Source organism: Bradyrhizobium sp. USDA 4502 (genome assembly GCF_054063355.1).
In genome coordinates this window covers 2,070,097-2,295,120 of sequence record NZ_JBSSGF010000001.1, presented here as the reverse complement: position 1 = coordinate 2,295,120, position 225,024 = coordinate 2,070,097, and the positions used below count along the sequence as shown (strand labels likewise).

Annotated in this window: 210 protein-coding genes, 1 tRNA gene and 7 pseudogenes (2 of these 218 cut by a window edge); 91 read left to right on the top strand and 127 right to left on the bottom strand. The window is 64.2% G+C overall.

Features of this window, described 5'->3' with window-relative positions; all coding sequences use genetic code 11:
* Positions 1–1,111: the 3' portion of an ABC-F family ATP-binding cassette domain-containing protein gene (locus ACVW1B_RS10235; protein ID WP_456780847.1), read on the top strand. 707 nt of this gene lie to the left of the window's left edge; 1,111 of the gene's 1,818 nt are visible here — the last part of the coding sequence; its start codon lies off the left edge, out of view; the stop codon is at positions 1,109–1,111.
* 127 nt (positions 1,112–1,238) lie between these two features.
* Entirely contained in the window at positions 1,239–2,318 is a 1,080-nt protein-coding gene (locus ACVW1B_RS10230) for a D-TA family PLP-dependent enzyme (RefSeq protein ID WP_225641319.1), read from the top strand.
* Between the two features lie 111 nt (positions 2,319–2,429).
* Here ACVW1B_RS10230 and ACVW1B_RS10225 read toward each other — a convergent pair whose 3' ends face one another.
* Positions 2,430–3,332 (bottom strand): LysR family transcriptional regulator, encoded by a 903-nt coding sequence (locus tag ACVW1B_RS10225; RefSeq protein ID WP_092081807.1) that lies wholly within the window; start codon positions 3,330–3,332, stop codon positions 2,430–2,432.
* Between the two features lie 93 nt (positions 3,333–3,425).
* Here ACVW1B_RS10225 and ACVW1B_RS10220 point away from each other — a divergent pair, with 93 nt between their 5' ends.
* Positions 3,426–4,643: an MFS transporter gene (locus tag ACVW1B_RS10220; RefSeq protein ID WP_310882388.1), complete on the top strand. Its 1,218-nt coding sequence runs from the start codon at positions 3,426–3,428 to the stop codon at positions 4,641–4,643.
* A gap of 77 nt (positions 4,644–4,720) precedes the next feature.
* Here ACVW1B_RS10220 and ACVW1B_RS10215 read toward each other — a convergent pair whose 3' ends face one another.
* From ACVW1B_RS10215 to ACVW1B_RS10175, 9 genes are all read right to left on the bottom strand, one after another.
* On the bottom strand, positions 4,721–5,941 hold the full coding sequence (locus tag ACVW1B_RS10215; protein ID WP_456780848.1) for an NAD(P)/FAD-dependent oxidoreductase: 1,221 nt from the start codon (positions 5,939–5,941) through the stop codon (positions 4,721–4,723).
* 2 nt (positions 5,942–5,943) lie between these two features.
* A complete protein-coding gene (locus ACVW1B_RS10210) occupies positions 5,944–6,861 on the bottom strand; it encodes an SDR family NAD(P)-dependent oxidoreductase (RefSeq protein WP_456780849.1) in 918 nt (305 codons plus the stop codon).
* Between the two features lie 260 nt (positions 6,862–7,121).
* On the bottom strand, positions 7,122–7,268 hold the full coding sequence (locus tag ACVW1B_RS10205) for a hypothetical protein (RefSeq protein ID WP_225159189.1): 147 nt from the start codon (positions 7,266–7,268) through the stop codon (positions 7,122–7,124).
* Positions 7,269–7,463: 195 nt separating this feature from the next.
* The gene (locus ACVW1B_RS10200) at positions 7,464–7,943 is read right to left on the bottom strand and encodes a MaoC family dehydratase (RefSeq protein WP_016846543.1); all 480 of its coding nucleotides are present in this window, start codon (positions 7,941–7,943) and stop codon (positions 7,464–7,466) included.
* Positions 7,944–7,956: 13 nt separating this feature from the next.
* A complete protein-coding gene (locus tag ACVW1B_RS10195) occupies positions 7,957–9,681 on the bottom strand; it encodes an AMP-binding protein (RefSeq protein ID WP_456780850.1) in 1,725 nt (574 codons plus the stop codon).
* A 130-nt stretch (positions 9,682–9,811) separates the two neighbouring features.
* On the bottom strand, positions 9,812–10,699 hold the full coding sequence (gene mmsB, locus ACVW1B_RS10190; protein ID WP_076826580.1) for a 3-hydroxyisobutyrate dehydrogenase: 888 nt from the start codon (positions 10,697–10,699) through the stop codon (positions 9,812–9,814).
* Positions 10,700–10,724: 25 nt separating this feature from the next.
* Positions 10,725–11,807, bottom strand: a complete 1,083-nt coding sequence (locus tag ACVW1B_RS10185; RefSeq protein ID WP_253609108.1) for an enoyl-CoA hydratase/isomerase family protein — start codon at positions 11,805–11,807, stop codon at positions 10,725–10,727.
* Positions 11,804–12,949, bottom strand: a complete 1,146-nt coding sequence (locus tag ACVW1B_RS10180; protein ID WP_229191190.1) for an isobutyryl-CoA dehydrogenase — start codon at positions 12,947–12,949, stop codon at positions 11,804–11,806. Before ACVW1B_RS10180 ends, ACVW1B_RS10185 begins: the two co-directional genes overlap by 4 nt.
* A 120-nt stretch (positions 12,950–13,069) precedes the next feature.
* The gene (locus ACVW1B_RS10175; RefSeq protein WP_253609109.1) at positions 13,070–14,566 is read right to left on the bottom strand and encodes a CoA-acylating methylmalonate-semialdehyde dehydrogenase; all 1,497 of its coding nucleotides are present in this window, start codon (positions 14,564–14,566) and stop codon (positions 13,070–13,072) included.
* Positions 14,567–14,687: 121 nt separating this feature from the next.
* Here ACVW1B_RS10175 and ACVW1B_RS10170 point away from each other — a divergent pair, with 121 nt between their 5' ends.
* Positions 14,688–15,602, top strand: coding sequence for a LysR family transcriptional regulator (locus tag ACVW1B_RS10170; RefSeq protein ID WP_456821576.1), 915 nt, complete (start codon positions 14,688–14,690; stop codon positions 15,600–15,602).
* 164 nt (positions 15,603–15,766) lie between these two features.
* On the opposite strand, the gene ACVW1B_RS10165 is transcribed toward ACVW1B_RS10170, so the two are convergent.
* Positions 15,767–16,378: a TetR/AcrR family transcriptional regulator gene (locus ACVW1B_RS10165; RefSeq protein ID WP_253609110.1), complete on the bottom strand. Its 612-nt coding sequence runs from the start codon at positions 16,376–16,378 to the stop codon at positions 15,767–15,769.
* A gap of 60 nt (positions 16,379–16,438) precedes the next feature.
* On the bottom strand, positions 16,439–16,990 hold the full coding sequence (locus ACVW1B_RS10160; RefSeq protein WP_253609111.1) for a PaaI family thioesterase: 552 nt from the start codon (positions 16,988–16,990) through the stop codon (positions 16,439–16,441).
* Positions 16,991–17,211: 221 nt separating this feature from the next.
* On the opposite strand from ACVW1B_RS10160, the gene ACVW1B_RS10155 reads away from it, so the two are divergent.
* On the top strand, positions 17,212–17,982 hold the full coding sequence (locus ACVW1B_RS10155; protein ID WP_253609112.1) for an enoyl-CoA hydratase: 771 nt from the start codon (positions 17,212–17,214) through the stop codon (positions 17,980–17,982).
* Positions 17,983–18,131: 149 nt separating this feature from the next.
* On the opposite strand, the gene ACVW1B_RS10150 is transcribed toward ACVW1B_RS10155, so the two are convergent.
* The 4 genes from ACVW1B_RS10150 to ACVW1B_RS10135 all read right to left on the bottom strand — a co-directional run bounded on the left by ACVW1B_RS10150 (position 18,132) and on the right by ACVW1B_RS10135 (position 22,391).
* A complete protein-coding gene (locus ACVW1B_RS10150; protein ID WP_456780854.1) occupies positions 18,132–18,512 on the bottom strand; it encodes a DUF5071 domain-containing protein in 381 nt (126 codons plus the stop codon).
* A gap of 174 nt (positions 18,513–18,686) precedes the next feature.
* Complete coding sequence (locus tag ACVW1B_RS10145; RefSeq protein ID WP_253609114.1) at positions 18,687–20,099, bottom strand: sensor histidine kinase; 1,413 nt, start codon at positions 20,097–20,099, stop codon at positions 18,687–18,689.
* Positions 20,100–20,240: 141 nt separating this feature from the next.
* Positions 20,241–21,500, bottom strand: a complete 1,260-nt coding sequence (locus ACVW1B_RS10140; RefSeq protein WP_431017260.1) for an MFS transporter — start codon at positions 21,498–21,500, stop codon at positions 20,241–20,243.
* Positions 21,501–21,728: 228 nt separating this feature from the next.
* Positions 21,729–22,391: a hypothetical protein gene (locus ACVW1B_RS10135; protein WP_456780855.1), complete on the bottom strand. Its 663-nt coding sequence runs from the start codon at positions 22,389–22,391 to the stop codon at positions 21,729–21,731.
* A gap of 162 nt (positions 22,392–22,553) precedes the next feature.
* Here ACVW1B_RS10135 and ACVW1B_RS10130 point away from each other — a divergent pair, with 162 nt between their 5' ends.
* The 3 genes from ACVW1B_RS10130 (at position 22,554) to ACVW1B_RS10120 (ending at position 26,174) form a co-directional block, all read left to right on the top strand.
* Entirely contained in the window at positions 22,554–22,721 is a 168-nt protein-coding gene (locus ACVW1B_RS10130) for a hypothetical protein (RefSeq protein WP_253609117.1), read from the top strand.
* A gap of 635 nt (positions 22,722–23,356) precedes the next feature.
* On the top strand, positions 23,357–24,553 hold the full coding sequence (locus ACVW1B_RS10125) for an acetyl-CoA C-acyltransferase (protein WP_456780856.1): 1,197 nt from the start codon (positions 23,357–23,359) through the stop codon (positions 24,551–24,553).
* A 316-nt stretch (positions 24,554–24,869) separates the two neighbouring features.
* The gene (locus tag ACVW1B_RS10120; RefSeq protein WP_456780857.1) at positions 24,870–26,174 is read left to right on the top strand and encodes an MFS transporter; all 1,305 of its coding nucleotides are present in this window, start codon (positions 24,870–24,872) and stop codon (positions 26,172–26,174) included.
* Between the two features lie 28 nt (positions 26,175–26,202).
* Here ACVW1B_RS10120 and ACVW1B_RS10115 read toward each other — a convergent pair whose 3' ends face one another.
* The 3 genes from ACVW1B_RS10115 to ACVW1B_RS10105 form a co-directional block, all read right to left on the bottom strand.
* On the bottom strand, positions 26,203–27,519 hold the full coding sequence (locus tag ACVW1B_RS10115) for a carbohydrate porin (protein WP_456780858.1): 1,317 nt from the start codon (positions 27,517–27,519) through the stop codon (positions 26,203–26,205).
* A 48-nt stretch (positions 27,520–27,567) separates the two neighbouring features.
* Positions 27,568–28,587 carry a transporter gene (locus tag ACVW1B_RS10110; RefSeq protein ID WP_057019751.1) on the bottom strand — a complete coding sequence of 340 codons (1,020 nt, stop codon included), beginning with the start codon at positions 28,585–28,587 and terminating at the stop codon, positions 27,568–27,570.
* Between the two features lie 142 nt (positions 28,588–28,729).
* A complete protein-coding gene (locus ACVW1B_RS10105; protein WP_456780859.1) occupies positions 28,730–29,512 on the bottom strand; it encodes an acetoacetate decarboxylase in 783 nt (260 codons plus the stop codon).
* Positions 29,513–29,751: 239 nt separating this feature from the next.
* Between ACVW1B_RS10105 and ACVW1B_RS10100 the strand changes: the two genes are divergently transcribed.
* Positions 29,752–30,915 carry a patatin-like phospholipase family protein gene (locus tag ACVW1B_RS10100; RefSeq protein WP_456821575.1) on the top strand — a complete coding sequence of 388 codons (1,164 nt, stop codon included), beginning with the start codon at positions 29,752–29,754 and terminating at the stop codon, positions 30,913–30,915.
* A 105-nt stretch (positions 30,916–31,020) separates the two neighbouring features.
* Here ACVW1B_RS10100 and ACVW1B_RS10095 read toward each other — a convergent pair.
* Positions 31,021–32,581 (bottom strand): annotated as a pseudogene (locus tag ACVW1B_RS10095) (acyl-CoA carboxylase subunit beta).
* Complete coding sequence (locus ACVW1B_RS10090; protein WP_310880451.1) at positions 32,511–33,485, bottom strand: IclR family transcriptional regulator; 975 nt, start codon at positions 33,483–33,485, stop codon at positions 32,511–32,513. Before ACVW1B_RS10090 ends, ACVW1B_RS10095 begins: the two are co-directional and overlap by 71 nt.
* A gap of 129 nt (positions 33,486–33,614) precedes the next feature.
* Between ACVW1B_RS10090 and ACVW1B_RS10085 the strand changes: the two genes are divergently transcribed.
* The 4 genes from ACVW1B_RS10085 (at position 33,615) to glsA (ending at position 39,242) form a co-directional block, all read left to right on the top strand.
* The gene (locus ACVW1B_RS10085) at positions 33,615–33,836 is read left to right on the top strand and encodes an acetyl-CoA carboxylase biotin carboxyl carrier protein subunit (protein ID WP_016847177.1); all 222 of its coding nucleotides are present in this window, start codon (positions 33,615–33,617) and stop codon (positions 33,834–33,836) included.
* Positions 33,837–33,989: 153 nt separating this feature from the next.
* Positions 33,990–35,153 (top strand): TAXI family TRAP transporter solute-binding subunit, encoded by a 1,164-nt coding sequence (locus ACVW1B_RS10080; protein ID WP_310880450.1) that lies wholly within the window; start codon positions 33,990–33,992, stop codon positions 35,151–35,153.
* 143 nt (positions 35,154–35,296) lie between these two features.
* Positions 35,297–37,360: a TRAP transporter permease gene (locus ACVW1B_RS10075; RefSeq protein WP_253609123.1), complete on the top strand. Its 2,064-nt coding sequence runs from the start codon at positions 35,297–35,299 to the stop codon at positions 37,358–37,360.
* 22 nt (positions 37,361–37,382) lie between these two features.
* A complete protein-coding gene (gene glsA, locus ACVW1B_RS10070) occupies positions 37,383–39,242 on the top strand; it encodes a glutaminase A (RefSeq protein WP_253609124.1) in 1,860 nt (619 codons plus the stop codon).
* A gap of 189 nt (positions 39,243–39,431) precedes the next feature.
* Here glsA and ACVW1B_RS10065 read toward each other — a convergent pair whose 3' ends face one another.
* The 15 genes and pseudogenes from ACVW1B_RS10065 to ACVW1B_RS09995 form a co-directional block, all read right to left on the bottom strand.
* Entirely contained in the window at positions 39,432–39,959 is a 528-nt protein-coding gene (locus ACVW1B_RS10065; RefSeq protein ID WP_253609125.1) for a carboxymuconolactone decarboxylase family protein, read from the bottom strand.
* Between the two features lie 577 nt (positions 39,960–40,536).
* Positions 40,537–40,896 carry a Zn-ribbon domain-containing OB-fold protein gene (locus ACVW1B_RS10060; RefSeq protein ID WP_092085482.1) on the bottom strand — a complete coding sequence of 120 codons (360 nt, stop codon included), beginning with the start codon at positions 40,894–40,896 and terminating at the stop codon, positions 40,537–40,539.
* Complete coding sequence (locus ACVW1B_RS10055; RefSeq protein WP_253609126.1) at positions 40,893–42,029, bottom strand: thiolase family protein; 1,137 nt, start codon at positions 42,027–42,029, stop codon at positions 40,893–40,895. The genes ACVW1B_RS10060 and ACVW1B_RS10055 overlap by 4 nt, the downstream gene beginning before the upstream one ends.
* Before the next feature lie 121 nt (positions 42,030–42,150).
* Positions 42,151–43,317 carry an acyl-CoA dehydrogenase family protein gene (locus tag ACVW1B_RS10050; protein WP_253609127.1) on the bottom strand — a complete coding sequence of 389 codons (1,167 nt, stop codon included), beginning with the start codon at positions 43,315–43,317 and terminating at the stop codon, positions 42,151–42,153.
* A gap of 11 nt (positions 43,318–43,328) precedes the next feature.
* Positions 43,329–44,528, bottom strand: a complete 1,200-nt coding sequence (locus ACVW1B_RS10045) for a CaiB/BaiF CoA transferase family protein (RefSeq protein WP_456780862.1) — start codon at positions 44,526–44,528, stop codon at positions 43,329–43,331.
* A 163-nt stretch (positions 44,529–44,691) separates the two neighbouring features.
* Positions 44,692–44,901: a hypothetical protein gene (locus ACVW1B_RS10040; protein ID WP_253609129.1), complete on the bottom strand. Its 210-nt coding sequence runs from the start codon at positions 44,899–44,901 to the stop codon at positions 44,692–44,694.
* Positions 44,902–45,044: 143 nt separating this feature from the next.
* Positions 45,045–46,584 (bottom strand): annotated as a pseudogene (locus ACVW1B_RS10035) (class I adenylate-forming enzyme family protein).
* A gap of 1 nt (position 46,585) precedes the next feature.
* Positions 46,586–47,755 (bottom strand): acetyl-CoA acetyltransferase, encoded by a 1,170-nt coding sequence (locus ACVW1B_RS10030; RefSeq protein WP_253609131.1) that lies wholly within the window; start codon positions 47,753–47,755, stop codon positions 46,586–46,588.
* 45 nt (positions 47,756–47,800) lie between these two features.
* Entirely contained in the window at positions 47,801–48,451 is a 651-nt protein-coding gene (eda, locus tag ACVW1B_RS10025) for a bifunctional 4-hydroxy-2-oxoglutarate aldolase/2-dehydro-3-deoxy-phosphogluconate aldolase (protein WP_253609132.1), read from the bottom strand.
* Positions 48,448–49,404: a sugar kinase gene (locus tag ACVW1B_RS10020; RefSeq protein ID WP_057019736.1), complete on the bottom strand. Its 957-nt coding sequence runs from the start codon at positions 49,402–49,404 to the stop codon at positions 48,448–48,450. The genes eda and ACVW1B_RS10020 overlap by 4 nt, the downstream gene beginning before the upstream one ends.
* A 156-nt stretch (positions 49,405–49,560) precedes the next feature.
* Positions 49,561–50,547 (bottom strand): D-erythronate dehydrogenase, encoded by a 987-nt coding sequence (gene denD / locus ACVW1B_RS10015; protein ID WP_253609133.1) that lies wholly within the window; start codon positions 50,545–50,547, stop codon positions 49,561–49,563.
* A 52-nt stretch (positions 50,548–50,599) separates the two neighbouring features.
* Positions 50,600–51,523, bottom strand: coding sequence for a carbohydrate ABC transporter permease (locus ACVW1B_RS10010; RefSeq protein ID WP_016847193.1), 924 nt, complete (start codon positions 51,521–51,523; stop codon positions 50,600–50,602).
* On the bottom strand, positions 51,516–52,475 hold the full coding sequence (locus ACVW1B_RS10005; protein ID WP_018271134.1) for a carbohydrate ABC transporter permease: 960 nt from the start codon (positions 52,473–52,475) through the stop codon (positions 51,516–51,518). Before ACVW1B_RS10005 ends, ACVW1B_RS10010 begins: the two co-directional genes overlap by 8 nt.
* 109 nt (positions 52,476–52,584) lie before the next feature.
* On the bottom strand, positions 52,585–53,904 hold the full coding sequence (locus ACVW1B_RS10000) for an ABC transporter substrate-binding protein (RefSeq protein ID WP_456821574.1): 1,320 nt from the start codon (positions 53,902–53,904) through the stop codon (positions 52,585–52,587).
* 76 nt (positions 53,905–53,980) lie between these two features.
* Positions 53,981–55,048, bottom strand: a complete 1,068-nt coding sequence (locus ACVW1B_RS09995; RefSeq protein ID WP_028334988.1) for an ABC transporter ATP-binding protein — start codon at positions 55,046–55,048, stop codon at positions 53,981–53,983.
* 208 nt (positions 55,049–55,256) lie between these two features.
* Here ACVW1B_RS09995 and gntR point away from each other — a divergent pair, with 208 nt between their 5' ends.
* From gntR to ACVW1B_RS09975, 4 genes are all read left to right on the top strand, one after another.
* A complete protein-coding gene (gntR, locus tag ACVW1B_RS09990; RefSeq protein ID WP_168855702.1) occupies positions 55,257–56,285 on the top strand; it encodes an HTH-type transcriptional regulator GntR in 1,029 nt (342 codons plus the stop codon).
* A 210-nt stretch (positions 56,286–56,495) separates the two neighbouring features.
* Positions 56,496–58,334 carry an IlvD/Edd family dehydratase gene (locus ACVW1B_RS09985; RefSeq protein WP_253609134.1) on the top strand — a complete coding sequence of 613 codons (1,839 nt, stop codon included), beginning with the start codon at positions 56,496–56,498 and terminating at the stop codon, positions 58,332–58,334.
* A 112-nt stretch (positions 58,335–58,446) separates the two neighbouring features.
* On the top strand, positions 58,447–59,181 hold the full coding sequence (locus tag ACVW1B_RS09980) for an SDR family oxidoreductase (protein WP_253609135.1): 735 nt from the start codon (positions 58,447–58,449) through the stop codon (positions 59,179–59,181).
* Between the two features lie 12 nt (positions 59,182–59,193).
* Positions 59,194–59,940: an SDR family NAD(P)-dependent oxidoreductase gene (locus tag ACVW1B_RS09975; RefSeq protein ID WP_253609136.1), complete on the top strand. Its 747-nt coding sequence runs from the start codon at positions 59,194–59,196 to the stop codon at positions 59,938–59,940.
* On the opposite strand, the gene ACVW1B_RS09970 is transcribed toward ACVW1B_RS09975, so the two are convergent.
* Complete coding sequence (locus tag ACVW1B_RS09970) at positions 59,937–60,809, bottom strand: LysR substrate-binding domain-containing protein (protein WP_456821573.1); 873 nt, start codon at positions 60,807–60,809, stop codon at positions 59,937–59,939. The two genes, ACVW1B_RS09975 and ACVW1B_RS09970, sit on opposite strands and share 4 nt — an antisense overlap.
* 92 nt (positions 60,810–60,901) lie before the next feature.
* Between ACVW1B_RS09970 and ACVW1B_RS09965 the strand changes: the two genes are divergently transcribed.
* The 4 genes from ACVW1B_RS09965 (at position 60,902) to ACVW1B_RS09950 (ending at position 64,513) form a co-directional block, all read left to right on the top strand.
* Positions 60,902–61,804, top strand: a complete 903-nt coding sequence (locus tag ACVW1B_RS09965) for a DMT family transporter (RefSeq protein ID WP_253609138.1) — start codon at positions 60,902–60,904, stop codon at positions 61,802–61,804.
* 85 nt (positions 61,805–61,889) lie between these two features.
* The gene (locus tag ACVW1B_RS09960) at positions 61,890–62,570 is read left to right on the top strand and encodes a site-2 protease family protein (RefSeq protein ID WP_038384092.1); all 681 of its coding nucleotides are present in this window, start codon (positions 61,890–61,892) and stop codon (positions 62,568–62,570) included.
* A gap of 103 nt (positions 62,571–62,673) precedes the next feature.
* Entirely contained in the window at positions 62,674–63,081 is a 408-nt protein-coding gene (locus ACVW1B_RS09955) for a hypothetical protein (RefSeq protein ID WP_026192644.1), read from the top strand.
* 196 nt (positions 63,082–63,277) lie between these two features.
* Positions 63,278–64,513, top strand: a complete 1,236-nt coding sequence (locus ACVW1B_RS09950) for an ABC transporter substrate-binding protein (RefSeq protein WP_225160636.1) — start codon at positions 63,278–63,280, stop codon at positions 64,511–64,513.
* A 140-nt stretch (positions 64,514–64,653) separates the two neighbouring features.
* On the opposite strand, the gene ACVW1B_RS09945 is transcribed toward ACVW1B_RS09950, so the two are convergent.
* The 7 genes from ACVW1B_RS09945 to ACVW1B_RS09915 form a co-directional block, all read right to left on the bottom strand.
* On the bottom strand, positions 64,654–65,448 hold the full coding sequence (locus tag ACVW1B_RS09945; protein ID WP_253609139.1) for a TonB family protein: 795 nt from the start codon (positions 65,446–65,448) through the stop codon (positions 64,654–64,656).
* An 11-nt stretch (positions 65,449–65,459) separates the two neighbouring features.
* Positions 65,460–65,924, bottom strand: a complete 465-nt coding sequence (exbD, locus tag ACVW1B_RS09940) for a TonB system transport protein ExbD (protein ID WP_076826519.1) — start codon at positions 65,922–65,924, stop codon at positions 65,460–65,462.
* Positions 65,925–65,927: 3 nt separating this feature from the next.
* The gene (gene exbB / locus ACVW1B_RS09935; protein WP_253609140.1) at positions 65,928–66,974 is read right to left on the bottom strand and encodes a tonB-system energizer ExbB; all 1,047 of its coding nucleotides are present in this window, start codon (positions 66,972–66,974) and stop codon (positions 65,928–65,930) included.
* A 3-nt stretch (positions 66,975–66,977) separates the two neighbouring features.
* Complete coding sequence (locus ACVW1B_RS09930; protein WP_253609141.1) at positions 66,978–67,667, bottom strand: Fe2+-dependent dioxygenase; 690 nt, start codon at positions 67,665–67,667, stop codon at positions 66,978–66,980.
* 20 nt (positions 67,668–67,687) lie between these two features.
* Entirely contained in the window at positions 67,688–70,255 is a 2,568-nt protein-coding gene (locus ACVW1B_RS09925) for a TonB-dependent receptor (protein WP_253609142.1), read from the bottom strand.
* Positions 70,256–70,514: 259 nt separating this feature from the next.
* On the bottom strand, positions 70,515–70,754 hold the full coding sequence (locus tag ACVW1B_RS09920; protein ID WP_028344615.1) for a hypothetical protein: 240 nt from the start codon (positions 70,752–70,754) through the stop codon (positions 70,515–70,517).
* A 121-nt stretch (positions 70,755–70,875) separates the two neighbouring features.
* Complete coding sequence (locus tag ACVW1B_RS09915) at positions 70,876–71,337, bottom strand: MarR family winged helix-turn-helix transcriptional regulator (RefSeq protein ID WP_016841339.1); 462 nt, start codon at positions 71,335–71,337, stop codon at positions 70,876–70,878.
* Positions 71,338–71,519: 182 nt separating this feature from the next.
* Here ACVW1B_RS09915 and ACVW1B_RS09910 point away from each other — a divergent pair, with 182 nt between their 5' ends.
* From ACVW1B_RS09910 to ACVW1B_RS09900, 3 genes are read left to right on the top strand one after another with little or no spacing between them, the layout of a single operon-like run.
* Positions 71,520–72,689 (top strand): efflux RND transporter periplasmic adaptor subunit, encoded by a 1,170-nt coding sequence (locus ACVW1B_RS09910; protein WP_456780866.1) that lies wholly within the window; start codon positions 71,520–71,522, stop codon positions 72,687–72,689.
* Complete coding sequence (locus tag ACVW1B_RS09905) at positions 72,686–75,838, top strand: efflux RND transporter permease subunit (protein ID WP_092085529.1); 3,153 nt, start codon at positions 72,686–72,688, stop codon at positions 75,836–75,838. The genes ACVW1B_RS09910 and ACVW1B_RS09905 overlap by 4 nt, the downstream gene beginning before the upstream one ends.
* 57 nt (positions 75,839–75,895) lie before the next feature.
* Positions 75,896–76,450 (top strand): invasion associated locus B family protein, encoded by a 555-nt coding sequence (locus ACVW1B_RS09900; protein ID WP_253609144.1) that lies wholly within the window; start codon positions 75,896–75,898, stop codon positions 76,448–76,450.
* 10 nt (positions 76,451–76,460) lie between these two features.
* On the opposite strand, the gene ACVW1B_RS09895 is transcribed toward ACVW1B_RS09900, so the two are convergent.
* The 3 genes from ACVW1B_RS09895 to ACVW1B_RS09885 all read right to left on the bottom strand — a co-directional run bounded on the left by ACVW1B_RS09895 (position 76,461) and on the right by ACVW1B_RS09885 (position 79,779).
* The gene (locus ACVW1B_RS09895; RefSeq protein ID WP_018271115.1) at positions 76,461–76,868 is read right to left on the bottom strand and encodes a GNAT family N-acetyltransferase; all 408 of its coding nucleotides are present in this window, start codon (positions 76,866–76,868) and stop codon (positions 76,461–76,463) included.
* A gap of 175 nt (positions 76,869–77,043) precedes the next feature.
* A tRNA-Gln gene (locus ACVW1B_RS09890) sits at positions 77,044–77,117 on the bottom strand.
* Positions 77,118–77,298: 181 nt separating this feature from the next.
* Positions 77,299–79,779: a penicillin-binding protein 1A gene (locus ACVW1B_RS09885; RefSeq protein WP_253609145.1), complete on the bottom strand. Its 2,481-nt coding sequence runs from the start codon at positions 79,777–79,779 to the stop codon at positions 77,299–77,301.
* Positions 79,780–80,338: 559 nt separating this feature from the next.
* On the opposite strand from ACVW1B_RS09885, the gene ACVW1B_RS09880 reads away from it, so the two are divergent.
* On the top strand, positions 80,339–80,674 hold the full coding sequence (locus ACVW1B_RS09880; RefSeq protein ID WP_456780869.1) for a hypothetical protein: 336 nt from the start codon (positions 80,339–80,341) through the stop codon (positions 80,672–80,674).
* Between the two features lie 122 nt (positions 80,675–80,796).
* Here the strand turns inward: ACVW1B_RS09880 and ggt are convergent, their stop codons facing one another.
* The 8 genes from ggt to ACVW1B_RS09840 form a co-directional block, all read right to left on the bottom strand.
* Positions 80,797–82,533, bottom strand: coding sequence for a gamma-glutamyltransferase (gene ggt, locus ACVW1B_RS09875; RefSeq protein WP_253609147.1), 1,737 nt, complete (start codon positions 82,531–82,533; stop codon positions 80,797–80,799).
* An 84-nt stretch (positions 82,534–82,617) separates the two neighbouring features.
* Positions 82,618–84,129 (bottom strand): amino acid permease, encoded by a 1,512-nt coding sequence (locus ACVW1B_RS09870; RefSeq protein ID WP_253609148.1) that lies wholly within the window; start codon positions 84,127–84,129, stop codon positions 82,618–82,620.
* Positions 84,130–84,263: 134 nt separating this feature from the next.
* Complete coding sequence (locus ACVW1B_RS09865) at positions 84,264–84,572, bottom strand: BA14K family protein (RefSeq protein WP_253609149.1); 309 nt, start codon at positions 84,570–84,572, stop codon at positions 84,264–84,266.
* 137 nt (positions 84,573–84,709) lie between these two features.
* Entirely contained in the window at positions 84,710–85,207 is a 498-nt protein-coding gene (locus tag ACVW1B_RS09860) for a c-type cytochrome (RefSeq protein WP_456823021.1), read from the bottom strand.
* Between the two features lie 34 nt (positions 85,208–85,241).
* Complete coding sequence (gene soxC / locus ACVW1B_RS09855) at positions 85,242–86,519, bottom strand: sulfite dehydrogenase (protein ID WP_253609150.1); 1,278 nt, start codon at positions 86,517–86,519, stop codon at positions 85,242–85,244.
* Positions 86,520–86,740: 221 nt separating this feature from the next.
* The gene (locus tag ACVW1B_RS09850) at positions 86,741–87,211 is read right to left on the bottom strand and encodes a DUF1801 domain-containing protein (RefSeq protein WP_253609151.1); all 471 of its coding nucleotides are present in this window, start codon (positions 87,209–87,211) and stop codon (positions 86,741–86,743) included.
* Positions 87,212–87,368: 157 nt separating this feature from the next.
* On the bottom strand, positions 87,369–88,325 hold the full coding sequence (locus ACVW1B_RS09845; RefSeq protein ID WP_456780870.1) for a catechol 2,3-dioxygenase: 957 nt from the start codon (positions 88,323–88,325) through the stop codon (positions 87,369–87,371).
* A 181-nt stretch (positions 88,326–88,506) separates the two neighbouring features.
* Positions 88,507–90,399, bottom strand: a complete 1,893-nt coding sequence (locus ACVW1B_RS09840; RefSeq protein ID WP_456821572.1) for a putative bifunctional diguanylate cyclase/phosphodiesterase — start codon at positions 90,397–90,399, stop codon at positions 88,507–88,509.
* A gap of 398 nt (positions 90,400–90,797) precedes the next feature.
* Between ACVW1B_RS09840 and ACVW1B_RS09835 the strand changes: the two are divergent.
* The 3 genes and pseudogenes from ACVW1B_RS09835 to ACVW1B_RS09825 all read left to right on the top strand — a co-directional run bounded on the left by ACVW1B_RS09835 (position 90,798) and on the right by ACVW1B_RS09825 (position 93,745).
* Positions 90,798–92,547: pseudogene (locus ACVW1B_RS09835) on the top strand (ATP-binding protein).
* 98 nt (positions 92,548–92,645) lie between these two features.
* Positions 92,646–93,224, top strand: a complete 579-nt coding sequence (locus ACVW1B_RS09830; protein WP_310880422.1) for a peroxidase-related enzyme — start codon at positions 92,646–92,648, stop codon at positions 93,222–93,224.
* Positions 93,225–93,232: 8 nt separating this feature from the next.
* Entirely contained in the window at positions 93,233–93,745 is a 513-nt protein-coding gene (locus tag ACVW1B_RS09825) for an MgtC/SapB family protein (RefSeq protein ID WP_310880421.1), read from the top strand.
* On the opposite strand, the gene ACVW1B_RS09820 is transcribed toward ACVW1B_RS09825, so the two are convergent.
* Positions 93,706–94,332, bottom strand: a complete 627-nt coding sequence (locus ACVW1B_RS09820; protein WP_057019711.1) for a ParB-like protein — start codon at positions 94,330–94,332, stop codon at positions 93,706–93,708. The genes ACVW1B_RS09825 and ACVW1B_RS09820 overlap by 40 nt on opposite strands.
* Positions 94,333–94,771: 439 nt before the next feature.
* Between ACVW1B_RS09820 and ACVW1B_RS09815 the strand changes: the two genes are divergently transcribed.
* The 6 genes from ACVW1B_RS09815 to ACVW1B_RS09790 all read left to right on the top strand — a co-directional run bounded on the left by ACVW1B_RS09815 (position 94,772) and on the right by ACVW1B_RS09790 (position 99,594).
* Positions 94,772–95,113, top strand: coding sequence for a hypothetical protein (locus ACVW1B_RS09815; RefSeq protein ID WP_253610036.1), 342 nt, complete (start codon positions 94,772–94,774; stop codon positions 95,111–95,113).
* A gap of 181 nt (positions 95,114–95,294) precedes the next feature.
* Positions 95,295–95,594 carry an acyl carrier protein gene (locus tag ACVW1B_RS09810; RefSeq protein ID WP_028334296.1) on the top strand — a complete coding sequence of 100 codons (300 nt, stop codon included), beginning with the start codon at positions 95,295–95,297 and terminating at the stop codon, positions 95,592–95,594.
* Between the two features lie 9 nt (positions 95,595–95,603).
* Positions 95,604–96,080 carry a 3-hydroxyacyl-ACP dehydratase FabZ family protein gene (locus ACVW1B_RS09805; protein WP_141340566.1) on the top strand — a complete coding sequence of 159 codons (477 nt, stop codon included), beginning with the start codon at positions 95,604–95,606 and terminating at the stop codon, positions 96,078–96,080.
* Positions 96,073–97,257, top strand: a complete 1,185-nt coding sequence (locus tag ACVW1B_RS09800) for a beta-ketoacyl-ACP synthase (RefSeq protein WP_141340565.1) — start codon at positions 96,073–96,075, stop codon at positions 97,255–97,257. The genes ACVW1B_RS09805 and ACVW1B_RS09800 overlap by 8 nt, the downstream gene beginning before the upstream one ends.
* A 106-nt stretch (positions 97,258–97,363) precedes the next feature.
* Positions 97,364–98,641: a beta-ketoacyl-ACP synthase gene (locus tag ACVW1B_RS09795; RefSeq protein ID WP_253609154.1), complete on the top strand. Its 1,278-nt coding sequence runs from the start codon at positions 97,364–97,366 to the stop codon at positions 98,639–98,641.
* Positions 98,642–98,658: 17 nt separating this feature from the next.
* On the top strand, positions 98,659–99,594 hold the full coding sequence (locus ACVW1B_RS09790) for a lipid A biosynthesis lauroyl acyltransferase (RefSeq protein WP_057019707.1): 936 nt from the start codon (positions 98,659–98,661) through the stop codon (positions 99,592–99,594).
* Between the two features lie 122 nt (positions 99,595–99,716).
* On the opposite strand, the gene ACVW1B_RS09785 is transcribed toward ACVW1B_RS09790, so the two are convergent.
* The 7 genes from ACVW1B_RS09785 to ACVW1B_RS09755 form a co-directional block, all read right to left on the bottom strand.
* Positions 99,717–100,826 carry a polyamine ABC transporter substrate-binding protein gene (locus tag ACVW1B_RS09785; RefSeq protein WP_253609155.1) on the bottom strand — a complete coding sequence of 370 codons (1,110 nt, stop codon included), beginning with the start codon at positions 100,824–100,826 and terminating at the stop codon, positions 99,717–99,719.
* A 6-nt stretch (positions 100,827–100,832) separates the two neighbouring features.
* A complete protein-coding gene (locus tag ACVW1B_RS09780; protein WP_253609156.1) occupies positions 100,833–102,002 on the bottom strand; it encodes an aminotransferase in 1,170 nt (389 codons plus the stop codon).
* Between the two features lie 8 nt (positions 102,003–102,010).
* Positions 102,011–102,340, bottom strand: coding sequence for a rhodanese-like domain-containing protein (locus ACVW1B_RS09775; protein WP_016848419.1), 330 nt, complete (start codon positions 102,338–102,340; stop codon positions 102,011–102,013).
* A gap of 136 nt (positions 102,341–102,476) precedes the next feature.
* Positions 102,477–104,402 carry a potassium transporter Kup gene (locus ACVW1B_RS09770; protein ID WP_456780871.1) on the bottom strand — a complete coding sequence of 642 codons (1,926 nt, stop codon included), beginning with the start codon at positions 104,400–104,402 and terminating at the stop codon, positions 102,477–102,479.
* Between the two features lie 155 nt (positions 104,403–104,557).
* On the bottom strand, positions 104,558–106,456 hold the full coding sequence (locus ACVW1B_RS09765; protein ID WP_057019703.1) for a potassium transporter Kup: 1,899 nt from the start codon (positions 106,454–106,456) through the stop codon (positions 104,558–104,560).
* 112 nt (positions 106,457–106,568) lie between these two features.
* Positions 106,569–107,399 carry an OmpA/MotB family protein gene (locus ACVW1B_RS09760; protein WP_016848417.1) on the bottom strand — a complete coding sequence of 277 codons (831 nt, stop codon included), beginning with the start codon at positions 107,397–107,399 and terminating at the stop codon, positions 106,569–106,571.
* A gap of 28 nt (positions 107,400–107,427) precedes the next feature.
* The gene (locus ACVW1B_RS09755) at positions 107,428–108,201 is read right to left on the bottom strand and encodes a motility protein A (RefSeq protein ID WP_016848416.1); all 774 of its coding nucleotides are present in this window, start codon (positions 108,199–108,201) and stop codon (positions 107,428–107,430) included.
* 374 nt (positions 108,202–108,575) lie between these two features.
* Here ACVW1B_RS09755 and ACVW1B_RS09750 point away from each other — a divergent pair, with 374 nt between their 5' ends.
* On the top strand, positions 108,576–109,556 hold the full coding sequence (locus ACVW1B_RS09750) for an NADPH:quinone oxidoreductase family protein (RefSeq protein WP_456780872.1): 981 nt from the start codon (positions 108,576–108,578) through the stop codon (positions 109,554–109,556).
* A 47-nt stretch (positions 109,557–109,603) separates the two neighbouring features.
* On the opposite strand, the gene ACVW1B_RS09745 is transcribed toward ACVW1B_RS09750, so the two are convergent.
* Positions 109,604–110,893: an IS4 family transposase gene (locus tag ACVW1B_RS09745; RefSeq protein ID WP_225642830.1), complete on the bottom strand. Its 1,290-nt coding sequence runs from the start codon at positions 110,891–110,893 to the stop codon at positions 109,604–109,606.
* 454 nt (positions 110,894–111,347) lie between these two features.
* On the opposite strand from ACVW1B_RS09745, the gene ACVW1B_RS09740 reads away from it, so the two are divergent.
* Positions 111,348–111,536, top strand: coding sequence for a hypothetical protein (locus ACVW1B_RS09740; protein WP_016848414.1), 189 nt, complete (start codon positions 111,348–111,350; stop codon positions 111,534–111,536).
* Between the two features lie 6 nt (positions 111,537–111,542).
* On the opposite strand, the gene ACVW1B_RS09735 is transcribed toward ACVW1B_RS09740, so the two are convergent.
* Positions 111,543–111,854: a hypothetical protein gene (locus tag ACVW1B_RS09735; protein ID WP_229189756.1), complete on the bottom strand. Its 312-nt coding sequence runs from the start codon at positions 111,852–111,854 to the stop codon at positions 111,543–111,545.
* Positions 111,855–111,896: 42 nt separating this feature from the next.
* Between ACVW1B_RS09735 and ACVW1B_RS09730 the strand changes: the two genes are divergently transcribed.
* Positions 111,897–112,130: a hypothetical protein gene (locus tag ACVW1B_RS09730; RefSeq protein ID WP_057019701.1), complete on the top strand. Its 234-nt coding sequence runs from the start codon at positions 111,897–111,899 to the stop codon at positions 112,128–112,130.
* 20 nt (positions 112,131–112,150) lie between these two features.
* Here ACVW1B_RS09730 and ACVW1B_RS09725 read toward each other — a convergent pair whose 3' ends face one another.
* Both ACVW1B_RS09725 and ACVW1B_RS09720 read right to left on the bottom strand, forming a co-directional pair.
* Entirely contained in the window at positions 112,151–113,422 is a 1,272-nt protein-coding gene (locus tag ACVW1B_RS09725; protein ID WP_456780873.1) for an NAD(P)/FAD-dependent oxidoreductase, read from the bottom strand.
* 42 nt (positions 113,423–113,464) lie between these two features.
* Positions 113,465–115,126 (bottom strand): thiamine pyrophosphate-binding protein, encoded by a 1,662-nt coding sequence (locus tag ACVW1B_RS09720; protein WP_253587145.1) that lies wholly within the window; start codon positions 115,124–115,126, stop codon positions 113,465–113,467.
* A gap of 137 nt (positions 115,127–115,263) precedes the next feature.
* On the opposite strand from ACVW1B_RS09720, the gene ACVW1B_RS09715 reads away from it, so the two are divergent.
* Positions 115,264–115,419: a hypothetical protein gene (locus ACVW1B_RS09715; RefSeq protein ID WP_253609159.1), complete on the top strand. Its 156-nt coding sequence runs from the start codon at positions 115,264–115,266 to the stop codon at positions 115,417–115,419.
* 595 nt (positions 115,420–116,014) lie between these two features.
* Positions 116,015–117,505 (top strand): methyl-accepting chemotaxis protein, encoded by a 1,491-nt coding sequence (locus ACVW1B_RS09710; protein ID WP_253609160.1) that lies wholly within the window; start codon positions 116,015–116,017, stop codon positions 117,503–117,505.
* 150 nt (positions 117,506–117,655) lie between these two features.
* On the opposite strand, the gene ACVW1B_RS09705 is transcribed toward ACVW1B_RS09710, so the two are convergent.
* The 5 genes from ACVW1B_RS09705 to ACVW1B_RS09685 form a co-directional block, all read right to left on the bottom strand.
* Complete coding sequence (locus ACVW1B_RS09705) at positions 117,656–118,801, bottom strand: acyl-CoA dehydrogenase family protein (protein WP_057019698.1); 1,146 nt, start codon at positions 118,799–118,801, stop codon at positions 117,656–117,658.
* A 12-nt stretch (positions 118,802–118,813) separates the two neighbouring features.
* Positions 118,814–119,641 carry an SDR family NAD(P)-dependent oxidoreductase gene (locus ACVW1B_RS09700; RefSeq protein ID WP_253609161.1) on the bottom strand — a complete coding sequence of 276 codons (828 nt, stop codon included), beginning with the start codon at positions 119,639–119,641 and terminating at the stop codon, positions 118,814–118,816.
* 216 nt (positions 119,642–119,857) lie between these two features.
* Positions 119,858–120,262, bottom strand: coding sequence for a MaoC family dehydratase (locus tag ACVW1B_RS09695; protein ID WP_225641440.1), 405 nt, complete (start codon positions 120,260–120,262; stop codon positions 119,858–119,860).
* Positions 120,259–120,714: a MaoC family dehydratase N-terminal domain-containing protein gene (locus ACVW1B_RS09690; RefSeq protein ID WP_253609162.1), complete on the bottom strand. Its 456-nt coding sequence runs from the start codon at positions 120,712–120,714 to the stop codon at positions 120,259–120,261. Before ACVW1B_RS09690 ends, ACVW1B_RS09695 begins: the two co-directional genes overlap by 4 nt.
* A gap of 7 nt (positions 120,715–120,721) precedes the next feature.
* Complete coding sequence (locus tag ACVW1B_RS09685; RefSeq protein WP_076826483.1) at positions 120,722–121,906, bottom strand: lipid-transfer protein; 1,185 nt, start codon at positions 121,904–121,906, stop codon at positions 120,722–120,724.
* Between the two features lie 95 nt (positions 121,907–122,001).
* Between ACVW1B_RS09685 and ACVW1B_RS09680 the strand changes: the two genes are divergently transcribed.
* The 3 genes from ACVW1B_RS09680 to ACVW1B_RS09670 all read left to right on the top strand — a co-directional run bounded on the left by ACVW1B_RS09680 (position 122,002) and on the right by ACVW1B_RS09670 (position 125,073).
* Positions 122,002–122,796: a TetR/AcrR family transcriptional regulator gene (locus ACVW1B_RS09680; protein WP_141340558.1), complete on the top strand. Its 795-nt coding sequence runs from the start codon at positions 122,002–122,004 to the stop codon at positions 122,794–122,796.
* On the top strand, positions 122,726–124,282 hold the full coding sequence (locus ACVW1B_RS09675; RefSeq protein WP_253609163.1) for an acyl-CoA synthetase: 1,557 nt from the start codon (positions 122,726–122,728) through the stop codon (positions 124,280–124,282). Before ACVW1B_RS09680 ends, ACVW1B_RS09675 begins: the two co-directional genes overlap by 71 nt.
* A 194-nt stretch (positions 124,283–124,476) precedes the next feature.
* On the top strand, positions 124,477–125,073 hold the full coding sequence (locus ACVW1B_RS09670; protein ID WP_456821571.1) for a DUF2889 domain-containing protein: 597 nt from the start codon (positions 124,477–124,479) through the stop codon (positions 125,071–125,073).
* Positions 125,074–125,183: 110 nt separating this feature from the next.
* On the opposite strand, the gene ACVW1B_RS09665 is transcribed toward ACVW1B_RS09670, so the two are convergent.
* Both ACVW1B_RS09665 and ACVW1B_RS09660 read right to left on the bottom strand, forming a co-directional pair.
* A complete protein-coding gene (locus tag ACVW1B_RS09665; protein ID WP_253609165.1) occupies positions 125,184–126,797 on the bottom strand; it encodes a winged helix-turn-helix domain-containing tetratricopeptide repeat protein in 1,614 nt (537 codons plus the stop codon).
* A gap of 79 nt (positions 126,798–126,876) precedes the next feature.
* Positions 126,877–127,137 carry a hypothetical protein gene (locus ACVW1B_RS09660; RefSeq protein WP_143029653.1) on the bottom strand — a complete coding sequence of 87 codons (261 nt, stop codon included), beginning with the start codon at positions 127,135–127,137 and terminating at the stop codon, positions 126,877–126,879.
* Positions 127,138–127,165: 28 nt separating this feature from the next.
* On the opposite strand from ACVW1B_RS09660, the gene ACVW1B_RS09655 reads away from it, so the two are divergent.
* Complete coding sequence (locus ACVW1B_RS09655; RefSeq protein ID WP_456821570.1) at positions 127,166–128,179, top strand: methyltransferase; 1,014 nt, start codon at positions 127,166–127,168, stop codon at positions 128,177–128,179.
* Between the two features lie 92 nt (positions 128,180–128,271).
* Complete coding sequence (locus ACVW1B_RS09650; protein WP_092085594.1) at positions 128,272–129,612, top strand: MFS transporter; 1,341 nt, start codon at positions 128,272–128,274, stop codon at positions 129,610–129,612.
* A gap of 15 nt (positions 129,613–129,627) precedes the next feature.
* On the opposite strand, the gene ACVW1B_RS09645 is transcribed toward ACVW1B_RS09650, so the two are convergent.
* The gene (locus tag ACVW1B_RS09645) at positions 129,628–130,098 is read right to left on the bottom strand and encodes a carboxymuconolactone decarboxylase family protein (protein ID WP_168855732.1); all 471 of its coding nucleotides are present in this window, start codon (positions 130,096–130,098) and stop codon (positions 129,628–129,630) included.
* Complete coding sequence (locus ACVW1B_RS09640; RefSeq protein ID WP_253609167.1) at positions 130,095–130,502, bottom strand: cupin domain-containing protein; 408 nt, start codon at positions 130,500–130,502, stop codon at positions 130,095–130,097. Before ACVW1B_RS09640 ends, ACVW1B_RS09645 begins: the two co-directional genes overlap by 4 nt.
* Before the next feature lie 88 nt (positions 130,503–130,590).
* On the opposite strand from ACVW1B_RS09640, the gene pdxR reads away from it, so the two are divergent.
* Complete coding sequence (gene pdxR / locus ACVW1B_RS09635) at positions 130,591–132,045, top strand: MocR-like pyridoxine biosynthesis transcription factor PdxR (protein ID WP_253609168.1); 1,455 nt, start codon at positions 130,591–130,593, stop codon at positions 132,043–132,045.
* On the opposite strand, the gene ACVW1B_RS09630 is transcribed toward pdxR, so the two are convergent.
* Complete coding sequence (locus ACVW1B_RS09630; protein ID WP_253609169.1) at positions 132,023–132,850, bottom strand: SDR family NAD(P)-dependent oxidoreductase; 828 nt, start codon at positions 132,848–132,850, stop codon at positions 132,023–132,025. The genes pdxR and ACVW1B_RS09630 overlap by 23 nt on opposite strands.
* 320 nt (positions 132,851–133,170) lie before the next feature.
* Here ACVW1B_RS09630 and ACVW1B_RS09625 point away from each other — a divergent pair, with 320 nt between their 5' ends.
* On the top strand, positions 133,171–133,464 hold the full coding sequence (locus ACVW1B_RS09625) for a hypothetical protein (RefSeq protein WP_229159760.1): 294 nt from the start codon (positions 133,171–133,173) through the stop codon (positions 133,462–133,464).
* Between the two features lie 178 nt (positions 133,465–133,642).
* On the top strand, positions 133,643–134,275 hold the full coding sequence (locus ACVW1B_RS09620) for a TerC family protein (protein ID WP_253609170.1): 633 nt from the start codon (positions 133,643–133,645) through the stop codon (positions 134,273–134,275).
* A gap of 64 nt (positions 134,276–134,339) precedes the next feature.
* On the opposite strand, the gene ACVW1B_RS09615 is transcribed toward ACVW1B_RS09620, so the two are convergent.
* The 4 genes from ACVW1B_RS09615 to ACVW1B_RS09600 form a co-directional block, all read right to left on the bottom strand.
* Positions 134,340–135,059: an RraA family protein gene (locus ACVW1B_RS09615; RefSeq protein ID WP_028344569.1), complete on the bottom strand. Its 720-nt coding sequence runs from the start codon at positions 135,057–135,059 to the stop codon at positions 134,340–134,342.
* Positions 135,060–135,435: 376 nt separating this feature from the next.
* Positions 135,436–136,317, bottom strand: a complete 882-nt coding sequence (gene pssA, locus ACVW1B_RS09610) for a CDP-diacylglycerol--serine O-phosphatidyltransferase (protein WP_253609171.1) — start codon at positions 136,315–136,317, stop codon at positions 135,436–135,438.
* A 77-nt stretch (positions 136,318–136,394) separates the two neighbouring features.
* The gene (locus ACVW1B_RS09605) at positions 136,395–137,093 is read right to left on the bottom strand and encodes a phosphatidylserine decarboxylase (protein ID WP_016846296.1); all 699 of its coding nucleotides are present in this window, start codon (positions 137,091–137,093) and stop codon (positions 136,395–136,397) included.
* A gap of 53 nt (positions 137,094–137,146) precedes the next feature.
* Positions 137,147–139,135, bottom strand: coding sequence for an ABCB family ABC transporter ATP-binding protein/permease (locus ACVW1B_RS09600; protein ID WP_253609172.1), 1,989 nt, complete (start codon positions 139,133–139,135; stop codon positions 137,147–137,149).
* A gap of 213 nt (positions 139,136–139,348) precedes the next feature.
* Between ACVW1B_RS09600 and ACVW1B_RS09595 the strand changes: the two genes are divergently transcribed.
* Positions 139,349–139,954, top strand: coding sequence for an LOG family protein (locus ACVW1B_RS09595; RefSeq protein WP_253609173.1), 606 nt, complete (start codon positions 139,349–139,351; stop codon positions 139,952–139,954).
* A 161-nt stretch (positions 139,955–140,115) separates the two neighbouring features.
* On the opposite strand, the gene ACVW1B_RS09590 is transcribed toward ACVW1B_RS09595, so the two are convergent.
* The 4 genes from ACVW1B_RS09590 to cysS all read right to left on the bottom strand — a co-directional run bounded on the left by ACVW1B_RS09590 (position 140,116) and on the right by cysS (position 144,116).
* A complete protein-coding gene (locus tag ACVW1B_RS09590; protein WP_253609174.1) occupies positions 140,116–140,493 on the bottom strand; it encodes a VOC family protein in 378 nt (125 codons plus the stop codon).
* 109 nt (positions 140,494–140,602) lie between these two features.
* The gene (cimA, locus tag ACVW1B_RS09585) at positions 140,603–142,201 is read right to left on the bottom strand and encodes a citramalate synthase (RefSeq protein WP_253609175.1); all 1,599 of its coding nucleotides are present in this window, start codon (positions 142,199–142,201) and stop codon (positions 140,603–140,605) included.
* The gene (locus tag ACVW1B_RS09580; RefSeq protein WP_141340545.1) at positions 142,198–142,704 is read right to left on the bottom strand and encodes a GNAT family N-acetyltransferase; all 507 of its coding nucleotides are present in this window, start codon (positions 142,702–142,704) and stop codon (positions 142,198–142,200) included. The genes cimA and ACVW1B_RS09580 overlap by 4 nt, the downstream gene beginning before the upstream one ends.
* A complete protein-coding gene (cysS, locus tag ACVW1B_RS09575) occupies positions 142,701–144,116 on the bottom strand; it encodes a cysteine--tRNA ligase (protein WP_253609176.1) in 1,416 nt (471 codons plus the stop codon). Before cysS ends, ACVW1B_RS09580 begins: the two co-directional genes overlap by 4 nt.
* A 294-nt stretch (positions 144,117–144,410) precedes the next feature.
* Between cysS and ACVW1B_RS09570 the strand changes: the two genes are divergently transcribed.
* Together ACVW1B_RS09570 and ACVW1B_RS09565 are read left to right on the top strand one after the other, a co-directional pair.
* Positions 144,411–144,734: a hypothetical protein gene (locus tag ACVW1B_RS09570; protein ID WP_253610037.1), complete on the top strand. Its 324-nt coding sequence runs from the start codon at positions 144,411–144,413 to the stop codon at positions 144,732–144,734.
* 143 nt (positions 144,735–144,877) lie between these two features.
* Positions 144,878–146,044 carry a DUF2865 domain-containing protein gene (locus ACVW1B_RS09565; RefSeq protein WP_375167093.1) on the top strand — a complete coding sequence of 389 codons (1,167 nt, stop codon included), beginning with the start codon at positions 144,878–144,880 and terminating at the stop codon, positions 146,042–146,044.
* Between the two features lie 7 nt (positions 146,045–146,051).
* Here ACVW1B_RS09565 and ACVW1B_RS09560 read toward each other — a convergent pair whose 3' ends face one another.
* From ACVW1B_RS09560 to ACVW1B_RS09550, 3 genes are all read right to left on the bottom strand, one after another.
* Complete coding sequence (locus ACVW1B_RS09560; RefSeq protein WP_057017264.1) at positions 146,052–147,803, bottom strand: NAD+ synthase; 1,752 nt, start codon at positions 147,801–147,803, stop codon at positions 146,052–146,054.
* Positions 147,804–147,951: 148 nt separating this feature from the next.
* Positions 147,952–148,305 (bottom strand): diacylglycerol kinase, encoded by a 354-nt coding sequence (locus ACVW1B_RS09555; RefSeq protein WP_028334253.1) that lies wholly within the window; start codon positions 148,303–148,305, stop codon positions 147,952–147,954.
* 49 nt (positions 148,306–148,354) lie between these two features.
* Positions 148,355–149,743 (bottom strand): class II 3-deoxy-7-phosphoheptulonate synthase, encoded by a 1,389-nt coding sequence (locus ACVW1B_RS09550; RefSeq protein WP_028334252.1) that lies wholly within the window; start codon positions 149,741–149,743, stop codon positions 148,355–148,357.
* A 151-nt stretch (positions 149,744–149,894) separates the two neighbouring features.
* On the opposite strand from ACVW1B_RS09550, the pseudogene ACVW1B_RS09545 reads away from it, so the two are divergent.
* A pseudogene (locus tag ACVW1B_RS09545) lies at positions 149,895–150,822 on the top strand (alpha/beta hydrolase family protein).
* A gap of 529 nt (positions 150,823–151,351) precedes the next feature.
* Here the strand turns inward: ACVW1B_RS09545 and ACVW1B_RS09540 are convergent.
* From ACVW1B_RS09540 to ACVW1B_RS09515, 6 genes are all read right to left on the bottom strand, one after another.
* Positions 151,352–151,705, bottom strand: a complete 354-nt coding sequence (locus ACVW1B_RS09540) for a cupin domain-containing protein (protein ID WP_057017263.1) — start codon at positions 151,703–151,705, stop codon at positions 151,352–151,354.
* Positions 151,706–151,762: 57 nt separating this feature from the next.
* On the bottom strand, positions 151,763–151,972 hold the full coding sequence (locus ACVW1B_RS09535; protein ID WP_057017262.1) for a DUF2934 domain-containing protein: 210 nt from the start codon (positions 151,970–151,972) through the stop codon (positions 151,763–151,765).
* A 459-nt stretch (positions 151,973–152,431) separates the two neighbouring features.
* Positions 152,432–153,817 (bottom strand): glutathione-disulfide reductase, encoded by a 1,386-nt coding sequence (gor, locus tag ACVW1B_RS09530; protein WP_253609178.1) that lies wholly within the window; start codon positions 153,815–153,817, stop codon positions 152,432–152,434.
* A 215-nt stretch (positions 153,818–154,032) separates the two neighbouring features.
* On the bottom strand, positions 154,033–154,563 hold the full coding sequence (locus ACVW1B_RS09525; RefSeq protein ID WP_057017260.1) for a DUF2059 domain-containing protein: 531 nt from the start codon (positions 154,561–154,563) through the stop codon (positions 154,033–154,035).
* A 23-nt stretch (positions 154,564–154,586) separates the two neighbouring features.
* Positions 154,587–155,285: a ribose-5-phosphate isomerase RpiA gene (rpiA, locus tag ACVW1B_RS09520; protein ID WP_156436204.1), complete on the bottom strand. Its 699-nt coding sequence runs from the start codon at positions 155,283–155,285 to the stop codon at positions 154,587–154,589.
* Positions 155,286–155,392: 107 nt separating this feature from the next.
* Positions 155,393–156,226 carry an SDR family NAD(P)-dependent oxidoreductase gene (locus ACVW1B_RS09515; protein WP_456821569.1) on the bottom strand — a complete coding sequence of 278 codons (834 nt, stop codon included), beginning with the start codon at positions 156,224–156,226 and terminating at the stop codon, positions 155,393–155,395.
* Positions 156,227–156,302: 76 nt separating this feature from the next.
* Here ACVW1B_RS09515 and ACVW1B_RS09510 point away from each other — a divergent pair, with 76 nt between their 5' ends.
* The 6 genes from ACVW1B_RS09510 to ACVW1B_RS09485 all read left to right on the top strand — a co-directional run bounded on the left by ACVW1B_RS09510 (position 156,303) and on the right by ACVW1B_RS09485 (position 162,903).
* The gene (locus ACVW1B_RS09510; RefSeq protein WP_076826449.1) at positions 156,303–156,983 is read left to right on the top strand and encodes an HAD hydrolase-like protein; all 681 of its coding nucleotides are present in this window, start codon (positions 156,303–156,305) and stop codon (positions 156,981–156,983) included.
* Positions 156,984–157,144: 161 nt separating this feature from the next.
* A complete protein-coding gene (locus tag ACVW1B_RS09505; RefSeq protein WP_253609180.1) occupies positions 157,145–157,633 on the top strand; it encodes a PEGA domain-containing protein in 489 nt (162 codons plus the stop codon).
* A gap of 255 nt (positions 157,634–157,888) precedes the next feature.
* Positions 157,889–158,923, top strand: coding sequence for a GTP 3',8-cyclase MoaA (gene moaA / locus ACVW1B_RS09500; RefSeq protein ID WP_456780879.1), 1,035 nt, complete (start codon positions 157,889–157,891; stop codon positions 158,921–158,923).
* A gap of 342 nt (positions 158,924–159,265) precedes the next feature.
* Complete coding sequence (locus tag ACVW1B_RS09495) at positions 159,266–159,805, top strand: TRAP transporter small permease subunit (RefSeq protein ID WP_028334243.1); 540 nt, start codon at positions 159,266–159,268, stop codon at positions 159,803–159,805.
* Positions 159,802–161,403: a TRAP transporter large permease gene (locus ACVW1B_RS09490; protein WP_253609181.1), complete on the top strand. Its 1,602-nt coding sequence runs from the start codon at positions 159,802–159,804 to the stop codon at positions 161,401–161,403. Before ACVW1B_RS09495 ends, ACVW1B_RS09490 begins: the two co-directional genes overlap by 4 nt.
* Before the next feature lie 219 nt (positions 161,404–161,622).
* On the top strand, positions 161,623–162,903 hold the full coding sequence (locus tag ACVW1B_RS09485) for a M20/M25/M40 family metallo-hydrolase (protein WP_456821568.1): 1,281 nt from the start codon (positions 161,623–161,625) through the stop codon (positions 162,901–162,903).
* A 35-nt stretch (positions 162,904–162,938) separates the two neighbouring features.
* On the opposite strand, the gene ACVW1B_RS09480 is transcribed toward ACVW1B_RS09485, so the two are convergent.
* The 7 genes from ACVW1B_RS09480 to ACVW1B_RS09450 all read right to left on the bottom strand — a co-directional run bounded on the left by ACVW1B_RS09480 (position 162,939) and on the right by ACVW1B_RS09450 (position 170,221).
* On the bottom strand, positions 162,939–164,261 hold the full coding sequence (locus tag ACVW1B_RS09480) for a sensor histidine kinase (RefSeq protein ID WP_456821567.1): 1,323 nt from the start codon (positions 164,259–164,261) through the stop codon (positions 162,939–162,941).
* A gap of 2 nt (positions 164,262–164,263) precedes the next feature.
* On the bottom strand, positions 164,264–164,938 hold the full coding sequence (locus ACVW1B_RS09475) for a response regulator transcription factor (RefSeq protein WP_028344544.1): 675 nt from the start codon (positions 164,936–164,938) through the stop codon (positions 164,264–164,266).
* Between the two features lie 388 nt (positions 164,939–165,326).
* Positions 165,327–166,415: a TRAP transporter substrate-binding protein gene (locus ACVW1B_RS09470; protein ID WP_092084397.1), complete on the bottom strand. Its 1,089-nt coding sequence runs from the start codon at positions 166,413–166,415 to the stop codon at positions 165,327–165,329.
* Between the two features lie 342 nt (positions 166,416–166,757).
* Positions 166,758–167,846 carry a TRAP transporter substrate-binding protein gene (locus tag ACVW1B_RS09465; protein ID WP_092084399.1) on the bottom strand — a complete coding sequence of 363 codons (1,089 nt, stop codon included), beginning with the start codon at positions 167,844–167,846 and terminating at the stop codon, positions 166,758–166,760.
* 306 nt (positions 167,847–168,152) lie between these two features.
* On the bottom strand, positions 168,153–168,302 hold the full coding sequence (locus ACVW1B_RS09460) for a hypothetical protein (RefSeq protein WP_229160782.1): 150 nt from the start codon (positions 168,300–168,302) through the stop codon (positions 168,153–168,155).
* Positions 168,303–168,595: 293 nt separating this feature from the next.
* A complete protein-coding gene (locus ACVW1B_RS09455) occupies positions 168,596–169,726 on the bottom strand; it encodes an Mrp/NBP35 family ATP-binding protein (RefSeq protein WP_456780882.1) in 1,131 nt (376 codons plus the stop codon).
* Between the two features lie 57 nt (positions 169,727–169,783).
* Positions 169,784–170,221, bottom strand: a complete 438-nt coding sequence (locus tag ACVW1B_RS09450) for a VOC family protein (protein WP_016843272.1) — start codon at positions 170,219–170,221, stop codon at positions 169,784–169,786.
* Between the two features lie 200 nt (positions 170,222–170,421).
* Between ACVW1B_RS09450 and ACVW1B_RS09445 the strand changes: the two genes are divergently transcribed.
* The 4 genes from ACVW1B_RS09445 (at position 170,422) to ACVW1B_RS09430 (ending at position 174,236) form a co-directional block, all read left to right on the top strand.
* On the top strand, positions 170,422–171,294 hold the full coding sequence (locus tag ACVW1B_RS09445; protein ID WP_253609185.1) for an NAD(P)-dependent oxidoreductase: 873 nt from the start codon (positions 170,422–170,424) through the stop codon (positions 171,292–171,294).
* A 264-nt stretch (positions 171,295–171,558) separates the two neighbouring features.
* Positions 171,559–173,166, top strand: a complete 1,608-nt coding sequence (locus ACVW1B_RS09440) for a sensor histidine kinase (protein ID WP_253609186.1) — start codon at positions 171,559–171,561, stop codon at positions 173,164–173,166.
* Positions 173,167–173,422: 256 nt separating this feature from the next.
* Positions 173,423–173,626: a DUF1289 domain-containing protein gene (locus ACVW1B_RS09435; protein WP_253609187.1), complete on the top strand. Its 204-nt coding sequence runs from the start codon at positions 173,423–173,425 to the stop codon at positions 173,624–173,626.
* Between the two features lie 19 nt (positions 173,627–173,645).
* Positions 173,646–174,236 (top strand): TIGR02281 family clan AA aspartic protease, encoded by a 591-nt coding sequence (locus ACVW1B_RS09430; RefSeq protein ID WP_253609188.1) that lies wholly within the window; start codon positions 173,646–173,648, stop codon positions 174,234–174,236.
* 22 nt (positions 174,237–174,258) lie between these two features.
* On the opposite strand, the gene catC is transcribed toward ACVW1B_RS09430, so the two are convergent.
* Both catC and ACVW1B_RS09420 read right to left on the bottom strand, forming a co-directional pair.
* Positions 174,259–174,549, bottom strand: a complete 291-nt coding sequence (gene catC / locus ACVW1B_RS09425; protein ID WP_253587165.1) for a muconolactone Delta-isomerase — start codon at positions 174,547–174,549, stop codon at positions 174,259–174,261.
* An 87-nt stretch (positions 174,550–174,636) separates the two neighbouring features.
* A complete protein-coding gene (locus tag ACVW1B_RS09420) occupies positions 174,637–176,214 on the bottom strand; it encodes a 4-hydroxyphenylacetate 3-hydroxylase N-terminal domain-containing protein (RefSeq protein ID WP_456821566.1) in 1,578 nt (525 codons plus the stop codon).
* A 252-nt stretch (positions 176,215–176,466) separates the two neighbouring features.
* Between ACVW1B_RS09420 and ACVW1B_RS09415 the strand changes: the two genes are divergently transcribed.
* The 5 genes from ACVW1B_RS09415 to ACVW1B_RS09395 all read left to right on the top strand — a co-directional run bounded on the left by ACVW1B_RS09415 (position 176,467) and on the right by ACVW1B_RS09395 (position 180,876).
* Positions 176,467–177,084: an FAD synthetase gene (locus ACVW1B_RS09415; protein WP_456821565.1), complete on the top strand. Its 618-nt coding sequence runs from the start codon at positions 176,467–176,469 to the stop codon at positions 177,082–177,084.
* Positions 177,081–177,605, top strand: a complete 525-nt coding sequence (locus ACVW1B_RS09410; RefSeq protein WP_456821564.1) for a flavin reductase family protein — start codon at positions 177,081–177,083, stop codon at positions 177,603–177,605. The genes ACVW1B_RS09415 and ACVW1B_RS09410 overlap by 4 nt, the downstream gene beginning before the upstream one ends.
* Positions 177,606–177,677: 72 nt before the next feature.
* Entirely contained in the window at positions 177,678–178,547 is an 870-nt protein-coding gene (locus ACVW1B_RS09405) for an intradiol ring-cleavage dioxygenase (protein WP_253609192.1), read from the top strand.
* A gap of 67 nt (positions 178,548–178,614) precedes the next feature.
* Entirely contained in the window at positions 178,615–179,793 is a 1,179-nt protein-coding gene (locus ACVW1B_RS09400; RefSeq protein ID WP_253609193.1) for a muconate/chloromuconate family cycloisomerase, read from the top strand.
* A 165-nt stretch (positions 179,794–179,958) separates the two neighbouring features.
* A complete protein-coding gene (locus ACVW1B_RS09395) occupies positions 179,959–180,876 on the top strand; it encodes a LysR family transcriptional regulator (RefSeq protein WP_225162295.1) in 918 nt (305 codons plus the stop codon).
* Between the two features lie 9 nt (positions 180,877–180,885).
* Here ACVW1B_RS09395 and dusA read toward each other — a convergent pair whose 3' ends face one another.
* Positions 180,886–181,881 carry a tRNA dihydrouridine(20/20a) synthase DusA gene (dusA, locus tag ACVW1B_RS09390; protein ID WP_456780885.1) on the bottom strand — a complete coding sequence of 332 codons (996 nt, stop codon included), beginning with the start codon at positions 181,879–181,881 and terminating at the stop codon, positions 180,886–180,888.
* Positions 181,882–182,015: 134 nt separating this feature from the next.
* Here dusA and ACVW1B_RS09385 point away from each other — a divergent pair, with 134 nt between their 5' ends.
* On the top strand, positions 182,016–182,582 hold the full coding sequence (locus tag ACVW1B_RS09385) for a hypothetical protein (RefSeq protein ID WP_456821563.1): 567 nt from the start codon (positions 182,016–182,018) through the stop codon (positions 182,580–182,582).
* Here ACVW1B_RS09385 and ACVW1B_RS09380 read toward each other — a convergent pair.
* Positions 182,513–183,273, bottom strand: a pseudogene (locus ACVW1B_RS09380) (IS5 family transposase). The gene ACVW1B_RS09385 and the pseudogene ACVW1B_RS09380 sit on opposite strands and share 70 nt — an antisense overlap.
* Positions 183,274–183,280: 7 nt before the next feature.
* Between ACVW1B_RS09380 and ACVW1B_RS09375 the strand changes: the two are divergent.
* The gene (locus ACVW1B_RS09375) at positions 183,281–183,754 is read left to right on the top strand and encodes a tyrosine-type recombinase/integrase (protein ID WP_456821562.1); all 474 of its coding nucleotides are present in this window, start codon (positions 183,281–183,283) and stop codon (positions 183,752–183,754) included.
* 46 nt (positions 183,755–183,800) lie between these two features.
* The gene (locus ACVW1B_RS09370) at positions 183,801–183,953 is read left to right on the top strand and encodes a hypothetical protein (RefSeq protein WP_456823020.1); all 153 of its coding nucleotides are present in this window, start codon (positions 183,801–183,803) and stop codon (positions 183,951–183,953) included.
* 493 nt (positions 183,954–184,446) lie between these two features.
* Here ACVW1B_RS09370 and ACVW1B_RS09365 read toward each other — a convergent pair whose 3' ends face one another.
* The gene (locus ACVW1B_RS09365) at positions 184,447–184,683 is read right to left on the bottom strand and encodes a hypothetical protein (protein WP_456823019.1); all 237 of its coding nucleotides are present in this window, start codon (positions 184,681–184,683) and stop codon (positions 184,447–184,449) included.
* A 119-nt stretch (positions 184,684–184,802) separates the two neighbouring features.
* Positions 184,803–185,726 (bottom strand): glutathione S-transferase family protein, encoded by a 924-nt coding sequence (locus ACVW1B_RS09360; RefSeq protein WP_456821561.1) that lies wholly within the window; start codon positions 185,724–185,726, stop codon positions 184,803–184,805.
* Positions 185,727–185,954: 228 nt separating this feature from the next.
* On the opposite strand from ACVW1B_RS09360, the gene ACVW1B_RS09355 reads away from it, so the two are divergent.
* A complete protein-coding gene (locus ACVW1B_RS09355; protein ID WP_456780888.1) occupies positions 185,955–186,176 on the top strand; it encodes a hypothetical protein in 222 nt (73 codons plus the stop codon).
* An 8-nt stretch (positions 186,177–186,184) separates the two neighbouring features.
* On the opposite strand, the gene ACVW1B_RS09350 is transcribed toward ACVW1B_RS09355, so the two are convergent.
* A complete protein-coding gene (locus ACVW1B_RS09350) occupies positions 186,185–186,376 on the bottom strand; it encodes a hypothetical protein (RefSeq protein WP_253609201.1) in 192 nt (63 codons plus the stop codon).
* 114 nt (positions 186,377–186,490) lie between these two features.
* Positions 186,491–186,742: a PilZ domain-containing protein gene (locus tag ACVW1B_RS09345; RefSeq protein ID WP_375167295.1), complete on the bottom strand. Its 252-nt coding sequence runs from the start codon at positions 186,740–186,742 to the stop codon at positions 186,491–186,493.
* 866 nt (positions 186,743–187,608) lie between these two features.
* Here ACVW1B_RS09345 and ACVW1B_RS09340 point away from each other — a divergent pair.
* The 3 genes from ACVW1B_RS09340 (at position 187,609) to ACVW1B_RS09330 (ending at position 189,834) form a co-directional block, all read left to right on the top strand.
* On the top strand, positions 187,609–187,830 hold the full coding sequence (locus ACVW1B_RS09340) for a hypothetical protein (protein ID WP_456780889.1): 222 nt from the start codon (positions 187,609–187,611) through the stop codon (positions 187,828–187,830).
* A complete protein-coding gene (locus tag ACVW1B_RS09335; RefSeq protein ID WP_225648232.1) occupies positions 187,827–189,176 on the top strand; it encodes an IS701 family transposase in 1,350 nt (449 codons plus the stop codon). Before ACVW1B_RS09340 ends, ACVW1B_RS09335 begins: the two co-directional genes overlap by 4 nt.
* Before the next feature lie 442 nt (positions 189,177–189,618).
* The gene (locus ACVW1B_RS09330; RefSeq protein ID WP_253609203.1) at positions 189,619–189,834 is read left to right on the top strand and encodes a dodecin family protein; all 216 of its coding nucleotides are present in this window, start codon (positions 189,619–189,621) and stop codon (positions 189,832–189,834) included.
* Positions 189,835–190,048: 214 nt separating this feature from the next.
* On the opposite strand, the gene ACVW1B_RS09325 is transcribed toward ACVW1B_RS09330, so the two are convergent.
* Positions 190,049–190,264 (bottom strand): DUF2274 domain-containing protein, encoded by a 216-nt coding sequence (locus ACVW1B_RS09325; protein ID WP_212022616.1) that lies wholly within the window; start codon positions 190,262–190,264, stop codon positions 190,049–190,051.
* A gap of 3 nt (positions 190,265–190,267) precedes the next feature.
* Positions 190,268–190,705 (bottom strand): annotated as a pseudogene (locus ACVW1B_RS09320) (TrbI/VirB10 family protein); the annotation flags it as partial.
* Between the two features lie 222 nt (positions 190,706–190,927).
* Between ACVW1B_RS09320 and ACVW1B_RS09315 the strand changes: the two are divergent.
* Positions 190,928–191,449 (top strand): annotated as a pseudogene (locus tag ACVW1B_RS09315) (3'-5' exonuclease); the annotation flags it as partial.
* Between the two features lie 47 nt (positions 191,450–191,496).
* Complete coding sequence (locus tag ACVW1B_RS09310) at positions 191,497–191,820, top strand: hypothetical protein (RefSeq protein WP_456781986.1); 324 nt, start codon at positions 191,497–191,499, stop codon at positions 191,818–191,820.
* Between the two features lie 52 nt (positions 191,821–191,872).
* Here the strand turns inward: ACVW1B_RS09310 and ACVW1B_RS09305 are convergent, their stop codons facing one another.
* Together ACVW1B_RS09305 and ACVW1B_RS09300 are read right to left on the bottom strand one after the other, a co-directional pair.
* On the bottom strand, positions 191,873–192,088 hold the full coding sequence (locus tag ACVW1B_RS09305) for a hypothetical protein (RefSeq protein WP_253609206.1): 216 nt from the start codon (positions 192,086–192,088) through the stop codon (positions 191,873–191,875).
* Between the two features lie 181 nt (positions 192,089–192,269).
* Positions 192,270–192,776, bottom strand: coding sequence for a hypothetical protein (locus ACVW1B_RS09300; protein WP_253609207.1), 507 nt, complete (start codon positions 192,774–192,776; stop codon positions 192,270–192,272).
* A 760-nt stretch (positions 192,777–193,536) separates the two neighbouring features.
* On the opposite strand from ACVW1B_RS09300, the gene ACVW1B_RS09295 reads away from it, so the two are divergent.
* A complete protein-coding gene (locus ACVW1B_RS09295) occupies positions 193,537–193,746 on the top strand; it encodes a hypothetical protein (protein WP_253609208.1) in 210 nt (69 codons plus the stop codon).
* A 1,328-nt stretch (positions 193,747–195,074) separates the two neighbouring features.
* Complete coding sequence (locus tag ACVW1B_RS09290) at positions 195,075–195,839, top strand: TetR/AcrR family transcriptional regulator (protein ID WP_253636042.1); 765 nt, start codon at positions 195,075–195,077, stop codon at positions 195,837–195,839.
* A 7-nt stretch (positions 195,840–195,846) separates the two neighbouring features.
* Here the strand turns inward: ACVW1B_RS09290 and ACVW1B_RS09285 are convergent, their stop codons facing one another.
* A complete protein-coding gene (locus tag ACVW1B_RS09285; RefSeq protein ID WP_253609210.1) occupies positions 195,847–196,659 on the bottom strand; it encodes an enoyl-CoA hydratase/isomerase family protein in 813 nt (270 codons plus the stop codon).
* 69 nt (positions 196,660–196,728) lie between these two features.
* Between ACVW1B_RS09285 and ACVW1B_RS09280 the strand changes: the two genes are divergently transcribed.
* Positions 196,729–198,675 carry an AMP-binding protein gene (locus ACVW1B_RS09280; RefSeq protein WP_456780891.1) on the top strand — a complete coding sequence of 649 codons (1,947 nt, stop codon included), beginning with the start codon at positions 196,729–196,731 and terminating at the stop codon, positions 198,673–198,675.
* A 102-nt stretch (positions 198,676–198,777) separates the two neighbouring features.
* On the opposite strand, the gene ACVW1B_RS09275 is transcribed toward ACVW1B_RS09280, so the two are convergent.
* Positions 198,778–199,587 (bottom strand): enoyl-CoA hydratase/isomerase family protein, encoded by an 810-nt coding sequence (locus tag ACVW1B_RS09275; RefSeq protein ID WP_057017228.1) that lies wholly within the window; start codon positions 199,585–199,587, stop codon positions 198,778–198,780.
* Positions 199,588–199,719: 132 nt separating this feature from the next.
* Between ACVW1B_RS09275 and ACVW1B_RS09270 the strand changes: the two genes are divergently transcribed.
* The 11 genes from ACVW1B_RS09270 to ACVW1B_RS09220 all read left to right on the top strand — a co-directional run bounded on the left by ACVW1B_RS09270 (position 199,720) and on the right by ACVW1B_RS09220 (position 210,973).
* The gene (locus ACVW1B_RS09270) at positions 199,720–200,688 is read left to right on the top strand and encodes a class I adenylate-forming enzyme family protein (RefSeq protein ID WP_456821560.1); all 969 of its coding nucleotides are present in this window, start codon (positions 199,720–199,722) and stop codon (positions 200,686–200,688) included.
* 14 nt (positions 200,689–200,702) lie between these two features.
* Positions 200,703–201,263, top strand: a complete 561-nt coding sequence (locus ACVW1B_RS09265; protein WP_456821559.1) for a class I adenylate-forming enzyme family protein — start codon at positions 200,703–200,705, stop codon at positions 201,261–201,263.
* A complete protein-coding gene (locus tag ACVW1B_RS09260) occupies positions 201,260–202,441 on the top strand; it encodes a thiolase C-terminal domain-containing protein (RefSeq protein WP_253609213.1) in 1,182 nt (393 codons plus the stop codon). The genes ACVW1B_RS09265 and ACVW1B_RS09260 overlap by 4 nt, the downstream gene beginning before the upstream one ends.
* A complete protein-coding gene (locus ACVW1B_RS09255) occupies positions 202,441–202,857 on the top strand; it encodes a Zn-ribbon domain-containing OB-fold protein (RefSeq protein ID WP_253609214.1) in 417 nt (138 codons plus the stop codon). The genes ACVW1B_RS09260 and ACVW1B_RS09255 overlap by 1 nt, the downstream gene beginning before the upstream one ends.
* Positions 202,858–203,024: 167 nt before the next feature.
* On the top strand, positions 203,025–204,632 hold the full coding sequence (locus tag ACVW1B_RS09250) for a carboxyl transferase domain-containing protein (protein ID WP_253609215.1): 1,608 nt from the start codon (positions 203,025–203,027) through the stop codon (positions 204,630–204,632).
* A gap of 16 nt (positions 204,633–204,648) precedes the next feature.
* On the top strand, positions 204,649–206,649 hold the full coding sequence (locus ACVW1B_RS09245) for an acetyl/propionyl/methylcrotonyl-CoA carboxylase subunit alpha (RefSeq protein WP_456821558.1): 2,001 nt from the start codon (positions 204,649–204,651) through the stop codon (positions 206,647–206,649).
* Positions 206,650–206,694: 45 nt separating this feature from the next.
* Positions 206,695–207,447, top strand: a complete 753-nt coding sequence (locus tag ACVW1B_RS09240; RefSeq protein ID WP_253609217.1) for an enoyl-CoA hydratase/isomerase family protein — start codon at positions 206,695–206,697, stop codon at positions 207,445–207,447.
* 68 nt (positions 207,448–207,515) lie between these two features.
* On the top strand, positions 207,516–208,742 hold the full coding sequence (locus tag ACVW1B_RS09235; RefSeq protein WP_456821557.1) for an ABC transporter substrate-binding protein: 1,227 nt from the start codon (positions 207,516–207,518) through the stop codon (positions 208,740–208,742).
* Between the two features lie 40 nt (positions 208,743–208,782).
* Complete coding sequence (locus ACVW1B_RS09230; protein ID WP_253609219.1) at positions 208,783–209,646, top strand: enoyl-CoA hydratase/isomerase family protein; 864 nt, start codon at positions 208,783–208,785, stop codon at positions 209,644–209,646.
* Positions 209,647–209,650: 4 nt separating this feature from the next.
* Positions 209,651–210,469 (top strand): SDR family oxidoreductase, encoded by an 819-nt coding sequence (locus ACVW1B_RS09225; RefSeq protein ID WP_225648249.1) that lies wholly within the window; start codon positions 209,651–209,653, stop codon positions 210,467–210,469.
* 84 nt (positions 210,470–210,553) lie between these two features.
* Positions 210,554–210,973, top strand: coding sequence for a DUF2000 domain-containing protein (locus ACVW1B_RS09220; RefSeq protein WP_057017218.1), 420 nt, complete (start codon positions 210,554–210,556; stop codon positions 210,971–210,973).
* Positions 210,974–211,250: 277 nt separating this feature from the next.
* On the opposite strand, the gene ACVW1B_RS09215 is transcribed toward ACVW1B_RS09220, so the two are convergent.
* Positions 211,251–211,976 carry an enoyl-CoA hydratase/isomerase family protein gene (locus ACVW1B_RS09215; RefSeq protein ID WP_456821556.1) on the bottom strand — a complete coding sequence of 242 codons (726 nt, stop codon included), beginning with the start codon at positions 211,974–211,976 and terminating at the stop codon, positions 211,251–211,253.
* A gap of 188 nt (positions 211,977–212,164) precedes the next feature.
* Between ACVW1B_RS09215 and ACVW1B_RS09210 the strand changes: the two genes are divergently transcribed.
* Complete coding sequence (locus ACVW1B_RS09210; protein WP_253609220.1) at positions 212,165–212,674, top strand: ParB N-terminal domain-containing protein; 510 nt, start codon at positions 212,165–212,167, stop codon at positions 212,672–212,674.
* 219 nt (positions 212,675–212,893) lie between these two features.
* Here the strand turns inward: ACVW1B_RS09210 and ACVW1B_RS09205 are convergent, their stop codons facing one another.
* The 7 genes from ACVW1B_RS09205 to ACVW1B_RS09175 all read right to left on the bottom strand — a co-directional run bounded on the left by ACVW1B_RS09205 (position 212,894) and on the right by ACVW1B_RS09175 (position 219,781).
* The gene (locus ACVW1B_RS09205) at positions 212,894–213,295 is read right to left on the bottom strand and encodes a Zn-ribbon domain-containing OB-fold protein (protein ID WP_225648246.1); all 402 of its coding nucleotides are present in this window, start codon (positions 213,293–213,295) and stop codon (positions 212,894–212,896) included.
* Positions 213,296–213,378: 83 nt separating this feature from the next.
* The gene (locus tag ACVW1B_RS09200; RefSeq protein ID WP_225648245.1) at positions 213,379–214,575 is read right to left on the bottom strand and encodes a thiolase C-terminal domain-containing protein; all 1,197 of its coding nucleotides are present in this window, start codon (positions 214,573–214,575) and stop codon (positions 213,379–213,381) included.
* The gene (locus ACVW1B_RS09195; RefSeq protein WP_057017215.1) at positions 214,572–215,855 is read right to left on the bottom strand and encodes a CaiB/BaiF CoA transferase family protein; all 1,284 of its coding nucleotides are present in this window, start codon (positions 215,853–215,855) and stop codon (positions 214,572–214,574) included. The genes ACVW1B_RS09200 and ACVW1B_RS09195 overlap by 4 nt, the downstream gene beginning before the upstream one ends.
* A 53-nt stretch (positions 215,856–215,908) precedes the next feature.
* Positions 215,909–217,132 carry an ABC transporter substrate-binding protein gene (locus tag ACVW1B_RS09190; protein WP_456821555.1) on the bottom strand — a complete coding sequence of 408 codons (1,224 nt, stop codon included), beginning with the start codon at positions 217,130–217,132 and terminating at the stop codon, positions 215,909–215,911.
* Between the two features lie 27 nt (positions 217,133–217,159).
* The gene (locus ACVW1B_RS09185; protein WP_253609223.1) at positions 217,160–218,125 is read right to left on the bottom strand and encodes a PDR/VanB family oxidoreductase; all 966 of its coding nucleotides are present in this window, start codon (positions 218,123–218,125) and stop codon (positions 217,160–217,162) included.
* Positions 218,122–219,441, bottom strand: coding sequence for a Rieske 2Fe-2S domain-containing protein (locus ACVW1B_RS09180; RefSeq protein WP_141342321.1), 1,320 nt, complete (start codon positions 219,439–219,441; stop codon positions 218,122–218,124). Before ACVW1B_RS09180 ends, ACVW1B_RS09185 begins: the two co-directional genes overlap by 4 nt.
* A 13-nt stretch (positions 219,442–219,454) precedes the next feature.
* Positions 219,455–219,781, bottom strand: coding sequence for a hypothetical protein (locus ACVW1B_RS09175; RefSeq protein WP_456821554.1), 327 nt, complete (start codon positions 219,779–219,781; stop codon positions 219,455–219,457).
* A 205-nt stretch (positions 219,782–219,986) separates the two neighbouring features.
* Between ACVW1B_RS09175 and ACVW1B_RS09170 the strand changes: the two genes are divergently transcribed.
* Positions 219,987–220,481 carry a MarR family winged helix-turn-helix transcriptional regulator gene (locus tag ACVW1B_RS09170; protein ID WP_057017211.1) on the top strand — a complete coding sequence of 165 codons (495 nt, stop codon included), beginning with the start codon at positions 219,987–219,989 and terminating at the stop codon, positions 220,479–220,481.
* A gap of 21 nt (positions 220,482–220,502) precedes the next feature.
* Here the strand turns inward: ACVW1B_RS09170 and ACVW1B_RS09165 are convergent, their stop codons facing one another.
* The 4 genes in view from ACVW1B_RS09165 to ACVW1B_RS09150 are tightly spaced (at most 57 nt apart) and all read right to left on the bottom strand, a layout consistent with a single transcriptional unit that may run on beyond the window.
* Positions 220,503–221,696, bottom strand: a complete 1,194-nt coding sequence (locus ACVW1B_RS09165) for a CaiB/BaiF CoA transferase family protein (RefSeq protein ID WP_253609226.1) — start codon at positions 221,694–221,696, stop codon at positions 220,503–220,505.
* A gap of 10 nt (positions 221,697–221,706) precedes the next feature.
* Positions 221,707–223,944, bottom strand: a complete 2,238-nt coding sequence (locus ACVW1B_RS09160; RefSeq protein ID WP_456821553.1) for an acyl-CoA dehydrogenase family protein — start codon at positions 223,942–223,944, stop codon at positions 221,707–221,709.
* Positions 223,945–223,957: 13 nt separating this feature from the next.
* On the bottom strand, positions 223,958–224,767 hold the full coding sequence (locus tag ACVW1B_RS09155; RefSeq protein ID WP_456821552.1) for an enoyl-CoA hydratase/isomerase family protein: 810 nt from the start codon (positions 224,765–224,767) through the stop codon (positions 223,958–223,960).
* A 57-nt stretch (positions 224,768–224,824) separates the two neighbouring features.
* Positions 224,825–225,024, bottom strand: partial view of an FCD domain-containing protein gene (locus ACVW1B_RS09150; RefSeq protein WP_456821551.1) — the 3' portion only. It continues 184 nt past the right edge of the window; the window shows 200 of its 384 coding nt (coding positions 185–384); its start codon lies beyond the right edge, outside the window — the gene reads right to left on this strand; the stop codon is at positions 224,825–224,827.

Here is a 225,024-nt window from a genome sequence, read left to right as displayed (position 1 = left end):
CGGCGTCTCCGGCCGCCGCAAGCGCAACGTCAAGCGGCTCGGCAATCTCTTTGCGCTGCGCGACCAGCGCCGCAACTATCGCGGCGCCACCGGCAATGCCACGCTCGCCGCCGCCGAAGCCGAGAAGTCCGGCCGCCTGGTGATCGAGGCCAAGAACATCGCGAAGGCGTTCGGCGAGCGCAAGATCGTCGACGGCTTCTCGACCCGGATCCAGCGCGGCGACCGGCTCGGTATCGTCGGCCCGAACGGCGCCGGCAAGACCACATTGGTGCATCTGTTGATCGGCAACGATCCGCCCGACTCCGGTTCGGTGCGACTCGGGGCCAATATCGAGATGGCAACCCTCGACCAGCACCGCGAGAGCCTCGACCCGAAGCTGACGCTGGCCGAGGCGCTGACCGGCGGCCGCGGCGACCACGTCATGGTCGGCGACAAGTCGAAGCACGTCATCGGCTATATGAAAGACTTCCTGTTCGCGCAAGAGCAGCGCGGCACGCCGCTAGAAGCGCTCTCCGGCGGCGAGCGCGGCCGGCTGATGCTGGCGCGCGCGCTGGCCAAGCCGTCGAACCTCTTGATCCTGGACGAGCCGACCAACGACCTCGACCTCGAAACCCTCGACGTGCTCGAGGACATGCTCGGCGATTACGAGGGCACCGTGATCCTGATCAGCCACGACCGCGACTTCCTCGACCGCGTCGTGACCTCGGTGATCGTGCCCGAAGGCCAGGGACGCTGGATCGAATATGCCGGCGGCTATTCCGACATGCTGGCGCAGCGCGGCGCCGACGTGAAGCGCGAGACGGTGAAGGCGGAAGCCGCGACCGAAGAGAAGAAGGAAGCCAAAGCCGCGGCGCCCGAGGCAGCACCGAGGCGCCGGCTGAGCTTCAACGAGAAGCACGCGCTGGAGACCTTGCCGAAGACGATCGACAAGCTGCACAACGAGATCGCCAAGCAGCAGAAGCTGCTCGACGATCCCGATCTCTATACAAAGGATCGCAAGAAATTCGACGCCGCCTCGGCCGCGATCGCAAAGGCACAGCAAGAGCTCGCTGCCGCCGAGGACCGCTGGCTCGAGTTAGAGGTGCTGCGCGAAGAGATCGAGCAGGCATGAACACAATGATTCTTGCCGTCATTGCGAGGAGCGGAGCGACGAAGCAATCCATGCAACCGCAGATGCGGGCAGATGGATTGCTTCGCTCCGCTCGCAATGACAGAAACTCTGCAATGGAGCCGCCCCGATGACCACGCCCCTCGCCGCCAAGATCGCCAAGGAATACGGCACGCCCTGCGCCGTGATCGACATGGACCGGGTCGAGCGCAACATCGCGCGCATCCAGAAGGCCTGCGATGAGGCCGGCGTCGCCAACCGCCCGCACATCAAGACACACAAGAACCCGATGCTGGCGCAGCTGCAGATCAAGGCCGGCGCCAAAGGCATTACCTGCCAGAAGCTCGGCGAGGCCGAGATCATGGCGGACGCCGGCATCGACAACATCCTGATCAGCTACAATCTGCTCGGCGACGAGAAGATGGCACGGCTCGGCGCGCTGCAAGGCAAGGCCAACGTCACCGTCGCCGCCGACAATTCCGTCGTCGTCGGCGACCTGCCGAAGGCCGCCGCCGCCTCCGGCCGCCCGCTCTCGGTCGTGGTCGAATGCGACACCGGCCGCAAGCGCGCCGGCGTCGAGACGCCGGCCGAGGCGATCGCGCTGGCGCGCGAGATCGCAGCCTCCAAAGGCCTCAGCTTCGCGGGCTTCATGCTGTATCCGACCGAGACCGGCTGGGCCGATGCGCAGAAATTCTACGACGAGGCGCTGGCCGGCGTTCGCGCCCACGGCCTCGACGCGACCATCGTCTCCACCGGCGGCACGCCGAACCTGAAGAACCTCGGCAAGCTGAAGGGCGGCACCGAGCATCGCTTCGGTACTTACATCTACAACGACCGCATGCAGGTCGCGGCCGGCGTCGCGACCTGGGACGATTGCGCGCTGCATATTTATTCCACCGTCGTCAGCCGCGCCGGCCCCGAGCGCGGCATCCTCGATGCCGGCTCCAAGACGCTGACCTCGGACACCGGCGGCCTCGAAGGCCACGGCCTGATCCTCGAACATCCGGAGGCCAGGATCGCGCGCTTCGCCGAGGAGCACGGCTTCCTCGATCTGTCTCGCAGCAACACGCGGCCCAATGTCGGCGACGTGGTGCGGATCGTGCCCAATCACGTCTGCGTCGTCGTCAACATGATGGACGAGGTCGTGATGGTTCGCGGCGACGAGATCATCGGTGCGCTGCCGGTGACGGCGCGGGGGAAATTGCGGTAGCCGCGTACACAGACCTTGTAGGATGGGTAGAGCGTAGCGAAACCCATCATGTCACTGCGGATCGAAGTTGATGGGTTTCGCTTCGCTCTACCCATCCTACGAACTCCGCATTTACTCCCGCATCAGCGCCTGCAGCTCGCGGTCCAGCGCCGCGCGAAACACTTCGATCGGCCGCGCCAGGCGGCCGGCGGGCGGGCGATGCACGATCCAGGCGCGGACTGCGGGATTGAAATCCGCGATCTTCACGGCCTTCAGCCGGCTACGGATCGGGCTTCGTTTCAGCGCCACCGGCGTCACGAGGCCGATGCCGAGCCCGCGCGCCACCAGCGACAGCCGCAGCTCGCTGTCGAGCGCCTCGACCGCGATGTTGAACGGCAGATGCGCCGCATCGAATTGACGCTTCAGCGTCTGGCGAAAGCCGCAGCCGTCCTGGTTGATCACCCATCCGGTCCGCGACAGCCATTCGAGATCGACCGACTTCGGCGTCTTCATGTCGCGCGCGACGACGAACACCACCGGCTGCGCGCCGAGATCGCAGGCCGCGAGATCGTCGGGCGGCGCCGTGCCGTCAGGAAGGCAGATCGCCGCGGCATCGAGCTCGTTGCGGCTGACCCGCTCCATGTGGTTGGGCGACCAGCCCGAGACGACACGCACCGCCAGCGCCGGAAATTCGCCGCGCACCGCGTCGAGCGGACCGGTGAGCCCCGCCTCCGACAAAAACGGCGTCAGGCCGAGCCTGAACTCACCGCGCACCACGCCGTCATTGGCGACGCCTGACTTGAGGTCGTCGAGCATGCGCAGCAGCCGGCGGCCCTGCTCATAGGCCTCGATTCCCGCCGCCGTCGGCTTCAGCGGCTTCGATAGCCGGTCGAGCAGCTGCGCGCCGAGCATCTCCTCGAGATTCTGGATCCGCCGCGTCACGCCGGGCTGGGTCAGGTTCAGCCGCGCCGAGGCCGCGACGATCGATCCGGTCTCGACGACGGCGACGAACGCCACGAGGTCATGGGTGTTCATAATAATCTCGCATATTCTTCATCATCTTATTTGAATTGTAGCATATTATCCCGATCCCCTAAAGGGGGCCTCGCCACTCCATCGCGAGGTCCCATGACCATCTCCGAAGCCACCAAACTCTCCCCGGCGCGCACCGTCGCCGTGCGTCCGCTGATCTGGATCGGCGCCATCACGACCGGCACCGTCGTCACCAATCTCTTTGCGCCGCAGATCCTCGTTGGCCTGATGGGCCGCTCGCTCGGCATGACCGCGCTAGAGGCCGGCCTGATCTCGACGTTGACCCTGCTCGGCTACGCGCTCGGGCTGCTGCTGCTGGTGCCGCTGGTCGACCTCGTCGAGAACAAGCGGCTGATCCTGCGCACGTTGGCCTGCGCTATCGTCGCGGCGATCGGCACCGCGATGGCGCCGACGCCGCTGATCCTGCTGGCCGCCACCTTCATCCTTGGCGCGTCGTGCGCCGCGATCCAGATGGTGGTGCCGCTGGTGGCGTCGATGGTGCCGCCGGAGCGCCGGGGACAGGCGATCGGCGATGTGATGAGCGGCCTGATGATCGGCATCCTGCTGTCGCGGCCGATGGCGAGCCTGATCGCGGACAGCTGGAACTGGCGCGGCTACTATGTCACCTCGGCCGTGCTGATGACGGTGCTCGCCGGCGCACTGGCGCGCACCCTGCCGACGCTGCAGCCGGCAGCGAAGGTCAGCTACGGCGCGCTGCTGCGTTCGTTCCCGACACTGCTGCGCGAGGAGCCGGTGCTGCGCGTCCGCTCCTGGACCGCGGCGCTGGTGATGGCCTCGTTCACCGCGTTCTGGGCCGCCGTGGCGCTGCGCCTGCCGGATGCGCCGTTCAAGCTCGACGCCAGGGGGATCGCGCTGTTCGCGCTGATCGGCGTTGCCGGCGCTGTCGCGACACCGCTGGCCGGCCGCTGGGGCGACCGTGGCCTGGCACGGCCGATGCTGATCGGCTCGCACCTCCTGATATCGGCATCGCTGGCGCTGTGCGCGTGGGCCGGGGTGATGGAGTCGCGGATCGCAGCACTCGTCGTGCTGAGCGCCGGCACCATCCTGCTCGATCTCGGCATCACCACCGACCAGACGCTCGGCCGCCGCGCCGTCAACCTGCTGCGCCCCGAGGCGCGCGGCCGCATCAACGGCCTGTTCGTGGCGCTGTTCTTCATCGGCGGCGCCGTCGGCGCGGCAGCGGCATCCGCGGCGTGGAGCTTTGGTGGCTGGACAGCTGTGTGCGCAGTGGCTGCGGCGTTCGGTGTGCTCGGCTTGATCACGGACATCGCGACGAAGACGGGCTCGGAATGAGCGGCATCGCGTAGGATGGGTAGAGCCAACGGGTCCGCGCAAAGCGCGGCCCCGTTGGCTCTACCCATCCTACAGAGCTACGATTTCTGCACGAACCATCGTAACACGCCCCTCCCAGCTGCGACGCCGGTTGCAAACGACGCCTGCAACAGATAGCCGCCGGTCGGCGCTTCCCAATCGAGCATCTCGCCGGCCACGAAGACGCCGGGCAGCCGCCGCAGCATGAACTGCGTGTCGAGTTCGTCGAACCTGATCCCGCCGGCGCTCGAGATCGCGCGAGCGATCGGCGCCACGCCGGTGACCTTGATCGGCACCGCATTGATCAGCTCGGCCAATTCCGCCGGCGGCAGCGCGGTCAGCGAACGGCCGGCGGCGACGGTCGCCTCCTGCAACAGCCCGATGCCGACCGGCGAGAGCTGCGCGGCCTTGCGCAGGAAATTGGAAAGGGATTGCTTGCCCTTCGGCGCCGACAGACGCGCGACCAGTTCGTCGCCCGCAGCATCGGGCCGCAACGCCGCCGTCAGTGTCGCCGTTCCCTTCGCGAGCACCGCCTCGCGCAATTCCGCCGACAGCGCATAGATCGCACCGCCTTCGATGCCGGCATCGGTGACGATGGCCTCGCCGCGCACCGTATGCGAGCCGATCGTGAGCGCGACGCCCTTGAGCGGCTGGCCCTCGAACCGGTCGCGGAAGATATTCGACCAGGCAACCGTGAAGCCGGAATTGGCTGGCTTGATCGGCGCCACGGCAACGCCCTTCGCGGTGAGGATCTCCGCCCAGGCGCCGTCCGAGCCGAGCCGCGGCCAGCTCGCGCCGCCGAGTGCCAGCAAGGTTGCATCGGCATTGACTGTGCGCTGGCCGTCCGGCGTCTCGAACAGCAGTCCGCCGCGCGCGTCCCATCCGGCCCAGCGATGCCGGAATGCGAACGCAACGCCGGCGGCATCGAGCCGCCGCAGCCAAGCGCGCAAGAGAGGCGATGCCTTGAACGCCTCAGGGAATACGCGGCCGCTGCTGCCGACGAATGTCGGCTGCCCCAGCGCATCGCTCCAGGCGCGTAAGGCATCGGGCGGAAATGCCTCGACCGCAGCCTTCAGATGCGGCATCGCCTCGCGATAGCGCGCAAGGAAATCCGGCAGCGGCTCGGAGTGGGTGAGATTGAGCCCGCCACGGCCGGCCATCAGGAACTTGCGGCCGGCCGACGGCATCGCGTCGTAGACGGTGACCTGTGCGCCACCTTGCGCGAGCACCTCCGCCGCCATCAGGCCGGCAGGTCCGGCTCCGATGACGGCGACGCTCATGCTCAGAGCTTGATCCCGGCCCGCGCGGCGGCCTGGGCGACGTACTTCTGCGTCTGCTCGAACGCGCCCTGCAGCGCCGTCGCGGTCGACATGTCGCTGATCGCGTTGAAGTGAGCGGCGACGCCGTCCGGCGTCCATTCGGACTGCGGCAGGTTGACGCCTTCGGTCTCCAGCACGCGGATCACGGCAAACGAGCCGGCGCCGGCGCCCATGATGGTGCGGGTCGGTGCGTCCTCCGAGAGCAGGAATTCGACCGCGGGCGTGATCGCTTCCGGCTTCATCAGCGCCAGCGCCTGCGGCGGCAGCAGTTCCTCGGTCATGCGGGTCGCCGCCGTCGGCGAGATGGTGTTGACCTTGATGTTGTTCTTGCGGCCCTCTTCGGCGAGCACGTTCATCAGGCCGACCATGCCGGCCTTCGCCGCGCCGTAATTGGCCTGGCCGAAATTGCCGAACAGGCCGGACGACGAGGTCGTCAGCACGATGCGGCCGTAGTTGCGCTCGCGCATGCCGGCCCACACCGCCTTGCAGCAGTAGAAGGTGCCGGTGAGATGCACGTCGAGCACCTTGGCCCAGTCGGCGACCTCGAGCTTGGTGAACGACTTGTCGCGCAGGATGCCGGCATTGGCGCACAAGAGATCCACGCTGCCCCACTCCTTGGTGGCGCGCTCGACCATCGCGGTGACCTGCTCGAAGTTCGAGACGTCGACGCCGTCGGCCATCGCGGTGCCGCCGGCTTTCCGGATCTCCTCGACCACGGTCTCGGCCGGCGACAGCGACCCACCGGTGCCGTCGCGCGCGCCGCCGAAATCGTTGACCACCACCTTGGCGCCGCGGCTGGCGAGCCCCAGCGCATGCGCCCGTCCGAGACCATTGCCCGCGCCGGTGACGATAGCGACGCGTCCGTCAAACCTGATTGCCATGCCGTAAATTCCTGTTCTTCCCTTCTCCCCTTGTGGGAGAAGGTGGCGCGCGCCAGCGCGCCGGATGAGGGGTCTGTCTCCGCGAGCTCAAGCGAGAGTCTTTGCGTGGAGACAGACCCCTCACCCGGCTTCGCGTGCCGCGAAGCCACCCTCTCCCACAGGGGGAGAGGGTGGAGACGCTCGCGATTGGCAGCTTTTGAGCAGCGATGGATGGCCGGGTCAAGCCCGGCCGGGGCAGCCAAGGACGGCCAGCGGGCGCGCTAGACCGAAGGGGTCATCGATCCGCAGGGTTTCAGGCTTTTGAGCAGATGTCCGCTCCAGCACTCGTGATGCTCTTGAGCGTAGCTAATCGCACCGATCACAATCAAAGCGACTACGACAATTCCGGCGACGATGTTTTGCACCATGGCTGCCACTCCCGGGACCGCACCGCCTAAAGCGGGCATCATGGACACCAGGGAACACAGCCGTCAATGCGCCACATGGGCCAGAGCAGAGCATCGCCAAAAAAATCAGATTGGGGTGGCTCGCTGCACCTCCCCCGCTTGCGGGAGAGGTGGCGCAACTCTTCGCGGTTGCAACACAACCGCGTCTTGTGACCCTCAGCTGAAATAGATCAGTCCGAGCCAGTCGGCGACCAGCGCGGGCTTTTCCTCGCCCTCGATCTCGACCGTGACGTTGGTGCGCGACAACAACTCCTTCGGCTTGCGCAGCGTGGCTTCGGCCAGCACGAAGCGGCCGCGGACGCGCTTGCCCGAGCGCACCGGCGAGATGAAGCGCAGCTTGTCGAAGCCGTAATTGACGCCCATCGCGGTGCCCTCGAGCACCGGCATCACCTCGTAGGACATGATCGACATCAGCGACATCGTCAGGAAGCCATGCGCGATCGTGGTGCCGAAGGCGGTCTCCTTCCTGGCGCGCTCGGGATCGACGTGAATGAACTGGTGATCCTCGATCACGTCGGCATAGGTGTCGATGCGGCCCTGATCGAGCAGGTGCCACGAGGACACGCCGATCTCCTTGCCGACCATGCCCTGGTAGGTTTCCAGCGACACCGGCGGCTTCTTCCAGACTTCGTTCATTGGCTAACCTCTGCTAACCGGAGGTCCGCACCTTCTGCAGCTCCGGAAATTCTTCCTCGCGGAACTCGACCCCGCGCAACGCATCGCTTCTGACATCGTCGTGTTCGAGCCGGCGCAACTGCACGCGACGGATTTTTCCAGAAATCGTCTTCGGCAGTTCGGTGACCAGCTCGAGCTTGCGGATGCGTTTAAACGGTGCGAGCCGCGTGTGCAAATGTTTGAAGATCGACAGCGCGGTCTCCGGCGTTCGTTCGACGCCTGATACCAGCAGCACATAGGCCTTCGGGACCGCCAGCCGGATCGGGTCCGGGCTCGGCACCACGGCGGCTTCGGCCACCGCGTCGTGCTCGAGCAGCACGCTCTCCAGCTCGAACGGTGAGATGCGGTAGTCGGAGGATTTGAAGACGTCGTCGGTGCGACCCACGAAGGTCAGATAACCCTCGTCATCGGTGAACACGACGTCGCCGCTGCGATAGATCTCGCCGTCGGTGCCGATCAGCTTGCCGTCGTCGCCCTGATAGCCCTGCATCAGGCCCGCCGGCCGGTCTGCGCCGAGCAGCAAGGTCACCTCGCCTTCCTTCGCGGGGTGGCCGTCATTGTCGGTGACCTGCACGCGATAGCCCGGCAGCGGCCGGCCCATCGAGCCGACCTTCACCTTCTGTCCCGGCGAGTTGCCGGCCAGCGCGGTGGTTTCGGTCTGGCCGTAGCCGTCGCGGATGGTCAGCCCCCAGGCCGATTTGACCTGGTCGATGATCTCGGGATTGAGCGGCTCGCCGGCGCCGCACACCTCGCGCAGCGAGACCTTGAAGCTCGCAAGGTCCTCCTGGATGAACATCCGCCACACCGTGGGCGGCGCGCACAGCGTGGTCACTCCGCAGCGGCCGATGATCGAGAGCAGTCCCTTCGCCTCGAAGCGTGGCTGATTCGCGATAAAGATCGTTGCGCCGGCATTCCACGGCGCGAAGAAGCAGCTCCAGGCATGCTTGGCCCAGCCGGGCGAGGAGATGTTGAGATGGATGTCGCCGGGCTGCAGCCCGATCCAGTACATGGTCGAGAGATGGCCGACCGGATAGCTGCGCTGGCTGTGCCGCACCAGCTTCGGCTTTGCCGTGGTGCCCGAGGTGAAATAGAGCAGCATCGGATCGTCGGCCTTGGTCGGGCCATCGGGCGTGAACGCCTCGGGCGCCTTCGCCGCATCCTCGAACGGCAGCCAGCCGTCCTGCGGCTGCGTCGCGCCGACCACGATACGGGCGAGCTTGTCGCTGCCGAGGCCGACGAACTTCGCGACCTGATCCTGCGTGGCGACCACCGCCCTCGCCTTGCCGCGGTCGAGCCGGTCGCGCAATTCATCCGCGGTCAAGAGCGTGGTGGCGGGGATCACGACGACGCCGAGCTTCATCGCCGCCAGCATGGTCTCCCACAGCGGCACGACATTGCCGAGCAACAGCAACAGATGATCGCCGCGCTTCAGCCCCTGCGCGCGCAGGAAATTTGCAACCTGGCTTGAGCGGCGCGACAGCTCGGCGAAGGACAGCTTGGTCTCGTTGCCGCTGGCGGCATCGACGATCCACAGCGCCGGCCGGTCGCGGCTGTCAAGATTTCGCGCCAGTTCGGCATCGAACCAATCGAGCGCCCAGTTGAACGGCACCGGATCGGGCCAGCGAAATCCCTTCACCGCGGCGTCGTAGTCGGTGCGGTGCTTGAGCAGAAAGGCGCGTGCGTCCTGAAATGTGGTCATCCGGCTTCACCACGTATTCTGTCGTCATCCTGAGGAGCCGCGCATTGCGCGGCGTCTCGAAGGATGGCCACGGACACCATCTTTCCATCCTTCGAGGCTCGCTCCGCTCGCATCTCAGGATGACGGCGATTTACTTCGGGGCAAGGGCCCTAACGTGCTGGATAATTCCGGAAAAGTCGACCCCGCCGTGGCCCGACGCGTCGAAGGTCTTATAGATCTCCTGCGCGTGCTTGCCGAGCGGCGTGACCGCGCCGGCGGCATTGGCGGCGTCCTGCGCCAGGGTCAGGTCCTTGACCATCAGGTTCGAAGCAAAACCCGGCTTGTAATCGTTGTTGGCCGGCGACGTCGGCACCGGGCCGGGAACCGGGCAATAGGTCGTCAGCGACCAGCACTGTCCCGACGAGGTCGAGGCGACGTCGAACAGCGCCTGGTGCGACAGGCCGAGCTTTTCGGCGAGCACGAAAGCCTCGCCGACCGCGATCATGGAAATACCGAGGATCATATTATTGCAGATCTTGGCTGCCTGCCCTGCACCGCCCGCGCCGCAATGCACGATCTTCTTGCCCATGTTTGCCAACATCGGCTGGGCCGCCGCGAATGCCTTCGGCTCGCCGCCGCACATGAAGGTCAGCGTCGCGCCCTTGGCGCCACCGGTGCCGCCGGAGACCGGCGCATCGACCGAGGCCATGCCGTGCTTGGCAGCCAGCACATGCGCCTGCTTTGCGCTTTCGACGTCGATGGTCGAGCAGTCGATGATCAGCGCGCCGTTGGCCATCGCGGGCAGCACCTCGTTCCAGACACCGAGCACGTGCTTGCCGGCCGGCAGCATGGTGATGACGACATCGGCGCCCTTCACCGCAGCAACGCTGCTCTCGGCGATCGCGGCGCCATCACTCCTGGCCTGATCGCGAGACGCTGCGACCAGATCGAACGCGGTCACCTTGTGGCCGGCCTTGACCAGATTGGCGGCCATCGGCCCGCCCATATTGCCGAGCCCGATGAATGCGACGTTTGCCATGGGAAGTCCTCCGCTTGCGACGTTTCTATTTGCTGTCGGGAAATTTCAATTCGTCAGCGCCGATCTCGGCGAAGTAAGGCGTGAGCATCTCCGGCGTCACCTGTTCGATCCCGGCCGGCGACCATGTCGGATTGCGATCCTTGTCGATGACGGCTGCGCGCACGCCCTCGCGGAAATCGTCGCTGGCGAACACCTCGAGCGCGGCGCGATATTCGCGCTTCAGGCACTCTTCCAGCGTCGCGGTCGCGCGCGCCAGCCGCAGCAGTTTCAGCGTCACCACCATGCCGCGCGGCGACTTCTCACTGAGCGTCTTTAGCGTGGCCTGCGCCATATCCGATCCGTCGGCCGTCAGCGCGGCGACGACGTCCTCCATCCGGCCGTGTGCGAACCAGCCGTCGATTTTGGCCTGCATCGCGGCGACAGGGCCAGCCCTCTCGCTAGTGGCGAAGCCTCCGATCAGCCGATCAATCTCGGCCGAACTCGTACCCGGCGTAACCTTGGTCAGCGCCTCGCGCAGCGCCGGCAGCTTTGCGCTCGGCACCACGGCGTCGGCGAATTTGGCGTAGATCGCATCGGGTCCGTTCATGGTGGTGCCGGTGAGCCCGAAATAGGTGCCGATCTCACCCGGCGAGCGCGACAGCAGATAGGTGCCGCCGACATCGGGGAAGAAACCGAGGCCGACCTCGGGCATCGCGAGCTTGGTCCGCTCCGTCACCACGCGGTGGCGGCTATGCGCCGACAGCCCGACGCCGCCGCCCATCACGATGCCGTCCATGAAGGCGACATAGGGCTTTGGGAACTTCTTGATCCGCGCGTTGAGGATGTATTCGTCGCGCCACAGGATCTTGCCGAGATCGCCCTTGACCTTCGAGCTCTCCCAGAGCGCGCGGATGTCGCCGCCGGCGCACAGGCCACGCTCGCCCGCGCCCTCCAGCACGATGACAGCGACATCGGGATCGGCCTCGAACGCATCGAGCGCCCTGTCGATGTCGTGGAACATCTCCAGCGTCACGGCATTGATCGCCTTCGGCCGGTTGAGCCGGATAATGCCGGCAGAACCTTCCTTGCGCGCGATCAGGTCGCCCTCGGCTGCTGCCGCATCATTCATCGCGCGCCCTCGATCAACTTGCGCGACACGATCAGCCGCATGATTTCATTGGTGCCTTCGAGGATCTGGTGCACGCGCAGATCGCGCACGATCTTCTCGACGCCGTATTCGCTGAGGTAGCCGTAGCCACCATGCAGCTGCAGCGCCTGGTTGGCGACCTCGAAGCCGACATCGGTGCCAAACCGTTTTGCCATCGCGCACAGCATGGAAGCGTCCGGATCCTTGCGGTCGAGCGCGGCGGCCGCCCGCCACAGGAAGGTGCGTGCGGCTTCCAGCTCGGTCGCCATGTCGGCGATCTTGAATTGCAGCGCCTGGAATTCGTCGAGGCGTTTGCCGAATGCCTTGCGGTCCTTCATGTAGGCCAACGCCTTGTCGAGCGCCGCCTGCGCGCCGCCGAGCGAGCACGCCGCGATGTTGAGGCGGCCGCCGTCGAGGCCGGCCATCGCGATCTTGAAGCCGATGCCCTCCTCCCCGAGCCGGTTCGCGACCGGCACGCGCGCGTTCTCGAACATCACAGCGCGGGTCGGCTGTGCATTCCAGCCCATCTTGCGCTCGTTAGCGCCGAACGACACGCCCGGCGTCTTGCCGTCGATCACCAGCGTCGAGACGCCGCCCGGACCGTCGCCGCCGGTGCGCACCATCGCCACCAGCAGGTCGGTGCTGCCGGCGCCGGAGATGAACTGCTTCTGGCCGTTGAGCACGTAATGATCGCCGTCGCGCACCGCGCGGGTGCGCAGCGCGGCCGCGTCGGAGCCGGCGCCCGGCTCGGTCAGGCAGTAGCTCGCGATCAGCTCCATGGTGCAGAGCTTCGGCAGCCATGTGTGGCGCTGGATGTCGTTGCCGTAGGCATCGATCATCCAGGACGCCATGTTGTGGATCGAGATGAAGGCCGACGTGGTCGGGCACCCCGTCGCCAGCGCCTCGAAGATCAGCGCCGCGTCGAACCGCGTCATCGCCGAGCCGCCGACATCGTCCTTGATATAGATGCCGCCGATGCCGAGGCCTGCCGCCTCGCGCATCACGTCGACTGGAAAGTGCTTTGTCTCGTCCCATTCGAGCGCGTGCGGCGCGATCTTCTCCGCCGCAAACGCCCGCGCCATGTCGCGAACCGCGATCTGGTCCTCGTTGAGAGCGAACTGCATCTCGCCGCCTAGCCCTGAAGGTTACCCCACCGTCATTGCGAGGAGCGAAGCGACGAAGCAATCTTCCACGCGGGGGATAGATGGATTGCTTCGCTGCGCTCGCAATGACGTTCCCGGAAATCACTTCATCGTCGGGATCGAGAACTCCGCGCCTTCCTTGACGCCGGACGGCCAGCGCGAGGTCACCGTCTTGGTCTTGGTGTAGAAGCGGATCGAGTCCGGACCGTGCTGGTTGAGGTCGCCGAAGCCGGACTTCTTCCAGCCGCCGAAGGTGTAATAGGCGATCGGCACCGGGATCGGCACGTTGATGCCGACCATGCCGACATTGACCTTGGCGGCGAAGTCGCGCGCGGCGTCGCCGTCGCGGGTGAAGATCGCGACACCGTTGCCGTAGTCATGGTCGGACGGCAGCGCCAGCGCCTCGTGATAGTCGTGGGCGCGCACCACCGAGAGCACCGGGCCGAAGATCTCTTCCTTGTAGATCCGCATGTCCTTGGTGACGTTGTCGAACAGCGAACCGCCGAGATAGAAGCCCTTCTCGTAGCCCTGCATCTTGAAGCCGCGGCCGTCGACCGCGAGCGTCGCGCCTTCCTTGATGCCGATGTCGATGTAGCTCTTGACCTTCTCGACCGCCTCGCGGGTCACCAGCGGGCCGTAATCGGCCGACGGATCGACCGAGGTGCCGATCTTGAGCGACTCGACGCGCGGGATCAGCTTCTCCATCAGGCGGTCGGCGGTGGTCTTGCCGACCGGCACCGCGACCGAGACGGCCATGCAGCGCTCACCGGCGGAGCCGTAGCCGGCGCCGATCAGCGCATCGACCGTCTGGTCCATGTCGGCATCCGGCATCACGATGGCGTGGTTCTTGGCGCCGCCGAAGCACTGGCAGCGCTTGCCGGTCTGCGCGGCGCGCTCGTAGATGTACTGCGCGATCGGGGTCGAGCCGACGAAGCCGATCGCCTTGATATCGGGATCGTCGAGGATGGCGTCGACCGCCTCCTTGTCGCCGTTGACGACGTTGAGGATGCCGGCCGGCAGGCCCGCCTCGATCATCAGTTCGGCGAGCATCATCGGCACGCCGGGATCGCGCTCCGACGGCTTGAGGATGAAGGCGTTGCCGCAGGCGATCGCCGGCGCGAACTTCCACATCGGGATCATCGCCGGGAAGTTGAACGGCGTGATGCCGGCGACCACGCCGAGCGGCTGGCGCATCGAATAGATGTCGATGCCGGGGCCGGCGCCCTCGGTGTACTCGCCCTTCATCAGATGCGGGATGCCGCAGGCGAACTCGGCGACCTCGAGGCCGCGCTGGATGTCGCCCTTGGCGTCGGGAACGGTCTTGCCATGCTCGCGCGCCAGCAGCTCGGCGAGCTTGTCGTAGTCGCGCTGCACCAGCTCGAGGAACCGCATCATGACGCGGGCGCGGCGCTGCGGGTTGGTGGCGGCCCATTCCGGCTGCGCGGCCTTGGCGTTCTCGACCGCGGCGCGGAGCTCGGCCTTGGAGGCCAGCGCCACCTTGGCCTGGACGTCGCCGGTCATCGGCTCGAAGACGTCAGCCGTACGGCCCGACGTGCCCTTGACCTCCTTGCCACCGATGAAATGTCCGATTGAGCGCATGGAAAAACCTCCCTGAAGCACCTGAATCGCCGCTCCTCGCGGCGGGATCGCTTTACAAACCCTATTGACCCTGCATTTTATGGGATTCAAGTCCGATAAATTGCACCATAGATGTGCGGAAATGCTGGATCAAGGCGGCGGCACAATCGACTGGGACGACTTCCGTTTCGTGCTTGCCATCGTGCGCGGCGGGTCGGTTTCGGCTGCCGCCAAGCAGCTCGGCGTCGATCATGCCACAGTGATCCGCCGTGTCGACCGGCTGGAGCGCCACCTCTCCGCAAAACTGTTTGATCGGCGCAAGACCGGCTATCTGCTGACCGAGGCCGGCCAGCGCGTCGCCGACAGCGCGGAGGCGATGGAATCCACCATCGTCGCCAACCAGGAGGCGGTCGGCGGCTCGCGCGCCCACCTCACCGGCACGGTGCGGATCGGCGCGCCCGACGGCTTCGGCAGCCACTTTTTGGCCTCGCGGCTGGTCAAGTTCACCGAGCGGTATCCCGATCTCGATCTGCAGCTCGTCGCCACCGCGCGGCTGTTCTCGCTCTCCAAGCGCGAGGCCGACATCGCGATCAGCCTGACCATGCCGAAGGAAGGCCGCATCGTCGGCCGCAAGCTCCTAGACTACACGCTCGGGCTTTATGCCGCACCCGCCTATCTCGCCCAGGCGCCGGCAATTGTTGCGCGCGCCGACCTGCCGCGGCACCGCTTCGTCGGCTACATTGAGGAGCTCCTGTTCACGCCGGAGCTCGACTATCTGCCGCAGGTCTCGCCGAAGATCTCGGCGAAATTCCGCAGCGCCAATCTGATCGCGCAGCTCAACGCCACCATCGCCGGCTTCGGCATCGCCGTGCTGCCGCACTTCATGGCAACGGCCCACCCCGAGTTGCAGCCGGTGCTGCCGGACGACGTGCGGATCTCCCGCACCTTCTGGCTGCTGATGCACGCCGACAGCAAGGACCTCGCCCGCATCCGCGCGGTGGCGGACTACATCTACGAGACGGTGGAAGCCGAGCGCGCGCTGTTCAGCGGGGTGTGAGGCGGACACCGTGTTATTCCCGTCATCCTGAGGAGCGCGTAGCGCGTCTCGATGGATGCACGGCCCGGCTGGTGGCCGTCGACCCTTCGAGACGCGCGCGATGCGCGCTCCTCAGGGTGACGGACCGAGTATTAGGCGCGCCGCGCCAGTTGGCGCTTAAAGCGCTAATTCACCTTCTTCTTCGCCGGTGCCTTGGCCCCAGCGGCGCGCCCCAGCACCGCCTCGCGGCCCGCCGACAGGATCTCGTCGGACATTTCGCCGCTGCCGGCGATGCGCGACATCACGATGGTGCCCATCATGGTCGCCAGCGTCGCCATCGCCTGCTTGCGGGCGGTCTTGCGCGGCACGTCGATGATCTGGTCGGCCATCATGTCGATCATCTGGTCGAGCTTGAGGGCAAACGCCTTGCGGGTCTTCGGGCTCTCGCGGGCGATCTCGGCGCCGAGCGCCGGGATCGCGCAGCCCTGGCCGGGATCGTCGCGGTGCACCGCCGAAAGATAGCCGTCGATGATGGTCGAAAGCCGCTTCTCCGGCGGCGTGTCCGCGGCGACCTTGCGCCAGCGCTCTATGGCGCGGTCCATCGCGTAGCTGAAGGCCTCGATCACCAGCGCCTCGCGCGAGTCGAAATGCGCGTAGAAGCCGCCATGGGTCAGGCCGGCGTCCTTCATCAGGTCGGCGACGCCGATGCCGTGGGCGCCCCGCTCGCGCAGCCGCGTCGCGGCCTTCTTGACGATCCGCGCGTGGGTCTCCTGCTTGTGTTCTTTCGAATAGCGCATGCCGGTCTCATGGAATGTTTCCAATCATATAATAGCAGATTTGCGGCCGGAATGCTGCAGTTATTTCGCCTTGTCGGCCACTTTCGGTTCCCCGCCGAGCATCGAAAACATCGCGGTCGCGTGCACCGCAAGATTGCCCTTGTCGTCGCGGACGAAGCCCTCGGTGTAGCTGGTCTGGCGCCCGAGCTTGATCACCTTGCCTTCGGCGCTGATGGTGCCCGACCGTGCCGACAGCGGCCGCAGATAGGTCAGCTTGAGGTCGAGCGTCACCGAAGTCTGCCCCGCCGGCAGCATGGTCGAGATCGCACAGCCCATCGCGGTATCGAGCAGCGCCGCGGCGGTGGCGCCGTGCAGCAGGCCGATGGTGTTTTCCAGGCTCTCATGCGGCTCGAGTTCCATCACGATGCGCCCCTGCTCGACCACGGCCATGCGGAAGCCGATCAGCTTGGCCATCGGCGGCGGCGGCAACCGGCCGTCGCGGATCGCGCGCATCGCCTCGATCCCGGACATCGGCAGCGCCGCTTTCGCCACCGGTCCGGGCGCCTGCCATTCCACCACGCGGGTGCGCGTTAGATCGGGCGAACGAAGATCGATGCTTTCGGCGGCGGTCATGACGGCTCCATTTATATGACGAATATAATTCTATAGATCCGCATCCCTCGGCGCAACCGCCGCACCGGGTCCCTTGACAGAGCCATGCTTTGTCCGGGACATGGCGCAAGTCATTCCGGGGCGACGCAAGCACCAGACCCGGAATCTCGAGATTCCGGGTCTGGTGCTTGCGCACCATCCCGAAATGACTTGTCGATCCATTCCTGCGCCGGGGCTTTTCCATGGACATGCTCAATCCCCACTGCGGCATCGCCCGCGACGACAGAGGCGTCGTCCGCCTCACCATCTGCAACGCCGGCAAGCTGAACATCGTGAGTTCCGCGGTCACCAACGGCGTGCGCGAGGGTTTTGAGCATCTGGCCGCCGATCCGAGCATCCGCGCGGTGATCCTGGCCGGCGAAAGCGAGCGCAGCATGATCGGCGGCGCCGACATCAAGGAAATGGCGACGCTCGACCAGACATCCGCCGAAGCATTCATCAGCCGGCTGCGCGACCTCTGCGAGGCCGTGCGCAGATTCCCGGCGCCGGTGATCGCCCGCCTGCCCGGCTGGTGCCTCGGCGGCGGCCTCGAGGTCGCGGCCGCCTGCGACGTCCGCGTCGCCGCGCATGACGCGATGTTCGGCATGCCCGAGGTGCGCGTCGGCATCCCCTCGGTGATCCACGCCGCACTGCTGCCGCGCTTGATCGGCTGGGGCCGCGCCCGCTGGCTGATGATGACCGCGGAGAACATCGACGCCAAAACTGCGCTCGCCTGGGGCCTGGTCGACACCGTGGCAAAACCCGGCGGCCTCGACGACGCCGTCGAGCACACCGTCAATGCACTGCTGGAGTGCGGCCCCGAGGCGCTGCGGATCCAGAAGGACCTGTTGCGGCAATGGGAAGAGCTGCCGTTGACCGAGTCGGTGAACCTCAGCGTCGGCGTGTTCGGAAAGTCGTTCCAGACCGGCGAGCCGCAGCGCCTGCTGCAGGGGTTTTTGGACCGGAAGCGGTAGCGGTTCAGCACCTGTGGCCCGTATGAGCGCCGCGACATGTCATCTGTAGCCCGCATGAGCGAAGCGACATGCGGGGGCCGGATGCCCCGGATCTCGCTTCGCTCATCCGGGCTACGGGTAACTGAATGCGACTAGCTTAGCAGCGCCTGTCAACTCAAGAGGTCCTTGGCGACGATATCAAGTTCTTCTGCCTGTTCACCTGCCGTCGGGCTGGTGGCAAGGCGTTCAAGGTCCGTCCTAAGCTTTGCTTGCAGCTCTGCTGATTGCGCAACGATGAAGCGCAGCGTCCAATTCTTCCAAACGTCGTCATCTGTTTGCAGAATGCGTCGAAGGTGCGGATAGAGCGGCGTACCGATCCCCGCCAAAAATGGCTGCAGCACTCGAGCGACCGGCCAGTTCATGTCCTGCATCCATTCAAGCAGGGCCGGAACGATCGGCTCGACAGCTGGGAAACCCGAGGCGACGATGGCCTCGGCCCTCTCCGTATCGAATTTGTCTCTTGGTAGCAGCGCTGCCAAGTCGGAACACATCGTCCACTCCCCATGAGTTGCTGAAGCTTGTAGCACCTGTAGCCCGCATGAGCGCCGACACACGCGGGGCCGGATGCCCCGGATATTGCTTCGCTCATCCGGGCTACGCTGCTGCGGGTGACCTTCGCCGCGCGTTCGCAGGCACCTGCACCGGCCCGAGGTCGGCCCGCCCGCTCAGCTCGAGACGGGGATCTCGATCAGCACCAGCGTGCCGCGGCCCGGTTCGCTCTCCAGCGCGATCCGGCCGCTGAGCGACGACACCACGGTATTGAAGGCGATGTGCAGGCCGAGGCCGATATTGCCCCGCTCCCGCCCGGTGGTGAAGAACGGATCGAACACGCGGGCCTGCAGATCCTCGCGGATGCCGACGCCTTGGTCGGCGCAGGCGATCCGGGCGAGCGCCTGATCCGGCTGCGTCACCGTCATGGTGAAGCGTCCGCCGCGGCCGTCGGGATAAGCGTGCGCCGCCGCGTTGAACGCCAGGTTGCTGATCACCTGCGCCAGCGCGCCGGGATAGCTGTTCAGAACGATGCCTTGCGGGCAGTCGAGTTCGACGATCAATCCCTGACGGGACAGCAGCGGCCCGAGCTTTGCGATCAGCTCGGAGAGCCATCCGCCGAGCTCAAATGTATGGCGCTCCTCGTCGGCTTGGTGGATGGCGACCTGCTTGAAGCTGTGCACCATCTCGGATGCCCGATGCAGGTTTTCCGAGGTCAGTCGAAGGCCGTTCTCGATCCGTGCAATGCCCCTTGTCAGGTCGGAGCGCCGGACGGCTGCGCCGTTCAGCGCCTCGCCCATCGCGCGAAGGTCCGCCTCCATCGTCGTCGACGTGGTCAGCGCCAGGCCAAGCGGCGTGCTGACCTCGTGTGCGACACCGGCGACGAGCTGCCCGAGCGAGGCCAGCTTCTCGGCCTGCACGAGCTGCGATTGCGTCGCGTGCAGATCGCGCAACGAGGCTTCCGAGCGCTCCTTCTCCTGCTTCAGCGCCTGCGCCGTCCGAAACTGCCGGCGCGCGCGGAACTCGCGGGCGGCGACGGCGTAAAGCGACAGCGCAAAGGCGTTGAGGACCAGGGAATGATTGATGAAGCGCAGCCCCGGCGGCAACGCCGGCCCGAGCGATTCAGCGATGCACAGCGCAATCCACGTCGTGAGACAGAACACGGCCAGCGGCCCGATCCGCAGCGGCAGCATGGTCGAGACGAACAGGATTACCATCATCACGCCGGGTGCCGCATAGGTGAATCCGGAGGGCAGCACGAGGTAGACGCTCGGCAACACGCAGCCTGGAACGACGCAATAGACGAGGAAGATCGTCTCGGCCCACGGCTTCATCGCCGGCACCGAGAGCAAGGCGGTGAGCGGCAGCAGGACCAGCACGGCGACCCCGCCGCGGATCGCTAGCGTGGTCGCCACGACGTCGGGATAGAGCACCCAATCCCAGAACGCATATCCGGCATAGGTGAAGGCGCCGAGCAGCATCGCGACCTGCGTCCAGCCGATATTGCCCCGCACGTACTGGTCTACAAATCGGCGCTCCTCGACGATGTCGTCGAAGCGCAGTCCAAGGCGGGTCAAAAGACGGAGCATTACAATATCAAACGAAAAAGGCCTGGCACTGGAACTTGGCACTGGAAATGGGAGCGTAGAAAATGATCTACGACAGCTTGCCCGCGCTGTCGCGTCCTTTTGGCGCATCGGCGACCGCGGCGCGGCATCGCGCCGCGCCCCTCACCGGGCGTTGGCCGGGGCGTGGGTCGGCCAGAGGTCGGCGCGCCAGTGCAGCGCAATCGCCAGCATGGCGATGAAGCCGGCGGCGGCGAGCAGCGTGCCGGTCGCGGTGTAGCCGATCAGGTCGATCAGGCTGCCGGCGGCGAGCAGCCCGAGCGGCAGGCCGTAGATCACCATCATGCGCACGCCCATGACGCGGCCGCGCAGATGCGCGCTGGCATTGCGCATCAGCATCACGGCGGCCGAGATCATCGACATGCTTTGCGCGATGCCGGCGAGCAGCAGGCAAGCCATCGCGACCGGCATGGTCCGGAGCTCGACGAACACCAGGAGCATGGCGTACCAGGCGAGCGTCGCGCCGATCAGAAGCCGCGCGATGCGTACCCCGCCGGCCATGCTGAGCGTGATCGAGCCGATCAGCGAGCCCACCGCAAAGCTGGCCGAGAGATAGCCGAGCCCGGTCTGGTCGGTATGGAAGATGTCGCGCGCGACATAGGGCAACAGACCGTTGGTGAGCGGGAACGCCGTGAGGTTGGCGAGGAACGCGACGCAGAGGGCGGCGCGCATGCCCGGGCCGCTCCACGCATAGACGATGCCCTCCTTGAGGTCGCGCAGCAGCTTTGAACCCGGCGCGTCGCCCGCCGCGAGATCGGTCGTGCCATGCGACTTGGGGCGGCTCATGCAGAGCATCAGGATGGCGGCGACGAAATAGAAGCCGGCGATCCCGACATAGACATAGCCGATGCCGAGCGCCGCGAACAATCCGGCCCCGGTCAGGGCTCCTGCGATACGCGCCGAGTCCTGCGTGGTGCGCGCCAGGCTGATGGCGCCGACCAACTGCTCCGGCGGCATGATGTCGGCGAGCAGCGCGCCGCGCACGCCGAGATCCGACGGGCGGATCACACCCATGATCGCGACGATGATCATGACGTTCAGCGGGGCGAGATGCCCGGTCAGCGCCAGCGTCATGATGGTGCCGGCGAGCACCGTATAGGCAAAGCGCATCACGGCGAGCAGATCGCGGTGCCCCATGCGGTCGCCGATCATGCCGACGACCGGCGCGACCAGGGTGCCGACATATTGCAGCGACGCCAGCACGGTCAGCAGCAGCACCGAGCCGGTCTCGACCATGATGTACCAGCCGAGCACCAGCGTCTCGACCTCGAACGCCCAGGAGGTGAGCAGATCGGACGGCCATTGAAAGCGATAGCTGCGGATGCGAAATGGCGCGAGCGCGGAGGTCCGCGTGGTCCCGCTCAAGACGCGATGACGCGTGTCACGGCGTGTCCTGCCCTTTTCCTTGTTCTTCTGGGTCTTGCTTCTTGGTCGTGCTTGCGGCGCTTTGAATTCGTCTCGAGTCGCTTGGGAAAACGCTCTGTTCCGTCAGCGTAGCGCCGAGTCGATTGGTGTCAATCGAGGCCGCCGCATGCGGCCATGCACGATGGTATCCGCAGCGACGTGATGGCGTAGCCTCGCGAAGCGCAGGCCCTACATCGGCGGCGCGGCGCGCCGCAGCATGAAATGGGTGGGTATGAAGGCGAGCAGTGGCAGGCCGATCATCAGGCCGGCCAGCCACACCAGCGGCGGCACGAAGCCTTGCGCCGCCCTGTCGCTGGTGCCGAAGACGTAGTTGATGTTGACCGGGGTCATGCCCGGGTCCGGCCGCGGTCCCGGCATCACAAAGTAGCAGATCAGCAGCAGCGCCCATGCCAGCACGCCCCAGGCGATCAGCGCGCGCTGGTCATAGCCGAGCCGCCAGACCAGGAACAGCAGCAGGAACGGCAGCCAGCCGTGGAAGCCCGACAGGAACCGCAGGAACAGCGACAGGTTCTGGTCGAACATGTAGTCGGTCATTCCGGTGAGCGAGTAGCCGGCGACATGGGCGAGAAAGTCGATCACCCAAAATGTTTGCGGCACAAGGAGTCCGACGGCACACATCGAAATCAACAGCGCGCTCTCGGTCCAGACCCCGACCAAGGTGAGGATCAGGCAGACATCGCAGAAATACAGAAAGTTGGTCGGCCCGTAGCAGTAGGTGTACACCGGCACCAGGACAGCCATGAAGGCGCTGAAGCCGATCTTGACGGAGAGCGGAATGCGGGCGGACGGCTGCTCGACGGCGATCACGGACATTGCGGTGGGACTTTCCATTGCACAATCCGCCAGCCCTAGCGCCGGATCGGTAAACAGACCCGTATTCCGCAACCTTGAATTGATCGGCGCTCGGGAATTCGGTTAACGCCAACTCAGCGGCGCCGGTACAGTTTTAGCTGCCCGCGAGGTGGTCGTGCTAGCATGCCTGCGGAGGACGACATGAACGCCTTCGAAGTTTTCGCGATCTACCTGATGCCCTTTGTAATCATCGCGATCGCAATCCGGCTGCTGATGCGGCGTTATGCCGTCGACCTGCCGGACGTGCAGAAACAAGCGGGCTCCGCGCCGAAGCGACGATTTCTGCTCGGCGCCTGGCGGTTTGATTAGATCAGCTCGCAGACAAGCTCGGATGCCGCCGCCCTGCGAAATTCTCAATCACTGATTTGCCCGACGACGCAAGCGAAGACCAAGCCAGTGTATGGTTTGTCCGTCTCACCCGATCGAGGGGCGAATCGCGATCGTCACGAACGTGGGTCGAGATGCGGACACCTATTCGGTGTCGTCCCTGCCTAGTGCGCAATTGCGCACGGGAGCAGGGACCCATAACCACAGGCCGTCATCGTTGAGCGACGCCCGAACGACGAGTCCCATTCACAATATCCGCTGCGGAGTATGGGTCCTGGCTTTCGCAGAGACGACGCCTGGGAAGCAACCGTGCGCTCTCATTCTCCCCGGCATCATCATGAATCGAGGACCATCCTCGTCGTCCTGGCGAAGGCCAGGACCCATTACCCCGAATGCGAATTGCCTCGCTATGCTGGGGCCGCTACCCTCCAACAACACAAGTCGGTGGTTATTGGTCCTGGCTTTCGCCAGGACGACATTGGTGATGGCGGAACGATCCCATCCCCAACTCATGCGAACACGACATTTTGTCATGAGAGCCGCAGTTGCATTTTTTGCATTGCATTATATGATGACAATAATTCAATCAAATTCCCGGCATTGAAGGGACTCCTGCCATGGCAACCAGCACCGATCCCGTCGTCATCCTCTCCGCCGCCCGCACCCCGCTCGGCCGCTTCATGGGCGAGCTCGCGCCGCTGCCGGCGCACAAGCTCGGCTCGCATGTGATCGGGGCTGCGCTCGAACGCGCAAAACTTGCGCCCGAGCGCATCGACGAGGTGTTCATGGGCAACGTGCTGCCCGCCGGCCAAGGCCAGGCCCCTGCCCGCCAGGCCGCGCGCGGCGCCGGACTGCCGGATGCCACCGGCGCCACCACCGTCAACAAGGTCTGCGGTTCCGGCATGAAGGCGACCATGCTGGCCCACGACATCATCAAGGCCGGCTCGGCCGAGATCGTGCTGTCCGGCGGCATGGAGAGCATGAGCAATGCGCCGTATCTGTTGCAGAAGGCGCGCGGCGGCTATCGCGCCGGCCACGACCGCATCATCGATCACATGATGCTGGACGGGCTCGAGGACGCCTACGAGACCGGTCGCTCGATGGGCGATTTCGGCGAGGCGACCGCGGAGGCCTATCAGTTCACCCGCGCCGACCAGGACGCGTTCGCGATGGAGACGTTGAGCCGCGCCCGCAAGGCGGTCGAGGGCGGCGCCTTCAAGGCCGAGATCGCCCCGATCACGCTCGCCGAGAAGGCCGGCCCGCGCATCGTCGCCAATGACGAGCACCCGCTGAAGGTCGATCCGGCAAAAATCCCCGGCCTGAAGCCGGCGTTCCGAGCGGGCGGCACCATCACGCCGGCCGCCTCATCGGCCAATGCCGACGGCGCCGCAGCACTGATCCTCAGCCGGCGCTCGCTCGCCGATCGCGATGGACTGCCCGTTCTCGCCGAGATCAAGGGCCACGCCACCCACAGCCAGGAGCCGCAGTGGTTCACGACAGCGCCGATCCCGGCGATCAGAAAACTGCTCGACAAGGTCGGCTGGAGCGTCGGCGATGTCGACCTGTTCGAGATCAACGAGGCGTTTGCGGTGGTCGCGATGGCGGCGCAGCGCGACCTCGGCATTCCCAGGGACAGGCTGAACATCAACGGCGGCGCCTGCGCGCTCGGCCATCCGATCGGCGCCACCGGCGCGCGGCTGATCGTGACGCTGCTGCACGCGCTGGAGGCGCAGAACCTGAAGCGCGGCGTTGCCGCGCTATGCATCGGCGGCGGTGAAGCAACCGCGATCGCGGTCGAGCGGGTCGCTCGGTAATCTTAATGCTTCTTGTGGATCACCCTGGCCGCAGGCTCACTCCGCCTCTCCCGCGTGCGGGGGAGGCCGCGGCGCGCGTAGCGCGCGGCGGGTGGGGGCTCTCCCCACGATGTGACTCGCGGAGAGAGCCCCCACCCCAGCCCTCCCCCGCAAGCGGGAGAGGGAGCGCGGCGTGTTCGCGGTTGCGACCGCGGCTCAATCCTATCGTTCTCCAACACGAGTCCGAAAACGAGGGAACTATGGCATTTTAGCCATAGCTCCCTCGTGCCATATTGCGCATCACGCAAAGCTTTCACCGCAATCGATCCGGAACACAATGATCTCGAACTGGCTTGCTTCCGCCCTCGCCCGCCGCAACATCCACTACGGCTGGGTGATGGTGGCCGTGACTTTCCTTGCCGCCCTGATCTCCGCCGGCACCGTCGGCGCGCCCGGCGTGTTCATCGTGCCCCTGCAGAAGGAGTTCGGCTGGTCCACCGCCGAGATTTCCTCGGCGCTGTCGATCCGCTTCATCCTGTTCGGGCTGATGGCGCCGTTCGCCGCCGCGCTGATGAACCGCTACGGCCTGCGCAACGTGACGCTGGCGGCGCAGTTGATCGTGGTCTGCGGACTATTGGCCTCGCTCGCCATGACCCAGGTCTGGCAGCTCATCCTGCTGTGGGGCGTCGTGATCGGAATCGGCACCGGGATGACCGCGCTGGTGCTCGGCGCGACCATCGCGGCGCGCTGGTTCGTGGCGCGGCGCGGCCTCGTGGTCGGCATCCTCACCGCAAGCGTCGCGACGGGACAGCTCGCCTTCCTGCCGCTGCTCGCGACACTGACCGAGCGCTACGGCTGGCGTGTCGCGCTTGGGCTGGTCTGCGTCATGCTCGGCGTCGCCGCCTTTGCCGTGCTGATGGTGATGCGCGACCGGCCGAGCGACGTCGGCCTGCGTCCGTTCGGCGACGAGGGCACGGCGCCGCTTGCCGCGCCGCCGCCGGCCAATGCGCCGATCGTGGCCGCCGCGCTGGGCACGCTGCGGGCCTCCGCGAAGTCGTCGGTGTTCTGGATCCTGTTCGCGACCTTCTTCGTCTGCGGCGCCTCGACCAACGGCCTGGTCCAGGTTCATTTGATCCCGATGTGCCTCGATTACGGCATCCCGCAGGTGCAGGCGGCGAGCCTGCTCGCCGCGATGGGGATCTTCGATTTCTTCGGCACCATCGTCTCGGGCTGGCTGTCGGACCGCTACGACAACCGCTATCTGTTGTTCTGGTATTACGGCCTGCGCGGGCTGTCGCTGCTGTTCCTGCCGTTCTCCGACTTCACGTTCTACGGACTGTCGCTGTTCGCGATGTTCTATGGCCTCGACTGGATCGCGACGGTGCCGCCGACGGTGCGCCTCACCGCGCAGCGCTTCGGCGCCGAGCGCGCCAATCTGGTGTTCGGATGGATCTTCGCCGGCCACCAGCTCGGCGCAGGCGCCGCCGCTTTCGGTGCCGGACTGTCGCGCACGATCTATCAGAGCTACCTGCCGGCGTTCTTCATTGCCGGGGCGCTGTGCATCTTTGCCGCGCTGATCGCGCTGGCGATCGCGCGGCCGCAGCCGAAGTCCGTGGCCGAGCCGAAGCCGGTCGCGGCCTGAGGCCGCTTCCCGCGCGACGTGCGCCGGGTCAGTACGACAGGATAGTGCGCATCCCGAACACCACGCTGTCCTTGATCCGATGCGTTTGCGTCGGATCGTTGGGATCGACGGCGCCGCCGCCGGGATGGGCAATGTATTGAAACATCGGCTGCATGGTGAAATTCTGGTTCACCACGTGCTGGTAGGTGATCTCGAGAATCGCCTCGTAGTCGCGGATCGGATACGGCGTGCCCGTGAAGATCTGGGTGTCGCGGTCGAGCGCACGCGCGGCGTCCGAAATCCTGGCATAGATCGCGGCGATGCCGAACCGATCGTCCGGATATGTCTCGCTGAAGCCGGTGAACAGGAAGCCGCCGTCGACATAGGTGCTGATCAGGTTGCGGTCCGATGGGCTGACCGAGGCGCGCATGAAGAACGCGACGCCCTTGTCAGCGTCCGGCCTGGCGCGCGCAAGCAACTGCTCGTAGACCATGAAGATGCCGTTGTCCCGCCGCAGCCAGCGCGTGTCGCCGGAGCTGTCGGGATCGGCGAGCGACAGCCCGTCGGCCGAGAAGCGCTGGTCGGCGAACGAGCCCATGTGATACCAGGCGCCGCCGGTGATGGTCGCCGGCAGCCGGCTCTCGCCGATCTCGAACTTGTATTTGAGCTGGCCGATCCACCACGGCGGATCGTTGGCCCGGAAATTCAGCCCGTGGGCGTTCAAGATCTGCGGATCGTCCGTCCCCTGCGGCGGCGAAGCCGAACCGTCGAACAGCGCCAGATAGGCGGTGATGCGGTCGGACAGATTGGCCTTGATCCGGATGCCGGGCACGGCGAGTGGCGGCGACGGTCCGCCGGCCGGCAGAATGGTGCCGACAATGCCGGGCCAGCCCAGCGCCGAATTGATGAAGATGTCGTCGTACTGGCTGTCGATGAACTCGACGTCCGAGCCCTGCTGGCCGACGCGCACCGAGAGTTTGCCGCCGAGCAGCTTCTGCTCGATCCAGAATTCATAGAGCCTCGTCGCCGGCAACGACTCGACGCCGGACACCAGGAACAGGTTGCCGACATAGCTCCGCGACAGCCCGTCGCCGTGGATCTGGTACATGTTGGCGTGGAAGGTCGCGCCGGTCCAGCCGATCGCCTTCTCGAGGTCGATGGTGGTGCCGAGATCGAGACGGCCGGTAAAGGCCGCGCCATTGCTGACGCCGCCGGAGACGTTAGCAAAACCCTCCCCGATATAGGTCAGGCTGAACTGGTAGCCGGCCTCCTCGAGCGCAGCCCGCGTATCCGCAATCCGGTCGGCGGCCGGCTTGTCCTCCGCATGCGCCGGCGCGCCGAGCGCGAGGGCCGCGGCCACCAACATCGCGCGGGAAAGAACTCTGCACATCGGGAATACCGCGGTGCGCTCGCGCTATTTGACGATGCCGAGCCGCCGCATCAGCAGATAAGCCAGCAGCGCCGACCCGATCAGAAGGCCGGCCGCGACCAGGAACCCGCTGTCGACGTCGGTCAACGGCAATCCCTTGGTGTTCATGCCGAAGATGCCGGTGACGAGCGTCGGCGGCAGCAGCATCATGGTGACGACGGACAACGCGTGGAGGTGCTTGTTGCTCTCCTCCTCGAGCTTGAAGCGCAGCTCCTCCTCGAGCAGGCGGCTGCGCTCGTGCAGTTCCACGATGTCGTGGTCGAGGCCGTCGAGCCGCTGCGCGAGCTTGCCGGCCTGCAGCCGCAGCGCCGGACTGAGATTGTCGGTGTTCTTCTGCTCGAGCCGGTGAAACAGCACGCGCAGGCCGGCGAGCTGGCGATGCAGGCGCACGCAGGTGCGGCGCATCCGGCTCAGATTCTTGCGCAGCTCCGATCCGGTATCCTCGGCGAGCACCCGCTCCTCGATCGCATCGATATCGGTGCCGATTTTGTCGGCCATGCGGTCCATGGTGTCGGCGATCTCGTCGACGATCTTCTCCAGCAGCGCCGCGACGCTGCCGACGCGATGGCCGCCCTCGAGCACGCGGCGTGTCGCATCGGCGGAGCACAGCGCCTGATGGCGGCCGCTGACCAGGAGGCGTTCGGTCATCGCAAAGCGGAGAAAGCCGGTCTCCCGGGTCGCGGCGTCGATATCCCGCACCAGATCGGAAAACACGCCGTAGACGCAATTGTCGACGACGTGGATCTGCTGGAAATTGTCATTCGACAGCAGCAGGTCCCGCGCCAGCTGCGGGATGTGCATGTTGGCGAGCCATGCCCGGGTGCGAACGTCGGTCAGGTTGAAGTGCAGCCACAGCCTTCCGTCATGGCTCGGTTCGATCGGCGCATCGATCGGAAGCGCCTCGGCACGGCCGTCGTGATGCAGGCGGAACGCCCAGACCAGACCGGGGACCGCCTCGCGGGTCAGCAGCGACCCGACCGGAGCGGGAGGTGGATCAGCCAGCATGGCCCGCCCCCAAGGCAATCGATAACGCAACCGCGCGAAATGACATGTTCAAGACCTCGCCCACGCGCAACGCTGAGCAAGCGCGTCCCTTCGACGCAACATAGGAGGACGCGCCTGTTACAGTTTTATGTCAGCGACCGCCCTACTCCGCGGCCAGGCCGGTCGGCGCCGCCTCCGCAGCCTCCTTGTTGTAGTCATGCACGACGCGGCCGAACGGCAGCGTCAGATCGGCGAGGAAGTGGTGCGCGCCGACGACACGCTTGACCGGGAAATCGGCGACCGGTGCATTGACATGCGGCACCAGGTGAAGCCGGCCGGGTCCGATCCAGGAGCCCTTGACGACGATGTCGGTCAAGTTGATCGCGACCAGCTGGCAGACCTCGAGATGGCCGTCGACGCCGGGGATCATCTTCAGATTAACTTGCGTCTTCGACAGCGTCGCGCGGGTGACGTCGCCATTGCCCGCCATGCTCTCGTGCTTGTAGCCCATCGTGCCCATCGCAACGAGCTGGCCGGCATATTCCAGCGTGCCGGTCAGCGTGTCCTTGACGATCTCGAGCTTGGGATGAGCGTACTTCTTCGGAAAGCCCCAGATCTCGCGGCCGGCCGCGATCGGCGGATCATCGTCGAGATACATCTGGCAGACGAAGTTGACCTCTTCGCCATGCAGGCGCGCGGGGATCACGAGGCCGGACTCGATGTAGCTGCCGAAGCCGAAGCTGTCGGGCATCTTGATCCATTCGTAATGCACGATCGCCTGCTCGATCGACTCCAGCGGCTCGGGCAGGCCGGCGCGGATCAACTCCGGATCGGTCTCATAGGTGATGACGAGGAATTCGCGATCGATGAAGCGATACGGACCGGCGGGATAGCTCGGGCCGGCGGCCGGCATCGACGGAAGCTTGAGCAGATCTTCCCTGCGCATCGCAATAACCCCTGTTTGAAAAGTTTGCGCGGAAGCTAACGGCCGAGATTGACAGCGATGTGAGGAATTTCCGTCAGGCGCATGACCGCGGTTACGCGTCGTGACCCGCGTCGCGCTACTGGGGCCAATGCTAACCATGCAGGCAGCCATGCCGGATGCGCCTTGCGCGGCCGCCGCAATTGTCATCACGGCGTCATCGGCGCGCTGAATTCTCGCCGCGAATTTCTGGAGTGTCTGATATGGACGCGCGAACCCCGCATTTCGACGACATCGAACACGCGACGCCGGGCTGGCGTCCAGAAGGCTGCGATCGTGTGGCCCTGGTCCTGCAGGGCGGCGGCGCGCTCGGCGCCTATCAGGCCGGCGTCTATCAGGCGCTGCATGAATCCAACATCGAGCCGGACTGGGTCTGCGGCGTCTCGATCGGCGCGATCAACTCGGCGATCATCGCCGGCAATCCGCCCGAAAAGCGGCTGGAGCGGCTGCACACATTCTGGGATCGCATCACCAGCCGCAAGATCTGGCACTACACTCCGGACGGCGACGTCTTCCGCAAGGCGCGCAATTTCACCAGCTCATGGCTGACGACCACGCTCGGACAACCCGGCTTCTTCACCCCGCACCAGGCCAATCCGTGGTTCAGCCCGGCCGGCGCGCGCACCGCCACCAGCTACTACGACACCACGCCGCTGCGCGAGTCCTTGCTCGAGCTGGTTGATTTCGACCGCATCAATTCCAAGAAGATACGCTTCGCGGTCGGCGCAGTGAACGTGCTCTCCGGCAACTTCATCTATTTCGACAATGCCCATGACGAGATCATTCCCGAGCACATCATGGCGAGCGGCGCGCTGCCGCCGGCGCTGCCGATGGTGAAGGTCGGCACCGATCATTTCTGGGACGGCGGCATCGTGTCCAACACGCCGCTGCAGCATCTGCTCGACCAGGAAGACAACATGAATTCGCTGGTGTTCCAGGTCGACCTGTTCTCGGCGCGCGGCGCGCTGCCGCGGGACATCCAGGACGTGATGGCCCGGCACAAGGACATCATGTATTCGTCGCGCACCCGCTACAACACCGACGTCTATCGCAAGACCTACAATCTGCGCACCGCCCTGCACAATGCGCTGGGAAAAATCCCCGACGATCAGCTGTCGGACGAGGAGCGCCAGCTCAAGAAGGCAAACGCCCGGTTGCCGGGCATCACGCTATTGCAGCTGATCTATCAGCAGAAGGCCTATGAGGGCGACGCCAAGGATCACGAATTCTCCGGCACCTCGATGCGCGAGCACTGGGTGAGCGGGCACGAGGACACCAAGCGCTCGCTGAAGCGGCGCGAATGGATCAAGATGCCCGAGAACGGCATGGGCATCGTGATCCACGACGTGCATCGCGAAGCGGAGTAAATACGTGTCGTCGTTGCGAGGAGCGCAGCGACGAAGCAATCCATACCTCAGCACATGGTTATATGGATTGCTTCGCTGCGCTCGCAATGACGATTGAGGCGCCGCTTACGGCCGCGTCGACATGTTGCTCGGCGGACCAGCCTTGCGGATCGGTTCGGCGAGGCGCGCGAACTCGCAGAGCAGCGAGCGCGTCTTGCGCGGATCGATCACCTCCTCGACCCAGAACTTCTCGGCCGAGCGGAACGGCGAGCGCAGCTTGTTGAGGCGATCCTCGATCTCGCGCAGCTTGGCGGCGGGATCGGCGGCCGCATCGATCTCGGCGCGATAGGCCGCCTCGATACCGCCTTCGAGCGGCAGCGAGCCCCAATAGGCCGACGGCCACGCATAGCGCATCGAGAAGCGGTTGGCCGGCTGATGCACCACGCCGGCGACGCCGAAGGCGTTGCGGATGATGATGGTGCACCACGGCACCGTGCTCTGGTTGACCGCCGCCATCGCCCGCACGCCGTGGCGGATGGTCGCCGTCTTCTCCGCCTCGAGCCCGATCATGAAGCCCGGGCAGTCCATCAGATAGACCACCGGCAGATGGAAGGTCTCGGCGAAGTCGACCCAGCGCACCACCTTCTGGCAGGCGTCAGCGGTCCACGAGCCGCCATAGTGGAACGGATCGCTGGCGAGCAGCAGCACCGCCCTGCCCTCGATCCGCGCCAATCCGGTGATGATCGGGCGGCCGAAATTGGTGCCGACCTCGAAGAACGAGCCCTTGTCGACGACGGCATCGATGATCGGCCGCATCTTGTAGACCTGCCGGCGGTTGCGCGGCACGGCCTTGAGCAGCGATTGCTCGGCACGCTCCGGATCGTCGGTGCAGGGAATGGTCGGCGGCAGATCGTAGACCGACGACGGCAGATAGGACAGGAAGCGCCGCGCGTAGTCGAACGCCTCCTCTTCGGTCTCGACGGCCTGATCGATCGCGCCGGCGCGGGTCTGGATGTCGGCGCCGCCGAGCTCCTGCTTGGTCAGATCCTGCCCCAGGCGCTTCACCACCGGCGGGCCGGCGACGAACATCGCGGAGCTCTTGGTCATCACCGAGTAATGCGTGGCGGCAAGCCGTGCGGCACCGAGGCCCGCGACCGAGCCGAGCCCGAGACCGACCACCGGCACGCGCGCCAAATTGGCGGTCGTGTACCAGTACCAGCGCGTGCCGCCGACGCCGCCGGGCAGATTGGCGGCGCCCCTGGTCTCGATCGTCTTCACCCGAGCCGCCGCCGCCGGAGCCCTCGATCACGCGAACGATCGGCAGGCGGAAGTCGTGCGCCATCTCCTCCGCCATCAACGGCTTGGCGGAAATCGATGCATCCGCCGAGCCGCCGCGCACGGTGAAGTCGTCGCCGACCACAACGACGGTGCGGCCGTCGACCCTGGCGCGGCCGAACACGCAGTTCGCCGGCGTCAGGTGCTTGAGTTCGTTGCTCTCGTCATATTCGGCGATGCCGGAGATGGCACCGACCTCATGGAAGCTGCTCTGGTCGACGAGCTTGTCGATGCGCTCACGAACCGTGAGCCGGCCCTGGTCGCGTTGCCGCTTGACCTTGTCAACGCCTCCCATCTCCCGCGCGAACGCTTCGCGGCGGGCGAGGTCGTCGAGTTCCGGCTTCCAGTTCATTCACTGCTCCCGTCTTGATGATTTTGTTGTTGTTATGGGCGGTCACCGGAAGCGTCTTGCGCTCGATCCGATTGCTGAAGATGTCGCCGTCGGCGCCTTCGAGCAGGCTGCCGAGCGCGGCGGCGAGCTCGACCATTTGCGGCGCGACCTCGCGATGCAGCCGCGCCTCGTCATACATCGCCGAGAGCAGGCCGATCGTGGTGACCACATAGGTCTGATACTGCGGCGACCACAGCGGCACCGCGACGCCGTTGATATGCGGGCTCCACAGGCCGCAGGCGACGACGTAGCCGTGCTCCTGCAAATGCCGGCGGTTGGCCTCGATGCGCGGCGTCAGCATCTTGGCGCTGTCGGGCAGCTCGCCCTCCATCTCCGCGATCAGCGCGTCGCCGACCGCGGGATCGAGCGCGGCCGTGTAGGCGTGGCCGGCCGCGGTGGTCGCCATCGAAATCCGGCTGCCGGTGGCCTCATGCAGGCCGAGCGCGTTCGCCGCGCGGGCGAACTCCAGATAGACCAGGTGAAAGCGGTCGGGGATGACGAAGCCCACCGTGCCGGGCAACTGATCGGCGACATCCTGCAGGCGCAGCCGGATCAGATTGCGCAGCTGCAGCCCCTTCATCATCGTGGTGCTCATCGCGACCGCGCTCGGGCCGATGCGATATTTCTGGTCGCGCGGCAGATAGACCAGCTGTCCCATCCGCGTCAGCGTGTGCGTCAGCCGCGACACCGTCGAACGCGGCAGACCGCAGCGGTTCGAGATCTCGAGATTGCCGAGCCGGGCCTCGTGTCCCTCGAAGCACCGCAACACATCGAAGGCGCGCGACACCACCTGGATGACATCGCCATCGCCTGTCTCGCTGGCGAGCATTCCCTGCCTGCTAAGCCGTTCCGAGCGCCTTCCCATCTGTTTGGCTCCATTCCGTCCTGCGGAATAAAATTCCACTTGCAGAAGAAGCTACCTCAGGCAATCTGCCGCCACAACAAAAAGCCGTTCGCCGGATGAAATTTCCGCAAGACGGTATCGGAGAGTGGAATGCCAGAGATCAAGGTTGTGACCGAAGTTGCCGGACGCGTTTGCGCGCTTCCTGTCGAGACCGGCAGCAGCATCGGCAATGGCGACGAGATTGCGTTCGTCGAAGCGATGAAGATGGAAATACCGGTCACGTCGACGGCAGCAGGCAAAATCAAGTCGATTCTGGTCAAGATCGACGATGTCATCGCCGAAGGCCAGGCGGTCGCGATCGTCGAGACCTGAGATCCCGTCCTTCCAGTCCGGCCGCGACAATCTGTCCGGTGATGCAGCGGCCGAAATCGCCGGCTTGCGCCGGAGGTAGCGTTGCCATCGCCGGATCACGATGCAATCATTCCGCCCGGAAAAGTTTCGCACAGCGAAACAAAGGGAGGAATTATGATCCATCGGCTGATGGCGCTCGCGCCTGCCGCTCTTGCCGGCATTTCGATCTTCGCTGCCCTGCCCGCCTCGGCCGAGGACGTCAAGCTGCCGCCGACCATGGCGGTGACCGCCTACGATACCGGCACCGCCGGCTTCAACATCGCGGTCGGCGTCGGCAAGATGATGAAGGACAAATACGGCACCGACGTCCGCGTGCTGCCGGCCGGCAACGACGTCGCGCGGCTCGCGCCGCTGCGCGCCAAGCGCGCGGTCTCCTCGGCGATGGGATCGGGGACCTATTTCGCGCAGGAAGGCGTGTTCGAGTTCGGCGCCAAGGAGTGGGGCCCGCAGCCGCTGCAGCTCATGCTGTCGTCGGTGGACTGCAATTGCGGCGCGCTCGGCGTGGCAGCCGATGCCGGCGTCAAGGAAATGAAGGACCTTCGCGGCAAGCGCGTCGGCTTCGTGGTCGGCTCGCCGGCGCTGAACCAGAACTCGCTCGCGATGCTCGCGTTCGGCGGCCTCACCCAGAAGGACGTCAAGATCGTCGAGTTCGCAAGCTACGGCGCGATGTGGAAAGGCCTGATCAACAACGACACCGATGCCGCGTTCGGCACCACGATCACCGGCCCGGCCAAGGAAGCCGAGACCTCGCCGCGCGGCCTGATGTGGCCACCGCTACCCGCCGACGACAAGGAAGGCTGGGCACGGGTGAAAAAGGTCGGCTCGTTCTTCTTCCCGCAAACCGCAACCTGCGGCGCCGGCATCTCGCCGGACAAGCCGATCCAGCTCGGCAATTACCCTTACCCGATCTTCGTCGCCTATGCCGCGCAGCCGGTCGACCAGATCTATGCGATCACCAAGGCGATGATCGTCAACTACGACGCCTACAAGGATTCGGCGCCCGGCGCCGCCGGGCTCGGTGCCGACCGGCAGACCAAGAACTGGGTCGTCCCCGTGCATCCCGGCGCGGTGAAGGCGCTCAAGGAAACCGGCCACTGGAGCGACGAGCAGGAGGCGCACAACAACACGCTTTACAAGCGCCAGGAGGTGCTGGCCGCCGCCTGGACGGATTACGGCAAGTCGAGCCCGCCGTCGGACGACAAGGCCTTCCTCGATGGCTGGATGAAGGCGCGCGCTGCCGCGCTTGCGAAAGCCAATATGCCCAATGGCTTTGAGTGAGACCCGCCAACGCGCGATGAGATCGGGTTAGTCGTCATCGCGCTTGCGCCCGTTCGAGCATGGTGCTTCCGGAAAACCGCTTCGCACTTTTCCGGATCATGCTCTAGGCTACGGGCAAAACGGACAACATTGGGGGATGCGTAATGCCCGAGAACGCCGCGGCTGCGCCTGCGAAAAGAATCGAGTTTGAAGATCCGCATGCCGGTCTCGACAATCTGCAGGAGGCCGAGGTCACGCGCGTGCGCACCCTGCGCGGGGTGTGGCGCTGGGCACTGGTGGTCGCAACCGCCGCAACCATCCTGCTCTGCATCAACCAGCAATTCTCGCTGCGCTTCTTCATCGACTACACCCAGCTCAACACCGAATATTTCTATCTCTTGATCGCGCTGATGCTGCCCTTCACGTTCCTGATCTTCCCCGGATCGGAGCGCGCGCCGCTGAACCGCATTCCCTGGTATGATCTCGCGCTCGCCGTCGCGACCTTCGCCGCCTCGATCTGGCTGATGCTGAACGTGCGCAAGGCGGCGCAATATGGCTGGGAGTCCGACGGCGCCCCGAGGAACGTCATCATCGCCGGCCTCGTGATGTGGGTGATGCTGATGGAGGCGCTGCGCCGGACCGGCGGCTGGAGCCTCCTGCTCAGCGTGCTGCCCTTCACCGTCTATCCGCTGTTCGCCGAGGCCAGCTGGCTCGGGCCGTTCCGCGGCTCGCAGCTCACGCTCGACCAGACCACCGCCTATCACGTGTTGTCCGGCGAGAGCCTGCTCGGCATTCCGATCCAGGCCTTCGCCGATACCGTGATCGGCTTCCTGGTGTTCGGCACCGCGCTGATGATGACCGGCGCCGGAAAATTCTTCATTAACCTCGCCTTCGCGCTGTGCGGCACGTTCCGCGGCGGCGCCGCCAAGGTCTGCATCTTCGCGTCCGGCCTGCTCGGCATGATGTCGGGCTCGATCGTCTCCAACGTGCTGACCGCCGGCACGATGACGATCCCGGTCATGAAGAAGAGCGGCTTCCGCGCCTCCTATGCCGGCGCGATCGAGGCCTGCGCCTCCACCGGCGCCGTGCTGGCGCCGCCGGTGATGGGCGCCACCGCGTTCGTGATCGCGCAGTTCCTCAATATCAGCTACGCGGAGGTCGCGGTGGCCGCGATCATTCCTGCGGCGCTCTACTATGTCGGCCTGTTCATGCAGGTCGACTCCTACGCCGCACGCCACGGGCTGAAGGGCATTCCGCGCGCCGAGCTGCCGCGCGTGATGGATACGATCAAGAACGGCTGGTATTACGTCTTCGTCATTGCGCTCCTGATCGTGATGCTGCTGTATTTCAAGCGCGAAAGCCACGCGCCGTTCTACGCCACCGCGCTGCTGCTGGTGCTCAACCAGATCTTCTCCAAGGAGAGCCGCTGGACGCTCGGGACGATCGGAAAATTCCTCGAGGTCAATGGCCGCACCTTCGTCGAGCTGGTCGGCATCCTCGCCGGTTGCGGTCTGCTGATCGGGGCGTTCTCGATGACCGGCGTGGTCTCGAGCCTCGCCAACGATCTGTTGACGCTTGCGGGCGACAACGCGTTCCTGCTGCTCGTGATGTGCGCCTTCACCAGCCTGATCCTCGGCCTCGGGCTGACCACCACCGCCTGCTACATCTTTCTCGCCATCCTGGTCGCGCCCGCGCTGGAGAAGCTCGGGCTGAACCGGATGGCGGTGCACATGTTCATCTTCTATTGGGGCATGCTGTCGTCGATCACCCCGCCGGTGGCGATCGCCTCCTTCGCTGCGGCCGGCATCGCCGGCTCGCCCGCGATGAAGACCGGATGGGAATCGATGTGGGTCGGCAGCATCATCTATTTCATCCCGTTCTTCTTCGTGCTGAACCCGGCGCTGGTGATGCAGGGACCGAGCCCCTATCTCGCCGGCCTCGGCCTGATGGCGCTCGCGGCGTGCGGCACGCTGTTCATCTGCGGCGGCATCCAGGGCTATCAGGCCTTCGTCGGCGACCTCCGCGGCGCCGGTGCCCTGGAATGGCCGCTCCGGGTGCTGCTGGTGATCGGCGGCTTCGTGCTCGCGACGCCCGGCGGCGGCATCAACCCGCTGTCGCAGCTGCAGGTGTCGCTGCTGGGGGTCGCGATCCTCGCCCCGACGCTGTTGATCGCGTTGCTGCTGGTCCGCCGTCAGGCGCTGGTTCCGAACCAGTTGCGCGCGCCCTGATTGCGATGCACAACAGGAGGCGATGAAACGATCGCCTCCTCCCGTCACCGCCACCACCACGGCCTGGTCCAGCTCGAAGCCGCCGCTGCTGCGGTTTCTGCACACCTGTTACGCAGACTTCCTGCCGGAGACCGCCGGCGCGGTGGCCGACTACATCCCCGAGCTCGGCAAGGCCGACCCTGCCCATTTTGGCATCAGCCTGGCGACGCTCGACGGCCACGTCTACGAGGTCGGCGACACCAGGGTGCCGTTCACCATCCAGTCGATGTCGAAGCCGTTCGTGTTCGCGCTGGCGCTGGACACGCTGGGCGCCGAACGAGTGGAAAGCGTGATCGGCGTCGAGCCATCCGGCGACCCCTTCAACTCGATCCGGCTCAATGCCGAGAACCATCCGTTCAATGCGATGGTCAATGCCGGCGCGATCGCCTGCTCCGGCCTGCTCCACGCCGACAAGGGCGACGGCGCGTTCGACTATATCCGCCAGGCGCTCGGCCGCTTCGCCGGGCGTGAGCTCGATGTCGACGAGGCGGTCTACGCCTCTGAGAGCGCCACCGGCGACCGCAACCGGGCGATCGGTTATCTCCTGCGCACCAACAGCGTGATCACCGAGAACGTGCCTGCGGTGCTCGATGTCTATTTCCGGCAATGCTCCATCCTGGTCACCGCGCGCGACACCGCCGTGATGGCGGCTACGCTCGCCAATCGCGGCATCAACCCGCTGACCGAGGAGCAGGTGGTGACGCCCTACGCCATCGCGCGCACGCTATCGGTGATGACCTCGTCGGGCATGTACGACTATGCCGGCGAATGGATCTACCGCGTCGGCATTCCCGCCAAGAGCGGCGTCGGCGGCGGCATTCTCGCGGCACTGCCGGCGCGGCTCGGGCTCGGCAGCTATTCGCCAAAACTCGACAAGCACGGCAACAGCGTGCGCGGCATCAAGGTGTGCGAGACGCTGTCGGCGCATTACGACCTGCATATACTGAACCGCAGCGACGACGCCCGCCACAGCATCATTGCCGACTACAATATCGGCAAGAACCCGTCGCGGCGGGTGCGCCGGCCGCAAGAGCAGGAGACCCTGGCAAAGCACTTCCAGGAGGTGCGCGTGATCGAGCTGGTCGGTACGCTGTCGCTTTCCAATGTCGACTATGTCTCGCGCCGCCTCGCCGGCAGCCCGCGGCCGGAATTCGTGATCTTCGATCTGCGCCGTGTCACGGCGACGACCCGCGCCGGCGCAAGGCTGGTGGCCGAAGCGTTCCAGGAACTCGCCGAGCTCGGCGTCACCGTGATCCTGTCCGGCATCAAGCGGACCTCGCGCGAATGGGCCACGATCAGCGAGTGGACCAGGCGGCTCGGCAATATCAGGGATTTCTACCTGCTCGACACCGCGATCGAGTGGGCCGAGGACCAGATCGTCTACCGCTACGGCGGCTCGATCGACTTCCTCGAGACCACGGAGCTTTCCGAGCAGCCGCTGCTCGCCGGATTGAGCGAAGCCGAGATTGCCGATCTCACCGCGCTTTGTACGGTCCGAACCTACCAGCAGAACGAGAAGGTCATCGCCGCGGGCAGTGAGGCGGCCTCGCTGTTCTTCCTGCGCAGCGGCGTGGTCCACGTCACTCTGCCCGACGGCATCCGGCTTGCGACGCTGACTGCCGGCATGGCGTTCGGCGAGATGGCGCTCTTGGAGCCGACGCGCTCGGCGGATGTGCTCGCTGACATGTCGGCGACCGCCTATGAGGTCACGATCAAGGATTTCGAACGCTTCCGCGAGCAGCACCCGCGCGCCGGCGAGCGGATCATGCGCAACCTCGCGCAGATCCTCGCCGATCGGCTGATCGTGGCGAATGCCAAGGTGGATCTGCTGACGTCGGGGTAGGTCTCTCTGTTCTCCCTCTCCCCGCCCTTCGCGGGGAGAGGGTCAGGGTGAGGGGCTGCATCCGCAAAATAACTTCGAGTTAGACTCGCGGAGATTCCCCCTCACCCGGACCGCATTCCGCTTCGCTGCATGCGCTCCGGCCTCTCCCCGCAGGCGGGGCGAGGCGAAGGACTCCGCGACGCGATCCGCTCAGCTCACCACTTCCGTGACCGGCTGCATGTCGATCTCGAAGGTCTCGAGAAATTTCGACGTCATGATGTAGAACCCGACCGAGAGCTGCAGCTCGATCAGCGCGGCCGGCGTCAGCTTCGCCGCGATCGTCTTGAAGGTCTCGTCGGTCGGCTTCTTCAGCTTGACGATCTCGTCGGTAAAGGCGAGCGCCGCGCGCTGCACCTCGTTGAAGCAGGTCGCGGACTGCCAGTCCTCGAGCGCGGCGTTCTGCTCGTCGGTGACGCCGACATTCTTGCCGATGCGCTTGTGCGCGACGATCTCGTAGGGCGCCTCGCAGAGAATGCCGGTGCGCGTGATCGCAAGCTCGCGGACGACGGGATCGAGCTCGCCCTTGTGGCGGATCGCGCCGCCGAGCCGGCAGTACTGTTCAAAGTAACTTGGCGAATGCGCCATCATGCGGAAGATATTGGCGTTGCGGTTCTTGTCGAGGATCTCGCGGGTCCGCGGGCTTGCCTTCGCGGGATCGGAGTAGTCGATACGGGCCATTTCCTAACCTTGATCTTGCTGTCGTTTCTGTCGGGTTCCGAAACACTAGAGCTTTTTCCGTTCCGATGAAATCGGAACGGGGCCCTAGATCCTTGTTTTGACGCGTTTTCTTGACGCGAACCGGTATCAACTTCGCTCGAAAACGCTCTGTACGAGCTGCTGTCGCAGGAGCAACACGCGCGAGTCAAATTGCCGCCGCATTCCCAGACAACGCTGTCACAGTCGATATTCGCTGAGTGGGGACTCGTCAAAAGCGAATACTCGACGCGGGGTGTTCCGAGTAAAAAATCCGGCCGTCTTGCGCGCAATTTGCGCAACGATGAGTCACGCCCAAGTCTAGGGGAAACGCATGAAGGAAGCCACCAAGAGGGCGGCCTCGGAAGCGCTTGCGCAAATGCTGGCGGTGACGGCAATGCTCGTCATCGCCAGCTTCATCTTTTATTGGCACTGAGGCATGATCCGGAAAAGTGTGTAGCGGTTTTCCGAAAGATCATGCCCAAAATGATCCGCAAACTATGAGGGGCAAGAGCGAACCAGTTTAGCCTGGTCTTGCGTTCTGACTGGATCGTTCAGCCCCTCATTTCGCCTTTGCGAAATATGGAACCAGCCTCCCCGCGAATTGCGTGAAGCGCGCCGCGACCTTGTCGCCGATGGCAAGGTCATTGTCGCCATGAGCCATCATGCGAAAGCCCTCGTCGGCATCGACAAGCACGATGTTGTACGGCACATGCGCCCGCGTCTCGGGCGTCGCGGCGCGGCAGACCAGCGAGGTCGCATACACCGTCCCTGCCCCGCTCGCGCGATGCTCGGCAAGATCGGGCGAGCCGCAGGCGGCGCAAAAGCTGCGGCGGAAATATTGCCGCGCGCCGCAGCCGTTGCAGGTCTGGTAGACGATGGCTTCAGTGCCCTTGGTCCAGTCCACGATCGGTCCGCTCATCGCACGCGCTCCAGGAACATGCTGACATGCGACGACAGCACGCCGCCATCGCCGTGCAGCAGCGCCACCGAGGCGTCGCGCACCTGACGATTTTCGGCGCGGCCGGTCATCTGCAGATGGGTCTCGATCAGATGCGCCATCGCGCCGCCGACGCCGCAATGGCCGTAGCTGAGCAGGCCGCCATGGGTGTTGAGCGGCATCTCGCCATCCTGATTGAAATAGCCGGCGCGCACCCGCGCCGCCGCCTCGCCGCGTCCGGCAAGGCCGAGATCCTCCAGCAGCATCGCGAGCGTGATCGTGAAGCTGTCATAGACCGCGGCGTAGCGCACGTCCGGGATCGCGACGCCCGCCGCCTGCTTCGCTTTTGCGATCGAAATCTCGGCGCCGAGTTCGCTCAGCGCAGGTGCTGCGGTGACGTGCTGATGGGTGTGTGCCTGGGCGCAGCCGCGGACGCGGACCTGCCGCTCGCCGGTCGGCTCGCGGCTGATCACACAGGCCGCACCGCCGTCCGACACCGGGCAGCAGTCGAGCAATTTGAGCGGCATCGCCACCGGCTTGGAGGCCATCACGTCGGCAACCGTGATCGGCTCGTGGAATTGCGCGCCGGGATGCGTCAGCGCGTGCTTGCGCATCAGCACCGCGAACTCGGCGAGGTCTGCCTGCGTGAGGCCGTATTCATGCATGTAGCGCGTTGCGACCAGGCCGTAGTAGGCCGGGATCGTCGGCCCCAGCGTCACCTCGTAATCGGGATGGCCGACCTGGGCCAGCGCCTGGATCGAGGCGTCGCGGCTCTGCCCGGTCAGCCGGTTCTCGCCGCCGACCACCAGCACGTGTTTTGCAACACCGGCATCGACCAGGTGATGCGCCAGCATGGTCATCGCAAGCCCGGTGGCGCCGCCGACCTGCACGGCGTGCGCGTAAGCCGGGCGAATGCCGAAGTGCTCGGCGAACACCGTGGCCAGCATGATATGCGGCGAGACCGTGGAGTAGCCGCAGAGGATGCCGTCGATCTCGGAGCGCTTCAGCCCGGCATCCGAGATCGCAAGCTCGGCCGCCTTGCTCATCAGGTCGAGCGAGGACAAGCCCTCATGCTTGCCGTAGGACGTGAGGCCGACGCCGGTCACGAAGCTCATCGTGTCTCTGCCCTCTCCATCGTCATTCCGGGGTGGTCCGAAGGACCATTCCCGGAATCTCGAGATTCCGGGTTCGATGCTTCGCATCGCCCCGGAATGACGCTGTGGGAACTTCCTGTCATCAATACGACTTCGGAAGGCCGAGCACCTTCTCGCCGATGAAGCTGAGGATCAGCTGTGGACTGATCGGCGCGATGCGCGGGATCAGCGATTCCCGCAAGTAGCGCTCGACGTGATACTCCTTGGCGTAGCCGAAGCCGCCATGGGTCATCACCGCCTGCTCGCAGGCATGGAAGCCGGCTTCCGCCGCGAGATATTTTGCGGAGTTCGCCGCGGGGCCGCAGGGCAGGTTCTGGTCATACTGCCAGCCGGCGCGCAGCACCATCAGCCAGGCAGCCTCCAGTTCCATCCAGCACTTCGCCAGCGGATGCTGGATCGCCTGGTTCATGCCGATCGGACGGTTGAACACGATGCGGCCCTTGGCATATTCCGACGCCCGCTTCAGCGCGATCTGGCCGAGGCCGACCGCTTCGGCCGCGATCAGGATGCGCTCGGGATTCATGCCGTGCAGGATGTATTCGAAGCCGCGGCCCTGCTCGCCGATGCGGTCTTCGACCGGGATCTCGAAATTCTCGAAGAACAGCTCGTTGGAATCGACCGGCTTGCGGCCCATCTTCTCGATTTCGTGCACGGTGACGCGCTTGCGGTCGAAATCGGTGTAGAACAGGCTGAGGCCATGGGTCGGGCTGCGCACCTCCTCCAGCGGCGTGGTGCGCGCGAGCAGCAGGATCTTGTTGGCGACTTGGGCGGTCGAGATCCACACCTTCTGGCCGTTGACGATGTATTTGTCGCCTTGGCGCACCGCGCGGGTCTTGAGCTGCGTGGTGTTGAGGCCGGTGTTCGGCTCGGTCACCGCGAAGCAGGACTTGTCGCGGCCGTCGATGATCGGCGGCAGCATGCGCTGGCACTGCTCCTTGGTGCCGAAGACCACCACCGGATTGAGGCCGAACACGTTCATATGCACCGCGGACGCGCCGGACATGCCGGCGCCGGATTCGGAGATCGTGCGCATCATGATCGCGGCATCGGTGATGCCGAGCCCGGAGCCGCCGTACTCCTCGGGGATGCAGATGCCGAGCCAGCCGGCATCGGCCAGCGCGCGGTGGAAGTCGGCCGGATAGCCGCCCTCCTTGTCCTTCTTCAGCCAGTAGGCCTCGTCGAAGCGCGAGCAAATCTTGGCGACGGCATCGCGGATCGATTCCTGGTTGGCGGAGAGTGCGAAATCCATCTGTCGTGCTCCTATGCCTGCACCGCTTTGGCCGCGCCGTCGCGCACCATTGCCGCGATCTCCTCGGTGGAGAAACCTGCCTCCTGCAAAATCTCCGCGCTGTGCTCGCCGAGCCGGGGCGCCAGCCGACTCGGCTCGACCTTGGTCTCCGACCACCGCGCGGACGGCGTCATGCTGCGGATCCGGCCCTCGGTCGGATGATCGACCACGGGGAAGACGCCGGTCGCGACCATATGCGGATCCTCCAGCAGGCTTTCGAGATCGTGCATCGGCATCACCGGCACGTCGGCCTTTTCGAGGATCTCGTTCCACGCGGCGGTGGTCTTGGTCTGGAGAATACGCGCGAGCTCGGCGTAGACGACATCGATATTGGTGGCACGGCCGGCGAAGGTCGCGAATTTCGGATCGCTGCGCAGATCGTCGCGGCCGGTTGCCTTGAAGAAGTTCTCCCACTGCTTGTCGTTGTAGACGATCACGCAGATATAGCCGTCGAGCGTCTTGTACGGCCGCCGGTCCGGCGACAGATGGCGCGCATAGCCGCCCTTGTCGAGCGGCGGATCGTAGGTCAACCCGCCCATGTGGTCGCCCATGACGAAGCCGGCCATGGTCTCGAACATCGGAATGTCGACGCGCTGGCCCTGCCCGGTGCGGTCGCGATGCACGAGGCTCGCACAGATCGCGCCGACCGCGGTGAGGCCGACGATGCGGTCCACCAGCGCGTTCGGCACATAGCGCGGCACGCCGTCCGAGGTTTGCGCCATCAGCGCCGGCAGCGCGGTCGCGCCCTGGATCAGATCGTCATAGGCGGGCTTGGCGGCATAAGGTCCCTCCTGGCCGAAGCCGAACACGCCGGCATAGATCAGCCGCGGGTTGACCTCGGAAACGACGTCATAGCCGAGCTGCAGCCGCGCCATCGCCTGCGGGCGCACATTGTAGACCAGCACGTCGGCCTTCGCGATCAGCCGCAGCACCGCCTCGCGCCCCGCCGGCTTCTTCAGATCGAGGCAGACCGAGCGCTTGCTGCGGTTGGTGTTGAGGAACACCGGTCCCATGCCGGGATGCCGCGTTGGGCCGATCTGCCGCGTCACGTCGCCGTCGGGCGATTCCACCTTGATGACGTCGGCGCCGTAATCGCCAAGCATCTGCGTGGCGTAGGGTCCCATCAGCACGGTCGTCATGTCGACGACCTTGATACCCTGCAGTGGTCCCATCGTCCTGTTCGCTCCCGGATGTCGTGGTTATGGAGCTAGTAACGGGAGCTATTCCAAGAGATCAAGCTGCGCCGGGCGTATGGGCGTATGCATGGCCGCGGCCGGGCCGCTTCCGTGCGGCGGAACGCAGGGTGGGCAAAACGAAGCGGATTCACCGCCGCCCTTATGCCAGCGACTGCCCCGTCATCACCTCGCGCGCCTTCAGGAGCTTCTCCAGTTCCGCATTCTGCTGCTCGAGCCGCTCGGCGATGCGCTCCTCGACTTCGGCGCCGGCAGCGCCTGCGGCCTGCTCGATCAGCTGCCTGATATTGTCCCGGAGGATCGCGATACGATCGTTCACTTCCGACAGCGACAGAGACGTCTCGATTCCCATGGTCCGTTCTCCCGGTGACAAGCACAGGCAGCTTAGCGCGGCGGGAGGTCCGGGCATATCCCCTAACCGCCTTAGTGACCCCAATCCCTACTGTGCATGGGGTTGTTTTCGATGTTTTCGATTCAACCCAGCCTCGCCCCGCTTTAGCCCATGCCTTTGGCCAGCATCTCCCGCAGCGCGGTCTTCAGCACCTTGCCGTAATTGTTCTTCGGCAGGGCATCGAGATAGACATAGCGCTTCGGCCGCTTGAAGCGGGCGATCGAGGCAAGGCAAATGCGCGTCGAGCTTGCCGTCGTCGGCGGCAGTGCCCTCCGTCAGCACGACGCAGGCGACGACGATCTCGCCCCATTCCGGATCCGGCACACCGACGGCCGAGACCTCGCGGACATCGGGATGGGTCAGCAGGGCTTCCTCGACCTCGCGCGGATAGATGTTGGTGCCGCCGGAGATGATCACGTCCTTGGAGCGGTCCGACAGCGTGAGGAAGCCGTCGGCGTCGAGGCGGCCGACATCGCCGGTGCGCAGCCAGCCGTCCTTCAGCGTCTCGGCATTGGCCTTCGGATTGTTCCAGTAGCCGAGCATCACGGTCGCGCCCTTGACCTCGATCTCGCCGGTCTCCCCGGCAGGCAGCGGCTTGCCGTCCCTGTCGGTGATGCGCACGGTGACGACGCTCTGCGCCAGCCCGACCGAAGCCAGCCGTTCGAGATAGCGCGGGTGATCGCTCCGGGCGTGCCAGCCGCGCGACAGCGCCGTGATGGTCATCGGCGACTCGCCCTGGCCGTAGATCTGCACGAAGCGCTGGCCCATCGTCGCCATCGCATCGGTGATGTCGGCCGTGTACATCGGACCGCCGCCATAGATGATGGTGCGCAGCCCTTCGCCGTTCTCGCCGCGCTTCTTCGCGGCATCGACCAGGCGGCGCACCATCGTGGGGGCCGCGAACATCACGACATTGTCGAGCTGGCGGCCGAGGTTGAGCACCTCGTCCGGATCGAAGCCGCCGGACTCCGGCACGACGTGGCGGCCGCCCATCCGGACATGCGGGAAATTGTAGAGGCCGGCGCCATGCGAGATCGGTGCGGCATAGAGCGAGGCATCGTGCGGCGTCGCCGGATCGACGTCGGCGAGATAGCACAGCGACATCGCGACCAGATTGCCGTAGCTGAGCATCACGCCCTTGGGACGGCCGGTGGTGCCCGATGTGTAGAACAGCCAGGCGAGATCGTTGCTCTCGCGCGGCAGCGGCGCAGGTGGGCCCTCGCCGCTTCGCATCGTTTTGTAAGCGTCGCTGTCGACCGACAGCATGGTCATGCCGGCGGGAGCATCCGCCTTCGCCTCGGTCAACGCACCGATCGTATCGTCGGAGACGAAGGCGAGCTTGGCACCGCCATTGCCGCAGATCCATGCCGCCTCGCGGCCGTGCAGCTTGGCATTGATCGGGATCGCGGCAGCGCCGATCCACCAGATGCCGTAGAGGCATTCGAGATATTGCGTGCAGTTCGACGCAAACAGCGCGATGCGGTCGCCGGCGGCAATGCCGTGATCGCGCGCCAGCGCCGCCCCGATTGAGGCGGCGCGGCGGGCAAAGGTGGCATAGTCGGCGTCGAGATCGAAACCGGTCAGCAGCGCCGGCGCGTCGGGACGCGCCCGTGCCGTCGCCGCCAGCCATTCGGCAATGTTCAAGCTACTTCGCCGGCTCGAGGATCGAGACGTAGTTGGCGACCGCGGCGCCGCCCATGTTGAAGATGCCGCCGATCTGCGGGTTCTTGAGCTGCATGCCCTCGGGCGCCTGCCCCGTGAGCTGCATCGCGCTCATCACATGCATGGAGACACCGGTGGCGCCGATCGGATGGCCCTTGGCCTTGAGGCCGCCGGACGGATTGACCGGCAGCTTGCCGTCCTTCTGGGTCCAGCCTTCCATGATCGCGCGCGCGCCCTGTCCCTTCGGCGTCAGGCCCATCGCTTCGTATTCGATCAGCTCGGCTACGGTGAAGCAGTCATGGGTCTCGACGAAGGACAGGTCGGAGAGCTGGAGGCCGGCCTTCTGCAGCGCGCGCTGCCAGGCGGTGGTGCAGCCTTCGAACTGCAGGATGTCGCGCTTGGACATCGGCAGGAAATCCTGCGCATGCGCGGTGGCGCGGATGTTCACCGCCTTGCCCATGGTCTTGGCGGTCACGGCATCGGTCAGCACCAGCGCGGCGGCGCCGTCCGAGACCAGCGAGCAGTCGGTGCGCTTCAAGGGACCGGCGACGAACGGGTTTTTGTCGCTCTCGGCGCGGCAGAACTCGAAGCCGAAATCCTTGCGCATCTGCGCATAGGGATTGGCGACGCCGTTCTTGTGGTTCTTGGCGGCGATCATCGCCAGCGCATCCGACTGGTCGCCGTATTTCTGGAAATAGGCCTGCGCGATCTTGCCGAACACGCCGGCAAAGCCGCCGACCGTGTCGCCGTCCTCGGGCAGATACGACGCCTTGAGCAGGTTCTTGCCGATCTCCGGGCCCGGCGTCTTCGTCATCTGCTCGACGCCGACCACCAGCACGATCTTCGCGGCGCCGGCTTCGATGGCGCGAATGCCCTGATGCACGGCGGCCGATCCGGTGGCGCAGGCATTCTCAACCCGGGTGGTCGGCTTGAAGCGCAGCGCCGGATTGGCCTGCAGCACCAGCGAGGCCGTGAAATCCTGCGGCGAGAAGCCGGCGTTGAAATGGCCGAGCATGATCTCGTCGACATCGGACGCGGCGATGCCGGCGTCAGCCAGCGCCTCGTTGGCGACCTTGACCACGAGACCCTCGACGGTCTCCGCGTCGAACTTTCCGAATGGCGTGTGCGCCCAACCCACGATGCTGGCGGTCATGGCCGTATCTCCCTGTTCCTGTTCGGAGAGTTATGTAGCGTATCTTCAGGCGGCTTTCAGCGTTTTCATCGCCTTCGCGCACATGGCGGTTATGCCGGCCCAATTGCCGGCGCGGATATCGGCCGCGGGGCATAGCCAGGAACCGCCGACTGCCAGCACATTCGGCTCGGCGAGCCAGGTCGCCGCATTGGCCTCACTGACCCCGCCGGTCGGGCACACCCTGACCTGCGGAAATGGCCCGGCCAGAGCCCGCAGTGCCTTGATACCGCCCGCCTGCTCGGCCGGGAAGAATTTGACGACGTCGAAGCCGTGGGCCAGCGCCTGCATCAACTCGGAGGCGGTCGCGATCCCCGGCGCGAAGGGCAACCGGCTGGCGGCTGCCGCCGTCAACAGCTCGGGCGTCGCACCGGGGCTGATGCCGAATTTGGCGCCCAGTGCCTCGGCGCGCACCAGGTCGTCACCATTGAGGATCGTGCCGATCCCGACGATCGCCTCCGGCACACCGGCGATGATGGCCCTGGCCGCGTCGACCGCGACCGCCGTCCGCAGCGTCACCTCGAGCGTCCGCACGCCGCCGGCGACCAACGCCTTCGCCAGCGGCACCGCGTCCTCGAGCCGCTCGATGGTCAGCACCGGAATCACGGTGGCCTGGCGGATCAGCTCGGCGATCCGGTCCTGCTTCGATGTCGTTGTCATTGCGAGGCCTTGCGGGATGGTGGGAGACGAAGCGCCTTTTTCGGCGGCATGGCGTAACGCGGAATGATCGCGCCGGGATAGCACACCACGACACCGGCCAGCCGATGGCCGGCGCGCGCCGCCTCCTCTGGCTCGGCGCCGCCGAGCCGCGCGGCGAGATAGGCGGCGGCAAAGCTGTCGCCGGCCGCGGTGGTATCGACGACCGGCTTGGTAAGCTGCTCCGCCTTCACCTCGCGCGTTCCGCCGGCCGAGCGCACGATGCAGGCCGGCTCGGCGAGCTTCAGCACCACCTCGGGGCTCGAGATGCCGGCCAGCAGCGCCGTGTTGCTCTCGCCGGGATAAAGCGGTGCCAGATCCTCGGTCGAGGCAAGCACGATATCGGCCGTCTCGAACGCGCTGCTGAAGACCTTCCGCGCGACGTTCAGGTCCGGCCAGCCGCGGGCGCGGAAATTTGTGTCGAACGCAAACCGCGTCCCCAACAGCCGCGCACGCTTCAGCGCCGCCAGCAATCGCTCCTGCCCGTCCTCGCGCAGGATCGAGAGCGTGATCGCCGAGAGATAGACGACGTCATAGGTCGCGAGCGAATTCAGGATGTCTTCCGTTTCGGGCAGATCCATCAGGTCGCGGGCGGCGGCGCTGTCACGCCAGTGGAAGAAGCGCCGCTCGCCCTTGTCGTCGGTCTGGATCAGATAGAGGCCGGGCAGCTTGCCCGCCGATCGCGCGACATGCTTGGTGCCGATGCCCTCGCTCGCCCAGCCCGCGATCATCTCATCGCTCAGCGCATCATCGCCGAGCGCCGTGAAGTAATCGACGTGGATGCCGAGCCGGGACAGATAGACCGCGGTGTTGAGCGTGTCGCCGCCATAGGAGCGCGAATACAGCCCGCCGAGCTGCCCGCCAGGGGCCTGGCGCAGCTCGATCATGCATTCGCCGATGCTGGCAACTCTGGTCATCTCGAGCGCCGCGCTAAAGCGCGATGAAGCCTGGTTGAATCATCATCGCGCCTTAGCCCCTTGTCTGAGCATGATCTTCGCGCAAACGCGTTCCGCGTTTGTCGCGAGGGAAACCGCCTCGCACTTTTCCGGATCATGCTTTAGCCCGGACGTTGCTCAGGCGGCGAACTTGCCGCCGAGTTCGTCCTCGATATGGATCCGGATGATGTCGTCGAACGTCTTCTCGGCCGTGGTGAAGCCGAGCTTCAGCGCGCGGTCAGTAGCGAAATCGCGCGGCCAGCCCGAGACGATGCTGATGATGGTCGGATCGGGCACCCGCTTGATGCGCGCGGTGACGTTCTTGCCGGCGACGCGCTCCAGCGACGCGATCTGCTCGCCGACGGTGACGGACATCCCCGGCATGCTGAGATTGCGCCGCGGCCCCATCGCGTTGAGATCCATCGTGCCGGCGTGAACCAGAAAGCCGACCGCCGATTTCGGCGAGGCGTGCCAGTGCCGGACGTCCTCGGAGACCGGCAGCACCGCCTCCTCGCCCGCCAGCGGCTCGCGGATGATATTGGAGAAGAAGCCGGACGCCGCCTTGTTCGGCTTGCCCGGACGCACGCAGATTGTCGGCAGGCGGATCGAGATCCCGTCGAGCAGACCCTTGCGGGTGTAGTCGTTGATCAGGAGCTCGCAGATCGACTTCTGCGTACCGTAGCTCGTCAGCGGCGTATGGAAGAATTCGTCGCCGATCTTCTCGGGGAACGGCGCGCCGAACACCGCGATCGAGGACGTGAACACCAGCCGCGGCTTGTAGCCGCCGCCGACGGCACGGATGGCGTCGATCAGATAGCGGGTGCCGTCGAGGTTGATCCGGTAGCCCTTGTCGAACTCGGCCTCGGCCTCGCCCGAGACGATCGCGGCAAGATGGAAGATCACCTCGGGACGCTCGGCGATCAAGGGCGCCGCGGCGCCGGCATCGGCGAAATCGGATGCGACCACATTGACCGGGATCAAGGCATTCGCGGGCTTGGCCGGCGCGACCACGTCCTGCAGCGTCATCCGGGTGATCTCTTGCTTGCCGAGGCGGCCTTCGCGCAAGAGACGCTCGGTCAGCTTGCGGCCGACCATGCCGGCGGCGCCCAGAATCAGAATGTGCACGACCCTGCTCCTTTTCTTGTCTTGTTCGAATTCAGCTGCGGGCCTTGCGCGCTCATTCCTTCACGGCACCCGTCATCGCCGAGACATAATGCTCAACGAAGAACGCGTAAAGAATAACCAGCGGCAGCGAGCCGCATAGCGCCCCTGCCATCAGGGACCCCCAGCGATAGATGTCACCGTCAACGAATTCGTTGACGATGGCGACCGGGACGGTCTTGTTCGGGGTCGATTGCAGGAACGTCAGCGCATAGATGAACTCGTTCCAGCACAGGGTGAAGCAGAAGATGAAGGCCGAGATCAGGCCGGGGACAGCGAGCGGCAGCACGATCTTGATCAGGATTTGCCAGCGGCTGGCGCCGTCGATCAGTGCGCATTCCTCGAGCTCGAACGGGATGGTCTTGAAATAGCCCATCAACAGCCAGGTCGAGAACGGAATCAGGATCGTCGGATAGGTCAGGATCAGCGCCAGGGGCGAGTCGAACAGGCCGTACTGAAACACGACGGTCGCGAGCGGAATGAACAGGATCGACGGCGGCACCAGATAGGCCAGGAAGATCAGGCCGCCGACGACGTTGGCGCCCTTGTAGCGCAGCCGCACGATCGCATAGGCCGCGAGCACGCTCGCGATGATCGACAGCACGGTGGCGCCCACCGCCACATACATCGTGTTCCAGAGCCAATGCGGATAGTAGCTCTCGAACAGCAGCTTGTGGATGTGCTTGAAGGTCGGATTCCAGGTCCAGAACGGATTGTACTTGTCGAGATCGAGCAGTTGCTCGTCCGGCTTGATCGCCGTCAGCCCCATCCAATAGAACGGGAACAGCAGGATGATCACGATGATCGACAGCGGGATGTAGAGCGTCACGATGCGCCGCGGCACCGACTGCAGGTAGCTCATGCCCTCGCTGTTGTCGACGCGCGACGGCGTCGACAGGATGCTCTTGAGGTCGACCTTGGAGGCGGGAAGATCAGTCATTGCTCTCTCCCTGCTGCCACTTCCTGCGTTGCAGCCCGAACCATGACACCATGATCGCGGCGAGCAGGAACGGGATCATCGCGCTCGAAATCGCGGCGCCCTCGCCCAACTGCCCCGCGATGATCGCGCGCTGATACGACAGCGTCGCCATCAAATGAGTGGCGTTGACCGGGCCGCCACGGGTCATCGCCCAGATCAGCTGGAAATCGGTGAAGGTGAACAGCACCGAGAACGTCATCACGACGGCGATGATCGGCGTCAGCAAGGGATAGGTGATGTAGCGGAACATCTGCCAGCGCGAGGCGCCATCCAACGTCGCCGCCTCGTACAGCGACGGCTGCACGGTCTGCAGGCCCGCCAGCAGCGTGATCGCCACGAACGGTACGCCGCGCCAGATATTGGCGAAGATCACGCAGATCCGGGCCCAGGTGGTGTCGCCGAGGAAATTGATGTTCTGGGTGATCAGGCCGAGATGCTTGAGCGACCAGGAGATGATCGAGAACTGGGAATCGAAGATCCACCAGAACGCCAGCGCCGACAGCACGGTCGGCACGATGAAGGGGATCAGCACCGCGGCCCGCAACAGCGCCTTGAACGGCATGCGCTCGTTGAGCAGCAGCGCCAGATAGAGCCCGACCGCGAACTTCACGGCGCTCGCGATGAAAGTGTAGAGCAGCGTGTTGAAGACCGACAGCCAGAAGATGGCATCGTCCCACAACCATTCATAGTTCTCAGTGCCGATGAAATGACCGACGCGGCCGATGCGGGTGTCGGTGAAGGACAGCCAGATGCCGAGCCCAAGCGGATAGGCCAGGAAGAAGATCAGGAACGCCATCGCCGGCAACATGAACCAGAAGCCGAGCCAGTTCTTGTTGTGGCGGAGCTGATCCCATGCGGTCGCTTCGCGGATTTCGGTTTTCGCACGTCGCGGCGCGAGGGCGATGTCAGCCATAGGCGATGTCCCGATTGCTCAACGGATTGAGCATGACTACGCAATATTCCAATGATGGCATTCCAATGATGACGCGGGCGGCGGCGCTCCGCCGCCCGCGGCCATCACATCAGCGATAGATACGCTTCAGCTGCCGTTCGGCTTCCGCCATCGCGGCCTTGCCGTCCTTGGCACCGGTGCAGTAGTTCGCGAACATGTCGACCACGATGAAGTCGGCGATCGCGGTCGCGGCCTTCTCGCCGGGCGTGCCGATGCCGGAGGCCGGCAGCGCGCGCTTCGAGGCCTGGCCGAACACCGCGTTCTTCGGATCGGCGGTCCACACCGGAGCCGCGTCGTAGGCGTTGAGCGTGTGGGTGAGATAACCCCGCGCGCCCGACAGCCACTTCTCGAAATTCTCCTTCTCCAGCATGAAGGCGATGAAGGCCTTCGCCGCGTTCGGATATTTGCAGAAGTTGAAGGCGAGGATCGGAACCGCGAGTTGCAATTCGGTCGGCTTGCCGATCGAGCCGACCGGCCACAATGCGTGGTCGATGTCCTCGGCGAGCTCCTTCTTGCTCGGATCGTCCTTGGCCGCGACGTAGATCGAGATGCCGTTCGAGGTCAGGAACAGCTCGCCCGACAGGAAGGCCTTGTTGTTGGAGGAATCGTTCCAGGACGCGACACCCGGAATGAAGGTCTCCGACAGCGCCTTGGCATACTCCAGCGCCTTCATCGTCTCCGGCGAATTGATGATGACCTTGTCGTCCTTGTCGACGGTCCAGGCGTTGTGGCCCCAGAGGATGTTGTGCACCCAGGCATTGGCGTCGCCGGTGGCGTGGCCGAGCGCGAAGCCGGCCGGCGTGTTGTTCTTCTTCAGCGCTTTGCACAGTTCAAGATAGGCCGGGAAATCGGACGGCACCTGCTTGAAGCCGGCCTTCTCGACCGCCGACTTGCGATAGGTCAAATAGCCGCCGATGGTCGCGACGGGAATGCCGAGCCAGTCATTGCCCTGCTTGCAGGTCTTGGCCGCGGCTTCGGTCCAGCCGCCATATTTGTTGCCGAGATAGTCGGCAACGTCGTTCATCTTGAGAACCTTGGTCGGGAACAGCTGCGGCAGCGTGTGCAGGCCCCAGGCGAGGTCGAGACCCGAGCCGGTGTTGGCGGCGACCGAGGCCTTCGGCTGCACGTCCTCGAAGGACTCGCTGAACACGTTCATCTCGGTGCCGGTTGCCGACTTGAAGGCCGCGACCATGGCGTTGAATGCATCGTCTTCCGCGGGCACGAAGCGCTTCCAGCGCATCACGGTGAGCTTGGCGCCGGGCTCCGCCTTCCAGGGCGCGCTCTGCGCCCAGGCCTTGGCGAAGTCAAACAGCGCCGGCCCGGTGAGCATGCCGGTTGCAGCCAGCGCCGTGCCGCCCTGAAGTAGCGAGCGGCGAGTAAAATCGTGCATCGTCCTTCTCCCTATGATTGTGTTTTTGTTGTTTTTGATCTGGCCTGTTGGTCGGCCATTAAGATCGATCGGTCCGTCAGCTGTTCAGTCGCTTCCCCGTCGAATCGTCGAACAGATGGACCAGCGACGGATCCGGCTTGAGCCGAACCTTGTCGCCCGGGTTGAACAGATGGCGCTCGCGGAACACGGCGACGACCTGCTCGCCGCCGAGCTTGGCGAACACCTGGGTCTCCGAGCCGGTCGGCTCGACCACCACGATCTCGGCCTCGGCGCCGTCATCGGCGATGGTGAAATGCTCGGGCCGCACGCCGTAGACCGCGGGTTGGCCGTCGGAATTGGCCGGCGCCGATTTCAGCGGCAGCTTGACGCCGTTCGGTCCCTCGAAATAGGCGGCGCCGTTCACCTTCACATTGCCCTTGAGGAAATTCATCGCCGGCGAGCCGATGAAACCGGCCACGAACTGGTTCGCCGGCGTGTCATAGAGTTCGAGCGGCGAGCCCATCTGCTCGACGATGCCGTCATGCATCACGACGATCTTGTCGGCCATGGTCATGGCCTCGATCTGGTCGTGGGTGACGTAGACGGTCGTGGTCTTCAGCCGCTGGTGCAGCTCCTTGATTTCGGTGCGCATCGCAACACGCAGCTTGGCGTCGAGGTTCGACAGCGGCTCGTCGAACAGGAACACCTGGGGATCGCGCACGATGGCGCGGCCCATCGCGACGCGCTGGCGCTGGCCGCCGGAGAGCTGGCGAGGATAGCGCTCGAGCAGCGGCGTCAGCGCAAGGATTTCCGCGGCGCGCTTGACGCCGGTCGAGATCTCCTCGGGCTTGGCGCCGCGCAGCTTGAGCGAGAAGCCCATATTGTCGGCGACGGTCATATGCGGATAGAGCGCGTAGTTCTGGAACACCATCGCAATGTCGCGCTCTTTGGGCTGGACATTGTTGACGACGCGGTCGCCGATCGAGATCGTGCCGGAGGTGATGTTCTCGAGCCCCGCCAGCATGCGCAGCAGGGTCGACTTGCCGCAGCCGGAGGGGCCGACCAGAACGACGAACTCGCCGTCCTCGATCGGGATCGACACGCCGTGCAGGACCTCAAAATTGCCGAACGATTTCCGCACGTCGCGAATCTGGACCGACGACATCCACTTCCCTCCCTCAAGTTCCCGACGACGTACGACGAGTGCCGCCACCGCTCTGTTTTGTGTTCCGGCCGCGCTGGGTGCGCGGCGCTGTTGGACTGGCGTTATTGTCCGCAGTTTATCCGGTTTTGGCAATCGTTCGATTAGCAATCGCTTGGTAGCGCTGTCAATATCAGTTTGTCTGCGACGAACGTCGTGATATGAGCGGCAAATGGCCCGAAAGCGCATCACGCCAGGCAAGATCCGGCTCGCCGAAGTCGCGAAGCTCGCCGGTGTCAGTCCGATTACGGCCTCACGGTTCTTCAGAAATCCGGAAGCACTTTCGGCCGGCAAGCGCGCGCGGGTCGATAGTGCGGCAAAAGAACTCGGTTACGTGCCCAATCTCGCGGCACGCGCGCTTGCGTCGCAGCGCACCGAGGTGATCGGTGTCCTGATCCCGTCGCTGACCAACAACGTGTTCTCCGACGTGCTGCGCGGCATCTATGACGCGCTCGACGGCAGCCGCTACAGCATTCAGCTCGCCAACACCCGCTACAGCATCCTGCAGGAAGAGCGCCTGCTGCGTCTGTTTCTGGCACAGAAGCCCGCCGGGCTGATTATTACCGGCATCAACCAGACCGCCGATTCCCGCCGCATCATGGAGACGGTCGATTGTCCGATCGTCCAGATCATGGAGGTCGGTCCCTCCCCGATCGACATGATGATCGGATTCTCGCATTTTGACGCCGCAAAAGCGGCCATTGCCCACCTGCTCGCGCAGGGCTACCGGCGGATCGGCTTCCTCGGCGCGCGGATGGACCCGCGGGTGCAGCGTCGGCTCGACGGCTATCGCTCCGCGATGACCGACGCTGCGCTGTTCGATCCACAGCTTATTGTGACAACGGCGATCCCGACCTCGGTCACGCTCGGCGGGACGCTGTTTGCCGACCTGCTCGCCAAGGCGCCCGACATCGACGCCGTGTTCTGCGTCAATGACGACCTTGCGCTCGGCGCGCTGTTCGAATGCAAGCGCCGGCACGTGGCGGTGCCAGAGCAGATGGCGATCGTCGGCTTCAATGACCTCGAATTCATGGCGTCGAGCGAGCCGACCTTGAGCAGCGTGCGCACCAATCGTTACGAAATGGGCAGAAACGCTGCCGTGATGGTGATCGAGACGCTGGAAGGGCGCCGGCCCGCCGAACCCGTCGTCGATCTCGGCTTCAGTGTCATGGAACGGCAAAGCTCGGCGCGACGCAATTGAGGTCGCCCGGCAGCTGCCCGTCATAGGAGACGCGAAAAATGATAAAATGATAGCGCAACCAAGACCCTTCAACTAAGGTCCAATCCATCACACGAAACACCTGTGCGTGATCGGTCGGGTTTGTAATGCACGACGATTTGCGCAAGGTAGCAACGACGTTGAACCAGAGCCCTTGAATGGGCCCACCAGTTTGCATTGCGGGAGAAACCAATGACAAAATCCCCCACCAACGGGCACGACGCCGCAGGCGCGACCAGCAAGGGCAAGGGCCGCAGGCTCCGCTCCCAGGAATGGTTCGACAACCCGCACAATCCGGGCATGACCGCGCTCTATCTCGAGCGCTATCTCAACTACGGCCTGACGCGCGAGGAATTGCAGTCGGGCAAGCCGATCATCGGCATCGCGCAGACCGGCAACGACCTGTCGCCCTGCAATCGGCATCACCTCGAGCTCGCACACCGCGTCCGCGAGGGCATCCGCGCCGCCGGCGGCATCGCCATGGAGTTTCCCACCCATCCGATCCAGGAGACCGGCAAGCGCCCGACCGCGGCGCTCGACCGCAACCTCGCCTATCTCGGCCTCGTCGAGGTGCTGTTCGGCTATCCACTCGACGGCGTGGTGCTGACCACCGGCTGCGACAAGACCACGCCGGCCTGCATGATGGCGGCGGCGACCGTCAACCTGCCGGCGATCGTGCTGTCGGGCGGCCCGATGCTGAACGGCTGGCACGAGGGCCAGCGCACCGGCTCCGGCACCGTGGTGTGGAAGGCGCGCGAGCGGCTCGCCGCCGGCGAGATCGACTATGAGCAATTCATCGAGATCGTGGCCTCCTCGGCCCCCTCGGTCGGCCATTGCAACACGATGGGCACCGCCTCCACCATGAACTCGCTCGCGGAAGCGCTCGGCTTCTCGCTGCCGGGCTGCGCGGCGATCCCGGCGCCGTATCGCGAGCGCGGCCAGATCGCCTACGAGACCGGCAAGCGCATCGTCGACATGGTCTGGGAGGATTTGAAGCCGTCGGACTTCCTGACGCGCGAGGCGTTCGAGAACTGCATCGTGGTCAACTCCGCGATCGGCGGCTCGACCAATGCGCCGATCCACATCAATGCGCTGGCGCGCCATGTCGGCGTCGAGCTGTCGATCGACGACTGGCAGAAATACGGCCATGACGTCCCGCTGCTGGTGAACATGCAGCCGGCCGGCTTCTATCTCGGCGAGGAATATCACCGCGCCGGCGGCGTGCCCTCGGTGGTGCGCGAGCTGATCAAGCACAAGCGCATCCACGAAGGCGCCCTCACCGTCAACGGCCGCACCATGGGCGAGAACTGCAAGGAAGCACCTGCGCCCGACGGCGACGTGATCTGGGGCTACGACAAGCCGCTGGTGAAGGACGCCGGCTTCATCGTGCTGCGCGGCAATCTGTTCGACTCCGCGATCATGAAGACCAGCGTGATCTCGAAGGAATTCCGCGACCGCTATCTGTCCAACCCGAAGGACCTCAATGCCTTCGAGGGCCGCGCCATCGTGTTCGAGGGGCCGGAGGATTATCACAACCGTATCGAGGATCCCGCGCTCGACATCGATGAGCACTGCGTCCTGTTCGTCCGCGGCACCGGCCCGATCGGCTATCCCGGCGGCGCCGAGGTGGTGAACATGCAGCCGCCCGCCGCGCTGATCAAACGCGGCATCCTATCCCTGCCCTGCATCGGCGACGGAAGGCAGTCCGGCACTTCGGGCTCGCCCTCGATCCTCAACGCCTCGCCGGAGGCCGCCGCCGATGGCGGGCTCGCGATCCTGAGGACCGGCGACAAGGTGCGCATCGACCTCAACAAGGGCAGCGCCAACATCATGATCTCGGAGGATGAGCTGCGCACCCGCCGCGCCGAGCTGAAGGCCAAGGGCGGCTTCCCGCATCCGGCCAACCAGACGCCGTGGCAGGAGCTCTACCGCAAGACCGTCGGCCAGCACGCGACCGGCGCCTGCCTCGAGCTCGCGACGCGCTACCACGACATCGCCGGCAAGGTCGGCGTGGCGCGCGACAATCACTAGGACGCAAACCGTCATTGCCGGGCGCGACCCGGCAATCCATCGCTCCTCGAAGATGGATGCGCGGGTCAAGCCCGCGCATGACACTGCAAATCGTCAAAGAAGGAAGAAACGCATGTCAGACCGCCTGAAGGGCAAGCGCGCATTCGTAACCGCAGCGGCCGTCGGCATCGGCCGCGCCTGCGCGCTGGCCTTTGCCCGCGAGGGCGCGAGCGTGTTCGCGACCGATATCGACGAAGGCAAACTTGCGCTGCTCAAGCAGGAAGGCGTCGCCGAGGTTGCGAAGCTCGACGTGCGCGACACCGCAGCCGTCGAGGCAATGGCAAAACGCGCGGGCAAGACCGACATCCTGCTCAATGCCGCGGGCTTTGTGCATCACGGCACAGTGCTGGAGTGCTCGGACGACGACTGGGATTTCTCCTTCGACCTCAACGTCAAGTCGATGCACCGCACCACGCGCGCTTTCCTGCCCGGCATGCTGGCGCAGGGCGGTGGCGCCATCGTCAACATCGCCTCCGCCGCCGGCGCGGTGAAGGCGGCGCCGAACCGCTACGTCTATAGCGCCACCAAGGCCGCGGTCGCGGCACTGACGCGCTCGGTCGCGGCCGACTTCATCACCAAGGGCATCCGCTGCAACTGCATCTGCCCCGGCACTATCGAGACACCTTCGATGCTTGAGCGTGCGGCGGCTGCCGGCCCGCAGGGACGCGAGATGTTCGTTGCGCGCCAGCCGATGGGCCGGCTCGGCACCGCCGAGGAAATCGCCGCGCTCGCCGTCTATCTTGCCAGCAACGAAAGCTCGTTCACGACAGGTGTCGCGCATGTCATCGACGGCGGCTGGACACTCTAATCGGGAGGCAACATGAACAAGATCGATCTCAACGGCCGCTGTGCCGTCGTCACCGGCGGCGCGCAGGGATTTGGCCGCGCCATCACCGAGCGCTTTGTCGCGTCGGGCGCCAAGGTCGCGATCTGGGATTTCGACCAGCCGCTGGCCGAGAAGACCGCGCGGGCGATCGGCGAGAACGTGATCGCGATCAAGACCGACGTCACCAATCCCGACGCGGTCGACGCCGCGCGCGATCAAACGCTGCGGGCGTTCGGCAAGATCGACATTCTCGTCAACAACGCCGGCATCACCGGAGCCAACAAGCCGGTATGGGAAACCGATCTCGAGGACTGGCGCCGGGTGATGCGCATCAATCTCGAGGGGCCCTTCATCTGCTGCAAGGCGATCGTGCCGACCATGATCGGCCGGAAGTACGGCCGCATCGTCAACATCGCCTCGATCGCCGGCAAGGAGGGCAATCCGAACGCCGCGCATTATTCGTCGTCGAAGGCGGGCCTGATCGCGCTCACCAAATCGCTCGGCAAGGAGCTCGCGCAGCACGACATCCTGGTCAATGCGGTGACGCCGGCCGCAGCGAAGACCGCGATCTTCGACCAGATGACGCAAGCGCACATCGACTTCATGCTGTCGAAGATCCCGAAGGCCCGCTTTGTGCAGGTCGAGGAGCTCGCCTCGATGGTGGCATGGCTGGCCTCGGAGGATTGTGCCTTCTCCACCGGCGCGGTGTTCGACATTTCCGGCGGCCGCGCGACCTATTAGATCGCCGCTCGCCTCGCCGGCTGCCGCAGCGCCGCGACGAGATGATCGGCCAGGAGTGACGCCGCGTGCGACAGGTTTTGCGCGCGATGCAGCCGTATCTCGGCCCGCGGCAGCCGCGGCATGCCGTCGCGCGCGGTCAGCCGACGCAGCGTCGGCGGAAACGTCCCCGACTTGACCACGGTCACGGCGAGGCCCTGCGCCGCGATCGCCTCGACCGCGGACAGGCTGTGGCTGACAAAGGCGAGCCGCCACGGCCGGTTCGCCTCGTCCAGCGCCTGCATCGCCCAGCTCCGGAACAGGCAGCCCTGCGGATAGAGCGCGACCGGCAGCGGATCGAGTTCCTCGACGCAATGTGCGGCGCTCGCGGCCCACACCGCCTGCTCGGTGCGCAGCAACTCGCCCTCGCCGCGTCCCTCGGGGTGCATCGCGATCACGAGGTCATAGGCTTCGCCGAGCCGATCGGTCATTGTCGACGTCAGCCCGGTCTCCATCTCGACATGGATCAGCGGATAGCTGGCGATGAAGTCCTTGAGCAGCGGCGGGACGATCATCGTCCCATAGTCGTCCATCACGCCGAGGCGAACCCGTCCATCCGTGCCGTGCGCGCGCACCCGGCCGACCGCTTCCGCGTTGAGGCTCAAAATGCGGCGGGCATAGCCGAGCAATCCCTCGCCTGCCGCAGTCAGGTCGACACTGGACGTGCTGCGGTGAAACAGTTCGGCCTGCAGCCGCTCTTCCAGCCGCTTCACCTGCATGCTGACGGCGGATTGGGTCCGGTTCAGCGCCGAGGCCGCGCGGGTGAAGGAGCGATGCTCCGCCACCGCGACAAAGGCCTGCAGAAGATCCGGGTCCAGGATGGGCGCACTCATAACGATCTGTGATTTAGTCAATCACATCTATTCCATTCCCTGATTATGTTCCCTTCCCTAGATTGCGCAAGCAAAACCAAGGGGCCAACGGAATGGGCGAGATCTGGGGGGTGTTGGCGGCGGTGGCCTCGAGCGCGCTCGGCGGCACTTCGATCGGCGCGACGCGGTTTCTGGTCGGCGCCATCGACCCGCTGGCGATCGGCGCGTTCCGCTTCGGCATCGGCGTCCTGCTGCTGCTGCCGCTGGCACTGCTGCAACGCCGGAGCTGGCCGACGCGGCGCGACTGGCTCGGCGTTGCCGGCCTCGGCCTGCTGTTCTTTGCGGCGTTTCCGGTCCTGTTCAACGCCTCATTGATCTTCACCACCGCCGCGCGCGGCGCACTCGCGCTGTCGACACTGCCGCTGCTGACCATGCTGGTCGGCGCGGTGCTGGGCGCCGAAGCGCTCACCGCGCGCAAGACCACAGGCGTCCTGATCACCATCCTCGGCGTCTCGATGGCGCTGCTCTCAGGCCTCGCCACGGCGCCGCCTGGTGCCTGGCGCGGCGACCTCCTGATGATCGCAGCCGCGCTGTGCATGGCGCTCTACAGCATCTGGTCAAAACCCTATATCCGCCGCGCCGGCCCGATCCCCTTCACCACGCTCGCGATGGCCGCCGGGGCGGTGGTGCTCATTGTCGCCTCGCTGCTGCGCGGCAGTTTTGCGCCGGTTGCCGATTTCGGCGCGCCGCAATGGTTCGGCGCGATCTATCTCGGCGCCTTCGGCGCTGCGCTCACCTTCTATCTCTGGGCCTTCGCGCTGGAGCGGACGACGCCGACCCGGGTGGCGATCTCGGTCACCGTCAATCCGATCGCGGCATCGCTGGTCGGCGCAGCCCTGCTCGGCGAGCCGCTGAGCTGGAATCTGGTGGCCGGCATCGTCACCGTGTTCGCCGGCATCTGGATCGCGACCACCCACCCGCCTCTGGCGCACGCGGTCGCCCCCGACATGCGCTGACCTGCGGCAACGCTCGCCAGCAAGGCCTTCCGCGAATCCGTGCTAGCCTAAGGTCCGGTCCCAGCGAACCCGAGGCGGCACGCCATTGAACATCTCCCTCTATGACATCTCCGTCTGGGTATTGCCGGTCGTCATTGCGATCACGTTTCACGAAGCCGCGCACGGCTTCGTCGCTCATCGGCTCGGCGACGACACCGCCTGGCAGCTCGGCCGCGTCAGCTTCAACCCGCTGAAGCACATCGATCCGTTCGGCACGCTGATCCTGCCTGCAGTGCTGCTGTTCGCGCATTCGCCGTTCCTGTTCGGCTACGCCAAGCCGGTGCCGGTGAACTTCCGCAAGCTCAATCATCCCAAGCTCGACATGGTGTGGGTGGCGCTGGCCGGCCCGGCCACCAACATCATCCTGGCGATCGCCGCGGCGCTGGCATTCCACGCGCTGCCATTGGTGCCGGCCGATGCCGCAAAATGGACCGCGGACAATCTGAAAAACGCCTTCCTGATCAACATCGTGCTCGCGATCTTCAACATGATGCCGATCCCGCCGCTGGACGGTGGCCGGGTCGCGGTCGGGCTGCTGCCAAGGCCGCTGGCGATCCCGCTCGCCCGGCTGGAGCCCTACGGCATGCTGATCCTCATCGGGCTGTTGATCCTGCTGCCGGTGATTGGCCAGCAAGTCGGCCTAAATCTTGATGTTATTTCAACGATACTGCGAACTCTGACCGGCTATGTAATCAACGCCCTTCTCCTCATTACCGGAAACACATAGCCTTGATCTGCGCACGACCCGACCGAAAAACCGGTAGCCATTTTTCCGGGTCGCGCGTTGAGGACGGGAACGCTTCGAGGCCATGGTGATCAAAGCTGCCGATATGCTGATTGCACGACGCGCCGACACCCGCGCGCGGGCCGACTTTGCGACCTGGAAGATGATGGCCAAGCTGAACGGCGCCTCCGCCTTGCCGCCTGAGGCGCAGAATTTCCTGGCCATTTACAACAAGCTGCTGGGACAGATGAGCGAAGCCGACGCCGGCGAGGCGACCATCCAAGAGATGTACCGCACTTACTATGTCGAGATGGGCGGCGCCGGCAAAGCGCCGGAGGTTCCAGCGCGCGCGCGCGAGCCGGTCGCCGACAGCGGCAACGTCACGACGTTCCGCCGCCTGCCCCCCAAGAAGACGAGCACCTCCGACCCGAACGCCAAGCGTTCGATGCCGGTGGCACTGATCTTCGCCTGCCTCGTCGTGGTCTACGTCGCGATCCGGTACTACTGGAAATAGTGCCGTCCCCGCTTCACCCTATCCGCGTCTGATGATCGAACCACGCACACCGCGGCATCCCGTCGCGCGTTACCGGCTGCGCAATCGCCGTGGCGTGGAATATCGCGCGCGAGCGATCGCGCCGGCGCTCTAGGCGATGCGCCCGATGCCGGGCATAATCCGGAACTCAAAAAAACAAAATCATATTGGAGGGAAGATGAAGCGTTCCATTGCAGCCTCGGTCACGACGGCCTTGGTCATGACCACGAGTCTCGTGTTCTGCGGCGGTGCGTCGGCGCAGACGATGGACAAGGTCGCCAAGGTCGGCGCGCTCGGCGATCAGTCCGGCCTCTATCAGGATATCGGCGGTCCCGGCTCGACGGTGGCGGCGCAGATGGCGATCGAGGATTCCGGGCTGCTGGCGAAGGGCTGGAAGATCGATCTGATCTCGGCCGATCACCAGAACAAGCCCGATGTCGCGGTCAATATCGGCAAGCAGTGGATCGACGTCGAGAAGGTCGACGTGTTCGTCGATCTCGCGGCCTCCAATGTCGGGCTCGCGATTGCCAACCTCTCGAAGGAGAAGAACGTCGTCAACCTGAACTCGGGCTCGGCCTCGTCCGACCTCACGGGCGCGCAATGTTCGCCGAACACGGTGCACTGGGTCTATGACACCTACATGCTCGCCAACGGCACCGGCAAAGCGCTGGTCAAATCCGGCGGCGACACCTGGTTCTTCCTCACCGCGGACTATGCGTTCGGCCAGGCGCTCGAGCGCGACACCTCGGCGGTGGTCACCGCGAATGGCGGCAAGGTGCTCGGCAGCGTCAAGCATCCGCTCAACAATGCCGACTTCTCGTCCTTCCTGCTGCAGGCGCAAAGCTCGAAGGCCAAGATCGTCGGCCTTGCCAATGCCGGCGGCGACACCACCAACGCGATCAAGCAGGCCGCGGAATTCGGCATCGTCTCGGGCGGCCAGCGGCTTGCGGGCATGCTGCTGTTCATCACCGACATCAACGCGCTCGGCCTCAACGTCGCGCAGGGGCTGAACTTCACCGAGACATTCTATTGGGACATGAACGACCAGACCCGCGCCTTCTCCAAGCGCTTCATGGAGCGCTTCAAGAAGAACCCGCCGACCATGGTGCAGGCCGGCGTCTATTCCTCGCTGATCCACTATTTCAAGGCGCTGGAAGCGCTCGGCGGCAATCCGCATGACGGCCGCGCCGTGGTCGCCAAGATGAAGGAGATGCCGACCGACGATCCCCTGTTCGGCAAGGGCTCGATTCGCGTCGACGGCCGCAAGATCCACCCGGCCTATCTGTTCGAGGTGAAGAAGCCGTCCGAGTCGAAATATCCGTGGGACTATTACAAGCTGGTCGCCACCATCCCCGCGGACGAGGCCTTCCTCCCGCTCGAGAAGAGCGTCTGCCCGCTGGTGAAGAAGAGCTGAGGCAACGTCGTTCCGGGCCGCGTGAAACGGCGAATCAGGAATCGACCAGCGGCTCATTCAATGGAGAAATGATTTCCGGGTTCGCGACTTGTCGCGCCCCGGAATGACACCGGCGTCTGATCGCAGGCAGCCGCGGCTCGCTACTTCTTCGGCTTGTTGTAATTGACGTCGAGGCTGAAGGAGAACTGATCGTCGGTCAGGTCGGCCGGCGGCGCCGGGACCGGATCGGACCGGTGGACCATCGAGATCGCCGCGTCGTCAAAGGCGGCATCTCCGGACGATTCCAGCACGGCAACCGACAGCACCTTGCCCAGACGATTCAGCACCAGGGCGACCTTCACCTTGGCCTCCTTGGCCTTGCCCTTCTCCGGGAATTTCTTGTGCAGGTCGAGATAGGCGCTGATCTTCTTGCCCCACTTGGCGGTCAGCAGCAGCTTGTCCTTGCCGATGCCTGGGTTGGGTGCCTTGGTGGTTTCCGACTGACGCGCGTCCTCCAGCTTGGTCGGCGCGGCCGCCTCCGAGGCCTGCTGCGCTTCCTGCGCGTTGGTCTCGACCTTGGCGACCTTGGCCTCCTCCTCCTTCTGCTTCTTGGCAGTGTCTTCCGTCACGATGCGATCGGGGTCGTCGGACTCCACCGGCTTTTCCTGAGGCAGGTCGGTGTCCTTCACCTCGGCCTTCTGCTGCGCCATTTCCTGCACAGCCTGCTGCTCGTCAGCCAGCGGTCCGGGCGGTAGGGCCTCCTCGGTCGCATCCGCGGAAGCCAGCTCGACGGCGTACTCCGCGCCGGCAGCGCCGAGCCCCTCGTCGCCGTCGTCGCCGCGCAAATTGGTCAGCGCCAGCGCGGCACCGCCCAGATGCATCCCGACTGCCGTCACGGCAGCGATCACCCAGAGCCGCTTCGAGGTCCGCAGATCGAGATCGGGGTTGGTGGACATCGCGTTCGCCGTCAGGGTTTGGCAGGATCGGCCTGCGCCGCCGCGGGCGCTCCCGGAACGCCCTCGAGCGCGACCAGCTTCACGTGCGTGTAGCCGCCGGCGCGCAGCAGCTCCATCACGCCCATCAGCTCGCCATAGGGTACCATCCGATCAGCCCGCAGGAACACGTATTTGTCCCGGGTCATGTCGGGCACGGCATCCAGCGAATTGACCAGGTCGACGCGCTTCACCGCGTTCTCCCCGATCGCCAGCGTCAGATCCGGCTTGATGCTGAGATAGGTCGGCTTGTCCGGCTTCTTCTGCGGCGTCGCGCTGGAGGTCGGCAGATCGATCGGAAGATCGACGGTCGAGAGCGGTGCTGCCACCATGAAGATGATCAGCAGCACCAGCATGACGTCGATGAACGGCGTGACGTTGATCTCGTGGGATTCCGCGAAATCGTCGTCGCCATCGTTCTCGGAGATCGAGACTGCCATCGCCTACTCCGCCGCCGCGGCGCGCGCATGCGCGTTGCGCGGAACGTCGCCATGGGTGCGGTCGAGATCGCGCGACAACAGCCGTCCTGCGGCACCCGAGGCGCGGTTGACCAGCTCGAGATAGACCTTCGTGACGCGCGAGAAATGGTTGTAGATGATGACCGCGGGGATCGCCGCGACGAGGCCGATCGCGGTCGCGAGCAGCGCTTCCGCAATGCCCGGCGCCACCACGGCAAGGTTGGTCGTCTGCGACTTCGAAATGCCGATGAAGCTGTTCATGATGCCCCAGACGGTGCCGAACAGGCCGACGAAGGGCGACGTCGCGCCGATGGTCGCGAGCAGGCCCATGCCGATGCGGATCTTGCGGGCTTCGGCGCGCACGATCTCGGCGAAGCTCGACGCCGCGCGCTCCTTGATGCCGCTGTCGCTCGAGATGCCCGCCGACAGGCGCCCCTCCCGCATCGCAGCTGCGATGAATGACGACAGCACGCTGCCCTTGGCACCGAGCGCGAACTGCGCTTCGGCCAGCGAGCGCGATTCAGCGATCTTGGCCAGCGCGCCGCGCAGCTTGCGCTGCGCCACGGTCAGCTCGACCATCTTGGCGATGAATACGGTCCAGGTCACGAGCGACGCGAAAGCGAGACCGAGCATCACCGCCTTCACGATGATGTCGGCGTTCAAGAACATATTCCACGGCGACAATTCGTGCAGGCCGGTCGAGGTCGACTTCAGCGACTTGCTGTCGCCGCTCGCGGGCGCAGCCAGGGACGCCTCGTTCGCCGTCGGAGCCGGAGCCGCCACCGCAGGGGCCGGCGCGGCCTGAGCCTGCGGCGCCGCTTGTGCCGGCTGGGCGGCCACCGGCGCGGCCTGGGCAGCCGCCGCAGGCTGGGCTGCCGCCGGCTGGGCCGCGGGTGCGGGCTGAGGCCGGGTCACGGGAGCAGGCTGCGCTACAGGCGCCGTTTGCTGCTGCGCCGAAGACGGCGCGGCCAGCATCAGCATCGCCAGCGAGGCGATCATGGCGGATGCAGCGGGGAACTTGAATGTCATCATCAGTTACACTTCAGCCCAGTGACGGATCAGGTTGTGATAAATCCCGGTCAATTTGACCGTTTCGGGGTCATCGCGCCCCAGCCGCTCCACCAGAGCCTGGATCGCGGTATCGAGATCAAAGATCAGACTGCGCGCGTGTGCATCCCGTACCATGCTCTGCAGCCAGAAAAAAGACGCTACCCGGGTCCCCCGCGTGACCGGCGTGACCAGATGCAAACTGGAAGCAGGATAAACTACGAGATCGCCCGCCGGCAGCTTGATTTCATGGGATCCGTAGAGGTCTTCGATGACGAGCTCGCCGCCGTCGTAGTCCTCCGGCTCCGATAAAAACAGCGTGACCGAGAGGTCGGTGCGGATCCTCATGCCGGTCAGCCTGTCGCCGCGCACCGCATTGTCGACGTGCAGGCCGAAATGGTGCCCGTCGCTGGCGGCATAGCGGTTGAACAAGGGTGGAAAGATTCTAAGCGGGATCGCCGCCGAGATGAAGCGCGGGCTCGCCGACAGCGCCGACAAAATGCGATTGCCGAGCTGCCGCCCGACCTCGCTGTCGGGCGGCAGCTGCTCGTTGCGCTTGACCATCGCGGACGCGGCGCCGGCGGTCGAGCGGCCGTCCTCCCATTCGGCTTGCGCCATGATGCGGCGGAAGTCCGCCACATCAGCCTTGCTCAATACGTTGGGAACACAGATCAGCATCTCGTGCCGCGAAGCCTCCGTCAGTAACGCGCAGAAACAACCAGATACGCGGCGCGTCCCGGCGCTTCGAGCACGAACGGCGCCGCGCTCTGGTACAGCGCGTCGTAGTAGCGCTTGTCGAAGATGTTGTTGACGAACAGCTTCATCGTCCAGTGCTTGTCGATCTTTGCTTCGGCAAAGGCGTCGAAGCGCCAGTAGCTCGGGATCGAGGTACCCTGGTTGGCCGCCAGCAGCGTGCCGCCATAGACCTTCGAGCGATACACCGCCTGCCCGCCAAGCTCCCACATGTCGGTGAGCTGATACTTGGTCAGCATGCTGAACGACTGGTGCGCGACGTTGGCGAGCGGCAGTCCGACATTGCTGGAGTACAGGATGGTGTTGGCCGGCGGCGCCAGCGACCTCGTCACTGCCGACTGCATCAGCACGAGACCGCCGAACACGCTCCATTTGTCGGTGATCTTGCCGCCGACACCGAGATCGATGCCGCGGATGCGGTAGGCCGCGCCCGCGGTGATGCAGGAAATATTGCCGGTCGTCCCGGTCGGATAGGAGCAGCCGAGCGCCGCGGCCGCGGTTGCGTTGTTCACGTTCTGCGATTCGCGCGCATTTTCCTTCTCGGTCTGGAACAGCGCCGCCGTCACCAGCAGATGACGATCGAACAATTCCCACTTGGTGCCGACTTCGATCGCCTTGTTCTTTTCCGGCCCGAAAATCTGGGTATTGCCGCCGTTCAACACCGGAGACAGGCCGCCATACGCAGTGCTGGTACCGTCGAACTCGGCGCCGACAGGGTTCGACGAGGTCGCATAGGCCGCATAGACGCTGCCGTTCGGCAGCGGCTTCAAGGTAAGGCCGAGGTTGAAGTTCGGCATCCCGAAGTCAGCCGACTGACTGCCGAATGTGGTCCTATTGCCCGACGTCAGATATCCTGACGTGTTGATCTTGTAGTCGTCGTAGCGGATGCCGCCATTGAGGATCACGAAGTCATTATAGTTCGCGGTATCCATGATGTAGCCGCTGGTGGTGTCGATCCCGATCTTGGTCGGCATCCCGGACAACCCCGACGGAATCGGGAACGGAATGTTGGTGTATTGCGGATTGAACACGCTGACGCCGGAGAGCGATCCGCTTCCCGTGAAAGCCGATGTGCCGGTCGTTATTTCCGAGCTCAGGCCGAGATATCTGTCGATCGAGGACCGCTCGTTGTCGTATTCGACGCCGGCCGTCGTCGTGTGCTTGAAGCCGAGGCCGTCGACCGATTTGTAGGTCGCCTCGGTCTGGTTGGCGAACACGTCGGTGACCTGGTAGCGGCTTTGCGGATTGGCGCTCAGCGTATACGCCGTGAACGGAGCGCCGGCGGCAAGCGTCGGCGCTTCCGGCAGCGTGCCGATGTAGTTCTGGGTCGAACGCGATTCCCGGATCTTGTTGCTGACCACGAGGTCCGGCGTGATCTGCACTTCGGCGTTGATGGTGCCGATGTCCTGCCCGGTCCTGAAGAAGTCGCGGTTGACGAAGCCGTACCAATTGTTGCGGTTGACGCCGAAATCCGGGAACGGGCCGCCGGCCGTGCTCGCGGTGCTCGGCCGGTAATACGGCACGCCGAAATCCGGGAGTCCGGTCAGTTCAGTGTGGATGTAGTTGCCGGTGATCTTCACCGCATCAACCGGCTTCCATGTTCCGGCGACGAACGCGCCGTTGCGGTCGTCGGTGACATAGCTGCGGCCGGCGACGCCGGCATCCTGGAACAGGCCGCCGGCGCGGATCGCCAGCGTCGGGCTGATCACCTGGTTGACGTCGAGCGTCACGCGCTTGGTGCGATCGGTGCCGAACGTGGTGTCCATGTTGTAGAAGCTGTTCTGCGTCGTCGCCTGCTTGGTGACGATGTTGATCGCGCCGCCGGTGGTGCCGCGGCCGGCAAAGGACGAGCCCGGGCCGCGCAGGATCTCGACCTGCTCGGTGAAGAAGTTCTCGCGGACGCTGACGCCGGAGTCGCGCACGCCGTCGATGAAGATGTCGTTGCGCGCATCGAAACCGCGGATGAAGAAGCGGTCGCCGAAGGCATTGCCGCCCTCGCCCGTGCCGAGCGTGACGCCGGCCGTCGACAGGATCGCCGACTTCAGCGAGGTGGCGTTCTTGTCTTCGAGCACGTCCTTGGTCAGCACCGTGACCGATTTCGGCGTGTTCAGGATCGGCTCGGGATATTTCCCGGACGACTGCAAACGGTCGCCCTTGTACGGCGCGGCCGGATCCGCGTACGGATCGCGGTCGGCGGGAAGACCGCCGGCGTTGGGAAACGGCACCGGCGCCTGCAGTGCTTGCTGGTTGTTGCGGCGCGCGGCGCGGCGCAGCGCGTTGCGGGCGCGGACCTGGTCCGACGTGGGCTTTGACGTCACGGGCCGCGGGCGAGCGACCGGGGCATCGACATTCACCGGCGGCAGGTTGGATTGCTGCGCTTCGGCCCCCGAAAACGACGCCACCGCGATTAGGCTCGCGACTGCGGAGACCTTCGTGGCGGAATAACCGGTGTCATCAGCCGAACCGATCGCTGCATCGAAGCGCAGCGATCTCGGCGCCTTCACATTGCTCATGTCTTGCTCGCCCCAGAAAAATCAGCTCGTTCGCGAAATGAAGCTGCGACGAACTGTCTCCATCGGTTATCGAGCGTGACCTTTTTTATCAATGCGGTGAGCGCAACAGTCGGCTTGAATCGCCCCAATTCAAAGCGATTCTAATCTACGGTTTGAAATCGTTCTAAAGTAAAGCTTTTAAGCGTTCTAATAATCGTTCTAAATCAGAGCTGCCCGTCATTGATCGCGGCTTGCGGGCGCTGTCCATGCGTCCACGCGATTACTCGGCGCTTGGCGGCTTCATCAGCGAAAACAGCTCGTCGATCGTCCGCTGCGCGACCTGCCGCACGCGGTCGCTGTTCTCGAGGCCGGCGATGTTGACGCCGTTGACGACCGCTTTGATCTCGTCGCGGAAGTCGGTGAGAAAGCGCAGCGGATCCCGCTGCTCGTTGGCGACGCGCGCGATCAATCCGGTGACCAGGATCTGGCATGCCATCATGCGCCCGTTCAACTCATCCATCGCAGCCCTCGTCCTCTCGCATCGTTGCCGCGCGATATGAACGACATCCCGCGACGATTCAACCGGCACGCTGCAACGGGTGAATGGATAAAGCGAAGGAATCTGCGCGCGATGAGATGCGCTATTTCGCAGCGATGCGCTCCGCCTCCTCGCCGAGCGCCTTGATGCGATCCTTGACCTCGCGCAGCGTGGCGAGGCCGCTTTCGACGTGCTTGTCGGAGACGTCGCGCAACACGTCGCCGGCGATCGCGTCGCGCAAACTGTCGAGATCGTCGACGAGACGACGCCCGCTCCGGGTCAGGAACAGGCGATTGGCACGGCGATCCCTGGGATCGGGCCGGCGTTCGAGCAGGCCATGCTCGACGAGGCGGTCGAGCAGCCGCACCAGCGAGATCGGTTGCAATTCGAGGACGTCGGCGAGATCGACCTGGGAAAGTCCCTCCTGCTCGCGCAGGCGGAAGAGCACGATCCATTGCGCACGCGTGGTGCCTCGCGCCTTGGCGCGATGATCGATATAATTGCGCAGCAGCCGGGAACTCTCGACAAGCTGCGCGATAAACTGGCGTTTGAGATCGAGCGACATAGGGGTCCTCGGTGCGTTTCCCAGGCGAATTGTTTCTGCTCGTTTCTGACCTAAACCTTTCCAAATGTTTAGGATTCTCAAGCCTTGGTGTGTTTACACATTAAGTGCACGCATATTATATCCGCAAGCTCTGTGAACCGTTTCGATCAGCCTTTATTGTTACGTCGAACCCAAGAGTCCGTATGTCAAAGTCACGCACCATCGGTTGGGTTTTAGTGATCGCTGCGGTCGGCGCCGCCGGTTATTTCGGCTGGCAGAAACACACGAGCAACCAACAGGCGGCCGAAGCCGCCCAGAAGCGCTCCGCCCAACGCCCGGCCGTCCCGGTCAAGATCTCGCCGGTCGAGAAGGCCGACTTCCCGGTCTATCTCACGGGTCTCGGCACCGTGCAGGCATTCAACACCGTCCAGGTCCGCACCCGGGTCGACGGCCAGATCACCAGGATCGCTTTCAAGGAAGGCCAGTTCGTCAAGGCCGGGGACACGCTGGTCGAGATCGATCCGCGGCCCTATCAGGCAACGCTCGACCAGGCCAAGGCCAAGAAGGCCCAGGACGAAGCCAATCTCGCCAACGCCAATCTCGACCTGCAGCGCACCACCAGGCTCGGCGAGTTCGCGACACGCCAGCAGCTCGACACCCAGCGCTCCACGGTGGCGCAGCTGACCGCCCAGATCTCGGCTGACGAGGCCGCCATCTTCAACGCCCAGACCCAGGTGGACTACACCACCGTCAAGTCCCCGATCGACGGCATTGTCGGCCTGCGACTGGTCGATATCGGCAACATCGTCAATGCCTCGGCCCAGACTGGCATTGTCACGATCACCCAGATCGAGCCGATCACGGTGATCTTCACCGCGCCGGAAGACCAGCTGCCGGATATCAAGGCGGCGCTGGCCGTGGCGCCGCCCAAGACCATTGCCCTGACCACCGACGGCAAGCGGGTGCTATCCACGGGAACCCTGGCGCTGATCAACAATCAGGTCGACACGTCAAGCGGGACTGTCCGGCTGAAGGCGGTGTTTGATAACAAGGACCACGCGCTGTGGCCGGGCCAGTCGGTCTCGACCCGCCTTCTGGTCAGAACCTTGAAGGATGCCACCGTCGTCCCGGATGACGCGGTGCAGCATGGCACCGATGGCCTCTACGCGTATTCAGTCAATCAGGAGAACAAGGCCGAGCTTCGCAAGATCAAGGTCAGTCAGTCGATCGACGGCAAGTCGGTGATCGACGAGGGCCTGTCGCCGGGACAGCAGGTGATCACCGCGGGCCAGTACAAGGTCTCGCCGGGAACCCTGGTGACAACGGCGGTGGCGAGCTCGGATCCGTCCCAGTCGAAGGTTGCGCAGGAATGAGCGTCGGCGCCGGAATTTCCGCACCATTCATTCGTTTCCCCATCGGCACCTCGCTGCTGATGGCAGGCATCCTGTTCGTCGGTCTCGTCGCCTATCCCCTGCTGCCGGTCGCGCCGCTGCCGCAGGTCGACTTCCCCACCATCCAGATCACCGCGACCCTGCCCGGCGCCAGCCCGGAAACGATGGCGACATCGGTCGCCCAGCCGCTGGAACGCCAGTTCGCGCAGATCCCGGGCATCGCGCAGATGACCTCGACGAGCTATCTCGGCACGGCGGCGGTCACCATCCAGTTCGACCTCAACCGCAGCATCGACGGCGCCGCCAATGACGTGCAGGCCGCCATCAACGCGGCCAGCGGCCAGTTGCCGAAAACCCTTCCCTCGCCGCCGACCTACCGCAAGGTCAACCCGGCGGACTCGCCGATCATGCTGCTGTCGGCGACATCGGACACGCTGCCGCTGACGACAGTCAGCGATGCCGTCGACGCCCAGCTGGCGCAGCAGATCAGCCAGATCTCGGGCGTTGCGCAGGTCATCATCGGCGGCCAGCAGAAGCCGTCGGTTCGCGTCCAGATCGACCCGGCCAAGCTCGTCGCCAAGGGCCTGTCGCTGGAGGACGTCCGCGCCGCGATCAACATCGCCACCGTCGACAGTCCGAAGGGCAATATCGACGGCGCCACCCGCGCCTATACCATCTACGCCAACGACCAGTTGCTGACGGCAAGCCCGTGGAACGACGTCATCATCGCCTACCGCAACGGCGGGCCGCTGCGGATCCGTGACATCGGCCAGGCCGTCACCGGGCCCGAGGACGCCAAGCAGGCCGCCTGGGCCAACGGCAAGCGCGGCGTATTCCTCGTCATCTTCAAGCAGCCCGGCGCCAACGTCATCGACACCGTCGACAAGATCAAGGCGACGCTGCCCCGGCTGGTCGCCGCGATCCCGCCGGCGATCAAGATCGACGTCATCAGCGACCGCACCACCACGATCCGCGCGGCGGTCGAGGACGTCCAGTTCACCCTGCTGCTGACCATCTTCCTGGTCGTGATGGTGATCTTCGTCTTCCTGCGCAGTTTCTGGGCGACCGTGATCCCGACAGTCACGGTGCCATTGGCGCTGCTCGGCGCCTGCGCGTTGATGTGGGTGTTCGGCTACACGCTCGACAATCTGTCGCTGATGGCACTGACGATCGCGGTCGGCTTCGTGGTCGACGACGCCATCGTGATGCTGGAGAACATCAGCCGCTACATCGAAGAGGGCGAGAAGCCGATGGCTGCCGCCTTCAAGGGCTCGCAGGAAATCGGCTTCACCATCGTTTCGATCAGCATCTCGCTGGTCGCGGTGCTGATCCCGCTGCTGCTGATGGGCGGCATCATCGGCCGCCTGTTCCGCGAATTCGCGGTCGTGCTGGCGATGACCATCTTCGTCTCGATGTTCGTGTCGCTGACGCTGACCCCGATGATGGCCTCGCGCTTCCTGCGCGCCCACAATGACGAGAAGCACGGCCGGTTCTACCAGCTCAGCGAGCGCGGCTTCGACGCCATGCTGCGCGGCTATCAGAGCGTGCTCGACCTCGCTTTGCGCTGGAAGTTCACGACGTTGATGATCTTCTTCGGGACGCTGGCGCTGTCAGTCTACCTGTTCGTCGTCATCCCGAAGGGCTTCTTCCCGCAGCAGGACGTCGGCCTGATCACCGCGACCTCGGAAGCCAACCAGGACATCTCCTTCGCCGACATGAAGCGGAAGCAGGAGGAACTCGGCAAGATCGTGCAGCAGGATCCCGCGGTGGCGACGGTGGCGATGGCGATCGGCGGCAGCGGCCGCGCCGGCAACAACGGCGCGATGTACATCACGCTGAAGCCGCTGAAGGATCGCGACGCCAACGCGCAGCAGGTCATCGCCCGGCTGCGGCCGAAGCTGGAGAAGGTCGAGGGTGCCCGGCTGTTCATGCAGGCGGCGCAGGACGTCCGCCTCGGCGGCCGCCCGACCCGCACCCAGTTCGAATTCACGCTGCAGGATGCCAACCTCGCCGAATTGAACGAATGGGCGCCGAAGATTCTCGGCAAGATGCAGACGCTGCCGCAGCTGCGCGACGTCGCCACCGACCAGCAGACCAACGGCACCACGCTCGAATTGAAGATCAACCGCGACACCGCCTCGCGCTATGGCATCCAGCCGCAGCTGATCGACGACACGCTCTATGACGCGTTCGGCCAGCGCCAGGTGACGCAGTACTTCACCCAGCTCAACAGCTACCACGTCATCCTCGAGGTGTTGCCGGAGCTCCAGGGCGCGATCGACACGCTGAACAAGATCTACATCAAGTCTCCGCTGACCGGCGAACAGGTGCCGATCTCGACCTTCGCGACCTGGACCAGCGTGCCGGTACGGCCGCTCTCGATCAGCCACCAGGGCCAGTTCCCGGCGATCACCATCTCGTTCAACCTGGCGCAGGGTGTTGCGCTCGGCCAGGCGACGGAAGCGGTGCAGAAGGCGATGGTCGACCTTGGCGCGCCGCCGACACTGAGCTCGAGCTTCCAGGGTACCGCGCAGGCGTTCCAGCAATCGCTGTCGACCGTCCCGCTGTTGATCCTCGCGGCGCTCGTGGTCGTCTACCTGATCCTCGGCATTCTCTATGAGAGCTACATCCACCCGATCACGATTCTGTCGACGCTGCCGTCGGCCGGCGTCGGCGCGCTCGCGATCCTGATGGCGGCCGGCTTCGACTTCTCGCTGATCGCGCTGATCGGCATCATCCTGTTGATCGGCATCGTGAAGAAGAACGGCATCATGATGGTCGACTTCGCGATCGCGGCCGAGCGCGACCAGCACATGGAGCCGGTGGCGGCGATCCGCCAGGCCGCCCTGCTCCGCTTCCGCCCGATCATGATGACGACGATGGCCGCTTTGCTCGGCGGCGTGCCGCTGATGCTAGGGACCGGCACCGGCTCGGAAATCCGCCAGCCGCTCGGCTACGCCATGGTCGGCGGCCTGATCGTCAGCCAGGCGCTGACGCTGTTCACGACGCCGGTCGTCTATCTCTATCTCGACAGGCTCTCCAACGCGTTTGCCAACTGGGGCCGCTCGCCGCCCGCCGACCACGACGCTGACGACAGCGAGCATGGATCGGTCAAGGAGGCCGCCGAGTGACTTGACTTTGCCGGCATCCCGGCACATCCGAAAGATGTCCATTTCGGAGCCGGTACCGTGAAGATTGTCGCAAAGTCGCTCTTCGTCCTGTTCACCGTGTTCGGCATAGCCCACTCCGGCCACGCCCAGACGGCCAAGAGCAAGAACGCGCCCACTCCGGCAGCTGCGCCCGCGGCTCCTCAGGGTGATACAGCAGCGCCCAACAATTCCGGCTGGGTCGCGCGCTGTACCAGTGCGAGCCGCGACGCTCCGCTCGAATGCGCGATGGAACAGACCGCGGTGCTCACCAAGACCGGCCAGCTCATCGTGCTGGTCAATATCCGCGTTCCCGGCGACACCCGCACGCCGGTGGCGCTGATCCAGCTTCCACTCGGATTGAACCTGCCTGTCGGCGCCAAGCTGCAGGTCGACGACGGCAAGGCCGTCGACGTGCCGATCCAGACTTGCGAGGCGCGCGGCTGCTACATCAATACGCCGATCGCCGCCGATGTCCTGACCCAGCTGAAATCGGGCAAGCAGCTGAAGGTGTCGTTCCAGAATCTCGGCAAGGAAACCATCTCCATCCCGATGCCGCTCGCCGATTTCGCGACGGTCTACGACAAGATCAAGTAACGCCGCGCAGTTATCGCTCCCGCTTGTAGAGGAACGCGTTGTCCGGCTGCGGCATGCCGATGGTCTTGTAGAACCCAATCGAGTCCGGCGCCGACAACAGCAGGCACATCGATTCAGGTCCGGCGAGGCGCCGCGTTTCCGCGATCAGACGCTTGCCGATGCCATGTCCCTGGTACCCGCGATCGACCGCAAGGTCCGACAAATAGCAGCAATAGGCGAAATCGGTCAGCGCGCGCGACACGCCGACCAACTTGCCCGCCTTCCGCGCCGTCACGATCAGATTCGCATTGGCGATCATGCGCTCCATCCGGTCGGTATCCGCCAGCGGTCGCCGCTCGCCGAGGCCCGACTGCCGCAGCACCTCGATGAACTCATCGACGCCGATCGACGCTTCGCGGGCATAGAGAATTTCGTCCATCAGCCTAAACCTCTGGTGCAACGAGCCGGACCACACGCGCGAGACCATGGTGGATTACGCCGGACCAATCCACCCTCATGCCGTGATGGCACACATACGACTGGACCTCCGTCGGCAGCTGCAGCCGGCAATCTCGTCGGGATTTGAGAGGCTGATTCACGCCACCGAGGCGGATTGGCTGGGGAACCTGGATTCGAACCAAGACAAACAGAGTCAGAGTCTGTTGTGCTACCGTTACACCATTCCCCAAGAATAGTCCGTGGTATCAACAGCTTAGCTGGATGACTGGACATCTCGGTGCAGCGGGTTCGCCTGCCAAATCAGCGCCCGCGCGAGAGCGACCTTCTACCCGCTTGGTCCCACGCTTGGCAAGCATTGTTGGCGAGGAATGGGCGTGAAAATCGCGGCCCGAAGGCCTGCCCACCAAGCCTCAGTACAGCCCGCCCGTCCCTGACCGCATCACGGCCCGATCGGCGTCCGGCGAAATGCCCTGCTGGGTGCCGTCGATCACATCGGTACCGGCGACCATCCCGGGATCATTGACCGGCGGCGCCTGGCCCGGCTTGAAGGCTTCGAGCACCACGCCCCTGTTCTGACCGGGCGCGGCGCGCTGGCCGGTCTTGGCATCGACCAGGACCAGCCGGATGCCGACCGGCTGCTTGAACGGGGTGGCGGGCTTGTCGGCCAGCGCGAGCTTGAGGAAGTCGCGCGCGATCGGCGCCGCGGTGTGGCCGGCCTGCGCGTTGCGGCCGAGCGAGCGCGGCTTGTCGTAGCCGACATAGAGACCGACCACGAGGTCCGGCGAGAAGCCGACGAACCAGAGATCCTTGGCCTCGTTCGAGGTGCCGGTCTTGCCGGCGAGCGGCTTGCCGACGTCCTTCAGCGCGGTGCCGGTACCGGCCTGAATCACGCCCTCCATCAGCGAGGTGATCTGGTAGGCGGACATCGCGTCGAGCACCCGCTCGCGGCGGTCGACGAGCTGCGGCTCCGGCTGGTTCTTCCAGCCCTCCGGCGCGTCGCAGCCGCGACATTCGCGCTGATCGTGCTTGAAGATGGTGTGGCCGTAGCGGTCCTGGATGCGGTCGATCAAGGTCGGCTTCACGCGGACGCCGCCATTGGCGATCATCGAATAGGCCGTGGCCATCCGCATCACCGTGGTTTCGCCGGCGCCGAGCGCGTAGGCGAGATAGTTCGGCAACTCGTCATAGACGCCGAAGCGCTTTGCATATTCGCCGATCAGCGGCATGCCGATTTCCTGCGCCAGCCGCACGGTCACCGTGTTGAGCGAGAGCCGCAGCGCGTTGCGCAGCGTCACCTGGCCCTGATACTTGCCGGTCGAGAAGTTTTCGGGCCGCCAGATGTTGCCCTGCCCCTGGTCGATCTCGATCGGGGCGTCGATCATCATGGTCGATCCGGTGTAGCCGTTGTCGAGCGCCGACGAATAGACGATCGGCTTGAAGGTCGAGCCGGGCTGCCGATAGGCCTGCGTCGCGCGGTTGAACTGGCTCTGGTCGAACGAGAAGCCGCCGACCATCGCCAGCACGCGGCCGGTGTGCGGATCCATCGCCACCATCGCACCCGACAGTTCGGGGATCTGGCGCAGCCGGTACTGGCCTTCGATGCGCTGGCCGTCCTTGCTGAAGAGCGGGTCGGCGTAGATCACGTCGCCGGGCTGCAGCACCTGCGCCACCGATGTCGGCGTCTTGCCCTTGCTCTTGGCCCAGCGCACGCCGTCCATCGTGATGATGCCGGTCTCGCGCTGCTTGCTGATGGCGCCGCCGAGCTCGCGGCCCGGCTGGAATCCGATCCGCGCCGACTGGTCGTTGCTCTCCAGCACCACCGCCATCCGCCACGGCGAGATGTCGGACAGCGACTTGATCTCGGCGAGCGGCACGCCCCAGTCACTGGTCAGGTCGAGCTTCTGGATCGCACCGCGATAGCCCTGCTGCTCGTCATAGTTCACGAGCCCAGCCACCATGGCCTTGCGCGCCATCACCTGGATCTTGGGATCGAGCGTGGTGCGCACCGACAGGCCGCCCTCATAGAGCTTCTTCTCGCCATAGCGCTCGAAGATGTCGCGGCGGACTTCTTCCGAGAAGTATTCGCCGGCGAAGGTGTGCGCGCCATTGCTGCGGTTGGTGACGGTCAGCGGCTCCTTGCGCGCCTTGTCGGCGTCGGCGGCGGTGATCCAGCCGTTCTCCTGGAGGCGGTCGATCACGTAGTTGCGGCGCTCGACGGCGCGCGCGCGGTTGCGCACCGGATGCAGGCTGGCCGGCATTTTCGGCAGCGCCGCCAGATAGGCCGCTTCCGCGACCGTCAGCTCATTGACGGACTTGTCGAAATACACCAGCGAGGCCGCCGCGATGCCGTAGGCGCCGAGGCCGAGATAGATTTCGTTGAGATAGAGCTCGAGGATCTTGTCCTTGGAATAGGCGCGCTCGATGCGCATCGCCAGCAAGGCTTCCTTGATCTTGCGGGTGAACGACACCTCGTTGGTCAGAAGGAAGTTCTTGGCGACCTGCTGGGTGATTGTCGAGGCGCCCTGCGGCCGCCGGTTGGAACCGAAGTTCTGGATGTAGGCGACACCGGCGCGCGCCATGCCGGTGTAGTCGACGCCGCCATGCTCGTAGAAATTCTTGTCCTCGGCGGCGAGGAACGCGTTGATCACGAGCTTCGGCACTGCCTGGATCGGCAGATAAAGCCTGCGCTCCTTGGCGTATTCGCCGAGCAGCGAGCCGTCGGCCGCGTGCACGCGGGTCATCACCGGCGGCTCGTAGTTCTGGAGCTGCGAATACTCGGGCAGGTCCTTGGAGAAATGCCAGAACAGCCCTGCGACCGCGGCCAGACCAGCCAGGAACAGGATGGTGCCTGCGGTGAACAGGAACCCGAAGAACCGCAACAGAAATTTCATCGACCAGATTTCCGTGGCGAATACGTCGCTCGTTCTGAGCGCGCTGCGTGCCACTTAGGCCGCCCGGTATATCGGTCGCTCCATGGACCTGCAATTCAACACCGGAGAATTAAAGCAAGCCAGGCGTCAAACTTATGCCATAGAGCCCGGCTCGCGCCCGCAGCCAAATCGGCAGACCTCGCCGACTAGCAGCGCCCCGCGGAGGCTGCATCGATCTCCGCTGTAGCGCTGCGCGCTTCGCGCACCGCGCCTGATAGCGCTGCGGTCTCGATACGCTTGCGCGGAGAGCACGTTCCGAAAGAAAAGCGCGGGCCGGACGGATCGATTCCCCGATCCGGCCGACGATTTGGGTGCTGCGACATCAGAAACCGGTGGACAGCGCCGGCGCGCCAATCACATTAAGGATTTGTTAACTATAACTACCGCAAGTTGTTGGCATACACCGACTCGCGACGGGCTGATTTGGATGGCACTGCGCGGATTTAAACGGCCATTTACGGCCGACCCTAACGTTCTTGGATTTCCAAGACCACCCGCATCGGCCATGGGCACAGAAGCCTTGGACCTCGTCTACCAGGCGGCGGATTTGTTCCGCAGCATCGAGGACAGGGCTCGCGCCGGCGAAGCGCGCGCCGAGGCCGCCGAACAGGCGCAGCTCGAAATCATTGCCGCCACCGAGCGCAAATTGAGGGATGCGTCGCGGGCGCTTGAGGAAGCCCGACGGCGCATCGAGTCCCAACAGGAGCAACTCGATGCGGCCGAATTCCGCGCCCAGGCCGCCGAAGCCGAGGCGCGCGAAGCCAAGCAATCCCTGGCTCTGATCGAAGACGCGATCCGCCGGCGCCTGCTGCTGACCAGCGGGCAAAAGGACGGCAGGTCGACCGCCGTCGCCTGACCGCAGCACGGATCAATTGGAGCGGCAGCCCGCACGAGCGGAGCGACATGCGGGAGCTCAACAAGACCCGGATGTCGCTTCGCTCATCCGGGCTACGGATTGTCGCTAGCTAGCCGTCACCATCAATAGCCCGCGGCGAGCCCCGAATTGCGGCGCGGGTCGTTCGCGCCATAGAAGCGGTTGCTGCCGACCGGCTTGCCGCCCAGCGACGGCGCGCCGATGATAATCACCGCGAGGTGGTTGGCCGGATGCGGCGGGCCGAATTTGTGGCCCATGCCCTCCAGGATCTTCCGCGTATCCGGCGACAGCGTGTAGTCCTCGAGGTTGGTCGCCTCGGGGAGCCACTGCTGGTGGAAGCGCGGCATGTCCACGGCCTCCTGCGCGTTCATGCCGTAGTCGATGGCGTTGATCATCGTCAGCAGCACGGCGGTGATGATGCGGCTGCCGCCCGGGGTGCCCATCACGATGACCGGCTTGCCGTCCTTGGAGACGATGGTCGGGCTCATCGAGGACAGCGGACGCTTGCCGGGGACGATCGCGTTGGCCTCCCCCTGCACCAGCCCATACAGGTTCGGCACGCCGACCTTGGCGGTGAAGTCGTCCATCTCGTCGTTCAGCAGCACGCCGGTCCTGGCCGCCGTCACCTTGGCACCGAACCAGTCGTTCAGCGTGTAGGTGACCGACACCGCGTTGCCGTCCTTGTCGGCAATCGAATAGTGCGTGGTGTTGCTGCCCTCATGCGGCGGAACGCCGGGCTTGATGTCCCTGGACACACCGGCCTTGGCCGGGTCGATCGCGGCACGGATCTTCGCGGCGTAGGTCTTGTCGAGCAGGCGCTCGAGCGGATTTTTCACGAAGTCCGGATCGCCGAGATAGCTGTTGCGATCGACGTAAGCGTGGCGCATCGCCTCGATCTGGTAGTGCACCGCTTGCGCCGAGTGGTAGCCGAGCTCCTTCAGCGGATAGCCCTCGAGGATGTTGAGCATCTCGCAGATCACCACACCGCCCGAACTGGGCGGCGGCGCCGAGACCACGTGGTAACCGCGATAGTCACATTCGACCGGCGCCAGCTCGCGAACCCTGTAGTTGTCCAGATCCTCCTGCGTCAGCAGTCCCTTGCCGGCCTGGCTCGCGGCGACGATCGCAGCACCAACCCAGCCCTTGTAGAAGCCATCACTGCCGCGCTTGCTGATCTCGCGCAGCGTCTCGGCGAGCTCATGCTGCGTCAGCCGTTCGCCGACCTGGAACGGCTTGCCGTTGTTGAGGAAGATCGCGGCCGAGGCCGGATCGTCCTGAAAGTCCTTGGTCGAGGTCTGCAGCATGCTGACGTCGCCCTGGTCGAGCACAAAACCATCCTCCGCCAGTTGCAGCGCCGGCGCGATGACGTCAGCGCGCTTCATTGTGCCGTATTTCTCGCGCGCATACTCCATCCCGGCCACCGAGCCCGGTACGCCGACAGCGAGATGCCCCTTGGTCGAAAGGCCGGGGATAACGTTGCCGTCCTTGTCGAGATACATGTCGGCTGTGGCGCCTTTCGGCGCGGTCTCGCGGAAATCCAGGAAGGTCTTGCGGCCATCGGCGAACTGGATGGTCATGAACCCGCCGCCACCGAGATTGCCGGCGGCGGGATAGGCCACCGCAAGCGCGTAACCAACGGCGACCGCCGCATCGACCGCATTGCCGCCCCGCTTCAACACCTCGACGCCGACCTGGGTCGCGAGATGCTGCGCGGAGACCACCATGCCGTTCTCGGCAGCGGCCGGCGCAACCGAGGCTGCGCGACCGGGCGCAGCCGACGCGATGCTGATCGAGACGAGCGCGGCGACCATCCATCGCGCGCCTGCCGTTGGATTTTGCATGGAAGTCTCCCCGGGGAATGCCGGCCTGTCGCGGCTTGCGGTGCTATCTCAACGCGTACATCTAGCAGGCCGCACGCGCGCGCACTATAGGCCCGCGCGGTCCCCGCCGCCTGCCCGCAGCCGGCTGTGCCGTCTGCCATAGGCCGCATAGATCACAAGCCCGATCATTAGCCACACCGCGAGCCTGATCCAAGTGTCGAGCGGCAGGCCGAACATCAGGAACAGCGAGGTTGCAGCGGCGGCGGGGGCCACCAGCCAGATCGCCGGCGCCTTGAACGGACGCGGCAATTCCGGATCGCGCACGCGCAGCACCAGCGTGCCGATCGAGACCACCGTGAACGCGAACAGCGTGCCGATCGAGACCAGTTCGCCGACCAGCCCGATCGGCAACAGCCCACCGAGAAGAGCGGCCACGGTGCCGGCGAAGATGGTCGAGACATAGGGGGTCTGGAAGCGCGGATGGATCTTAGCGGCAAAGCCCGGCAGCAATCCGTCATGCGCCATGGCGCGAAAGATCCGCGGTTGCGCCAGCAGCATGATGAGGATCACCGATGTCAATCCGAACAGGATGCCGAGCTTGATGAACGGACCGAGCCAGCCGATACCGATCGCATCGATGCCGACCGCGATCGGATCGGGCACGCTGAGCCGGTCATAGGGCACGATGCCGGTCAGCACGAATCCGACCGCGACATAGAGCGCGGCGCAGATCACGAGCGAGCCGAGAATGCCGATCGGCATGTCGCGCTCCGGCGTCTTCGCTTCCTGCGCCGCGGTCGAGATCGCGTCGAAGCCGATATAGGCGAAGAACACCACCGCCGCGCCGCGGACCACGCCGGACCAGCCGAACACGCCAGGACCGGCATTCGGCGGGATCAGCGCGCCCTCCGGGTTGCTCGCCGTCACCCAGTTCGCCAGCGTCACCGAGGAAGCCGCGGTGGCGAGAAACAGCGCGATCACGACGAGCTTGACCACGACGACGAAGCTGGTGAAGCGCGCGGACTCGCGAATGCCGACCACCAGCAGCGTGGTCACGAAGGCGATGATCGCCATCGACGGGATGTTGATGACCGCACCGGTCGACGACCACGCGCCGGTGTTGACGTCGTAGGCGAGCGGCGCCGAGGTGAATTGCGGCGGCAGGTCGACGCCAAAATCGCGCATCAGACTGACGAAATAGCCGGACCACCCGACCGAGACCGCGATCGCGCCGACCGCGTATTCGAGGATCAGATCCCAGCCGATGATCCAGGCGATCAGTTCGCCGAGCGTGGCATAGGCATAGGTGTAGGCGCTGCCGCAGATCGGCACCGTCGACGACATCTCGGCGTAGCACAGGCCGGCGAAGGCGCAGGCCACCGCACCAATCATGAAGGAGAGCGTGACCGCGGGACCGGCATTGGCGGCGGCCGCGTGGCCCGTCAGCACGAAGATGCCGGCGCCGATGATGCCGCCGATACCGAGCGTGACCAGTTGCAACGCCGACAGCGACCGCCTGAAGATCGGCGTCTCCGCGTCGCCATCGGCCCGCGCCGCCTCCCGCAACAGGTCCGAGGTCGACTTTCGGTCCCAGAAACCGGCCAGAGCATCTGTCACGCCGGGTGTCCTCCGCCGCTCGGGTCCGGCGGGACCCGACACGATCGGCGGACTATAACGCGCCTAACGTCCAGTCGTTCGGGCGCCGGGCGAATGCCGGCGCCCTTATCCACCGCCAAGCGCGGTACAGGGCCTTATCGGCAGGGATGGCGGCGGCCGTCGCGGCCAAGGAAGGTACCGGACGCCGGATCGAATGAACGGTAACGCGCGCAGGCGGAAGATGGCTCCGCCGCGGACATGGCGCCGTAGGCGTTCGCCGGATTGCTGCCGCGCTGCGCGGCCTCCTGGGCCTCGCCCCATGGCGTCAGGGCGCCGCCGTTGATCGCGCTGCGCCCGGGATTTTGCGCGTCGAAATATGCCGGCTCCGACATCTGGGCCGCGACCGGCGTAAACGTCATTCCCACGAGCAGCACAGCGGCTGCGACTGCCCATGACCTGGTCATGCGGCCTCTCCTATCGATCAATAAACGTGTGCCGGATGACGGCCGAGCCGCCCCCAAACGGAGATAGGGACGGCAATCCTCCAGGCACAGGGGCCACGACGTCACGATGCTGCGAGCCAGCCGGCCGTGCCTGCCGCTCAGTGGTTGTGCACGTCCGGCCGCGGATCGGAGACGAAGCCGTCGCGGTTCGGCATCTTGACGGCGGCGAGCGACTTGGCGTCGAGCACCGCATTGGCCGGCACGATGCCGTTCAGGCTGAGGATGTAGGCGGAAACCGCGTAGACGTCCTCATTGCTCAGCGACTGCGGCGCGTTCTGCGGCATCGCGCGGCGGATGTAGTCGAACAGCGTCGGCGCATGGGGCCAATAGCTGCCGACGGTGCGGATCGGCTTGAGACTCGCCAGCGTGCCCTGTCCGCCGACCAGGCGGTCGCCGACGCCGCCCTGCCCGTTGTCGCCGTGGCACGCCGCGCATTGCTCGCTGAACACCGTGCGGCCGCGCTCGACGCTGCCGTTGCCCGGCGGCAGGTTGGAGCCGTCACGGCCGATATCGATGTTCCAGCCGCCGATCTCGACAGGCGTTGCCGCACGCCCGATGCCAAAGCGATCCTCGGCCTGCCCGGCAGTCGCGAGCATCGCGATCGCACTCACGAGGAACGCCGCCTTGAGCTTACGCCTGGCCATTGGTCACCTCACCATTCGCATCGATGCGCCAGGGCCAGATCGCGTTGTTGTGGTAGAACGAGTTGAGACCGCGCACCTTGACCAATTCCGCCAGCGTCGGCTGGACGTATCCGGTCTCGTCGACGGCGCGGCTCTGGATCACGGCGGGTTTGCCGTCCCAATGCCAGGGCAAGCGGAAACGCGTGAGCGCGCGCGTCAACACCGGCTCCTGCAATTCGGCCTGCTGCCAGCTCTTGCCCTCGTCGAGCGAGACCTCGACGCTCTTGACCTTGCCGTGACCGCTCCAGGCGATGCCGGTAATCTCGTGAAAGCCCTGCGCGGTCAGCTTCTGCCCGCCGGACGGCCGCGTGATGATCGACTTGGCTTCCATATAGAAGGTGAATTCGCGCGACGTGCCGTCGGGCATCGGATCGGTGTATTTCGAGGTCTCCTCGCGCGAATAGGCCGGCTCGGCGACGACCTTGAGCCGGCGCAGCCACTTCACGTTCATGTTGCCCTCGAAGCCGGGCAGCAACAGGCGCAGCGGATAGCCCTGCTGCGGGCGCAGCCGCTCGCCATTCTGGCTGTAGACCAGCATGGCGTCGTCGAGGCATTTCTCGATCGGGATCGAGCGCGTCAACGCAGCGGCGTCGGCGCCTTCGGCCACGATCCATTTGGCGCCGGCCTGCAGGCCCGCTTCGTCCAGCACCGTCTTCAGCGGCACGCCGGTCCATTCCGCACAGCTCAGCAGGCCGACGAGGTCGGAGGCCGTCTTGCCGTACGGCTTGGTGTAGACCGGATTGCCGGAGCACTCGAGGAAGTGGATGCGCGACTGCGACGGAAAGCGGCGGATGTCCTCCATCGTGAACACCAGCGGGCGATCGACCATGCCATGCAGCACCAGCCGGTGCTCGGCCGGGTCGATGGTCGGCACGCCGCCATGGTGGCGTTCGTAGAACAAACCGTTCGGCGTGATGATGCCGTCGAGCTCCTGCAGCGGCGTGCGGCCCGAAGCGGAGATGTATTGCGGCAGCGTCTTCGAGATGTTCTTGACGACAGCCTTCTCGTGAACCGACGGCGTGCCATAGGGCTGGCTTCCCATCGGGTCGCCGGGCGCTTTCATCCATTCCGGCACATTGGGCGGAAGATTATTCCCCTGTTCGGCAAGCGCGGTAGAACCGGCAACTCCCGATATGGCGGAGCCACCGGCCAGTGCTGCGCCGGCCTGAAGGAATCGCCTGCGAGACGCCTCTCGCACGCGCTTGTCCGTCGTGTGTTCGCTCATCGACGTTTTCCTCTGACGTTACCAGAGCATGATCCGGAAAAGTGCGAAGCGGTTTTCCGAAAAGATCATGCCAGGACAACAATCCAAAGCGCGATGGCGATTCATCGGGCTTTGGTGCAGCCTAACACCAAAGGGCTGAGGCGAGGCAATGCTCTATCGCGCAGAGCTGCATCGACAGCGCGTCGTGGCCGCTGCTTACCGGTCCTGACCTGCGTTGCCACTCACATCCGTTCGCCGGGCAATTGACTGGCTTGCTTCACCCACGCGGTGAACTGGGCTTCGTCGAGCTCGTCGTTCTCGTGAATGTCGAGATAGCGCGTGTGCTGCTGCTTGGACTCGCCCGGCGGCACCGGATGCAGCGACGCACCGCGAAAGAAAGCCACCTTGACGTAGCGCGTGAAGACATGGATGCCGAGGAACCAGCCGTCGCCTTCCATGCCGTAGAGCGGCGAGTTCCACTTCACCGCCTTGTGCACGCCGGGGACGGCACGCACGATGAGCGCGTCAAGCTTGCGCCCGACGTCGCGCTTCCACCCGGGCATCGCGGCGATATAGGCTTGCACCGGAGCATCGCCATAGCCTTTTGCGATCTGCGGATTGCTGCCCGCGAGCAGACGCGGCTTTGCAGAGCCACGCTTCGCGGCGCTCTTTTTCGCCCCCTTCGCCGACGTCTTTCGCGTCTTGCCAGCCATTGTGCCCGCTCTCACCGGTTCAAATTTCGCGCGGCGCAGCGTCCGCCGCCGCGAACCGGATCATATCGGTTGCGCGTCGGCGCTGTCGTCAGCGACCGCGGGTGTTCGCGGCGGCGTATCGACGCGCTCGGGCGGCCTTCGTGCGGCGGTCTCGCATCTAGTCGATCACGGGCGGGGTGCCGTGGGTGTGAAACGACTCGATCGTCTTCAACCCCCACGCCTGTCCCTTCCTGCGCTCTTCCTCGGTCCACACGATCGGCTTCCAGTCCGGCGCGAGGATCAGGCGTGCGCCGGCGTTGGCGACCTCGACGCGGTTGCCGCCGGGTTCATAGACATAGAGGAAGAAGGTCTGCTGGATCGCGTGCTTGTGCGGCCCGGTCTCGATATGCACCCCGTGCTCGAGAAAAATATCCGCGGCCCGCAGGATCTCCTCGCGGCTGTCGAGCGCGTAGGTAACATGGTGAAACCGGCCGGGCTTGCCGTAATGGTCGCGCGTATAGGCGAAGTCGTAGCTCTTGTTCGACATCGTCATCCACATCGCGGCTTCCGTGCCGTCGTTGAGCACGATCTGCTCGGTGGTGCGGCAGCCGAGGTAGTCTTCGAAGAACAGACGGTTGGCCTTGATGTCGACCGCAAGGCAATTGAGATGGTCAAGCCGGCGGACATTGACGCCGCGCGCCGGAAAGCGCTGCGCCTGGTTTTTCAGCGCGGGCTTCAGCTCGGCCGGCGCCTCGTACCACTCGGTCTCGTAATAGAGCTCGATGACATGGCCGTCGGGATCGCGGCAGCGGAATGCCGGCCCCTGCCCCATGTCACCGTCGATCCAGCCGATATCGAAGCCCGAGCCCTTCAGCGCGGCAACGCGGCGTTCGAGCGCCTGCGGGCTGCGCGCCCGCAGCGCCATGTGCTCCATCCCCGAAGTCTTCGACGCCGTCAGCTTCAGCGAATAGCGCTCGTAATCGTCCCAGCCGCGCAGATAGACCGACTCGCCCTTGCGGCCGCTGACGGTCATGCCCATGACGTCGACAAAGAATTTCAGGCTCTCGTCCGGCTTCGGCGTCAAAAGCTCCATGTGCCCGAGATGCGCGAGATCGAAGATCGGTTCCGGCTGCATGGACGGTCTCCCTCCGCGACGACGCCGGATCGACGACTTGCGGTTGGACAGGTGAGCGGCGCGCCGATTTGTACTAGTGTACAAATGATTAGGTCCCGTCAACAAATTACTGGCGACGGCAATTGCGCTCGCAGGGCATTCCGTGGCCGGAATCACCTCGTGAAAGCGGTCAAGGCAGGCGTCAGGCGACCGAGACAGCCTTCTCGTGATCCGACGACAGGAGCTTGCGGATTTCAGCCGATGACACCGGCCGGCTGAACAGATAGCCCTGCATCTCGGTGCAGCCGAGGATGCGCAGCAGGTTGCGCTGCTGCTCGGTCTCGACGCCCTCCGCGGTCGTGGTCATGTCGCTGGCAGCGGCGATGTTGACGACGGCCTGGACGATCGTGGACGACGCGCCGGTCCCGGCGAGATCCTTGATGAAGGCGCGATCGATCTTGATCTTGTCGAAGGGGAAGCGCTGCAGATAGCTCAGCGAGGAATAGCCGGTGCCGAAATCGTCGAGCGCGATACGGACGCCGAGTTCGCGCAGCTGATGCAGGATATCGAGCGCAGCCTCGTCGTCGCGGATCAGCACCGCCTCGGTGATCTCGAGCTCGAGCCGCGAAGGTGCCAGACCTGTCGCGGCGAGCGCGGCGGCGACGTTGAGTGCCAGCGTCTGGCTCTTGAACTGGATCGGAGACACGTTGACCGCGACATGAACATGCTCCGGCCAGTTCATCGCCTCGCGGCACGCGGTGTTGAGCACCCAGTGACCGAGATCGTTGATCAGGCCGGTGTCCTCGGCGATCGGGATGAAATCCGCCGGCGAGATGGTGCCGCGTTCGGGATGACGCCAGCGCACCAGCGCCTCGCAGCAACTGACCTGGCCCTCCTCGAGATGGAGCAGCGGCTGATAGTGCAGCTCGAAGCTGCCGTCGGCGATCGCCTGGCGCAGCTCGAGCTCGAGGCTGCGCCGCGCCTTGGCGCGTGCATCCATGCCGGTCTCGAAGAACCGGTAGGTGCGGCGGCCGTCGCTCTTGGCTCCGTAGAGCGCGAGGTCGGCATTGCGCAGCAATTGATCGATGTCGAGGCCGTCGGCGGGCGCAACGGCGATGCCGATGCTGGCATCGGTGGTGATCAGATGCCCGCTGCAGTCGATCGGCCGGCGGATCGCCTGATAGATCGCAGCGAGGAGCTGCATGGTCTCGGTCTGATCGCGGACGGCGGTCTGGATCACGGCAAACTCGTCGCCGCCGAGCCGCGCCGCGACGTCGGTGTCCCCAACGCAGCCGCGCAGGCGGTCGGCGATCGCCCTGAGCAATTCGTCGCCGATCTGATGGCCGAGCGCGTCGTTGACGGCCTTGAACTCGTCGATGTCGATATACATGACCGCGAGCTGCTGATCCGGCCGGATCGCCTTCAGCGCCCGCTCCAGGCGTTCGCGGAACAGCACGCGGTTCGGCAGGTCGGTCAGCGCATCATAGTGCGCCATGTGGGCGATCTTGTTCTCGGTGCGCGCACGCTCGGTGACATCCTGGATGGTCGCCACCCAGCCGCCTTCCGGCAGCGGCTTGTTGACGATCTCGATCGCGCGCCCGCCCGGCGCCTGCGTCAGCTGACGCGTGGCGCGGCCAAGCTTCACGTTGCCGATGATGGCGTCGCAGAAGTCGTCGACATCGCCGTCGAACGAGCCCGTCTCCTGTCTATGCGCAATCAGCCGGTGCATCGTGCAGCCGGGCTTGGCGACGTCGGGCGAAAGCCCGAACATCTCGATGTAGGGGCGGTTGCAGATGATGATGCGCGCCGATGCATCGTAGAGCACGAGGCCCTGCGGAATGTTGTTCACGGCGGTCATGAGATTGCGACGTTCGGTGGCGAGCCGCTCGTCGGAGATTTCGTGCCGCTTGAGCAACAGGAAGACGATCACGGCCATGATCGCGAATGCCGCCATCAGCAGGCCTTCGCGCTCACTCCATTGCGCGGTCGCGCTTCCGAGCAGGCTGCCGACCAACAGGCCGGCACAGAACGCCAGCCCCTTGGTCGAGCCAGCATCGGCATTTCCTGACGATGAATTGCGGTGTTCGATGCGCACGCTGATCTCTCCCAGGGCGCGGCATCGTTACGCAGCACAAATGGAAAGGTCGTTACAACTCGCAGTTAGCAATCGGTTACGCGATACCGGGCGACAGCGTATGACAAATCGCGCCCATTGCCCCGTAAACCTACGGAGCTGCCGATGCACTCCTCAGAGATGGTGAATCCCGCCTTAACGGAAAAACCGGGAAACAAACGCGGCTGTGCCGGAAAGCGACGATTCCACCGCCGATGCGCGCGACAGCGCATAATCTCCCGGTACGACAGAAACAAATCGTCACCGGGAAGGTGTAGATTTAGCCGATGCGGAACCCCGGCGATTTAACGGTTTTTCCAATCCCGGGCGGGCATATTGGTCCGGACATTTAGATTTTGAGAACGAGCCAGGCTGGAACTGTGACACCCTTCGGACGTGTGATCTCTGTGCGCGGCTCGCAGGCCCGGGTTGGGCTGCTGGCGGGCGGCCAGATGCAACTTTCAGAGATGCGAGCGACCGTCGGCCGGTTCGTCAGTATCCGCTGCGCGAGCTCGGTCATCGTCGCCATGATCACCGAAGTGACGTGCGAGAACCTGCCGGCGTCCGACGAATACATGGCGACCGCCTCGGTCGACCTGCTGGGCGAGATCCTGGGCGGCGACCGCCCGAAATTCCAGCGCGGTGTCACCCACTATCCGACCATCGGCGACAGCACCGATCTGATCACGAACCAGGAGCTGCGCACGGTCTATGCGCCGAGCGGCTCGGACCAGATCAATGTCGGCACGCTGCAGCAGGATCGTTCTGTCATCGCCTATGTCGACGTCGAGGAGATGCTGTCCAAGCACTTCGCGGTGCTCGGCTCGACCGGCGTCGGCAAGTCGACCGGCGTGTCGCTGCTGCTCAACGAGATCCTGAAGTCGCGGCCGAACCTGCGCATCTTCCTGCTCGACGTGCACAACGAATACGGCCGCTGCTTCGGCGAGCGCGCGCAGGTGCTCAACCCGCGGAACCTGAAGCTGCCGTTCTGGCTGTTCAACTTCGAAGAGATCGTCGACGTGCTGTTCGGCGGCCGGCCCGGCGTGCCCGAGGAGCTCGACATTCTCGCCGAAGTGATCCCGATGGCGAAGGGCATCTACACCCAGTACCAGAACTCCGACCGGGTCGGTCTCGGGCTGAAGCGCATTGACCCCAAGCAGGTCGGCTACACCGTCGATACGCCGGTGCCCTATCGTCTGGTCGACCTGATCTCGCTGATCGACGAGCGCATGGGCAAGCTGGAGAACCGCTCCTCGCCGCATCATCTATCACAAGCTGATCTCGCGCATCGACGCGGTGCGCAACGATCCGCGCTACGCCTTCATGTTCGACAATGCCAATGTCGGCGGCGATACCATGGCCGAGGTGATCAGCCATCTGTTCCGCCTGCCCGCCAACGGCAAGCCGATGACGATCATGCAGCTCGCCGGCTTCCCCGCCGAAGTCGTCGACTCCGTGGTGTCGGTGCTGTGCCGCATGGCGTTCGATTTCGGGCTGTGGAGCGACGGCGTCTCGCCGATGCTGTTCGTCTGCGAGGAAGCGCACCGCTACGCCTCGGCCGACCGCAATATCGGCTTCGGGCCGACCCGCAAGGCGGTGTCGCGCATCGCCAAGGAAGGCCGCAAATACGGCGTCTATCTCGGCCTGATCACCCAGCGTCCGGCCGAGCTCGACGCGACCATCATCTCTCAGTGCAACACGCTGTTCACGATGCGCCTCGCCAACGACCGCGACCAGGCGCTGCTGCGCTCCGCCGTCTCGGACGCCGCCGCCAACCTGCTGTCCTTCGTGCCCTCGCTCGGCACCCGCGAGGTGCTGGCGTTCGGCGAAGGCGTGGCGCTGCCGACCCGGCTGCGCTTCAAGGAGGTGCCGCCGCACCAGCTGCCGCGCGGCGAGGCCACCATCGCCACGGTACCGTCGGTCACCGCCGGCCATGACATGCATTTCGTCAGCGCCGTGCTGGAGCGCTGGCGCGGCGCCACCTCGCATCGCGATAGCCCGAGCAGCGACGCCAACTTCAACTCTGCGGCGCCGGCGCGCAGCATGGCGCCGGCCGAGGCGCCGATGCTGCAGCCCTCGCTCGGCCTCGATCCGGACCGCTTCTCGCTGCTGAAGAGGCCGCTGCGTTAGCCGAATTCCGCCAAGGCGCCGATGCGCCTTGCGCCCAAGGCGTCATCCACTATGGTCTCGCGTGACGCCGCATCCAGGCGGCACGCCGGAACCATCTCATGACGCAGCCGACCGTAAAACGCTTCCCGACGCCCGCTCTCGACAAGCTCCCCGAGGACATCCGCGCCCGCATCCTGGCGGTGCAGGAGAAATCCGGCTTCGTGCCGAACGTCTTCCTCACCTTGGCCTATCGCCCCGACGAGTTTCGCGCCTTCTTCGCCTATCACGACGCGCTGATGGAAAAGGACTCCGGCCTCTCGAAGGCCGAGCGCGAGATGATCGTGGTGGCGACCAGCGCCGCCAACCAGTGCCAGTATTGTGTGATCGCCCACGGCGCGATCCTGCGCATCCGCGCCAAGAATCCCGAGATCGCCGACCAGATCGCGGTCAACTACCGCAAGGCCGACATCACGCCGCGGCAGCGCGCGATGCTCGACTTCGCCATGAAGGTGAGCCGCGCCGCCGAGGAAGTCTCGGAGGCGGACTTCGCCGCGCTTGCCGCCCACGGCTTCAGCGACGACGACGTCTGGGACATCGCCGCGGTTGCGGCATTCTTCGCGCTGTCGAACCGGCTCGCCAACGTCACCGGCATGCGGCCGAACGGCGAGTTCTACATGCTCGGCCGGCAGCCGAAATAGAGGACGCCTTGGCGGACTGGAGCGAGATCGTCCTGCGTCTCGGCGCGGCCACCCTTGCCGGCTGCGCGATCGGGCTCGACCGTGACCTGCGCGGCAAGCCGATCGGCCTGAAGACGCTGGGTCTCGTCAGCCTCTCGACAGCCATGGTCGTGCTGCTGGCATTGCAGGCCGTCGAGCCCGGCAAGTTCACCGACGCGGTGAGCCGCGTGATCCAGGGCGTGCTGACCGGCATCGGATTTCTCGGCGCCGGCGTGATCGTGCGGCAGGGCGACCGCTTCCAGGTCCGCGGACTGACCAGCGCCGCATGCGCTTTCTTCGCCGCTTGCGTCGGCATCGTCTGCGGCGCCGGACATTGGCCGATCGTCGTCACCGCCGTCGCGCTGGCGTTCCTGCTGTTGACCTTCGGCAAGCGGACCGAGCGGTGGCTGCACTACGCGCTCGGCGGCAGGGAGGATCAGCACGGGCCGGCGGAGGCGGCAGATCAGTCGTCAGATGCCGGCCCGCACCAGCCGGGCAAATAGACCGCGTCCTTGCTGCGGCCGAGCGCCAGTCCCTTCTCCAGCGCCTTGGCGAAATTATTCTCCACCGTCTTGCGCGGGATGTGGCGGCGCAGGAAATCGGCCCACAGGAATTCGCTGAATGGCGTCGTGTCCTTGGCAAAGCCGCCCGCCCGGCGCATCTCGCCGGCGAGGCTGCGGAACGGATCGTCCCTGAGGTCCTTGATCGATTTCGGAATGTCTTTGAAGTGGCGGCGCTCGCCCTTGGAATCGTAGGGATAGACCCAGCGCTTGTTGTCCATCACGCCCCAGAACACGTCACGCTCGACCATCGTGAGATCGCCGATCACCGTGACCAGGATGTCCTTGACGCCCTCGTCGTGCAGCGCCCGCGCCATGTGATGGTGATCGACCACGTAGTAGCGATCGTCGGGACCATGGACGACCGGGATCATGTGCTTGCCCAGCAGTTCGGCGCGCTTCTTGTCCGACTTGTGCTCGCGCCAGCGCTTCCGCTTCTCCGTCACCTCCTGCATGCCGACCGTCATCTGGGTCGGCCGCAGCGACAGGATCGGGACCGGTTTGACGTAAGGCTCGCGCGTGTGGGCCATGATTTATGCTCCCTTTTGACCGGCACTCCGGAACGGGTTCCACTATGTCATGAGCCCGCAGGCGGGTGAAAGAGTCCGGTGCGCCGGAATGGCTTCACGAAGCGGTGGGGGCCGATGGCCGGATGGTCCGGCCTCGGCTGTCGATGCTCCCGGGCTGTCAATGCCCGGGCTGTCAATGCCCGGGCTGTCAATGCCCGGGCGCGCAGCCTCAACCTCCGTGACGGCGTTGCAGCGCAAACTGTGCATGCGCGAAGGTCGAACGAATATGTCGACATGGTCATCGCCGAGCATCCCGCGCGCCGCAGCAGCCGCCTCGACGGCAAGCCAGTTCCTGGAGGTGATCGACGCATGAATACCACCTCTGCGCGCACCAAGATTTTAGGTGTGAAGTGCAGCGAACATGCTAAACATAATCGGCGACGCGACCGGACTGACAACAGTGAAGACGCAGCGGCCAATCTCCTCGGATGCCGAGCACGTGGTGCTCAAATTCCGGCCGCGTACCTCGGCGCAGCCGCCCGGCAAGCGCGAGGAGCCGCACCGAACGACGCGCCCGGCTTCCGTTGCCAGCGATCTCTCTCGCTATGAGAAGCCGCGCGAGGAGCCGGACGATTTCCGCCAGCGCATGCTCGCCAACATCGCCGCCTTCGCCTTCACGGTGGCGCTCACCGCGATCGGCATCTGGCTTGCCATGAGCATCGCCGATTTGCGCAAGACCCAGGATTGCGTGCTGATGGGCCGCCGGGATTGCGCGAAGATTACGGTGATGCCGCGCAGCTAGGCTGGCCGGAACCCTGCCCAAAAACCGTCCTTGCGAGGCCGGCCAAGCTCCATTGAACTAACGGCCCTGCTCCGATATACGGGCACACGACTCCGGCACCAGCAATCGGGCATTCCGGGGCAACGCGCCCGCCTCCTCTGAGCCGACCCGGAATTACCTTCAATATATCAAAGGCTTAATGATGTCCTCCACATTCGAGCAGATCGCCAACATTATCGCGGAGACCTGCGACATCCCGCGCGACACGATCAAGCCGGAGAGCCACGCGATCGACGATCTGGGGATCGACAGCCTCGACTTCCTCGACATCGCGTTTGCCATCGACAAGGCCTTCGGGATCAAGATGCCGCTCGAAAAGTGGACCCAGGAGGTCAACGACGGCAAGGCCACGACTGAGCAGTATTTCGTGTTGAAGAATCTCGCCGACCGCATCGACGAGCTGGTTGCAGCCAAGAACGCGGGCACGGGCTCGGGCTCGTAATCGCCCATCATGCAGCTCGAGATCTTTCAGCTGATTGATCGGATCGTCGACCTCAACCTCGACGCAAGGACCATTGTCGTCGAGGCGGATGTCCCGCCCGACAGCCATTCGGTGTTCGCGGGGCACTTCCCGGGCTATCCGATCATGCCCGGCGTGCTGCTGACCGAAGCAATGGCCCAGAGCTCGGGCTGGCTGATCCTTGGTCTGACCAAGTTCGAGCGGATGCCCTTCCTTGCCATGGTCAAGGAAGCCAAGATGCGCGGCTTCGTCAGCCCCGGCTCGGTCCTGACCATCGAGGCCAAGATCGAGCACGAAGGTTCAGGCTTCGCCGTGACCTCGGCGAAGGTTCGCGTCGGCAAGGAGCTCAAGTGCAATGCCGAGCTGACCTTCCGTCACATCCCCTTCCCCAGCCCGGACTTGCGCGTGCACATGGATGCGATGGCCGCCAAGATCGGGTTTCCGCAGCAGGCACTGAGTAATGGCTGAGAAGGAAGTCTGGATCACCGGCGTAGGCCTGCTCTCCTCGCTTGGCGAGGGACTGGATGCGCATTGGGAGGCGCTCGGCGCCCGGCGCGTCAATGCCGACGAGAAGCGTCTCGCGCCATACGTGATCCATCCGATCGCTCCCGTCAGCTTCGACGCCCAGATCCCGAAGAAGGGCGATCAGCGTCAGATGGAAACCTGGCAGCGGATCGGCACCTATGCCGCCGGGCTGGCGCTCGATTCCGCCGGCGTCAAAGGCAATCAGGAAATCCTGTCGCGGATGGACATGATCATCGCAGCCGGTGGCGGCGAGCGTGACCTCACTGTCGACCTCGCGATCATGAACGCCGACGCACAGGGCAAGCTGCCGCCAGCCCTCCTCAACGAGAAGCTGATGAACGAGCTGCGCCCGACGCTGTTCCTGGCGCAGCTCTCCAACCTGCTCGCCGGCAACATCGCGATCGTTCACGGCGTGTGCGGGACCTCGCGCACCTTCATGGGCGAGGAAGCCTCAAGCATCGACGCGGCACGGATCGCGGTCGCGCGCATTGGAGCCGGCCAGAGTGACATCGCCTTGGTCGGCGCCGCTCATAACGGCGATCGCGGCGACCTCTTGATGCTCTATGCATTCGGCGATCTCGCCCTCAAGGACCAGCATAGCTCGGTCTGGGCCCGCAGGAACAACCCGGGCTTTGCCATCGGCTCCGCCGGCGCCTTCCTCGTGATGGAATCGCGCGAACATGCCGAGGCCCGCGGCGCAAAGCCGTACGCCAAGCTGACCAAGGTTGTCGCCGACCTTGCCCGACGCAAGGAGCCGGGCGCCGTGACGAAATCGCTGCAGGCGTTGTGGCCGCAGCTCGGTGTCAGCGGCGACAACGGTATCCTGATCACGGGCGCGACCGGCGCCGAGCCTGCGACCGCCGAAGAGCGCGCATTCCTCAGCCAGCATGCCGACTTTGCCGTCCGCGCCACCGGAACGACCTTCGGCCACACTATGGAGGCGCAATTCCCGCTTGGGCTCGCGCTGGCCGCGTTGTCGATCTCGCGCGGCGCGCTCTATCCGGCCAACGACCCGACCGGGCTGGAGGTTGAAAAGACCGAAGCGCCAACCCAGATTGTGGTGTTGGGGGTCGGCCACTGGCAGGGCGAAGGCATGGCACTGGTCGAGGCCGTCAGTTAGAGCATGATCCGGACAATTGTTTCCGAACATCATGCTCGAACAAACAACTAGGGTGCGATGAAGCTCATCGCACTTTAAGTCCGGCGCAAGCACCGACGGGGACACCATGACAGCACCACGCGATAAATTCGGCCGACCGATCGTTGTCGTGACCGGCATGGGAATCGTGACGTCGCTCGGCGGCGGCAAGACCGACAATTGGAAGCGCCTCACCGCGGGTGAGTCCGGCATCAAGACCGTGACACGCTTCCCGCTCGACAGTATGAAGACGACGATGGCCGGCGCCGTCGATTTCGTCACCGTCGACCCGTTCTCCTCCACCAGCCTGTCGCAGCGTCTGGCGGAGATCGCGACCGAAGAAGCGCTCGAGCAAGCCGGCATCGGCAGCAAGGGCGACTTTCCCGGCCCGCTGTTTCTGGCAGTCGCCCCGATCGAGACCGAGTGGCCGCAGCGGCTCGAAGTCGCGCGCGAGGTTCCGACCAAGGACTTTGGAATCATTGAATACCTTGCGACCTGTAGCGGCGGGAAGTTCGCGCACTTTCACCGGCGCTTCACCTTCGGCTCCGTCGCGCTCAACCTCGCCGAGACCTTCGGCACCAAAGGGTCGCCGATTTCGCTGTCGACGGCTTGCGCCTCCGGCGCGACCGCGATCCAGCTCGGCGTCGAGGCGATCCGCCGCGGCGAAACCGATGCAACGCTGTGCATCGCGACCGACGGCTCGGTCAATCCCGAAGCCATGGTGCGCTTCTCGCTGCTGTCGGCTCTCTCCACCCAGAACGACCCGCCGCAGGCCGCTTCGAAACCGTTCTCGAAGAACCGCGACGGCTTCGTGATGGCCGAGGGCGCCGGTGCGCTGGTGCTCGAGAGCTACGACGCCGCGATGGCGCGCGGCGCGCGCATCCTCGGCGTCGTTGCCGGCTGCGGCGAGCTCACCGATTCCTTCCACCGCACCCGCTCGAGCCCGGACGGCAAGCCGGCGATCGGCTGCGTGCGCAAGACGCTCGCCGATGCCGGAATGGAGCCCGAGCAAATCGATCACATCAACGCGCACGGCACCTCGACGCCGGAAAACGACAAGATGGAGTATCTTGCGACGTCGGCCGTGTTTGGCGAACACACCAAAAACATTCCGGTGTCGTCGAACAAGTCGATGGTCGGCCACACCATCTCGGCCGCCGGTGCGGTCGAGGCGATCTTCTCGCTGCTCACGCTCGAGCATCAGCGGATTCCACCGACGATCAACTACGAGGTGCCCGATCCCGCGATCCCGTTCGACGTGGTCGGCAACAAGGCGCGCGATGCCAAGGTGACCGCCGTGATGTCGAACTCGTTCGGGTTCGGCGGGCAGAACGCCTCACTGATCCTGACGCGCGAGCCGGCCTAGCGCCCTCGCCTCATCAGATGAAACGCCTGCTCCTTCGCACCAGGGCGCACCTGCGTGACGCCGCGAAGCCCGTGACCGACGCGGCGATCGGCGGGCTGACGATCGGCCTGCTGCGTACGACGCGCTACTTCGATCCCGAGAAGACCGCAAGATTCTTCGGCCGCGCCGCGCATTTCATCGGCCGCCGGCTGCGCGAGGATCGCATCGGCCGCGAGAACCTCAAGGCCGCCTTCCCGGAAAAGTCACCGGAGGAGATCGAGGAGATCCTGACGGGCGTCTGGCACAACCTCGGACGCATCGGCGCTGAATTCGCGCACATCGACCGCATCTGGGACCACGATCCCCAGAATCCCGACAAGCCGGGTCGCGTCGAATTCTCGGCGCGCAGCAAGCAGCTGTTCGATCAGTTGCGTGACGACGGCAAGCCGGCACTGTTCTTCGCCGCACATCTCGGCAACTGGGAGCTCTCTCCAATTGCCGCCGCAGCGCATGGGCTCGACGCCACCATCCTGTTTCGCCGGCCGAACATCGAAGCCGCCGACCGCGCCATCGAACGCATCCGCGCGGTCAATCTGGGCACGCTGGTGCCGGCCGGCCGTGACGCGCCGCTCAAGCTGGCGCAGGCGCTGAAGAACGGCCAGCACGTCGCGATGCTGGTCGATCAGTATTTGACCAACGGCGTTCCCGTCACCTTCTTCGGCCGCAAGACCACCGCAAATCCGCTGCTGGCGCGCCTGCGCCGGCAGATCGATTGCCCCATCCACGGCACGCGGATCATCCGCCTGCCCGACGGCCGCTTCCGCGGTGAGGTCACCGAGGAAGTCAAGCCGGTGTTCGACGCATCCGGCCAGATCGATATCCAGGGCACCATGCAGGCGATCACCGACGTCGTCGAGGGCTGGGTCCGTGAGTATCCCGATCAATGGCTCTGGCTGCACCGGCGCTGGCGGTAGACGGAGACTGTCATTCGTCATTGCGAGCGAAGCGAAGCAATCCATCTCGCCACTTGCGGAGCCATGGATTGCTTCGTCGCTGACGCACCTCGCAATAACGGCACGCTACTGCGACGAGTATGTCATTTCCCGGTCTTCACTCTCGTCCACAGGCGATTGATGATCCGCTGCGTCGCGGGATCGCGCGCCGTGATCACGAACAGCTTCTTCTGCATCGCCTCATCGGGATAGATGTTCTTGTCGTTGAAGATCTTCGGATCGATCAGCTTCTGGCTCGCCAGATTGCCGTTGGCGTAGGACAGGAAGTTCGAGTTCTTCGCCGCGATCTCGGGACGGTACAGGTAGTTGATCAGCTCATAGGCCTCAGCGACGTTCTTCGCATCCGCGGGGATCGCGAGATTGTCGAAGAACATCTGCGCACCCTCCTTCGGGATCGTGTAACCGATCTCGACGCCGGTGTTGGCTTCCGCCGCCCGGCTGCGCGCCTGCATGATGTCGCCCGACCATCCGACCACGAAGCAGATCTCACCCGAGGCCAGCGCGCTGAGATATTCGGACGAGTGGAATTTGCGCACATAGGGCCGGATCTTGATGACGAGATCGGCGGCCTTCTCGAGGTCGGCCTGCTTGGTCGAGTTCGGATCGAGGCCGAGATAGCTCAGCGCCGCCGGCAGGATGTCGTCGGCGGAATCCAGCATGTGGATGCCGCAATCCTTGAATTTCGCGAGGTTCTCCGGCTTGAACACCATGTCCCAGCTGTCGATCTTCGCGTCCGGACCGAGTATCTTCTGCGCGATCTTGACGTTGTAGCCGATGCCGGTGGTGCCCCACATGTAGTTGGCGCCGTAGCTATTGCCGGGATCGTAAGTCGCAAGTTGGCTCGTCACCACGGGCCATGCATTGGCGAGGTTCGGCAGCTTCGACTTGTCGAGCTTGAGGAACACCTTCGCGGTGATCTGGCGCTGCAGGAAGTAGCCGGTCGGCACCACGACGTCATAGCCCGACTTGCCGGCGAGCAGCCGCGTCTCCAGCGTCTCGTTGGCGTCGAACGTATCGTAGACCACCTTGATGCCGGTTTCCTTGGTGAAGTCCTCGAGGACTCCTGGCGCCATGTAGTTCGACCAGTTGTAGAAGTTGACCGTGCGCTCCTCGGCGTCAGCGGACGCCGAGAGCAGCAGGACCGTCGCGACCGCGCCGACGAAGCTGACGAGACGACGATTCTGCTCTCGCATTCTGGCCTACCTCTTGCGGTGGTGAACGGCATCCGACAACCGCTCCAGCGCGGCGTCGAGTGTCGAGTCCTTCTTGGCGAAACAAAAACGCACGACCGACGTCACCGCATCCTGCTCGTAGAACGCCGACACCGGGATCGCCGCAACCTTGTAGTCCTGCACGATCCGCCAGCAAAACTCCGCATCGGTCTCGTTGAGCCCGAGCGGCGACAGGTCCACGGTGAGGAAGTAGGTCCCCTGCGACTTCAGCACCGGAAAGCCGATGCTCTCCAACCCCTTGGTCAGGCGGTCACGGCTCCGCGCCATGTCCTTGCGCATGTCGAGGAAATAGTCGTCGGGCTTGCCGAGGCCAAATGCCACCGCCGCTTGCAAATTGGGCGCCGTCGTGAAGGTGAGGAACTGGTGCACCTTCGCAGCGACGCGCAGCAGCGGCGGCGCGGCGCAGACGAAGCCGATCTTCCATCCGGTCAGCGAGAAGATCTTGCCGGCGCTGCCGACCTTGATGGTGCGGTCGCGCATGCCCGGGATCGTGATCAGCGGGATGTGCTCGCGGCCGTCGAACACCACGTGTTCCCAGACCTCGTCGCAGATCGCGACCGCGTCGAATTCCTGGCAGAACCGCGCCAGCAGTTCGAGGTCCTCGCGCGGATAGACCACCGCCGCCGGATTGAGCGGATTGTTGAACAGCACCGCCTTGGTCTTGTGGTTGAAGACGCTGCGCAGCATCTCCTCGCTCAGCCGCCACTCCGGCGGTTCGAGCCGCAGCAGCCGCGGAATGCCGCCAGCCTGGCGGATGATCGGCAGATAGGAATCATAGACCGGCTGGAAGCACACCACCTCGTCACCGGGCTCGACCACGGAGAGGATCGAGGCGGTCAGCGCCTCGGTGCCGCCCGAGGTGACCATCACCTCGGTCATCGGATCGAGCTTGAGTCCGTGCCAGTGGCCGTAATGCGATGCGATCGCCTGACGGAGTTCCGGGATGCCCATCATCGACGGATATTGATTATAGCCGTTGATCGAGGCGTCCGCGGCGGCGCGGCGGATGTCCTCCGGACCGGGATCGTCGGGAAAGCCCTGGCCGAGATTGATGGCGTTGTTGTCGCGCGCGGCCTGCGACATCGCCTCGAAGATAGTGACAGGAAGGTCCGCGAAGACCTTGTTCATGGAGGTCATGTCAGGGATCAGCCGCCGGTCTTGGTCGGCAGTCCCGCCGCCTTCCAGCCGATGATGCCGCCCGCCAGATGCTTGTCATAGGGCAGGCCCGCGGCTTGGGCGGCCAGCGAGGCCGTCACCGAGCGCTTACCGGAGCGGCAGGCGAACACCACCTGCTTGCCCTGCGGATCCGGAATCGCCGCCGGGTCGAACGTCGACAGTGGCACCACAACGCCATCGGGATAGGCCTCGACGGCGACCTCGTTCGGCTCACGGACGTCGACCAGGAGATAGCGGCCTTCCGCTATGCCCTTCGACACCTCGTCCGGAAACAAATCTTCCACCTTGTGGTCCGCCACGGAAATATCCTCCCGACATGATCTTTGGCGAGCATCGCGCGGCTCACCGTTCCGGGCCGCAAAGTCGCCTCTTGCGCGGAGAAAATCAAGCGTCCGAAACGGGTTAGATGCCACGCGGAATCGCCGGATCGTAGTCCTAGATCGTGACCTGCGTGCCGACCTCGACCACCCGCCCGGTCGGGATCTGGAAATAGTCGGTGGCATCGTTCGACGAGCGGCTCAGCGCGATGAACAGATGGTCCTGCCAACTCGGCATGCCCGAATGCGCCGCCGGCTTCAGCGCACGGCGGGACAGGAAGAACGAGGTCGACATGATGTCGAACTGCCAGCCGAGCTTGCGGGCGATCGCCAGCGTCTTCGGCACGTTCGGCTGTTCCATGAAGCCGAACTTCAGCGTCACCTTGGAGAAGGTCTCACTCAGCTGCTCCATCCGCACCCGCTCGGACGGATCGATGCGCGGCGTCGGCGCGGTCTCGATGGTCAGGATGACGTTCTTCTCGTGCAGCACCTTGTAGTGCTTGAGGCTATGCATCAGCGCGGTCGGCGCGCTGACGGGATCGCTGGTCAGGAACACCGCGGTGCCGGAGACCCGTTGCGGCGGCCGCTTCTCCAGCATCGCGACGAGATCGGCGAGCGGGAATTCCAGCTTGCGCGACTTCTCGAACAACAGCCGGCTGCCGCGCCGCCAAGTGTACATCACCACGATCATGGCGCCGCCAAGCGCGAGTGGCACCCAGCCGCCCTCGAACACCTTGAGCAGGTTGGCGGCCAGGAAGGTGATGTCGAGGAACAGGAAGGGCGCGACCAGCGCGGCGGCCGCGATCGGCGACCAGCGCCAGACCTTCCAGATCACGACAAAGCCCATCATCGCCGTCACCACCATGGTGCCGGTCACCGAGATGCCGTAAGCCGAGGCCAGTGCGCTCGACGAACGGAACATCAGCACCAGCACGATGACCGCGATGAACAGGAAGCGGTTGATGCGCGGCATGTAGATCTGCCCGGAATGCGCTTCCGAGGTGTGGCGGATCTCGAACCGCGGCAACAGGCCGAGCTGGATCGCCTGCCGCGTCAGCGAATACGCACCGGTGATGACGGCCTGGCTCGCGATCACGGTCGCCATGGTCGCCAGCGCTACCATCGGGATCAGCGCCCAGTCCGGGAACATCAGGAAGAACGGGTTCTCGATGCCCTTGGGATTGCCGATCAGGAGCGCGCCCTGCCCCAGATAGTTCAGCGCCAGCGACGGCAGCACGATGAACAGCCACGCGGTCTGGATAGGGCGTTTGCCGAAATGGCCGAGGTCGGCATAGAGCGCCTCGGCGCCGGTCACCGCGAGGAAGACCGCACCGAGCGTGATGAAGCCGATCACGCCGTGATGCAGCATGAACGACACCGCGAGGATCGGATTGAGCGCGAATAGCACTTCGGGATGCCGCGCGATCTGCGGCAGCGCCGCGACCGCGATCAGGGCGAACCATACGCACATCACCGGGCCGAAGAAGGCCGCGACGCGCGCGGTGCCGCGCGACTGCACCGCGAACAGGACGACAAGGATCACCACCGTGAGCGGCACGACATAGGGATCGAATGTCGAGGTGACGAGCTTGATGCCCTCGATTGCCGACAGCACCGAGAGCGCCGGCGTGATGACGGCGTCGCCATAGAACAGCGCGCCGCTGATGATGCCGAGCAGCACGATCGCGGCGCCGCCCTTGGTCGCCGCGCGCTGCGCCAGCGCCATCAGCGCCAGTGTGCCGCCCTCGCCATTGTTGTCCGCGCGCAGCAGGATCACGACGTATTTCAGCGTGACGACGACGATCAAAGCCCAGAGGATCAGCGAGAGCACGCCGAGCACCGCATGCGCCGTCACCGCGCCCTCGCCGCCGGCGGCGGCAACGACGGCCTCGCGCAAGGCGTAAAGCGGGCTGGTGCCGATGTCGCCATAGACGACACCGATGCTGCCGAGCATCAGGGCCTTGAAGGTGGCGGTTGAATGCGCCTCACCATTGCCGTTTGCCGCCGGCGTTTCCGCCGCGGTGATCGCACTCTCGGATGACATGGGGAAGCTGTGCCTCTGTCTTCTGCCGCACCGCACAATGCCGGGTCGCAGCGCTATACTCCCGGCAGGAATGCATAGGTTAGCCCGGATTCAGGCCTCCGCCATGCACATCACGCATGGGTCACGGCCGATCAATGTCAGAATCCTGCGCCCGGTCAGATAGTTACCTGGGTACCCACTTCAACCACCCGGCCGGTCGGGATCTGGAAATAGTCGGTGGCATCATTGGCGGACCGGCTCATCGCGATGAACAGGTGGTCCTGCCATTGCGGCATGCCGGACTGGGCCGACGGCTTCAGCGAGCGGCGCGACACGAAGAACGAGGTCGACATGATGTCGAACTGCCAGCCGAGCTTGCGCGCGACCGCCAGCGCCTTGGGCACGTTCGGCGATTCCATGTAGCCGAAGCGCAGCCGCACCGCGGTGAACTTGTCGCTCACCTTCTCCATGTTGACGCGCTCGGATAGATCGACGCGCGGCGTCGGTGCGGTCTCGATGGTCAGGATCACGTTGTGCTCGTGCAGCACCTTGTTGTGCTTGAGATTGTGCAGCAACGCGGTCGGCACGAAGCTCGGATCGCTGGTCAGGAACACCGCGGTGCCCTTGACGATATGCGGCGGCCGCTTCTCCAGACTGTGGATCAGGTCGCGCAGCGGCACCTCGATGCGTCGGGTCTTGGCGACCAGGATGGCGGCGCCGCGGCGCCAGGTCCAGATCATCGTCGCCATCACGACGCCGAACAGAAGCGGCACCCACGCGCCCTCGAACAGCTTCAGGAGATTGGCGCTGAAGAAGGTCATGTCGACGATCACGAACGGCAGGATCAATGCCGCCGCCGACGCCATGCGCCAGTTCCACAGCTTCCAGATCACGATGAAGCCCATGATGCCGTCGGCGACCATGGTGGTAGAGACGGCGATGCCGTAGGCCGACGCCAGCCCGCTCGAGGTGCGGAACAGCAGCACCAGCAGCAGCACGCCGATCAGCAGCAGCCGGTTGACGCGCGGCAGATAGATCTGACCGGCATGGGTCTCCGAGGTGTAGCGGACCTCGAAGCGCGGCAAGAGCCCAAGTTGCACCGCCTGGCTGATCAGCGAATAGGCGCCGGTGATCACCGCCTGGCTCGCGATCACCGTCGCGGCGGTGGCGAGCCCGACCAGGGGCAGCAGCAGCACGTCGGGCACCATGCGGTAGAACGAGTTCTCGATCGCGCTGGGATCGGACAGCACCAGCGCGCCCTGCCCGAAATAGTTCAGCAGCAGCGACGGCAGCACGAAGAACAACCAGCCGGACTGGATCGGCTTGCGGCCGAAATGCCCGAGATCGGCATACAGCGCCTCGCCGCCGGTCACCGCGAGGAACACCGCGCCCAGCGTCACCAGGCCGATGGTGCCGTGGGTCAGCATGAACTGGAGCGCGTAATAGGGATTGATCGCCGCCAGCACCGACGGGTCGTCCATGATGTGAACGAGCCCCATCACCGCCAGCGAGGCGAACCACACCACCATCACCGGACCGAAGGCGGAAGCGACGCGCGCGGTGCCAGAACTCTGCACAGAGAACAGCACGACCAGGATCAGGATCGTCAGCGGCACCACATAGTGCTCGAGATGCGGGGTGGCGAGCTTGAGGCCTTCGACCGCCGACAGCACCGAGATCGCCGGCGTGATCATGGAATCGCCGATGAACATCGAGGCGCCGACCACGCCGAGCGCGAGCAGCGGCCAGCTGCGCCGACCGATCGCGCGCTGGCCGAGCGCCATCAGCGAGAGCGTGCCGCCCTCGCCATTGTTGTCGGCGCGCAGCAGCAACAGCACGTATTTCGCGGTGACGACGGTGAACAGCGCCCACAGGATCAGGCTGAGCACGCCCAGCACCATGATGCGGGTGACCGGCTGGCCGTGCGCGGCGCCGCCGACCGCCTCACGGAATGCGTAGAGCGGCGAAGTTCCGATATCGCCGAACACCACCCCGATGCTGCCGAGTGTCAGGGCCCAGAAGCTGGAGGTCGGTTGTCCTTCCTGAGCTTCGGTAGATGAGACGCTGACAGCCATGGCGAGGTTGGAACGCCCGATCGGTTGATTTGATCCGCGCGGCTATCGACGCTTCCGCATCGCGTGTCAACCGCGCAACAATGGTAGTTGACGGTAGTATGGTAACCCAGAGCTACGGCTTCAGATCCGGCGGCAGCGGCGGATTTTCCCGCATCAACGTGATGGTCACGCGACGGTTGGCCGGCAGCGTCGGATCGTCGGGAAACAGCGGCTGGCCGTCGGCCTTGCCGGAAACCGCGAAAATATGCGACGGCGGCAGCCCTTCCCGCTCCAAGATCTGCCGCACCGCGTTGGCGCGGTCCGCGGACAGGTCGAAGCCGTCATAATCACTGCGCGCCGGCACGAAGCCTGCGGCCGTATGCCCCACGATCGCGACCCGCAGCGGCGTCGCCTTCAGCGGCGCGGCCAGCTTCTGGATCAGCCGGCGGGTGCGGTCATACGGCTCCCTGGAGCCGTCCGCGAACATCGAGCGGCCGTCCTGGTCGACGATCTCGAGGTTGAGTCCCTCCTTGGTCTCCTCGAACATGATGTTCTTGGAGATCTCGGTCAGCTCCGGCATGTCCTGCAGCGCCTGGCGAAGCGAGGCCGAGGCGAGCGCGAATTCGCGGTCGATCTTCAGCCGCGCGCCGTTGATCTGGCTGCGCTCCTTCTCGTCCGGCGTCGGATTGGCCGAGGAGTCCTCCGGCGAGATGTGCTCGACGTTCTTCAGCTTCGGCCGGGTCGGCAGGCCGTCGGATTCGACGATGCCGGAATAGCGCACATTGGTCTGCACGCCGAAGGCATCGCGCATCGAGCCGGCGACGATCTTCAGCTTGTTGTTGTCCATGGTGGAGAACGCGACGAGCATCACGAAGAAGCTCATCATCAGGCCCATCAGGTCGGCGAAGGTCACGAACCAGCCGTGACCTCCGGTATGGGCGTCGCCGCGCTTTTTCTTGGCCATCGCTGCGTTTCCCGAAAGCGCGGTCCGGTCAGGCCGGAACCGGCTCGCCTTCCTCCTGGCGATGCTTCTCCGGCAGATAGGCCAGCAGCATCTCGCGCACCAGCGCCGGGCTCTTGGAGTCGCGGATCATCAGGATGCCGTCGATGATCAGCGTGCGGTTGGTCTCCTCGTCGAGCAGCTTGCCATGCAACTTGTCGGCAATCGGCAGGCAGAACAAATTGGCGACCAGCGCGCCGTACAGCGTCGCGAGCAGCGCGGTCGCCATGAACGGGCCGAGCTTGGAGGGGTCGGTCATGTTGGCGAACATCTGCACCATGCCGATCAGCGTGCCGATCATGCCAAACGCCGGAGCGCAGTCGCCGATCGCGCGATAGATCTTGCTGCCCTCGTCGAGGTGCATCAGGAAGTTGTCGCGGTCGCGCTCCATGTTGTCGCGGATGAATTCGAGGTCGTAACCGTCGGCGACGTAACGGATGCCCTTGGCGAGGAACGGCTCGTCGGTCTCGACCTTTTCCAGGCCGACCGGCCCCTGCTTGCGGGCGATCTCGGCGATGCGGGCGAGCTCGTCGACGAGGTCGCGGGCCGACAGCCGGCTCATCGTGAAGGCGAATTTGGCGCCGAGCGGCAGCCCATGCAGCATCACGCCCAGCGGGAAACGGATCATCGTCGCCGCGATCGAGCCGCCGAAGATGATGATCATGGCGTGTTCGGAGATGAACATGTGCAGGTCGCCGCCCATGAACATCATCACCGCGATGACGATGATGCCAGCCAACAGCCCGGCGCCAGTCATGATATCCATAGGAGACTCCAACGCGTACGCAACCTGCCCGTCCTGGACGGCGCGCAGCCCAAGGCGGGCCGCGTGGAAAACCCTAACGTTAACGCCATTAAGGACGCGTTACCGAATTTGGTAGGGATAACAACGGGTAAACGCCGGTCTTTTCGCGATGTCGTTGAAGATGCTGGCTTTCCGCATGCGAGCCTGCCGTCGCATGCGCAAATCCCCTCCCCGTAGAACAACGGACATGGGATAGGTTTGCCGGAAGCGTATTCGCGCGAACTGGCTACCGGCTCGCGTGAAGAAGACGCGTCAACACAAGAATCCGGGGCCCCATTCCGATTCAATCGGAGCGGAAAAGGCTCTCGAGGAAACCAACCAATGAGCGGGACAGGATGAAGGCCGTCGTCGTCGAGCAATACGCGCCCATCGATCAGATCGGGCTGAGGGAGATCGCCACCCCCGAACCCGGCCCCGGACAGATCCGAGTCCAGGTCCACGCCGCGAGCATCGGCTTCGTCGATGGGCTGAAGGTCGAGGGCCGCTACCAAACCAAGGATGCCCTGCCCTTTACGCCGGGCGCGGAATTCGCCGGCGTGGTCGATGCGGTCGCAGGCGACGTCGCCGGCATCGCGCCGGGCATGCGGGTGATGGGCGCGGCGCGCTCGGGCGCGCTGGCCGAGCACATCGTGGTGCCGCCCGACGCCGTCGAGATCATGCCCGACGGACTGTCGATGGAGGCCGCCGCGGCCTTTCGCACCAATTACCTCACCGCGCTCTATGCGCTCGGCGAGCGCGGCTCGCTCAAGGCCGGCGAGCAGTTGCTGGTGCTCGGCGCCGCCGGCGGCACCGGCATCGCCGCCATTCAAATCGGCAAGCTGCTCGGCGCGCGCGTCGTCGCCGCGGCCTCGACGGAGGAGAAGCGCAACTTCGCCGCAAGCTTCGGTGCCGACGCGGTCGTCGACTACACGCGACCCGACTGGCGCGACGCGCTGAAGGACGCGACCGGCGGCCATGGCCCCGACGTGATCTTCGATCCGGTCGGCGGCGAGGTCTCGCTGCAGGCGTTCCGCTCGATCGCCTGGAACGGCCGCCATGTCGTGGTCGGCTTCGCGGCCGGCAGCATTCCCGCATTGCCGTTCAATCTGCCGCTCCTGAAAGGCGGCCTCCTGATCGGCGTCGATGCCGCCCAGATCGCGCGGCGCGAGCCCGAGGCGCAGGCGCGCGTGATGACGCAATTGTCGGCATGGCTGAACGATGGCCAACTGACGCCTGTTGTCGGTAAGGTGTTCGCATTCGACGATTTTCGCGCGGCCTTCACCACCATGCAGACCCGCGCGGCGCTCGGCAAGATGGTGGTGCGGATCGGGTCGTGAGAGAGGCAGCGCTATCGCCTCATCCTCGCTGCGTCCCTGCGAAAGCACTAGGGCATGCACACATTTCTGAGGCTCCATCCGAGAGCGACGGCGCGGAAGTAATCGAGACCGTTTTTGAAGGTGATGGGGCCTGGTGGCTTGGAGGACGGATAGCCGTCCCATCCTCCAATGCGGCCGATAATCCAGGCCGCCCAGGCAAGACGATCGGACGGATGCGGGTTCTTCAGTCGTCTGTTCCTGGCTTCAAGCTGCTGATTGAGGGCGGTCAACGCATCGATCTCGCTGGGATTGAAGGCAACGTGAAGCGACTGCTGGCTCCCGTTGCGCGCTTGCAGGAGCTGGATGGTGATGATCGCGGCCTTGGCAGCGATGGCAACCAATTTGAGAAGCCGGCCGGCGGTGCCGATCTGGCTATCCTCGAGCTTGAAGCCCTGCGTCTTGAGGACGCGGAAGAACTGCTCGATGATCCAGCGCTGCTTGTACCAGGCGACAATGCGCCAGGCATCGTCTGAACTGGTGACCTCGTGAGAGGTGAGAAGACGCCAGTGCAACGGCTCGACGTTGGGATCGGCATTGATCTCGCGGACGTCAACGATGGCCAGATGCAGGCTTTTCGGCAAATGGCGCAGGAACTTGCTTTGCGGCCGGGCCAGCTCGATTGCGCCGAAGCGAAGTTCGAGGTCCATCGGACGTGCAGGCCGCCCCGCACGCGCAGGCAACTCGATGATGCGACGCTCTACCGCCGTCATGGCGTCGATCGCCGCATACAAACCCGTCGTGTCGGCCAGCTTGCGATCATGCATGCTGCGGGCGATCACGCGGTAGTCTTGCTCGGCTGCGCTGGCATAAAGAGCAAAGATGTCGCTCTCGCGGTCACCAAGCAGGGTCACCATTGCAGCACCGGTAAGCAGCGGCTTGGCCGCAAGGGCGGTGGCAATCCAGCGCTGCGATTCCTTGTCCGACAGGTCGCGGCTGTCATGCGAGACGCTCCGAGGGCCTTCACGCGTCCACACCTCGCCGCTCAAAAGTCCCAGGCAGGTGCCATTGTCCGCATCCACCGCCAGCATCGGGTGCAGCAGCACGCCGTGGTGATTGCCCTTGCCGATCTCCCCGAGCCCGCGCCGGCGTTGCGGCGTGGTGTTGAAGTGGATCTCGCTGGTGTCCTGGATCGCCAAAACATGGCGGCCTGTAACCGCCGCAGCCGTGCTTTCGCTCCAGCTTTCGATGATGCGCTCCTTCGTCACCTTGGAGTTACCGAGAAAGCGGTTGAACCGCACCTCCAGCGCGCGGTCTCCCTTGGAAAGCCGCCGAAGGCATACATCCTTGCCCGCGACCATGCGTCCGATGAGCGCCGCCCCCCTTTATCGAGACGACCATCCTCGAACCGGCCCAACGTCCAGTCAATCCGCGACAACATGCTGGCACCTCCGCCCAAGCCGAAGTGCCGTAATAGAAGTCACCGAGACCCCCGATTCTGGAATCCCCAATCTCTGACCCGAGTCAATCCGTCGCACCAGATGTGTGCATCCCCTAGTTGCGAAAGCAGGGACCCATACGCCGCGGCGGACGTCGTGAACAGGGCTCGTCATTCCAGCGAAGCACACCAATCAGCGCTTGTGGTTATGGGTCCCTGCTTTCGCAGGGACGACACTGAATGTCGCAAGCCAAGCTTGCCTTGAGGGTCAGAAAAATACGCGACCCTCGCCAAGGTTCGCGAAAATTATCACAGGTTATTGTTACGCGGTTCTGTGCCGCCTTAGCGTTGCGGAGTACGGCATTCGGGGACGAAAAATGCAGGACATGCTGACGCATCTCGAAAAGCTTCGCCGCGACGCGGCGGAATGTGCGTTGATCCGAGACCTGGCGACTGACATGCGCAAGCGCGAGTTGTTCAGCAAGCTCGCCGAACATCTCACGGCCCTTGCCGCCGAGGTGGAGGAAACCATCAACGCAGCCCGCAAGGAGGACCAAGTCATCTAGCGAGGCCTACGTCGAGCGTTCGAAAGTATCGACACTTGTCGTGACGGCTCGCCACCAGTTCACGGGCTTCAGGGCCGCCGCTTCGCCCTCGCGGACCGCGACCAGCGCCTCGTCCGACATGGCAATTTGCCGGATGGAACCAACGTCGCAACGGCGCATTGTCATTTCACCCATCGGTTGACAGGTAATATGCCGCCAGTATCGGTAGACGTGCCGATGCTGTAGCATTGCTGGTTCGCCGAGGAGCCTATTCGCCGCAATGTGTTGTATTTCAGGATTCTTTGTCTTGGCACTTTTTGCACATCGAGCATCGAGCATCACGTCGCGATCGCGCGGGCGGATTACCACCAAAGAGGCGCGATGAAGACCGACAAGGCCATCTGGTACGTCTCGTTCGCCATGCGAAATCCTGACGCCGGACATCACCGCTTCGCGCGCCAGACCCGTACCTTCACGACCGAGCAGGACGCCAAGGCGTTTGCGCGCACGCTGCTCGTTCAGACGCAGGACGTCAGCGCCGGAACGATCAATCCGCACGCACCGCGACGCGTGATCGCACCGGCCGCGATCACGGCCTGGGCCGGCGACAGCTGAGGCTTCGCCGCCGTTGCTTCCTACAGGAAGCGCGAGGGCGCAAACGGGGCGAGCGGAATCTCCGGCGCCTTGCCGCTCAGGAGTTGCGCGACCAGCCGGCCGGTCCGGGCCGATCCGACCAGGCCGACATGGCCGTGGCCGAAGGCGTAGACCACATCGCGCGTGGCACGGGCATAACCGATGCAGGGGCGCCCGTCCGGCATGCTCGGCCGATGGCCGAACCAGGTCTTGATCCGCGATGGCGGAATATCCGTCGGCAGCTTCGGGAACATACTGAAGAGGTGCTCGCGCAGGATTTCGGCGCGCTTCCAGTTCGGCGCGGCGTCAAGCCCCGCGATCTCCACCGTGCCGGCGGCGCGCAGGCCCTTGTCGGTCCAGTTGACGACCATCTTGGCATCGGAGGCCATCATCGAATTGCGCGGGCCGGATTCCGGATTTTCGATCATGACGTGATAGCCGCGCTCAGTCTCCAGCGGCAGCGGATCGCCGATCGAGGCGGTCAATTGCCTGGAGCGCGCGCCCGCGGCGACGACGGCGGCGTCGCAGGCGATCTCGCCGCTCTCGGTGATCACAGCGACCAGCCTGTCACCGGCAAGCCTGAGGCCCGTTGCCTTGGCGGCGACGCGTTCGGCGCCGTTCGCGACGGCGTGCGCGGCAAGCGCCGCGACATAGGCGCCGGGATCGCGGCAGCGGCCCGCCTCCTCCACCACGACGCCGAATTTGTAGCGCGGATGCAGATCGGGCTCGCGCTGGCGCATCTCGTCTTCATCGAGCTCCAGCCATTCGATGCCGACGCGCTTGCGGATGCGCCAGCCGAGATCGCGGTCGAACGGCGCGCGTGAGGGAAACACATGCATCACCCCGCGCCGCTCGATCAATTCGCCCACGCCGGCTTCCTCGGCGAGCTGCCGGTGCAGCAGCGGTGCATCCTTCAGGAGATCGCGCATCGCCCGCGCGGTGGCCTCGACCCGCGCCTCGGTCCGGCTCGACAGCAGATACTTGACCAGCCACGGCAAGGCCTTCGGCAGATACGACCAGCGGATCGCCAGCGGCCCGAGCGGATCCATCAGATAGCCCGGCACCTTCTTCCAGGTGCCCGGCTCGGCCGGCGGGATCACCGAATGCGACGACAGCCAACCGGCATTGCCGTAGCTCGCCGCCTGGGTGCCGCCGGGCTCGCCCGGATCGATCAAGGTTACGCTGTGGCCCGCACGCAGCGCCTCGATGGCGCTGATCACGCCGACCGCGCCGGCCCCGATGATCGCGACGTGACGGGACTTTTGTTTGGGCATGATCTCCTCGGAAAACCGCTTCGCACTTTTCCGGATCATGTCCTAGCGCGTGGCCTGCGGCGCAAAATCCTTGCCGACCGACAGCGCACGCTGATCGACCAGGCAGTGCAGGATCGCGGGCTTGCCGGAGGCCAGCGCGCGCTCGAACGCGGGCGCGAAGTCTTCGGTGCGCTCGACCCGCTCGCCATGGCCGCCGAACGCCTTGGCGTAAAGCGCGAAGTCCGGGTTCTTGAGCTGGGTGCCGACGACGCGGCCCGGATAGTCGCGCTCCTGATGCATGCGGATGGTGCCGTATTGCGCGTTGTCGATGACGACGACGATCAGCGGCGCGTCATACTGCACGGCGGTGGCGAACTCCTGCCCGTTCATCAGGAAGCAGCCGTCGCCGGCGAACGCCACGACGACCCGGTCCGGATGATGCCGCTTGGCCATCACAGCCGCCGGCACGCCGTAGCCCATCGAGCCCGAGGTCGGCGCGAGCTGCGCGGCGAAAGCGTGGAAGCGATGGTGGCGGTGAATCCAGCCGGCATAATTGCCGGCGCCGTTGCAGACGATGGCATCCTTCGGCAGGCGATCGCGCAGCCAGGTCACGACCTCGCCATACTGGAAGCTGCCCGGCAGCTCGCGCGGCTTGTCGGTCCAGGCGAGGTAATCCGCGTGCGCCTTGGCCGCCTCGCCCTTCCAGGCCGGCACTGCCGCCGGCATCATGGTCTCGACCGCGGCGGCAAAGGCCGCAGGCGTCGCCTGGATCGCCAGCGCCGGCTGGTAGACACGGCCGAGCTCCTCGGCGCCGGGATGGACATGGATCAGTTTCTGGCTCGGCACCGGAATGTCGAGCAGCGTGTAGGACGAGGACGGCATTTCCGACATGCGGCCGCCGATCAGGAGGATGACGTCGGCGCCGGTGATGCGATCCCTGAGCTTCGGACTCGGGCCGATGCCAAGATCGCCGGCATAATGCGAGTGGTCGGCGTCGAACAGCGAGGCGCGGCGGAACGAGGTGGCAACCGGCAGGTCGAAGCGCTCGGCGAAGCGCGCGATGCCCTTGGCGGCCTCCGCGGTCCAGGCCGAGCCACCGAGCACCACGATCGGCGCCTTGGCGCCGGCGAGCATGCTGCCGAGGCGCTCGAGATCGGCCGGCGCAGGCCAGGTCGCCGCAGGCTCGACCTTCGGCGCGTCGGCGACCGCGGCGGTTTCAGTCAGCATGTTCTCCGGCAGCGAGATCACCACCGGACCGGGCCGGCCCTGCAGCGCGACGCGGAAGGCGCGCGCGACCAGTTCCGGAATGCGATCCGGACGATCGATCTCGACCGCCCATTTCGCCATCGTGCCGAACACCGCCTTGTAGTCGAGTTCCTGGAATGCCTCGCGCTCGCGCATGCCGGTGTCGACCTGGCCGACGAACAGGATCATCGGGGTGGAGTCCTGCATCGCGATGTGCACGCCATGGGCGGCATTGGTCGAGCCCGGACCGCGGGTGACAAAGCAGATGCCCGGACGTCCCGTCAGCTTGCCATAGGCCTCCGCCATCATCGCGGCCCCGCCCTCGGCGCGGCAGATCACGACGTCGATCGGGCTGTCGTGCAAGGCGTCGAGCGCCGCCAGATAGCTCTCGCCCGGCACGCAGGTGACGCGCTCCACCCCTTGCGCGACCAGCTGGTCGATCAGGATCTGGCCTCCGGTGCGGGCATTGCTTTTGGTCATGAGGGCTCCCTGCAAGTACTGGCGCGCGTTTGGGCTTCGCTCGGATCGTGGTCCCACGGGGTATGATAGACGGAAATGGGGTGCAAGGCCGAAGCTGCGTCTCCCGCGCGCAGCGGCGCCAAGCCATGCGGTAGGCAATGGGCAACGCCGTTTCGTCATCGATTTCCGCAGAGCGGACGATCGCCGGCAGGATTGAAGCCGCCGGCCGGCAAGCAGCGCAGGTCACCGTCGGCCGGCTCCAGCGCGATCTCACCGCGCTCAAGCGGGACCGATGTCACGACGCCGGTCTGTGACCCCGATCGGGTCTCGCGCGGCATGATCAACCTGCGCGGGCTCCTTTCACGAACACCCGCATCGACGATGCGGCAGCCTGTCATCACGGAGGCGCCGACCGACGCAACAGAGCGCAGGCGAAAGAATGCTCGCACGCCACGTTGCCAAGACCGACAGCGCGTGGCCGCCGAGAAGATTGCAGTCAAGAACTCTCCGCTGCGCGCGATGGCGTGGCACAATCTGCATGAGCCACCGCGTTATGTGCACGATAACAATCATTAGGAGCGCACGCTTCTGCTTCCGTATGATTACGGTGCAGCGATCGGCCGCTTCGCATCTTCGTCGCCGGATCGCGTGGATTTCACGGCAAATCGCGGTGTTGCGCAACGTTTTCGGCTGCGCTCATCGCGAGCATCGCGCGTTCGACCTGCGCGAGTGCACGCGGCGCATTGCGCGCCCTTCTTGGTGGAACTCGAATCGCCTACCGTTCCACGCAGTCAGAAATTGTAAATCGTGTAGCGCACCTGCGTGGGGCCGGCGGTGGAAGGCATTCCGTCGCCGATCAGGTGCACCGTTTCAATTCACCAAGATCATTATCAAGGCTGGAGGCAATGCATGTTGGGGATGAAGAGCGTCGCAAGCGTGATCGGCTCGGACAGTTCGTATCGGCTGTTCGACGACATGCCGATCAGTGTCATGCTCTGCGAGCTGGACAATTTCAAAATCACCTACATCAACGAGTCGACGCGGCAGAACCTGAAGAAGATCGAGCATGTGCTGCCGGTGAAGGTCGACGCGCTGATCGGGCAATCGATCGATATCTTTCACAAGAACCCGCAGCATCAGCGCCGGCTGCTGTCCGACCCGAAGAACCTGCCGCACAAGGCGCGCATCACCATCGGCGGCGAGACGCTCGATCTCACCGTGACAGCCATGACCAATTCGCGCGGCCGCTACACCGGCCCGATGCTGACCTGGGAGCTAGCGACCGAGAAGGCGCGGCTTGAAACGCAGACCGAACGGCTGTTGCAAATGCTCGACAACATGCCGATCAACATCATGATGTGCGACACCGACTTCAACATCACCTACATCAACCAGACCAGCCTCAAGACGCTCGACACCGTGAAGCACTTGCTTCCGATGGCGCCGGACAAGATCCTCGGCAACTCGTTCGACATCTTCCACAAGAACCCGGCGCACCAGCGCCGCATCGTCGGCGATCCCAAGAACCTGCCGCATGCGGCCAAGATCAAGCTCGGTCCGGAAACGCTCGACCTGCGGGTCTCCGGGCTGACCGACAAGCGCGGCAACTACACCGGCGCGATGCTGAGCTGGTCGGTCGTGACTGGCAATGTGAAGCTGGCGGACGATTTCGAGAAAGACGTGAAGGGCCTTGCCGGGATGCTGGCGTCGGCGTCGACGCAAATGCAGGGCACGGCGCGATCGCTGACGACGACCGCCGAATTCGTCAATCAGCGCTCGGCGAGCGCGGCGTCCGCGTCCGAGGAGCTGTCGTCCTCGGTCAACGAGATCAGCCGCCAGGTGGCCGAGGCGAGCCGCATTGCCCGCATGGCGGTCGACGAAGCCGAGAAGTCCGACAAGCTGGTCGCGGGTCTCGTGACCATGGCGCAGAAGATCGGCGACGTCGTCGCCCTGATCAGCCAGATCGCCGGCCAGACCAACCTGCTTGCGCTCAACGCAACCATCGAATCCGCGCGGGCCGGTGAGGCCGGACGCGGCTTCGCCGTCGTCGCCTCCGAGGTGAAGGCGCTGGCCAACCAGACCGCCAAGGCCACGGAAGACATTTCGGCGCAGATCAACGAGATGCAGGCCGCGACCGGCAACACCGCCACGGCGCTGAAGGCGATCTCGCAGGTCATCGTCCAGATCAGCGAGATCTCGACCGTGATCGCCAGCGCGGTCGAGGAACAGGCCGCGGCCACCAAGGAGGTCACCGCAAACATCAACGGCACGACCAAGGCGATCGACGATGCCAGCAAGGCCGCTGAGAACGTGCTGGCGGCCTCCGGAGAGCTCGCCAGCAACGCCTCAGAGCTGGAAGTTCAGGTCGACAAGTTCCTCAAGAACGTGCGGGCGATGTAGCGGCGCACGGCCGAAGGAGATGAGCGCGCACTCACCCCTCCGCGTCATTGGGGCGATGCGCGAGCATCGAACCGGAATCTCAAGCCGCAACTTCGAGATTCCGGGTTCACGCTTCGCGTGCCCCGGAATGACGGCCAAAGACGCGCCCGCCTACAGCGAACGCGCGATCAGGAGCTTCATGATTTCGTTGGTGCCGCCATAGATCTTCTGGATGCGGGAATCGATGAACATGCGCGAGATCGGATATTCCTGCATGTAGCCGTAGCCGCCATGCAGCTGCAGGCATTCGTCGGCGGTCTCGACCTGCTTCTGCGAGCACCACCATTTCGCCATCGACGCCGTCACGGTGTCGAGGTCGCCGGCGACCAGGCGCTCGACGCACCAGTCGACGAACACGCGGGCGATCATCGCCTCGGTCTTGCGCTCGGCAAGCTTGAAGGCGGTGTTCTGGAATTCGAGCAGCGGCTTGCCGAACGCGGTGCGCTCCTTGGTGTATTCGGCGGTGATCCTGACCGCGCGCTCCATCGAGGCGACCGCGCCGATCGCGAGCGACAGCCGCTCCTGCGGCAATTGCTGCATCAGCTGTACGAAGCCGTTGCCCTCCTCGGCGCCGAGCAGGTTCTCCGGCGGCACCGTGACGTTATCGAAGAACAGCTCCGACGTGTCTGATGCGTGCAGCCCGATCTTGTCGAGGTTGCGCCCGCGCCGGTACCCCTCGGCGCCCGCGGTCTCAACCACGATCAGCGAGATGCCCTTGGCGCCCGGAGCCCCGGTCCGCGCCACCACGATGACGAGATCGGCGGCCTGGCCGTTGGTGATGAAAGTCTTCTGGCCGTTGATGACGTAGGAATTGCCCTGCTTCTTCGCCGTGGTCTTGACGGCCTGCAGATCGGAGCCGGTGCCCGGCTCGGTCATCGCGATGGCACCGACCATCTCGCCCGACGCCATCTTCGGCAGCCAGCGTTTCTTCTGCTCCTCCGAGCCGTAGTTGACGATGTAATGCGCGACGATCGCGCTGTGCACGGAGACGCCGGTGGTCAGCTCCGGCACCGTGCTCTCGAGGTCATCGAGCACGGCGGCGTCATAGGCGAAGCTGGCCCCTAAGCCGCCATAGGCCTCGGGCACGCTCGGCAGCAACGCGCCCATCTCGCCGAGCGCGCGCCAGGCCGAGCGATCGACCAGCTTCTGCTCGCGCCATTTTTCGGCGTGCGGCGCCAGATCCTTGGCGAGGAATTTGCGGAACTGGTCTCGGAAAGTGTCCAGCTCCTCGGTCATCCAGGACGATCGGTAGTGCATTCTGCCCTCGTGTTAAATCAGAAGACCGCCGCCGGCGACGATCACCTGACCACTGATGTAATTCGATTCCGGAGCGCAGAACAGATAGACCGCATCGGCCGCCTCCTCCGGCGTGCCGCCGCGGCCGAGGGGGATCATGCGGCCCATCGCCTCCAGCATCTGCGGCTGGACGCCGACCTTAATGTCGCGGCCGGCGACGTCGATGGTTTTCTGCTGGGTCTCGATCGGCTGGGTCAGGCGGGTGTTGATCAGGCCGAACGCCACGCAATTGACGTTGACCTTGTAGCGGCCCCACTCCTTGCACATCGTGCGCGTTAGCCCGATCAGCGAGGCTTTGGCGGACGAATAGCTCGCCTGCCCGGCATTGCCGTAGAGGCCCGCGATCGAGGAGATGTTGACGACCTTGCGGAATACCTCGCGGCCCGCCTCGGCCTCCCTCTTCGCCATCACTCGGATCGGCTCCGACGCCGCGCGCATGATGCGGAACGGGGCGACCAGATGGACGTCCAGCATCGCCTGGAACTGCTCGTCGGTCATCTTCTGGATCGTCGAGTCCCAGGTGTAGCCGGCATTGTTGACGATGATGTCGAGACCGCCGAACTGCTCGATCGCGGCGCCGACGAAGCGATCGGCAAAGCCGGCTTCGGTCACGCTGCCATTGACCGCGATCGCCTCGCCGCCCATGGCCTTGATCTCCGCGACGACCGCATCGCCCGGCTCGGCATCGAGGTCGTTGACCACGACGCGCGCGCCCTCGTTCGCGAGCTTCAGCGCAATCGCGCGCCCGATGCCGCGGCCGGAGCCTGAGACGAGCGCGACTTTGCCTTGCAGCTTTGACATTCAAACCTCCCTCAAACAACGTGATCTCTGCGGTATGCCCGCCTCACCTCGCCCCGCTTGCGGGGAGAGGTCGGAACGCATCGTCAGATGCGTTCCGGGTGAGGGGGTACAGGTCTCACCACCTCCAGAGTGCGCGGAAGCAGCCCCTCACCCCAACCCTCTCCCCGCAAGAGCGGGGCGAGGGAGCGCACAATCCTTCGTGGCGAGACTTTCGCGCTACAGCGCGATAACCGCCTCGCCGGCGAGCTTGATCTCGCCGTTCTGATCCCTGGTGGTCAGCGCGAGTTTTGCGCGCCTCTCACCGCCCTGCTCGACCAGCTCGGTCACCGTGCCCTCGCAGGTCAGCTTCGCGCCGAGCTGGGTGATCGCCGCAAAGCGGGTCGAGAACGAGCGGATGCGCGACGGCGCCACCGCGTCGGTCAGCGCCTGGCCGAGATAGCCCATCACCAGCATGCCGTGCGCGAACACGTCGGGGAAGCCGGCCGCCTTCGCGAAATCGATGTCGACATGGATCGGATTGTGATCGCCGGAGGCGCCGCAATACAGCGCGAGGCGATGGCGGGTGATCGGTGGAAACTCCTTGTGGACGATGCGGTCGCCGACAGAGGGAGAGCTGCTCATGACGGCCTCGCATTGCGTACCACGACGGTGCGCGAGACATCGGCGACATGGACACCGTTCTGGTTGGTGACCGGGGTGTCGACCACGATCAGCGTCATCGCCCCGCCCTTCTTGTCGGTCACGCCAGTGACACGCGGATGGAAGGTCAAGGTGTCGCCGACGACCACGGGAGCGTGATAGTCGAAGCGCTGCTCGCCGTGCAGCACGCGGGCCAGATCGATGTCGAGCGCCGTGAGGAACTCGAACGGGTCAGGTGCATCCATCATCTCGAGGCAGAACAGATAGGTCGGCGGCACTGGCGCTGCCGTGAAGCCGGCCGCCTGTGCGGCCGCCTCGTCGCGATAGACGGCATTCGTCTCGCCGAGCGTATCGAGGAAGAAGCGCAGCCGCCCCGGCTCGACGCGCGCGGTCACAGGCGTAAATGTACGCCCGACAGCGGATTGATCGACCATGACGACCTCAGGCGCGTTCGTAGAGCGTCACGACGCAGGCGCCGCCGAGGCCGAGATTGTGCTGCAAACCGATCCGCGCGCCTTCCACTTGCGTCGCCGCAGCGGTGCCGCGCAGTTGCCGCGTCAGCTCATAGCACTGCGCAAGCCCGGTGGCGCCGAGCGGATGGCCCTTCGACAGCAACCCGCCGGACGGGTTGGTGACGATCCTGCCGCCATAGGAGTTGTCGCCGTCGTCGATGAATTTCGCGGCCTCGCCCTCGCCGCACAGGCCAAGCCCCTCATAGGTGATCAGCTCGTTGTGCGCGAAGCAGTCGTGCAGCTCGACGACGTCGAGATCATCAGGCCCGATGCCGGCGGCCTCATAGACCTTGCGCGCGGCATCCCGCGCCATGTCGTAGCCGACCACCTGCATCATGTCTGACGCACCGAAGGTCGAGGGCGTGTCGGTCGTCATCGCCTGCGCCGCGATGCGGACCTGCTTGTTGAGGCCGTGCTGGTCGGCGAATTTCTCCGAGACCAGGATCGCGGCGGCGCCGCCGCAGGTCGGCGGGCACGCCATCAGCCGCGTCATCACGCCGGGCCAGATCACCTGGTCGTTCATCACGTCGTCGGCGGTGACCTCTTTGCGGAACAGCGCCAGCGGATTGTTCTTGGCATGACGGCTCGCCTTGGCGCGCACTTTTGCAAAGGCGGAGAGCGGCGTGCCGTATTTCTTCATGTGGCTGAGGCCGGCGCCGCCGAAATAGCGCAGCGCCAGCGGCACGCCGGGCGCGTCGACCAGCTTGTCGGCCGCGGCGTCGAAATCGTCGAACGCACTGGGACGGTCGGTGAACACGGCCCCGAGCGCGCCGGGCTTCATCTGCTCGAAGCCGAGCGCCATCACGCAATCGGCCGCGCCCGACTCGATCGCCTGCCGCGCCAGGAACAGCGCGGTCGAGCCGGTCGAGCAGTTGTTGTTGACGTTGACGATCGGGATGCCGGTCATGCCGACCGGATAGAGCGCGCGCTGCCCGCAGGTGGAGTCGCCATAGACGTAGCCGACATAGGCCTGCTGCACGCGGCCGTAGTCGAGCCCGGCGTCGGCGAGCGCCAGCTTCGCCGCTTCGGCGCCCATCACGTGATACGGCGCATTGGCGCCGGGCTTGACGAACGGGATCATGCCGACCCCGGCAATATAGGTGCGTGACGTCATCGCGTGTCCTCCCGGAAATTACCCACTGGACTATTTGTTACCCATGGGTAATATACGGGCGATCTTCCGGAGTCAATGCGACAACAGCCGACGCGATGGACGCCCACTCCCCCTCTTCCAGCAACGAGTCGCCATGGCTGCCATTCGAAAGCCGGCGCCGCGCCCGCGACGAGAAGCGCGAGGCAGTGCTGCGCACGGCCGTAGCCCTGTTCCTTGAACAGGGCTATCACCGTGCCACGCTGAACGACGTCGCCAAGCGGCTCAACATCACCAAGCCGGCGCTCTACAACTACTTCCGCGGCAAGGACGAGATCCTGTTCGAGTGCTGGTCGATCGGCAATGAGCTGGTCGACGAATGCATTGCCGAGACGTCGGCGGGCGGCGGCTCGGGGCTCGACAAGCTGCGCAAGCTCACCGTCCGCTATGCCGAGCTGATGACCGCGGACTACGGCAAGAGCCTGGTCCGCTTCGACATCCGCGATCTCAGCGAGGACAACCGCAAGATCGTGCAGACTGCCAAGCGGCGGATCGACCGCGCCTTCCGCGACTATATCGCACAGGGCGTCGAAGACGGTTCGGTGAAACCGTGCGACCCGAAGCTCGCGGCTTTCGCCATTGCCGGCTCGCTGAACTGGATCGGCCACTGGTTCCAGCCGGGCGGCGAGCTGAGCGGACGTGCCGTCGCTGAGGAATTCGCGATCCGCCTCACCGAAGGCATCGCCAAAACAACAACGCAAATGACATCAACGCGCAAGACAACGGCGCACGAGAAGGCGGACAAACCGCCTCGCAAGGGAAACGCATCAAGGGAGGAGACGAGTGAACATCACGCACGGACTGCGGCGCGCGCTGCAGGTCAATCCAAACGGGCTCGCGGTCGTCTGCGGTGAGCGGCGGCGCAACTGGCGCGAGGTCGGCGAACGCGTCGCCCGCCTCGCCGCCGCGATCCGCGGCCTCGGCGCCCAGGACGGCGACCGCGTCGCGATCCTGTCGCTGAACTCCGACCGCTATCTCGAGCTCTACCTCGCCGTCGGCTGGGCCGGCGCCGTGATCGTGCCGCTCAACATCCGCTGGTCTCCGATCGAGAACGAGGACGCGCTGCGCGACTGCCGCGCAACGATCCTGTTCGTCGACAGGGCGTTTGCGCCGGTCGGCACGGCGCTGGCAGGCGCCGTCCCCGGCCTGCGGCTGGTCTATGCCGACGAGGGCGACACGCCTGCCGGCATGGAGAATTACGAGACGCTCATCGCGCGCAGCGCGCCTGTTCCGGATGCGATGCGCAGCCGCGACGACCTTGCCGGCATCTTCTACACCGGCGGCACCACCGGCCGTTCCAAGGGCGTGATGCTGAGCCACGGCAATCTGATGGCCAACGCGCTCAACGCGCTCGGCGAAGGCCTATGGCCGAGCAGCACGATCTATCTGCATGCGGCGCCGATGTTCCACCTCGCCAATGGCGCGGCGATGTATTCGGTGCTGCTGTCCGGAGGATCCAACGTCGTAATCCAGGGCTTTACGCCTGACGGCGTCGCGGCCGCCGTGCAGAAGGAGCGCATCACCGACGTGCTGCTGGTGCCGACCATGATCCAGATGTTCGTCGATCACCCGACGCTCGGCAATTACGACCTGTCGTCCTTGAAGCGGATCTCCTACGGTGCCTCTGTGATCAGCGACGCCGTGCTGATGCGCGCCATGAAGGCGCTGCCGCATGTCGAGTTCACGCAAGCCTACGGCATGACCGAGCTGTCGCCGATCGCGACCCTGCTGCACTGGAAGGAGCATATCGGCGACGGCCGCGCCAAGGGCCGGCACCGCGGCGCCGGCCGGGCGACGCTTGGCGCCGAGGTCAAGATCGTCGATGCGGAGGACAAGGTCGTGCCGACGGGTACCGTCGGCGAGATCGCGGTGCGCGGCGACATGGTGATGATGGGCTATTGGGAGCGGCCGGAGGAGACCGCGCGCGCCGTGATCGACGGCTGGATGCACACCGGCGACGGCGGCTACATGGACGAGGACGGCTTTGTCTACGTCGTCGACCGCGTCAAGGACATGATCATCTCCGGCGGCGAGAACGTCTATTCGGCCGAGGTCGAGAACGCGCTCGCCCAGCACGCGGCGGTGGCGCAATGCGCCGTGATTGGCATCCCGAGCGAACGCTGGGGCGAGCAGGTTCACGCCGTCGTGGTGATGAAGAGCGGCGCCAGCGCCACGCCAGAAGAGCTGATGGAGCACTGCAAGGCGCTGATCGCCGGCTACAAATGCCCGCGCAGCGTCGACATCACCGCGACGCCGCTGCCGCTCTCCGGCGCCGGCAAGATTTTAAAGCGCGAGCTGCGCAAGCCGTATTGGGAGAACCGCGAACGGCGGGTGAGCTGAGGGACAGCTCTCAACGTCACCCCCATCATTCCGGGGCGATGCGAAGCATCGAACCCGGAATCTCGAGATTCCGGGTCTGGCGCTAACGCGCCATCCCGGAATGACGATGTCTCATGACGCCATTCGACCGCGAGCGTTGACATCGGAGCGCACGGCCGATTGGATCGGTTCGAGATTCAATCCAGCGAGTTCCGATGTCCGCACCCGATACCAATACCGACGGCAAGCCCCGCCGCCTGATGCACCGCCGCTCCGTCGAATGTCTCGGCTATCTCCGTGACGACGGATTGTGGGAAGTCGAGGCGCGGCTGGTCGACACCAAACCCTATGCCCGACAGGACAAGCATCGCGGGCTGCAGCAGCCCGACGATCCCGTGCACGACATCCGCCTGCGGCTCGCGGTCGACGACAGTTTTACGATCCGCGAGACCGGCACCACGATGGCCTCAACGCCCTACCCGACCTGCCTCGACGTCGAGGGCATCTTGCAGCGCCTGGTCGGCGAACGCATCGGCAAGGGCTGGCGCGAACTGGTCCGTCGCAAGATTGGCAAGCTCGAAACCTGCACCCATCTCGCCGAGCTGCTGGGTCCGGCGGTGACGACGCTGTTCCAGACCGCAACCTCCGGCAAGGACCCGCAGGGCCGCGGCGCGCTCGATCACCAGCGCGATGTCACCGAGCCGCCATTCTTCGTCGGCGGCTGCTATTCATGGCGGCTGGATGGGCCTGTCGTGGCCGAGACCTTTCCGCAGTTCGCGCAGAAGTCGACCGAGGCGAAGCACAGTTCGTGAGCGGTGCCCCGCCGCTGGCCAAGGCGAGTGCATGGTGCGCCGCTGCTGGAGCTCAAATGCAGCTCCTCGTCGCAGCTCTATCCCATTCACGCAGATGATCGAACGCGGCACTAGCTCTCCGGCACGCCGGCCATGCGCATTCCCTCATAAAAGCGCTTACGCTTGGCGAGCCATACCGGATTGTCGGACAGGAAGACGACATTGACGTCGTATCGACGAATGCTGAAGTTGGGATCAAGTGCCAGTCCGGCTTTGGCACTGGATCGTGCTTCCTCGAGGTCTCCCATCATGGCCAACGCGCCAGCCAAGTGAAAGTGAGCGAGCGCAAAATTGGGATTAGCCTCAATGCTCCGGCGAAGCCAGTCCAGCGCCTCGAGGTCTGCGTTGGTGCAGGACATCAATTTGGCCATCCCGACAACCATGATCCAGAGAAAGGCACGCGTATCGCGAGGGGACAGTCGTAACGCCTCTTGAATATGCCCCTCGACTTCCTCACCACGCCCCAGCGCATGCTTCCCGAGGCCAATGAACCCATGCGCATCGGCCAAATTCCGATCGAGCGCCAGCGCCTGGCGACATTCAGCGATACCCTTTGCAGCGCGGTGCGTCCGAATTTGAACCGCGCCGAGCAACATGTGGGCTCTGGGGTGATTGGGCGCACGCAACAATACGCCATTCAGCGCCTTCTCCGCGGCCCTGAAATATGCCGGTCCGTCATCGGCCATGGAGGAAGAACCGATCGCAAAATCGACCTGAGCCGCGGCAACCGCTGCTTCAATATTGTCGGGATCAAGCGCGAGGGCGCGCATGAAGAAATCCCTTGCTCGCGCCATAACTGCAGGCGCTATTCCTTTGTTCAGGACAGCCCTGCCCTGAAAATAGAGATCCATCGCGTCCGGCTGGGGCAACCGTTCTGCCCGTCGTGCTTCGGCCTTGATAAGCTCGGCGTTCAATGTATTGGCGAGCCGGGATACGATCTCATCCTGCATGTCCAGCAAGTCGGCAGCGGGCTTGTCGAAGCGCTCGGCCCACACATGGGCTCCGGTTTCCGTGTCAGTCAACTGAACGTTCAGGCGAAAGCGATTGCCGCCGCGTTGCACCGACCCTTCCAGCGCGTAACGGACATTCAATTCGCGACCGATCTCCCTCACGTCCACCGCCTTTCCCTTGAAGGTGAACGCAGTGCCCCGGCCGATGACGAACGCGCCGGCGATGCGCGACAGGTCGGTAGTCAGACTGTGAGTCACGCCATCGACAAAATATTCCTGCTCCAGATCGCCGCCAATATTTGTGAATGGTAGAACAACAATGGACAGGTGTGGGATCGAAGATGAACCCGCTGGCCTTCCGGCGTTGTCCGGCATCGACGAGGTCGTGACACTGGCAGAAGCCGGGCGGTCGGCCTGCTCGCCATCCACGACCAGCATGTAGCCGCGGCGAGGCAAGGTTCTCAGGGCCAATCGGCCCGCCCCTCCCAAGGCCTGCCTGATGTCGCCGATGGCCTGGACAAGCGAGTCTTCCGTGACCTCGCAGTCCGACCAGACCTCATCCAATATCTCGTCCTTATGCACCGGGCGCCCGACGCGTTGCGCGAGGAGCCGCAGCACCGCCCAGGCTTGAGGACGCAACGGCACGATGTCGCCGCGCCCGTCGAGCAGCAATTCGCGGGCCAGGTCCAAGGTCCGGTCGCCGATCACAATCGAAGGCTGCGATGACTTAAGCAAGAACGCCTCGTTGGGCCATTTCGGAAAATATCGGCAGAATATCGGCGAGGTTTCGGGACCTGGCGGCAATTGTACAGCATCATCTTGCGGCGCGGGATAGCAAAACCGTCCCGAGCAGCGATCCACCAAAAGCGGTCAGCGCCAGGCAGGCCTCCATGATCAGTTCTGTCATCCATACTGCGCTAAGTATTTCAGGTTTCAACCCTTCCCCAGTTGCGGGGACGGACCGGCGATGCGGTCCCGGCGTCACCGACACCGAGATCAGGATCGGCCAATCAATGCCGCGCAGCGCGCCGCTTTCGAGCCTGAGCAGGTTTGCCCGGGAGTGCTGGACCGGCACCAACGAGCAACATGAGGGGGAATGATCGATGGCCTCTGTCCAAGCATCCGCAAGATTGCTGCACCTTATTCAGTCGCAGCGCGTGACCGCGGTCATCTATGTCGCCGCGAAGCTGGGGATCGCCGAGCTCCTGCGCGATGGATCGCGGCCCCTTGGCGAACTCGTCGAGGCGACCGGTGCGAACAAGCAGGCGCTCCGCCGCCTGCTGACCGCGCTTTCGACCATAGGCATTTGCACGGTCGCTGAAGAGCGATACGCATTGACCGAACTGGGGGCTTGCCTTGACGGGGCCGCAACCCAGTCCCTCAAGAACTGGACGATCTTTGAAGGCCAATTTCTGACCGAATCGTGGACCGGGCTACAGGACTCGATCATGACCGGCAAGACCGCCGCGCAACTGCTTGACCATGAAAACAGCTTTGATCTGATGGCGCGCGATCCGGAGATGGTCAGCATATTTAATGCGGCTATGACGGAGGGGACCCGTCTGGCGATTCCGGATATCCTGGGGGCCTACGACTTCGGTGCGTTCGCTCATCTCATGGATGTCGGCGGCGGCTCCGGCGAACTCGTTGGCGCCATAGCCGGGCAGCATCCGCATATCCGAGGGACTATTTTCGACCTTCCGCGCTGCGCCGAATCCGCGACTGGCCACCTGAGGCGCAGCGGGCTCAGTGATCGCATCGAATTCATGGCCGGCGATTTCTTCCAGACGATTCCATCGATCGCGGATGCCATCGTCATGAAGAACATTATTCACGATTGGAGCGATGAGCGCAGCATGGTCATCCTCGCAAACTGTCGAAGGGCGCTCCCCGGAGGTGGCGTGCTCCTGCTTATCGAACGGATCATGCCGGAATTCCCGAGCGTAAGCGATGCGCACAGGGAACAGACGCTGACCGATCTGCTCATGCTTCGCGGGCCTGGCGGTCTCGAAAGAACGGAAAAGCAGTACGCCTGGCTGTTTCGCGAATCCGGCTTTACTCACACCGCGACCTATCCGGCCGGGCGTCTCAGCGTCATCGAGGCAAAGGTCACCTGAGCTTTCGAGGTCAGACCATTACTCGCGCGCAATGGAGCAGCGACTGGTTTGAAGGACATCATAGGCAAAAGCATATTTTGGAAGGAACAAGAATGCATCTGCCTGCTGCAAACAAGTCATCGTCGCCGATATTGGAGAACCCGGCGTACAAGGCCGTGTTCGCGAAGGTCGACTGGCGCCTTATACCTTTGCTACTGATCGCCAGCATGGTCGCCTTTCTCGACCGCATCAACATCGGCTTCGCACAGCTTCAGATGAAGCAGACACTGCCGTTTGATGATGCAGTCTACGGGCTCGGCGCGGGCATCTTCTTCGTCGGATATTTCCTGTTTGAAGTGCCCAGCAATCTTCTTCTGGAAAGGATCGGCGCGCGCAAGACCCTGTTGCGGATCATGGTGCTCTGGGGATTGGCGGCGACCGCCATGATGTTCGTATCGACGCCGCTCCAGTTCTATGCGGCGAGGTTCTTCCTTGGTGTCTTTGAGGCCGGCTTCGCCCCGGGCGTGCTGCTGTACTTGACGTACTGGTACCCGTCGGTAAGGCGCGGGCAGGTCATCGCGATCCTCGCGTCGGCGCCCCCCATTGTGATGTTCATCGCTGGTCCGCTGTGTGGTTCGATCCTGAAGTATTTCGACGGCGTCAGCGGTCTTTACGGCTGGCAATGGCTGTTTCTGATCCAGGGGTTGCCCGCGCCAATCCTCGGCGTTCTCGTGTATTACCTGCTCAAGGACAAGCCGTTCCAGGCCGCGTGGCTCTCGAAGGGGGAGAAGGCGCTGCTGGACGATGCTTTACAGCATGACGAAGAGAACATCGTGAAGGCGACCTCGGGGACGTTCCGGCAGCTGCTGCGAGACCCGAAGGTCTACCTGTTGTCGCTGGCCTGTTTTTGTCTGCTGGGCGCCAACTACACGATGGTATTCTGGATGCCGACCCTGATCCATAGCTGGGGAGTAAAGGATCCGCTACTGGTCGGCGTCTATCACGCAGTAGCCAACGCTGCGGGTATCGTCTGCATGATCCTGATCGGTCGTCATTCGGACAAGCGGCATGAGCGTCGCTGGCACTATGCGACCTGCGTCACGATTGCCGCCGGCGGCTTGTTCTTTCTCATGTTGCTCCACGGCACTTTTGTTGGTTCGATCCTGGCTCTCTCCTTCGCCGTCATCGGGTTTGTGTCAGCGCCGCCGCTTTTCTATGCATTGACCAGTGAGTATCTCTCAGCAGGCGCGGCGGCCGGCGGCCTTGCCCTCGTCACCAGCCTCGGAAACCTCGGTCCGGCGGTAAGCCCGTCGATCACCGGGTTCATCGTGCGGAACACCGGCGACAACATCTATGGCATGTACTTCGTCATGGCGCTGTACTTGCTCTCCGGCGCACTCCTGCTGCTGAGCATGCGGCCCGCAACGAATGAGTTGCTCCTGTCGAGGAGTTGACCCATCCTGCCAAGATCAAGCCGCCGCAGCCGAATGCTCGACCACGGCCTGCGGCGGGTTGCGGAAGCCGATTGCGATGCGGTTGTACGTATTCATCAGGCCGATCGCGATGGTCAGGTCGACCAGTTGCTTCTCGTTGAACACCTCGCGGGCCGCCTGGTAATCGGCATCCGGAATCGCGGTCTCCGCCACGCGGGTGACGGTTTCGGCCCAGGCCAGCGCGGCGCGCTCCTCGGCGTCGAACAGCGCCTCGGCCTCGCGCCAGACCTGCAGCACCGCAAGCTTCTCGACCTTGACGCCCATCTTCAGCAGGCTGCGGGTATGCGAGTCCAGGCAATAGGCGCAGCCGTTGATTTGCGATATCCGCAGATAGACCAGTTCGACGAGCTGCGCGGAAAGCCCGCTTTGCGTGATGTAGCCATAGACGCCGCCGAGCGCCTTGATGCCCGCTGGCGCGACCTTGTTGTAGTCGATCCGCATGCTCATTGCTTGTGTCCTTCCTTGTCGAACACAGTCAGCGCCTTGTCGTTGCTGTCGACGACGAACACCGCAAGCAGCTTCGCCGGTTCGGTCGCGCTGGCGTTGCGCCCGAGCACGTGATGCGCGCCGGGCGGCTCGAAGAAGCTGTCGCCGGCCCGATAGACATGCGCGACCTCGCCTTCCAGCTGGCTCTCGATCGCGCCCTGGAGCACGTAGACATAGAGAAACGCCGATTTGGCGTGATGATGCGGCGCCGACGGCTCGCCGGGCGGAAAGTTGACCTCGACCGCGATCAGCGACTTGCCGGGAATGTTCGTGATCATGTGCTCGAACTTCGGCGTCACCGATTGCGCCATCACCGGGGTCGCAAGCGCCGCGCAGGCCAGCAGCGTCGTCATCAAGGTCTTCATCTCGTGCCTCCATTGCTACCGGATAGATGCGGGCACGCATGGCCAAAAAGAAGCACCAAGAATGAACCGAATTGGTGTACCACGGGCCATGTCCAACCCGCTTCCCATCGCGCTCGACCGGTCGGCCAGGACGCCGCTCTCCGAGCAGATCCGCAAGGCGATCGCGGCGGCGATCGACAACGGCGTGCTGGTGCCGGGCGCCCGGCTGCCATCGTGGCTCGACCTTGCCGCGCAGCTCGGCGTTGCGCGCGGCACCGTGCGGGCGGCCTATGACAAGCTGTCGGACGCCCAGCACATCGTGTCGTCGAAGGCGGGCGGCACCACCGTCGCGAGGCGGCCCAGGAAGGCCGCCAAGCCCGATGCGCCGGTCGCTCCCGGATCGGTCGTGGAGATGTTTCGCGATCTGAGCGGTCAGGGACACTTCCGGATGGGCGTCCCCGCGCAGGATAGCCTCCCCGCCAAGCTGCTGGCGCGAATCCGCGCGCGCGCCGTCCGGGCGGAATTGAGCGCGGTGATGCGCTATGTCGATCCACGCGGCGAGCTCGAATTGAGACGCGAGATCGCGGCGCATCTCGCGATCGCGCGCGGGCTCGAATGCTCGCCCGCGCAGATCGTCATCACCTCGGGATTCAGCGGAGGACTCGGCCTCGCGATGCGCGTGCTCGGCCTCGAAGGCCGCCGCGCGTGGATGGAAGACCCGGGATTTCCATTGACGCGAAAGGGCCTCGAGCTCGGCCGGCTGGAGGTCGTCCCGATCCCCGTCGATGCCAACGGCATCGATGTCGAGCACGGTCTCAAGCACGCCCCCGACGCGGCGCTCGCGGTCGTGACCCCGGGCCAGCAGGCGCCGCTCGGCCCGCCGCTGTCGCCGCAACGTCGCGCGCAGCTGCTCGACTGGGCCGCCCAAACCGGAGCCTTCATCATCGAGGACGACTATCTCGGCGAATTGCAGCTCGATGGCCGTGCCGCGCCGGCGCTCGCCTCGCTCGATCGCGCCGGCCGGGTGATCCATCTCGGCTCCTTCAGCAAGACGATCTCGCCGACGCTGCGCCTCGGCTTCCTGGTTGCGCCAGAGCCATTGGCGGCGCAGTTCGCCGATGTCGCGACGTGCCTGGTCCCCGCTCCCGGCCCAGCGGTGCAGCTGTCCACCGCGGAGTTCATGCGCGATGGTCACTACATCCGCCATCTCAGGCGAACCAAGCGGGCCTATTGCAACAACCGCGATGCGCTAACGACGGCGCTACGGAGCTGGAGCAACGACGTGCAGGTTGCCGGCCTCGCCGTCATGCTGACGCTGCCGGACAAGACCGCCGATGTCGAGATCGTCAGGGCACTGCTCGCGCACGGGCTGGCGCCCGCCCCGCTCTCGCCCTGGTATTTCTCACCGAAGCGCGCGCAGCCGGGTCTCTTGCTCGGCATTGCGACGGTGCCGGATCGCGGCGTTCCGGCCGCATGCAAGCGCCTGTTCGAGGCGATCCGCGCCCAAGGTCGCGTCCAAAGTGCGCCGGTCTCGCGCCGGATCAGGAAGCCCGCAGCCCGGTGAGCGTCAGGCTCAACGCCTTGAGCCGCTTGCGCGCCTCGGCGTCATAGGCCTGGGCATGGGCGCGCGCCTCGCGCTTGCCGTCGAAGAACAGCCCGCTCCGGCCTGCCACATCGTCGTCCTGGACCAGACGCAGGATGGCATCACCGCCCTGCTCGACGGTCGAGATCGGCGTCGCGCCGCTGGCGCGCACCATCGTGGTGTTCATGTAGGTCGCGGGGTGCAGCGAGTTGACGGTCACGCCGGAGCCTTCCAGCTCCGCGGCCAGGTCGATGGTGAACATGATCTGCGACAGCTTGCTCTGCGCATAGGCGCGCGCACCGCTGTAGTTCTTCGTGATCATCACGTCGCCGAAATCGATCGGGTGCTGGCCGAGCGACGCGACATTGACGATGCGCGCCGGCGTGCTCGCCTTGAGCCGCGGCAGCAACAGATGCGCGAGCAGGAAACCGGCGAGATAGTTGACAGCGAAGCGCAGCTCGTGGCCATCCTTGCTGGTCTGCCGCGCCGGCCCCTCGTTTTGCGAACCGATGCCGGCGTTGCTGACGAACACATCAAGGCGTTCCTGATCGTCGAGCACCAGCTGGGCGAACTCGCGGACCTCGGTGAGCGAGGACAGATCGGCCTGGTAGAACATCGGCTCGCGGCCGCTGAGGCGCTTGATCTCGTCGGCGAGCGTCTGCGCCCGCTTGGTATCGCGGCCGTGGATCAGGACCCGGGCGCCGGCCGACGCCAGCTTCATCGCGACGTAGCGGCCGACGCCATCGGTGGAACCGGTGATCAGCACCGTCTTGCCTGCCATATTCATCGAAATTGCCTTTCGATCGTTCGCCCAGCGCTGTCAGCAAAGATAAAGGCGCCGAGCGGACTTTGCCATGGCATGCCACCGCGCCGGCGGCGCCAAAATGGCGTCCAAGATCACCCCCGGGGGCTCGGGCCTTCTCCGGAACCGCATACGTACATCTTGTCGCGCGGCCGGCGGTCGCGCGGCGCCGCGTCGCGCGTCAAGGAGATCGCGTTCTGATATCCTCGACGTGAACGACAAGTCAGGATCGGTAAAGGACCGGAATGTCCTCGATCATTCCAGACACGATGCTGCGAAAGACTCCCTCGCTGGAGCCGTTCGGCATGCTGCTGTTGTTCGGCGCGCTGACCGCGCTGCCGATCGTCCTGACGCTCCGCCTGGTTGAGCCTGCACTCGTGCTGCCCGTGCTCAGCCTGTTGTTGTTCGTCCAGGCAGCCATTGCTGCGATTGCCGCGCGCGTGATCCACGTGCGCTCAACCGTGGCGAACCTCACGCTGTGGGATTTTGCCGGCGCGTTCACCTTCATGGGGTGCGCAGCGGCGATCCTCGGCGAACCGGATCAGGCGGCGCTGTTCTTCGAGGAAGAAGCAGCAATGCGTCCGGTGTCACGACCGTAATCCCAGGCCGGGCCCCTCTGGCAGCCACAAGCTGCGATGTCGGACTGGAACTCAGTTGGAGTGGCCCTGCTTCGACCCGTGACGCGGTAGGCGTCGCGGTGGATTTGCCATCTGCATGACGGCAAGAGCCGGTTTCGTCGAAAGGGTCCGCTCCCCGACCTCAAGGGGAACATGACCCATGTCCGAACTATTTTCGCCCGAGTTGTTCTCACTCGACGCCCTCAGCGCATTGCTGCAAGTCGTCGTCATCGACCTCGTGCTGGCCGGCGACAACGCCGTCGTGATCGGCCTTGCCGCGGCCGGCCTGCCGGAGAAACAGCGCGGCAAGGCGATCCTGATCGGCATCGGTGCCGCGACACTGCTGCGCATCATGTTCGCCCTGGTCACCACGCAGCTGATGCAGATCGTCGGCCTGCTGCTGGCCGGCGGCATCCTCCTATTGTGGGTGTGCTGGAAGATGTGGCGCGAGCTGCGCGCCGACGCGCACGAGACCGTGGCCGAACATGCCGATGGCGCAAAGGGGCAGCGCAAGACGCTGTGGCAGGCCACCACGCAGATCATCGTTGCCGACGTCTCGATGTCGCTCGACAACGTGCTGGCGGTCGCGGGTGCGGCGCGGGAGCAGCCGATCGTGCTGGTGTTCGGCCTCGCGCTCTCGATCGCGATGATGGGCGCGGCGGCCTCCTTCATCGCGCGGCTGCTGCAGAACCACCGTTGGATCGCCTATGTCGGCCTCGCCGTGATCTTCTATGTCGCCATCGACATGACGGTTCGCGGGGCGAACGAGATCGCGAAGGTGGCTCCGGCCTGACATCGAAAGCAAAACGGCGGGCCCTTCCGGCCCGCCGTTCTGCAAATCGACAAAGCGTGCTGCCTCAGTGGATTTCCGCCGAACGCTTCAGCGCGTCCTTGAGCTTCTCGAGCGAGAAATCCTTGCTGCGCGCGATGTCCAGGATCGGGGTCTCGCGGCGGCCGCAGAGTTCGGCGGCCTCGGGCAGCTTCGCCGCGACTTCATAGGGGATCACGATCGCGCCGTGGCTGTCGGCGTGGATCAGATCGTCGGAACGCACCGTCATGCCGGCGACGCGGACCTCGCCGCCGAAGCTCTCGGCATGCACCCAGGCGTGCGACGGGCCGATCGAGCCGGCCAGCGCCTGGAAGCCCGGCGCCCATTGCGGGATGTCGCGGATCGAGCCGTCGGTGATGACGCCGAGGCAGCCGAGCGCCTTGTGCACGTTGCTCTGCACCTCGCCCCAGAACGCACCATAGCCGACGTCCGGGCCGTCGATGTCCTGGATGACAGAGATGCGCGGGCCGAAGCCGGTGCCGACATATTCGTAATATTCGATGCGGCGCTTCGACTGCTCCTCGGCCGAGAGGCCGGATTTCAGCACCGAGCGGATCGTCGTGGTGCGGGCGTAGCCGACCATCGGCGGCAGCGTCGGGAACGGGCAGACCAGCGGCTTCACGGTGTAGCCGATCAGACGGCGCTCCGGCGCGACGATCTCCATCGCGTTGCAGATCGTCGGCGTGTCATAGCGCGCCAACGCTTCAAGGACGGATGCAGGAAGCGGGGCGGAAGCGGATGTCGTCACGGCGTTTCTCTCCTGATTTTTGGCGTCAGATCATGATGCGTTTCCAGGGAAACGCATCATGATCTCATTTCTTTGTTTGAGCATGATCTTTTCGGAAAACCGGTCTCCACTTTTCCGGATCATGCTCGAGCGGGCCGTCTCAGCCTATAGCCGAGATCGCAGGCGAACCCAACCGAGGCACGCTCATGGCTGATATTTGCTGGAATGAAACCACTCTATCACCGTCACCCTGAGGTGGCCGCTTCTTCAGCGTCCCTCGAAGGGTCGACGGCCCCAATCTCGGAGCCGGGCCGTACATCCTTCGAGGCTCGCCCGGCGGCGCAATTGCGCCGCAAGGCTCGCACCTCAGGATGACGGTCGACTACCGAGGGCGCACTCAGTGCAGATGCGTCGGACGATCGTCGTGGTCACTCTCCGCGACCGGCGCCGTATAGGGAGCAGCGGCCTGCGCCGCCACCGGCGCGCTTGCAGCCTGCGTCTGCGCTGCAAGCTGGCGCTCCTGGTGGCGGTAGGACTTCCAGCCCCAGGGCAGGCTGATCAGATAGAGCACCGAGCCCGCCGACAGGATGTGCCAGGGATAGCCGATCAGCAGCGCGACGATGAACACCACCGACACGAACACCGGCAGCACCATTTCCGGCGGCACGCGCATCTTCACGGTCTTGCCGGAGAACACCGGCAGCCGCGACACCATCAGGAAGGCGATCAACAGCGTGTAGAACGCCGTCAGCGTCGCCGGCGGCATCGGCACGCCGAGGAAGGCGAGATAGATCGGCAGCAGCACGGTGATCGCACCGGCCGGCGCCGGCACGCCAGTGAAATAGTTGGCGGCAAACGCCGGCTTGTTCGGATCGTCGATCGAGGCATTGAAGCGCGCAAGCCGCAGGCCGCCGGAGATCGCGAACACCATCGCGGCGATCCAGCCGCCATTGTTCAATTCATGCAGCTGCCAGAAATACAGGATCAGGCCCGGCGCGACGCCGAAATTGACGAAGTCGGCGAGGCTGTCGAGTTCGGCGCCGAATTTCGACTGGCCCTTGATCATGCGCGCGACGCGGCCGTCGATGCCGTCGAGGATCGCGGCGAACACGATGGCGGCGACCGCCAGCTCCATCCGCCCTTCCGTCGACAGCCGGATCGCGGTGAGGCCGGCGCAGATCGCCAGCAGCGTGATCATGTTCGGCACCAGCATCCGCACTGGGATCGGGCGGAACCGGCGGCGGCGATACTCGGTGGAATTCGGATCGAATGGCGTCATGGCCTGATGAATATAGCAAGCGCCGCCCGGCTCCGCCATTGCGGCGGGAACCGGCTGATGGGGCTGGCGAAACAGAGTTAATCGGCGCGGTAGGTCCGGCCCGGATCGGCGTTGCGGAAATCCGCCAGAATCGTCTCGCCGGCAACCGCGGTCTGCCCCTCCGAGACCAGCGCCTTGGTGCCCTCGGGCAGATAGACGTCGAGCCGCGAGCCGAAGCGGATCAGGCCGAAGCGCTCGCCGGCGCCGATCGACTGGCCTTCCTTGACGAAGCAGACGATGCGCCGCGCCACGAGGCCCGCGATCTGGACCACGCCGATGCGCCCGTTGGAGGTCGAGATGACGAGCGAATTGCGCTCATTGTCCTCGCTCGCCTTATCGAGCTCGGCATTGATGAAGGCGCCGGGCCGGTAGGCGATGCGGTCGATGCGGCCGACCACCGGGCTGCGGTTCACATGGCAGTTGAACACGCTCATGAACACCGAGACCCGCGGCAGCGGCTTGTCGCCGAGCCCGAGCTCGGCCGGCGGCAGCGCCTGCACCACCATCGAGACGCGGCCGTCGGCCGGCGATACCACGATGCCGTCGCGCAGCGGCGTCACGCGAACCGGATCGCGGAAGAACAGCGCGCACCAGACGGTCAGCAGCGTCCCGATCCAACCCAGCGGGGTCCAGATCCAGAACAGGATCAGGCTCGCCAGAGCGAAGCCGCCGATAAAGGGATAGCCCTCGGGGTGGATCGGCGGGATCTGCGCGCGGATGGAGTTGGCGATCGACATCAGAGCTCGCTTGCGTTTCCCCGCCCCATTTGGCGGGAGAGGCCCTAAATCGACTATTCCGCGGCGGTCGGCAAGGGTTTCTCACCCGCATCAGGGCTGGAATCCTCCGACGTTTCGGTGACCGCCGGCGGCAGCCGATTCGGCGCGGTGCCGTCGTCATCGACCTGGGCGAGCCGTTCGCGGGCCTCCTCGGCCTCGCGTTGCCGGTTCCACATGCTGGCATAGAGGCCGTCGGCGGCCAAAAGCCGCGCGTGGGTGCCGCGCTCGGCGATCCGGCCCTGGTCCAGCACGATGATCTCGTCGGCGCCGACGATGGTCGACAGCCGGTGCGCGATCACCAGCGAGGTGCGATTGCGCGAGACCCGCTCCAGCGCGCCCTGGATCTCATGCTCGGTGTGGCTGTCGAGCGCGGAGGTCGCCTCGTCCAGCACCAGGATCGGCGGCGCCTTCAGCACCGTGCGCGCGATCGCGACGCGCTGCTTCTCGCCGCCGGAGAGTTTCAGGCCGCGCTCGCCGACCTGCGTCTCATAGCCCTGCGGCGACATCCGGATGAAGCCGTCGATCTGCGCAAGGCGCGCCGCCTCCTCCACCTCGTCGTCGCCGGCGTCCCAGCGGCCGTAGCGGATGTTGTAGCGGATGGTGTCGTTGAACAGCACGGTGTCCTGCGGCACCATGCCGATCGCCGAGCGCAGCGAGGCTTGCGTCACGGTCTTGATGTCCTGGCCGTCGATCAGGATGCGGCCGCTCGAGACGTCGTAGAGACGGAACAGCAGCCGCGAGATCGTCGACTTGCCGGCGCCGGAGGGGCCGACGATCGCAACCGTCTTGCCGGCCGGCACCTCGAAGCTCAGGCCCTTGAGGATCGGCCGGTCCGCCTCGTAGGAGAAGCGGACATCCTCGAACCGCACGCTGCCGGACGACACCGCAAGCGGCTTGGCACCCGGAATGTCCTTCACCTCGGGATCGCGCGCCAGCACGTCGAACATCTTCTCGATGTCGATGATCGCCTGCTTGATCTCGCGATAGACCATGCCCATGAAATTCAGCGGCTGGTAGAGCTGGATCATCATCGAATTGATCAGCACGAAATCGCCGACGGTGTGGGTGCCGTTGCGGATGCCGAACGCGCACATCAGCATGGTCGCGGTCAGGCCCGCGGTGAAGATGATCGCCTGCCCGGTGTTGAGCACCGCAAGCGAGGTGTAGGTCTTCACGCTGGCCTGCTCGTAGCGCTCCATCGAACGGTCGTAGCGCCGCGCCTCGCGCTCCTCGGCGCCGAAATATTTCACTGTCTCGTAGTTGAGCAGCGAGTCGATCGCCTTGGTGTTCGCCTCGGTGTCGGAATCGTTCATCCTGCGGCGGATCTCAATCCGCCACTCGGTCGCGATATAGGTGAAGTACATGAACACGACGACCGTGAGCAGCACCGCGAGCACGTAGCGCCAGTCGAACTGCCAGAGCAGCACCGCCGCCAGCAGCGCGACCTCGACGATGGTCGGGATCAGCTGCAGGATCACCATCCGCACGATGGTCTCGATGCCGGAGCGGCCGCGCTCCAGCACGCGGGTCAGGCCGCCGGTCTTGCGCTCGAGATGGAAGCGCAGCGACAGCTCGTGCATGTGCACGAAAGTGATGTAGGCGAGCCGCCGCACCGCATGCATGGCGACGCGGGCGAAGATGCCGTCGCGCCACTGCGTCAGCACCGCCATGATGATGCGCACCGCGCCGTAGCTGATCGTCATCAGCACCGGCGAGGCGATCAGCCAGACCACCCAGTTCGAGGCCGCAACCGGCGCAGAGCCGGTGCCGTTCAGCGCATCGATCGCCCATTTGAAGGTGAACGGCACCGACAGCGTGGCAAGCTTGGCGAACAGCAGCAGCACCACCGACCAGATCACGCGCGTCTTCAAATCGGCGCGGTCGCCGGGCCAGATATAGGGCCAGAGATGAACGAGGGTGCCGAGCAGCGTCCCCTTCTCGGCGGCCGGCGACGTGGCCGTGGGCTGTGCGGCGCCGGTCACACTCTGTTGCGGCGGCACCATCAGGCGCCCGCCCGCGCGGTCACGGCGCGGCGGTCCGCTGCCACATCTTTTCCACGGTTTGCCATTGTGCCCGTCATATAGATCGTTTGAACGCGGCGTACAGGCTTATGACGAAAATTGTTCGCGATTCGCGGGAATTTACGGGATTTTTTGGCTCTCCATCCCCATATGGGAGTCTTGACCCTGTTTACGCTGCAGTGCCACAAGGAACGTATGAACCAAATCAAGACTGTCTGTGTTTATTGCGGCTCCGGCCCCGGTAACAATCCCCGTTTCGTTGAAGCTGCCGTCGCACTCGGCAAGAGCTTTGCCGAAAACAACGTGCGCCTGGTCTATGGCGGCGGCTCGATCGGCTTGATGGGCGCGGTCGCGAGATCGACGCTCGATCACGGCGGCTCCGTCACCGGCATCATTCCCGAATTCCTGCGCGCGCGCGAGAACGCGTTGACTTCGGTTCAGGAGATGATCGTCACGCCCGACATGCATGAGCGCAAGCGCCTGATGTTCGAGCGCTCGGATGCGTTCGTCGCGCTGCCCGGCGGCATCGGCACGCTGGAGGAGCTGGTCGAGCAATTGACCTGGCAGCAGCTCGGCCGTCACCACAAGCCGATCCTGCTCGCCAACATCGACAATTTCTGGGAGCCCCTGCTCTCGCTGCTCAACCACATGCGCATGACCGAGTTCATCCGCCCGACGCTGCCGATCAACGTCCTGATGGCCGATCGCGTCGATGAGATCCTGCCACGGCTGCGTTCGGCGGTGGCACGCATGCCCGAGGCCGCGAAGGAACTCGCGCCCGAAGTGGCGCGGCGGCTGTAACTGTTCGCCGCACTTTCGGCTCCATGACCGTCATGCTGAGGAGGCCGCAGAGCGGCCGTCTCGAAGCACGACGGCCCCGCTGGTGGCCGTCGATCCTTCGAGGCTCGCTTCGCGAGCGCCTCAGGATGACGGGTCTAACCAAGCGTCCGTTTGAAGTCACCCTACTCGCTCGGAAACGTCACGGCCTCGATGCGGTTGCCGTCGGGATCGAGGACGAAGGCCGCATAGTAGCGCACGCGGTCGTGCGGGCGCAGGCCCGGAGGGCCATCGGAGAGGCCGCCGGACGCCAGCGCGGCGACGTGGAAGGCATCGACCTCCGCGGTGGTCTTCGCGCGCAGGCAGATATGGGTGCCGCTCGCATGCGGCACCTGCGCCATCATGGCGCGCAGATTGATCCAGAATTCGGGATAGGCCTTGCCGAAGCCGATCGTCGCCGGCCGCGTGACGAGGCGGCTCAGGCCAAGCGCGGCCAGCGTCGGCTCATAAAACCGTGCGGCCCGTTCCAGATCGCGGACACCGACGGAGACGTGGTCGATCATGGATACTCCCTCCCCGTTGTCATTCCGGGATGGTCCGAAGGACCAGACCCGGAATATCGGGATTCCGGGTTCGCTGCTTCGCATCGCCCCGGAATGACGGCTCAATCACTCACGCCTGCACGCCTGACCTCACCAGCTTGTAGAATACCGAATCCATCAGCGCCTGGAACGAGGCGTCGATGATGTTGGGCGAGACGCCGACCGTGGTCCAGCTCTCGCCGGTCTCGTCCTCGCTTTCGATCAAGACGCGCGTGACCGCCTCGGTGCCGCCATTGAGGATACGCACGCGGTAGTCGATCAGCTTCAGGCCATCAATATATTTCTGGTACTTGCCGAGGTCCTTGCGCAGCGCGACGTCGAGCGCGTTGACCGGGCCGTTGCCTTCGGCGGCCGAGATCAGCCGCTCGCCGTCGACATCGACCTTCACCACCGCGAGCGCCACGGTGACGCGCTGGCCGTTAGCGTTGTAGCGCTGCTCGACATTAACGTCGAACTGCTCGACCTTGAAATATTCCGGCACCTTGCCGAGCGTGCGGCGCGCCAAGAGATCGAACGACGCGTTGGCTGATTCATAGGCGAAGCCCGCGGCCTCGCGCTCCTTCAATTCCTCGACCAGCCGCGTCAGCCGCGGATCGCTCTTGTCATAGGCGATGCCGGCACGGTCGAGCTCGGCCATCACGTTGGAGCGGCCGGCCTGATCGGACACCAGCACCTTGCGGTGGTTGCCGACGGAATCCGGCAGCACGTGCTCATAGGTCTGCGGATCCTTCATGACAGCCGAGGCATGGATGCCGGTCTTGGTGACGAATGCGCTTTCGCCGACATAGGCCGCATGGCGGTTGGGCGCGCGGTTCAGCATGTCGTCGAGCGTGCGCGACACCTTCATCAGCGTCGCCAGCTTCTCCGTGGTGACGCCGATCTCGAACTTGTCGGCAAACTCCTGCTTCAGCTTCAAGGTCGGGATCAGTGAGCAGAGGTTGGCGTTGCCGCAGCGCTCGCCGAGGCCGTTGAGCGTGCCCTGGATCTGCCGCGCGCCGGCCCGCACCGCGGCGAGCGAATTCGCCACCGCCTGCTCGGTGTCGTTATGGGCGTGGATGCCGAGATGGGCGCCGGGCACCTGCTTGATGACTTCGCCGACGATGGTCTCGATCTCATGCGGCATGGTGCCGCCATTGGTGTCGCACAGCACCACCCAGCGGGCGCCGGCCTGATAGGCCGCCTTGGCGCAGGCGAGCGCGTAGTCGCGGTTCTCCTTGTAGCCGTCGAAGAAATGCTCGCAGTCGACCATCACCTCGCGGCCGAGCGCCTTCGCGGCCGCGACGCTATCGCGGATCGAGGCGAGGTTCTCCTCATTCGTGGTCTCGAGCGCGACGCGGACCTGGTAGGCGGAGGATTTCGCGACGAAGCAGATCGCGTCCGCCTTGGCCTCGAGGATGCCGGCAAGCCCGGGATCGTTCGACGCCGAGCGGCCCGGCCGCCGCGTCATGCCGAAGGCGGTGAAGCGTGCGTGGTCGAACGCAGGCTTCTTGCTGAAGAACTCGGTGTCGGTCGGATTGGCGCCGGGATAGCCGCCCTCGACATAGTCGATGCCGAGCGCGTCGAGCATGCCTGATATCACCTGCTTGTCCTGCAGGGTGAAGTCGACGCCATTGGTCTGCGCGCCGTCGCGCAGCGTGGTGTCGAACAGATAGAGGCGCTCGCGGCTCACGCGTGGCCTCCCGGGGTCGCGACACCATCGAGCTGCTTCTGCATCGTGGTGTTGGCGAGCCACTCGTCGTTGATAGTGACCGAGTTGCGCTGCTGGGCGACGTAGCCGCGCTTGCGGAAGAATTCCAGCGCGGTGTCGCTGGCATCGACCTTCAGGGTCTTGGTGCCGCGGGCGCTCGCGATCTTCTCCAGCGCATCGCACAGCGCGCTGCCGACACCCTGCCCGACCGCGCTCGGATGCACATAGAGCATGTCGATGAGATCGGCGCCCTTCAGCGAGGCGAAACCGACCGGGGCGCCCTGCAAGGTCGCGATCAGCGTGAGCTGGCCGGCGAGCTTCTTGCCGAAGGCCGCCTCGTCGTCGGCGGCCATCGCCCAGGCTTCCTGCTGCGCCTCGCTGTAGTCGTCGCCGGTCAGGTCCATGATCGAGGCCGCGAAGATCGCCGCCAGCAGCGGCGCGTCGTCGGGCAGATACGGGCGCAAGGCGGGCGCGGAGCGGCTCATCGCGCGACCTCCCAGGTGGTGATCGGCTTTCCTTCGGCATCCTTTCCGTCCTTGATCGCCACGCCCATCGCGGCGAGCTGATCGCGGATCCGATCCGACTCCTTGAAGTCCTTGCGGGCCCGCGCCGCGGTGCGCTCGGTGATCAGTGCTTCCACCGCGGCGGCATCGACACCGCTCGCCTGCTGCTTGCGGGCCTCCCACGCGGCCGCGCTCTCCGACAGGAAGCCGAGCAGCCGGAGCGAGCCGGCAAACTCCCTGCGGCTCTGTTCGCTGCTCGACGCAGCACCGCGCAGGCCGTGCAGCACGGCCATCGCCTGCGCCGTATTGAGGTCGTCGTAGAGCGCCTCGACCATCGCCGGCGACGGCGCGCCGGGATCGGCGTCGGCCGCGACCGCGTACCAGTCGTCGAGTGTCTTCGCGGCCTCCTCGGTGGCCTTGGCGGTCCAGTCGAGCGGCGAGCGATAATGCGTCTTCAGCATGGCAAGCCGCAGCACCTCGCCCGGCCGATCGGCCAACAGATCGCGGATCGTGAAGAAGTTGCCGAGCGACTTCGACATCTTCTCGCTTTCGATCTGCAGGAAGCCGTTGTGCATCCAGACATTGGCCATGCGGTCGGAGTGGAACGCGCAGCAGGTCTGGGCGAGCTCGTTCTCATGATGCGGGAACACCAGGTCGATGCCGCCGCCATGGATGTCGAACTTCTCGCCGAGATGCTTCCAGGCCATTGCCGAGCACTCGATGTGCCAGCCGGGCCGGCCCTCGACCTTGATGCCTGCCGGCGACGGCCATGACGGCTCGCCCGGCTTCGACGGCTTCCACAGCACGAAATCGGTGTTGTCGCGCTTGTAGGGCGCGACATCGACCCGGGCGCCGGCGATCATCTCGTCGAGCGAACGCTTCGACAGCGCGCCGTAACGCGGCAACATCGAGTTGGCCGCGTTCATCGCCTGCGGCGAGAACAGCACGTGATCCTCGGCGACATAGGCAAAGCCGCCGGCAACCAGCTTCTCGATGATCGCGCGCATCTCCGGGATGTGCTCGGTCGCGCGCGGCTGCACGGTCGGCGGCAAGCAGCCGAGCGCCGTGACGTCGTCCTGATATTGCTGATAGGTCTGCTCGGTGACCTTGCGGATCGCCTCGTTCAGCGGCACGCCGGGATAATCCCGCGCGGCGCGGACGTTGATCTTGTCGTCGACGTCGGTGACGTTGCGGACATAGGTCACGTGATCGGCGCCATAGCGATGGCGCAGCACGCGAAACAGCACGTCGAAAACGATGGCGGCGCGGCCGTTGCCGATATGGGCGAAGTCGTACACCGTCGGTCCGCAGGCATACATGCGGACGTTGTCGGCATCGAGCGGCACAAACGGCCGCTTCTCCCGGGTCAGCGTATCGTAGAGGCGCAAATCCATGGAAACCGTTCCCTTGCGGCCGGGCGGTCCAATGCTCTCATGTGTTGAGAAAAGACGGCCTCAGCCAGCGAATCGCTAGCTCATAATCTCGCGGCAAATGCTGCAGATGGCGAGGTGGCCGTTCATGGTTCCACCATGTCTCACGGCCCCATTATTGCGTCAAGGGGCTGTTTTCGGGCGGTTAGCCACCCGCTCCGCACCGAAATCACGTCAACGCCCTCATGGTTAATCATTATTAAGGATTTGGGCGTATCCGGTCGCTTGCGGATTCCCCGCCATTTTCACTGGTGCACCATGCGGCCTGTTTCAGCATTGATTGCCTGCACGCTCTTTATTGCTCCGTCCTTCCTTGTTTCCTCGGCCGCGCTGGCCGACAGCCGCGTCTTCATCGTCGCCAACCAGGCCGACGGCTACGGCATCGACCAGTGCCTCGCCCGCGGCGATCGCTGCGGTGCCTCCGCCGCCCGCGCCTATTGCCGGTCACGCGATTTTGCGCAGGCCACCAATTACCGCCGCGTCGATCCCGACGAGATCACCGGTGCGGTTCCGCACGCCGCGAATGAAAAATGCAACGGCAACAGCTGTGGTGAATTCGTCGCCATCACCTGCCAGCGCTGAGCCAAGCCGCTGGCCAGACGGGGTTATTGCCACACCGGCGCCCCGGAAACGACGTGACGCTGCCCCGAGAAACGGCTATTGCAGCGGCCTTGCCCGCGCGCTTTGGCGTTGATCGCCGCGCGGCGTCGTTTTAATGGCCGGATATGCCCAATAGCTCCCGTTCTCGCTTCTCCCGCTGGTTTCTGAGTTGCGCCGTGCTGGCCGGCATGTCCCTGCCCGCCATGCATGCCCTGGCGCAAGTGCCGCCCGGCCCGCCCGGTCCGGCTCCGCAAGGCGCGCCACAGCCCAATCCGCAGGCCAATCCGATGTGCGGCCGGCTCGAAGGCCAGCTGGCGGCGATCGACCGCGGCGGCGGCTCCGGCGACCCGGCCAAGGACGAGCAGATCCGCCGCTATCAGGACGCGGCAACCCGCCAGCAGGGCGAGCTCGATCGCGTGACGGCGCAGGCCCGGCGCATGGGCTGCGACAGCTCCGGATTCTTCTCGCTCTTCAACAACAATTCGGCGCAGTGCGGTCCGGTCAACACCCAGATCCAGCAGATGCGCGCCAATCTCGACCAGATCACCGCCAATCTCGAGCGGCTGCGCTCGGGCGGGCTCGGCGGCGCCGACCGCGAGAACCAGCGCCGTTCGGTCCTGACCGCTCTGGCGCAGAATAATTGCGGCCCGCAATATGCCGCGGCCGCGCGTGGCCCCGGCAACTTCCTCGAGAACCTGTTCGGCGGCGGTGGCGGCGGCAATCCCAACAATCCGCTGCCCCCGCCCGATGCGCAGTATGGCGCCCAGTCCGGCACCTTCCGCACCGTCTGCGTCCGCACCTGCGACGGCGCCTATTTCCCGATCTCGTTCGCGACCGTGCAGGCGCGCTTCGCCGCCGACGAGCAGATCTGCAAGGCGCAGTGCCCTGCCGCGGATGCCAGCCTGTTCACCTACCGAAATCCCGGCGAGGACATCAACCAGGCGGTCTCGATCAGCGGCGTGTCCTACTCGTCGCTGCCGAACGCCTTCAAGTACCGCACCGAGTTCAATCCGTCCTGCTCCTGCAAGCCGGCCGGCCAGAGCTGGGCCGAGGCGCTGAAGGCGGTCGACGACAAGGCGTCCGCCGAGCAGCAGGGTGACATCATCGTCACCGAGGAGAGCGCGCGGAAGATGCAGCAGCGCGCCCAGACCAAGGCCGCCGCCGGCAAGAAGGGCGCGCCCGCAGCCGCAGCTCAACAGCAGCCCGCCGCCGCTGACGCCGCGGCACCGGCCGCGCCGGCGAGCGACGGCCAGATCCGCACCGTCGGCCCGACCTTCATTCCCAAGCGGTAAGAAGAGTTCAGCCCTCGAACGCTTCCGCCGACGCGCGCGAGGTGCGCGCCACCAGCGTCTCGTCGGGCGCCGGCAGCGCCTTGCCGAAATCGCGGAAGCGGTTGGTGATGGGATAGCGGCGGTCGCGGCCGAAGTTCTTCCGCGTCACCTTCACCCCCGGCGCCGCCTGCCGCCGCTTGTATTCGGCGATGTTGAGCAGGCGATCGACCCGGGCCACCACGTCGCGGTCGAAGCCGGCTTCGATGATGGTCGCCAGCGGCTCCTCGCGCTCCACCAGCCGCTCGAGGATCGCGTCCAGCACGTCGTAGGGCGGCAGCGAATCCTGGTCGGTCTGGTTCTCGCGCAACTCGGCGGTCGGCGGCCGGATGATGATGTTGACCGGGATCACCTCGCCTGACGGCCCGAGCGCGCCGTCCGGCTTCCAGCCATTGCGCAGGCTCGACAGGCGAAACACCTCGGTCTTGTAGATGTCCTTGATCGGATTGAAGCCGCCGTTCATGTCGCCGTACAGCGTGGCGTAGCCGACCGACATCTCCGACTTGTTGCCGGTGGTCACCACCATGGCGCCGGTCTTGTTGGAGATCGCCATCAACAGCGTGCCGCGGGCGCGCGCCTGCAAATTCTCCTCGGTGATGTCGCGGTCCAGCCCCTTGAACACCGGCGCCAGAATCGTCTCGAAGCCGTTCACGGCATCGGCGATCGGCAGGATCTCGTAGCGGATGCCGAGCGCCGCGGCGAGCTTGGCGGCATCGTCGAGCGACACCTGCGCGGTGTAGCGGAACGGCAGCATCACGCCGCGCACCTTGTCGGCGCCGAGCGCATCGACCGCGATCGCCGCGCACAGCGCCGAGTCGATGCCGCCGGAGACGCCGAGCAGCACGCCGGGAAAACCGTTCTTGCGGACATAGTCGCGCAGACCGAGCACGCAGGCCGCGTAATCGGCCTTGTCGCCCTCGAGCTGCGCCGTGATCGGCCCGTTGCAGCGCCAGCCGTCGGCGGTCTTGCGCCAGGTCAGCGTCGTGATGTTCTCCTCGAACGCCGGAAGCTGCGCCGCGACGGAAAGATCGGCATTCAGCGCGAACGAGGCGCCGTCGAAGATCAGCTCGTCCTGGCCGCCGACCTCGTTGAGATAGACCAGCGGCAGCCCGCTCTCAGTGACGCGCGCGACGACGATCGACAGCCTGAGGTCGGCCTTGTCGCGGGCATAGGGCGAGCCGTTCGGCACCACGAGAATCTCGGCGCCGGTCTCGGCGAGACATTCGACGACGTTCTCGTATTCTTCGGACTCCTCGAGCCAGATGTCCTCGCAGATCGGCACGCCGATACGCACGCCGCGCACCGTCACCGGGCCCGGCGCCGGGCCGCGCGCGAACAGCCGCTTCTCGTCGAACACGCCGTAATTCGGCAGATTGGCCTTGAAGCGCAGCGCGGCGATGCGGCCGCCGTCGAGCAGCGCGCAGGCATTGTAGAGCTTGCCGTCCTCGACCCACGGCGTGCCGATCAGCATCGCTGGGCCACCATCCCTGGTCTCGCGCGCCAGTTCCTCGATCGCGGCACGGCAGGCCGACTGGAACGCCGGCTTGAGCACCAGATCCTCCGGCGGGTAGCCGGCGATGAACAGTTCCGACAGCACCACGAGGTCGGCGCCGTCGGCCTTGGCTTTCTCGCGCGCGGCGCGCGCCCTCGCGGCGTTGCCGGTGACGTCACCGACCGTCGGATTGAGTTGCGCCAGGGTAATCTTGATCTGTTGTTCGCTCATACGCTTAAGTTGTCCTGCACAACAGCAAACTTCAATCACCTTCCAGTCATGGTGCGATTGCAGAAATCGCGCCATGACCGGCGGGAGCTTCTTTTGAGCATGATCTGATCGGAAAACCGGTCCCACGTTTCCGGATCATGCTCGGGAATCAGAACGCGCCCATGCGTTCAGCGAGGGCGAACAGCCAGAACAGCCCGGCCATGACGAGCGCGACGCCGACCGCGGCCGAGCCCATGTCCTTGACCCGCCCGATCTGCGGATCGTGATCCATGGTCAGGCGATCGGCTAGCTTCTCGATCGCGGTGTTGAGCAGCTCGATGACGAGCACCAGCACCACGGTCGCGACCAATTCGACCCGGCGCATCACGGTGGCGCCGACCAGCCAGGCCAGCGGCAGCGACAGCGCCAGCGCCACCACCTCCTCGCGAATCGCCTGCTCCGAGCGAATGGCGAATGCCAGCCCGTTGCGCGAGTTGATGGTGGCTCGCCAGAACCTCAACAAGTCACGGCCCCCAAGTCCAAGTCACTGCCTGCCCAAGCCACAGCCCCAATCACAACCCCGCAGCGGCCGGCATCGGCTTGACCTTGCCGGCGCGCTCCTGCTTCAGGAGTTCGGCGATCAGGAAGGCCATGTCGATCGACTGTTCGGCATTAAGACGGGGATCGCAGACCGTGTGGTAGCGGTCGTTGAGGTCCTCATCGGTGATGGCGCGCGCGCCGCCGATGCATTCGGTGACGTCCTGTCCGGTCATCTCCAGGTGCACGCCGCCGGCATGGGTGCCTTCAGCAGCGTGGATCTGGAAGAACGACCTCACCTCCGACAGCACGCGATCGAACGGCCGCGTCTTGTAGCCCGAGGTCGAGGTGATGGTGTTGCCGTGCATCGGATCGCACGACCACACCACCTTGCGCCCTTCCCGCTGCACGGCGCGGATCAGGCCTGGCAGATGGTCGCCGACCTTGTCGGCGCCGAACCGGTTGATCAGGGTGAGGCGCCCCGGCTCATCGTCGGGATTGAGGATGTCGATCAGCTTCAACAGTTCGTCCGGCTTCAGCGACGGGCCGCATTTCAGGCCGATCGGGTTCTTGATGCCGCGGAAATATTCGACATGGCCGTGATCGAGCTGACGGGTTCGGTCGCCGATCCAGATCATGTGGCCGGAGGTCGCGTACCAGTCGCCGGTGGTGGAATCGACCCGCGTCATCGCCTGCTCGTAGCCGAGCAGCAGCGCCTCGTGGCTGGTGTAGAAATCGGTGGCGCGCAGCTCGGGATGGCTCTCGAGATCGAGGCCGCAGGCGCGCATGAAGTTCAGCGCATCCGAGATGCGGTCGGCCAGCTCCTTGTAGCGGCGTGATTGCGGCGAATCCTTCAGGAAGCCGAGCATCCACTGGTGCACGCTGCCGAGATTGGCGAAACCACCGGTGGCGAACGCGCGCAGCAGGTTCAGCGTCGCGGCGGATTGCCGATAAGCCATCAGCTGGCGCTGCGGATCGGGAATGCGCGCTTCCGGGGTGAAGGCGATGTCGTTGACGATGTCGCCGCGATAGCTCGGCAGCTCGACGTCGCCCTGCTTCTCGGTCGGCGACGAGCGCGGCTTGGCGAACTGGCCGGCGATCCGGCCGACCTTCACCACCGGCAGCGCGCCGGCATAGGTCAGCACGACCGCCATCTGCAACAGGACGCGGAAGAAGTCGCGGATGTTGTTGGCGCCGTGCTCGGCAAAGCTCTCGGCGCAGTCGCCGCCCTGCAGCAGGAAGGCCTCGCCGGCGGCGACCCGCCCCAGCGCCTTCTTCAGGCTGCGCGCCTCGCCCGCGAACACCAGCGGCGGAAAAGTCGCCAGCTGGGCCTCGACATCGGCCAATGCCTTGGCATCGGGATAATCGGGCACCTGCAGCACCTTCTTGGCGCGCCAGCTATCGGGTGTCCACCGCTCGGACATGAGGTCAACTCCTGAGCAAAAACCGCGACTTAATCACGGCATGAGGAAAGCCCGGCTTATACACAGGCCCCCGCTTTCCCGCTAGAAGGATTCCTGCAATCTGGTCAAGCCCTTGCAGGGAAATCCGAATTCGCATTTGGTAGAGCATAGCATGAATGCCGGGGAAATCGCCGTGGCCTCCGCCGCGCTGGACGACGTTTTTAGCGACGACATCGTCGTGCCGGCCGCGGACGGCTATCCGCTCGCCGCGACGTTGTTCCTGCCCGCGCGGCACGCGGCGCCAGGCCGTGCTAATCAATTCGGCGACCGCCGTGCCCCGCAAGGTCTATCGTGGTTTCGCCGGCTACCTCGCCCGCCGCGGCGCCGCGGTACTGACCTACGACTACCGCGGCACCGGCGATAGCCGGCCGATGGCGGCGACCGGCCTCAACAAGCCGAAATCGCTGGCCGGCTTCAAGGCCACCATGGCCGACTGGGCCTCGCTCGATGCCACCGCGGCGGTGAGCTGGATGCGCGAGCGATACCGCAACCTCCCCTTCGCCTATGTCGGCCACTCCTTCGGCGGCCAGGCGCTCGGGCTGCTTGCCAACAATGCCGAGATCCCGCGCGCGCTCCTGATCGCATCGCAGGCTGCCTATTGGAAGCTGATGGCCTCGCCCGAACGCTACCGCGTCATCGCCTTCATGAACGGCGTCGGCCTGCCGCTGGCGCGCACGCTCGGCTACCTCCCCGCCTGGGCCGGCGTCGGCATGGACCTGCCGATTGGCGCGTTCGAGCAATGGCGGAGCTGGGTGATGCGAGAGCGCTATCTGCTCGATGATGCCACGCTGACAGCGCGCGAGAATTTTCCGAAGTTCAAGGGCAAGCTCCGCGCGCTTGTCATGACCGACGACACCTGGGCAACGCGGCCGGCGGTCGAATTGCTGTGCTCCGCCTTCACGTCGATCACGCCGGAGATCATCTCGATCCGTCCCGCCGACGCCGGCGCAAAAGCGATCGGCCATCTCGGCTTCTTCCGCAGCGACCACCGCGATGCGCTGTGGCGCGGCGCCGCGGAGTGGATTGAGGTGGAGGGGTAAGCACAGCACTCTCCGGCGTCGTCCCTGCTTTCGAAAGCAGGGACCCATACGCCGCGGCCTTTGTTGTCGTCGGGACTCGTCGTTCCAGCGCCGCGCAACAATTGAGATTTGGGGTAATGGGTCCTGGCCTGCGCCAGGACGACGATGAGGATGGTTCTCGCGCGATGCGATGCACCGCTGATGCGTAGCTCATCTTGAACCGAGAAGCCGCGGCGTACTGGATCGTCCGCATGCGCGGGCGATGACACAATGAGAGGTCGCTGCTCTTTCCACACGTCGTCCCTGCGAAAGCAGGGACCCATAACCACAGGGCTGCGTTGTTGAAACAGGTTGTGGCTCCAGCGCTGCAAGCCAACTGACGTCGGCGGCTATGGGTCCCTGCTTTCGCAGGGACGACACCGCATGTATTGCGCTGCCGGTGAGTCATACATTCGCATTCTCGCGACATGAATCGCCCGAGCTTTGCTCTTCAACTCGGATTCGCGGTCAAGATGATGGGTATCGCTTCGCTCCACCCGTCCTACCAGTCTCACACCACCTTCCGCGGCGCAGCCGTCGCAGCGTCACCCGTGTTCGGCGTCCCGGTCGGTTCGATCAGCAGCAGATGCACCTCTTCCCTTGCGACAGGCCGATGCTCGACGCCCTTCGGCACGATGTACATCTGGCCGGGCGTTAGCGTCACGGTGCGGTCGCGCAGCTCGATGTCGAGGATGCCTTTCAGCACGAGGAAGAAGTCGTCGGTGTCGTCATGCTTGTGCCAGACGAACTCGCCCTGCACCTTCACGACCATGACGTCGCAGGCGTTGAATTGCGCCACGGTGCGCGGCGACCAGTGATCGGAGAATGTCGACAGTTTCTGCGAAAGATCGATCGCGCCGCTCATGATGCCTCCGGGTCCGGGCCAGCCTGCCGGACTCGTTAGCTCAGCCGTGCGACGCACTCAATGCACGCCCCTCAGCCTCTCCGGATATGTACTCGGCCCATTGTGCCCGTTGATGTCGCAAGGCGCTTCGCCGTTGGTGGCCCGCCGCGCCAGCAGTTCCTTTTCGGCCTGATACCAGAGCTGATCCATCTTGCCCGGCGGCTCGCCGGCGTCCTTCCACAATTCGTAGGCGCGGGTCCGGATCTCCTGCTCGGTTGGGCCTCTCATGCGCGGCTCCCTCAATTTGAGACGTCAAACTGTTTGAGAGTGGAACGGACAGCATAGCGCAAGGTTCCAGGGTGCGCGAGACGGCCGCGCGCCGGTGGCGTGTCGCCTGTGCACAAGCGCCGCTGCGCGAAGCCGCGTTCGATTTGAGGGCACGAAGCGGCCCTGAGGAAAAGTCCCGGGCGGATGTGCACGTCAACAAGGGTGCCCTAATTCCCGGGCACGAAGCGCGGCCGTCGGCGCCGGTCTTGCGGAGGCGCGCTACCCCTTCTGAGGTATGCAACCTTTGCCCGCTTCCGCAGACAAATACTCATCAGGATTTTGCCAACCTTCCTGGGGCTAGAGACAACGCCGTCCGCATGTATTTTAAGCGGGCGGCGTTGGGCTGTCAGGCAGGGCTCATTCCCCGTTCCCCATCGCCAGGAGAACACCAGGACGGCAGCGCCGGCCTGCGGGCTACCGCTACTCCGCCGCCTGGCGCACGTAGCGCGCGGTGGGCGTGCGCATCGTCACCAATTCTTCGGAAGCGGTCGGATGCAGCGCGATGGTGGCGTCGAAATCGGCCTTGGTCGCCTTCATCTTGACGGCGATCGCGACGGCCTGGGTGATTTCGGCGGCGCCATCGCCGACGATGTGGCAGCCGAGCACGCGGTCGCTCGCGCCGTCGACCACGAGCTTCATCAGCACGCGGGTGTCGCGGCCAGACATCGTCGCCTTGATCGGGCGGAAATCGGTCTTGTAGATGTCGACGTGGCTGAACTGCGCCCGCGCCTCCTCTTCCGTGAGTCCGACGGTGCCGACCTCCGGCTGCGAGAACACCGCGGTCGGGATCGTGGCGTGGTCGACCTCGACCGGGCGCTTGCCGAACACCGTGTCGGCGAAGGCATGGCCCTCGCGGATCGCAACCGGCGTCAGATTGGTGCGGTGGGTGACGTCGCCGACCGCGTAGATGTTGTCGACCGAGGTCTTCGACCAGCCGTCGACCTGGATGCCGCCATTGGCGGGATTGATGGCGACGCCGGCGGTCTCGAGCCCGAGATTGGCGACATTGGGATGCCGGCCGATCGCGAACATCACCTGGTCGGAGGCGATGCTCGAGCCGCTCGACAGATGCGTGGTGAAGTCACGGCCGTGCTTGTCGACCTTCGCCACCGTGCAGCCGGTGATGATGGTGATGCCGCGCTTCTCCATCTCGGCGCGGACATGCTTGCGCACGTCCTCGTCGAAGCCGCGCAGGATGTTGTCGCCGCGATAGATCACCGTGACGTCGGAGCCGAAGCCGGCGAAGATGCCGGCGAATTCCAGCGCGATGTAGCCGCCGCCCTGGATCACGATCCGCTTCGGCAGCTCCTTGAGGTGAAAAGCCTCGTTGGAGGAGATCACGTGCTCGATGCCGGGCACGATCGGCCCGTGATTGGGCGCGCCGCCGGTCGCGATCAGGATGTACTTCGCCGTCACCTTCTCGCCGGTGGCGAGTCTGATGGTGTGGGCATCCTCAAGCACCGCACGGGTCTTCGCGATCCGTGCGCCCGACTTCTCGACGTTGGTGGTGTAGGCGCCCTCGAGCCGGGCGATCTCCTTGTCCTTGTTGGCGACGAGAGTGGCCCAGTCGAACGAGACCTGCCCGATGCTCCAGCCGAAGCCGGCCGCGTCCTCGATCTCGTCGTGGACGTGGCTGCCGATCACGAACAGCTTCTTCGGCACGCAGCCGCGGATCACGCAGGTGCCGCCCATCCGGTACTCTTCGGCGACCATGACCTTCGCACCGTAACCCGCGGCGATGCGGGCGGCACGAACGCCGCCCGAACCACCACCGATGACAAACAGGTCGACGTCAAACTCGGCCATGGTAAATCTCAGCTCTAATCGCCGGAATTCGGCTTGATCAACTGCTTTCCCTCATCTTGAGGGCATCTAGTCTTTCACCGCCGTCATTGCGAGGAGCGATAGCGACGAAGCAATCCATCTCTCCGCTTGTGGGACAATGGATTGCTTCGCTTCGCTCGCAATGACGTAGATAGTGCGGCGCACTCAACTTGACGCCCGTCATGCTGAGGCGTCGTTTAGATATCCTTGCCGCGCTTCTTCATCTCGGCCTTGAACTGGGCGTTGACGATCACGCCAAACTGCTGCGCCCACTGCTGCATATATTGCAGCGAATCGTTGATTGCCTTGGGCTCAGAGGTCAGAAGCTTCTGACCGAGCGGCGTCTTGTAGAAGATCACGAGATCCTTCAGCTCCTGCTCGGTGAACTCGGCGGCGTAGAGCTGCGCCATGCCTTCGCCGATTTCCTTCTCACTGCCACCCAGGTTCTTGGCGATGACGAGCGCGACCTCGTTGAGGTCCTTCTGGTAGTTGAGGTATTGCTGGAGCAGACCGGTCTTGGTCTTCTCGATGATTCCAGGAACGGCGCCGGCATACATCACCTGCACGTTCTTCATCTGAAGGATTTCCTTGGCGTACCCAATCGCCGCGGGGGTCGACTGCTTGACCTGGGGCATGGGAGGCAGCTGCGGCTGCTGCGCCATCGCCGGTGCGAGCGCCAGTCCAGCCGCCAGGGCCGCAGCCGACAAAAGTCCCGAAAAACGATTCATTCCAAGTCTCCTTGCTTGCGGCCTCATGGCCGTTCAACAACCCGAATTCCCTGCGCGCCGGCCAGCACGGCGACGCTGCCAAGCCCGATGAACAGGCCGTGTTCGACCACGCCCGGAATCACGCTGAGCAAACCGGCAAGACGCGGCGGATCGCCGATCCGGCCGAGATGGGCATCGACGATCCAGTGGCCGCCATCGGTGACAAAAACGTGACCGTCCTTGCCCTGACGGACCAGCATTTCGCCGGATACGCCGGCCTCTGAAAACGCCCGCGCCATCGCGGCCTGGGTCGCGGCGAGCCCGAACGGGATCACCTCGACCGGCAACGGAAAGCGGCCGAGCACGTCGACCCATTTGCTGTCGTCGGCGATCACGATCATGCGATCACTGGCGGCCGCGACGATCTTCTCGCGCAGCAGCGCCCCGCCGCCGCCCTTGATCAGGTTGAGCGCCGGGTCGATCTCGTCGGCGCCGTCGATGGTGAGGTCGAGATGGTCGATCTCGTCCAGCGTGGTCAGCGGAATGCCGCAGCGGATCGCATCCGCGCGGGTCGCTTCCGAGGTCGGCACGCCGATCACCTTCATGCCCGACCGGACCTTCTCGCCGAGCAGCTCGACGAAATGCTTCGCGGTCGATCCGGTGCCGAGCCCGAGCTTCATGCCGTCGCGCACCTCTTCGAGCGCGCGCGCCGCCGCCTGGCGTTTCAGTGCGTCCATGTCCACGTGCCGATAGCCCCTCGGTTGTCCGTTACGGGCCGCCATCGGGTGGCCCGGCGGGCGCATATCTAGCGTCGTTTTGCAGGCAGGAATAGCGGCAAGCGGGCCAGTCTTTAGGCCGAAACGGCGTCCATCGCGGCCAAAATCGCCGAAAAACGCTGTTCGACCTCGGCCCGCATCCCGGGTTGGGTGAAAATGTAGAACTGGTCGTCGCGGATCGCGGCCAGCACATGTCCTGCAACCGACGCCGGATCGAGACCGGCCTCCAGGCGTCGCGCGATCTCGGCGACGACAGCGGCCATCGGGCTTGCCGGATCGAGCGGACGGGTCGGGCCGTACTGCTCGCCGCGGTTGCGCCCGCTCTCGCCGATCCGGGTCCGCACAAAGCTCGGACAGAGCACGCTGACGCCGATCCCGAGCGGCCTGAGCTGCATGGCGAGCCCTTCGGACAGGCTGACGACGGCGAACTTGGTCGCCGAATACGGGCTCAAGCCAAGCCCGGCATTCATCCCGGCCATCGAAGCCGTATTGACGATATGGCCACCCTCGCCGTGCCCGCGAATGTGCGGCGGGAAGCTCCTGATGCCGTGCACGACGCCCATCAGATTGACGTCGATCACCCAGCGCCAGTCGTCGACCGAGATCGGGTCAATGCCGCCGCCGGCCGCGACGCCGGCATTGTTGCAGAGGACATGAACCTTGCCGAAGGCGCGGAACGACGCCTCCGCCGCGCGATCGACGCTTAGGGGATCGGCAACGTCGCAGACCACGCCGTGAACATCCGCACCGCCTGCGCGCAGCGCATCGACGGCCTTGTCCAGCGGACCGGTTTCAATGTCGGCGAGCATCACCTTCATGCCCTCGCGAGCAAAGGCGGTTGCCATCGCAAGTCCGATTCCGCTGGCCGCGCCGGTGACAAAAGCGGCTTTTCCGGCAAGTTCCCGCATCTCAGCCTCCCCTATCTCATGACGTGCCCACATCTACTCTTGCATCGCAGCGCCTGGCCCGATAGCCAAAAGCATCATGTCCGCCGCCTCTCCCCCCATCGTCGTATTCGATCTCGACGGCACGCTGGTCGACACCGCGCCCGATCTGATCGGCGCGCTGAACCATGTGCTCGACCGCGAGGGCCTGCGGCCGGTGCCGCTGGCGGCCGCGCGCAGCATGATCGGCGCCGGCGCCCGCAAGCTGCTGGAACGCGGGCTCGAGGTGGAAGGACGCGCGGTCAGCGTCGGTGACCTTGACCGCTTAACCGCGGATTTCGTCGACTATTATGCCGAGCATATCGCCGACGGCTCGCGCCCGTTCGACGGGCTCGAGGCCGCGCTAGACCGGCTCGAGGCAAAGGGCCATCGCTTTGCGGTGTGCACCAACAAGCTGGAATGGCTGTCGAAGCTGCTGCTCGACCGGCTCGGCCTGACCAAGCGCTTCGCCGCGATCTGCGGCGCCGATACGTTCGGTATTGCAAAACCCGATCCGACGTTCCTGCGCGAGACGGTGGCCCGCGCCGGCGGCCGGCTGCCCGGCGCCATCATGGTCGGCGATGCCGGCCCCGATGTCGGGGTCGCAAGGCGCGCCCAGGTCCCGGTGATCGGCGTCGATTTTGGCTATACGGACGTTCCGATGACCGAGCTGAAGCCGGACCGGCTGATCAGCCATATGCGCGATCTGCCGGACGCCGTCGCCAGCCTGAGCGCGGCATAAACTTTCCGCAACGCACTGATATCGCTAGGCAATATTCAGCCATGCGATTCTGCCATTAACCATCCGCTAACGAACAGGGCCCCCGCTGTTGCGCCTCTGTTCCGACGCACCTATGGTCCGCTCCGGGGATTGTGGCTGATTGCCGCAGTAGAGTGTGGATCATGCGTCGTATCATCGTGATTGCGGCCGCCGGGCTGAGCCTGGCCGGCTGCTCCTCCTTCTCATTGGATTCGTTCAAGTCGGCGCCGCCGCCGATGCCGGTTCAGCTGGATTCGAACCCGCCGGGCGCCGACGCGGTGACCTCGCTCGGACCGGGCTGCAAGACGCCCTGCACCGTGTCGATCCCGGCGCCGGAGACCAACTTCTCGGTCACCTTCAACATGCCGAAGTTCCAGCCGGCGACGGTTCCGGTCACCGTGACCCGCGTTCCCGGCGACTTCACCACGCCGGCCACCACGACGCTGGATCCGAGTCCGGTGTTCGCCGAGCTGCAGCCTGCCGGACCGCCGCCGCGCGCGGCGAAGAAGCCGATACGGAAGAAGAAGCCGAAACCGGCTGCCGCTGCGGCGCCTGCCGCCGCCGCTCCGGACTCCGCGTTCCCCGCCCCGAGCGCGGCTGCGCCGGCGCCGGCCGCCGCGCCGTCGCGCTAGCGCGGGCGGCCGAACCGCGTTTGCACTGCACAAGAGCCCGGCCCAAAGCCGGGTTTTTGTATTTGGCCGAGACACATCCGCGATTGCGATCATGCATCGCGCGATATGCCTCGCCTATCGCTTTGCATGTTGCGGATCATCCATACGATCATCCCTTGGGACGCATTGTGACAACGCGCCAACATGCATAGATTGCGGATGCCGGAGCCGATCACGGCGCGGCAGGCAGGAAACAGATTGCAAGGCCGGAACTGAATGAACGGATCCACGCAAGCACATTCCGACACGCTGTTTCGTCCGATGACCGATCCGTTCGGCCGGACCATCCGTTATTTGCGCGTCTCCGTCACCGACCGCTGCGACCTGCGCTGCTTCTACTGCATGTCGGAAGACATGACCTTCCTGCCGAAGGCCGATCTGCTAACACTGGAAGAGCTCGACCGGCTCTGCTCGGCGTTCGTCGCCAAGGGCGTGCGCAAGATCCGCCTCACCGGCGGCGAGCCGCTGGTCCGCCGCAACGTGATGGGCTTGGTGCGCTCGCTGTCGCGGCATCTGACCACGGGCGCACTCGACGAATTGACGCTGACCACCAACGGTTCGCAGCTGGCGCGCTTCGCCCAGGAGCTGGCCGATTGCGGTGTGCGCCGCGTCAACGTCTCGCTCGACACCCTCGACCCCGTAAAATTCCGGGCCATCACCCGCTGGGGCGACATCGACAAGGTGCTGTCGGGCATCGAGGCGGCGCGGTCGGCGGGACTCGCGGTCAAGATCAACGCGGTCGCGCTGAAGAACCTGAACGAGGACGAGATACCGGCGCTGATGGAATGGGCGCACGGCAAGGGCATGGGCCTCACCTTGATCGAGGTGATGCCGATGGGCGACATCGGCGAAGGCCGGATCGATCAGTACGTGCCGCTGTCCTTGATGCGCGCGCGGCTCGAGAAACACTACACGCTGACCGATCTGTCCGACGACACCGGCGGCCCCGCCCGCTACGTCCGGGTCGCCGAGACCGGCGGCAAGCTCGGCTTCATCACGCCGATGACCCATAATTTCTGCGAATCCTGCAACCGGGTGCGGATCACCTGCACCGGCACGCTGCACACCTGCCTCGGCCACGAGGACGCCTCCGACCTGCGCCGGCCGCTGCGTGCCTCCGCCGACAACGATTTGCTGGCGGCGGCCATCGACCGGGCCATCGGACTGAAGCCGAAGGGGCACGATTTCATCATCGACCGCCGCCACAACCGTCCGAGCGTCAGCCGCCACATGAGCGTGACCGGCGGCTAGTCTTCAAGCTCCCTCCCGACGCGCGGCCTGTCCCCCGATTACCAAGGCGGGACAACAGTTTGCCGCGGCGTCAATTTGTCCATTTTCCGATTGACGGCGTTCCACGGCGCTGATTTGGTGAATCAGCTTTCACGCTAGTCTGGCCAGCATAGGCCGCTGCCCTCCGTCGGCTCCTGCCGACGATCCCCGGCAGCCAAGAACGGCTGAAGCGGATTTCGGGGGAGGACGAACGTTTGCAACTGCTCCTGAAAGTGAGCCGTGGCTCCGTGCGCATGCGCGCGGCGGCCAGATGATGCTTGAAGAGATATTCGGCGCGCGGATGGCGCGACCGTGGAGATCGTGATGCGCCCATTGTTGGCATTAAGTCAGGCCATCGACCAACTCAACGAGAAGATCGGCTACATCTGCAACCTGCTGGTGCTGATCTCGTGCCTGGTCAGCGCCGGCAACGCCATGATCCGCTACGCGTTCAGCTACTCGTCGAACGGCTGGCTCGAGGCGCAGTGGTACATGTTCGCGATCCTCGTGATGTTCGGCGCCTCCTACACCTTCAAGCGCAACGAGCATGTCCGCGTCGAGATCATGTATCTGATGCTGTCCGAACGCGGCCAGCTCTGGCTCGACCTGATCGGAACGCTGTTCTTCCTGATCCCGGCCTGCCTCCTGCTCGCCTATCTGTCCTGGCCGTTCTTCTACCAGGCCTATGCGGTCGGCGAGATGAGCGGCAACGCCGGCGGCCTCTTACGCTGGCCGATCAAGTTCGTTATCCCGTCCGGCTTCGTGATGCTTGCGCTGCAAGGCGTCTCAGAGGTGATCAAGCGGATCGCCGCGCTGCAGGGCTACGTGACCATCGACGCGAAGTATGAGAGGCCGACTCAATGATCACGCTGGAGATGATGCCGCCACTGATGTTCGGCGGCCTGATCGTAGCGATGCTGATCGGTTATCCGGTGGCGTTCACGCTCGCCGCGGTCGGCCTGTCGTTCGGGTTCCTCTCGATCTATCTCGGCTTCTTCGACCTCAACTTCCTGCAGGCGATCCCGGGCCGCATCTTCGGCAGCGTGCTGTCCAACGAGCTGCTGCTGGCGATCCCGTTCTTCACCTTCATGGGCGCGATATTGGAGAGATGCGGGCTCGCCGAGGACATGCTGGATTCGATGGGCCAGCTGTTCGGCCCGATCCGCGGCGGCCTCGGCTATTCCGTGATCATCGTCGGCTTCATCCTCGGCGCCATCACCGGCACGGTGGCGGCGCAGGTGATCGCGATGGCGCTGATCTCGATGCCGGTGATGATCCGCTACGGCTACAACATCCGCTACATCACGGGCGTGCTCGCCGCCTCCGGCACCATCACGCAACTTGTCCCTCCCTCTCTCGTCCTGATCGTGCTTGCCGACCAGCTCGGCAAGTCGGTCGGCGACATGTATCTCGGCGCCTGGGGCCCGTCGGTGTTCCAGATCCTGCTGTTCGCCGGCTACACCTTCCTGCTCGGCATCTTCAAGCCGAGCCATGTGCCGGCGGTGCCGATCGAGGCGCGCACGCTGACCGGCTGGGCGCTGTGGAAGAAGTGCCTGCTCGGCATCATCCCCTCGGCGGTACTGATCTTCGTCGTGCTCGGCACCATGATGATGGGCCTTGCGACCCCGACGGAGGCCGGCGCCATGGGCGCGGTCGGCGCCATCGTGCTCGCCGCCATCCACCACAAGGATTTCAGCGCCACCGGCAACAAGGTGCTGATAACAGGCGTGATCGCCGGCGGCATCGGCACCATCATCGCGATGCTCTACAGCGAGAACCTGATCTTCAAGCTCGCCTTCGCGATCACCTACGCCGCGGTGGTCTGGATCTGCCTCGAGGCCGTCAAGATCCCGGACCTGCGCGACCTGATCAAGCAGGGCTACGAGACCACCATGCGGATCACTTGCATGGTCACCTTCATCCTGATCGGCTCGACCTGCTTCTCGGTCGTGTTCCTCGGCGTATCCGGCGGCACCTGGCTGGAGCACCATCTGACCTCGCTGCCCGGCGGCGTCTGGGGCTTCCTGATCTTCATCAACCTGTTCATCTTCTTCCTGGCGTTCTTCCTCGACTTCTTCGAGATCGCCTTCATCATCCTGCCGATGGTCGCGCCGATCGCGCAGAAGGTGCTGGCGCCGGTGGTCGGCCCCGACGCCGCGCTGATCTGGTTCGGCGTGATGCTCTGCGTCAACATGCAGACCTCGTTCCTGCATCCGCCGTTCGGCTTCGCGCTGTTCTATCTGCGCGGCGTGGCGCCCAAGGAAGTGAAGAGCTCGGACATCTACTGGGGCGCAATGCCGTGGATCGGCCTGCAGGCGATCATGGTGGCGCTGGTGATCGCGTTCCCGGTCGTCGTCACCGGACTGCTCGACAAGCCGCTCGATGTCGACCTCAACAAGGTCAAGATCGAGGTGCCGCAGATCGACCTCCCGCCGCTCGACTTCGGACAACCGAAGCAGTAGCCGGCATCAGCGCATTCGGCGTGCCCAGAGCATTTTCGGTTCTGATTGAATCAGAACCGAAGCTATGGATTGTTGTTCTAACGCGATTTCTTCACGCGAACCGGCGTCCACTTCGCTCGAAAGCGCTCTTGCGGGCGCGAGGCACGCCGCTGTTGACGGCACCGGCGAGGCCTGTGAAGACGGGGATACGGATCGTCCTCCAACTCACAGATCGCCGCCATGCCCCAAATGCGTCCCGCCCGCTCGTTCATTCGCCCGCTGATGCTGTCGTTTGGTTTGGCGCTCGCCGCGCCCGCAGCGCATGCAGCCGACCTTCGCGCGCTGGCGCAACAGGAACAGCAGCCGCTGCTCGACACCCTGCGCGACCTCGTGCAGATCGAATCCGGCAGCAAGGACATCGAGGGCCTGAACCAGCTCGCCGAGCGCGTCGCCGGCCAGCTCAAGCAGCTCGGCGGCACGGTCGATATCCTGCAGACCACCGATATCTACCGCCTCGACGACACGCCGGAGAAGATCGGTCCCGCCGTGCAGGCCGTCTTCAAGGGCACGGGCAGCGCGAAGATCATGCTGATCGCGCACATGGATACGGTGTATCTCAAGGGCATGCTGAAGGACCAACCCTTCCGCATCGATGGCGACAAGGCCTATGGGCTCGGCATTGCCGACGACAAGCAGGGCGTCGCCACCATCCTCCATGCCGTGGCGTTGCTGCAGAAGCTGAACTTCAAAAATTACGGTACGCTCACCGTGCTGATCAATGGCGACGAGGAGATCTCTTCGCCCGGCTGGCGCAGCACCATCACCCGCATCGCCGCGGAACAGGATGCCGTGTTCTCGTTCGAGGGCGGCGGCACCGACGGCACGCTGCGCCTCGCCACCAGCGGCATCGGCTCGGCCTATCTCACGGTGCACGGCAAGTCGTCGCATGCGGGCGCCAGGCCCGAAGGCGGCGTGAATGCGCTCTATGAGCTGTCACACCAGGTGCTGCAGATGAAGGACCTGTCCAAGCCGGAGCAGGGCCTGAAGCTGAACTGGACGGTGTCCAAGTCCGGCACCAATCGCAACGTGATCCCCGCCGAAGCCACCGCCCAGGCCGACGCGCGCGCGCTCAAGGTGGCGGATTTCGACGAGCTCGAGAGAGCCCTGCAGGACAAGATCAAGATTCGCCTGCTGCCGGACTCCAGGGTGGACGTGAAGTTCGAGGTGCGCCGCCCGCCGCTCGAGGCCACCGACGCCTCGCGCCGCATCGCAGGTTACGGCAAGACGATTTATCAGGAGCTGGGCATGTCGCTGAACGTCGCCGAGCGGGCCACGGGCGGCGGCACCGACGCGGCATTTGCCGCCCTCAAGACCAAGGGCGCCGTGGTGGAAGGCATGGGCCTGTCGGGCTTCGGCGCACACTCCAACGATGCCGAATTCGTGCAGATCAACAGCATCGTGCCGCGCCTGTATTTGACCACGCGCATGATCATGGATCTGTCCGACGGCAAGGTGAAATAGACCGGCAGGCTTACGGCACGGACTCGACAAGCCTCTCAGGACGGCTCCGCCTTGGCGAGGCGGAAGCGCAGCGTGAACTGGGCGCCGCCGGACGGCAGGTTCTCCACCCTCACCGTCGCATCGTGATCGTCGACGACGCCGCGCACGATCGAGAGCCCGAGCCCCGCGCCGTCGGTGCGCTGGCGATCGCTGCGCCAGAAGCGCTGGAAGATCAGGCCCTGCTCGGCGGGCGCAATCCCCGGCCCGCAGTCGCGCACCTGCACCGAACCGTTGTCGTGCACCTCGACATCGACCGATGTCTTGTCGGCGGTGTACTTGATGGCGTTCTCCGCCAGATTGAAGATCGCCCGCTGCAGCATCTCCGCATTGCCCCTGACCTGCACCGGACTGTCGGTGCCGCGCAGCGCGATGTCCTTTTGCTGCGCCAGCGCATAGGGCGCGATCGAGCCGACCACCTCGGCGCACACCGCGCGCAAATCCGCGGTTTCGCCGGGATCCAGCACCAGCGTGTCGAGCTCGGCGATCTCCAGCAGCTGGCTGACGATGCGGCTCATGCTCTCGATGTCGGCATGCAGCTCCCCGGTCCCCTTGGCCGCATCGAGCGTCTCGATCCGGGTCCTGAGGATCGCAAGCGGCGTGCGCAGCTGATGGGCGGCATCGGCCGTGAACTGGCGCTGCACGTGAAAGCCTTCCTCAAGGCGATCGAACGCCTGGTTGACGGCGGTCACCAGCGGCAGGATCTCGCTCGGAATCCCCTCCGTCGGAAGGCGGATATCGGTCCTTGCCGGCCCGATGCTTCTCGCCTCCTCCGAGGCCCGCAACAGCGGTGTCACCGCGCGGCGGAAGATCAGGATGTCGGTGGCAAGCAGGATCAGAAGGATCGGGATGGTGATCCAGCCGACCCGCCGAAAGAAATTGGAGACGATGTCGTCGATGATGACGTCGCGATGCGACAGGTCCTCGGCGACCAGGATGCGCAGCGTCTGGCCGCCGAGCAGCTTGGTGACGCTGGCACCGGAAATCCGGTTGGCGGACGCCGGAAGTCGCGGCGCCTCGCGATGCGACGAAAACAGCAGATGACCGTCGGCATCGTAGATGTCGTAGCGATAGCGGCCATAGGCGTCGGAATAGAGTCCCTTCAGGCTGTCCGGCAGGTTGAGCTGCACCTTGCCCGCGGCATCGACCGAGAGGTTCTGGCCGAGATCGGCGGCCTGGTCGCGCATCGCTTCGCGATGCAGCTGATTGATCTCCGAATTCAACAGCCACAGCAGCAGCAGCGGCAGGAAGATCGCCGCGACCGCGACCGCCACGATGTGCAGGAACACGATCCGCGACGTCAGCGACTTGAAGCGGAACACGCCTACTTCTCCTCCGCCATCAGATAACCGACGCCCCGAATGGTATGGATGATGACCCTGGCGCGGTGTTCCGTGAGCAGCTTGCGCAGCCGCGACACGTAGACCTCGACCGCGTTCGAGGCGACCTCGCCGGACAGGCCGAAGATGTGGTCCTCGACATTCTTCTTCGGCACCACCCGCCCCTGCCGCCGCAACAGGATCTCCAGCACCGACGTCTCGCGCGCCGAGAACACGTGCGGAGCGCCGTCGACGAACACCTGCTTGCTCTCGGTGTCGTAGACCAGATTGGCGAGCTTCAGCGAGGAGCCGAGCAACTGGCCGGGTCGGCGCAGGATGGCTTCGAGCCGCGCCACCAGCTCCTCCAGCGCGAACGGCTTCGCCAGATAGTCGTCCGCGCCGCTGCGCAGGCCACTGACCCGATCCTGCAGGCCGCCCCGCGCGGTCAGCACCAGGACCGGCAGCGGATCGGTCTTGCGGCGAAGCTCCGACAGCACCGACAAGCCATCGCCGTCGGGCAGACCGAGATCGAGGATCATGGCGGCATAACTGACGCTGCGCAGCGCATCGCGCGCCTCGGCAACGCTGTTGACGACATCGGACTCGTATCCCGCCGCCATCAGCCCGCTTGCGAGCAGCCGCGAGAGCTCGACATTGTCCTCGACGATCAGAAGGCGCATCGCAGCAATCCTGACTTCATTCAATCGATCTTCTCCTTGCTGTCGTCAAAACAAGACGCATGCGAAGGTGACGTCTCGATGGCTACACAAGCGCATGTTGCTCCAGCTCGTGTTACTGCCCCGAAAACAGATACCGCCTACCCGCTGCAATCAAAATCTACGCCAGGCGCCTGTGATTGCGCCCGTGTAAGGCTGACGTCAGCTAGCCATGATAACATAACGGATTGCACGTTCGCGCCCGGAGATCGAGAACTGGCAGCTGCCGCTACGGCCAGCGGCCGGCGGTCATGCGTCTTCGCAAGCCGCGTCGCGCCGCGGCCGTGATCGCGGCATGGAAAAGCCCCGGCGCTTTCGCTCCGAGGCTGATTTCCTGTCCAACTCGCAGCAATCACGCCTGCGAATGGCGCGCCATGAAATTGTCGTAGCCGACCTCGGCGACCTGGAACCATTGATAGCCGTTGTTGGAGAACGAGGTCAGCGAGTCATAGACCTTCTTGAAGTTGGCATTGGTCGCCGAAACCTCGGCATGCAGCTCCTTGGCGGCCTTGAAGGAAGCTTCCATCACCGCAGGCGGAAACGGACGCAGCTTGGTGCCGACCGCAAGCAGCTTCTTCAGTGCGATCGGATTGGCTTGGTCATAGCGCGCCATCATCCAGTTGTTGGCGAGATGGCCGGCCTGCTCGAGCACGAACTGATAGTGCTTCGGCAGTGCGTTCCACTTGTCGAGGTTGATCATCGCCACCAGCATGGGGCCGCCCTCCCACCAGCCGGGGAAGTAATAGTTCGGCGCGACCTTGTAGAAGCCGAGCTTCTCGTCGTCGTAGGGACCGACCCACTCGGCCGCATCGATGGTGCCCTTCTCCAGCGCCGGATAGATATCGCCGCCGGCGAGCTGCTGCGGCACCGCGCCGAGCTTCTGCATCACCTTGCCGGCAAAGCCGCCGATGCGGAATTTGAGGCCCTTGAGATCGTCGACGCTGGTGATCTCCTTGCGGAACCAGCCACCCATCTGGCAGCCGGTGTTGCCGGCGAGCAGCGAGGTGACGTTGTAGCTCTTGTAGAACTCGTTGAGCAGCTCCTTGCCGCCGCCCAGCATGAACCAGGCCTGGTTGAGGCGCATGTTGGGCCCGAACGGCACCGCGGAGCCGAAGGTGAAGGTCGGGTCCTTGCCGAAATAATAATAGGGCGCGGTGTGCCCCATCTCGACGGTGCCGTTCTGCACGGCGTCGAGCACCTGCAGGCCCGGCACGATCTCGCCCGCGGCAAAGGTCTGGATCTGGAATTTGTTGTCGGTGGCTTCACCGACCGCCTTCGCCATCAGCTCGGCGCCGCCGTGCAGCGTGTCGAGCGACTTCGGCCAGCTCGTCGTCAGGCGCCACTTGAGCTCCGGCATCGACTGCGCGATCGCGGGAGCTGCGACCGTGGCGGCGCCGGCGACGCCCAGACCCGTGACCTTGATGAAATCTCTTCGCTTCATTTGAATCCTGCCCTGTTCGATTGTGTTGTCCGAGCGTCGACTGTTTTCGATCGTCGCGCCGCTTTTCTTTTTGCCGTCATGACCGGTGACCGATCACACGCCGCCTTCGTGCCGAGGCTTCGGATGCGAGCATGGAACATCCCCTTCACGAATGCCAGACGCAAAAAAACCGGCCTCCTTGCGGAGGCCGGGCAATGCGTTCGCGTCGCGCGAACGCTCGTCCAAAAGGCTAGAGCGTTTTCGAGCGAAGTGGATACCGGTTCGCGTGAAGAAAACGCGTCAAAACAAGAATCTAGAGCCCCGTTCCGATTCCATCGGAACGGGAAAAGCTCTAGACGCCGATCAGCCGCGGGTGCGCGAGCGGATCATGAAGCTGTCGAAGGTGTATTCGGCGACCTGCCACCACAGATACTGGTCGGAGCGGTACGCCTGCATGGCCTCGATCGACTTCTTGAAGTCGGCATTCTTGGCCGAGATTTCACCCCACAGCTCGTTGGTCGCCTTGAGGCAGGCCTCGAGCACCTCGTTGGTGAACGGACGCAGCTGCGTGCCGCCGGCAACCAGCCGCTTCAGCGCGGAGGGGTTCTGCATGTCGTAGCGCGCGGCCATCCAGCTGTTGGCGTTGGCGGCGCCGTTGGCCAGGATCGCCTGGTAGTTCTTCGGCAGCGCGTTCCACTTCTCCAGGTTGACGAAGGAGTGCACGGTCGGACCGCCTTCCCAGAAGCCCGGGTAGTAGTAGTACTTGGCGACCTTCTGGAAGCCGAGCTTCTCGTCGTCATAGGGACCGACCCACTCGGCCGCGTCGATGGTGCCCTTTTCGAGCGCCGGATAGATGTCGCCGCCGGCGAGCTGCTGCGGCACCACGCCGACCTTCTGCAGCACCTGGCCGGCAATGCCGCCGATCCGCATCTTCAGGCCCGACATGTCGGCGACGGTCTTGATCTCCTTGCGGAACCAGCCGCCCATCTGGGTGCCGGTGTTGCCGGTCGGGAAACCGATCACGCCGAACTTCTTGAAGAACTCGTTGCCGAGCTCCTGGCCACCGCCCTGATACCACCAGGAGTTCTGCATGCGGGCATTGAGACCGAACGGCACCGACGCGTAGATCGCGAAGGTCGGGTCCTTACCGACATAGTAGTAGGCGACGGTGTGCGACATCTCGACCGTGCCGTTGGAGGTCGCGTCCAGCGCCTGCAGGCCGGGGACGACTTCGCCCGCCGCGAACACCTGGATCTGGAACTTGTTGTCGGTCATTTCGGCGACGTACTTCGACAGCTCGACGGCACCGCCATAGATGGTGTCCAGCGACTTCGGGAAGCTCGAGGTCAGGCGCCACTTGATTTCAGGCGATGACTGCGCGATCGCCGGCGCGGCAACCGCCGTCGCGGCAGCACCGGCCGCAGAAACTTTCAAAAAATCACGACGCTTCATCGTAAGACTTCTCCTTCAGGGGCGTTTCCCAGTGACCGCAAGCAGTTCTCCGGCAGGCGCATGAAGGCTTGCCGAGGCGCTCTGGGTCGGCCCTTTAACACGGAAGGTGGCTTCACGGAAACGCGACAATGGCATGACCGCGCCAATTAAACGAAAGTCTGATGAGGCTGGAAATCAGCCGGAAAATGCGCCTTCAAGCAGCGACGATGACGCCTGGCAGGTGGCCGCGGAGCTGCCGCCGACCGCGCGGTAAATCGCCGCGTGCGGCCGTCCGGTCCGCTCTCAACCACCGGGTTACGGGAGCAATCAGCGCCGCGTCGTCGCCCGCGCCTTCTTGGCTTGATCAGCCAAATACCGCCCGCGCCGGATCCAGCTTTGCGCGGTTGTCTTGCTGACACCATACGTCTTGGCGATCACCTCGGCGGCCTCGCCGATCGAGTCGGATTTCTTGGCCATGTTGAACGCCAGCCGGGAGGCCTCTGCGCGCTTCTCCCGCGTCAGATGTTTGCGGTGCTGCTTGTTTGCTTCGCGTGATGCTGCCATGTCGATGGTCGCCTCACGGCCCCTTCCCGCAGTTTTGGCTTCACCCGTGGCCGCCTTCCGCTGATCGAAGGGTGGTACGATTCGGCCACTCCTGCATAAACATACAGGCCGGAACCGATTCAGCAATCGTCCAAAGGCCACGAGCCTGTGAAGAAAGCCCGCCGGGCTCCCGACGCTTCGCGACCAATCGGCCCAGCAGCGCAGGCTCAGGCTGCCGCGATGACGCCTTGCAGCTGCTCGCGGACCTTGCCGCCGATCGCGCGGTAGATCGCCGCGTGCGGGCCGTCCGGTTCGCTCTCGACCACCGGGTTGCCGGCATCGGAGGCGGTGCGGATCGCGATGTGCAGGGGGATTTCGCCGAGGAACGGCACCCCCAGCTTCTCGGCTTCGTGGCGGGCGCCGCCATGGCCGAAGATATCCGAGCGGGTGCCGCAATGCGGGCACTGGAAATAGCTCATGTTCTCGACGATGCCGAGCACCGGCACGTTGACCTTCTTGAACATCGCAAGCCCGCGCCGGGCGTCGATCAGCGAGAGGTCCTGCGGGGTCGAGACGATGACGGCGCCCTTGAGCGGGACATTCTGCGCCAGCGTGAGCTGGGCATCGCCGGTGCCGGGCGGCATGTCGACCACGAGCACGTCGAGCGTGCCCCAGGCGACGTCGCGCAGCATCTGGGTGATCGCCGACATCACCATCGGCCCGCGCCAGATCATCGCGGTGTCTTCCTCGACCAGGAAGCCGATCGACATGATCGACAGGCCGAAGCGCTGTAGCGGGACCATCTTCTTGTCGTCATTGAGCTGCGGCTTCTCGCGGATGCCGGTCAGCCGCGGCACCGACGGGCCGTAGATGTCGGCGTCAAGCAGCCCGACGCGCAGGCCGAGGTCGCGCAGACCGAGCGCGAGGTTGAGCGCCGTGGTCGATTTGCCGACGCCGCCCTTACCGGAGGCGACGGCGATGACGGCGGAGATGCCGGGGATCTCGGCCTGCCGGGCCATCGGCGATTGCCCGCCGGGCGGATGCGGATGACGATGGGCGGACGCCGGCGGGACGCCGCCGGCCGGCCGCGGCGCGGGCGCCGCACCGCCCGCCTTGCGCTCGGCGGTCAGCGCGATCATCGCGACGCTGACGCCGGGAATGGCGCGTACGGCGTTCTCGGCCTGCGCACGCACGCTCTCCCAGGCGCGCGCCTCCGCGGCGTCGACATTGATCGAGAAGAACACCTTGCCGTCGGTGACCGTGATCGCCGACAGCACATTGGCGTTGGTCAAGGCCGTGCCGCGTGGCGACATCACCTTGGCAAGGCAATCGAGAACCTGTTGCTGCGTCACGCTCACCGCGCATCTCCTGGAAAGTTCAAGAGACCGACCCATAGAGCGTTGCAGCGCAAAAGGCTACCTCGCTCCGACGTCGTCCCGCCGCTCGGCCGGCGCAGCCGAGCCGCCTTCCTTGGCGGCCTCGTAGTTCAGCTCGATCATGACCCCGTTCGGGTCGTTGACGAAGATCTGCCAGAGATCGCCGCCGGGAACCTGGCGCGAGTCGAATTCCATCCCCTTGGACTGAAGCCGCTGCCGCATCCCATCGAAGCCCTGGCTGGCAAAGGCGACGTGATGGACGACGCCCGAGTCAGGCTTTTGTGCCTCGTCGGTCGCCGAAATATCGACCAGATGCACGACCGCCTTGCCCTCGCTGTACATCCACGCACCGGGGAACGCGAAGTTCGGCCGCGCGCCCTTTTCCAGGCCCAGAATGTCCTCATAGAACCGCACCGTGGCGGAGAGATTCCGGGTCCGGATATTGAAATGATCGAGCACACCGACGCTCATGCCCATGCGAGACACTCCCTTTTTTGTGAAGTTCGTTGGTGGGCCGATCCTAGCACAAAACCGCCTTCTGCCATCCCACCAAGGCCGTTGCCCTCCGCTGCACAGGGGGTATGGTGCGGCTCCTTCCATGGACGGAATGCCCTGCCCGCCGCGAATTTGCCGGCAGGCGAAGGGCGATCACCACGGCAAATCACAAGGTAACAGATATGGCTAAAGTCGCTTTTCTCGGTCTCGGCGTGATGGGTTTCCCGATGGCGGGACACCTCGTGAAAAAAGGCGGCCATGAGGTCACCGTGTACAACCGGACCGCGGCGAAGGCGAAGGAATGGGCCGACAAGTTCGGCGGCAAGACGGCGCCGACCCCGAAGGCCGCCGCCGAAGGCCAGGATTTCGTGATGTGCTGCGTCGGCAACGACAACGACCTGCGCGCGGTCACGATCGGCCCCGACGGCGCCTTCGCCGGGATCCGGAAGGGCGCGACCTTCGTCGATCACACCACCGCCTCCGCCGAGGTCGCCCGCGAGCTCGATGCCGCCGCGACCAAGGCCGGCTTCAAATTCGTCGACGCGCCGGTGTCGGGCGGCCAGGCCGGCGCCGAGAACGGCGTGCTGACGGTGATGTGCGGCGGCACCGAAGACGCCTATGCGGGCGCCGAGCCGATCATCACCGGCGCTTACGCGCGGATGTGCAAATTGCTCGGCCCGGCCGGCGCCGGCCAGCTCACCAAGATGGTCAACCAGATCTGCATCGCAGGTCTGGTTCAGGGCCTGTCCGAGGGCATCCACTTCGCCAAGAAGAGCGGCCTCGACGTCGCCGCCGTGATCGAAACCATCTCCAAGGGCGCGGCGCAGTCCTGGCAGATGGAGAACCGCTACAAGACCATGAACGAGGGCAAGTACGATTTCGGCTTCGCGGTCGAGTGGATGCGCAAGGACCTCTCGATTGCGCTGGCGGAGGCCCGCCGCAACGGCGCCACCCTGCCCGCCACCGCGCTGGTCGACCAGTTCTATGCCGAGGTCGAGAAGATGGGCGGCAAGCGTTGGGACACGTCGAGCCTGCTGGCCCGTCTGCAGCGCTAGTTCCTCCTCGCATACGGCCATGGTGATCCGCGCCGGCGGGTCACCTGCCACGTGACCTCGTCGCCTATGTTTGCGGACGCCGGGGCGCGACCGGTGGCGATTGCGAGCCTCCATTCGCAACGGCGCGGCGCCCGTGCGCAAAAGTTAATTTAACTTCCCGTTTACGCTTTTCCTTAGCTCTTTAAGGCAACGCTTAATGATTTAGCGTCACAGATAGACAATGCAAAAAGCCCGCGCGGTTCGTGGGCAGGATTTGTGTTGTTGATGAGTAATCCCGCAGAAAAGCCTGAAGTTGTAGCGCTTCCGGCAGGACCTCAGGTGACGGCGCCGGTGAACAGCCGGCGCGTCGCCGCGCAGCGGGTGCGCGAGGCGCGGGATCGGTTAACGTCAACCAGTGGAACCCGCCCGGCGTTCGACGCCGAACTGCTCCGTCAATACGCCCAGACCCGGATCTCGGCGTCCTACGTCGTGATGCTGCTCGTGGTGGCAACCGGCGTGCTGTTTGGCCTCTGGATGAGGCCGATCGTGGCCGGCGCCTGGACGGTCGGCATCCTCTGCGTCCATCTCGCGATCATCCGCAGCTGCGCCCGCTTCCTCGCCGAGCCGACCTCGGTCGCGGTGACCCGCAAATGGCGGACCCGCTTCGTGCTGCTCGACCTGCTCTACGGGCTGTGCTGGACCGCGATCCTGATCCACCCCGCCGGGCGCGATCTCGCCTCCAACACGCTGATGATGTTTTTGATGCTGCTGGTGATCGCAGTCTCCAGCATGCTGGCCGCGAGCCTGCCGATCGCAGCCCTTGCGGCGACCGTTCCGGTAACAGTCGGGATCGCGCTCGACCTCGTGCTCAACGGCGCGTTCGACAATTACGTGCTGGCGCTGCTGGCGCTTGCGGCCGAAGGCTATTTTGCCCTGCTCGCGCACCGCCTGCATTCGACCACGCTGGCGACGCTGGAGGCCCGCGCCGAAAAGGATGCGCTGATCGGTGAGCTGGAACAGGCCAAGGCGATCTCCGACGAGGCGCGACACCGCGCCGAGTCCGCCAACGTCGCCAAGTCGCGCTTCCTCGCCCAGATGAGCCACGAACTGCGCACACCGCTCAATGCGATCCTCGGCTTCTCCGAGGTGATGAAGAGCGAGATTTTCGGCGCGCATACCGTGCCCGTGTACAAGGAATATTCCGCCGACATCCATAATTCCGGCGTGCACCTGCTCAATCTCATCAACGAGATACTCGACCTGTCGCGGATCGAGGCCGGCCGCTACGAGCTGAACGAAGAGGCCGTAGCGCTGGTGCATGTCGTTGCCGACTGCCACCATCTCCTGAAGCTGCGCGCCTCCAGCCGCGGAATCACCATCCACGAGGTGTTCGAGCACGGCATGCCCAGGATCTGGGGCGACGAGCGCGCCATCCGCCAGGTCGTGCTCAACCTGCTCTCCAACTCGATCAAGTTCACGCCGCAGGGCGGCGAAATCTGGCTGAAGGTCGGCTGGACGGCGTCGGGCGGGCAATATCTGAGCGTCAAGGACACCGGCAGCGGCATCGCCGAGGACGAGATCCCGGTCGTGCTGGCCTCCTTCGGCCAGGGCTCCAACTCGATCAAGTCGGCGGAACAGGGCGCGGGCCTTGGCCTGCCGATCGCGAAAAGCCTGATCGACATGCATGGCGGCACGTTCACGCTGAAGTCGAAGCTGCGCATCGGCACCGAGGTGATCGTCACCTTGCCACCGGAACGGGTGATGAGCGCGCTGGCGCCAATGACTGAAGAAGCGCCGCCGATGCAGCCGCCGGAGCCCGTCGAGCCCGCGATGGGCGCCGACCGGAAACGCGTGCGCCGCAAGTCGATCATGAGTGCCGGCACCGGATTGTAGAGCATGTCGCGGAAGATCGTGACGCGGTTATCGCCAGAGCCCTTTCCGTTTCGATGGATTCGGAACGGGGCTCCAGATTTTGGTTCTGACGCGTTCTCTTTACGCGAACCGGTATCCACTTCGCTCGAAAACGCTTTGGCAACAAACCCAAGGCGTTCGCGCCAGGACCATGCTCGCGACAAAATGCCGAGGCGTGATGCTGCATCCCATGTCAACCGGCTTGCACCGGCCGCCGAAACCGTTCAACACTTGAACAATGAGCTCAGAGACGCCGTGTATCGCAGTCTGCATGATGGACCCCAGGACGAAGCTCTGCTTCGGCTGTGGCCGCACGCTCCCGGAGATCGCGCGCTGGCACAGGATGGACCGCACGGAGCGGCTGTCGGTGATGGCGACGCTGCCGGCCCGCATGGCCGAGGCTGGGCTCGAGCGCATGGAGCCGCGTCCGAAGCGCGCGTGATCGCGGCGGGAGTTGCGCCGTGACCCGTATCCTCCTCGTCATCGTGCTGCTGATGGCAACCGCCGGCGCCGTCGTTGCCTATGGCGACCCCGAGCAGATCGCCCGCGCCAGGGAGAATCTGACCCAGATCTTCGGCCGCAGCATCACCGCCGCAGCCTCCACCTCCAGCTCCGCCCCCGCGGTGCAGATCGCGCGCGGCCAGGGCGGCGAGTTCGCGTTCCGCGCCAAGATCAACGGCGTCAGCGCCCCGATGGTGATCGACACCGGCGCGACCTCGGTCGTGCTGACCTGGGAAACCGCGAAAGCGATCGGGCTGCCGATCGATATGCTCGAATACAATGTCGACCTCGAGACCGCCGGCGGTCACACCAAGGCGGCTCGGCTGACGCTCGACCGGCTAGCGGTCGGCAAGCTGGTCGAGAAATCGGTGCCGGCGCTGGTGGTGCAGCGCGGGCAGATGAAGACCAACCTGCTCGGCATGAGCTTCCTCGACCGGCTCGAGAGCTGGGGCGTTCGCGCCGACACGCTGAGCCTGACCGGCTACCCCGACGTCACCGGCAGCATCAACACCTCAAGTCGCCACCGGCGCCCGCGTACGGCCGTCGACTAGCGCGACGGCGCCTACTCCACCGCTACCGATCGTCGTCGTGAATCGACGACGGGTGCCGGCACAGCGGCGTGACCTGGATCTCCATGAACGGAAACAGCGGCAGGCTCGACAGGATGTCGTGCAATTCCTGCGCGCCGGACACGTCGAAGATACTGACATTGGCGTAGCGCCCCGCCACCCGCCACAGATGGCGCCAGGCCCCCGTACGCTGCAGCTCCATGGCGCGGACGCGTTCCGCCTGTTTCAGCGCGTCGACCTTCTCGACCGGGAGATCGTGCGGAATCCGCACATCCATTTCGACGTGGAACAGCATGACAAGTGAACCCCTTCTGCGACAAGATGGAACAGCGTGGAGCCGCCACGCAACTGTGGCGGCTCCATTGATCCGTCTAACAGATCGTCAGCCCTGCACCAGACCGCGGCTGACGAGGTTGATGTCGTCGGGGTTGACGAGGTCCTTCGCCGTCCAACCGGAGACGTCGTAGTCGCTCATGCAATTGCGGACGAAATCCTGCATGGCGCCAAGGTCGCCGGTGGCGCTCGCGGCCATCAGCGTCTCGACGCGCAGGTTCTCGTAATTGCCCGCATAGTTGCGCTCGTAGAGCTCATGCCGGCCGCCAAACTCGGAGCCGACCGCGTCCCAGAGCAGCTTCAGCAGCTTGATCCGGTCGATCGCGGCATAGCCGCTGGAGCCGCGCACGAAGCGGTCGAGATAGGGCCGGATCGCCTCGCTCTCCAGATCGGCCGAACTCGACGGCAGATAGATCAGGCCGCTCGCGACGTGGCGCTCGATCAACTCCTTGATCCGCGGATAGGCCATCGGTGCGAAGACGCGATAGGCCAGCCCGTAGTTCAGGTTCGGCAGATTGTAGCCCTCGGTCCCCTGCCAGGCGATCGGCGACTTCACCATCGCATCCGCAATGCCGTGGAACAGATTGCGCCAGGCGATCACCTCGCCCACCGCCGTCTGCACGCCGCGGAAGTCCTTCGACCCGGTCGCCTCGACCGCCATCGAGAACAGGCCGGCGATGAAGTCGAGCTTGACGGCAAGTCGCGTCACGCCGTGCAGCGTGAATCGCGGGATGAAGCCCGAGGCCGGGAAGAACTGATTGATCTTGTCGACATCGCCATAGATGAAGACGTTCTCCCAGGGCACCAGCACCTTGTCGAACACGAGGATCGAGTCGTTCTCGTCGAAGCGGCTGGACAGCGGATAGTCGAACGGCGAGCCGGTCGCCGCCGCCGTGAATTCGTAGGACGAGCGTGCGATCAGCTTGATGCCCTTGGCATCCATCGGCGCCGTGAAGATCAGCGCGAACGACTTGTCCTTGATCGGAATACCGTAGTGGGCGATGAAATTGTAGTGCGTCAGCGCCGAGCCGGTCGCGACCACCTTCGCACCCGAAACGATAAGGCCGGCATCGGTCTCCTTCTCGACATGCATGAAGACGTCACGCACCTCCTCGATGGCGCGGTCGCGATCGATCGGCGGATTGACGATGGCATGATTCCAGAAGTCCAGACGCTCCTGGGTCCGGGCATACCACTTTTTCGCATTGTCGGCGTAGTCGCCATAGAAGCTTGAATTCGCCCCTAGCGTGCCGAGGAACGACGCCTTGTAGTCCGGCGAGCGGCCCATCCAGCCGAACGCGACCTTCTGCAGTTCGGCGATCGCATCGCGGCCCTTGACGAGGTCGTCGGCCGTCTTCGAGCCGAGGAAGAACGGATGGGTCAGCTGTCCCGAGCCGGTGTCGGTCAGGACGCCGATCTGATCCTTCTTCTCATGGAAACGGTCGTACCAGCGCGCCACCATCCGCGCCGAATTGCGGAAGGCTGGATGCTGGGTGACGTTCTTGACGCGCTCGCCGTAGATGTAGATTTCCCGGCCGTCCTGGATGCTGTCCAGGAATTCCGCACCGGTATAGACGCTGGTGGTCGACGCAGGCACGTCGGCCCGTAGGGCAGCTGCAGTAGTCATGGGCTTCTCCTCCGCTTGTGTCGCTGGACCGGCGGCGTTGCCACACCGGCCTTAAGACCATCTCGTCACACTCTTGGACGGCGTGACATCGGAGGAAACGCTACGCGCTCACCCGAAGCGGGCGAAAGGTATCACACCATACCGCGCAGACCGGCCCGGCTCGGGCTATGACTCGATGGCACGGACCGGATGGCAACAATCGTTCGGCCGGCGCAACGCCGCAGCTAATGCAGCACGGCAAGGGAGCGAACCATGGGCAAGGGTTTTGACAGCAGCGCTGTCGCTTTCCATCGCGATGGGGAATTGGCCCTCGACGCCTGCGTCGTGACCGTCGGCGCATTTGACGGCGTCCACCGCGGCCATCAGGAACTGCTGCGGCAGACCATCGCGGCAGCGCGGCGCCGCGGCATTCCAGCCGTGGTCTACACCTTCGATCCGCCGCCAAAGGTGTATTTCGGCCAGGCCGAGCCGCTGATTTCGCTTCGCGAAAAGCTCGAGCGCATCGCAACATTCGCGCCTGACCACGTCGTCGTCGCCGATTTCGACCAGGTCTACGTCCGGCGCACCGCGCTCGATTTCCTCGCCGAATTGCAGCTTCTGCGACCACGCGAAGTCATCGTCGGCGAGGATTTCCGCTTCGGGTCCTGCAAGGGCGGCAGCGCGCTGCTGCTGCGGCAGCACTTCAACACCCGCATCCTGCCGCCGGTGCGCTGCGGCAATGGCGAGATCGTCTCCAGCAGCCGGATTCGCGCCTTGCGACGATCCGGCCTTGCCGCCGCCGCGGCGACGCTGGAAAACTGGCGAGATATCGTGACCGCGCCACCGGCCAACCGATCCGGTTTGGCCCAACTCGAGGTCGCAAGCCAATGACCGCCATCGATCCGCGAGAGTTGCGCAATGCCTGTGGCCAGTTCGGCACCGGCGTCACCATCATCACGACGCATTGCGAGGGCCGCGATCACGGCATGACGGCCAACGCCTTCATGTCGGTCTCGCTCGATCCGCCGCTGGTCGCGATCTCGATCGCGAAGAGCGCGAAGATGCTGTGCAACATCCAGAACACCGGCCGCTTTGCGGTCAGCATCCTCGCCGAGGGCATGGAGGATTTCGCCTGGCATTTCGCCGGCAAGCCAAGGCTCGACCTCTGCGACGTCTTCGAACGCCGCAACGACCTGCCTGTGATCGCCAACGCGGCGGCATACTTCGTGACCGATCTCGCCGATGAGATCGTCGCCGGAGACCACACGATCTTCCTCGGCCACGTCCGCGAGATGTCGCTGGAGCCCAGCAAGAAACCGCTGCTGTTCTTCCGCGGCCGCTTCGGCGGCCTTGCCGATCCGCACCCCGCGCCCGCGACGCTGGAGAATGCCGCTTACGAATTTGTCTGGTGAGACCAGCAACCGATATTCCCGAAAAAACGGGGATGCAAGCTTGAGCAAACTGCAAGAAAAGGAGGAACGACCATGCTGAACGTCAACAAGGACACCATCACCGACCACGTGATCGCCGCGCTCTCCAAGGACATTCCGGATCGCAACCGGCAGATCATGACGAGCCTGATCCGCCACATGCACGACTTCTGCAAGGAGGTGGACCTGACCTTCGCCGAGTGGTTCGCCGCATGCGAATTCCTGCGCCGTGCCGGCGACATCTCGGACGAGAAGCGCAACGAGTTCATCCTGATCGCCGACATCCTCGGCGTCGAGGTGCTGGTCGACATGCTCGATCACCGGGTCACCGACGGCGAGAGCGAGTCGACCGTGCTCGGACCGTTCTACCGGGAAAACCCGCCGGTGCTGCCCAAGGGCGCCTCCATCATCAAGAAGACGTTCGACAACGCGCAGACCGTCAAGGTCTCAGGGCGCATCAGCGACACCGCGGGGCGGCCGATCGAGGGCGTCACGATCGACGTCTGGGAAGACGCGCCGAACGGCCTCTACGACCTGCAGGATCCGGAACAGCCGGCCTACAATCTGCGCGGACGCTTCACGACCGACGCCAACGGCGAATATGCCTTCGTGGCGCTCCGCCCCGAGCCCTATCCGATCCCCTATGACGGCGCCGGCGGCGAGCTGCTGAAATATATGGGCCACCATCCCTGGCGTCCGGGCCACATCCACTTCATGCTTTCGAAGGACGGCTATCAATCGCTGATCTCGCAGATCTACGATTCCGAGACCAAGTATCTCGACAACGACTCGGTGTTCGCCGTGAAGCAGAGCCTGATCGGCAGGTTCGCCAAGGCCCCCGCCGGCGCCGACACCGATCTGGTTCTCAACTTCGACTTCAAGCTCAAGAAAGCCGCCGTCGAACGGCTCGTCGCGGCCGAGTAAGACCCGTTACGTCCTGCCAGGCCCACCAGCCTGGCAGGGCTCATTCTGAACTGACCTGCGAGGACATATGAGTCGTGCCGTGATCGAAATCGCCGAACCCGTGGAGCGCGTGCAGGCTCACGCAAGGGACACTGCGATCCGCAGTATCCGCGCGACCATCGTCGAGGCGCCGACCCGCCGCCGGCACAAGCTCTCGAACACCGAAGTCACGCATCAGGGTTACGTGCTGGTGCGCGTCCTGCTCGACAACGGCGTGACGGGCATCGGCGAAGCCTCGACGCTCGGCGGGCCGCGCTGGGCCGAGGAGAGCGTGGAGTCGATCAAGGCCGCGGTCACGAATTATCTGGCGCCGGCGCTGCTCGGACAGCCTGCCCTCGCCTTCGAAGCCAATGCCTTGCGGATGAGCAAGGCCGCCACCCGCAATTTCGCCGCCAAGGGCGCCGTCGAGTCCGCGCTGCTCGACGCCGCCGGCAAGACATTCGGCCTGCCCGCCAGCGTGCTGCTCGGCGGCGCCGTGCGCGAACGCATGGAGGTGATCTGGGCGCTGGCCTCGGGTGACAGCAGCCAGGAGGTGGAAGAAGCGAAAGAGAAGCTGCGGCGCCGCGAACACCGCCAGTTCAAGATCAAGTTCGGCTTCAACCGCCCGCAGGTCGATCTGAAGCGGTTGCAGGCGCTGCGCGCCGGTCTCGGCGATGAGGTGCGCCTGATCGTCGACGTCAACCAGGGCTGGACCGAGGCCGAATGCATCCGTTTCATGCCCGCGCTGGAGGAGCTGGATGTTGCCCTGATCGAACAACCGGTGTCGGCGCTACAACTGGAAGCGATGGCGCGGGTCGCGGCCCGCACTTCGATCCCGTTGCTGGTGGACGAAGCGGCTTTCACCAAGGAGGAAATCGCGCGCGCGGGCGCGATGGGCTGCGGCAGCGTCTACTCGCTGAAGCTCGTCAAGAGCGGCGGCCTGTTCGAGATGAAGCGCGCCGCTGCGGTCGCGGCCGCGCACGGGCTCGAGCTCTATGGCGGCTGCCTGTTGGAGAGCAGCATCGGCGCGGCGGCGCATCTCGCCGCCTTCGCCACCCTGCCCAGGCTCGAATGGGGCACCGAACATTTCGGTCCGCGAATCCTGGTGGAGGATCTGGTCGTCAACCCGATCAGATTCGACGAGTTCGAGATCTGCGTCCCTGATGGCCCCGGTCTCGGCGTAGAGGTCGACGAGGACAAGATCCGCACCTTCGCCCGGAAGGACTAGCCGGATGGCGTCGTTCCCGCGGACAATTGACAATCCACGGACCCACGCCCAGTCTTCGCGTCGGAACCATCGTCTCGATCGTGCGCACATGACCACGCGATATCAAACCCGGCAGGATTTTTCCGCCGCTTCCGCGGAAGCGCGCGAGCAAGCGTTCGGCTAGCCGTGACCGATCGCGACGATGTCATGGATCTCAGGCGGCTGGTCTATTTCGTCGCCGTCGCCGAAGAACTGCATTTCGGCCGTGCCGCATCGCGGCTCGCGATCGCGCAGCCGCCGCTCAGCCGGCAGATTGCGCAACTCGAGAGCGATCTCGGCGTCATGCTGATCGACCGGAGCCGCAGCCAGATCCGGCTGACCCAGGCCGGCAGCGTTCTTCTGGAACGTGCGCGCGACGTGCTGGAGCGGCTCGACCGCACGCACCGCGAGATCAAGCGGATCGGCGAAGGCTTTTCCGGGCACCTGCGCGTCGCCTTCGTCGGATCGGCGACCTATGGCGTGCTGCCGAGCGTGATCCAGGCGTTTCGTTCGGCCTATCCTGACGTCGAGCTCGCGCTGTCGGCGATGAACAACGCCGAGCAGAAGCGCGCGGTAATCCAGCGCGAGATCGATATCGCCATCGCCCGCCCCTCGCTCGACGACGAGGAGCTGAAGTCCGAGCCGCTGCTGCAGGAGCCGCTGATTCTCGCGCTCTCAGACACTTCGCCCTTGCTCGATCAAAAGGTCCCGCGGCTGGCGGCGCTGAAGGCCGAGACGTTCGTCCTCTACCCGCGCAAGCCGCGCCCGAGCTTCGCCGACCACATCCTCAATATCTGCCTCGAAGAAGGCTTCATTCCGAAATCGCAGGTGCTGGCCCAGGACTATCAGACCGCGATCAGCCTGGTGTCGGTCGGCGTCGGCATCGCGCTCGTGCCGAAATCGGTCTCGGAGGCGGAGCGGCCCGGCGTCGCCTACCGCGCCTATGAGGGACACAATCCAGGCACTGCGCTGTCGCTGAACTACCGGCGCGACAACCGGATGCCGCATCTGTTCAATTTCCTGAAGGTCGCACAAGACGTCACGCGGCGTCAGCGCAAGCCATAACGATCGCCCTCAGGCCGCGACCGCCGCCGGCGTGCGATCGTCGACGCATGCGATCGCCTCGCGCAGCACATCGATGTCAGCCCCCGGCCGAACGCCGTTCTCCGCGAGGTGCCTGCGGAACGCACGCGCGCCCGGGACGCCATGGAAGGCGCCGACGAAATGCCGCGTGATCGAATGCAGCCGCGTGCCTTCGGCAAGCTGCCGCTCGATATAGGGCAGCATCGCCGCGAACACGTCCTTCATCGTCACGTGCGGCGCAGTCTCGCCGAACAGCTCGGAATCGACCGTGAGCAGCCGCCAAGGCTCCTGATAGGCCGCCCGCCCCAGCATCACGCCATCGACATGCTTCAGATGCTGCTTTGCCTCGGCAAGGCTGGTGATGCCGCCATTGATGATGATGGGCACGTGCGGCAGCGCCGCCTTGAGGCGATAGACCCGATCGTAGTCGAGCGGCGGGATGTCGCGGTTCTCCTTCGGCGACAATCCGTTGAGCCAGGCCTTGCGCGCGTGCACGACGAGCGCGGCCGCGCCCGCGGCAATCACCCCGCGCGCCAGCGTATCGAGCGCGACTTCCGGATCCTGGTCGTCGATGCCGATCCGGCATTTCACCGTGACGGGAATCCGCACCGCACGCTTCATCGCCGCAACGCCTTCGGCGACCAGCGCCGGTTCGGCCATCAGGCAGGCGCCGAAGCGGCCATCCTTCACCCGATCGGAGGGACAGCCGACATTGAGATTGATCTCGTCGTAACCGAACTGCTCGCCGATCTCTGCGGCCGTCGCGAGATCGCGCGGGTCGGAACCGCCGAGCTGCAGCGCCACCGGATGCTCGCTGGCATCGAAGCCGAGCAGCCGGGCCCGGTCGCCGTGGATGATGGCGCCGGTCGTCAGCATCTCCGTATAAAGCCGCGCCCGCCGCGACATCAGCCGATGGAAGACGCGGCAATGCCGGTCGGTCCAGTCCATCATGGGGGCCACAGAAAAGCGATAGTCTTGCGATTTCAATTATTTACCTTACGCTTCAACAGGATGAACCATGAACATGTGCACTCCAAACTAGCCGAAATTGCACACGTTTGTACCCGTTTTGACCCGTCAGTGCACACGTAGCGCACACGAAATAAGGAGTGCACACGGCCGTGGCCAGCTTCATTCAGCTGCCTTCCGGGAACTGGCGGGTCCAAGTCCGCCGCAAGAACCGCTACGTGGCAGAGACCTTTCGCCGCCGCAAGGACGGTGAGGACTGGGCGCTCGAAATGGAGCGCAGCATTGATCGCAGCGGGTCCCCCAAGCCGCCCGCTGCCGTCAAGGCTAAAACGTTCGGCGACATCATCGATCTGCATATTGAGGACATGCACGAAGTCGGCCGCCCTCCCCGCCGATCCAAGGCGGCCGTCTTGGAGGCGCTTAAGGAGGATCTCGGATTGACGAAGCTTCCCCGGCTCGATCGTGCACGGCTGATCGAGTACGGCAGGAAGCGAGCGAAGGAAGGTGCCGGCCCTGCCACCCTCGCAATCGATATGTCGTTTATCCGGACCGTCGCGACGCATGCAGCGGCCGTTCATGGCATCGAAGTGTCCGCCGAAGAAGTTCGCCTGGCCCGCTTCGCACTGAAACACCTAGGACCGATCGACATTCATTGCATCCAGATCATTGCGGCAGCGAGATGGATGAAGCCGGTAAAGTTGTCAGATCGCCTGTCATAACGGGTTGCCAGGCGTCGGAAGTGTTTGAGCTGGCAAAAGCAGCGCTCGATGCGGTTGCGCTGTTTGTATGCGTCGGCGTCGTGCGGAATGATGATCCTGCGGGTGCGGTTTGACGGGATCACCGCCGTTGCGCCGATTTCCGCGATGATCGCACGCAGGGCGTTGCTGTCATAGGCCTTGTCGGCGAGCACGGCATCGCCGCTTTGGCCGTGGAGCAGTGCCGGCGCCTGGGTGATGTCATTAACTTGCCCAGCCGTGACGATGAAGCGGAGCGGACGGCCGAGCGCATCAGCCAGCATGTGGATCTTGGTGGTCAGTCCACCTCGGGAACGCCCCAGCGCCTGATCTTTGGCCCCCCTTTTCCGCTCGTCGCCTGCTGGTGGGCGCGAACGATGGTGCTGTCGATCATCAGATACTGGTTGTCGCGATCGGCGGTCAGAGCAGCGAACACGCGCTCCCAGACGCCGGCATGGCACCAGCGGCTGAAGCGCTGATGCACCGTTTTCCACTTGCCGTACCGTTCCGGCAGGTCGCTCCAGTGTGCGCCCGATCGCAAAACCCACAAACATCCGTTGACGAACAGTCGATTGTCCGCAGCCGTACGTCCCGGGTCGCCAGCTTTCCCCGGCAGCAGTGGCGCAATCCTCGCCCATTGCGCTTCCGTCAGCTCATATCGTTTCGCCGCCACCATCTGCTCCGTGTCTCGAATCACGGAACTCTATGAATCAGCGATCAAACCGCTTGGGAATCCTGAATGTCGATCGGTCCTAGGTCTCGTCGGAAAGTCAGATGAGCGAGACCGGCGCCCAACTCAAGATGAGCTCGACGAGCTCATCCAATACTTCGACACCAATCCTCGACAGGTCATCCCGATCGGGCGCATCGTCCGATACGCTGTTGCGACCACGATGAGGCAAGAGGAAATTTGCCGGCCTGACTGGCCGCATGTCGATATGAAGAAGAGAATTCTCACGATCATCGATCGCAAGGATCCGAGAAAGAAAGACGGTAACGATCAGAAAGTCCCACTCCTCAATCTGACCGGCTACGACGCTTGGGAGATTCTGCTCCAACAGCGGATCATCACCCGGGGCCAGGGTCGGGTATTCCCGTACAATCATAGGTCAGTAAGCGCGGCATTCACGCGTCCCTGCGAGGAGTTGAACACATGATCTCCGGCACGAAGGTACCAGCCGTCTTTTCGAAGCAGGACTACCGATCGAAAGGGTCGCTTTGGTCACTGGCCACAAGGACTGGCGAACGCTGCGACGTTACACAAAACTGAAGCCGGAAGAGCTTCACAAGCTGCAGACTGAGCCACAGCCAACTCTGGAAGAATACCTCCGGACGCTAGCTACGGCACAGGCATAGACCAAGACTGTCGTTCGGCTTGCAATATCGACTACGCATAATCGGCGCTTCAAATACCCGCCTAGGGGCTGTTACGCCCGAGGTAATGGAAATTGGTCCCTACTGCTTTGAGATTGGCTCGATCAATGCCAACAAAAATGCCAACACTTGTAAGCCAGTTGGCGACACCAAAAAAATTCTCGGCAAGCCGACTGGACGTCGACCAGCAAGGCTGGTGACGGGTTCGCAAACTAGCCCAAAGTCGCCGGCTCTGGCCGACTAGCCCCGATCTCGAAGCCATGCAGAAGACGTTGGCGAACCTCCATCAGAGTTTTTCTGCAACAAAGGAAGATGCGGTTTCGATACTGACGGCTGCGACGTCTCGAAAAACTGCAGTGTTCCCGAGAGCCGGTCTGACATTTCGGTGTTTTTGGCCTTTTGAGATCACTGCAGAATTTCCCTTGGTCAGAATGGGGGGTCTAAAATCGATCACGGGTGCTGCGACTGCATCGCGCTAGCAGTTTTGGCCGCGCGCACCAACTGAAGGAACTCGGCGCGATAGCCGAAAGGATCGTCGCCGCTGCTCCCGAGGCGATACGCAGCACGTCATCATACCCGAACTGGCCGGTGCGCTTTCCGCCACGTAGAATCTCGCCGAACCGAACGCGGCCACACTGGTTGCAAAGCGGGCACCTAGTGGCGCGTTCTCGAAGCGAGCGTATTCGGATCCGCGATCGACGGGAGTGCCGATCAGCGCGCTTCGATCGGATCGCGGCAGCTTGTAACGGATCTTGACGAAAGCATATCCGGCCGGCGATGGCGAGCCGCTCGCGGCCGGGCCTCACAGGAACAGCACCAGACAGATGCCGTCTAGGGAGACTCTCTCAGTTCAAAGCCGATGCGGGGAAAGTGCGCGACGATATCCCCTGCTCGGTCGCCGCGGAGTGAAACTGCAAGTTCGTCGTCGTCAACGAGCACAAGCGTTCCGGCGATAGCATCCCGTGCGTAGTCGGCGGCTCGAATTTCGACAAGGCTTCCGAGCTCTGGATCTTCTGGCTGCAGCACGGAGGCCCGCGGCGCAGAAGGCGAAGAGGCCCGCGCTATCTCGATTGCTGCGCCCGCGGTCATGGTTTGCGACCGCCCGTGGCCGAACCCTTTCATTCGCAACATCCATTCCCGCAGGCGTTCGAAGCGATCGAATTCGTGAGACAGGCGCGGACTTTGATCCGTCAAGAACCACATCGCATGGAAGATTGCGAGGTCGGCTACAGTCACGTTCGTTCCGCAAATCCATTGGCGTCCGTCAGCGAGCAAATCCTCGATGAAAGGCATTTGCGTTCGGACGAGCGGAGCGGAGCGTGCCGCGGCACGCTCAACCGACTTCACGCTCGGTACGGGTAAGCCCCTCATCCGGGCGCGATCTTCGAACAGCTCGTGCGGCATCAAGTCGTGGTTGGTACCCCACGCATACAGCATAACTGAACGAAAGAGCGGTCCCTCGGCCCACGCCGCGACGGCATTGGCAATACCGGTTTGCCCGGAAGGAAACAGGCTCGGTTGCGGGTACCGCCTTTCAAGCTCCCGAAGAATCAACCGGGTGTCGCAGTAAATGTCCGCACCAATCTGCAGGACGGGCGCCCGGCGATAACCGCCAGTCAAAGCCGTCAGATCCGGCTTCGGTATCACGGGCGGAACGATTACGCTCGACCATTCCAGGGATTTGTAGCCCAGAGCTACGCGAACCTTTTCCGAATAGTTCGAGAAGTCGTAGTGGTGCAGGATCAATCCGGACATAGACACCCTTACCTTACCGCTCCGTGCATCGGAGCAATCCAAGTGTAAGCCGTGTCCTCGGGGCCGCAATGCATTCCGACCCGTTGGAAACGTGACCGGAGCGGATAAGGAGGCGGCCATCGTCGAACCGAACGGGAAGAACCCTCCAGCTTCCTCACCAATGGCGTCCTCCGTTGCTGGCCTCCTCCAGGCATGGCAGGCTGCCGTAATTGGTGATCAGGGGGACACATGAACCGGCTTCAGAAATTCGTTGAGCAAGGAACTGAAGGTCCCGGCCGGACGGCCTACGCCCTGGATCCTGCGAAGCTGCCCCTACCAAACGCAGGCTTCGAATGGCGCGTGGCGAAGGACTTCAGACCCGGCGAAGCCATATTGGCCGATCAACGCCTGAAGCCCCTGTTTCAGCGCGCGCTTGAACATGGCGTCGCGCTGGTGTCGGCAATTGATTGACGAGGAGGTCACGATGGCCGGACGGGCGAGCCCAGCGCCGGCAAATCTGCCCGATCCCAATCGGCATCGTCCGGCTGAATGACGACACGCCGCTCGTAGTGATCGGCCAGCTGCAACAAGCGCTTCTTGATGAAGGGATCAGCTTGCTCGGCAAGCGCCCGCACAGTCCGCGCTCTCTCTTTGCAAAACTCGTCGTCCATGGTGTCCCGCTGAAATTACAGCCGGATAGTGCGAGTCAGGCAGGGTCGCGTGTGAAGCAGATTACATCGCCAAGGGTTTTCAACGCAATTTACGCGCATCCCGGGAGGAGTTCGTCACGCAACGAACGAGACACCAACCCAGTCGCCCTCGCGCCAAACAACGTTGCACGAGTAAGTTTTGCTCGGCGGAACGATAAGCGTGAATTGATCAGGAACGGGGGATGGCGGATCTTCTGCCTTGAGCGCTGCACCACGCTCTGTGACATCGCGCACGACACAGCACAATGACAACTCACGAAATCTGATCAACGCATTGTCCAGCGATGGATTTCGCACAGACTTTCGTCTGTCCGGAAGAGCAATCATGTCCGTGCCCATCAATAACTAATGCAAATAAGATTCATGCTGCGCGAGAAATGTTGCGTTTCTCCTAACGACGAAGTCAGCCAAAGCGCTTCACGCTGTACGCCGATTCGATCGACTTTTCCCTCGGCGGCGCCGCGAACCACTGCGACGGTGCCTGCGAGGAGGATCAGACAGTTTCGTCGCATTTGTTGAAGCGGACTCGCTCGTTGGCGGATCGTCGACTGGGCGAAGCGGCGACCTTCGAACAGCGACCGCTGTCTGAAGGGCACCGAGGAATTGCCGCCCCTCTTCCGTGATCTCCCAACCGTCCGCATCGCGAAGCACAAATCTGGCCGAGAAGATGTTCAGACCAGGTGCTTGTTCGGCCAATCGCTTCATGCGATCGGTCCAATCCTTGCCGCTGTTCATCAGTATTTCGACCGCATGCCGGATTTCGGCGACAGAGGCTCGCCCGGCGGGCTGACCGGCCAGCACTTTCAAGACGGTCAGCTGGAAGGACAACTTCCACGTCTCCGGTGAGGCTGGATGTAAAGTCTCGGCGAGACCGGTTAACCGCCGATCAAAGATTGCAATTACCGAATGCCTAATGGGCGCAATGGATCGGGCACGACCTGAAGGTGTAATGACGTCGCGAGATTAACCTGAACTAGAATGGCTTGGTTCGAGCAGCGAGGTTCCAGATTTAACCTTTCCGCCCGACATCAAGCTTAACCGGCGAGTTCGATTGCTTCGATCAAGAAACGATCAGAGATTGAAGCACCGGATTTTGCCCTCCATCCGGATCCACCATGGCGAAGCCGTCACGTCAGGATATTCGGCGCGTCGGCTTCGTCTACACGGACGATCGACATGATTGAAGAAGTCGAATGACGAAGCCGGACTGGATGTCGCTTTGGCACGTATGGACCATAATCATCCCGCGGAGAACAATCAGCAGCGAGTTGGCCTGGGGACGCGTCTGGCGACGGTTCGACGGGCGATCCTGGATATACAAGCGCTTCGCCGAGCTGGAGGCCGAACTAGCACTACTTTGGCAGATTGTTGATTTTGCCGCGTTTTATAGGATTCCCGAATCAATTTTTCAATGATTCATGGGTGGTCGGCTCTTGGAGGGCTGACCATGCCGAGATGGGAAGACGAACTCGAACGCTGGCTAATGCCGTTCTTGGACCGGCTGGGTCATAAGACCCGGCAGCGGATGTGTCCTCTGTATGTTGCGGGATTGATCGGTCCGGGCGATCGCAAGAGCGTTCAGCCGATGGCGGAACGCCTTGCCACGAGCAACTACGACCAGTTGCACCATTTCATTGCGGACGGTGTCTGGGATGCGACGCCGCTGGAGACGGAGCTGCTCAACCAGGCGGACCGACTTGTCGGCGGCAGGGATGCGATGCTGGTTATCGATGACACCTCACTTCCCAAGAAGGGTGAGCGATCGGTCGGTGTTGCGGCTCAATACGCGTCGGCTCTCGGTAAAACCGCAAATTGCCAAACGCTGGTGTCTTTAACGCTTGCACGCGGCGAAGTGCCAGTGATGGTCGCGTTACGTCTCTTTCTGCCTGACAGCTGGACAAGCGACATGTCTCGTTTGAAGCGCGCTCGCGTGCCAGTCGAACACCGAACGCCACGGTCCAAGCCGGAGATCGCTTTGGCCGAGATTGACCGCGCGATGGCAGCCAACATGCGCTTTGGATGTGTGCTGGCGGATGCAGGATACGGCCTCAGCGCACCGTTTCGACAAGGGCTAACAGAGCGCGGGCTGACCTGGGCTGTCGGTATCCCTCGGCACCAGAAAGTGTATCCGGTCGATGTGAAGCTCATTTGGCCGATCACCAAAGTCCGTGGCAAACCACGAAAGCACCACGTGCCCGATATCTTATCGATTGCGGCCGAACAAATGCTGGCCAGCGCCAAATGGAAAACCCTGAGTTGGCGTAGCGGGACGAAAGGTCGGCTCAAAGCTCGATTTGCTGCTCTCCGTGTCCGCACCGCCGACGGCCCTCCGCAGCGAATATGGGATAAAGGTCAGCAGCATCTCCCAGGCGACGAAGCCTGGCTCATTGGTGAGCAACGTGCCTCCGGGGAGAAGAAATACTATCTCGCCAATCTTCCGGCGGCGACGGATCTGCGCACGCTGGCCGCCACCATCAAGGCACGGTGGATTTGTGAGCAGGCGCATCAACAGCTGAAGGAGGAGCTTGGACTTGATCACTTCGAAGGGCGGTCATGGCAAGGTCTTCATCGCCACGCCTTGATGACAATGATTGCCTACGCCTTCCTGCAACATCGTCGCCTCGCATACGCGGGGCGGAAAAAAAAGAATCAACGGGCCTCCGCCTCAGCCAACCATGCCAGCCGTACGTCACGCCATCGTCGATCTCATCCTTCGGCCGCCGCCTCAGCAGTGCCCATATTGCCGAAAGGAAATCCCTGAAAAACAGCGGCGAAAACACAATCTGCCAAAGTAGTGCTAGAGCACTGACCCCGCGGCTATTCCTTTAACGTACGGATCTGCGATCCATCAGTAGCTCCTCCCGGTGGGGCAATGTCGACACTCAATGACCCAGGCTTGTCCGGCGCGGGGAAACCACCCCGGTCAAAGCCAGCGCGAGCCGACGTCAGCATCGACGAGATCTCCGGCAGGTCGTGGGAGCGCGCGTATCGGCGTCCTGTCCAATTCGGCTGGCGACGATCGACTGCTTTCGCATCATTGGCATGCACACGATCAAGGCCATGATACCGCGCGGTATCCGCTGACCCAACACGGCCGGCCGCTCGAGTTCGCCGACGCGTGTATCAGCGCCGACGTCTTGGTGCTAGATTCGTCAACGGCAGGGAGCACCTGCTGCCTGCTTCTTACTGAACAGGAGAACGAAATGGCTGAAAGCGTTTACAAGGTCATTGAACTGGTCGGTACTAGCAAAGACTCCTGGGAAAAAGCCGCCGCCAATGCGGTCGAGCAAGCTGCAAAATCTCTCCGAGACCTTCGTGTTGCAGAGGTCGTCAAACTCGATATGCAACTGGACGATAAGGGAAAAGTAGAGGCCTATCGCGCCAAGCTCAGCGTGTCGTTCAAGTTCGAAGGCACCTGAGCCTGAGTACCTCGCCCCGCTCGCGGGGCGAGGTTGGCTCGTTGTAGAAAGGCGCACATCCATTTTCCTTGCGCGCCGCTGCTGCCATTACCCAGAGCACTTGTTTCGAGATTGCTTACCGTCTGGCTGACGACAGAGTATGTTAAGACTGCGCTCGCCCAAGCTAGTACCGAGCCCAATTCTCAGAATCAACCGTCAAGACCTGCTGCTCATATTATAGCGATCCTGATTTTTTCTTTCCTCTCTTGAATTCCGAATCGCTCGCGAGAAGCGCCTCAAGCATAAATGGTATCAGCTCGGAAACCTCCTCCCGACTGCCATAAGTCTCGGCATAGAAATCAGCGTACTCTCGTAGCCGTTGCGCAAGTACCGGAGTAAACACAATGGTGATCTTCACGGGACTGCGGTCAGGCAATTTCGCAAGCTTCATCCCTCACCTGCCCTTCGCAACTGTCTCAACGTCCTGATAAGGCTTCAGCACCAGATCCTTCGAAACAATCACCCGTAGCGGCCAACCCGGCCGCACCGTGATTGTCGGCTGCACATCGAGCTCCCGCTCCACCAGCCGCTGTCCCGCTCGATTGGTCGTTTGCTGCGTGCTCTCCCGCAACGCCTTGACAAGATCGCTCTCATCGTTGCCGATCGAAAGTTGGGTCCCGACCCCGATCAAAGTCGCCAGGGCCACGCCCTTGAGCAACTGCCAGGTGTGGAAGTCCACCTCGTCCTCAAGGCCGGCGTAGCCTGCGACGTCGGTCGCCGGAAGGCTCTCGATCACGATCGAATTGCCGTTCGGCAGGATCAGCCGTGTCCAGACGACCAGTGCACGCTTCTGGCCGAACGCCACGACGCTATCGTACTTGCCCACGAGCCGCGTCCCCTGCGAAAAGCGAGTTGGGTGGTCCGTCCAGTTCTATTTCGTCTTTTCCGAATAATGTGATCGGAGATACCGACGCGCCGGTTCCACGGAGAAGTCCATGCGGAGCGGCGGCCATCTACGCGCACCGCAAAACTATCCACAGGCACTGCGGTGCCTGGACTGGTCCGATCGGCTAGACTGGCGAACTTTCGACCCAATGATCGTCCGCCACACGACATGACCGTTCAACCGCCCCTCGCCGAGATCGCCGGTATGCTGGAACAGTCACCCGACTACCGGGTGCTGCGCCGGCTGGTTCCTCGCTCCGACTTTACGCCGAGCGACGGGCAATCGACCAAGACCGCGGTCCTGCTCGACGTCGAGACCACCGGCCTCGATCCGGCCCGCGACGAGATCATCGAGCTCGGGATGGTCAAGTTCACCTATCTTCCGGACGGGAGGATCGGACGGGTCATAGATACTTTCAGCTGCTTCAACCAGCCGTCGATCGCCGTTCCCACGGAGATCACGGCGCTGACCGGCATCACCGACGAGATGGTCGAAGGCCATGCTCTCGATGAGGCGCGCATCAACGAATTCGCCTCCGATGCGGTCGTGGTTATCGCCCACAATGCGGGTTTCGACCGCAAATTCATGGAGCGCTACGCGGCACTCTTCGCGCTCAAGGCCTGGGCCTGCTCGGTCAGCGAGGTCGAATGGCGCGGCCATGGGTTCGAGGGTTCGCGGTTGTCCTACCTCCTGATGAAGGCCGGACTGTTTCATGAGGCGCACCGAGCGGTCGACGATTGCCTGGCCTGCTGGAGATCCTCGCGATCAACCTGCCCCGGCTCGATCGCACCGTGCTCTCCATGCTGCTCGAGCGTGCGCGCCGCAAGACAATCAGGATCTGGGCCGAGCGGTCCCCCTTCGAGCTCAAGGACGCGCTCAAGCGGCGGGGCTATCGCTGGAGCGATGGCGCCGACGGCCGGCCGCGGTCGTGGTACATCGATGTCGACGAGAGCAATCAGAATATCGAAATCGAATACCTGCAGAAAACGATCTATCAGGCGGAAGTTGATATCCAGATCCAGATACTGACTGCGTTCGACCGCTTTTCAGTGAGAAGCTGACCTGCGAATGGATGCCGTCGCGGCGCTTTTTTACGCCCAACCAATGTTGCAACTAGCGACGAGCCAGGACGACCCCAAGCAGAAATGCGGCTGCAATGGATTGAAGCGGAGCCACCTTCGTCGCTTTGCTCAAATGATGCAGCCACCGCTCCTGCTGCGGTTGAGGTTCGAACACGTTGTCTTCAGCCATACGACGGATCGCTTCTGATGCCTGATTTATTCGCTGTTCTGGCGTAGCGGTCGGCGCCATGGAAAATTCGTCAGCCATGTAAGCTTCCTTGCGCCTGTACGCGACGCTCGTACGTGATCCACGCACCAACAGGCTTTTTGCCTGAGCATCAACGTCCACCGCACGCTGACTGTTCCTAAGCGTCCTGGGGCTGCAATAGCCAGCCGCCAACCTGCTCTCCTCATTACGGCTTCGCCTCAGATTTCCTCCACCAGGATTTCTAGTGCTGCGGCGCGCTACTACTTTTGCCCCACACCGCGTCTCGGCGGAGACGGGAGCTCATCGCCCACTTTTCAAAGTCCAGTAGTTGCCGCTGCGATGGGTTCTGGTTTGTGATGCCGAAGTTGGGGCCGTCCGTAACTTGGGAAAGCGGACGGCCCCTGCCGGCCAGTTCCAATTGCCCCTGCCTCAAACAGAAGCGATAGCCGACCAGTCGGGAACGTAAATGAGACTGCCTTGGTTTCGCACTGCAAGGCGGCCATTCGCTTTCATCTGATCCATTTGAGCTAGGATCGCTCGCCTGGGGCCGGAGGAGAGTGGAGCCCGGCGCTTCAGCTCTCTCTCTACCGGGCCAATACTTCGCTTTGGTTGCGATCCAGCGCTCGGCGTCGGCTTCCGTATCGAAATCTCCGATGTGGGAATCGGGCCCATTGCCGGTCTTGACGGCGACAAACCAGCGACCGTCCTTTGTCTTCGCGGGCTGAAAATGAGGCGTCTTGATCGTCATGCCGCTCACTATGAGATGTTGACGTCCAACATTCTACACACTGCGACTGCGCCGGACGCTTAGCCCATTTGGAGCATGTGAATGACCCATACGGTCTATCAAGATCGCGAATCGTATTGCTAAAAACGAAGTGTCCGTATTCGCACGGATACAACGGGCGTGTTTTGAGGATCATGATCGTTCCCTCGGCAAATAGCGCATGGGGACGTTCGCTAAGCCAACAATGTCCAGGCAAGAGATCGAAGCGCTCGCATGCAAATGTGACGCTTGCGGGCGTCATATGACGTTGTTGGCCGAGCTGCCCTCTGTCGGCAAGTACGAAGCGGTCCATGTGTTTCGTTGCTATGGCTGCAATTCAGTGAAGTCGGAGCAAGAGGCACGGCGCTCAGTGTGTACTTGACCGACTGCTTGTCGATTGGCGTTCTCCAGGCGCGACTTTTCTCGATCCTGCCTTCAGATGCGCAACAATCTGCGACCGCGTTGGACGTTCTCCTCTACCTGGTTAAGCGACCGGTGATCTGCAGTCCGAAAGACAAAGACCAGTACAGCCGGATCGTTGCCGTCTGCAAGGTAGGCGATCCTGGCCCCGACATGGCCCCGCGGCGCTGGAGCGAGCCCGAGCGATGGCCGCGCAAAGGAACGCATTCCGTATAATCGTGGAGCCGTGATCGGAGAGCGGTGACGGTGGGTCGAGCCTGCTCTATTGGAACGTCAGAACCCTGCGGCGGTTTTGTCTGGAAACAGGGTTGGAACCGCGGACGTGGCAGACGAACTCGAATATTCGGCGCACCGACTAGTGGTCATCGAACAGCCTGGTGGCGGTTTCCTGGTCGAGATCACGCCTCTCGGGGGCGGTCAAACCGTCAGGACGATGACCTATCAGAGTACGCAGGAAGCGATTGCTGCCGCGAAGAGGACCATCGACAAGCATCCCCAAGACAGGCGATCTATCAATCCGACCCGCTCTTGAAGCGGCTCCCGGCTCATTGAGAGCGACGCTCTTACAACTCGCGAACCCGGTCGATCTCCATTTGAGGCGGGTGAGAGTTTCGTCCCTGGTTTCAGCGACGCTCACAGCATCTCGCCGATCTGTAAAAGTAGTCGATGTAGATGTCGATGCGGCTGCGGATTACAAACCTCTGCTCGGAATGAACAAACGCAACCATCACGCCGCAATACGCGCCCCGCAACTGCTCGGGGGCGGCTGGCGTATTTGAATAAAACGGGAGACCGCCGCCTTTGGCTATCTTGCGCGAGCGCTGGCTTTCACGACAGCGGGTCTTTACTAAGACCTTTGGCTATCCGCGACATGCGCCGGTTTGTTCACCAGCGAGCGGCGGTCTCATTGGCCAATTAACGTCCTGGCGAGGCATCTCGTTCCCCAATTTTGATCGCAAATGGAATGAGGAGTCTAGGGCGCACAGAGCCGCAGCAAAGCATTGATCTTGCAGAGTGACGGGCTCCGCCGGCGCGGGTAGGAAATCGCTCGCGCTCGGGAACCAATTCCAAAAGTGTACTGTTGATTGATGGGGCCGATGCAAGGACCATCGCCATGAGGATCGATCATCTCGCTGCAATTGCGATAGCTGTTTGTATCGCTGGTGCCGGATTGCCGCCCGCATGCGAAGCGACAATGTCTCGTTTTTGGACTTCCATTTGCTCCCGATTCGCAGGGCTCTGAAACCTCGATTGACGTTCAGGAAATCTCGACAGGCCGAGATTCTTCCGTTTCGCGCGGCGACGATCGATGCCGCAGCTAACTCAATTATGCGCGCGGCGGCGACGCTAGAGCAGTCCCCCTCTCGAGGCCGATTGACCAAGCATTAAGCAGGTGTTCGAAACAAGCCTCCCCGTCGCGACAATCAACACGTCGTGGGTCCAAAGAGTCATTGTCTTCCCGCAGCTTCCCGAAGGGCACTGCGAGAGCAGCGAAGCGGTAAGCAAGCGAAGTGCGCTTGGCAGCCGCCGGAGTGACGGTGCGGCGATTACTCTTGGAATTATCTGGCGCGATAATTGCGCGCGGGCGCTGTCGCGTTGACTGTCGTCGGATTCTTCTTGACCTCCCGGTGCGCACGCAACCTCCTAACCAATTGAAAAACCTAAGTTCTCGTTCTAACCACTGCCGACCAAGTTGAGCAAATTTCAACAGGACGGCGCCAGCGAGCGGCACCATAGGCAAAGCACTGGGGCCCGCTCACTGCCCGAGCAAAGGGCTGACGATGGATAATGATCAATCGCTGACGCCTTCTGTCAGATGTTGCCATACGCAGCGGAATCTGCTTCGACAGCGATCATTGGTTGCACGAGCCGGCAGGCCAATATTTCGAGATGGAGCTTGCGGTAAGCATGAAGGCGGTGCGGTCAACCCTGCGTTCCGGTGACCGGTCTGGCCCGAGGCCGGCGGCGCGCCGGCCGAAAGTCCCATCCACCAGCCGAGGGCGCAAGGCCGAGCCTGAAAAAACCTCTGCGATCGCAACCCCTAAATCCGAGCGGTCGCGAGACCTCATCCTGCATTCCGCGGCCCAGCTGTTTCGCCGACAGGGATTTTCAGCCACCACCCTGCGCCAGATCGCAGCCAGGGCCAAGATCAAGGCCGGTAGCATTTACTACCATTTCGACTCCAAGGAGCAGATTCTCGACGAAGTGCTGGACCGCGGCCTCCGCCACGTGTTCGAGACCGTGAAGAACTCGGTCGAACGTGCCGGAAAGGTATCGCACCGGCGCAAGATTGGTCTTGCAATCGAAGCCCATCTCGTCGCGCTCCTCGAGACGAGTGACTTCACCTCAGCCAACATTCGAATCTACGGGCAACTGCCGGAGCAACTGAAGAAGCCGCACCGGCCGCTGCGGCGCGCATACGCAGAATATTGGGACCAGCTCTTCATCGACGCGCGGCGCGCCGGCGAGATTCGCGCCGACATGGAGGTGGTACCATTGCGCATGTTCGTGATTGGCGCTCTCAACTGGACGATCGAATGGTTCAGGCTGGAAAACAGGGATGCCGTGCTCGAACTAGCCCGTCGCACGGAGACGCTGATCTTCGAAGGCGTCAACAAGCCCTGATCGCAATCTATCGGCCCTGCCAGACCGGCTTTCGCTTCTCTGCGAACGCCTTCGGCCCTTGGATCGCATCGAGACTGGCATAGACCTCTTTATGCAGCCGCTCCGCCTCAACGAGGCCCTGTGCAAGCCCCAGGTCCATTGCGGCAAGCACGCTTGCCTTGGCCGCCTTGACCGACAGTGGTGCGCCCTCGACGATCTTCCGCGCCAATTCAAGCGCCCGTTCGCGCACAGCCTCTGGCGTGTCCTCAAGCGAGTTCAGGAACCCCTGCTCCGCGAGCCGTTCGATCGCGATCGTCTCGCCCGTCAGAACCATCTCCATCAGCAGCGGCTGCGGCACCATCCAAAGCATCGGCACCGCCCACGGGGACCCGCGCCCCATCTTGACCTCGGTTATTCCCGCACGGGTGCCGCGCAGCCCGATCCTCAAGTCACACTTCAGCGCAAGCATCATCCCGCCGGCCATCAAAGATCCCGTCATGGCAGCAATGATGGGCTTGGAGACCTTCTGCATCGCGTGCTGCATGGGATCCCGCATCAGCGTCAGGATATCCACCCCGTCCCTCGCCCGGATTTCTGCGGCCTGCTTCAGATCCAACCCTGCGCAGAATACCCCGCAATCTGTTGAGGTGAGGATGATCGCGCGGACGGAGGCGTCGGCTTCGACCCTGTCCCAGGCGTCGGTCAGGCCGTTCATCGCCTCGACCGAGAGCGCGTTCTTGCGTTCGGGACGGTCGATGGTGACGGTCGCGATGCCCTCTTCGACCGAATAGCTGACTTGCTCTTTTTCAACCACGATATCTTCTTCCTTGAATTCTAACATTTGTTAGAATACATCGCCGCACGCCAGATGCAAGAACATGGCGCAGCTCTTGAGGCAGGAGGAAGCAAGATGGCGTATCTCTGGACGCCCCCCGCGGAACTGGTGGAGAAGAGCAACCTGAGCGCGTTTCTTCGCGCCACGGGGCAGCCGAACTATGACACGCTGGCGGCCAAGGCCGACATCGATCCAGCCTGGCTCGCGCAGGAAGTGTTCGGGTTCTGTGACGTTCGCTTCTATCGCAAGCCCGAGAAGATCCTTGATCTTGCACAGGGCGAACCGTGGGCGCGCTGGTGCGTTGGCGGGACCACGAACATCGTCCTCAATTGCATCGACAAGCACCGCGGAACTGAAGTCTGGGACAAGACATTCCTGGTCTGGGAAGGCGAAGACAGACGCGAGCAGCGGCGACTGAGCTACGCCGAGTTCGCATCCGCTGTCGAACGGCTAGCATCGGGCCTGCGCAAGCTCGGAATCGGCAAGGGCGACGTCGTCGCGATTTACATGCCCAACCTGCCCGAAACCTTCATGGCTTTCTTTGCAATCCTGAAGATCGGGGCGATCGTGATGCCCCTGTTCTCCGGCTTCGGTCCCGACCCGATCAGGGCGCGGCTCAACCATGGTGAGGCGAAGGCCGTCATCACCGCGAACGGTACCTGGCGTCGAGGCGCGCCGGCTCCGCTGAAATCGGTTCTCGACGAGGCACTGGAGACCGCACCAACCGTCCAGCACGTGATCGTGGCAAACCGCGGCGGGCTCGGCGTCGACACCCCCATCCAGGTGGGACGCGACCACTGGTGGGATGAGATCGCCAAGGAGGAAGCAAATCTTCCGACCGTCGAGATGGACGCGGAAGATCCCGCCATCCTTCTTTACACGTCGGGTACGACCGGCGAACCAAAGGGCTGCGTGTGGACGCATATCAGCTTCATTGGCTCAATGGTGACGCGGGATATGATCATCTGCGGCGACTTCAAGCCAACGGACCTGTTTTTCTTCTTCAGCGACATGGGATGGATGGTAGGCGCGATGTGCGCCTGCATTCCAAGCTTCGCTGGCGGCAGACTCCTCGTGGCCGAGGGGACGCCCGATTATCCCGATACGGGACGCTTCTGGCGCCTGATCGCCGATCACAAGGTCACCTATCTCGGTGTTTCACCGACCATCGTGCGCGGCATGATGCGCCATGGCGAGGAGGTCGAACGGTACGATCTCTCGAGTCTGCGAATGACTGCTTCAGGCGGCGAGGCCTGGACGGAGACACCGTGGCGATGGTTCTTCGAACACGTCTGCAAGTCAAAGATCCCAATCATCAATATCTCCGGCGGAACGGAAGTCGGCGGCTGCATCTTTACCGGCACCCCGAACCATCCAATGAACCCATGTTCGTTCTCCCGGCCGGCCCTCGGAGTCGGCGCGGATATCGTCGACATGGCGGGTAACCCTGTCCCCGACGGCGAGGTCGGCGAATTGGTGCTGCGTCATGCATCGATCGGGCTCACCAAGAGCCTTTGGAAGGGCGACCAGCGCTATCTCGAGAGCTACTGGAATACGATTCCGGGAATCTGGGTGCATGGCGACTTTGCCATGCGCGGCAAGGACGGTCTCTACTACATTCTTGGCCGCTCGGACGACACCCTCAAGATTTCGGGCAAGCGCGTCGGTCCGGCAGAGCTCGAGGGCGTGCTGACCGCAACCGGCAAGGTCGCGGAAGCTGCCGTCTTCAGCGTCCCGCATCCAGTCAAAGGTTCCGCTATCGTTTGTGCTTGCGTGCCGAGCCCTGGTGCGAAAGACCTCCGCGCGCTGTCGGAAGAGCTTGCCCAGGCCCTGGTGCACGGAATGGGCACCTCGTACCGCCCGGAAAGGGTATTGTTGGTCGATGACCTGCCGAAGACGCGCAACATGAAGATCATGCGCCGCGTGCTTCGCGCAGTCTTCGAAGACAAGGACCCCGGCGATCTGTCGGCGCTCGCCAACCCCGAGGCGATCGACCATATCCGTCAGAAGCTCAAGGGATAGCTGTCGGCCCGGATTGGCCCGGTCCAGGCGACGTCGCATGGCGTGAAGCCAGACATCAAGGCAACCACTCAGGTCGGTTGCCTTGACGGGGATCAGACGATCCTAGATCGGGCAGTCCTTGGGGAAAGCTGGCTTGCGCTTCTCAAGGTGCGAGGCCAGGCCTTCGCGGGCTTCATTGCCGGCAAAGCCGAGGATTTCGAGGGCGGTTGACGTGTCGAACAGCGGTCCGTTGACGCGAAGCCAGTTGTTCAACGCATATTTGGTCCAGCGGATCGCACTCTGTGCACCGGTGGCGAGATCCTGCGCCGTTTCCAATGCGATGCCTTGCAGCTCCGCATCTTCGACGCACAGCGAAACCAGGCCGATCCGCTCGGCTTCCTCACCCGACAGCGGCTTGCACGTGAGCAGATAGTACTTTGCCTTCGCCAGTCCGCAGAGCAGCGGCCAGATGATACAGGCGACGTCGCCAGCGGCGACACCGAGCCGGGTGTGGCCGTCCACGATCCGCGCCGATTTGCCACAGATCGACACGTCGGCAAGGATCCCGACGACGAGGCCGGCGCCCACGGCGACGCCGTTGATCGCCGAGATGATTGGCTTGTTGCAGTTGATGACGTTGTAGACGAGATCCTTGGCCTCTTTCCAGGTCGCCATCCGCGCGGCCGGATTGTCGAGCAGTGACTTGATCAACTCGAAATCGCCGCCGGCCGAGAATGCCTTGCCCGCCCCCGTGACAATCACCGCGCTGATGTCGGGATCGCTGTCGATGTCTCTCCAGATGTGAGTGAGCTGTGTATGGGTCTCGGCGTCGACGGAGTTATAGGTCTCCGGTCGGTCGAAAGTGATCCGAAGGATCCTTTCGGCCGGATAGTCGAGCTTCAACCTCGTGTAGGCCGCGTACCGATTGGACATATTGATCTTCCCGCTTTTGGCGCCTAAGAAGCGCTACCAATTATTTCTAACAGATGTTAGAATTTGTAGTCGGCCGGCGCAAGCACTGGCTCGAAACAAGAAGGTCGAAAGACAGCGCTCGAGGAAACGTTGATGGAAACCGGGCTCAGTATCCAGACAGGCGGCGGATCCGGCATCGGAACCGTCGGTGCACTGTTCGAGGCCTGCGCGGAGCTTCATGCCAACAGGCCTGCGATCGAATACCGCGGCCGGCACGTGACTTATGGGGAGTTGCGCGACCGGGTCCGTCGGTTGACCGTCCTGCTTGCCGCGCGGGGCCTGCAACGCGGCGACCGGCTTGGCCTGCTGTCGCGCAACCGTCCCGAATATCTCGAGATCGAGTTGGCGGCCGCCAATCTCGGGATCATCACGGCTTGCCTTAACTGGCGGTTGTCGGAGCGCGAGCTCTCCTATTGCATCGAACTGGTGTCGCCCAAGCTGCTGCTGGTCGAGGGAGACCTCGCGGCAAGCCTTCTGCCGGCCGCCAAGGCGAATACAGTCCTGGAGATCGGACCTCAATACGAAAGCGAACTCGCGCGAGCGGACGGGCGGGCACCCCCGTCTGTCGCCCAACCGGAAGATGGGCTCGTCATTCTCTACACCAGCGGAACGACCGGCCTGCCGAAAGGTGCCGTGATTTCGCACCGCGCGATGGTCATGCGGGCGTTGGTGTTCTCCTCCGAACTCGGTATCGCTCCGCACGACACATTCGTCGCATGGGCCCCCTTGTTCCACATGGCCTCGACCGATCATGCGCTCGCCACCCTGCTGCGCGGCGGAATTGTCGTTGTGATCGACGGCTTCCAGCTTGAACCGCTGCTGACGGCCGTTTCCCAACACGACATCGGCTGGCTGGTCCTCATTCCCGGCATGGTAGAGGCTCTTATCGATGGTCTGAAAGGGCAACGCATCAAGGTGAAGGGAGTGCGGGTGTGCGGAGCCATGGCGGATCTGGTCGCCCCGCACGCCATTGCCGAGGTCACCGAAATGCTCGGCGCCCCCTATCTCAACAGCTTCGGCTCGACCGAGACCGGCCTGCCGCCGGCGCGACGCGCGCGCTGATTGCGCCAGGCGATGTGCCGGCCAGCCTGTCCAAGCGGCAAAATGCGTTCTGCCAGATCAAGCTGGTGGACACCTCCGACAACGAGGTCGCGCTCGGCGAGCCCGGCGAGTTGGCCATCCGCAGCCCGACACTATTCTCCGGCTATTGGCGCGCGGACGAGACTAACACGCGCGACTTCCGCGGCGGCTGGTTTCACATGGGCGACGTGTTCAGGCGCAACACCGACGGATCGCTCGATTTCGTCGACCGCGCCAAATACCTGATCAAGTCGGGCGGCGAGAATATCTATCCCGCCGAAATCGAACGCGTCCTGCTAGGCGACGATCGGATCGCGGAAGTCGCAGTCGTCCGCGCTGCTGACCCAAGGTGGGGAGAGGCCCCCGTCGCCTTTGTCGCTTGCCGCGAAGGGGCCGCAATGACGGTAGCCGAGCTCACCGAACTGTGCCGCCGCGAGCTGGCGAGCTACAAGCGGCCGCGCGAATTCCGTTTCATTGCCTTTGGTGAATTCCCTCGCTCGACAAGTGGCAAGGTCCAGCGCCACGAACTCGAGCGCCTGCTGAAAGCCTCCACATGAGCGACACCAGCCTGAGAGGAAAGGTTGCCGTCATCGGCATCGGATTGTCGGCGGTCGGCAAGGTACCAGGCCGCAGTCCACTCTCGCTTGCGGCAGAGGCCGCGGCAAACGCACTCGCCGACGCCGGGCTCGCCAAGAGCCAGGTGGATGGCGTGCTGTCGAGCCATGCCTTCGCTTCCCCGTTCCATCGCTTCAGCGTTGCCTTCAGCGAATATTTTGGAATGCGTCCGACCTTCTCAAACACGTTGCAGGTGTCCGGCGCCACGGCGGCGACGATGTTCAGCATTGGTGCGGCCGCCGTTCACGGCGGACTCGCCAAGGTGGTGCTGCTGGTCGCTGCCGACAGCCTGATGACGGGGCTGACGCCGGATCTGGCGCTGCGTTCGCTCACAGAAAGCCGGGATCAGCAATACGAGATGCCGTTCGGCATTCCGGTTGCCAACACCTTCGCAATGACCGCACACCGACATATGAGGGAGTTCGGCACCACGCCCGAGCAGCTGGCGGAGGTCGCCGTCGTGCACAGGCGTCACGCGGCGCGGACCCCCGGCGCGCAGCAGACGACGCCGATCACCGCAGCGGACGTGCTGAATTCGCCTATGGTCACCACGCCCTATCACAAGCTCGACTGTTCGCTGATCTCGGACGGCGGCGCGGCATTTGTCCTCACGTCGGCCGAACATGCGAAGGCTCTCGGAATCGAGAAGCCGATTGTCGTCCTCGGTTGCGGCGAATGCTACACCCACGAGCACATCTTCCTGATGCCGTCCCTGACCACGACCGGTGCTGTCGAATCCAGCCGGAGAGCCTATGCAATGGCCGGCTACCAGCCGCGCGATATGGATGTCGCCGGCATCTATGACTGCTTCACGGGCACCGTGGTGATGATGCTTGAGGACCTCGGCTTCTGCCGGAAGGGTGAAGGCGGCCCGTTCGTCGCCGACGGACAAATGAGCTACGGCGGCCAAATACCCTCCAACACCCATGGCGGCCTGCTGTCATTCGCGCATTCCGGAATGCCTGGCGCCCTGTTTCACTTCCATGAGGTGATCGCGCAGCTGCGCGGCCAATGCGGCGAGCGGCAGGTCGACGGCGCCGCGCTCGGGCTGGTGCACAGCCTCGGAGCGGGATTCGCCACCAATGCCACGACCATTCTGGGCACTGAGGGAACGCTGTGATGGCATCCGAAAATTCCACTCGAAAGCCCCTGCCCGCGCCGGATGCCGATACGACCGCATTCTGGCGTGGCTTGCGCCAAGGCAAGCTCCTGTTGCAGCACTGCCGCCGATGCCGCAACGTGCAGTACTACCAGCAAACCACATGTCGCGAATGCGGCGGCGATGAGCTCGTGCACAGGCCCGCGACCGGCCGCGGCAAAGTGCACTCCTTCAGCGTGGTCTACCGGGCTCCCGGCCCCGCATTCAAGGCGGATGTCCCCTATGCCGTGTTGCTCGTCGAACTCGACGAAGGGCCACGCATGATCAGCACCCTGACGGGGAGCGATCCGGCGGACGTCACCTTCGACATGGAGGTCGAGCTCGCATTCGACCAGGTCTCTGACGACATAACTCTGCCGCGCTTCCGGAAAGCCTGAGGGATTCGCATGAGTTCTGCTTGCATCCGCGTGCGATCAATTCTAACAATTGTTAGAATTTTGCAGCACCTCGATTTTGTGGCGCTCGCACCGCCGACCCACCGGTCGATTTACACCAGCGGCAGGTCCCCGACGGGCTCGCCGCGCAGCCGCCAGGACCACCCGCAATGGCAATCATGAAATCGGACGTCGTCACCTCGACCGAGGACTACGCCCGCAACCGCAGCGCCTACGCCGAACGCGTTGCGGATCTCAGGCGGCGCCGGACCGCGGCAGCACTGGGCGGTCCGGAACGGGCACGCAAGCTTCACAAGGAACGCGATCAGCTGCTGCCGCGCGAGCGAATCGCGGCGCTGATCGATCCCGGATCACCGTTCCTCGAATTCTGTCAGTTGGCCGGCGACGGCCTGTACGAAGGCGTGCCGCCCGGCGGCAGCATCATTACCGGCGTTGGAATGATCTCCGATCGTCCCTGCATGATCATCGCCAACGAGCCCACCGTAAAGGGCGGCACCTATTACGGTATCACCTGCAAGAAGCATGTTCGTGCGCAGCGCTTCGCCTGGCAGCACCGCCTGCCCTGCGTGACCCTGGTCCAATCCGGCGGCGCCAACCTGCCCGACCAGCCCAATATCTTCCCTGACGATGGCCAGTTTGGCTCGATCTTCTACAACCAGGTCAGGATGTCGGCTGAAGGCATCCCGCAAATTGCGGTGGTGCACGGTCCCTCCACCGCGGGTGGCGCCTACATTCCCGCGTTGAGCGATGAGACCGTCATCATCAGAAACCAGGGCGCCATGTTCCTCGGCGGGCCGCAGCTGGTCTATGCGGCGACCCGCGAAGAGGTCGGCATCGAGGCACTCGGCGGCGGCGAGATGCATAGCCGAGTGAGCGGTGTCACTGACCATCTCGCCGAGAACGACGCCCATGCAATTGCCATCACGCGCGAGATCGTCGCCAGTCTCGGCGAGATTCCCCGGCAAACCCGGACCGTCGCCCGGGTGCGCGAGCCACACTTCGACCCCAACGAAATCTACGGCCTGATCAGTTCGGATCCGCGCATTCCCACCAATAATCGCGATGTCCTTGCGCGTCTCGTCGACGGCAGTGAATTCCATGAGTTCAAGCCGCTCTATGGCGATACGCTGGTGACTGGCTTTGCGCGAATCATGGGCTTCGAGATCGGCATTCTCTGCAACAACGGCGTGCTGTTCTCCGAAAGCGCGCTGAAAGCGACGCACTTTATCGAGCTGTGCTGCAAGCGCGACATCCCGCTGCTGTTCATGGCGGATGTCACGGGATTCATGGTTGGCCGTGAAGCCGAGGAAGGCGGCATCACCAAGAACGGCGCAAAAATGATTACGGCAATGGCAAGCGCCAATGTCCCGAAATACACGCTCATCATGGGTAATGCCTACGGCGCGGGCTACCTCGCGATGTGCGGCCGGGCGTTCCGGCCAAATGCCATGATGATGTGGCCAAATGCCCGTTCCGCCATCATGGGTCCCGACCAGGCCGCAACCACGCTCGCGATGGTTCGCGACGAGGTCCACAAACGCGAGGGAACGAGTTGGACGGACGCTGAGCGCGAGGCCTACATGGCGCCGACCCGGCGAACGTTCGAGGATTTCGCCAATGCCTACAATTTCGCCCGCAACACCTGGTGCGACATGGTGATCGATCCGCTCGAAACCCGCAGCGTGATGGCGCTGTTGCTTGACCTCGCCGGGCGCGTCCCGCGTCCGCACACCGATTTCGGCGTGTTCCGGATGTAATCGCAGGGGACCCGCCATGTTCAGGAAAATTCTGATCGCCAATCGAGGCGAAATCGCCTGCCGGATCGCCCGCACCTGCCAACGCCTCGGTGTTGCGGTCTCCACCGTGCACTCCACCGCGGATGCCGACGCGTTGCACGTCAGGGCGATCGGTGAATCCATCGGGATCGGCGGCGCACCGGCCTCGGAAAGCTATCTGCGGATCGATGCCGTCATCGCCGCCGCGAAAACCACCGGCGCGGAGGCGATCCATCCTGGCTTCGGCTTCCTGGCGGAAAACACCGACTTTGCCCGCGCGGTCGAAGCAGCCGGTCTGGTGTTCATCGGACCGACGCCGGAAACCATCGAGCGACTTGGCGACAAGGCGTCGGCGAAGCGGGAGGCTGTCGCCGCCGGCGTCCCCACGGTACCCGGCAGCGACGCTCCGAGCGAGGATCGCCTCGAAGTCGAACGTATCGTCCGCAGGCTCGAACTGCCGGTCATGCTCAAGGCCGCGGCCGGCGGCGGTGGCAAGGGTATGCGGGCGATCTCGACCTACGACGGGCTTGGCGACGAAATCGAGTCCGCGATGCGTGAGGCAAGGAATGCTTTCGGCGACGCAGGGCTGATCGTCGAAAAACTGATCCTGCAAGGCAGGCACATCGAGGTGCAAATCGCAGGTGACGGCGACGGCAACGTGATCCACCTGTTCGAACGTGAATGCACGCTGCAGCGTCGCCACCAGAAGCTGATCGAGGAAGCGCCAGCCGCCAACCTGGCTTCCGCCTTACGCCAGCGTATCCTCGACGACGCCGTCCGGCTCGGACGCAGGCTCAGATATCGTGGCGTCGGCACGGTCGAATTCATCGTCACCGGCACCGACTACTATTTCCTGGAGGTCAATCCCCGGCTCCAGGTCGAGCATCCCGTAACCGAAATGGTTACCGGCATCGACATCGTCGAGGCTATGCTCCGCATCGCCGCTGGCGAAGGCCTGCCTATGAAGCAGGGCGAAGTGTTGTGCCAGGGTCACGCGATCGAGGCGCGCATCTGCGCCGAAGATCCGAATGACAGCTTCATGCCATCCACTGGAGAGCTCGCCCATGTCAGGTTCCCGTCCAGCGGCATTCGGGTCGAGACTGGCGTCGAAAGCGGGTCGATCGTTACGCCCTATTACGATTCGATGCTCGCCAAGCTGATTGCTCATGCCGCCTCCCGCGATCAGGCGCTCGACCAACTTGATCGCGCGCTCGGCGAAACCTCGATCTTCGGTGTTGTCACCAACCGGGATTTTCTCCGTCGATTGATCGCCTTGCCCGCGACCCGCGCCGCGACTTTTCATACCCGTCTGATCGACGAACGGATCGATGCGCTTGCGGCCACCGCTGGCGACGTTGACCCGGAGGCGCTGGCGGTTGGTGCGTATTTCTGGATGAAGCGGCAGCGCGCTGCCGCTTCCGGCAATCTCTGGCAGTCCAGCAGCCTGACCGGCTGGCAGATGGCGGCCGCCGATGACGGCTTGTCACCGATCCCCATTCTCCACCTCGAGACCGCAGGCGACAGCGCGGAGATCCGCTTTGCACCCTTGCAGCCAGACGGCTCGATGCTGATCGGCGTGGACGATGCCAGGATTCGGGTGCAGCTTTCGCCGCTTGCCGATGACATGTTCGCTGCCGCAGTCAACGCGCGCTGCGAGACGGTGCGGATCACCCAGAAAGACCATGCGATCTTCGTGCACGATCCGCGTCGCGCCCATACCATGACCGCGATCCCCTACCTCAGATACATCAGCGCCAGCGCCGAGATCAGCGGCGAACTGCGCGCGCCGATGACCGGCGTCGTGTTGAAGATCAACGTCAAGGTCGGCAGCCGCGTGAAGGCAGGCGATCCGATCGTCGTCATGGAATCCATGAAGATGGAATTGCGCATCGCCAGCGAGGTGGACGGTGTGGTGACCGCCGTCCACTTCAAACCCGGCGATACCGTCGAGCGAAACGCCGTCGTCGCCATCGTCGAGCCCGAACTCATCCCGCAGTAGCCGCCTTATGAACGATCAGGACAGCATATGTTGCGATTAGGAAGCGTGAATTACGTCGTCCGCGGCAAGATCGCGATCTTGACGCTCGACGAACCGGAAAAGCTGAACGCACTGACCGCCGGCATTCGCGCAGGCATACGTGAGGGCCTGCAACGGGCCGACAAGGACGATGGGGTACGTGTCAGCATCATCACCGGTGCCGGCGGCAAAGCATTCTGCGCCGGCGCCGATATCGGTACCTTCGATTTCGATCCGGAGAAAGCGCGCGCCTTCTTCATCGACGCCATGGAGGTCCTGAGCGCTCCGGAACGCGCACTCAAGCCGGTGATCGCTGCCGTGAACGGGATCGCCTATGGCGGTGGATTCGAGCTTGCCATCGCATCCGACTTCATCCTGGCGGCCGAGAGTGCCCGCTTCGCCGTACCCGAGATCAAGCTAGGCCTATTGCCTGGCTTCGCTATCGTGCGCCTCCAGGACATTGTTGGGCGCGCGAAAGCCAAGGAAATGAGCATGCTCGGCGACCCCGTCAACGCCGCGGAAGCGAGCCGCCTTGGACTCGTATCCCGCGTCGTTCCCGACGAACGCCTTCTCTCCGACGCAATCGCGTTCGCGGAGCGCATCGCCTCACAGCCCCGCCTTGCTGTGCAGATGGCCAAGTCCTTCTACAATCGCGGTCTCGGCGGCGACGAGATGCGCCACGCAATCGATGGGTTTCCGTTCCTGCTGACGCACGCCGATGCACGCGAAGGTATCAACGCATTTCTGGAGAAACGCGCGCCACGTTTCGAAAACGGGTAGCTGCAACATCTGTGTTTTGGCTTCGTCGCGCAGACATCCTGCCCGCGTGACCAACACTCCACTGTCCAATGAAAGAAAATGAGGGAGCACACGTGAAGAGGAATATCTTGGCCTTGGCCATCATCGTTGCGACAGCGTCGACCGCGTCGGCCCAAATCTCGAATGACGTGGTCCGGATTGGCGTGCTGACGGACCTTTCAAGCTGGGGACGCGACAACAGCGGTCCCGGCTCGGTCGAGGCGGCAAAAATGGCCGTTGAGGAGTTCGGCCCGACGGTACTCGGAAAGCCGATCGAAATCGTGAGCGCCGACCACCAGATGAAGACCGACGTGGGCCTGCAGATCGTTCGCGACTGGTTCGACAACGGCAAGGTCGACGCAGTCGCCGACATTCCGAACTCGGGAATTGCGATAGCCGTTCACAATATGGTGCGGGAGCGCAACAAGATTGCGCTGCTCTCCGGCCCGGGCGCGAGCTCCCTGACCGACGAGCTGTGCAGCCCGAACACCGTCCATTTTTCTTACGATACCTACGCGCTGTCCAAAGTGACGGCGTCGGCTGTCATCAAGGAGGGTGGCAAGTCCTGGTTTTTTGTCACCGCCGACTACGCGTTCGGCCAGCAACTTGAGAAAGACGCGACGCGCTTCATCAAGGAGCTGGACGGCAAGGTCCTCGGCAACGTGCGGCATCCGACCAACACCGCCGACTTCTCGTCATTTGTACTGCAGGCGCAAAACTCCAAGGCGGATGTTGTGGCCTTTGCCAATGCTGGCCAGGACACCGACAACGCCATCAAGCAATCCGGTGAATTCGGCCTGGTTCAGGCCGGCCAGAAGCTTGTTGGCCTGCTGATGTTCGATACCGACGTGCACGCTGTCGGCCTGCAGGCCGCACAAGGCACTTACATGACGACGGCCTCCTACTGGAACATGGATGACAAGACCCGCGCCTGGTCAAAGAGGTTCTTCGCCCGGACCAACGTCATGCCGACCATGATTCACACCGGCGTCTACGGCTCCGTGCTGCACTATCTCAAGGCGATCAAGGCCGCCGGAACAGATGATCCCGCCGCGGTCATGGCCAAGATGCGCGAACTTCCGGTCGAGGACACATTCGTACATGGCGCCAGGCTGCGCGAGGACGGGCGGGTGATCCGTGACATGTACCTGGCGCGCGTAAAGAAGCCATCAGATTCCAAGGAGCCGTGGGACTATCTCGAGATCGTCAAGACAATCCGAGGTGAAGACGCCTATCGGCCTGTCAGCGAATCGAAGTGCGCGCTTCTCAAGAAGTGAAACGACCTGATCGGCGCAAAGAGCGAGCGAAGGCCACTGCTTGGCCGGGCGGGATTTTGGGAAACAAGTAAGGCAAATCATTGCCGAACATCAGAAGGACGATCAGTTCGTGACCACAGCACCATCTCCAATCGAACTCGTCGTTGCCGACAGGATCGGGACGATTTGGCTGAACCGGCCGGAGCGAGGCAATGGGGTCGAGCTCGGGCTGGCGACTGCGCTCAGGGCAGCTGCCTTCGACCTCGAAGGTGACGCCAGCGTCAAGGTTGTCGTCATCCGAGGCCGCGGAGCAAATTTCTCGGTCGGCGGAGACCTACGAGCTTTCTCCGCTGCCGGCGCCACCTTCCCGCGGCTTGCAATGGACATCATCACTGCTTTCCACGACGCACTCGTTTCACTGAGACGCTCAGGAAAGCCGGCTATCGCCGCGGTGCACGGGGCTTGCGCCGGCGGAGCAATGTCCCTGGCGTTGGCCTGTGATTTCGTTCTAGCCGCCGACACGGCGCATTTTTCAGTGGCCTACCGGCGGCTGGGCGTTCCCGCCGATGGCGGCATGAGTCACTCGCTGACGCGCCTCGCGGGGCCAAGGCGAGCGCTGGAGTTGATGCTCCTCTCTGACCGCATAAGCGCAAGCGAGGCACTGTCGCGCGGATTGATCACGAGAGTATGTGCAGAGCAGGAGCTCGAGGCCGAGCTGACCCGAATGGCGCGGGCGCTAGCCGATAACTCGCCCGCCGCAAGCCGTGCGGTGAAAGCCCTGGTCTGGAGCGCCGATACCGCAACGTTCGACGAACAACTGTCGGCCGAGCTAGCTTCATTCGTCGACTGCGCCTCCTCGGCGGACTTTCGCGAGGGCATGAAGGCGTTCAACGATAGGCGGCCGCCGATATTCGCAGGAGAGTGAGAAAATGGGATCCCTGGACGGTAAGGTCGTTTTCATTACAGGCGCGAGCCGCGGCATAGGCCGGGAGATTGCGCTCAAATTCGCATCGGAAGGAGCGCGAGTTGCGCTCGCGGCCAAATCGAGCGAGCCCCATCCAACTCTTCCCGGAACTATCCATACAGTGGCCGAGGACATTCGTAAGCTCGGTACCGCCGCCCTTCCCCTCCGTGTCGATGTACGCGACGCCGATGCGCTCGCAAACGCCATCGAAAGGACGGTTCAGGAATTCGGCGGGTTGGACATCCTCGTGAACAATGCCAGCGCCATCAGTCCGACCGGCCTGCTCGATACTCCGGCCAAAAAGTTCGATTTGCTGAGTGCCGTGAACGGCAGGGCGACCTACATCTGTGCCTATCATGCTGTACCGCACCTGAAGCGGTCGTCAAATCCCCACGTTCTCACCTTGTCACCGCCACTGCCGAAGTCGGCAATCTGGCTCGGCAAGTATCCGGCGTACGCCACCTCGAAGTACAGCATGACGATGTACACTCTGGCGCTGGCCGAGGAATTTCGATCGTTTGGAATTGCCGCTAATGCTCTTTGGCCAAAGACCATGATTGCGACCGACGCCGTGCGTGTGCACTACCAGTCGGATTATCGCCGCAGCCGCTCGCCTTCAATCATGGCCGATGCGGCACACTTTATCGTTACGCAAGACAGTCGCGCATTTTCGGGCAAGACCTTGATCGACGAGGAGGTTTTGCGTGCGCGGGGTGTCGACGACCTGTCGGTCTATGCAATAGATCCTGCCAGCCAGCTAGCGCCAGACATCTTGATCGAATGACTGCAGCAACGATCAGGGAAAGCTTCTCGGCAGGGAAGCATCGAGGTGTACTGGGACTTACCCGGCTGCAGGAATGGTTTCCGAATGAATACCGCCAGCGCGCGCATCGCCATTGTTGTGAATCCAGCCTTGCCGCTTGGGTTGATTGCGAACACAGTTGCGGCCTTGAGCATCGGTATCGGCGCCGCAGAGCCGGACCTCGGAGGAAACCTCTTGACCGACGGTAACGGGCTCACCGTCTGGACCAGTGCAAACCGTCCGGTACCAATTCTGCAAGCCACGCCCGAAGCGCTGTCCGTACTGCTGACGCGCGCGCAGCCATTGGCGAGCGGCGCCGTTTTGGTCCCCTTTCCTCAATTCGCCAGGGGACTCCACCGCTTTGAGGACTATCTCGCCGAATTTCCGCTGCGCGCGCTCTCGAACGAGACGATTGACGGCTTGGGCTTCTACGGGCCCGAGAAATGGGTTCGGTCGCTGACCGGCAATTTGAAGCTCTTGCGCTGAAGATAACGCCCCGTCGTGAACCTGAGGACTGACCTCATCATGAGCATGGTCGTGTACCCTTACGCCATGGCGCCATCCCCGCTCAAGCATAGCTGCGAGGTGCTCTCGTTGGGAGATTAAGACTTTCAGCCCTCGTGAGCCACGTTTCAAGCTCACCGGGAAGCCCTCGAGTGCGAGCGTCCGGCTACCTCAAGAGGAGCCGTGTGACATTAGAGCTTCTGGATTTCGGCTGGTGGTCGGCCGGCCCGCAGGCCTTCCCGAGCCGAAGCTGTCCTCATCACGGTGGAAAAGCTTTTGCGCTCGTCAGCCAGGCCTTCGGCCAACGGACGGTCGAGAGCTGACCGGTAAGGCGCTTGGCAAAGGCCAGGCCTTCGGCACTTCGGCCCGATAGCTCAGCGCCGATCTCAAGGGAACGCGCGAGCGGATCGGCGACGACCTCATGCACAATTCCGATTTCGTGCGCGCGCTGTCCCGTCACTGTCAGGCCACGAAGGATCATCTCGAGCGCCCTGGCCTCTCCAACGATCCTGGGCAAACGCTGTGTACCGCCACCACCCGGAAAGATGCCGATGCGCGTTTCCGGAAGCCCGATCGCCGTAACACTGCTCCCGGCGATGCGCAGGTCGCATGCCAGCGAAAGCTCGAAGCCACCTCCCATGCACAGGCCATTGATTGCCGCAATGACCGGCTTGTCGACGGCTGCAATCGCATCCGTCAGCGCGTGGAAACCAGGTGGCCGAGGACCAGGCGACGACGGGGCGCGAGACGCTCCGCGCTCAATCGCATCAGCGGCCTCGGAGAGTTCCGCAACGTCGTAGTGACGGATGAAGATGCCAGGTAGGCCCCCTGTAATGACAATGACCCGGACCGATAGGGCCATCCCTGCAGCGGCTACCGCATCGAACATCTCAGCCGCCCCGACGGCCGTCATGGTGCCGAATGGGGCGTTAGCATAGGTGATGACACGGATCGCGTCGTGATCCTGGATGGAAACAAGGCGCATAGCCTACTCTCACTGCAACCGCTCGCCGGACAATCACGCGTTGGCGCTGCACCGCTCAGAATGCGCCCGGCTCCCGCACCGATCAAGCCTCGGCGCGCTAAGATTGCCATTGCAGCCGCGCGGTTCATTCTTAAAATCTGCCTCCCCGGCATACGTTTCGGACGGGCCTGTACAGCGGAGTAGACGTTATGCCCAAGCCGGAAAGCTTCCCAATCGAGAAGATCTACGTTCCCGTGAAAAGAAGGAAGGCAATCAAGCCTCAAGTCGTCGAGGAGATCGCTGGAAGCATTCTGGAAATCGGACAACAAACCCCCATTCTCGTCAGGCCCGACGAAGACCGCTTCGTTCTGGTCGAGGGACTACAGCGGCTCGAAGCTTGCAAGGCGCTTGGAGAGACGACGGTTGTGGGCATCGTGGTCTCGGCGGAGGATGCTCAGCAAAGGACGCTCTTGTCCGAGGGACCCGAAGCAGATGCGGAACGCGACAAGATGGCGCGATTGAAAAAGCTGCGTCTTGAGAAGGAAGCTGCAGAAAGTTCGAGTGCTGCCTTGAACCGGACGGATAAGCAGCGAGCCCGCTCGGCAAGGGGCGCGGGCGAGAACCCGAGAACATCGCCAAGCCGGACCTCAGCGCCGACGCCGAAAAAGACGTTGTCGGATTGGATCGCCCAGCAGAAGCGCGACGGTGGCCGTTATTGATTGCCCGCCTTCGGTCCTGCATCCAACGTCATCTAGCTGGCGATGGATTTTTCTTGATCTCTCGCTGCTCAAGCGATCTTCTAAGTCACAGCAATACTTGAACTTTCGCCCCATCCATCCTGCGCTCGTTTGAGCCAGCTTAAGCCAAGAGAAATAACGTCGACACACCGGGTCCGGCTCGTCTGCGTCTGGATTATTCTTGCCAATCCACAAAACTTGTTAGCCGGTCGAGTGACCGTCCACCCGGTCAGCGCCTTGCTTCAGCCGCCATTGCAGCAACGAAAAGGATGGATCGGACTCCGGGTGATGTTCGAAGACTCCTCCAACCTCAGTTCCGATGACCACGGTCTGGCGCGGATCGCCCAGCAGATTACCCACCATGCGCACGCCACCGGCGTGTGGTAGCTCGACGAGCAGCGCGAGATACGGGCCGTGCTGCTTTAGCGCCGGGTGTGACGGATGCCACACGCGTTCCCAACTGTAGATGCGGCCGGTCGGCTCGACGTCCGTCCACCTAAGGTCAAAGGAATGACAATTGTGGCAAATCCATTCAGGCCCGAACTGCCAGGAACGGCAGCGGGCGCAGCGTTGCACCAGCAGGCGGTTTTCCCGCAGGCCCATCCAATACGGCGCCGAAAGCCCATCTGGGTCACTGACCGGAATGGGCAACCCGGCAGGAAGATAGTGCGCACGTGAAGACCCACTCATAGCGTCGCCTCTGAACCCAGAATGAGGTTGCTGGCCGGCGTCACCATCGGGCCGCCGATCACCAGCGCCACATCATTTCGTCGAGCCTGGCTCGCCGACGCGCCACGCACCTGACGAACCGCTTCAAGCACCAGCTCAAAGCCGTGCATGTAGCATTCGGCAAGGTTGCCGCCACTGGTGTTGAGCGGGAGCCTCCCGGATGGAGCGATCAAATTGTCGAAGGTCAGGAAGTCGTTGGCCTTCTCGGGCCTGAAGAAGCCGTGCTCCGCCAGCGCCATCACGACACCGCCGGTGAAGTTCTCGTACGCCTGGACCACACCGACATCTGACGGCCCTACCCCGGCCATGCGGTACAAATCGGATGCAACGGTGCCGAAGTTCGCGGTGGCGTAGAGCGGCGCATTGTGCGCCGTTGCCGCCGCACGATGTCCGGATCCGAAGGCCGCACCGAGCAGATAGGCCGGCTTGTGCCGGAAGTCGCTGGCGCGCTCTGCCGATACCAGCACCAATGCCGCTGCGCCGTCATTTTCCATGCAGCAATCGTAAAGATGGAAGGGCTCCACGATCCAGCGCGAGGCATCGTACTTCTCGATATCCAGCGGCTTGCCTCGCATCACCGCGCGCGGGTTGGCCTGGGCATGATGATAGGAGGCGAGCGCAATCGCGCGCAAAGCCTCCTGTCGCACGCCATGCTCGTGCATGTAGCGTTGCACCCGCATGGCAAAGCGCTGCGGGGGAGCCAGCACCCCATAGGGCATCAGATAGGACCGTTCGCCCGAAACGGTGTGAATCCCGGCTGCCTGTCCGAAACGGCCATATTGGCCCTGCGCCAATGAGCGGAACACCACGACACAATCGGCAAGGCCCGCGACGATCGAGGCGGCCGCATTGGCAACCGCCGCGCTGCAACCGCCGCCGCCTCCGCCCCATTGCATGGTCGCGGAGCGCAGTCGATGCGTACCCAGCGCCGCAGCCAGCCGTGACGCCTCGCTGCGATCGTCGCTGTAGGACGAGAAGCCATCGATCTCGCGGGGATCGAGCCCGGCATCCTCGCAAGCCGTGAGGATCGCCTTCAACGCGAGCTTGAATTCCGGATCGGGAGAAGCGCCATGACGATAATATTCGGTTTCACCGATCCCGATCACGGCCACACGGCCCCGCAGCGTCCGCTCGTCTCGCGCGCGCCCGGTCACGGTTTGGCATCCTGTCGCGAAGCCTCGCTGCCGAAGGCTCCGCCTCCGGCAAGGCGCGCGATCTCCGTCTTGTCGTAGCCGAGCAACTCAAGCAGCACATTCTCGGTGTGCTGCCCAACTGCCGGTGCCGCAACGGGATCCACGATCGGTGTCCGCGAATACCGGATCGGCAGGTTCACGTTCGGCACCCACCCCACCGTCTCATGCGGGATCCGGGTGACGATCCCGCGCTCCCTCGCCTCGGGCGAACGGATCGCCTCGCCGACGGTGCGCAGCTGGCCGCAGGGCACGCCGGCCGCCCGCATCCGCGACTGCCAGTGCGACCAGGGCTGCCGGGCAAAGGCATCGCCGAGGATCGCGAACAACTCCTCGCGCCGGCGGATTCGATCGGGGCCGGTTGCATAGATTTCGGCCCCCGCGAGATCCTCGCGCTCGAGAACCTGCGCCGTCAGGCGCTGGAAGATCTTGTCGTTGCCGCAGTTGATATAGAAGGAACAATCGCTGGCCTGGAACACACCCGACGGACACGTGTCCGGGCTGGTGTTGCCGCTTCGCCTCGGATCGGCACCGCTGAACAGCGACTGCGTGGTCGCGTAGCCGGTCATCAGGACGGCGTTCTCGAACAATGACACCTCGATGGCCTGGCCGTGCCCGCTGCGCTCGCGCGCCAACAGGGCGCCAAGGATCGCATTGCTGGCCATCATCGCAGTGCTGATGTCCATCACCGGCGACAAAGCCCGCACGCCTTCGCGGTCGGCATAGCCGTTCATCGACACGAAGCCGCTCTCGACCTGCGCGATCGGATCAAAGCCAAGCCGGTCCGAAAATGCCCCGTCGCGGCCATAGGCCGACACCGAGCAGTAGATGATCTCGGGTTTGATCTTGCGGCAGCTCTCGTAGTCGAGCCCCAGCCGTGCCATCACGCTCGCAGAAAAATTCTCGACAAGGACGTCCGCCGTCGCGATCAGCTCGCGCGCGATCTTCAGGCCCTCCAGGGATTTGAGATCGAGGGCGACGCTGCGCTTGTTCCGGTTGGTCCACAGGAACGGCGCACCGTGCCTGAGATCGGGATGCACCGGGGGATAACGGCGCAGATCGTCGCCGCGGCCCGGCGCTTCGATCTTGATCACCTCGGCCCCCATGTCGGCGAGGATCATGGTGGCAAACGGCCCCGCGATGAAATGCGAGAAATCGATCACCCGGATCCCCTCGAGCGCTCTTGGCGCGCCGGCGGGACGAGGCGTGTGCTCGGGGAAGTCGGCTTCAAGCTGATCCAGCATCGGGATATCCGTCAATTTGAGCAGTGTTGATCCAAGGATCGCGGCCGTCGTCGTCAATTGCTCTTCGGCGGGTCGATGAGCGAGCAACCGCCCTGGTCGAGCGGCCGGAAGGCTTCCGGCCCGGACAGCCCGCCGACCTGCTCCAGCAGGTCCCACTTGCTCTTCGAGGCACTCGGGCTCTTCACCTTGAAGATGTACATGTTGTGGATGGCGCGGCCGTCGGCGCGCACCACGACCGGCCCGAACAAAGCGTCATCGATCGGCTTCTCCTTCAGCTTCTGGATCACGGCCGGCGCGTCATTGGTTCCCGCCGCCAGCGCCGCGTTCAGATAGGCCAGCACGGAGGAATAGACGCCGGCGTGGAAGGCGGTCGGCGACTGCCCATGCTGCCGCTCGCCGAATTTGGCCGACCAGGCGCGGCTGGCATCGTCGAGGTCCCAGTAGAACGGCTGCGTGATGATCAGCCCCTCCCCGACCGCAAGCCCGCTAGACTCGACATCGTTGGTGGTGGTCAATAGCGCGGCGAAGGTGCGCCCGCTCTGCTTCAGCCCGAACTCGGCGGATTGCTTGATCAGGCTGACGGTGTCGCCACCGGCGGTCGCGAACGCGATCACGTCGGCGCCCGAGCCTTCGGCCTGCAGGATGAACGAGGCATAGTCCGCATTGTTGATCGGTACATTGACCGATCCGAGAACGGTCCCGCCGCCGGCACCGATCACCGCCGTTCCGTCGCGCACCATCGATTTGCCGAGCGCATTGTCGGTGGCGATGAAGTACCATTTCTTGCCGCCGTGATGCACGAGATAGGCGCCGATGGTGTGAGAGGCCGCCCAGGTATCGAAGGTCCACTGAATCGTATTGGGTGAGCAGTATTTCCCGGTCAGGTCGGACGACGCCGCGCTCGATGCGATCAGCGCCGCTTTGGTGCCGCGCATGACCTCGTTGACCGCCAGCCCAACGGCCGAGTTCGGCACGTCGGCGACCGCATCGACCTTCTCCTGATCGATCCAGCGGCGCGCGATGGCGGCGCCGACATCAGCCTTGTTCTGGTGGTCCGCCGAGACGATCTCGACCTTGAAATCCGGATGAAGCCGCATGAAGTCCTCGGCCGCCATTTTGGCCGCTGTCACCGAACCTTCGCCGGCATTGTCCGAGTAAGGGCCGGACGCGTCGTTGAGCACGCCGATCTTCAGAGACCGCGCGGCGACCGCCGTCGCCGGCGAACCGGCACAAAAGGCCAGGAGAGCTATTCCGGCTATCTGCGAAAGATACTTCATTGTTTCCACCCGTCGTATGTTGTTGTGTTAGAGATCGAGCACAAGCGTCCGGGACTTGGCGCCCGAGCAGCAGATCATGACGCTCTTGTTCGCCGCCTGCTCTTCGTTGCTCAGGAACTGGTCGCGATGGTCGGGTATGCCCTCGAGCACGCGCGTCTCGCAGGTGCCGCAGACACCTTCGGTACAGGCATAGTTCGCGGCGATCCCGGCCTCCAGCAGCGCATCGAGAATGGTCTTGCCGGCCTCGACTGCGATGGTGCGGTTGCTTCGCGCCAGCTTGACGTCGAAGCCACCTTCGGTGGCTGGAGCTTCCCGGGCCTTGAAATATTCGACATGTACGTGATCGGCCGGGCGATCGGCCGTCGCCGCCTCGAGCGCCTCGAGCATGGGCACCGGACCGCAACAGTAGAGATGCGCGCGAGGCGGAGCGTTCCTGACGAGCGCCGGGAGATCGAACACCCGTCCCGATCGCTCGTCGTCGAAATCGAGATGTACCCTCGATCGATACGTGCCGAGTTCGTCGAGGAATGCGGCAGCGGCGCGCGTCCTCGCGGCATAGAACAGCTCCCAGTGACGTCCAAGCGCCTCAAGCCGTCGGATCATCGACAGCAGCGGCGTGATGCCGATGCCCCCGGCGATCAGGACAGAATGGTCGGCCTCCTCACGGAGCGCGAAGTTATTCCGCGGCTCGGAGATCCTTATGATGTTCCCGACCCCGACGGTGTCGTGGACGAAGCTGGACCCACCCCGGCTCTCGCCATCCCTGTTCACCGCGATGACATACCGGTGCCGCTCGCATTGGTCGTTTACCAGCGAATAGCTGCGGATCATGCCGTTCGGCAGATGCAGGTCGATGTGGCTCCCGGCCGTGAACGGCGTCAGTTCGCCGCCCGTCGGGGCAATCAGCTCATACGAATTGATCCGCTCGGCCTCATATCCGATACGCTTGACCAGCACCTCCAGCGTACCAGCCGTGTGTTTGAATGCGCTCACAGCTCGTACCCGAAATCGGCGCCAAGCTTCGCACGCATGAACGGCGCGCCGACGTCAACCCACAAATCCTCCGGCGGCAACCGCAGCGAGACCGCTCGCACCATGAACACGTCCGGGTCCAAGACTCCTTTGGGCTTGATCGCGTGATCGCGATAGGCGCCAAGCGCTTCAAGAATGAAACGTCGCGTCATCGCGATGCCGGTATCACTTGAGCAGAGCGTCTCCTTGGTGCGATCAAAGATCGGCGAGACGCCGCTTTGGCAGGCGCCGTCCTGCACCCAGAGCCCCGGCAGGCCCGAGAACCAGGTGGTCCGCTGCGCCTCATAGTCGAACTGAAAGCCGTTCTGCGGATTGTATTTCGTCCAGTAGCCTGCGTATGGGACCGTCACCGGGTGCTGGACGAGCGCGTGGCGGCTGGCATGACCACTCTCGCGGCCCTTGTGTCCTTCGGCGAAGACCTGCCGGGTTTTCTCCAGCAGCGGCTCCGATGGATGATAGGAGAACATGATGCAGAGCGTGTTCTCGTCATCGATCGGGACCCAGGCGTGCCCGCTCAAATCCGGGAACGGAGACAGCGGAGGCACCAGCGTATAGAACGGCAGCAGGAACTGGTTGACCCGCCAGTACAGCGTGTTGGCATCGTAATTGCGCCGCGCGGCGATGCTCATGCCGAAATCCTGCTTGATGCATTCGAAGGTCGGGCGCAGGTCGCGCTTCTGGATCCAGGCGCTCGTCGTGCCCTGCGCATCCAGCCGTCCATGAAGCAGCGGCGCGTGCGCCGAATCGATCTCACCCTCGACCGCCTGCAGCCAATTGCACTCCTGGACGCGAACCGAGATGTGCACCTGCTCGGCCGGCACCAGATTCCATTCGAGGTTCGGCAGCGGCGGAAGCTCAGCCTGGTCGGGACCCATATAGGTCCAGATCATCCCGTTGCGCTCCTTGCAGGGATAGGCCTTGATCCGCACCCGCTCCTTGAGGCGGCTGCGCACTGGCTCTGCCGGCATGTCAGTCACGGCGCCGGTGACGTCGAATTTCCAGCCGTGATAGACGCAGCGCAGCCCGCAATCCTCATTTCGCGCAAAGACCAGCGGCGCTCCGCGATGCGGGCAGGCCTGGTCGACCAGCCCGATGCGCCCCTCGGAATCGCGAAAGGCGACGAGATCCTCGCCCAGCAGCCGGATGCGCTTCGGCTGCCCGTCCGCGGCGAGATCAGCCGACGGCAGGAAAGGAATCCAGTACAGGCGGAAAAGTTCGCCGAGTGGCGTTCCCTTGCCGACCCTCACCAGCCGTTCATTGTCTTCGCGCGAGAGCATGGGGTTGCCTCCTTCAATTGCGTGTGGCCGGGCCTGCCGCGCCGCCGAGAAGCGCGGCGACACGGTCAGACAGTCCGAGATCCTGGGCGGTCCAGAGCGGATCGGATGCGGTGAGCGGCTGGCGTGGAATGGGAGGTTGCTTGCCCTCCTCCACCAGGCCGACAATCAATTCGATGCGCCGCAGCTCGAGCTCGCGCAGAGCGTCCTCGACGACGGCGGCTTCAGCCGTGCACCCCGGCAGCTCCGGATAGGCAAGGCGAACCCGCCACTGCCCCGGCTCGGTTTCGACTGCCTCCGCCTCAAGCAAATAGGGAATCGACAGCAGCTCACGCAGGTCCAAGTTTCAACCTCCCTGAACGACGTCTTCGCTCGCATTTGATACGTATACGTACTACATTATCGGAAGGCTGACAAGAGCCGAGGGCGACCCTGTCTCCCTCAGAAGAGGCTGGTGACATGGTTCGCCACAGGGTTGAGGACGATCAGCCAAGCTGCTAACGGCTAGGACGCAATTCGCAGAACGCAGCTGGGAACCAGACAACGGCATGGCAGCCGATAAAGGCAAGCAGACAACCTCGGCGGCAGACGTTGCACGCGACTGGCAGCTCGAGGGTGGTGTCGGATTCCTGTTGCGTCTGCTGGAGGCCCGCTACGATGGGCTCTATCAAAGCATGACGCGCCAGAGCGATATCACGCCGCGGCAGTTCGGTGTGCTGATGGCGCTGTATCAGTTAGGTCCTCTAACCCCCTCCGTGTTGGCCGAACGGATCAGCTGCGACCGCAACACGCTCAGCGAAATGCTGAAGCGCATGGTCGCGCGCAGACTGGTCTCGAAGAAAGACAATCCGGACGACCGCCGCTCGCTCCAGGTGCAGATCACGGCTAAAGGCGAGGAAGCGCTTCTCGCCGTCATTCCGGCCGCCGCCGAGCTGCAAAACATCATGCTGGCCCCCCTTCGCAAGGAGGACCGCGCGCATTTCCTGAAATGCCTGCTGGCGATCGCGAAGGCTCCGCCGCCGGACAGTCCGGCCGATACGTGAAATCGCCGGCGTCCAGCGGCCCTACGCCTGCACCTTCCCGAACGTGCCCGCAGCGGCGAGCGTCGCGATTGCGTCCGGCGACAGGCCCAGGATCCGCGACAGCACATCGTCCCGCTGCGCGCCGATCCCGGGAACTCGACGTCCCATCGGCGTATCGGCCCCGGACATCTGCCATGGCGCATTGACGCCGATGAAGTCACCTGCCCCGTCCGAGACGGTCCCAAACACCCCACGTTGGCGCAAATGGGCATCGGTCAGCGCCGCGCCCGGCGTCCGGTACTCGGCGCAGGGAACACCGGCGCGATCCAGCGCCGCGATGCATTCAGCAACGGTGTGGCGTTCGGTCCATTTCTCGATCACCTGCATCATGGCGGTCCAATTGGCGCCGCGCGCTGGAATGGTCGAAAAGCGCGGATCGTTCACCAGCTCTTCCTGCCCGGTCACCTCGCACAGCGCCGCGAAATTACGCGGCGTGACCGGGGCGATCAGAATATCGCCATCGCGCGCGCGGACCGGCCCATAGGTCGGGCGCGGCGAACGGATCGGGAATTGCGCCTCCTGAAGCTCATAGACCAGCAGATTCATCATGCAGTCCATCAAGGCTACATCGACGCGCTGTCCTTTCCCGGTGCGCGTTCGCTGGACCATCGCGGTCTGGATCGCGGAATAGCCGAAGATGCCGCCGAGGATATCGGCGACAAAGATCGCGCCCGGCGCGGGACGCTCCCGGTCACCGGCATAACGCATCAGGGAGTGATCGAATCCGCTCTCGGCATGGACGATCATCGCATAAGCCGCGCGCTCGGCTGCTGGGCCTGACTGGCCATAACCCGAGATCGAGCAATAGATGAGGCGCGGGTTGATCTCGCAGAGCGTCTCGTAGCCAAGACCAAGGCGGTCCATCACGCCAGGGCGGAAATTCTCGACGAGAATGTCCGCCTCCGCGACCATGCGATGTACGAGCCTGATGGCGTCGGCATTCTTCAGGTCCAGCGCCAGGCTACGCTTGCCGGCATTGAGCTGGCCGAAATAGGTGCTGTGGCCTTCCCGCAGCGGCGTTCGCAACCGCATGTCATCGCCTTCCGGAGGCTCGATCTTGATGACCTCGGCGCCGACATCGGCGAGCAGCCGCGCGCAATACGGCCCTGCCACCATGATCGAGAAATCGAGCACGCGCACGCCGGCGAGCGGCGCCCTGACGCCATCCTTCTGCATCCAATCTCTCCTATCTCGGCAGTCCGAGCGCGCGTTGCGCGATCAGACTGCGCTGAATCTCGTTGGTCCCGATGCTGATGACCCACATCAGCGAATGCCGCAGGTTTTGCTCGAAGCGACCGTTGTCGATCGCGCCCGGCATCTGCTCGGACAGCGCGGCCCGCATGCCAAGGATGTCGAGCGCGGCCTCGCCGAATCGCTCCATCAGCTCACCGGAAAACACCTTGCTGATCGCGCCATATTCCGGCAGCGTCACGCCGTCGGCGGCAAGCTCGGCGCAATGCATCATCAAGAGACGGCCGATCTCGATCTCTGACGCCAAGGTCACCATCCTGTCGCGGATGATTGGATCATCGGCGAGAGACCGATCACCTTGCTTCGCCATCACATGCGAACGCAGTTGCTCGAAGGCGTGCGCGACCTTCAGGACGATCCCGCCACCAACCAGCCCGCGCTCGAAGGCCAGCGCGCCGGTCAACACTTTCCAACCGCCATTGACCTCGCCGACCAGGTTCTCCGAGGGGATGCGGACGTTGTCGTAGAAGATATTGGCAAACGTGCCATCATACATGGTTGCTGATGGACGGATCGTGATGCCCGGCGCATCCATCGGCACGATGAACATGCTGATGCCCGCGTGCGGCGGCTTCGCGTCCTTGTCGGTCCGCGCGGCGAGGAACATGTATTTGCCCCACCAGGTGGTGGTCCAGATCTTCTGGCCGTTGATCACCCAGTGATCGCCGTCCCTGGCCGCACTGGTGCGCAGCGCGGCAAGGTCCGACCCTGCCTGCGGCTCGCTGTAGCCCATGCCATGCATCGCTTCGCCACGCAGGATTTCCGGAAGGTATTTCTGCTGCTGCGCTGCCGTGCCGAACATCATCAGCGCATTGGCTTGGATCGCCGCGCCGATCCGCGGCGCCTCGCCCCGCTCCATCGTCTCCGTGAAGGCGATCTGCTCCAGCGGCGAGCGCGCCTGGCCGCCGAATTGCTCTGGCCATCCGAGCCCGATCCATCCGGTCTCACCGATGTCGCGGGCGAAGCCGGCATCGAACTCACGCTTGGCGAAGGGTCTTCCGTCGAATGCTTGCTTCGTATCTCCAGTCCAGTGTTGCTCGAGCCAGAGCCGGATCTGCTCGCGAAACGCATTTCCAGCGGCCCCGAGGTCATATTGCGGCAGCCCGACGCCGCCCGCATCCAGCAGCCGCGCTGCCAGCCTGCTCTTGGCATCCGAGGCGCCGCCAAGCGCGATCGTATCGAGATGCACGCGCTTGAAGTGGATTGGCGCCTCGTGCTCTTCGGCATAACCGATCGCACCGAACGTATGCTGGACCTCCAGCGACACCTGCCGCAGCGCATGACCGGAGAACGCCGATGCGCAATCGGCGAAGTAGCGCCAGCCGCCCTCGCCGCCGTCATGCAGTCTGGCGGCATGGTCGAGGATCAACCTGACGCCTTCGAGCGCAATCAGGCAGTCGGCCAGCTTGTGCTGGATGGCCTGGAACCTGCCGATCGGCTGCCCGAACTGGTGCCGTTCCTTGGCGTAGTCCACGGCGAGCTCAAAGGCACGCCGCGCAGCGCCATAGGCACGCGCGGTCAACATCGCTCTGCCCTTGATGCGGAGATGGTCGAGATCGACCGTATCTATGGGAATGCGCGTGAGCGGCGCTTCGTTCAGCCGGACCTCGTAGAGTCCCCACGCTCCCATCGCGCGGGTTGCGACGCACTCGACACCGGAACCGTCAAGATTGATCAGCCCAAGCTGGGCCTGGTCTAGAACGACCAGAAGATGCGTCGCGTCTCCGGCAACCTCGACAAAACGAAGCACGCCCTTTGCCTTGAGGTCCGTGACCTCAACCGCTCCTGTGCGGGCGTCCGGATCCAGCGCACCGAATGAGAAGGCGACGGTCGCCTCCCCGGACTGCAGCCGCTCCAGCAGATCCACCGCGACGTCGACCTGCGATCCGGAGATCGCAAGATTAGCGAGCGCCGCAGACCACATCGGCGCCGTGCAGCCGGCCCGGCCGAGTTCCGCCATGACGACGAAGATTTCGGCGAGCCCGCCTTCGCCGCTCTCCGCACCAAGCGCGGCGACGCCCTGCCCAACGAGCTTGCGCCAGATCGCCGACACCTCGTCCGGCGAGGACGATGCGGCCAAACCGAGTGGAAGCCAATGCTCGTCCAGGAAACCGCGCAAGGAATCGCGCAGCATTCCTGCGACATCGTCATTCGACGCTTCGATCGCCGCCATGGTGAGGCCCGCGCTATGCCTGGCCGAATCTGGGCTTCCGCTTCTCCTTGAACGACATAGTCGCTTCCTTGTGGTCGGCAGTCTCGAACGTCACCTGCTCCAGCGCCATCGACGCCTCCAGCAGCATGTTGACGCGCTCCTTGACGATCTGATTGATCGACAGCTTGGTCCAGCGAATGGCCCAGGTCGGACCGTTGGCGAGCTCGACCGCGATCGCGCGGGCCTTGGCCAACACCTCCGCGCGCGGCGCGACATGATTGACCAGCCCGATCCGCTCCGCCTCATTTCCCTTCAGGAGCGTGCCGCGGATCAGGAATTCCTTGGCCTTGTTGATGCCGACCAGCAGCGGCCAGATCACTGTGCCGCCGTCGCCGGCGACGAGGCCAACACGCGAGACGTGGGTGTCGCCGATCCGCGCGTCTTCCGCCATCACCGTGATGTCGCAAAGCAGCGCATGGGTCGCCGCAAGGCCGATGGCATCGCCATTGATCGCCGCGATGATGGGCTTGTCGAGCTCGAGCTGGCGGGTGACTCCGCGGCGGCTGATCATGGGATCGTGTACCTCGCCCTCTTCGAGCACGTCGCCGCCGGGCCGCTCGGACATCGCCTTGACGTCGCCACCGACGCTGAAGAAGTCGCCCGCCCCGGTCAGCACCACGGCATTAACGGCGTGATCGTCGGCGAGGTCGTCCCAGATCGTGCGCAACTCGCGGATCAGCTTCTGATTGATGGCATTGCGCGCCTGCGGGCGGTTCAAGGTCACGGTCGCGACCTTGTCCGCGACCTCGACCATCAGGCATTCATATTTGGCGTAATTGGACACGTTTGCCTCCATTGTTTCGCTGTTTGAGTTGTTGATTATTGGCAACGCAGGCGCGCGCTAGCGGCGCATCCCGGGCTGCACATCCGCCAATGCGACGTGAAGCGACATGGCGCCCGGATCCTGCTCGAGCATGCGCTGCACGGATTCCAGATGCGATCGCAGCAATCGGCTTGCCAGATCGACGTTCCGTTCGCTGAGGGCTGCCAGGAATTGCCGCCGCTTCTCGGCCAGCCGTGCCATCGCGACCCCGCTGGAAG

What these genes read in the sequence shown, in the direction of transcription:
- ACVW1B_RS10230 (WP_225641319.1), top strand. Translation starts at nt 1,239, where the DNA reads ATGACCACGCCCCTCGCCGCCAAGATCGCCAAGGAATACGGCACGCCC.
- ACVW1B_RS10225 (WP_092081807.1), bottom strand. Translation starts at nt 3,332, where the DNA reads ATGAACACCCATGACCTCGTGGCGTTCGTCGCCGTCGTCGAGACCGGA.
- ACVW1B_RS10220 (WP_310882388.1), top strand. Translation starts at nt 3,426, where the DNA reads ATGACCATCTCCGAAGCCACCAAACTCTCCCCGGCGCGCACCGTCGCC.
- ACVW1B_RS10215 (WP_456780848.1), bottom strand. Translation starts at nt 5,941, where the DNA reads ATGAGCGTCGCCGTCATCGGAGCCGGACCTGCCGGCCTGATGGCGGCG.
- ACVW1B_RS10210 (WP_456780849.1), bottom strand. Translation starts at nt 6,861, where the DNA reads ATGGCAATCAGGTTTGACGGACGCGTCGCTATCGTCACCGGCGCGGGC.
- ACVW1B_RS10205 (WP_225159189.1), bottom strand. Translation starts at nt 7,268, where the DNA reads ATGGTGCAAAACATCGTCGCCGGAATTGTCGTAGTCGCTTTGATTGTG.
- ACVW1B_RS10200 (WP_016846543.1), bottom strand. Translation starts at nt 7,943, where the DNA reads ATGAACGAAGTCTGGAAGAAGCCGCCGGTGTCGCTGGAAACCTACCAG.
- ACVW1B_RS10195 (WP_456780850.1), bottom strand. Translation starts at nt 9,681, where the DNA reads ATGACCACATTTCAGGACGCACGCGCCTTTCTGCTCAAGCACCGCACC.
- mmsB (WP_076826580.1), bottom strand. Translation starts at nt 10,699, where the DNA reads ATGGCAAACGTCGCATTCATCGGGCTCGGCAATATGGGCGGGCCGATG.
- ACVW1B_RS10185 (WP_253609108.1), bottom strand. Translation starts at nt 11,807, where the DNA reads ATGAATGATGCGGCAGCAGCCGAGGGCGACCTGATCGCGCGCAAGGAA.
- ACVW1B_RS10180 (WP_229191190.1), bottom strand. Translation starts at nt 12,949, where the DNA reads ATGCAGTTCGCTCTCAACGAGGACCAGATCGCGGTTCGCGACATGGCG.
- ACVW1B_RS10175 (WP_253609109.1), bottom strand. Translation starts at nt 14,566, where the DNA reads ATGCGCTCAATCGGACATTTCATCGGTGGCAAGGAGGTCAAGGGCACG.
- ACVW1B_RS10170 (WP_456821576.1), top strand. Translation starts at nt 14,688, where the DNA reads ATGCTGGATCAAGGCGGCGGCACAATCGACTGGGACGACTTCCGTTTC.
- ACVW1B_RS10165 (WP_253609110.1), bottom strand. Translation starts at nt 16,378, where the DNA reads ATGCGCTATTCGAAAGAACACAAGCAGGAGACCCACGCGCGGATCGTC.
- ACVW1B_RS10160 (WP_253609111.1), bottom strand. Translation starts at nt 16,990, where the DNA reads ATGACCGCCGCCGAAAGCATCGATCTTCGTTCGCCCGATCTAACGCGC.
- ACVW1B_RS10155 (WP_253609112.1), top strand. Translation starts at nt 17,212, where the DNA reads ATGGACATGCTCAATCCCCACTGCGGCATCGCCCGCGACGACAGAGGC.
- ACVW1B_RS10150 (WP_456780854.1), bottom strand. Translation starts at nt 18,512, where the DNA reads ATGTGTTCCGACTTGGCAGCGCTGCTACCAAGAGACAAATTCGATACG.
- ACVW1B_RS10145 (WP_253609114.1), bottom strand. Translation starts at nt 20,099, where the DNA reads ATGCTCCGTCTTTTGACCCGCCTTGGACTGCGCTTCGACGACATCGTC.
- ACVW1B_RS10135 (WP_456780855.1), bottom strand. Translation starts at nt 22,391, where the DNA reads ATGGAAAGTCCCACCGCAATGTCCGTGATCGCCGTCGAGCAGCCGTCC.
- ACVW1B_RS10130 (WP_253609117.1), top strand. Translation starts at nt 22,554, where the DNA reads ATGAACGCCTTCGAAGTTTTCGCGATCTACCTGATGCCCTTTGTAATC.
- ACVW1B_RS10125 (WP_456780856.1), top strand. Translation starts at nt 23,357, where the DNA reads ATGGCAACCAGCACCGATCCCGTCGTCATCCTCTCCGCCGCCCGCACC.
- ACVW1B_RS10120 (WP_456780857.1), top strand. Translation starts at nt 24,870, where the DNA reads ATGATCTCGAACTGGCTTGCTTCCGCCCTCGCCCGCCGCAACATCCAC.
- ACVW1B_RS10115 (WP_456780858.1), bottom strand. Translation starts at nt 27,519, where the DNA reads ATGTTGGTGGCCGCGGCCCTCGCGCTCGGCGCGCCGGCGCATGCGGAG.
- ACVW1B_RS10110 (WP_057019751.1), bottom strand. Translation starts at nt 28,587, where the DNA reads ATGCTGGCTGATCCACCTCCCGCTCCGGTCGGGTCGCTGCTGACCCGC.
- ACVW1B_RS10105 (WP_456780859.1), bottom strand. Translation starts at nt 29,512, where the DNA reads ATGCGCAGGGAAGATCTGCTCAAGCTTCCGTCGATGCCGGCCGCCGGC.
- ACVW1B_RS10100 (WP_456821575.1), top strand. Translation starts at nt 29,752, where the DNA reads ATGGACGCGCGAACCCCGCATTTCGACGACATCGAACACGCGACGCCG.
- ACVW1B_RS10090 (WP_310880451.1), bottom strand. Translation starts at nt 33,485, where the DNA reads ATGGGAAGGCGCTCGGAACGGCTTAGCAGGCAGGGAATGCTCGCCAGC.
- ACVW1B_RS10085 (WP_016847177.1), top strand. Translation starts at nt 33,615, where the DNA reads ATGCCAGAGATCAAGGTTGTGACCGAAGTTGCCGGACGCGTTTGCGCG.
- ACVW1B_RS10080 (WP_310880450.1), top strand. Translation starts at nt 33,990, where the DNA reads ATGATCCATCGGCTGATGGCGCTCGCGCCTGCCGCTCTTGCCGGCATT.
- ACVW1B_RS10075 (WP_253609123.1), top strand. Translation starts at nt 35,297, where the DNA reads ATGCCCGAGAACGCCGCGGCTGCGCCTGCGAAAAGAATCGAGTTTGAA.
- glsA (WP_253609124.1), top strand. Translation starts at nt 37,383, where the DNA reads ATGAAACGATCGCCTCCTCCCGTCACCGCCACCACCACGGCCTGGTCC.
- ACVW1B_RS10065 (WP_253609125.1), bottom strand. Translation starts at nt 39,959, where the DNA reads ATGGCCCGTATCGACTACTCCGATCCCGCGAAGGCAAGCCCGCGGACC.
- ACVW1B_RS10060 (WP_092085482.1), bottom strand. Translation starts at nt 40,896, where the DNA reads ATGAGCGGACCGATCGTGGACTGGACCAAGGGCACTGAAGCCATCGTC.
- ACVW1B_RS10055 (WP_253609126.1), bottom strand. Translation starts at nt 42,029, where the DNA reads ATGAGCTTCGTGACCGGCGTCGGCCTCACGTCCTACGGCAAGCATGAG.
- ACVW1B_RS10050 (WP_253609127.1), bottom strand. Translation starts at nt 43,317, where the DNA reads ATGGATTTCGCACTCTCCGCCAACCAGGAATCGATCCGCGATGCCGTC.
- ACVW1B_RS10045 (WP_456780862.1), bottom strand. Translation starts at nt 44,528, where the DNA reads ATGGGACCACTGCAGGGTATCAAGGTCGTCGACATGACGACCGTGCTG.
- ACVW1B_RS10040 (WP_253609129.1), bottom strand. Translation starts at nt 44,901, where the DNA reads ATGGGAATCGAGACGTCTCTGTCGCTGTCGGAAGTGAACGATCGTATC.
- ACVW1B_RS10030 (WP_253609131.1), bottom strand. Translation starts at nt 47,755, where the DNA reads ATGACCGCCAGCATCGTGGGTTGGGCGCACACGCCATTCGGAAAGTTC.
- eda (WP_253609132.1), bottom strand. Translation starts at nt 48,451, where the DNA reads ATGACAACGACATCGAAGCAGGACCGGATCGCCGAGCTGATCCGCCAG.
- ACVW1B_RS10020 (WP_057019736.1), bottom strand. Translation starts at nt 49,404, where the DNA reads ATGACCAGAGTTGCCAGCATCGGCGAATGCATGATCGAGCTGCGCCAG.
- ACVW1B_RS10010 (WP_016847193.1), bottom strand. Translation starts at nt 51,523, where the DNA reads ATGACTGATCTTCCCGCCTCCAAGGTCGACCTCAAGAGCATCCTGTCG.
- ACVW1B_RS10005 (WP_018271134.1), bottom strand. Translation starts at nt 52,475, where the DNA reads ATGGCTGACATCGCCCTCGCGCCGCGACGTGCGAAAACCGAAATCCGC.
- ACVW1B_RS10000 (WP_456821574.1), bottom strand. Translation starts at nt 53,904, where the DNA reads ATGCACGATTTTACTCGCCGCTCGCTACTTCAGGGCGGCACGGCGCTG.
- ACVW1B_RS09995 (WP_028334988.1), bottom strand. Translation starts at nt 55,048, where the DNA reads ATGTCGTCGGTCCAGATTCGCGACGTGCGGAAATCGTTCGGCAATTTT.
- gntR (WP_168855702.1), top strand. Translation starts at nt 55,257, where the DNA reads ATGGCCCGAAAGCGCATCACGCCAGGCAAGATCCGGCTCGCCGAAGTC.
- ACVW1B_RS09985 (WP_253609134.1), top strand. Translation starts at nt 56,496, where the DNA reads ATGACAAAATCCCCCACCAACGGGCACGACGCCGCAGGCGCGACCAGC.
- ACVW1B_RS09980 (WP_253609135.1), top strand. Translation starts at nt 58,447, where the DNA reads ATGTCAGACCGCCTGAAGGGCAAGCGCGCATTCGTAACCGCAGCGGCC.
- ACVW1B_RS09975 (WP_253609136.1), top strand. Translation starts at nt 59,194, where the DNA reads ATGAACAAGATCGATCTCAACGGCCGCTGTGCCGTCGTCACCGGCGGC.
- ACVW1B_RS09970 (WP_456821573.1), bottom strand. Translation starts at nt 60,809, where the DNA reads ATGAGTGCGCCCATCCTGGACCCGGATCTTCTGCAGGCCTTTGTCGCG.
- ACVW1B_RS09965 (WP_253609138.1), top strand. Translation starts at nt 60,902, where the DNA reads ATGGGCGAGATCTGGGGGGTGTTGGCGGCGGTGGCCTCGAGCGCGCTC.
- ACVW1B_RS09955 (WP_026192644.1), top strand. Translation starts at nt 62,674, where the DNA reads ATGCTGATTGCACGACGCGCCGACACCCGCGCGCGGGCCGACTTTGCG.
- ACVW1B_RS09950 (WP_225160636.1), top strand. Translation starts at nt 63,278, where the DNA reads ATGAAGCGTTCCATTGCAGCCTCGGTCACGACGGCCTTGGTCATGACC.
- ACVW1B_RS09945 (WP_253609139.1), bottom strand. Translation starts at nt 65,448, where the DNA reads ATGTCCACCAACCCCGATCTCGATCTGCGGACCTCGAAGCGGCTCTGG.
- exbD (WP_076826519.1), bottom strand. Translation starts at nt 65,924, where the DNA reads ATGGCAGTCTCGATCTCCGAGAACGATGGCGACGACGATTTCGCGGAA.
- exbB (WP_253609140.1), bottom strand. Translation starts at nt 66,974, where the DNA reads ATGATGACATTCAAGTTCCCCGCTGCATCCGCCATGATCGCCTCGCTG.
- ACVW1B_RS09930 (WP_253609141.1), bottom strand. Translation starts at nt 67,667, where the DNA reads ATGCTGATCTGTGTTCCCAACGTATTGAGCAAGGCTGATGTGGCGGAC.
- ACVW1B_RS09925 (WP_253609142.1), bottom strand. Translation starts at nt 70,255, where the DNA reads ATGAGCAATGTGAAGGCGCCGAGATCGCTGCGCTTCGATGCAGCGATC.
- ACVW1B_RS09920 (WP_028344615.1), bottom strand. Translation starts at nt 70,754, where the DNA reads ATGGATGAGTTGAACGGGCGCATGATGGCATGCCAGATCCTGGTCACC.
- ACVW1B_RS09915 (WP_016841339.1), bottom strand. Translation starts at nt 71,337, where the DNA reads ATGTCGCTCGATCTCAAACGCCAGTTTATCGCGCAGCTTGTCGAGAGT.
- ACVW1B_RS09910 (WP_456780866.1), top strand. Translation starts at nt 71,520, where the DNA reads ATGTCAAAGTCACGCACCATCGGTTGGGTTTTAGTGATCGCTGCGGTC.
- ACVW1B_RS09905 (WP_092085529.1), top strand. Translation starts at nt 72,686, where the DNA reads ATGAGCGTCGGCGCCGGAATTTCCGCACCATTCATTCGTTTCCCCATC.
- ACVW1B_RS09895 (WP_018271115.1), bottom strand. Translation starts at nt 76,868, where the DNA reads ATGGACGAAATTCTCTATGCCCGCGAAGCGTCGATCGGCGTCGATGAG.
- ACVW1B_RS09885 (WP_253609145.1), bottom strand. Translation starts at nt 79,779, where the DNA reads ATGAAATTTCTGTTGCGGTTCTTCGGGTTCCTGTTCACCGCAGGCACC.
- ggt (WP_253609147.1), bottom strand. Translation starts at nt 82,533, where the DNA reads ATGCAAAATCCAACGGCAGGCGCGCGATGGATGGTCGCCGCGCTCGTC.
- ACVW1B_RS09865 (WP_253609149.1), bottom strand. Translation starts at nt 84,572, where the DNA reads ATGACCAGGTCATGGGCAGTCGCAGCCGCTGTGCTGCTCGTGGGAATG.
- ACVW1B_RS09860 (WP_456823021.1), bottom strand. Translation starts at nt 85,207, where the DNA reads ATGCTCGCGACTGCCGGGCAGGCCGAGGATCGCTTTGGCATCGGGCGT.
- soxC (WP_253609150.1), bottom strand. Translation starts at nt 86,519, where the DNA reads ATGAGCGAACACACGACGGACAAGCGCGTGCGAGAGGCGTCTCGCAGG.
- ACVW1B_RS09850 (WP_253609151.1), bottom strand. Translation starts at nt 87,211, where the DNA reads ATGGCTGGCAAGACGCGAAAGACGTCGGCGAAGGGGGCGAAAAAGAGC.
- ACVW1B_RS09845 (WP_456780870.1), bottom strand. Translation starts at nt 88,325, where the DNA reads ATGCAGCCGGAACCGATCTTCGATCTCGCGCATCTCGGGCACATGGAG.
- ACVW1B_RS09830 (WP_310880422.1), top strand. Translation starts at nt 92,646, where the DNA reads ATGACGCAGCCGACCGTAAAACGCTTCCCGACGCCCGCTCTCGACAAG.
- ACVW1B_RS09820 (WP_057019711.1), bottom strand. Translation starts at nt 94,332, where the DNA reads ATGGCCCACACGCGCGAGCCTTACGTCAAACCGGTCCCGATCCTGTCG.
- ACVW1B_RS09810 (WP_028334296.1), top strand. Translation starts at nt 95,295, where the DNA reads ATGTCCTCCACATTCGAGCAGATCGCCAACATTATCGCGGAGACCTGC.
- ACVW1B_RS09805 (WP_141340566.1), top strand. Translation starts at nt 95,604, where the DNA reads ATGCAGCTCGAGATCTTTCAGCTGATTGATCGGATCGTCGACCTCAAC.
- ACVW1B_RS09800 (WP_141340565.1), top strand. Translation starts at nt 96,073, where the DNA reads ATGGCTGAGAAGGAAGTCTGGATCACCGGCGTAGGCCTGCTCTCCTCG.
- ACVW1B_RS09795 (WP_253609154.1), top strand. Translation starts at nt 97,364, where the DNA reads ATGACAGCACCACGCGATAAATTCGGCCGACCGATCGTTGTCGTGACC.
- ACVW1B_RS09790 (WP_057019707.1), top strand. Translation starts at nt 98,659, where the DNA reads ATGAAACGCCTGCTCCTTCGCACCAGGGCGCACCTGCGTGACGCCGCG.
- ACVW1B_RS09785 (WP_253609155.1), bottom strand. Translation starts at nt 100,826, where the DNA reads ATGCGAGAGCAGAATCGTCGTCTCGTCAGCTTCGTCGGCGCGGTCGCG.
- ACVW1B_RS09780 (WP_253609156.1), bottom strand. Translation starts at nt 102,002, where the DNA reads ATGACCTCCATGAACAAGGTCTTCGCGGACCTTCCTGTCACTATCTTC.
- ACVW1B_RS09770 (WP_456780871.1), bottom strand. Translation starts at nt 104,402, where the DNA reads ATGTCATCCGAGAGTGCGATCACCGCGGCGGAAACGCCGGCGGCAAAC.
- ACVW1B_RS09765 (WP_057019703.1), bottom strand. Translation starts at nt 106,456, where the DNA reads ATGGCTGTCAGCGTCTCATCTACCGAAGCTCAGGAAGGACAACCGACC.
- ACVW1B_RS09760 (WP_016848417.1), bottom strand. Translation starts at nt 107,399, where the DNA reads ATGGCCAAGAAAAAGCGCGGCGACGCCCATACCGGAGGTCACGGCTGG.
- ACVW1B_RS09755 (WP_016848416.1), bottom strand. Translation starts at nt 108,201, where the DNA reads ATGGATATCATGACTGGCGCCGGGCTGTTGGCTGGCATCATCGTCATC.
- ACVW1B_RS09750 (WP_456780872.1), top strand. Translation starts at nt 108,576, where the DNA reads ATGAAGGCCGTCGTCGTCGAGCAATACGCGCCCATCGATCAGATCGGG.
- ACVW1B_RS09745 (WP_225642830.1), bottom strand. Translation starts at nt 110,893, where the DNA reads ATGGTCGCGGGCAAGGATGTATGCCTTCGGCGGCTTTCCAAGGGAGAC.
- ACVW1B_RS09740 (WP_016848414.1), top strand. Translation starts at nt 111,348, where the DNA reads ATGCAGGACATGCTGACGCATCTCGAAAAGCTTCGCCGCGACGCGGCG.
- ACVW1B_RS09735 (WP_229189756.1), bottom strand. Translation starts at nt 111,854, where the DNA reads ATGCTCGATGCTCGATGTGCAAAAAGTGCCAAGACAAAGAATCCTGAA.
- ACVW1B_RS09730 (WP_057019701.1), top strand. Translation starts at nt 111,897, where the DNA reads ATGAAGACCGACAAGGCCATCTGGTACGTCTCGTTCGCCATGCGAAAT.
- ACVW1B_RS09725 (WP_456780873.1), bottom strand. Translation starts at nt 113,422, where the DNA reads ATGCCCAAACAAAAGTCCCGTCACGTCGCGATCATCGGGGCCGGCGCG.
- ACVW1B_RS09720 (WP_253587145.1), bottom strand. Translation starts at nt 115,126, where the DNA reads ATGACCAAAAGCAATGCCCGCACCGGAGGCCAGATCCTGATCGACCAG.
- ACVW1B_RS09715 (WP_253609159.1), top strand. Translation starts at nt 115,264, where the DNA reads ATGGGCAACGCCGTTTCGTCATCGATTTCCGCAGAGCGGACGATCGCC.
- ACVW1B_RS09710 (WP_253609160.1), top strand. Translation starts at nt 116,015, where the DNA reads ATGTTGGGGATGAAGAGCGTCGCAAGCGTGATCGGCTCGGACAGTTCG.
- ACVW1B_RS09705 (WP_057019698.1), bottom strand. Translation starts at nt 118,801, where the DNA reads ATGCACTACCGATCGTCCTGGATGACCGAGGAGCTGGACACTTTCCGA.
- ACVW1B_RS09700 (WP_253609161.1), bottom strand. Translation starts at nt 119,641, where the DNA reads ATGTCAAAGCTGCAAGGCAAAGTCGCGCTCGTCTCAGGCTCCGGCCGC.
- ACVW1B_RS09695 (WP_225641440.1), bottom strand. Translation starts at nt 120,262, where the DNA reads ATGAGCAGCTCTCCCTCTGTCGGCGACCGCATCGTCCACAAGGAGTTT.
- ACVW1B_RS09690 (WP_253609162.1), bottom strand. Translation starts at nt 120,714, where the DNA reads ATGGTCGATCAATCCGCTGTCGGGCGTACATTTACGCCTGTGACCGCG.
- ACVW1B_RS09685 (WP_076826483.1), bottom strand. Translation starts at nt 121,906, where the DNA reads ATGACGTCACGCACCTATATTGCCGGGGTCGGCATGATCCCGTTCGTC.
- ACVW1B_RS09680 (WP_141340558.1), top strand. Translation starts at nt 122,002, where the DNA reads ATGGACGCCCACTCCCCCTCTTCCAGCAACGAGTCGCCATGGCTGCCA.
- ACVW1B_RS09670 (WP_456821571.1), top strand. Translation starts at nt 124,477, where the DNA reads ATGTCCGCACCCGATACCAATACCGACGGCAAGCCCCGCCGCCTGATG.
- ACVW1B_RS09655 (WP_456821570.1), top strand. Translation starts at nt 127,166, where the DNA reads ATGGCCTCTGTCCAAGCATCCGCAAGATTGCTGCACCTTATTCAGTCG.
- ACVW1B_RS09650 (WP_092085594.1), top strand. Translation starts at nt 128,272, where the DNA reads ATGCATCTGCCTGCTGCAAACAAGTCATCGTCGCCGATATTGGAGAAC.
- ACVW1B_RS09645 (WP_168855732.1), bottom strand. Translation starts at nt 130,098, where the DNA reads ATGAGCATGCGGATCGACTACAACAAGGTCGCGCCAGCGGGCATCAAG.
- ACVW1B_RS09640 (WP_253609167.1), bottom strand. Translation starts at nt 130,502, where the DNA reads ATGAAGACCTTGATGACGACGCTGCTGGCCTGCGCGGCGCTTGCGACC.
- pdxR (WP_253609168.1), top strand. Translation starts at nt 130,591, where the DNA reads ATGTCCAACCCGCTTCCCATCGCGCTCGACCGGTCGGCCAGGACGCCG.
- ACVW1B_RS09630 (WP_253609169.1), bottom strand. Translation starts at nt 132,850, where the DNA reads ATGAATATGGCAGGCAAGACGGTGCTGATCACCGGTTCCACCGATGGC.
- ACVW1B_RS09625 (WP_229159760.1), top strand. Translation starts at nt 133,171, where the DNA reads ATGCTGCTGTTGTTCGGCGCGCTGACCGCGCTGCCGATCGTCCTGACG.
- ACVW1B_RS09620 (WP_253609170.1), top strand. Translation starts at nt 133,643, where the DNA reads ATGTCCGAACTATTTTCGCCCGAGTTGTTCTCACTCGACGCCCTCAGC.
- pssA (WP_253609171.1), bottom strand. Translation starts at nt 136,317, where the DNA reads ATGACGCCATTCGATCCGAATTCCACCGAGTATCGCCGCCGCCGGTTC.
- ACVW1B_RS09605 (WP_016846296.1), bottom strand. Translation starts at nt 137,093, where the DNA reads ATGTCGATCGCCAACTCCATCCGCGCGCAGATCCCGCCGATCCACCCC.
- ACVW1B_RS09600 (WP_253609172.1), bottom strand. Translation starts at nt 139,135, where the DNA reads ATGGTGCCGCCGCAACAGAGTGTGACCGGCGCCGCACAGCCCACGGCC.
- ACVW1B_RS09595 (WP_253609173.1), top strand. Translation starts at nt 139,349, where the DNA reads ATGAACCAAATCAAGACTGTCTGTGTTTATTGCGGCTCCGGCCCCGGT.
- ACVW1B_RS09590 (WP_253609174.1), bottom strand. Translation starts at nt 140,493, where the DNA reads ATGATCGACCACGTCTCCGTCGGTGTCCGCGATCTGGAACGGGCCGCA.
- ACVW1B_RS09580 (WP_141340545.1), bottom strand. Translation starts at nt 142,704, where the DNA reads ATGAGCCGCTCCGCGCCCGCCTTGCGCCCGTATCTGCCCGACGACGCG.
- cysS (WP_253609176.1), bottom strand. Translation starts at nt 144,116, where the DNA reads ATGGATTTGCGCCTCTACGATACGCTGACCCGGGAGAAGCGGCCGTTT.
- ACVW1B_RS09570 (WP_253610037.1), top strand. Translation starts at nt 144,411, where the DNA reads ATGCGGCCTGTTTCAGCATTGATTGCCTGCACGCTCTTTATTGCTCCG.
- ACVW1B_RS09565 (WP_375167093.1), top strand. Translation starts at nt 144,878, where the DNA reads ATGCCCAATAGCTCCCGTTCTCGCTTCTCCCGCTGGTTTCTGAGTTGC.
- ACVW1B_RS09560 (WP_057017264.1), bottom strand. Translation starts at nt 147,803, where the DNA reads ATGAGCGAACAACAGATCAAGATTACCCTGGCGCAACTCAATCCGACG.
- ACVW1B_RS09550 (WP_028334252.1), bottom strand. Translation starts at nt 149,743, where the DNA reads ATGTCCGAGCGGTGGACACCCGATAGCTGGCGCGCCAAGAAGGTGCTG.
- ACVW1B_RS09540 (WP_057017263.1), bottom strand. Translation starts at nt 151,705, where the DNA reads ATGAGCGGCGCGATCGATCTTTCGCAGAAACTGTCGACATTCTCCGAT.
- ACVW1B_RS09535 (WP_057017262.1), bottom strand. Translation starts at nt 151,972, where the DNA reads ATGAGAGGCCCAACCGAGCAGGAGATCCGGACCCGCGCCTACGAATTG.
- gor (WP_253609178.1), bottom strand. Translation starts at nt 153,817, where the DNA reads ATGGCCGAGTTTGACGTCGACCTGTTTGTCATCGGTGGTGGTTCGGGC.
- ACVW1B_RS09525 (WP_057017260.1), bottom strand. Translation starts at nt 154,563, where the DNA reads ATGAATCGTTTTTCGGGACTTTTGTCGGCTGCGGCCCTGGCGGCTGGA.
- ACVW1B_RS09515 (WP_456821569.1), bottom strand. Translation starts at nt 156,226, where the DNA reads ATGCGGGAACTTGCCGGAAAAGCCGCTTTTGTCACCGGCGCGGCCAGC.
- ACVW1B_RS09510 (WP_076826449.1), top strand. Translation starts at nt 156,303, where the DNA reads ATGTCCGCCGCCTCTCCCCCCATCGTCGTATTCGATCTCGACGGCACG.
- ACVW1B_RS09505 (WP_253609180.1), top strand. Translation starts at nt 157,145, where the DNA reads ATGCGTCGTATCATCGTGATTGCGGCCGCCGGGCTGAGCCTGGCCGGC.
- moaA (WP_456780879.1), top strand. Translation starts at nt 157,889, where the DNA reads ATGAACGGATCCACGCAAGCACATTCCGACACGCTGTTTCGTCCGATG.
- ACVW1B_RS09495 (WP_028334243.1), top strand. Translation starts at nt 159,266, where the DNA reads ATGCGCCCATTGTTGGCATTAAGTCAGGCCATCGACCAACTCAACGAG.
- ACVW1B_RS09490 (WP_253609181.1), top strand. Translation starts at nt 159,802, where the DNA reads ATGATCACGCTGGAGATGATGCCGCCACTGATGTTCGGCGGCCTGATC.
- ACVW1B_RS09485 (WP_456821568.1), top strand. Translation starts at nt 161,623, where the DNA reads ATGCCCCAAATGCGTCCCGCCCGCTCGTTCATTCGCCCGCTGATGCTG.
- ACVW1B_RS09475 (WP_028344544.1), bottom strand. Translation starts at nt 164,938, where the DNA reads ATGCGCCTTCTGATCGTCGAGGACAATGTCGAGCTCTCGCGGCTGCTC.
- ACVW1B_RS09470 (WP_092084397.1), bottom strand. Translation starts at nt 166,415, where the DNA reads ATGAAGCGAAGAGATTTCATCAAGGTCACGGGTCTGGGCGTCGCCGGC.
- ACVW1B_RS09465 (WP_092084399.1), bottom strand. Translation starts at nt 167,846, where the DNA reads ATGAAGCGTCGTGATTTTTTGAAAGTTTCTGCGGCCGGTGCTGCCGCG.
- ACVW1B_RS09460 (WP_229160782.1), bottom strand. Translation starts at nt 168,302, where the DNA reads ATGGCCAAGAAATCCGACTCGATCGGCGAGGCCGCCGAGGTGATCGCC.
- ACVW1B_RS09450 (WP_016843272.1), bottom strand. Translation starts at nt 170,221, where the DNA reads ATGGGCATGAGCGTCGGTGTGCTCGATCATTTCAATATCCGGACCCGG.
- ACVW1B_RS09445 (WP_253609185.1), top strand. Translation starts at nt 170,422, where the DNA reads ATGGCTAAAGTCGCTTTTCTCGGTCTCGGCGTGATGGGTTTCCCGATG.
- ACVW1B_RS09440 (WP_253609186.1), top strand. Translation starts at nt 171,559, where the DNA reads ATGAGTAATCCCGCAGAAAAGCCTGAAGTTGTAGCGCTTCCGGCAGGA.
- ACVW1B_RS09435 (WP_253609187.1), top strand. Translation starts at nt 173,423, where the DNA reads ATGAGCTCAGAGACGCCGTGTATCGCAGTCTGCATGATGGACCCCAGG.
- catC (WP_253587165.1), bottom strand. Translation starts at nt 174,549, where the DNA reads ATGCTGTTCCACGTCGAAATGGATGTGCGGATTCCGCACGATCTCCCG.
- ACVW1B_RS09420 (WP_456821566.1), bottom strand. Translation starts at nt 176,214, where the DNA reads ATGACTACTGCAGCTGCCCTACGGGCCGACGTGCCTGCGTCGACCACC.
- ACVW1B_RS09415 (WP_456821565.1), top strand. Translation starts at nt 176,467, where the DNA reads ATGGGCAAGGGTTTTGACAGCAGCGCTGTCGCTTTCCATCGCGATGGG.
- ACVW1B_RS09410 (WP_456821564.1), top strand. Translation starts at nt 177,081, where the DNA reads ATGACCGCCATCGATCCGCGAGAGTTGCGCAATGCCTGTGGCCAGTTC.
- ACVW1B_RS09405 (WP_253609192.1), top strand. Translation starts at nt 177,678, where the DNA reads ATGCTGAACGTCAACAAGGACACCATCACCGACCACGTGATCGCCGCG.
- ACVW1B_RS09400 (WP_253609193.1), top strand. Translation starts at nt 178,615, where the DNA reads ATGAGTCGTGCCGTGATCGAAATCGCCGAACCCGTGGAGCGCGTGCAG.
- ACVW1B_RS09360 (WP_456821561.1), bottom strand. Translation starts at nt 185,726, where the DNA reads ATGTCCGGATTGATCCTGCACCACTACGACTTCTCGAACTATTCGGAA.
- ACVW1B_RS09355 (WP_456780888.1), top strand. Translation starts at nt 185,955, where the DNA reads ATGAACCGGCTTCAGAAATTCGTTGAGCAAGGAACTGAAGGTCCCGGC.
- ACVW1B_RS09350 (WP_253609201.1), bottom strand. Translation starts at nt 186,376, where the DNA reads ATGGACGACGAGTTTTGCAAAGAGAGAGCGCGGACTGTGCGGGCGCTT.
- ACVW1B_RS09345 (WP_375167295.1), bottom strand. Translation starts at nt 186,742, where the DNA reads ATGATTGCTCTTCCGGACAGACGAAAGTCTGTGCGAAATCCATCGCTG.
- ACVW1B_RS09340 (WP_456780889.1), top strand. Translation starts at nt 187,609, where the DNA reads ATGACGAAGCCGGACTGGATGTCGCTTTGGCACGTATGGACCATAATC.
- ACVW1B_RS09335 (WP_225648232.1), top strand. Translation starts at nt 187,827, where the DNA reads ATGATTCATGGGTGGTCGGCTCTTGGAGGGCTGACCATGCCGAGATGG.
- ACVW1B_RS09330 (WP_253609203.1), top strand. Translation starts at nt 189,619, where the DNA reads ATGGCTGAAAGCGTTTACAAGGTCATTGAACTGGTCGGTACTAGCAAA.
- ACVW1B_RS09325 (WP_212022616.1), bottom strand. Translation starts at nt 190,264, where the DNA reads ATGAAGCTTGCGAAATTGCCTGACCGCAGTCCCGTGAAGATCACCATT.
- ACVW1B_RS09305 (WP_253609206.1), bottom strand. Translation starts at nt 192,088, where the DNA reads ATGGCTGACGAATTTTCCATGGCGCCGACCGCTACGCCAGAACAGCGA.
- ACVW1B_RS09300 (WP_253609207.1), bottom strand. Translation starts at nt 192,776, where the DNA reads ATGACGATCAAGACGCCTCATTTTCAGCCCGCGAAGACAAAGGACGGT.
- ACVW1B_RS09285 (WP_253609210.1), bottom strand. Translation starts at nt 196,659, where the DNA reads ATGTTAGAATTCAAGGAAGAAGATATCGTGGTTGAAAAAGAGCAAGTC.
- ACVW1B_RS09280 (WP_456780891.1), top strand. Translation starts at nt 196,729, where the DNA reads ATGGCGTATCTCTGGACGCCCCCCGCGGAACTGGTGGAGAAGAGCAAC.
- ACVW1B_RS09275 (WP_057017228.1), bottom strand. Translation starts at nt 199,587, where the DNA reads ATGTCCAATCGGTACGCGGCCTACACGAGGTTGAAGCTCGACTATCCG.
- ACVW1B_RS09270 (WP_456821560.1), top strand. Translation starts at nt 199,720, where the DNA reads ATGGAAACCGGGCTCAGTATCCAGACAGGCGGCGGATCCGGCATCGGA.
- ACVW1B_RS09260 (WP_253609213.1), top strand. Translation starts at nt 201,260, where the DNA reads ATGAGCGACACCAGCCTGAGAGGAAAGGTTGCCGTCATCGGCATCGGA.
- ACVW1B_RS09255 (WP_253609214.1), top strand. Translation starts at nt 202,441, where the DNA reads ATGGCATCCGAAAATTCCACTCGAAAGCCCCTGCCCGCGCCGGATGCC.
- ACVW1B_RS09250 (WP_253609215.1), top strand. Translation starts at nt 203,025, where the DNA reads ATGGCAATCATGAAATCGGACGTCGTCACCTCGACCGAGGACTACGCC.
- ACVW1B_RS09245 (WP_456821558.1), top strand. Translation starts at nt 204,649, where the DNA reads ATGTTCAGGAAAATTCTGATCGCCAATCGAGGCGAAATCGCCTGCCGG.
- ACVW1B_RS09235 (WP_456821557.1), top strand. Translation starts at nt 207,516, where the DNA reads ATGAAAGAAAATGAGGGAGCACACGTGAAGAGGAATATCTTGGCCTTG.
- ACVW1B_RS09225 (WP_225648249.1), top strand. Translation starts at nt 209,651, where the DNA reads ATGGGATCCCTGGACGGTAAGGTCGTTTTCATTACAGGCGCGAGCCGC.
- ACVW1B_RS09220 (WP_057017218.1), top strand. Translation starts at nt 210,554, where the DNA reads ATGAATACCGCCAGCGCGCGCATCGCCATTGTTGTGAATCCAGCCTTG.
- ACVW1B_RS09215 (WP_456821556.1), bottom strand. Translation starts at nt 211,976, where the DNA reads ATGCGCCTTGTTTCCATCCAGGATCACGACGCGATCCGTGTCATCACC.
- ACVW1B_RS09210 (WP_253609220.1), top strand. Translation starts at nt 212,165, where the DNA reads ATGCCCAAGCCGGAAAGCTTCCCAATCGAGAAGATCTACGTTCCCGTG.
- ACVW1B_RS09205 (WP_225648246.1), bottom strand. Translation starts at nt 213,295, where the DNA reads ATGGGCCTGCGGGAAAACCGCCTGCTGGTGCAACGCTGCGCCCGCTGC.
- ACVW1B_RS09195 (WP_057017215.1), bottom strand. Translation starts at nt 215,855, where the DNA reads ATGCTGGATCAGCTTGAAGCCGACTTCCCCGAGCACACGCCTCGTCCC.
- ACVW1B_RS09190 (WP_456821555.1), bottom strand. Translation starts at nt 217,132, where the DNA reads ATGAAGTATCTTTCGCAGATAGCCGGAATAGCTCTCCTGGCCTTTTGT.
- ACVW1B_RS09180 (WP_141342321.1), bottom strand. Translation starts at nt 219,441, where the DNA reads ATGCTCTCGCGCGAAGACAATGAACGGCTGGTGAGGGTCGGCAAGGGA.
- ACVW1B_RS09170 (WP_057017211.1), top strand. Translation starts at nt 219,987, where the DNA reads ATGGCAGCCGATAAAGGCAAGCAGACAACCTCGGCGGCAGACGTTGCA.
- ACVW1B_RS09165 (WP_253609226.1), bottom strand. Translation starts at nt 221,696, where the DNA reads ATGCAGAAGGATGGCGTCAGGGCGCCGCTCGCCGGCGTGCGCGTGCTC.
- ACVW1B_RS09160 (WP_456821553.1), bottom strand. Translation starts at nt 223,944, where the DNA reads ATGGCGGCGATCGAAGCGTCGAATGACGATGTCGCAGGAATGCTGCGC.